We start from the raw sequence: 214,285 nt of genomic DNA on the forward strand, positions 1-214,285 counted from the left end.
GGTAACTGTCAGATTGAAGCCCTAGTTGGTGTTCTAGAGAAAAAGGCTTGCCACACTGGCGTAGATTTCTATAAAATTATGGACGTAGCAGAGGGTCTAGTTGAACCCATTATGCACCGTCCCCAAGTTGTTCGTAATGCACCCTTTATGTTAGGTTATGCTGGTGTTTATGGCAGCTTCCTACTCCATGCCTACAGAGCAGCTGAAAAATTCAATCTAGATCCAAGGGATATTCTGGTGGAACTTGGGAAAAGGAAAATGGTTGGCGGTCAGGAAGATATGATTATTGACGTTGCATACCAGTTAGCTAAGAAAAGAGGTGCATAGGCTGTGAAGGTTGTAAATCTATTGGCTGTGGTAGATAAAGAAAAGTGTCGTGGTTGCAAAACCTGTGAAAGAATTTGTCCAGTTTTGGCCATTAAAATGGAAAACCGTAAGGCAGTGATCGAAGATGATCGTTGCCGTGGCTGTGGCAACTGTGAGCAGCGCTGCCCTGACTATGCCATTACTATGGTTAAAAGAGAACAACCCATTGCCATTAAGGTAGATGTAAGTGCAGTTGATTATGATAAAATTGAGCAATTATGCCGCAAAGCAAAGTTTAATCCTGAACAAATAGTTTGTTACTGTACGGCTACTAGGGCTGAAGAAGTTGCAGCAGCTATCTTGCAAGGAGCAAATTCACCTGAAGAAGTATCTTTCTTAACTGGTGTTCGCACTGGCTGTAAAGTCGAATGTATTCAACCAATTTTGAGGCTTTTAGAAGCGGCAGGAATAAAGCCTGAACCTCCTAAGGGTGGTTGGCAGTGGTATGGTCGGACTGTGACAGTTTGGGATATTCCAGAAGAAGTTAAAAATAAATATGCTAGCAGGGGCTTTTATTTTGACGAAGATATTAAAATTTTAGATCGAGTGGCAGATGCGCCACTGCAAGGAAGGAGTGATTCCTAATGCGTGCCCCCATTATGCCTATACCACCAAGGGTGTCCCAATATGGTATTGACCCTTCGTTAGTAAAGACAAGGGTGGCTGAACTACCGGGTATGACATCGGTAGGGCTAAAAGAACTATTTCCTGACCTACCAGAAGTAATCTTTCCTTGCTCCGAAGGGGTTGCTGCTATTCGCAGGGCTACTGAAGAAAGTCTAAGAAACGTTGATATGAGCAAGATTAAGCCAGAACACTCTGTGAATATCTTAGCTGCCCACCACGGATTTACTCTGTTAGGCGGTGATCCCTACGCAGAGATGTTAAAAACCATTAAGGATGTTATTGAAGCCCGTACAGGCTGTAAAAATATCCGCTTGCGAGCTGGTGTAGGACTACGTTTCCGTGAGACAGAAGAATATATCAAACGTTATGGCTTGGATGTTCACTTTAATGGTAAAGCCATCGGGGTAGCTCCGGTTGACGAAGGAATTGCCATTGAAACTGAAGTAGGCACACTGTATGGTATTCGGAAAATCTACGATGCCGACTGGGTTGTCCATGCTCATAATAGTGACGTAAGGGAAGTTCATTTTCATCGACAAGTGGACCGGGCTGTAAAACCCTTTGGTATGGCCTATGCACGTATTGAGACCCGCTCAACTTATCACCAGAACTTGGGACCCAGGGCTGCTAACTTTACAGCCCGTGCAATTTTTGATTCTCCCTTTGTACAAAGTAAATTTGCCTTTGCTTCTTTTCTAGAGGTTGCACCGAACGGTATCATTAACGTGGATTCGGACAATGACCTATATGCCTTAAATGATCGCATTACCCAAAGTGGTTTACGTTACTATGGAAAGATGATGACTCTCTTTGGTGAAATTGATGAGTGCATTGCAGCCCTGGATTTCCCTTGCCCGGTGGTTTATGTGTTCTCCGCAGGGGTTATCTACGCCAACTTTGCTGGGGCTAATACAGACCTGTATGATCTTGATACCGCTTTGCCAGCCTATACTTGGTATACCGAGGCATTTTATGGCAAACGTGGCATGCCGCTACTGAATGATATCCCACGGATAAACAAGGCCATTAAGATGTGCGTACAAAACTATGCTTGGACTGGCTACCCCAGTGCTTTCTTTAGTGAGCACATTCCAACCATTGTAGTTGGCCAAGAGCAAGCAGAACTCTTTAACCGTGATCCACAAAACCTGACCTATATGCAGCATGCAATGGTTGCCGAAGATACCAAGGCTGCTATGGAGTTTGCTTATAAGGTTACTGGTACTAAAAAGGTTCTTGTTTTTGATGGTGCTATGGGTGGCATTAATGTTAGTGAACCTCTAGCTGAATTTTTAAGAAGAAAGGCCCCAGAGGTAAGCAAGCGGGTTGATGAGGAATTAATGCCTAAATGGTTGCGTCAGCGGGGAGTAAGAATATAACAATATAGGTAGATATGTATCAAAGGCTGTTGCAATTTAAACTTAAGTTCTTAATGCAACAGCCTTTCTATATTAAACAAGAAAACTGTGGATTAGTACCAGCAGTTGACGTCTTATGATATTATTTTTCCGTTTTAATTATAAAAGGGGAATGAAAAATTACCTAGATAAATAGCATAAAGTTATTAAAGAAGTATGGACAAGGTTTTGTTCATTCTTTTTGTTTACTTATAATAAAAGTATCTAGAAATAAATATGAAAGATCCTGAACAATGTGCTATAATACAGAACATAATATGCTGTAAATCTGGGGGTAATACAATTGAAAAAAACTAATATTATCCAGTCAGTTGATAGAGCAATATCTATTCTGGAAGTTCTAGAGAAATCATCAGAACCTTTAGGAGTTACAGAAATAAGTCACAGGTTAGATCTTCACAAAAGTACTACCTTTGGTCTTCTTAGTACATTAGAAAGAAAGAATTTAGTTTATCAGGAACCTGAGAGTGGAAAGTATAAGTTGGGATTAAGATTGCTGGAACTAGGGGAGCAAGTCCAGCAAAGAATGAACTTACGGCATCAAGCCCGCCCATTCTTAAAAAAATTGGTAGAAGAATTTAAAGAAACGGTGCATTTGGTAGTGAAGGTTGAGAATGATTATGTTTATATCGATAAAGTGGACGGACCCCAGGCAATTAGAATGTATTCACAAATAGGTAAAAGAGCATTAATGCATTGCTCAGGGGTAGGCAAAGCAATATTAGCCTTTCTCCCTACAAATGAACAAGAAAAGATAATGACTGGAATTGAGTTAGAATCCTTCACACCGAATACAATCTCCAACTTTGATAAACTTAGTAAACACTTAGAAGAAATTAGGCAAAAGGGTTATAGTATAGATGATGAAGAAATTGAAATGGGACTTAGATGTGTGGCTGCACCAATTCTAAATCATCGAGGTGAGGCAATAGCTGCTATTAGTATTGCTGGACCAACTACCAGGATGACATACGAAAGAATCCAAGATCTTGTCCAACCGATCAAAGAAACTTCTTTACTCATATCAAAGACTATGGGATATATGCCTTACTAATTTATCATAACTTCCCCTTATTCTTTGATTTGAGCATCGGACTAAGGCAAAATAATAATTATTCTAATAAAAGGAGTATTCGATGAGAATAGTTGTTGGAATCACTGGTGCAACTGGTGCTATATATGGTATTCAGATGTTAGAACTGCTCCGTACACTGGGGGTGGAAACGCACTTAATTATTAGTAATTGGGGCAGGCGAACTATTGAATTAGAAACAAAGCAATCGATTGAGAAGATAGCCACGTTGGCAACATGTATATATGAGGAGCATGACCAGGCCGCCGCAGTTTCCAGTGGATCCTTTATTCATCAAGGTATGGTTATTGTACCCTGCAGTATGAAAACCTTATCCTCAGTGGCTAATGGTTATGCGGATAATCTTATTAGCAGAGCCGCAGACGTAACCATTAAAGAGAGTCGAAGATTGATTCTTGTCACTAGGGAAACACCCTTAAGCCCCATTCATTTGGAAAACATGTTGAAGTTGGCACGCCTAGGTGTTACCATTATGCCTCCTTCACCTGCCTTCTATCATAAACCCCAAACCATTGAAGATATTGTTCAACATACCACTGCCCGCATTCTTGATCATCTTGGGATAGAACATAATTTAATTCACCGCTGGGGTGAATAAGAATAGATATGTAGAATTAAGAGAGACCCAAACTCTACCGAGTTTGAGTCTCTCTTAATTTTGTAAAAAATAAAATAATATTAGTTTTAAAAGAAGGAAAAAACAGAAATTTGTAGAAAAAGAATATTATAAAAATTTGAAATCTAATAAGTTATTCTGAAAACGATGTACGGCATTAAAGGACGCAATGGTGTTTGTAAAAGAACGGATTCGGGGTGGTGAAACTGCAAAAGAAGACGAATATAGTTCAATCAGTTGATAGGGCAATTTTGATTTTAGAAGTATTGGAAAAATCACCAGAGCCATTAGGAGTAACAGAAATAGGTAATAGAATGGATCTTCATAAAAGTACAACCTTTGGTTTATTACATACTTTAGAAAATAGGGGTTTGGTAATACAGGATAAGGAGAATGGAAAATATAAGTTGGGCCTGAGGTTGCTTGAATTTGGAGAAAAAGTTCGTGAGAGGATAAACCTAAGGGCCCAGGCAAAACCTTTTTTGAAGCAACTAGTTGATGAATACCAGGAAACTGTCCACTTGGTGGTTAAAACGGATAACGAGTATGTTTATATTGATAAGGTCGAGGGACCCCAAGCAATACGTATGTATTCGCAAATCGGCAAGAGGGCTCTAATGCATTGTACAGGTGTTGGTAAGTCCATTTTAGCTTATTTACCCGACAGTGAGCTAAAGGGAATATTAAATAATATTAAATTAACAAGTTTCACGCCAAATACCATCACTACCTTAGAACAACTAAAGGAACAACTGCAAAGGATTCGGCTTCAGGGGTATAGTTTGGATGATGAGGAAATTGAATCAGGTCTCCGCTGTGTGGCAGCCCCGATCCTCAATTATAACGGTGAGGCAGTAGCAGCCATTAGTGTTTCAGGGCCCACCACTAGGATGACCTATGAAAGAATCAAAGAGTTAGTTGAACCAGTAAAGGAAACGTCTCTAAAAATCTCAAGCACCCTAGGATTTAAAATTAAATAAAATTTCTAAGAAACTCTTTTTTTGAATGATTATTAAAACATCGTTCGGTAATCACGAACGAATTTGAGGGGGTGTCAAATTAAACAAAGATTTTCTACTTTGGGAGAATAGCCTCAAAATTTAGAAGCAATTACAAGGAGGTACTTTATGATGAAAAAGAAATTTTTACTATTAACTGTGTTAATGATTAGCTTAATGCTAGCGGTTGTTGGTTGTGGTGGCGGTGGTACAGAGAAGGATGCCACAACTGGTGATAGCAGTGAACCTGTTACCTTTAAACTGGGTCACGTAACTCAAGTAACTCACCCATATAATGTCGCAGCAGAATCTTTTAAAGAAAAAGTAGAAAAAGAAACCAATGGTAGAATTAAAATTGAAATTTATCCTGCCCGCCAATTGGGCGGTGACAGAGATATGTTGGAACAAATTCAAAACGGTTCACTGGATATGGGTTTTATCTCTTCTGCTGTTTTTAGTGGCTTTACACCTGTCCTTGATGGACTCCAGTTACCATTCCTTATGGGGGACTATGAAACTTTAAATAAAGCTGTGAAGTCAGACGAGTCTAAAGCATTGTTGGATGCACTGAAAAATATCAACGTCAAAGGCTTAGCTTTTTATGATGCAGGTTTTAGACACTTTGTAACCATTAAAAAGCCTGTTGAAACACCAGCAGATCTAAAAGGTCTAAAATTAAGAATTGTTGAAAGTCCCTTAATGTTAGATATCTTTAATACCCTTGGTACCAACCCAACCCCTATGGCCTATGGTGAAATCTACAGTGGTCTGCAGACCGGCGTTATTGATGGTATCGAAATGGACCTAGCTGCTATTTGGGCAGAGAAATCCTACGAAGTAGCGAAAAATGTTTCTCTGGCCAGCATTTTCCCCTTCCCCACTGTTAACATAATAAATATGGATAAGTGGAACAGTCTTTCCCCAGAAGATCAGGAGATTATGCAAAGAGTTGCCTGGGAAGTAATTGATGAAAACCATGAATTCATTAAAAAAGCCGATGAGGAGAGTATAGCAAACCTTAAGGGAGCAGGTGTTAATATTACTGAAATCAAAGACGTTACCCCCTTCGCTGAAGCAACTAAATCTGTCTATGAGAAATATACTTCCAAGGATCCACTGGTTAAGCAGTTTGTAGATAAGGTAGAAGCAATCAAGGCTGAGAGTAAATAATTGATTAATTAAACAAATCAAAATTTGCCCCGGCTGGAAACCGGGGCAAATTTCTCTAGGCTAATGAAAGAGGTGAAGCAATGCAAAAGGTTAGCGAATTCGTTAATAAACTGGCCTCCTATGTGGTGATGACTGCAGTACTTGTGATGACTCTAGTTATTGTTTTACAAGTTATTTGTCGTTATTTTCTTGGATTTTCCTTTTTTTGGGCGGAAGAACTTGCTAGATACCTTTTGATCTGGATAACTTTCTTGGGGGGCAGTGTGGCCTTTAGGAAGGCACAATTAGCTAGTATTGATATATTGGTGGAAAGATTACCAGGTCTTTTGAAAGTAACCGTGGTGATTATTTCACAAGTCATTGTTTTAGGGTTTTTAGTAACTGCCGCCGTATATGGTTTTAAACAATCCTTTTCGCCAGCTGTCATAACACAGGTATCACCAGCATTGAGGTTACCTATGATGTATAACTACTTAGCCGTTCCCATTAGCTTTAGCATCATGTGCCTACATTGTTTAGGTAATGTATTTCAAAATATTTCAACAGCAATGAATGGGGGAGGTAAAGCATAATGGTTATAGCACTGGCTTTCATTGTTTTTTTGGCCCTCGGGATACCCATTGCTTTTGTTCTGGGTTTAACTGGATTAACCCATATTCTTTCCACAGGTAATTTTTCTTTTTTAATCAACATACCTCAAAGGATGTTTGTGGCGGCCGACAACTTTAGCCTTATGGCCATTCCCTTTTTTATGCTGGCTGGAGAGCTTATGAACTACGGTGGTATTACAACAAAATTAATTAATTTAGCCAGAGCCCTAGTGGGTCACTTAAAGGGCGGTTTGGCCTATGTCAATGTCTTTGCCAGTATGATTCTTGCGGCTTTGATGGGTTCTGCCAATGCTGAAGCTTCTGCCATGAGTAAGATCCTTGTACCAGCCATGGAAGAGGACGGTTATGATAAAGAATTCGCTACCTCCCTTACCGCAGCCTCCTCCATCATGGGTCCTATTATTCCCCCTAGTACTACTATGATTGTTTATGGTGTTGCTGCAGGTGCTTCCATTGGTCAATTATTCTTGGCTGGTGTTGTTCCGGGAATCATGTTGGCTTTGGGATTTTCTGCTCTTTCTTTCTACTATGCTCGGAAAAGAAACTACCCCGTAAAAGATAAAATGGTTCCCTTTAATGAGATTGTCAAGGCAACAATATCTGCTGGGCCAGCTCTGTTGGTGCCGGTAATCATGATGGGTGGTATCATTAGCGGGGTATTTACCCCCACCGAAGCTGCTGCCTTTGCTTCTCTGATTGCTTTTCTGGTAGGTGTATTTGTCTACAAGGAGCTTAAATTAAAGCATTTACCGAAGGTATTCCTGGATACCGGGGTGGTAACTGCTTCAATTATGCTAATTGTTGCAACAGCCAATATCTTTGGTTGGACACTGGCCATCGAACAAATTCCTCAAACCATTGCCAAAGGGATCCTGGCGATATCAGACAACCCGCTAGTGATCTTACTTATTATCAATATTTTCCTACTTTTTGTAGGGGCTGTGATGGAAACCTTTGCGGCAATTATTATTCTAGTACCAGTATTATTACCGATTATTACACAACTGGGCATAGACCCAATTCACTTTGGCTTAGTTGTCTGCTTAAACCTAGTAATTGGTCTGATTACCCCACCCCTGGGAGTCGTGTTGTTTGTGGTATCCTCTATTAACAAAATTACCGTTGAGAAGTTATCCAAAGGGGTTATGCCCTTTATTGCCGTAGCTATACTGGTGTTGGCGATTGTCACTTATTTGCCTGACTTAGTCTTGTATGTACCGAGATTATTCTTCTAAAAGCTTTCTAAATGGGAGTTGATTGGATGACTGTTTATAGAATTGATGTAAGTAATAGGAATGTAAACCAAGAGGAACTTCCCAAATCATATCACTTGCTAGGGGCACGGGGACTGGTGGACGCGATAATAGCTGCAGAAGTAGAGCCAACCTGTGACCCTCTGGGTCCCAAAAATAAGCTAGTGTTTGCCACTGGTTTGTTTGCAGGCACTTCGGTTGCCAGTTCTAGCAGAACCTCGGTGGGAACCAAGAGTCCCTTGACCGGAGGCATCAAGGAAAGTAGTGCCGGCGGTCCCGGCGGGCTTTACCTGGGAAAATTAGGTGTTAAAGCCATAATTATAGAAGGAGTTCCCCGAGATAATCAATGGCAATATTTGAAAGTTGATAAGGAAGGCGCTCAGTTACTGCCTGCAGATGAATTAGTGGGTTTGGGTTGTTATGATACATGTCAAAAACTTCATTATATTCATGGTGAAAAGGCTTGTGTTTTTGTCATTGGGCAAGCAGGTGAACAGAAAATGCTGGCTGCCAATATTGCAGCCACTGATAAGGAAGGAGTTCCGACCCGCCAATTTGGTAGAGGTGGCGTAGGGACTGTCATGGGTGCCAAAAAAATCAAGGCCATCGTTATTGATGTAGGCGATGCTGGATATGTCCAACCATTGAACAAGGAATTGGCAAAGAGTGCAAGTAAAAAATTTGCCCAGGGTCTTATTAAGAACCCTGTTTCCGGTAGTGCATTGCCCAAGTATGGAACAGCAGTTCTGGTGAATACCATTAATAGTTTTGGTTCTTTACCTACTAGAAACTTCTCCTCTGGTACCTTTGGGGAGGCCAATGAAATTAGTGGTGAGGCGATGACAGAACTACAAACCAAAAGAGGTGGTAAAGTGGGCCACGCTTGTACACCCGGTTGTGTCATTCGCTGTTCCAATGTGTATGTTGACAAAGATGGTCAGGAAATTACCGGTGGTTTTGAATATGAGTCTATTTGTCTTTTGGGCTCTAACCTGGCCATCGGCAATCTGGATGAAATCGCTTACCTAAACCGCTTGTGTGATGACTATGGTCTAGATTCCATTGAGGTTGGTGCCTCCCTAGGTATAGCCATGGATGCGAAAATTATTCCCTACGGAGATTTTCCTGCGGCAAAGGAAGCAATCCAGAGTATTTCCCAGGGAGGACTTTTAGGGAAAATTATTGGGCAGGGGGCCAAGGTAACGGGCCAGGTGTTTGGTATTAATAGAGTTCCTGCTGTTAAGGGCCAGGCCATGGCTGCTTACGATCCAAGGGGTATTAAGGGGATGGGGGCTATTTATGCAGTTACCCCAATGGGTGCTGACCATACTGCGGGACCCAGTTGTACCACCTTTATTAAGGCCAAGCCAGAGGAACAAGTGCACTTAGCCAAGGAATATCATATTAAGGCCACAGCCTTGGACAATACAGGTTTGTGCAGATTCTGCAGCTACGCAACCTTTAATGATTCTGAAACACTGGCTGCCCTACTGGAAATAATCAAGGCTTATTATGATTTAGATGTTAGTGTGGAAGAGTTTTGGGATTGGGGCAAGAAAATACTACAAGTTGAATTAGACTTTAACCAAAGGGCTGGTTTTACAGCGACAGCCAATCGAATCCCCGAATATATGCAAATCGAAGAACTTGGCCCCAAAGGTGTTGTATTTGATATTCCCGACGAAGAATTGGATAATATTTTACAATTCTAATCAAATAGGAGGCAGGTTTTAATGCTATCTACCAATTTTAACTTTAAATTACCCACAGAAATTGAATTTGGTGTTGGAAGTTTGCAAAAGCTTTCCGAAAGGATTACTGCCTTTCAGGCCAGTAAAGTTATGGTTGTTACCGACCCTGGTATTGCCAAAGCTGGTATTTTAGAAAAGATTACTAAAGTTTTAGAACAAGCTCAATTAAACTATGTTGTATTTGATCAGGTAGAATCTGATCCCAGTACAAAAACAATTGCCGGTATTAGCGATCTAGCCAAACAAGAGGGAGTTGATCTGCTGGTAGCAGTTGGTGGCGGCAGTTCCATCGATGCCGCAAAGGGTACCAGAGTGCTATTGGCCAATGGCAGAAAACTACTGGATTATGCAGGGCTCAACAAAGTTAAGAACAAAGGTATTCCACTTATTGCCATTCCCACCACAGCCGGAACCGGCAGTGAAGTAACAATTTTTGCTGTATTATCAGAGCTAGACCAGGATCTTAAATTTACCATTGGCAGTCCATATTTAGCTCCAGATTTAGCCCTCTTAGACCCAGAGTTAACTTTGCTATTACCCCCTACGATGACGGCTGCCACAGGGCTGGATGCATTGACCCATGCCATTGAGGCATTTACTTCTTTAGCCAACCAGCCCATTTGTGATGTTTTGGCTTTGGAAGCCATTCGTATTATTTATAAGTATCTACCCCAAGCTACTACCAATGGTAGCAATTTAGAAGCTCGTACAGAAATGCTTAAGGCTCAATTACTGGCAGGAGCAGCCTTTAATAATACCAATTTAGGTTTGTCCCATGCCATTGCCAGTCCACTAGGAGGCCATTTCCACATTCCCCATGGTGTAGCAAATGCAATTATGTTATCCTATGTCATGAAATTTAATGTTCCGGCTGCTCCAGAAAAATATGCTAGAGTTGCCGAGGCTATGGGTGTAATACTCTGCGGCAAGGATATTTATGAAGATGCCTATGAAGCACCTAAGGCAGTGGCAAAACTAGTTGAACTGTGCGGTCTGCCAAGTAAACTTCGTGATGCTGGGGCAACAGAAGAAAAGTTGGATGATGTCGCAAGGGATGCATTAAAGAGTGGAATGCTCAAGTTCAATGTACGTAAAGCCAGTGAAAAACAAATTAGAGAAATCCTACAGGATGCATTCTAAACCTAGTTGCAATTTTTATTGTGAGAATCAAAAACGCTGTTTGACTATTTTGAACAACTTTAGACAATTGTTAAAGGGGTGGTAAAACTGGCAGCTTCATTACGTGACTGGTTAGCTTTTTTGGAAAGTGAAGGCAAACTAAAAACCATATCTAAAGAGGTCAATCTTAAATTTGAGATGCCTGCTTTAATCAAAAAGCTTGACGGAAAATCAGCGGTTAAATTTAAGCAGCCAAAGGGCTATGATATTCCAGTAGTTTCCGGACTTGCCTATGACAGGGATTTATTTGCCAAGGCCCTAGATACAAATAAGGGTGGTATTGCCCAAAAAATTAGTGAATATCAAAAACAACCGCTCCCTTGCCGGGTTGTACCCAAGGAAGACGCACCGGTTATGGAAAATATCAATATTAATGATGTTGACCTATTGAAGTTCCCTATTCCTATTCATCACCTGAAGGATGCCGGGCAATATATCACCGCCGGTCTCTTAATTTGCAAAGACCCCGAGACAGGCAAAAGAAATGTTTCCATTCATAGGTTGCAGATATTTTCCAAAAATGAAATGGGAGTTCTAATACTTCCCAGACACCTATGGCACTGTTACATGAAAGCAGAGAAAAAGAATCAACCCCTTGACGTAGCCATTGTCATTGGTGTTGACCCCATTCTATTGTTAGCTTCCCAAACCATTGTACCTCTGGGGGTAGATGAACTGGAAATTGCCAATGCCCTTAAAGGTGGTGAGCAAAGGCTGGTAAAATGCCAAACAGTTGATCTTGAGGTGCCAGCCGAAGCTGAAATTGTGCTAGAAGGCAAACTGCTGCCCAAGGTAAGGAAAGTGGAAGGCCCCTTTGGGGAGTTCCCCAAATACTATGGCCCCGCCAGTGAAAAACCGGTAATTGAAATAACCGCCATCTGCCATCGGGATAATCCAATTTATCATACAATTTTGCCGGCAACCAAAGAACATCTTTTATTGGGTGGCTTAGCAAGGGAAGCTACATTATATGAGATGATCAAACAAACTGTGCCCACTGTAAAAGATGTTCATTTAACCTTTGGTGGTGTCTGTCGTTACCATGCTGTGATATCAATTGATAAGAAACATGAAGGTGAAGCGAAAAACGCAATGTTTGCAGCCTTTGCCAGCATGCAGGAAATCAAACACGTTGTTGTGGTAGACACAGATGTAGACATTTTTGATATGGAAGAGGTGGAGTGGGCTATTGCCACCAGATGTCAGATGGCTCAGGACAGTATGTTGGTTTCCGGTTCCCTCGGCTCTAAACTGGACCCTTCCACCAAGGATGGTATTTCTGATAAAATGGGTATCGATGCCACCTGCCCATTGGATGCACCGCCGGAGCAGTACGAAACTATTAAAATACCTGGCTATGACGAGATAGATCTAGCAAATTATATAGATAAAGAGTAATAATAAGTTTTACAAATGGATAGAAACCCCTTTGGAGAATAGGATGAATACTTCGTTCACCACTGTTTTTCAAGGGGGGTTTCTTTTAATAGTGGTTAAGGGGTGAAGGAGTTTGGAATTTTTAAAGATTTTCCATAAGGCCTTTGACTATGTGCGAAGTAAATCTTACTTATTATTGATATTTTCCACCATGTTCTGGGGAGGCAATTTTGTAATTGGCAGAAACTTAGTACAAACTTTACCACCTTTTCATTTATCCACTATGCGTCTAGTATTAGGGTTTTTATTGTTTCTACCCTTTGCCTGGGCTGAGTGGAAACAACACAAAGAGTTGATGCTGAAGAATTGGAGAATTATTGTTCTTTTTTCTATAACAGGTATAGCAGGCTTTAATTCTTTACTATATGTTGCTTTGCAGTGGACTACATCAATAAATGCCTCATTAATTAACTCAATAGCACCTTTGTTAATTGTAATTTTATCGGTTTTCTTCTTACATGAACGATTATATAAACTACAATATATCGGTATAATTATATCCTTTTTGGGTGTTATCTGGGTGGTCTCCCAGGGGTCATTAAACTATATTATCAATTTACAGTTAAATAAAGGAGACTTGTTGGTAATATTGGCAGTAGTGTGTTGGTCTATTTATTCAATGTTAATGAAGAAGTACGGTGGACAATTACCTCAACAAGCTACCTTCCTCAGCACATTGTTTCTGGGTGTTATTATACTATTACCCTTTTTTCTTTGGGAAAGCATACAGCGTCCTTTTCATTACACACAATTAACACCTGGCATGTGGCTTTCAATATTATATATTGGTTTCTTTCCTTCAGTTCTGGCATTTTTGTGTTGGAATTGTGGAGTTATATCCCTAGGCCCTAGTATAGCTGCCAATTTTCTACATTTAGTTTTAGTTTTCTCCGGCGTATTTGCCCTCTTTATTGGAGAATCTTATACCTTAGTTCAGTTTATTGGTGCTTTATTTATTGTCAGTGGGGTGTTAATTGTATGTAATCATCGCCTACTTAAGGGGAAAAAGTAATAATCCACTTGGCTTGATAAAGTGTGATTTTCATAGATACGGGGAAACTGTAACCGTCTATAATAGTTTATAAGAGTAATTTTAATTTTAAATTATTAGCTAGGTGGGGTCTTATGAAAGTATTAGATCAAAAAGAAGTTCTCCTCAGGGAAATATTAAAAAATTACCAAAGGGTATTGATTGCATTTTCTGGAGGGATAGACAGTACTCTCCTGCTTAAAATAGCCTCGGAAGAAATTCCTTCTGGCGTTCTGGCTGTGACAGCAGTTTCAGATACATTTACTGAAGCTGAATTACAACGAGCAAAGGAGTTAGCCAAGGAGTTTGCTGTAGAACATCTAATCATCCAAAGTACCGAAATGGAAGATGCTCGGTTTGTTGAAAACTCTCCTGAAAGGTGTTATTATTGTAAACATTTGCGTTTTAGTGCCTTAAAGGGAATAGCCCAAACCAGGGGATTTGATATTGTTTTAGATGGGGCCAATGTTGATGATCTTGCAGATTATCGTCCTGGTGCTAAAGCTGTTAAAGAACTTGGGGTGAAAAGCCCTCTGCAGGAGGTTGGTTTTACAAAGATAGAAATCAGGGAGCTAGCCCGTAAAAAGGGAATAGCTACATGGGAAGCCCCGGCAATTGCCTGTTTGGCATCTAGAATCCCCTATGGGGAAACCATAACGAAAGAAAAATTGACAATCATAAAAAAAGGTGAGGCCCATTTGAAGAGTTTAGGTCTTTTCCCCTGTCGGCTGCGCCTTCATAGAGATTTGGCGAGAATTGAAGTGCCAAAGGACAAGCTTTTAGATTTAATGGATCTGTCTGACCAGGTCACAACCTACCTTAAAAAACTAGGCTTGACCTATGTAACCGTAGATATGATGGGTTTGCGCTCGGGAAGCATGAATGAAGCAATAAAGGAGAGTGAATAATGGATCAACATGAAATAAAGCACATCCTTAGCCAGGTAAGAGAGGGTACTCTTTCCATTGATAACGCACTGGCAACACTAAAGAACCTTCCCTATGAAGATTTGGGGTTTGTCAAAGTAGACCACCATAGGAGTCTCCGCAGGGGTTTCCCAGAAGTAGTCTATTGTGCTGGTAAAACCGTAGAGCAGGTACAAAAAATTATGGAGACTTTAGCTGCCCGGTCAGCAAGTAATATCCTGGGTACCAGGGCTTCTCTAGAGATGTACCAGGCTGTCCAAAGGGTGGTTCCTGATGCTAAATATGATAGTATTGCTAGGTTGATCACAGTTACCAGAGGGGAGCAAAAAAGAATAGGTAATGTGTTAGTGGCCTGTGCGGGCACTTCAGACTTGCCTGTGGCGGAGGAAGCAGCTATTACCGCAGATCTAATGGGGGCAAGAGTCGACCGACTGTATGATGCAGGGGTAGCGGGTATACACAGATTGTTGATGAATCGAGATAAATTAGATGCTGCCAAGGTGATTGTGGTGGTGGCTGGCATGGAGGGGGCTTTGGCCAGTGTCATCGGAGGCCTTGTTGATAAGCCAGTTATTGCCGTGCCCACCAGTGTAGGGTATGGTGCCAGCTTTAACGGTCTGGCAGCTCTACTGGCTATGCTTAATAGCTGCTCCTCAGGAGTTACCGTGGTAAATATTGATAATGGTTTTGGCGCTGGTTATGCTGCCGCTATGATAAATCGGATGGGGGAATAAAAGTTGTCAATTATTTACTTTGATTGTTTTTCGGGAATTAGTGGAGATATGATTATTGGTGCTTTGCTGGATGCTGGGTTACCCTTTGCTGAGTTGGAGCAAGAACTTGCCAAACTAAATCTGACTAATTTCCAAATCAAATCTGAGAAAGTGGTTAAAAAAGGGGTTTCCGCAACTAAATTTTCCGTGTCGACAGATGAACATCACCCACATAGGCATCTAGGTGATATTCGCAAAATCGTTCAAGAAAGTGGCCTGGAGGAACCTATTAAAGAAACAGTGTTGCAAATATTCGGCCGGTTGGCCGAAGCTGAAGGCAAAATTCACGGTGTAAACCCCGAAAAGATCCACTTCCATGAAGTAGGGGCGGTGGATGCCATTGTTGATATAGTGGGTGCTGTGGTTGGCTTGCATAAAATGAATATTACCAGGGTATTTGCATCTCCTCTAAATATTGGGGGTGGCTGGACCCAATGTATGCACGGGTATATCCCGGTACCTGCTCCTGCGTCGTTAGAACTATTAAAGGGCATTCCCATCTATAACGGTGGAGTGAATAGAGAATTGGTTACTCCTACAGGAGCGGCTATTATTTCTACGCTATGTCAGGATTTCTCTGATTTACCTGTCATGATTCCTACGCAAGTGGGTTACGGTGCGGGTACCGCAGAACTGCATATACCAAATCTCTTGCGAGTGATCGTGGGAGAAAAAAACCACCAACATGATCACACACACCATGGGCACCGTCATCATGAAGGCTAGTATGGTGGGGATCACCGACATTACCATGAACATCATATAATTTATGGGTAAATTAATGGAATAGAGGTGGTTTTTATTCAAATAATTTATTTTGATTGTATATCCGGCTTTACCGAGGATATGCTTCTTGCGGCATTGCTTCAGATTGATAATAAGATAAGCTTAGAAAAACAACTGAACTGCCTGGGTCTTGGCGCTTGTACCATTCAAAGCCACCTGGAGGGAGAAGCTTTTACAACAAATCGGATTTTTATACAGCATTGTCAACAGCCACAGGAACTGACACTTTTTGAAATTGTGGATATGATAGAAGAGACTAGTTTAATGAATCACCTGAAGGAAAAGGCAATCAATATTTTTACCTCTTTAGCAGAGGCAAAGTCCAAGATTTTTGCTATGCCTTTGATTGAGGTCAGAATAGAGGACGCTTTAGATAAGTTATTAAAAACTATCGGTGCTCTTACTTGTATCCAGAAAATATCGCCAAAGAAAATTCTTATATCCCCTATTTCCTTTAAAACAGGTTTGACAAAAAACTTAGATGCCCTTAGTCCCATCCCTTTACCAGAGTCTTTAGAATTGTTAAAGGGCTTACCGATTAGTACTGGCAAGAATTTTACGGGGATCGTATCACCACTGGGGGCGGCCATTGCCAAGACAATAGTTACTGATATAGCAGCAGAACCTGAATTGGTTTTAAGTTCCATAGGTTATGGTGGTGATGTTCACAGAGAAAATTTATTAAGGGTGATAGTTGGCAGAGGTTCGAATTATTTGCAAGATCATTTAGCTGTTTTGGAGACAAATATTGATGATATGAACCCTGAATTTCATCCCTTTGTGTTGGAGAAACTCTTAGCTGAAGGTGCTCTGGATGTTTTTTACACACCCATTGTTATGAAAAAAGGTCGGGCAGGTGTTAAACTGACTGCAATTTGCCGACCCGAGTCTGTTGATTCCCTTACAGGAATCATTTTGCATGAAACATCATCTTTAGGTGTAAGAGTTAGTTATCAAAATAGGAAAAAATTGTTCAGAGAGATTAAAGAAGTTGATACCTGCTATGGTTCAGTTAAGGTGAAGTTGGCTCGACTTGATGTTGGTCAGCCAGTGTTAAACCTTAAACCTGAATATGAAGATTGTCGTTCCTTAGCCAATAGAATGAATATACCGGTTAAGGAAGTTTATCAGGCAGCTTTACATAGAGGCCGGGAGAAATATATGGGGAGCAGTTAATGTCACTACTCGTTAATTTTTAGCCATTAGCTATTAGTAAACAGCTAATGGCTGATATTTTTACCTGCCTGCTAGTACTCCTGCGAAAAATGTTATAAAATAAGCAAATAAACAACTAACCAGTAAGCGCTCCACAACGTGGGGTGTTTTTGATTTAATTCAGAGGGTTAGGGGAGTAAGTAAGTTGCTGATAGTAGAATGACCAGGAGCTTCGCTCACTTTCCTCTGATAGAAAGTCTATAAAAATGACTGAGGGGGTGTAAAATTGTCTGCTTGTTGCTGCGGAAATTTTTGTGACAGAGAGGATCCAAAACAGAGGGCTCTACAGGCAGCCATTGCACGCTACCGGGGTGTTGCTGGTGCTTTGATCCCCCTGCTGCAAGAGGCTCAGGAGATATATGGTTATCTGCCGGGGGAAGTGATGGAGCAGGTTGCCAATGCATTAAACCTTCCCTTTAGTAAGGTTTTTGGTGTTGCCACTTTTTATGCACAATTTCATTTAAAGCCACGTGGGAGAAATATAATTCGGGTATGCACTGGTACTGCCTGTCATGTCCGAGGAGCAAATTCTGTGCTAGAGAGTATCCGCGAGGCTCTGGGCTTGAAGGGTGAAGGAACCACCGAAGATTTGCGCTATACTTTGGAAACAGTGGCCTGTTTAGGAGCCTGTGGTTTGGCTCCGGCTATGATGGTTAATGAAGATACCCACGGGCGTCTTACCCCAGCCAAAGCTCTGGAAGTTTTAAAACAGTATCCATAGGACGGAGGATTACCATGAAAAAAATTGTTTGTGTTTGTGCTGGTGGTTGTACCTCCTCCGGTTCCCAAAGGGTACTGGAAAAGCTAGTTTCAGAGGTGCAGCAAAGGGGCTTAGAAGAGCAAATCTTGGTCAAGCCAGTGGGCTGCCATGGCTTTTGCGAACAAGGACCTGTGGTTAGCGTTGAACCAGCCAAAATTTTCTATACCCGGGTTACTGAGGGGGATGTGTCAGAAATTGTTGACTCTCTCTCGAGGGGTCAGGTGGTGGAACGACTACTTTATGTCAATCCCCAAGACAACCAGCGACTAACAACCTATGATCAGATACCCTTTTATGCTCGTCAGCAAAAGGTTGTATTGGCAAAATGTGGTCATATCAACCCGGAAAAGATTGAAGATTATTTATCCCAGGCAGGTTATCAGTCACTTATGAAGGTTCTTCAACAGATGGTACCCCGGCAGGTGGTAGATGAAGTAAAGAAATCAGGCCTGCGGGGCCGCGGCGGTGCTGGGTTTCCCACCGGTAGAAAGTGGGATGCAGCCCTGCATGCTAAAATCACAGATAAAAGATACGTTATCTGCAATGCCGATGAAGGGGATCCAGGTGCCTTTATGGATCGTAGTTTGCTGGAGGGAAATCCTCATCAAGTGCTGGAAGGTATGGCTATCTGTGGTTATGCCACTGGTTCTGATGAAGGCTATATATATGTGCGAGCTGAATACCCTATGGCAATACGTCGATTAAAATTGGCCATAGAACAGGCCGAAGAGGCTGGCTATTTAGGAAATAACATTTTTGGATCTAATTTTAATTTCCACATTAAGATAAAAGCCGGCGCGGGTGCCTTTGTCTGTGGCGAAGGTACGGCACTAATGGCTTCCGTTGAAGGAAATCGGGGTATGCCGCGTTTTAAAGCAGACCGCTCCACAGAAAAGGGCCTGTGGCAAAAACCCACTGTAATAAATAATGTCGAAACCTTTGCCAATGTACCTATCATTATTGAAAAGGGAGCCCAATGGTATGCTTCCATTGGTACTGAAAAAAGCAAAGGTACCAAAATATTCTCCTTAACCGGAAAGGTTGTGAACACTGGTTTGGTAGAAGTGCCCATGGGTACTACTCTGCGTCAGATCATTTTTGATATTGGCGGAGGTATCCCAAATCAGCGGGCCTTTAAAGCAGTACAATCAGGTGGTCCTTCGGGTGGATGTATCCCTGCGGAACACTTAGACCTGCCGGTAGATTATGATTCCTTAGGGCAGGTTGGATCCATGATGGGTTCTGGAGGATTGGTGGTGTTGGATGACACCACCTGCATGGTGGATGTGGCCAGATTTTTTCTGAATTTTACTCAAAAAGAATCTTGTGGTAAATGCACACCCTGCCGGGAAGGTACCCTGCGTATGTTGGAAATTCTTACCCGGATCTGTGAAGGGCAAGGCCAGCCAAGGGATTTGGAGGATTTGGAGCGTCTAGCTAAGATCATTTGTAGTACCTCCCTATGCGGTTTAGGACAAAGTGCACCATATCCTGTGCTCAGTACCCTGCGCTATTTTCGCCACGAATACGAAGCCCATATTTACGATAAACGTTGTCCAGCTGGTGCATGCTCCAAGCTGCTGGTATACTCCATTGATGCAAACAAATGTATCGGCTGTGGTAGTTGTGCTCGGGCTTGTCCCACCGGAGCTATTAGCGGTGGCAAAAAGCAAACCCATGTTATTGATGAAAAACGCTGTGTTAAGTGTGGTAATTGTCTGCAAAAATGTAAGTTTGGTGCTGTACTGAAATGTTAATTACGGCAAAAGGAGAGTGAAACAGTTGTCTAAAGTTAATCTAACGATTAATAACCAGCCTGTGGCTGTCCCCGCGGGTACTACCATTTTAGAAGCAGCAGAGCAACTGGGAATTTTTATCCCGACCTTTTGCCACGACCCGGAATTAACTAGGGCAGCTTCTTGTCGTATTTGTGTGGTGGAAATCGCCGGTAAACTGCAGGTAGCCTGCGCCACCGCCGTTAAAGAAGGCATGGTTATCGAAACCGAATCAACTGCTGTGGTGGAGGCTCGGCGAGCCATTTTGGAATTATTATTAGCCAATCATCCCCAGGATTGCCTGACCTGTGGTAAAGCAGGTGAGTGTCGCTTACAAGACTATGCCTTTCGCTATGGTGTTACGGGACCTGGTTTTCACGGGCAGAGCCATGACTATGAAATAGAACAGGATAACCCCTTTATTGTTCGAGATATGAATAAATGCATCCTGTGTGGTAAATGTGTTCGTATGTGCAGTGAAGTGCAGGGGCAAAATGTTTTGGATTTTGCCCACAGGGGTATTCATACAAAGATCTCTACCCCTTTGGATTTGCCCTTGGCCCAATCAGGCTGTGTATTTTGTGGCAACTGTGTGGCTGTCTGCCCGGTAGGAGCCTTACAGGAAAAGGGTTTACGCACAAGGTCCCGAACCTGGGAAGTAAAAAAAGTAAAAACCGTTTGCCCTTACTGCGGCACCGGCTGCAGTTTGGAACTAAATGTCAAGGAAGGCCAAGTGGTTGGTGTAACCTCCTGTGAAGGTGATGTAAACGGCAGGGCTTTGTGTGTAAAAGGTCGCTTTGCTTATGGCTTTATTCACCACCCCCATCGTTTAACCACACCATTAATAAAAAGAAATGGTCAATTTGAAGAAGCCAGCTGGTCAGAAGCCATAGACCTAGTGGCAGAAAAATTAACGGCCATCAAGCAAAACCATAGTCCAGATGCCCTGGCCGTATTGAGTTCTGCCCGGTGTACTAACGAAGAGAATTACCTACTGCAAAAACTAACCAGGGCGGTAATAGGGACTAACAATATAGATCACTGTGCCCGTCTCTGACATGCTCCCACTGTCGCCGGTCTGGCGGCATCCTTGGGCAGCGGTGCAATGACCAACAGTATTAAAGAAATTGCAGGGGCTGACTGTATCTTAGCCATTGGCACTAATACCACCGAGTCCCACCCGATCATTGGTCTGCAGATCAAAAAGGCAGTTCAGCAGGGTGCCACCCTGGTGGTGATAGATCCTCGCCAAACTGAAGTAGCCAAATTAGCCCACCAGCATTTACAGCTAAAACCAGGTACCGATGTGGCCCTGCTGAATGGTTTGGCCCATATAATCATTGCAGAGGATCTTTGGCATAAAGAGTTTGTTGAGCAGCGTACCGAAGACTTCGGAATCCTTAAAGAAATGGTAGAAAAATATTCTCCAGCTTACGTGGCAGAAATCACCGGAGTGCCTGTAGAGGTACTTAAGGCGGCGGCCCGCAGCTATGCCCAGGCCCAAAATGCTACCATTTTATATACTATGGGTTTAACCCAACACACCAGTGGTACCCATAATGTTTTAGCGGTGGCCAATCTAGCTATGCTTTGTGGTCAGCTTGGCAAAGAACACAGTGGAGTTAATCCCCTCCGGGGACAAAATAACGTACAGGGTGCCTGCGACATGGGAGCTCTGCCCAATGTGTTAACTGGTTATCAAAAAGTAGATGATAACGCAGTTAGAGCCAAGTTTGCCCAGGCCTGGGACGTATCGGATTTGTCTGCCAACCCAGGGCTTACCGTGGGTGAAATTTTTAAGGCAGCAGGTTCAGGTAACATTAAGGGCATGTATATAATGGGAGAAAACCCTGTATTGTCCGATGCCAACGCAAATCAAATCATGGCAGACTTGCAAAAATTAGATTTTTTGGTGGTACAGGATATTTTCCTGACAGAAACAGCTCAGTTGGCCGACGTTGTCTTGCCAGCCGCAAGTTTTGCTGAAAAGGATGGTACCTTTACCAATACTGAACGCAGGGTGCAGCGGGTGCGTCAGGCCATTGCACCCATAGGTCAGGCCAAAGCTGATTGGCAAATTATATGTTTGTTGGCCCAGGCTATGGGTTATCCCATGCAATATAATTCTCCAGCGGAGATAATGGCAGAAATGGCTGCCCTGACACCTACCTATGGTGGTATTTCCTACGAGCGTCTGGAACTGCAGAGTCTACAATGGCCCTGCCCTACCGAGGAGCATCCAGGTACCCCAATTTTGCACCAATTAAGTTTTCCCCGGGGTCGTGGTAAGTTCCACCCAGTTGTTTATGTGCCAGCGGCAGAAATACCAGATGAAGAATACCCGTTGGTGTTAAGCACAGGTAGAAGACTCTACCAATATCATACCGGTACCATGACCTTGCGTACCGGAACCCTGGATCGGCATTATCCCAATGAGTATCTCGAAGTAAACCCCGTGGATGCAGAAAAATTGGGCCTTATGGATGGCGATTGGGTCAGAGTGATCTCCCGCCGTGGGTCGGTGGAACTAGTGGTAAGAATAACAGAGGTAACAGCACCTGGCTTAGTGTTTACCTCCTTCCACTACCCCCAAGTACCAATAAATCAGTTAACCAACTCTGCCCATGACCCCATTTCCAAAGTACCAGAGTTAAAGGTCTGTGCTGTTCGAATAGAAAAGTTAACCTAAGGAAAAATGCGACAAGTGGGGACGGTTCTTCACTGTCGCATTTTTCCTTTTTGCGACAAGGGGGACGGTTCCTCGTTGTCGCATTTTTTTATTTTTGCGACAGTGAGAACCGTCCCCGCTGTCGCATTTGTAGGAAATGTATCTCTATGAGTTGGGTAGTCACCAATAGAAGCATATCTTCATACCTTATAAAGGAAACAATATCCAAATAAGGAGTGAAGTGAAGTGTTAGACCAACTTCAGGCCAATCTGGGCAAACATCTGGTTGTTGAACTAGTTAACGGAAGGAAAGTATCTGGTACACTGGTTGAGGCCAACGACCGGTTTATCCGTATGGAATCAGAAGAGGGGATGGGTACCATTCCCTATAGTGCTATTCAGGTAATTTGGGAAAATATGAATCACACTCTTAATGAAGAAAACATGGATTTTATAGCTAACCAAATGCGTAAAGAAGAAGAATCGCGTATTAGTTGCACTGCGGTTTCCGGCTTTATTTGCCAAAACCAGTATTATTGCCTGCCACCGGATTACTGCGCCTATACATTTGCTTGCCCCGGTATTTATTCACCAAGCCAACCCCAGGGAGGCTGCACCTATTTCTTTACACCAGGTTGCACCTATTTCTTTAATCAACCCTGTGGCTTTCAATTCTATCAACCTTGCGGCTTCCGGTTCTATTTTCAACCCTGTGGTTTCCGATTTACCCAGCCCTGCTATGTACCATTCCAGCAGCCCTGTGCCTATCCCTTTGGTTCCCAGTGCACCGCACCAGGTGGCTTTACCTGCCCTGGTCAGGCCTTTATCGGCATAGCTCCACAGGCAGCCAAAAAAGAGAAAAAGGAATAAACATGAGCATGCAAGCAGAGTGGTTAAATAGGATTGCCAACTTTATTAAAGAGTATGCCGGGAACTATCCCGGCTACTCCCATTTGGCATTAGCCCAGGAGCTGCAAAGTAAATTTAATTTACAAGAGGAGGTAGCGGTCCAATTGGCCGCTAGGGCGGAACAGGAGCTAAATACTGCCAAATTGGGCTTAGCAGCAATTGAACTGAATCTAACTTTCAATTGCAATCTTACCTGTGATTACTGCTTTGTACATTGCAAAAGCCCCCATGAAAGAATGAGCCTGCAAACAGCTCAGGCATCAGTTGATCTTTTATTGGACAGAGCAATTTTCCCTAATGTGGTGATTACCCTTATCGGCGGCGAGCCCTTGCTAGAATTTGATCTGATACAGCAGCTAGTTCCCTATGCTTTGGAGCAGGCTGGTCAGCGAAATCTAGAAATTACCTGGGCGGTAACCACCAACGGAACTTTACTAAACAAAAAAATCCTTGAATTTTTTGCACATCACAAAATCAATATTCTTATTAGTATGGATGGTGGACAAAAAACCCACGATCGCTATAGGAGGACTCGCAGTGGAGAGGGTACCTGGCAAAAGATCGCCTCTTTAATTCCCTTAGTTTGTCAGTACCAACCCTGGCTTGGTGCCAGAATGACCGTCAGCCCAGAAGCTATTGATACGATGCAAGAAGATTTTAAGGCCATTGTGGAACTTGGCTTTAAGCAGCTCATAATTGCTCCGGCCCAGGGTGCTAGCCAATGGAGTAGGGATCAGATAGAAAAGTATGGTTTAAATATGGTAAAAATATTAGAGGATTACCATCATTACAAAGGTAAAGGTGTACCACTATATATCGAGGAATTTGAAAAGGATGAGCATGAACCTGTGGGGTGGGGCTGTCGTGCCGGTAGTACTTCACTGGCCGTGGCCCCCAATGGGGATCTCAGCCCCTGTTCGAAACTGTTGGGACTAACGGATGAAACAGGAAAATATGTTGTAGGGAATGTTAGGACCCATGTTAATATGAAAAAATTACAGCCTTTCCAAAACGCTATAAGTAGGATGCCCCGTCACTGCAAAGGCTGCACCAGAACCTGTGCTGGTGGTTGCTATGCGGTAAATTTTGAGCAAACCGGGGATCATTTTACACCTTCTCAAGAGAACTGTATGTTTTGGGTAGTGGGTCAGGAATTAAAAAGAATGTCTAGCAAGATAAAATACTTTCGATAAACATAAAAACCGTCTAGGGTTAAATCCCTAGGCGGTTTTTCTATTACAGAAACAATGCTCGTACAATTACAAAAGATATTGCGGCCAGTACCATTGTAACGGGTAAGGTGATGATCCAAGCTGATACCATTGTTACTGCAGTACCCCATTTTACAGAGGAAAACCTTTTAGCTGAACCAACACCCATAATGGACGAACTAATAACGTGAGTGGTGGAGACAGGAAGTTTAATCAGGGTAGCACCAGTAATAACTAAAGCAGAGGTTAGGTCAGCAGCAAAACCACTGGCTGGCTCTAATTTAATAATCTTTGAACCAACGGTTTTAATGATACGCCAACCGCCCACGGAAGTTCCCAGTGCCATTGCCATTGCGGCAGATATTTTTACCCAGAGAGCTACATCTAGGCTCTCCTGGAAGCCTCCTGCCACCAAGGCAAAGGTGATTATACCCATTGTTTTCTGAGCGTCGTTGGTACCGTGACTGAAAGCTTGAAAAGCTGCTGTAAAAATCTGTAGAAACCGAAACTTGGAATTCATTTTATGGGGTGAAACATTAGCGAATATAATGCGGATAATCGTCATAATGATATAGCCAACGGTAAAAGCAAGTAAGGGAGATAAAATAAGAGCTTCAATGATGGTTAAGAAACCCGATAGATTAACTGCACTAAATCCAGCTGATGCAATAACCGCACCTGCTAATGAACCAATCAAAGCGTGAGAGGAACTGCTGGGAATACCATAATACCAGGTTAGCAAGTTCCAAATAATCGCTGCTATTAAGGCAGCGGCTACCACATAAACCCCATTTTCAAGATTAGCGGGGTTGGCTACACTGCCACCTACAGTTTTTGCAACACCGGTAAAAGTAAGGGCTCCTAGTAAATTCATACAAGCAGCTAAAACTATAGCAACTCTAGGTTTTATTGCTTTGGTGGAAATAGATGTAGCGATGGCGTTTGCAGTGTCGTGGAACCCATTAATAAAGTCAAAGCTTAAAGCTAAAATTACAACCGCAATAATGACAATCTGTTGGTCCATATTCCGCCTTCCTTATTAGGAATTTCGCATGAGAATGCTCTCAAGAATGTTTGCCACGTCTTCACAGGCATCGGTAACTTCTTCTAGCATCTCGTAAATCTGCTTGTACTTAACAAATTCAATGGCATCGGTGCAGGAGGAAACCAGTTCTCGTAAGCTGTTGTTAAAAAGATCGTCTGCCTCATTCTCCAGTTCATTAATTCGTACAGCGTGGGCGCGAATGTCCAAAAACTTTTTGGTAACTAGTTTATCAATAGCTAGTTCAACTTCCTTGCATTGTTCCAAGATAATTTCCGTGTTTCGCTTAATAAAGATGTTAATATCTTTAATGTCATAGATATCCATACGAATATACGTTGCTTCTATGCCATCCAAGATATCATCCATTTTAACTGCCAGATTCATGATGTCTTCACGTTCCAGAGGAGTTATAAAGGTTTTATTCAGTTCCTTATATATGGAATGGGTGTAGCGATCACCTTTTTTTTCCATATCTTGAATATCTGTTAACCCTTTTTTTTCACTTCCTGGTTTGTGTAATTCTGTGCAAAATTCCTCAGCAGCTAAGGTGATATTTTTTGCAATGGCTTGAAAGGTCTCAAAGAAAATATCTTTTTTCTTAAAAAACATACAGTCCCCCCCAAGGAGATAATTTTTAATCCTTGTCCATGAAAGAGTATACCATATACAATATAATAATGTTAAAAATTTGAAAGACTTAAAGAAAAATTAACAATCAAGTGAAAAACAGTGCATATTCCTATTAGAACTTTGCTAAATATGCCCTATGTAAAAGAGTTGAGCATTAATGGTAACAACATATGACTATATTCTCTTCATAAAAACCTCCTCTATTCGACATAATTTATATTCTGTTCCATGAATTCATTAAAAAATCCTTCGCCAGAACTTTCTAACTACTTTTTTTATTTATACAAGCACTTTTTGAGAGTTTCCCTCGTAGCATAAAGTAGATAACTATTTTTGTTACGGAGGGATGCTGATTGACCGCAGGTATCATTACCTTAATAGCCCTTTCGGTTTTGAATGGTATTGCGTTTTTGGTTTCCTATATTTCATCTGGCAGTTTGCCCGATCCTTTATCCCCTGAGGAAGAGAGGGAATGGTTATTGAGGTTAGCTAAAGGAGATAAATTAGCTAAAACTGTGCTTATTGAAAGGAATCTAAGGTTAGTTGCTAAAATAGCCAATAAAATGAAAGACAACGGAGTTGATAAACAGGATCTTTTCCAGATTGGGGTAATAGGTTTAATTAAAGGTGTAGATACCTTTGACGTAAATAAGTCTAGAAAATTTTCAACCTATGCAGGGGTTTGTATTCAAAATGAAATGCTGATGGTATTACGTAAGCAGAAGACAATCAGAAATACTATCTCTATTTCAGAACCCCTGGATTACGATAAAGATGGTGGCCTTTTAGAATTGCAGGATACCCTAATGAACGACGAGATCCCAGTGGATGAGAGGGTGGAAACAAATCTAGAAGTGGAGAGGCTGGAAAAGGCACTAAAAAAGCTATCCCCCAGAGAACAGGCCGTGATCAAATTGAGATATGGCTTAGAGGGTGGCAAGGAATATACCCAACGGGAGGTGGGACAGCAGTTGGCCATTTCTCGATCCTTTATTTCTCGCATCGAAAGCAGCTCCATAAACAAGCTGTATAAAGAAATGTCCCATCCGTAGGTTATAGCCATTAGCCATTAGCTGTTAGTTGTTAGCTGTTAGTTATTAGAGTTAAGTTCCCTCTTTGAGGGGATGTCACGTTAGTGACGGGAGAGTAAGCATACTTCGATGGTGAGCTCCTTCCGGCAGCTACGCTGCCACCTTCCTCAGGGAGGAAGGTTAAAAGCCACGGCCCAAGGCACGTATCCCATAAAACAGACGAAAGGCTAAAGGATAACAACTGGACCCCAAAGGAATACCCATAAAAAAGAGGGCCCCCTCTCGGGAGCCCTCTTTTTTATGGGTTAAAATGTAGCTACAACGGCACCTTTGTAATTATCTTCGATGAATTTCTTAACTTCAGCACTCTTAAGTGCTTCGGTCAGTTTTTTGATCTCTTCACGGTTTTCGTCACCCTTACGGATGGCTAAAATATTACCGAAGGTATCGGCAGCTTCAGATTGAGCATCTTCAGCCACCAGGGCGTCGGTGGGAACAAAGTTGGCTTGTACAGCAAAGTTACCGTTGATCACAGCACCAGCCAGGTCATCGACGGAGCGGGGCAGTTGAGCAGCTTCCAATTCAACAACTTCTACTTTCTTCTCTACGATATCCCGCACTGTGGCAGTGATACCAACTCCTTCTTTAAGCTTCAGCAGACCAGCTTTCTCTAAAACTGCTAGGGCTCTACCACCGTTGGTGGGGTCGTTGGGAATACCAATTTTGTCGCCTTCTTTAAACTCACTGACAGCTTTTAGTTTCTTGGAGAAAAGACCCATTGGCTCAAAGTGAATTTTGGCAGTATAGCTCAGCTCCAGACCCTTTTGCTTATTGAATTCTTCTAAATAGGGTAGGTGCTGGAAGTAGTTGGCATCCAACTGCTTGTCATTGAGGGCTAGGTTGGGTTGTACATAATCGTTAAACTCTACGATTTCTAGTTGAATACCGTCTTTTTCTAAGATGGGTTTAACAATTTTTAAAATTTCTGCATGGGGTACTGGGGTAGCACCAACCTTTAAAACCTTAGCTTCATTGCTGGCGTTACTACCGGCAGTATCCTGTTGTTCCTTTTTTTCGCCACCGCAGCCAACTAACACTAGGCTTAAGGACAGCAAGCAGGTAACCAGTAAAGCTAATTTCTTTTTCATGGAAACTCCTCCTTAGTTTTTGTTAAATTTTTCGGCAAGTATATTGCCAAGGGTTTGCATTATTTGCACCATAACGATTAGAATGACCACGGTGGTTACCATTATCACTGAATCAAAACGCATATAGCCGTAACGTACCGCCAGGTCCCCTAGGCCACCTCCTCCCACGACACCAGCCATTGCGGAGTAACCTACCACGGCGATGGCTGTAATGGTCGTACCTAAAATAATACCGGGTAGGGCCTCGGGCAATAGTACCTTACGAATAATCTGCCAGGTATTGGCACCCATTGCCAGAGAAGCCTCTATCACACCCCAGTTTACTTCCTTTAAAGAAGTTTCCACCATTCTGGCCACAAAGGGAGCTGAGGCAACGGTGAGGGGGACAATGGCCGCAGTGGTTCCAATAGTAGTGCCTACAACAAAACGAGTAAAGGGGACCAGTGCCAGTAGTAAGATAATGAAGGGATAGGAACGAAAGATGTTCACAATTGATCCCAAAACCCGGTTCAGCAACAAATTCTCTTTAATATGGCCCTTATCAGTAATGACTAAAATTATTCCTAAGGGAATACCTAATACCGAAGCCAGTATAACAGATACCATTGTCATATAAAGAGTTTCCCAAGTGGCCTTGATTAACTCTGGGGATAGGTTGGCTAGGTGGGAGAGAATTTCATTGGACATTCTTTAACACCTCGATTCTTAAGCCTTGTCTTCGTAAATATTCCACTGCCTTTTCGCAGTTGACTTTGGGCCCTAGACATTCAATAATTAACATGCCAAAGGGAGTATCTTGGATCTGGTCAATGTTGCCATAAAGAATGTTTACATCCACATCATATTGCTTAGCTAAAGTTGAAATCACAGGTTCATCCGTAGAGTCTCCAATAAAAGAAATCCTGATAATTTGACCCTCATCCTTTTGAAGCAGACGCTGCTTAATTTTTTCCGGGACATCTGTATTAATGATTGTTTGGACAAAGCGACGCGTAGTGGGGTGTTGGGGTTGGGTGAAAACATCAATGACTAAACCTTCTTCAATAATTTTCCCCTTTTCAATTACTGCTACAGAATCGCATATTTCAGAGATTACTTTCATTTCGTGTGTAATCATCAAAATGGTTAGATCCAATTGGCGGTTTATATCTTTTAACAACTCTAATATAGAGCTGGTGGTGGCAGGGTCTAGGGCAGAGGTAGCTTCATCGCACAGTAGTACAATGGGGTCATTGGCCAAGGCCCGGGCGATGCCTACCCTTTGTTTTTGACCACCGGATAACTGGCTAGGGTAAGCGTTAGCTTTATCGGCTAGTCCCACTAGATCTAACAACTTCGTAACCTTAGCCTGGATTTCCTGATTGTTTACACCACTAATCTCCAGAGGGAAAGCGATGTTTTCAAATACAGTACGTGAGGATAATAGATTAAAATGCTGAAAAATCATGCCGATTTTTTGGCGGCTGGATCTTAGCTGTGTTTCACTTAATTCGGTCATTTCCTGACTATTTACTTTAATACTACCTGATGTGGGTTTTTCCAGCATATTTACGCAACGGATCAATGTGCTCTTACCTGCTCCACTAAAACCTATGATACCGTATATTTCGCCTTTACGAACTCTTAAACTTACACTGTCTAGGGCTTTAACATCTCCAGCATTGGAATGATAAACCTTGGTTAGGTCTTTAATTTCTATCAAGTATATCAACCTTCCTTAGATTGCTTGATCTAGTATAGCTCCGTCTAAATTAATGAGGCCTCTTCTGGTCAGACCAGAAGAGGCCATAATATGCTTATGCCCCCTCCTTATCTTTCAGAAGATTGTTCTTCTGCAGGAATTAGCACCTTTCTTAGATAAAATAAGAAGGTTGCCGGGCGTCTCAGGGCCAGTCCCTCAGCCTCTCTGGATAAGAAGAATTGCTATTAAATTGACTAATGTAGATTTTATGCCATATATTTGATTTTGTCAATCAATATTTTATTTTGCTTAAAAGTGTAAATCTGAAAAGTTTTAGCAAGAATGAATACGATCAAAAGGAGAACAATAAAGATGAGTTCAATATAAAAAGGAGGGGTTGCTGTGAGCCGCAGATTAAAGTCCAGGGATAATGGAAAACATAAGCAAGTTCCCAGGTATTCTAAGGATCGCAAGACTGTAAAACCTCCTCCGGACAATAGTGTTGGGGTTACCTATATCTAAAAAAAAATGGCCGGTATAACCGGTCATTTTTTTTTAGATATCAAGTGAAAGGAAGAACTTGTTCGGATCTGTAACTTTTCTTATTAGCTTTGAATATTTTGTCATACACCTAAAATACGAGGAAGTGAGAAAGATGCTCTCCCCCGATATGGATCCAAAGGAGTTAAACAGGTTATTACCTCTATTTACGAAGGAAGATCTGGAAGAACTTTTAAAAGAAATTGAAAACTTAATCCGTTACGAACAGGATATCAGGAGGTTAATGCGTTTGTTCGATAATCAAAAAATTGTAGAAGGTGCCATTGACCGTTATTAACAACTATCCACATTTACCCCAAAAACACCTGTGATAATTGTGGATAACTACGATAAAAGTGGATAACTCTGTGGATAACGTGTTTATTAATACTTAATAACTGTTCAAAAGAGCACCAATAAAGTATTTTATCAAGGAATAAACTATTAAGATAAGGAAAAAATAAAACTCACATAATCTACGCAATGAATTTCTCTGCCTAGGCAGAGACTTTTTTTTATAAAAGAATACTCATAATGTTTTAGATTATTTAATACTGGTTAGGATTATAACGATCCTTGAAGTCTGCAGGGATTAACTTTCAGAGACCTTAACCAGATTGGTTAAGGTTTCTATTTTTTACAAGACTATTAAGGCTTAGGAAGCCTGTTCTGATAAAAAAACAAGGGTTAACCTTACCCTTGTTTTTTACTGTGAAACAACTCCTTTGTGGATGGCCAATTTACGACTAAGCTGCTGATATGTTAGTGTTCCAACCAATAGGATGACTGAAGTCATGACAATGGCACCTCCGGGTGCCAGATTCAAGTAAAAGGAGGCTAAGATACCGATGAGAATGGCGGTTTCTCCGAATAAAATTGACAACATCATGGCACCCCGGAAACTGTTGGCCAGACGCATAGCTGTAGCAACGGGCAATACCATTAAGGAGGACACTAAGAGGATGCCCACCACTCGGATAGATAGGGCAATGGTGACAGCGGTCATGATGGTAAAACAAATACTGATGCTATCCACCGGGATACCACTAACCCTAGCATGCTCCTCATCAAAGGAAATAGCAAATAACTCCTTTTTTAACATATTTATTAAAAGTAGAATGGTGATGCCCAGCAAAGAAATAATTTTTAAGTCATTGGCACTGATAGCTACAATACTGCCAAAAAGGTAACTCATAAAATTGGCGCTATAACCCTTGCCTAAATCTAAAATGATAGCACCGATAGCTACTCCAGCCGAAAGAAGAATGGCAATGGAAATTTCTGAATAGCCACGATAAACCTTACGCAGTCTCTCAAGTAATAGCCCACCCCCAGCGGCGAAGAGGGCAGCACTTAACACCGGGTGAATTCCTAGCGTCATACCTGCCGCCACACCAGAAAGGCAAACATGGGATAACGCATCGGATATCATAGACATTCTTCGCAGGGCTATGAATAAACCAACCGCGGGACAGATGAGGCCTACTAATATACCAGCCAACAGTGCTCGCTGCATGAACTCATATTGTAAGATTTCCATAACACGGCTCCTTTGTATTGGCAGGTTGCCTATTAATACGTCGACTGCAGTGTTCCAGTTGATTCCCTGGATCGTTATACTTATGACATGAACAACTGCAGATGTGTTTATCCAGGCAAACCTGATGAGTGATCAGGGATGCTAAACCCTCTAACTCATGGGATACAATTAGCATGGTCATATCTTGCTGAAGACTTAGTTCCTTTAACAACCGGTACATAGAATCAAGTGCTTGGCTATCTACGCCGGTGTTGGGTTCATCCAGAATTAAGAGATCAGGTTGAGAGACCAATGCCCTAGCCAGTAAAATTCTTTGCTGTTGCCCACCAGAAAGGGTACCCACCGGGTGGTCTGCGAACTCTAGCATACCAACCTGTTCCAGAACCTGATCAACCAGAAGTTGGTCTGGTTTTAGCAAGGGGTGGAACAGACCCCGCCGAGGAACCCTTCCAGATCGTATTACTTCCCGGGCGGTAGCCGGAAATTGACTGTTAAAACTGGTGGCCTTTTGGGCTAAATAACCAATGCGATAGCGTTCCTTTACTTTATGGGCTTCGGTACCAAAGAGTTTGATGGAACCGGAAGTGGGTTTTAGCTGACCTAGCACCAGCTTTAAGAGGGTGGATTTACCGGAACCGTTAGGCCCAGTAATGGCCACCACATCTCCGGCGGCAATACTAAGATTAATGTTATTTAAAATAAGATGGCAACCATAGGTAAAATTTAAGCCTTCAATTTTAATGATATCTTCCTTACTCATTTTATTCAGCTCCCAGAGCAATTTTTAGATTCTTAAGGTTTTGTCTCATAACAGAAAGGTAATTTTCACCGGCTGCCAATTCTTCTTCCGACAACCCCTCCAGGGGATTCAGCACCAGTGTGTCTGCCTTTAACTCGCTGGCCAGGGTTTCTGAGACTTTGGGGTTAACCAGGGTTTCGAAAAAGATGGTATCAATGTTCTTTTTTCGGGCCAGTTCTATAATGGCAGCCATATCAGCGGGGCTAGGTTCGGTTTCCGCTGAAAGCCCACGGGCTGGAATCTCTATCAAACCATAGCGCTGGGCCAAGTAGCCGAAGGCGGCGTGGGAGGTAATAAATTCTTTGGTCTTGGCCTTGCCTAAGTTATCTTGATATTCTAAGTGTAGTTTATCCAACTCCTGTTGAAATTGGATTGCGTTGGTTTGATAATATGATTTATTCTCGGTATCAATCTTAGCTAGACCAGTAAAAATTTCCTCTACCATTATTTTGGCATTTAATGGGTCAAGCCAAACGTGGGGGTCGCCGGCCTGATGATGTTTCTGGGAATCGGTATGGGAAGTACTTCCTTCTATTAATTTAATGCTTTTACCAGCATGGATTACGGTCAACTTTTTACTATCTAGAGTATTAATTATTTTATCGCCCCAGTGTTCTACACCGGTGCCACTAAGGATGATGATGTCTGCTTTGGTCAGTTTAGCAAGGTCCTGGGGACTGGGTTCCCAATCATGGGGTTCTGACCCCGGAGGGACAATGTTTTCCACCGTCACTTTATCACCGCCCACTCGCTTGGCAAAATCATAAAGAGGGTAGATACTGGTGTATACTTTCAGGGTATCACTTGCAGGATTTTGTTGCTTTTTATCATTTGCATCGCAGCCAATGATTACGCCTGCCACCAATACAAATGCCAGCAAGCTCAATAGGATTCTTCTCACGATAAACCTCCTTTACTTTGTACACTTCTCACATAATCCGAAGATTTCAAAGGAATGACTCTGTATTTTAAATTTATTTACTTTGTCCTGTTCTAAGAATTGTAATGGACAATATTGAATCTCCTGGGCATCCCCACAGCGAGTGCAAATTAAGTGGTGATGATGGGAGTGACTGGTTAATTCATAATGTACCCTTCGCTCGCCTAAATTCAATTCTCTTAAAATACCCAAGTCCCGCAGCATGCCAAGATTTCTGTAAACCGTATCAAGGCTAATAGTTGGAAAGCTTTTAACAATTTCCAAATGTATGTCTTCAGCACTCCGATGTTTGTTCGTTGTGCCCAAAAAGCTGCTGAGAATGGCCTGCCTTTGGGGGGTTACCTTGATACCTTTTTCCTTTAGCTGTTGTATCAATGGTTGTAGTTCCTGCAAGACGTCACCTTCTTAAATAGGAATATTTCTTATCTACTATAGATTATTATAACCAAAACAGAAATATGTCAACGGTTTTAGGAAAAAAATCAGGAAAAACGGAAAATTAAATTAATTTATATAAAACTGGCACTAGAAAAATTTCTTAATTATAGAAGAAACAAAGGATGATGTATGCCTATTGTTTTAAAGGGTTAGACGAAGAGAGGTTATGATTGGGTATCCTGAGTTATACGGGGACCAGTTGAAAGGACTTTCTTGGTTAATGTCATTGAAAAATAAGGATAGTTCTTTATCTTAATTAGTAATGCTGGTTTGTTTTAACTAACAATCTTATATGTATATAAAGTTGTTGGATGTGTTAGGGAATTATGTTACAATTAATTATAGCGAAATACAATGTGTAGTGCATTGCAGATGACAATTAACATAATGAAAGGCAGGGAATCATATTTGGGCATTCTTATTGAAAAATTTAAAGAAACTTTATTTGCTGTACTTCCAATCACAATAATAGTATTAATAATGAATTTTACAATTATTCCTCTGGAAACATATCTAATATTTAAATTCCTAATTGGTGCCATATTAATAGTAGTAGGACTCTCAATATTTTTGTTTGGTGTAGATATAGGAGTAACTCCGATAGGTAATTTAATGGGAGGAACCCTTGTTAAAAGCAATAAACTGTGGATTATAGGTATTTCGGGCTTACTGTTAGGCTTTTTTATATCAATTGCTGAACCCGATTTGCATATTCTTGCTGGGCAAGTTAGTAATGTGACATCAGGGGTTATATCTAAGTTTGCTATTGTAGTTATTGTTTCCATAGGAATTGCAGTAATGTTATCCGCTGGTTTATTAAGAATAGTTTATAATAAATCATTACGTAAAATGTTAACTGTAACTTATTTAATTATTTTTTTATTTGCTTTATTTACATCTTCTGAGTTTTTAGCAATATCCTTTGATGCTTCGGGAGCTACTACTGGGGCAATGACTGTTCCCTTTATATTAGCCCTGGCATTAGGGGTATCTTCGTTGAAAAAAAATGGAAAGGCATCTGAAGAAGATAGTTTCGGTTTAGTAGCAATAGCATCTGCGGGAGCCATTTTATCAGTAATCATTATGAGCATTATTTCAAAAACTGATAAAATTTCTGGAGGTCTTGATAATGTCAAGTCAAGCTCAACAGCCATTCTAAAACCTTTTATGGAAAAAGCACCGACTATGATGTTTGAAGTTTTTTTAGCTTTATTCCCGTTGTTATTGATATTTATTATTTTTAATAAGATTTCGTTTAAGCTTTCTAAGAAAGCCTATAGAAAGATCCTTAAAGGTCTTTTATATTCCTTTATTGGATTGGTAACATTTTTAACAGGTGTAAATGCAGGATTTATGGAAGTTGGAAGCGTAGTAGGATATAGTCTTGCTTCCCTTGATAATAACTGGACGATTATCCTTGTCGGGTTTATTCTCGGGTTAGTTGTCATCTTGGCTGAACCGGCTGTATATGTGCTAACTAATCAGATAGAAACGGTGACCAGTGGCCATATTAAAAGGAAAATAGTGGTTTTTTCGCTCTCTATTGGAGTTGCATTTGCAGTGGCCTTGTCTATGTTAAGAATAGTTGTGCCAGAAATACAATTATGGCATTTTCTTTTACCCGGATACCTAATATCTCTTGTATTGTCTTACCTTGTACCGAGATTATTCGTTGGTATAGCCTTTGATTCCGGAGGAGTTGCTTCTGGTCCTATGACTGCAACCTTTATACTAGCTTTTGCCCATGGTGCCGCAGAAGCCATTGAGGGAGCTAACGTATTAATTGATGGATTTGGAATAATTGCCATGGTAGCTTTAACTCCAATAATTGCTTTACAAGTTTTAGGTTTAATTTTTCAAATTAAAGCTAAAAAAGGAGGATTAGAAGCTAATGGAAAATGTATATAATAAAAAAAGATATGAGCTACTTTGTGTAATCGTAAATTATGGGTTGGGAAGTAAAGTAATTAAAACTGCTAAAGAAAACGGAATATCAGGATGTACAGTTTTTTTAGGCAAAGGAACCATTAAGAGTCATATATTGGAGCTTTTAGGTCTTAATGATACCAGGAAAGAAATAGTTTTTATGATTACCGACTCAAATTCTTCCCACGAAGCATTTAAAGCACTAAATAAAAAATTTAAATTTGAAAAACATAATCACGGCATAGTTTTTTCAACTTCTGTTTCGAACCTATTAGGAGTTAGAAATTGTATATATGAAAAAAATACCGAAAGTAGAGGTGTGGAAGATACTATGTATAATGCTATTTTCACAGTTGTAGATAGAGGTAAGGCAGAACAAGTGATTGATGCAGCGGTTTCAGCCGGTTCTAAGGGAGGCACTATAATTAATGCCAGAGGTTCTGGAATTCATGAAACCAACATGCTATTTTCTATGGTAATAGAACCGGAAAAGGAAATCGTCATGATATTATCTGAGAAAAACCTTACAGATGCTATTGTTCTTTCAATTAGAGATGCTCTGAAAATTGATGAACCTGGAATGGGGATAATGTTTATACTAGATATTAATAAAGCTTATGGGTTAGTTTAAAGCAATACAAAAAGCAGGTGCTCGTAAAGCACTTGCTTTTTTATTTAATAATCCTGTGAAACAATATCAAAAATAAGGGAAGGGGGGTATATTATAGGTGATGAGTGCGTCACATTACTCCTAAAAAACCCTCCTCTTAGCTGAGGTTTTTTAGGTTCCAAATGAATTGGCATATTAATTGCTTAATATAAAGGCATAATACTGAAAGACTAGTTTTCCAAGTATAATTGTTGCGAAGTCGAAATAAACCGTTCTATTTTGATACAAAGTGTTTCATTTTTTATATATAGTTTTGTGGGAGTCGCGCCTGCTTATCGCACTCCAATTTTTTTTGCCTTTTTTGTCAAACTATAATGATATTTCATTTGCTCTGCATTGAACCATTGGGTAGAATAGATTCTAAAGATTATCAAGGTATGCTGGGGGCACAAATGGAGATTTTCGAGCATTTCTATACCATGTTGTCCATTATTAATATTTTTTTGGCTGGCACTATTATCTTCTTGGAAAGAAGAAATGTTACAGCTACCTGGGCATGGCTAATTGTCTTGCTTTTTTTACCGATCTTGGGCTTTGTCCTGTATATTATGTTAGGGCAAAACTTAAGTAAGAGGAAAATCTACAGATTTAGAAAAGAAGAGAAAACAATGGTCGAGCAGATGGTCAATCACCAAAAACATCTCCTAAAGGGGGGGGCGGTGCGGTATCACGATCCCGCAATGGTGGACTATCAGGATATGATCTATATGAATCTGACCAGCAATAACTCTCCCTTTACCCAGGATAATGAAGTGGAAATCTTTACCGACGGCAAGAGCAAGTTCACTTCACTGATTAAGTCTATCAAAGAGGCTAAGGATCATATTCACTTGTTGTATTATATTGTGAGAAATGACGAATTAAGTCAACACCTGGTACAGGTTTTGGCCCAAAGAGCCCGGGAAGGGGTGCAGGTGCGTTTTCTGTACGATGCCATTGGTTTTGTTGGTATGTCCAAAAAAATCTGGCGCCCTTTATTAGAGGCCGGCGGAGAGGTGGCCTCCTTTTTCCCCTCTTTCATTCCCTATGTTAATATCAGGTTGAATTACCGAAATCACCGAAAACTGGTTGTGATTGACGGCCATACTGGTTATATTGGCGGCTTTAATATTGGTAATGAATATTTGGGCTTGGACCCCCAACTTGGTTTTTGGCGAGATACCCACCTAAAGGTGAGTGGCAGTGCAGTGCAAATTATGCAAGCCAACTTTTTTTTAGATTGGAACTTGTCTGCAAAGTGTCCCATAAACTATGAAAGACGGTATTTTCCTACGGTAGATGGCCAGGGAAATGTGGGAATGCAGATTGTTTCCAGCGGTCCTGTTAACAACCTGGAACCCATAAGAAATGGTTATTTGAAAATGATTTATGAGGCCAATGAATTTATCTACTTGCAAACTCCCTATTTTGTGCCAGATGATAGTATGTTAACTGCATTACGAATGGCTGCCTTATCTGGCATTGATGTACGAATCATGATTCCCGGAAGACCAGACCACCTCTTACCCTATTGGGCAAGTCGCTCTTATATTGGCGATTTGTTAGAGAGTGGGGTTAAGTGTTATATTTATGGGGATGGTTTTCTTCATGCTAAAACCATTGTGGTAGATGGAAAGATCGCTTCGGTGGGTTCGGCTAATACCGATATCCGAAGTTTCAAGCTGAATTTTGAGGTTAATGCTTTTATTTTTGATACAGTAACGGCCATGAAACTACAGAATGTTTTTTTAGAGGACATCGAAAAGTGCAGTGAAATGACCATAGCAACATATAGGTGTCGTCCCGTCACTTCGAAATTTGTGGAGTCACTGAGTAGATTGCTTTCGCCTATTTTATAAGGGACAAGTTTAATAGTTTATCTGGCTAACCTCTTTAATTATTTATTTATAACATGTATAATATAGGTAACTATTCCATAATGTACAAGATAAGGCGGCTATCTCCTCGGAGAAAGTCGCCGTATATTTTATTTGCATATCGGAAAATTTATAACTTTCCAATCTGCAAAAGCGAAACCAAGGCCTGCGCCATCGTTAGCCAAATTTTTCTAATAATTTATTTATGGGAGGGAACGACTATGGAAAGCGTGAGGAAAATTTATATGACCAATGTAGACAAGGAAAGATTACAAAAACTCATAGCTAAGGAAAAAGAAGTACGTTGGAACATGGGTAAGGAATATCTAAGTGGTCTAGAGCGGGAATTGGAACGTGCCCTCTTAGTATCTTCCCAGGAAGTTCCTCCGAGTGTCATTACCATGAACTCAAAGGTACTATTAGAGGATTTAAGTACCGGCGAAGAGATGACCTATACATTGGTATATCCCGAGGAAGCTGATGTACTGGAAGATAAAATATCTGTGTTAGCACCGGTAGGGACAGCAATTCTTGGTTACCAAGTAGGTGATATACTTGACTGGCCGGTTCCGGATGGTATTGTGCGTCTAAGAGTAAAAGAGATCCTTTATCAACCGGAGGCCGCTGGTAATTTTGAACTATAGAATAATGGAGTCAATGCGGTAGCGAAGGAGACCCTGTGTTGTAGGATAGGTTATTTCGCTACCTACCTCTTTTAATACTAAAGCCATGCCAAAGGGTGAAAGGAAAGAAATATCATGTTCCTCTGTATTATACTGGGGTAGCACAAGCCGGACTATCTTTGAAGAATTATCGTCAAAACAACAAAGGTGTACTTTACTATTTACAATAACAATAGGTAGGAGGTTGTCAGAGCTGCTTGACACCTGAACCCGCCTAATTAGTGCATCCACTTGTATAATATAGTTTTCTATAAAGGAGTAATAATTTTCCCTCTCCGGAGATGCTGTCGGAAAATACTCCAGAAGGCTGGTTTTTTCCTCTTCAATATACACAATGTCATGGATCAGTCTTTCAAAGGCATCCCTCGTTAATAAAATCTTTTCTAGCATGATATGTTTCCTTATACGCTTTATATTTTTTATCCTATATCATCATTTTATCATCAATTTGCAACGTGTTTGTAAAGGGAAAGAAGAGGCTGCTATGGCTATAAATACCTCTGCCGAGGCAATTTATTATTGAACAATCTTAATATCTATTTCAGTTCCATCTGCGTAGGTTTGCAATAGTTCTTTGGCTAAAGCCAGGTATTCCGGGAGTTTGTTTGTTCCACTAAAGGAAATAATATTCATGAGGATTTTTGCGGTATCCATTGTGATCATAGCTCGTTCCGAATCACTGGTAGGGCTACCGAAGGGACCCTTGGAATCAGCGAAAATTGGCAGGTTTGCGATATTGATAAATTCCTTGCCAATGCCTTTGTATGTCTGTCCCTCTTTTCCTATGGTGAAAACAATAGGGGATTGTACCTGGTCTAGATCATAGGTGCCTACGGAATAATGGGATTTTAAAGAAACAAAATTATTAATATCTACAATGTTATTGATTTGATAAAGGCCTTTTCCCTGCAATACACGACGCATTAAAGCTTCAGAAGAAACTCTATAGCGACTGGGGCTTTTACCCAATTTCTTATAGGTTTCTCTTGCATCAATAATATTTGGCATCTGAGCTACTTGTTCTAATGCGGTGTTTTGATTAATTTGGTTACATAGTTTATCAATTTCGGCAGACAACGCTTGGTCATTTTCTTTTAATTTTACAGTTGCTTGTATACATCCAAGAGTCAAATTCGGACATACATCCTTTAATTCCTTTGAAATAGATATCATTAGCAAAAATTCATTACCTCCTAGATAGTTCCAGTGAATATAATTATTACAAAGTATATCAAAAAATCAAGACTGATAAAATTATGATCCTTCTTAAATAGGGCAGATTTTACGAAGTTGCTATTAATTTAAGAAGACATTCTTTCATTTTGGATTTATAATTAAGCTTTTAATTACAAAAAAAGGTACAAAAACTAGAATATTTAAGTTTTTTTTGATAGGATCATAGTAGAGTGGGCTAAAGTACAAAGGCACCTAATATGTTCTAATAGAAGGGTAATAACCATTTTATATTGCTTACAATATGATGAGCTTTGGAGGAATAGAAAATGAGTAGAGTTTTAAATGTTGGCCTCGATATTGGCTCTACTACCGTAAAGATGGTTATTTTGGACAAGAACAATAATATTGTCTATAAAAAATATTTACGGCATTTTTCTGATATAAAAAATACCGTTGCTTCTTTGTTTGAAGATGCCAGGTCCATCTTGCAAAGAAACTTATTAACCGTTATGATTACAGGTTCCGGTGGTTTTAACTTTTCTAAAAAGTTAGAAGTACCCTTTATTCAAGAGGTCATTGCCTGTGCCCATGCCATAAAAAATGTCATACCCAATACTGATTCAGCCATCGAACTGGGTGGTGAGGACGCTAAAGTTACCTATTTTGGCGAATCCATCGAGCAAAGAATGAATGGAACCTGTGCCGGTGGTACCGGGGCGTTTATTGATCAAATGGCAGCTTTACTGCAGACAGATGCTTCAGGATTAAATGAACTGGCAAAAAAACATAAAAGTATTTATCCCATTGCTTCAAGATGCGGTGTATTCGCCAAAACAGATATACAACCTCTATTAAATGAAGGGGCAGCCAAGGAAGACATTGCAGCATCTATCCTACAGGCAGTTGTCAATCAAACCATTGGTGGTTTGGCCCAGGGTAGGCCCATTCGTGGTAATGTTGCCTTTTTGGGTGGTCCATTGCATTTTATGTCAGAGTTAAGAAAAAGATTTGTTGAAACTCTAAAATTAGAAAAAAACAATATTATATTCCCCAATAACTCACACTTTTTTGTGGCACTGGGGGCAGCATTATCCTCCAGAGAAGTAGAACCACTACCCTTCGAATGTATACAAGAGAAGGCCCCCATCATTTGGAAGATGAACCCGGAAGACAGTGAAAAGCTAGAACCATTATTTGCCAATAAGCAAGAGTATCAAGAATTTACGGAAAGACATGCCCAACACCGGGTCAAAAGAGTAGACTTAGAGTGCTATCAAGGAAATGCCTATCTAGGCATTGATGCTGGGTCCACCACTACAAAGGTAGCATTGATTAGTGAAGATGGAAGTCTGCTCTACTCTCACTACGGTAGTAATAATGGCAACCCCTTAGAATCAACTATTGAAGCCTTAAAACATTTATATAGTAAGCTTAATGAAAATACGATCATTATAAATTCTGCAGTTACTGGCTATGGCGAGCATTTAATCAAAGCAGCGCTAAAAGTAGATATTGGGGAAATTGAGACCGTAGCCCACTATAAGGCAGCTGATTTTTTCTTACCTGGGGTCAATTTCGTGCTGGACATTGGCGGACAGGATATGAAAAGTTTAGTCATCCATGATGGTGCCATTGACTCCATTATGTTAAATGAAGCCTGTTCTTCGGGATGTGGATCCTTTATTGAAACCTTTGCAAACTCACTAAATATGGATGTGAAAGAGTTTGCCAAACTGGGCATTAAGTCCACCAACCCAGTGGATTTGGGGACCCGCTGTACAGTATTTATGAACTCTAAAGTTAAACAAGCCCAAAAGGAAGGGGCAGAGATAAGCGATATCTCAGCGGGAATTTCCCTTTCAGTAATTAAGAATGCCTTATTTAAGGTGATCAGATTAAGAAGTGCCGAGGATCTGGGAGATAAAATTGTTGTACAGGGAGGAACCTTCTACAACGATACAGTTCTACGTGCCCTAGAGAAAATTACAAATCGAGAGGTAGTGCGTCCAGATATTGCCGGCATCATGGGGGCCTTTGGTGCGGCCTTAATTGCCAGAGAACGCTATGAAACTGGCTATCAAACCTGCTTGCTCCAGGGCGAAGCCCTGCATGACTTTACAACAGAAACTTCTCTGAGGCGTTGTTCTCTATGCGGTAACCATTGCTTGATAACAATTAAACATTTTTCCAATGGTCAGGAGTTTTATTCTGGCAACCGTTGTGAGAAGGGTGCTGGGAAAGAAAAAAGCAATAATGACATCCCCAACCTCTATGATTATAAATATAAACGGGTATTCCATTTCAAACCCTTATCTGAACAGGAAGCCACCAGAGGGACCATTGGACTGCCTAGGGTACTAAATATGTACGAAGACTATCCCTTCTGGTTTACCTTTTTTAGTCAACTGGGTTATCGAGTGGTTATTTCTGGACGCTCCAACAAAAGAATATATGAATTAGGCATGGAAACCATACCCTCAGAATCAGTCTGTTACCCAGCTAAACTGGTGCATGGACATATTGTAGATTTGGTTAACAAAGGGGTTAAAAAAATTTTTTATCCCTGCATACCTTATAACATTCCAGAGGATCAAGGGGCTGATAATAAATATAATTGTCCCATTGTTACCTCTTACCCGGAAACCATTAATGCCAATATGGGCATTCTAAAAAATAACGATATTATTTTTTACCATCCTTTTTTGCCTATTGATATGCCTAATAGAATGGTTAAAAGATTAGTGGAAGAATTGGCACAGGAGGGTATTAGTAAGCATGAAATAACCAGAGCTGTCAAAATTGCCTATGCAGAATTGGCTAACTATAAAGAAGAGATAAGAAAAAAAGGTGAAGAAACCCTTGTATATATTGAAGAACATGGCATTAAGGGCATTGTCCTAGCGGGCAGACCCTACCATATTGACCCGGAAATTAATCATGGTATACCAGAAATGTTAAAGTCCTATGGTTTTGCTGTGATAACTGAAGATGCCATTCGGCATTTGGCAAAGATTGAAAGACCTTTACGGGTAGTGGATCAATGGGTCTATCATTCCAGGATGTATGCCGCTGCCACCTATGTAGCCAGACAGAAAAACTTAGAATTAATTCAACTAAATTCCTTTGGCTGTGGCTTAGATGCTGTAACCACCGATCAGGTACAAGAAATTTTAGCCGCCTACGGTAAGATTTATACTGTGCTCAAGATTGATGAAATAAACAACCTAGGAGCTGCTAGAATCCGTGTACGATCCCTAATTGCAGCCATCAAAGAAAGGGATAAAAGAAATTTTACACCGAAAAGGTTATTTACATACCCCAGTAGGGCGATCTTTACCGAGGAAATGAAGCAAACCCATACCATTTTAGCACCTCAGATGTCGCCCATTCATTTCCAATTTTTAAAAGTTGGCTTTGAAAAAGAAGGATATCAGATCGAAATTCTTCCCTCCGTGGATAAGTCAGCCATTGATGAAGGCTTACGTTATGTACATAACGATGCCTGTTATCCCACTATTATTGTGGTTGGTCAGTTAATGAAGGCATTAAGATCTGGTAAGTACGACTTAAATCATACCTCGGTCATTATGTCTCAAACTGGCGGCGGTTGCCGGGCCACAAACTATATTGCCATTATTCGCAAGGCATTAAGGGATGCAGGCATGGCACAGGTGCCGGTTATTTCCCTTTCTTCAGGTTTGGAGAAAAACCCCGGCTTTAAAGTTACCTTACCGATCTTTAATAATTTGATGATGGGGTTGGTTTATGGTGATCTTTTGATGAGGGTGCTCTACCGGGTGCGTCCCTATGAAAAGGTACCTGGTTCTGCTAATAGACTATATCTGCAATGGGTAGCTAAGTGTCAACAAGCCCTCAAGGATGGAGGAAGAAAAGAATTTAAGAAAAATATTTACCAGATTGTAAAGGATTTTGATAACCTACCAATCCATGAGGATTGGGTGAAGCCCAGAGTTGGTGTAGTAGGAGAAATATTAGTTAAATTCCACCCCACTGCCAACAACAATATTGTGGAATTGTTAGAGGCAGAGGGTGCCGAGGCAGTGGTACCGGACCTAATTGATTTCTTCTTATACTGTTCCTTCGACAATAAAATCAAATATCAGCTGATGTCCGGTACGCTAAGAAAAATGCTTTCGGGCATGTTTTCGATAAAAGTTATAGAATCCTATCGAACTGATATGAAAAAGGCTCTACAGACTAGCAAAAGATTTGAAGCACCTAAATCAATTCAAGAAATTGCCCGATATGCAGCCAAACACTTGTCATTATGCAATCAAACTGGCGAAGGCTGGTTTTTAACCGGCGAGATGGTGGAATTGATCAAAAGTGGCGTATATAACGTAGTTTGCCTACAGCCCTTCGCCTGCCTACCCAACCATATCACAGGTAAAGGCATGATCAAGGAACTGCGCAGGGCTTATCCTGCTGCCAATATTGCTCCCATCGACTTTGACCCGGGCGCCAGTGAAGTGAATCAACTAAACCGAATCAAACTGATGCTTTCGGTGGCAATGGAAGAAATAAACAAGAAATAAAGAAGCAAGGGGAATCCCTTGCTTCTTCTATGAATGTGATACCCCTTTGCTAAGGGTAGAAAATATTACATAGAAGGTAGTACCAGTAGGACTAGTACTCACGCTAATTTTTGCTTCATTCCGATTGGCAATACCGTAACAAACAGCCAAACCTAAGCCTGTCCCATGTTCTTTGGTGGTTAGAAAGGGTGTTCCTAACTTATCAAGGACAGCAGGATCTATCCCCTTTCCTTGGTCTTGTACCTCCAATACTACCTGTTGATCCTCCGTAAAGGTTCGAATTTTAAGAGTTTTACCAACTTCCATAGTTTCCAGGCCATTACGGACCAGATTTAGCAGCAGTTGATTCATCTCCTTCTTATTTACCAATACATCTGGAGTATCTCCCAACTGTACAGTTACATGCATACCCAGCTCATGGGCATCCGCCATGATTAACGGCTGCAAGTCTTTGATTATGTTATCTAAATTTGAAGTTTGTCTATCTGTACCTGTTTTTCTAGACAAGGAAAGATATTCTGTAATGATGGAATTGGCCCTGTCCAATTCGTTGATCATTATATTAAAGTAGTCATGCAGCCGGAGGCATTCTTCTTTTCTTCCGAGCATCTGTAAAAAACCCCGAACGGTAGTCAATGGGTTTCTAATTTCGTGGGCAATACTGCCCGCCATTTCCCCTACTAGGTTTAACCGATCCAACCGGGCCATTTCTTGCTCCATTTTCTTTTTCTCAGTAATATCCAAAGCAATTTTTATAACTAGAGGGGAACCATCTGTATCGATCAAGAGTCTTTCATATATATCCATAGTTTGGTCATAAATAGTTTGTTCCCAATGATAGGGTTTTGCGGTGCTAAAAACATTGACCGTGGGGCACCATTGGCAGGGTTCATTGTTACCATAAAAAATTTCATAGCAGGGTTTATTTATAGGGTCATTAAAATTTTGTAGAAATATTTTATTAGCATAGGTTATCTTACAATCAGGAGACTGTACCCATACAGTACCGGGCAATTCGTCAAAGAATGCATAAAGTCTCTTTCTTTCCGTTTCTACGGCAGCAGCCATATCATCAAAGACATGGGCTAGGTGACCTATCTCCCCTGCATAGCTTAATCCAGTTCTGGCGGACAGATTGCCTTGAGAAAGCTGAGTAGCAGCTGAAATGATTGGATTTAATTGATTGAAGATAAAATAGTTGCTTCCTTTCAAAATTAAAAAGAAGAATAGGACTATCATAGATAATTTAAACATATTAAAGGCAGTTGCCTTTTTTAATTCAGCAAAGGCTACCTGTTCGGGAATGCCCACAGCGACATACACCTTGCCACCGGCTAGGTTCTTTAAGGGTTGTAAGGCATAGAGCTTTTTGATACCGTCAATGCCAGTACCACTGATAGTACCACTTGCCTGTTTATTCAAAATTACCCACAAAGTTGCGTGGGCTGGTAATTTTTTCCCCAACCAACTTTGACCATCAGGATAGCGTGCAAGGATAGTTCCGTTACGGTCCAGGAGCATTATAATTGAACCAGTGGGTAAGCGGCTTCTTCCTAAATGATCGCCAAGCCATCGTAAATCCAACGGAAGCATCAAGATAGATTTAATTTGACCGTTCCTATCAAAGACTGGGTAAAGAAAATGAATAGTTCCTATTTTTGTAATATAGCCAAACAGATAATCTCCGATGGAAAAGTCCCTTGTTTTTAAAATAAACTCATAAAAAGTTTTTCGGGACACATTGGTATTGTTATCGTGCACAGCACTGGCAATGATGTCACCCTTGGAGTTGGCTAGGGCGATATTCTCGTAAAAGGGATAATCCTTTAATAATTGGCTAAATAGCTCATTGCAGGCAGTAATGTCTTGTTCCCTAACTTCTGGAAAGCGGGCCAATAATTGTAAAAACTGTCTGCTTTCTATAATCAATTTCTCTTGATCCTGAGCAATTGAATCTGCCACCAACCTAGCATCCTGATAGGCCTTGTCATTGGCTAATTGATAGTTCTCGTTGAACTCTATCAAAAAGATGGCTAAAACGGGAATTAAGGCCAGCAACACAATGAGAAATAACCTTTTTCGCGGACTAAAGGATATAAACCATTTAAAAAAAGGTTTCATCATCATCACAATCCTTGTAACAAAGGATATAATTTAGAAATAACTATATCATGAACAGTTGGGAATTGTCTTAAAAAAGTTAGAATACTTAAAAAAATTGTCTTTTTCTTCCTAAGAGGTAGTATGAAAAATTTTATTTTGAGAAACCTAGCAAAAGGGTGTCAGCTTTTAGCCTGCCATTGTGTCTATAGTATGGAACCATAAATGAGGAAACCTGTTGCGCAATGGATAAGGGGGGTGGCACTATCAGTGTTAATTCACCGGCTCTTAACTGGGGAGCTGTAACCATTTGTGGTGATCAGATGGAAAAACTGTTGCAAAAACTATATGAGGATATGTACCCCAAATTAGTCCGTCAGGCAGCTTTTTTGCTGGGGGATATGGGGGCAGCCGAAGATGTGGCCCAAGAGGCCTTTTTAAAGCTGCATCGTCAAAACCTTATGGAAATTGAAAATCCGCCTGGTTGGTTGGCAAAGGTTACCAACAACCTTTGTTATAATCACTTAAGAAGCGAGGGTAATAGGCGAAGACGGGAGGAAAATGTTGGTCAAGGAATGACATATGCTAGTTTTTCCATGACAACACCCTCGGCAGAACAGTTGGTGGTAGATGAGGAAGAACTTCAGTTAGTACGCCAGGCATTAGCCCAGTTACAGCCCCGGGATCGCATGATTTTGCTGATGAAATTCTCTGGTTACAACTATGAAGAAATTGCCTCCACTGTAGATGTCAGTAAGGGCTCAGTGGGTACCCTATTGTCTCGGGCCAGGGAACGATTTAAAAAAACCTACCAGCGGCTTTCTTCAACTAATTAGGGGGTGACTACTGAGTGAAATGTCCTGATCAAGGAGCCTGGCAGTCTTACCTAGATGATGAGCTTTCAATTGAGGAATCAGCTTCATTAAAGAAGCATTTGACCGAGTGCTCCCAATGTACAAAGACCGTAGTAGAATTAAACCAACTGGCTGATTGGTCTGATGCTTGCCTAACTAACTATCAAGATAAGACTAATCAGAGTATTCCAGACACAGTTATTATGAAAGGTTATATTGGGGCTGACAAACACCAAAATGAAAATGTAAGGAGCGGTTTTTGGATGAACCAAGGATGGAAAAGATGGACGGCAGTTGCTGCCTCGGCTCTAATTTTAACTGGTGCACTGACCTTTACACCGGTAAAACAGGCTGTGGCTGATTTTCTTTCGGTATTCCGAGTGCAAAAGATTGAAACGGTTAAAATAACACCAAGTGATTTGGAACAGATGGCAAAGTCCCTTGAGACTCAACTGGGGGAAGTGGATTTACAGCAATTTGGTAAAGTAGAAGTGCTCAAGCAGCCGGTTCAAACTAATGTATCTATGGCTGAAGCCCAAGCACAAGTACCTTTTAATTTAAAGCAACCTTCTTTTTTGCCGGATGGCTATGCCCTAGCTGGACAGGTGGATGTGCAGCAAGAAGGTTTGGCAGAATTTAGGCTGGATGTAGAACAGACCAATTCACTTATAAAGGGCCTGGGTTCTTCTACCCTGTTACCGGAAGGTTTGAAGGGACAGGCCTTTAAGATACAGATGCCGGCAGGTGTTCAACTAAAATACACTCAGAATGAAGGGCGTAGTATTGTTATTACCCAGTTTAATACCCCAGAAATAACAGTTCCGGCTGGCGTGGATGCCAATGATTTAAGGTCGGCCCTGTTGGCTTTACCTATCTTGCCAGAGGACCTGAGAACCCAACTGGCCAGTATTGAAGATTGGCAAAATACATTGGTACTGCCGGAAACTGAGGGAGCTGAGAAAATAAGCATAGCTGGAAAAGAGGCTATTTTTAGCCAGACTAAGCACGGCTATAGTCACTTGATCTGGGTGGATCAAGGTGTCATCTATGGGTTAACTGGTATGCTGGAGCGGGATACCGCCATTGAAATTGCCAGTTCTATGAAGTAAAGCTAGAACGGGGGATCACTTTTGTTAGCCATAGAAACCTTTCAATTAACCAAGACCTATTCGGGCCAAGGGGGCTGCCGAGATATCTCTCTGGCAGTTCCCCAAGGGTCTATTTTTGGTTTATTGGGACCAAATGGTGCTGGTAAAAGCACCTTGGTCAAAATGTTAGTAGGGTTATTAAAGCCCACCTCCGGCGAAGCTAAGTTGTTAGGACGCCCTTTGTCCGAAATAGCGGTACGTCGGCATGTAGGCTTTTTGCCGGAGAATTTTAGTTATCATGATTGGTTAAGCGGTCGGGATTTACTTCGCTTTCACGCTTCACTGTTTGGTCTGAATGCCCACCAGTCTGACCAGCGCATTCCAGTGGTATTGGATATGGTGGGGTTGACCCAGCATGCCCATAAAAGGGTGGGCAGTTATAGCAAGGGTATGCAGCAACGCATTGGCCTAGGTTGTGCCTTATTACCAGATCCTGAGTTGCTTTTTTTGGATGAGCCAACCTCCGCCTTGGATCCCATTGGTAGAAAAGTCGTTCGAGATTTGCTGGTTAACCTGAGGAAGCAGGGAAAAACCATCTTTTTAAACAGCCATCTCTTAAGTGAATTGGAAACAGTGTGCGATCAAATTGCCATTATTAAAGAGGGTAACCTGATTTTTCAAGGAGATTGGCGGGAGATCACAGCCACTTACCGGGTTAAGGTAGTTACCAAGGGAGAAATTGGGCTGGAAAAAAACGCTGCCTACTGTGCTGGTTGGCAACTGATTTCACATCAATCAAGCCAAGCAGTGGCAGGTGGTCAGGAACTGGTCTTTGCTGGTACGTCTCAGCAGGAGATTCCAGAACTAGTAAATGGCTTGGTACAAACCGGGGTGGCTATTTATCAAGTAACGCCTATGACAGATTCCTTGGAAAAACTTTTTCTGGAAGTAGTACAGCAGAACCCTAAGGAAGGAAGGTAACCTAAGTGTTAACCATCGCCCGTTTAACCTTTTGGGAAGGTTCGCGAAAAAAAGTCTTTTTGGTAACTATCTTGCTTTCGTTGGTCTTCTTTTTGCTTTATGGAACGGCCCTTAACTTCACCGCCCAGGAAATGCAGCGCATAAATGCAGTTCGGGGTCCGCAATTAGTAATGCAGCAGATGGTTGGTTTTCAACTATTGGGGGTAGGTTTATACTTTGGCTCCTTGTTGCTGGCTTTGTTAACCCTATTGGCCAGTGTAGGCTCCGTTTCTTCGGAGATCGAAAGCGGCCTGTTGCATGCCATTGTTTCCAAACCCATTGAACGAAAAGAGATTATCCTCGGCAAGTTTTTGGGTTATGGTTCCATGCTAACTGCCTATGCATTGGTACTATATGGGGGGTTGCTGGCTCTAAACCAATACTATAACCCCAGTGCCTTGAGCTTTTTGACTCTTGGTAAGGTCATCTTTGGAGGGCTAATCTTCTCCCTGCAGCCCTTGGTATTGCTGGTTATAGCCTTGTTATTCAGCACCCTTTTAAGAACTCTGACTGCTGGTATTATCTCTATTGTACTTTTTGGTCTGAGTATGGTGGGAGGTTTTTTAGAACAGATCGGCAGTATTATTAACAAAGCTGATTTAGTCAATTTAGGCATTGCCACCAGTCTAGTGATGCCCAGTGACGCCCTTTACCGTAAACTGTTAACAGTGGTCACTGGTACTGATCTGAACCCACTATCTTCCCTTTCTGTGGGTCCCTTCGGTGTAGCAGTACCACCGAGCAACGCCATGCTGGTATATACCTGTTTCTATATAGTGGTCTGCTTGGGCTTTGCTATCTACCATTTTGAGCGAAAGGATCTTTAAGTAAAAAGAAGTTCCTTGCTAAAAGCAACAGCTCTATTAGTAGGTGCATAGGGCAAATAGTTGCAAACTTCAATGAAATGTGTTAAATTTTAAAGATTGACAAAACGAACAGGCTTTGATATAGTTAATTATATATTGAAACCATGAAGGTTTCGCAATGTTTATTATTAACTTAAAATTTAAACTTAATTATAGCAGTGTTAGAATCTGATTGACAATCAGACCCATGAAGGGACTAAGTTTTAAACTACCCTTTATGGGTCATTTTATTTTTTACAAGGAGTTGATATTATGCACATGGCTGATGCCTTGCTTTCACCTATTGTAGGTGGTACTATGCTGGTTGCCTCTGGTGGGGTTGCAGCTTACTCTATTAAGAAAATCCAGCACGACATGGATGAAAAGAAAATACCCTTAATGGGTGTAATGGGAGCATTTGTTTTTGCAGCACAGATGATTAATTTTGCAATACCTGGGACTGGTTCCAGTGGCCACCTTGGAGGAGGATTGTTGCTTGCCATATTATTGGGTCCTTATGCCGGCTTCTTGACAATGGCTTCCATCCTGTTGATTCAGGCGCTTTTCTTTGGCGATGGTGGTTTGCTTGCTTATGGCAGTAACGTATTTAATCTTGGCTTTTATACTTGCTTTATGGCATACCCTTTGTATCAATGGTTTACCCGTAAGGAGGTTACAGCTAAGAAAATTTTTGCCGCCTCAATAATTTCTGCAGTGCTTGGTCTCCAATTGGGAGCCCTTAGTGTTGTACTGGAGACTCTTTTATCAGGTAAGACTGAATTGCCTATTGGAACATTCCTTACACTGATGCAGCCAATACACCTTGCCATAGGGGTAGTAGAGGGACTGGTAACAGCAGCAGTTATTAGCTTTATATGGCAGACTAGACCTGAGATCTTAGAAAAGGCTGCCCTTGGAGAAGCCCTTGGCAATATATCCATAAAACAAGTTCTTACCACCCTCTTAATAGCGGTAGTTGTCGTAGGTGGTGCACTTTCCTGGTTTGCCTCTGGAAATCCTGATGGCTTGGAGTGGTCCATAGAGAAAACTGCAGGTGCAACGGAATTGGAGACCACCGGGGGAATTTATCAAAGGTTATCAGAATTACAAAGCAAAACAGCTTTTTTGCCAGAGTATAGTTTTAAGGTATCGAAAGAAGAATCAGTTGGCCAAACTAATAATGCATGGCCGGCCATTGATGCGGGAACCAGTGTTTCTGGTATAATAGGTGGCATACTGACCCTTGTCTTGGCAGGATTCACAGGTTTGGTTATCAATAGGATTAAAAGTAAAAAGAGAAAAATTACTGCCTAAAAGCTTTATTTTTTTAAAATAGGATTTGATTTTTATGTTGAAAACAATCAATTCATTATATGATCTTAGGCTGCTGGATGAACTGGCACAGAAGGAAACCCCTATCCACAGGATTCATCCATTGATTAAACTATTAACCACAGTTGTTTATTTGACTGTGGTTGTGTCATTTGGCAGATATGAAATTAGCGCTTTGTTACCCTTTGTTTTTTATCCTGTGCTTATTTTTACCCTGGCAGAACTGCCAGTTGTTCCGATACTGAAAAGGATCTTACTTGTTACCCCTTTCATTCTGGGGATTGGTATTTTAAATCCCTTGTTTGATCATCAAACAATAGCACTTGGTGGTATTCATATTTCCAGGGGTTGGGTTACCTTTTTAACTATCTTCATAAAGAGTGGGTTAACAGTGGTAGTTAGCATTTTACTGATTGCTACCACGGGTATGGATCGGCTTGCTGCAGCCTTGCGACAGCTCAAAATACCTAAGATTTTTGTTTTACAGTTACTACTAACCTATCGCTATATCTCTGTCCTGTTAGAAGAGGTTGCCAGGATGCAAAGGGCTTATTCCTTAAGGGCACCGGGACAAAAGGGAGTTCGCCGAAGTGTTTGGGGTTCCTTTGCGGGGCAACTAATTCTTAGGACCTTTGAGAGGGCACAAAGGGTCTATCAGGCCATGAGCTTGAGGGGCTTTACCGGTGAATATAACACAGGATCTATTGAAAAGGTAGGGTTAAGTGATTTTGCCTATTTGTTAGTATGGTGTCTGTTTTTTATTATCGCGAGATTTTATAACCTTCCAATGCTGTTAGGTTCACTATTGACGGGGTGATGAATAGATGAGTCATCATAAACTTGAGGTTAGGGATTTGCATTTTTCCTATCCCGATGGCTACGAAGCAATAAAGAGCATGTCCTTTACCATCCACCACGGTGAAGCTGTGGGGATAATTGGTGCAAATGGAGCTGGGAAATCTACTCTACTCCACTTGCTGCTGGGTATCCTCTTTCCTAATGGTGGTGAGGTTCTGGTGGGTGATGTTCGAGTCACCAGAAGGACTTTACCGATGATTCGTCAGAGATTAGGTTTGGTGTTTCAAGATCCTGATGATCAATTGTTTATGACAACAGTTTATGATGATGTGGCCTTTGGACCAAGAAATTATAAACTGTCCGAAGGGGAAGTTGAAAGTAGGGTAAATAAAGCCTTAGAAATGGTGGGCATCCCCCATTTAAGAGATAGGTCACCAATGAAGCTCTCCGGAGGTGAAAAGAGGTCTGCGGCAATTGCTGCCGTTTTAGCCATGCAGCCAGATGTATTGATTATGGATGAGCCAACGGCGGCTTTGGATCCTAAATCTAGGCGAAGACTAATTGAATTATTAAAGGGCTTTGAACATACAAAGATCATCACTAGTCACGATTTGGACATGGTATTGGAAACCTGTAATAGGATTATTGTCGTCAAGGAAGGCGAAATTGCCGCAGATGGAGCCACAGAAGAAATTTTAGCCAATGCACAGTTACTTGACAGTTGTGGTTTGGAAGAACCCCTATCCCTTCAGAATTGTCCCATTTGTGGTTCAGCAAAATAATCCGAAAGTAAATCCAATCATAGTACAGCTTTTTTTAGTATAATAACTTTGTAAGTATAATGATTGGAGGAATCACATGCGAATTGCAGTAATAGATGGACAGGGTGGAGGAATCGGCAAAGCTGTTGTTAGTAAATTGAGGCAAGCCTTTGAAGATAGCATTGAGATTGTCGCCTTAGGAACCAACTCTTTGGCAACTTCATTAATGCTAAAATCCGGTGCCAATGAAGGAGCAACAGGGGAGAATGCTATTGTTTATAACGTTTCTAGGGTCGACTTTATTGTGGGACCAGTTGCAATAGTATGCGCAAATTCATTATTAGGAGAACTGACACCCCTTATGGCCAAAGCAATAGCAGAGAGTCCAGCGAAAAAGGTGCTGATTCCCTTAAACAGATGTAATTTAACAGTGGCTGGGGTTGAAACCAAACCACTGCCCCATTACATTGATGACGCCATCGAGATCGTAAAAGCTCAAAGAGGTGATTGCTGTGTGTGAAGCTAATGTTTATTTGATAGATAAAGATGGCTGTGAGATACTATTGCTGGAATCGGTAGATAAGATTGTACCAACTGACGAAGGTTTGTTTTTAGAAAATATATTTAGTCAAAGAAAGACTGTAAAGGCTAGAATAAAAGAAATGGCTCTAGTTGAACATCGAATTATACTTGAGGAGTAATTATTTCAATACTTAAATAGATTTTATGTCTGGCACCGTTAAATGGCCGGGCTATTTTGAAACTATTAAGACACAACAGCCAGTGAGTTATTATTCACAGGCTGTTTTGCTTTATTGGTTCGGGACAGCCCTTAATCAACAGGATATGATTTCGAACGACCAAAACGTATAACTGTACAGTTCGTTGGTAATCTTGTATAATAATGGTGAGGTGATAAACTTGGGGAGTTGAAGAAGTTTAAGATTGGTGAACTGGCTGAATTGGCAGGTGTTAGCCGGCGGACCATTGATTATTATACTAACTTAGGACTTTTAAAACCTGAAAGATCAGAGTCTGGTTACCGCTATTATACTGAAGATTCTTTGTTACTGTTAAAGCTCATTGGGAGTATGAAAAACCAGCGCTTAACCTTGGATGAGATAAAAGAGAGAATAGGTAACTTGTCAGGTATCCTGCAAACAAGAGTAGTTATTGGCCAACCACCTAGTTTGGATTTCCGATTTCTCAAAGAACAATTTAAACAACTTGAGAATCAAATGGCAGAGCTGCAACCTTTAGTTACTGATATGGAATCGGGTCAAACGGTGGTTGCCACTCGGCAGGTCTTAATGAGAAGCATGGCTCTCATGCAGACGCTGCTTTTATACCTAAGTGAGGTGGCGCCCTATCTATAAGAAATTCTATAAAGGAGAGTGAATCCGTTTCTAATGTTCAAAAAACTTATGGCCAGTTTCGGAGTGGGGGCAGCAAAGGTCAACCTAGTTCTTGACAATGAAAAGTGTAGGGTTGGTGAATTAGTTAAAGGTAAAATGGTAGTGCTGGGAGGTAATGTGGCTCAGAACATTCATACCCTAGATGTAGATGTTGTGATGAAACTAAATATTCGGGGTAAAGAAATATCTCGGGTAGTGGAAACCATTCGAGTGGCCCATGATTTTCGCATAGAAGCAAGGGATAACAGAGAGATTCCCTTTGAACACCTTATTCCTTTACACTATCCTATTTCTAAGGGTTCTGTGTCCTATTCATTGGTTACTAAAATGGATATTGCCCAGGCGGTGGATACTGGTGATGCTGATCCACTAGTGGTGCTACCCAGTCGTAACATGGCTCTGGTCTTTGATGGACTGCATGCCCTAGGATTTAAAGAGAAAATTGGTTCCGGCAAAATTGAGCAATATGGCCAGGAATTTGATTATTATCCCAGTGGTCAATTTGCAGAGCAGTTAAAAGAACTGGAACTAAAGTTCTTTATCGATCAGAACAGCCTTAAACTTTTTCTTGAATTGGAGATGGCTGGGGGCTATATGCGCAGTGGCCAGAAGCATCATACGGAATTGACCCTTTCAGCGGAATTGTTGGCCAGTGGTTCAGTACAGGAAGTGGCAAATAACATTAAAAATTTTCTAGAGGAAGAACTGAGTCAGGTATCAGTACATGGACCTCGCATTGCTCCTAGTTACCATCAGCAACAACACAGTCAGCATCGCCCCGGTTTAGGTGGAGCCTTCGGAGGTTTTATGGGTGGTATGGTAGCCGGGATGCTTGGTGGTGCTCTGTTAGGAGAATTATTTGGTGCAGATGAACCTGAAGCATCTGGAGCAGAGGAAGCTGATATGGGTGGTGACGAAGAAGGTTTTGATTTTGGCCTGGGTGACCTTGGAGATTTTGGCGGAGATGACTTCTTCTAGATATGCCTTTTGACTGTAATAATATGATTGAAGTGGGGGGAGGAATAAGATGAATACTTTAAAAGCTGGGCTCTTAATGGGAGCATTAACTATTTTAATGGTCATGATGGGAAATGCCTTTGGTGGCAGTAGTGGAGCTATGATGTTCTTTCTCATTGCCATGGCCATGAATTTCTTTGGCTACTTCTATAGTGACAAAATGGCCATCAAAATGACTGGATCATATCCCGTTTCTGAAGCAGAAGCACCAGAACTTTATGCAATGATACGCCGGTTAAGCAAGCGGGCAGGACTGCCGATGCCCAAGATTTACATTCAACCCTCTGATCAGCCTAATGCCTTTGCCACTGGACGTAACCCCGCCAATGCAGCCGTGGCAGTAACTGAAGGGATCTTACGTTTAATGAATCCCCAGGAGTTAGAAGGTGTATTGGCACACGAGTTGGCTCATATTAAAAACCGTGACATATTGATAGGTACCATTGCTGCTGCCCTTGCCGGAGCCATTAGTATGATGGGTAATGCTCTGCAATGGGGTGCTATATTTGGTATGGGTCGCAGCGATGATGAAGAAGAAGGTGGCGGTATGGTAGGAGGTCTCATCATGGCTATTATCTTTCCTATCGCAGCCATGATCATCCAGATGGCCATTTCCCGTTCCCGTGAATATTCGGCCGATGCCACTGGAGCACAAATTGCCGGTTCACCGGATGGATTAGCCAACGCCCTCTTAAAACTAGAATCGGCAGCCCACAGAGTGCCTATGAATGTAAGCCCTGCAACTTCCCATTTATTTATTACTAATCCACTGTCCGGAGCGTCCCTAGCACGTATGTTCAGTACTCACCCACCTATTGAGGATCGGGTACAGAGGCTAAGAAGTATGAGACGTTAAATTAATTAAACATCAAAAGCGTAACCACCATTAACTATGGTTGTTACGCTTTTGTTCTTTTAGGAGTGTGCAATAAGCCAAGGACTTAGGATCCCTGGCTTTTGATATTATGGCACCATACCATCAGACATTCTTTGTTGTTCTTGCTTGCTATATCTGCTAGACTCAAGGCCTACCGACAGCTTTTCTTCCGTATTAGCTTGCTCGGTTGCTGGAGTGGTAGTTGTTTTTTTAGTGGCCACCTTCTCACCTCCCCTCAAAGAGACTATAGACCTTTAGGTTTAAATTAAAAGCCGCCCACTAAAACTCCCATAACCAGGACAAAGATCGTCACACCGGTATAGACATATTTTGCCCAAAACTCCCACCATTGTCCTAATGGTTTTTCAGCACCTTTGTTTACCTGGGCTCGAGCTTTGTCGGCACCATAGACCCAGAAAAAGACAAAGGCAGCTATGGCAGCACCAAGGGGTACTAGGTAAATGGAAACAGTATCGGCAAACATACCGAATAAATTCATGTTTAGATCCAGTGGTAGGCCTATGATGAAACCTCCTATGGCCACGATAAGAGAAGCCTTCTTCCTACTTAGCTTAAAGCGATCTTGAAGGGCTTCCACTGGCACCTCCATCAGGTTTACTGCCGAGGATATGGCTGCAAAGACTACGGCTGCAAAAAACATTAACCCAAAAATATAGCCGCCTGGCATGGCTGCAAAGACGTGGGGCAGCACAATGAACAGTAGGGGTGGACCGGCTTGGGGGTCCAAATTAAAGGCAAAGGCCGAGGGAATTACCACAAAGGCAGCCAACAACGAAGCGATGGTGGTAAATATGGCAGTATAGATGGCAGAGGAGGGTATATCCTCACTCTCCCTTAGATAACTACCATATACTAGCATGGCTGCACCACCCAGGGCCACAGTAAAGAAGGACTGACCCAGTGCCATCACCCAGGTAATGGGGTCTGCCAGCTTTGACCAATCGGGTACGGTTAGGAAAGCAACACCTTTCTCAGCACCGGGTAAGGTAAGGACCCGTATAAGAAGAATAACTAAAATAATGAAGAGTCCGGGCATCATTATTTTGTTAGCTTTTTCAATACCACCGGATATCCCTTTCATAATGATGACCATGGTGAGGGCCAGAGCAATAAAGTGCCAGAGAATACTCGGAGCCTGACCTGCAAAGGAACCGAAGTAAGCGCCGGGATCAATTGTGCCAAAGGCTCCTGTCAAGGCTAGTACGAAATAGCGAATAATCCAGCCGCACACAATTAAATAGAAAATAAAAACCCCGGTTACACCCAATACGGGGAGGATTCCCAGGGTGGCTCCATAACCTTTTCCTTTTTCCTTATAAACATTTTCAAAGGCGCTAATGGCTCCGGATTGCCGACTACGACCAAAGGCAAATTCGCCCATCAGTCCGGTTACCCCTAATGCAAAGGTGAAAATCAAGTAGGGCACTAAAAAGGCAGCGCCCCCAAAGGCACCAATCCGATAGGGAAACATCCAAATGGAGCCCAGACCCATTGCTGCACCGACACTGGCTAAGATAAATCCGGTTTTACTCGACCAGGCTTCACGTTCTTGAGCCATAGGAGAAACCTCCTTTTGTGTAAGAATACAGGTAGTATGGTGATTATATAGGAGAACACCAGCAGGGCATGAACTCCCTGCCGGTGTTAAGGTGCACTACTGTACAGGTTTTAACCTGGCCAGGAAGTGGCGCAGTACAGGTGGTTCGTAAGTAAATTCCAAACCTTTTAAGGATTTTACCTTATCCTTAACTCTGATCAAACCTTCTGCGATCGCATCCATATGGCTATAGGTATAGGTTCGGCGCGGAATGGTTAAGCGCAGTAACTCCATGGGAGATTCCAGGTTTTCCTTGGTATCGGGATCTCTACCCAGTAGGAAGGAGCCAATTTCCACCGAACGGACTCCAGATTCCAGGTACAATTCATTGGCCAGGGCTTGGGCCGGGAATTGATAATAAGGAATATGAGGTACTAGTTTTTTGGCATCTACAAACACAGCATGTCCACCAGTAGGTGATTGGAAAGGAATACCACCTTCCTTTAATTTATCACCCAAATAAGCAACCTGGCCGATGCGATACTCTAAGTAGCTTTCATCCATACCTTCGTATAAGCCACGGGCTAAGGCCTCCATATCGCGACCAGCTAGACCGCCATAGGTGGCGAAACCCTCCATTGGTACACATCTGGCGCGACAGGCATTGAATAAATCTTCATCATCCTTGAAGGCCAGGACACCGCCTATATTTACAATGGCATCTTTCTTAGCACTCATGGTAAAGCCATCTGTATAACTAAACATTTCTTTGGCTATTTCTTTAATGGACTTATCAGCATAGCCTTCTTCCCGTTGCTTGATAAAGTAAGCGTTTTCATAGGCTCTGGCAGCGTCCATAAATACTCGTATGCCATATTTTTTAGCAATTTCACTGGTTTGGCGAATGTTTTCTATGGATACAGGCTGCCCACCGCAACTGTTACAGGTGATGGTGATAATTACTGCTGCGACATTCTCAGGACCCTTTTCCTTAATGAGGCTTTCCAGACGATCAAGATCAAAATTACCTTTAAAGGGGTGATACTTCTCAGTATCAAAGGCATCTTCAATGACACAGTTTATTGCCCGGCCACCAGCCATTTCTACATGGCCTTTGGTGGTATCAAAGTGCATGTTGCTAATGAAGGTATCACCTGGTTTTTTGATGATGATGGGGAACAACACCTGCTCAGCACCCCGACCCTGGTGTGTAGGAATGGTGTACTTATAACCAAAGATATCTTCTACAGCATTTCTTAGGTTATGATAGTTTTTACTACCTGAATATGCTTCGTCACCCAGCATAAGACCTGCCCATTGGTTATCACTCATGGCACCAGTGCCGCTGTCTGTCAACAGGTCAATATAAACTTCATCGCTGTTTAGTAAAAATAGGTTATACCCGGCACGCTCTAGGGCTGCTTGTCTTTCTTCCCGGGAAATCATTCTAATAGGCTCAACCATCTTAATACGGAATGGTTCTGGAACTACTTTAGGGCACATTTAAGTATACCTCCTCATAAATTTGAGGTTATTGTTTGCAAAATTAATGTATAATAACCAAAGTTTTAGCAGAAATATTAATTTTGTTAAAGCTTTGGTAATTAAAAAACGCTCCTTGAAAGGAGCGCAATTTCAGGTGCAACAAAAACAACTTGTTGGACGGACAATTTGAGGATATGGTCACTATTCTGATCAAGATTCCAGAGGAGATATATGTGGGTTTGGATAAATACTACAGAATTTTACCAAAGTCCTCAATATTAATTTCTTTTTGGAAAGTATCTATCGACGGGTTAATTATTTTAATGCCTGCAATCATGGTGTTTATGGTTGGGGCAGACTCCTCTATAAACTTGTTAAGTTTGAACTTTGAAAAGTTATTATCATAAATGAGTTTACTATTTAGTAAGTTATTTAAGTTAAATTCGTTGCTCAAAAAGTAATCATCAAATTTTTCTTCAAACATGGCCGGTGCAAAGCTAGCAGCTTCCCGGCAGATAAATAACCGGCACAGGGGTGTCATGGCATCCCTTGGTAAAACACAACCTGTTTTACTTATGAAGGGACAATGGTTCAACCCTGTCTTCATCTCCACCATAATTCCGTTATATCCTTTTATTAGCTGACCTTTGTTTAATACAAACTCATAAATATCAGAGTAATGAAGATACAAAAATACTAAATCAAATAGACAAAGTTCTGGTTCATAAGAACAGCAGCCGATTGCTTTACTTGCACTTTTTCGATCACGATAACAAACCGAACAAAGATTAGTACAAACACTGGGACGTAAGGGATCATTAATAATTCTAAACTCTGCTAACATAAAAAACTCCTCCGTTTTGACCAAGTATTACCTCACTTTTTCTGCGTATAATGCAATGTGGTAAAAAGTAAATCTATACTACGAAATTTCCTAAAATTTCTGACAAAGTTAGATATATTGCTTACTGCAATGTTCTTGATTATGAAAGAAAACTGAGCATTTTCATGCCCAGTTTTGCACCATTTTATAATCCAATTTCAGCCGCCATTGTACGCATACCAAGTATGCATTTGTTAATAACATCATCAAGTTCCATATTAAGATTTTTACAGCCTTGAAGAATAACATCTCGATTTACGCCGGCTGCAAAATGTTTATCTTTGAATTTCTTTTTTACGCTTTTGACTTCTATATCCATTACTGATTTTGAGGGACGCATTAAAGCAGCAGCCCCAATTAGCCCTGTCAACTCATCTATCGTAAAAAGCACCTTTTCCATGTACAATGTTGGTTCTGCATCTACCACTAAGCCGTGTCCATGACTAATGACTGCATGTATGAATGCATCATCGTAACCTGCTGCTTTCAATAATTCAGGTGCTTTTTTGCAGTGTTGTTCTGGATACATTTCATAATCCACATCATGCAGAAGACCAACAGCACCCCAATACTCTTCATCTTCTCCAGCTTCCACAGCAAAATAGCGCATTACCGCTTCCACTGCGATACCGTGGCGGATAAGAGCTTCACTTTTGTTGTATTGTTTTAAAACAGACATTGCTTTTTCTCTCATAATCTTAGAACCCTCTTATTTTAGTATATTTTGTTCTTATTAATAAATTTTACACTAAAATGGAGCTCAACAAAAGGGAAACCCAACATGATTTTACCAAAGATCACCTGGTCTACAAATCAGTGAGGTGTCTATAACTTATTTTTTCTACAGGTAGATTTGAACCTAGTAAACTATGATATAATATCACCTTAGTTTAATACGAGTCCTCTACCTTCTGTATATAATCTAAGTTATCCTCTCGAATATCAGTATACAGGGTGCCATCTGACTGCAAACTTGCATAAGTCACAGTAGAAATATCCCGTATCCCCCGTTGGCTTAGGTTGTTGTAAAGCCATCCAAAATTTAGGTTGTTTTGTTTTAGATTTTGCTCCAGAACTTCTCCATCTTTTATAATTTCCGTGGCCATACCTTTATAAGAGGTGGGTTTCCCCAAATCTTTCATAGTTACAGGTAGATATTGTGACTTTTTTTGCACACTTAGATAACCATGAGGCTCCAAAACAGCAAATTCAACTTCTGTAATGTCAAAGATATCTTTCTCACGCAATTGCATTTCTAGATCGTCCAGATGGTATCGTAGTTTAAGCATGTTGTGCTCTAATATCTTACCATTTTGAATCACAACCACGGGCTCACCCTCTAAGAGTTTACGAGCTGGTAAACTCTTTACAGTTAGGAATGCTATTGCTACAACTAGAAGTGTAAGATAAACAGGGCTCAATAATACCCATAAACCCTTAATTTCGGTAGTAACAAAGGTACCAGTTATAGTTCCTATTAAAATGCCAATCACAAAATCAAAAAAGGTTAATTGGGATAGAAGCTTTTTTCCAATAATTCTTGATAGGATGATTAACATAAAAAATATTACAATTGTTTTCCAAGTTACCTTAATAAACTCTTCCAAAAGATATATCCTCCTCCGGTAAATCGAGTTAAAATTATTATTAACAAATTTTAACCGATTATATATTCTAAAGAGCTGGAGTATGGCAAGAGTTTGGCCCAGTTCAGAGATAAACTTTGTTGATGCCTCCGGTTGGGTTTTAAAAAAAATAATTAAGTAGAATTTAGAATTTATGAGGGTGTCCAGATATGATTAACTATACAAATAATAATGACACAGCAGTAGTTGTACTACATGAAATATATGGCCTAAATCAACATATAGAGGAAGTCTGCCTGCAATTTTCCAAGCACCATATGGATGTTTTTGCTCCAAATATGTTGATTGGAGAAACTGTTTTTGATTACACCCAGGAGAATGATGCCTATAATAATTTTTTAAATAGTGTTGGTTTTGAAAAAGCATTTAAACAAATCAACACTTTTATTCTTAATTTACGACGTCAATATAATAGAGTCGTTGTTGTAGGATACAGTGTAGGAGCTACTATTGCATGGCTTTGTAGTAATGAGGCAGGCCTATGTAACGCAGTAATTGGTTTTTACGGGTCCCGTATAAGGGACTATCTTGAAATAAATCCAAAGTGTCCTGTATTGCTTTTCTTTCCGAATCAAGAAAAGTCATTTAACGTATCGGATTTAGTTCAGAATATTAATCATAAAGATAATGTTTGTATCAAACAATTATATGGACAACATGGTTTTGCTAACCCGTCATCTCCAAACTATAATAAGGATTCATCTGATCAAGCATATAAAGCTATGCTGCTTTTTATAAAAAATCAGGTTGAAAATAAAATAGTTCACATTGTTGATGAACAGTAGCTAAATGTTGTCTGGCAAATTACACTGATATTGTTTTGTCTATTATATTTTTCTTCCTACTTTTCTTGCCACCGCTAAAAAGGTTTCTGGTATTTCTTTCATTCCTAATGTACCCGGTAATACTAAAGTCTTTATAACTTCTTGACCACTATACTTACAAATTTCACGCATTCTGTTTATAGAAGATCTTGATTGACTAAATATCCAATTAAATGGAAAGGGTGTACTACAAGTGGTTACTAGAATGGCCTTTTTCCCATGAGCTTGTCTTTTTTGCGGAATTCCCCTGGGCCTTTCTTCTATAAAAAAGCCAAATAACCTTTCAAAGGTTCTTAACAGTAAGCCAGAGATATTTGCCCAATGAGTAGGACTGCCCCAGATAATTAAATCTGCTCTCTTAATATCTTCTTCTACAGTTTTAATGTCGTCATTCATAATACAGGCACCCTTTAATTGACAGTTCATACAACCCGTGCAATCCTTAATATCGAGATCTATGAGGTAAATAATTTTACACACGTGATTATTAGTTGTTGCTCCTGCTAGGATTTCATTAATTATTTTGCTAATTCGTCCATTTTTACGTGGGCTGCCATTAATTGCTAATATAAACATTTATCATTCTACTCCCCTATGAAAATTAATCCCTACAAATAACTTGCATTTATTAAATATTATAAAATTTTAAAAATCAATATATTTTTTAATTATCATCAATGAACCAGGTTATAAGCTCAATTTTTTCTAATTCCTAAGAGGTATTTATATCCATATACCTAATATATGAATTTAATATTCATATTTTGTAGCTAAGGAGTTAGTTAAATGCCTAGACAGTTTAGAAGGAAAATCAGAATTAACCCTAGTGATTCTTCGCGTCAATGCCAAGAATTATGCCGCATATTAGTCGATCAAGCTGCTGTAGGGATCTTTGTAACGGATTACGAATACCGTCTGGTAAATATAAATGCTTGGATATGTTCAATGTTTGGCTATACAAAGGGAGAAATTATCACTAAAAAATTCATTGATTTAATTGCACCAGAGAGCCTGAGTAAGGGGAAGGAACTTCTCTCTAACGTTAAGCATAGTAACAAAATTATTGAGGAATTATGGTGCCGGCGAAAAGATAACTCTACGTTTTTGTGTGAACTAACAATTAGTATTCTACCTGGCAATAGTCTGCAAGGCATTGCCAGAGACATTACTAAATATAGGCAGACTGAACTAGATTTAAAGGAAAGTGTTGCCCGTTACCAGGCAGTGGTAGAAGATCAGGTGGAATTTATTAGGCGGTTTCGTCCTGATGGTACGCTAACCTTTGTTAATAGTGCTTTCTGCAAATACTATGGTAAATCCATGGACGAATTGCTGGGCCAAAATTTTATGAACTTATTTCCGGTAGAGGATCGAGAAACTGTCCGCAAGCAGATATTCTCCCTTAACGTAGATGACCCAGTAGCTATAGCTGAGCGCCGCTTTATCAGGCCCACTGGAGAAGTTGTTTGGCAGCAGTGGACAAATAGGGCTATCTTTGACGAGAACGGACAAATCGTTGAGTATCAATCTGTTGGTAGGGACATAACAAACCAAAAACAAGTCGAGGAACGTTTAAAAAGAAGTGAAGCCAGATATAGGGCAATTGTGGAAGATCAAGTGGAACTAATAAGGCGCTTTAAACCTGATGGCACCTTGACTTTTGTTAATGGTTCCTTTGCTAAATTTGTAGGACGTCCCGTTGAAGAAATCATTGGGCAGGATTTTATGTCCTTCATTCGTTCAGATGACCGTGAGGAAATACGTAAAAAAATTTTCTCTTTGACCCCAGAGAACCCTGTTGCCATTACAGAGCCCAGGTTTGTGGGTAATCAACGCAGTATACATTGGGCTCAGTGGGTGAACCGTGCCATCCTAAATGATCAGGGCGAAATTATTGAATACCAGTCTGTAGGAAGAGATATAACTGCTCAAAAAGAGGCAGAATTTAAAATTGCCGAGGCTAGGAAAGCCACTGAGAGGGCTTCCAGGGTAGCCACACTTGCCGTTATTGGTGGAGGAATTGCCCATGAAATAAACCAGCCCTTAAATGCTATTAAGGTTTTGGCTGAGACCATCCTATATTTATTTAAAAATATGAATGAGGTACCTATCGAGGAGATTATAAAAAGTGTAATAAATATATCGCGACAGGTTGACCGTATTGATTCCATTGTCAACCACTTGCGTTCATTCCTTAAATATAGCCAGAGTTTTGACTATAAACCCTGTGATATGAATAATGTAGTAGAGAATTCTCTGTCCCTGGTAAATAACCAGATCTTATCAAGGCGTATTAAAGTAACTAAAAATCTAAAAGCGGATTCGCCTGTCTGTGGTTGCTCTGTACGTTTCGAGGAAGTGGTTTTAAACTTACTAATGAATGCTGTCCAAGCCTTAGAACCCTGTGAATGGGAACAAAAAGAAATAGTAATTAACACTTGGGTAGAAGACCGCAAAGTTCACCTAACTGTTAGTGATAATGGTCCAGGCATTGACCCGGAGATAGCACAGAGAATCTTTGAACCATTTTTTAGTACTAAGGATGCGAGTAATTCAATGGGCCTTGGCATGTCCATCGTTCACTCTATCGTTCTATCAAGTAACGGAACCATTTCAGTTGATAATAACCCAACTGGCGGGGCCATCATTCAAATTACCTTTCCTAGTTGTTAATCATCATGGAGGCGAGAAGTTGTGAAAATATTACTTGTGGATGACGAGCGGGAAAGCAGATCCTTTTTAGCCAACTACTTAGCTCTCCAGGGTCACACCATAGTAGAATGTGATTCCGGTGAAGAGGCTCTAGAAGTGTACAAAGAAAGTCGCTTTCAGATGGTTTTATCTGATATAAAAATGTCCGGTATGTCCGGTATTGAGTTAATTGAGGCTATTAAGTCCTTAGATGTGGAACCAAAGGCAGATCTCGTACTTTATACAGGTTTTGTTGACGTATCTTTAGCTATTTCCGCTTTAAGGGCGGGAGCTTACGATTATTTGACTAAACCAATCAATTTTGAAGAACTAATGTCTATCCTGGAGCGTGTTGAGGAGCACCAAAGTCTTCTTTATGAGAATAAAGTACTTACGGAACACTTTGATGAAAAGTTAAAAGAGGCAACAAAGGACGCTGAATATCAATTAACTCAACTAAAGCAACTGGTTGCCAAACAGGCAGGTATCGAAAAAATTGGGGTTTTTTCTGATGAAATGAAAAATTTGGTGAAGCATGCACAGCAATACCATACGGACCGAACTGTCCCGGTATTAATTCAAGGTGAAACCGGAGTGGGGAAAGAGGTTATTGCTAAGATTATCCATTATGGCAATATGGAAAACCCAGGTCCCTTTGTGGATATAAACTGTGCTGCCATTTCCCCAACTTTATTTGAAAGCGAATTATTTGGTTACGAGGGCGGTTCTTTTACTGGAGGTGTGGCAAAGGGGCAAAAAGGGAAATTTGATATTGCTGCTGGCGGCACCCTATTCTTAGATGAAATTATCGAACTTCCGTTGGAGCTGCAAGCTAAGCTTCTGCGGGTTTTGGAGGAAAAAAGTTTCTATCGTGTCGGTGGATTAAAAAAGATTAAAACAGATGTAAGGATTATTGGTACAGCTAACCTCGATTTTGAGAAACAAATTGATGAAGGTATGTTTCGAAAAGATTTATACTATAGGCTTAAAGTAGGAGGGATTTTTATTCCCCCCCTTCGTGAAAGAAAGGACGACATTCTACCACTGGCCCTAATGTTCATAAAGGATTTTTCAAAACGTAGAGGAAAGAAGTTTAGCAGAATTAGTGAGGCGGCTGCTAGTTCTCTATTGTCCTATCAGTGGCCTGGTAATGTACGAGAACTTCGCAATGCCATGGAATGGGTTTCCTTTATGTTTGATGATGAAGAATTAAAGTTAGAACATCTTAGTAATCTCATTCCTAAGGATGTAGGGGGAAAAAAGGAAACCAAAGCTTTGCCTCTGGAACCCATTAATCTTGATGAGCACATAGATGATCTCATTGAGGAAGCCTTGAAAATGTATAATGGAAACAAAACAAAAGCAGCCCATCATTTGGGGATTTCTGTACGGGCCCTTTACTACCGACTTGAAAGAATGCGGAAAAATGTTGAAAAGTGCCAGCTGCACGGCAAGTCATAGAATTTAAAGTTAAAAAATACACCCCTGTACACATCATTGAGGTTTGAATAATTAATGGTGGGACAGGGAATTTTTTTGGCAAAAACCTGCAAATTTTTCATACCTATCACGATAACGTATACGCTATTTATAGTTCTCAGCGAAGATAACAGATAAATAATACCAAGGTAAGAACTAATATTGTCAACAAATCCGCGGGTTTACCCTATGACAAGTATAATTTAAAATACTTTTAAAGTAGGCATAGAATTTGCAAAATATTCTTAAATAATCAAGCAGCCCATGAAGGCAGCAAATTAATATTAGAAGGAGGTGTTGGTTGGCTAGTGAAATAATTACCAAGCAATTTCCTATTAGTGCTTATCTTAGTGCTTATCCAAAGCACCTTTAGTACAAACCAATCCACTAAGGCGGTGAATTTCGTGATAGACAATATCTATATCTATCTAGCCATGCTAATGCTGTTTGCCGCAGGTATTTTACTACCGTGCTTAACAAACAGCAGTCCAAAGGTTACGAACATTTTATCTCACGGTTTATCATTGTTAGGTTGTTTAGCGATTGTGGTTTGTTCAGTAGAGATATTCATTTACGGTGGGACGACCTTCTCCTATTCCACAGGCCTACCGATTGGATCTTTGATCATTAGGATTGATTATTTATCCGCATTTTTTCTCCTGGCCTTAGGTGTTGTTGGCACAGCAACCAGTATTTATGCTATTGGCTACAGCAAGGAGTATTACAAGCAGCGTTTAGGATTGATGGCAGCACTTTATAACGGGTTTATCTTATCCATGGTTCTGGTGTTAACCGTTAGTCAGGTTGCCTACTTCCTAATTGCCTGGGAGCTAATGACCGTAGTTTCTTTTTTCTTGGTTAACCATGAATATGACAAGACAGCGAATACTCGTGCGGCATATAAGTACATCTTGATGACCACGATAGGAACTGTCTTTATTACAACTGCATTTCTCATATTAGCCGTGGCGGTTCACAGTTTGGACTTCCAGTTGCTAAGAGGTACTGCTTTAACTGATTCGATGCGTAACATAGTTTTTATTTGTGCCTTAATTGGTTTTGGTACCAAGGCAGGTGTGATTCCCCTGCACATTTGGTTACCAGAAGCACACCCAGCCGCACCCAGCCATGTATCGGCACTAATGTCCGGTATTATGATTAAAACTGCAATTTATGGTATGTGCCGATTTTTCCTAGAGTTTTTAGGTGTTGGTCCTGCCTGGTGGGGTGAACTGATACTTTTCTTGGCCATTATTTCCTCTATCCTGGGAGTTTTATATGCCTTGATGCAACACGACCTAAAGCGCCTGCTGGCTTATCACTCGGTAGAAAACATCGGTATTATCCTGCTTGGTATTGGCGCTGGTATGGTCTTCATGAGTAACAACCAACCTGCATTGGCCGGTCTTGCTTTTGTGGCAGGACTTTATCACGTATTTAACCACGCAGTATTTAAATCCTTGCTGTTTCTTGGTTCTGGCTCCGTACTTTATGCCACTTATACCAAAGACATAGAACATCTAGGTGGACTAATTAAAAAAATGCCCTACACAGCAGTTTTCTTCCTAATTGGTGCTGCTGCAATTTCAGCCTTACCTCCACTGAATGGTTTCGTAAGTGAATGGTTAACCTTCCAGTCACTTTTCTATCTACCCCACGCACTAACAGGGATAATTCCTCAGTTGGGTTCTATTATTCTAATTGCCTTGCTGGGATTAACCGGTGCACTGGCAGCGACCTGTTTTGTAAAGGCCTTTGGTGTGACTTTCCTGGCCAAGCCCCGTAGTAAACATGCAGAACAGGCAACAGAAGTAACTGGTTCAATGTTAACAGGTATGGGGTTTTTGTCCCTTATGTGTATGGGGCTGGGTGTTTGGCCCCAATGGATGCTAAGCATTTTACAGGGTGTGCTATCCCAGTATTCCGGACTTGATGTTAGCAACCTATTCATTCCGCAGTGGCATTCTGTGGCTTTTAACATCCAACAGGCTAATGGGGTAATTGCCATGCCGGTTATCGTCGGTATGTTGCTGGTTGGTGTAATCGCCGCTGTAATAGCCTACAACTTCAAAGGCGTACCTAAAAATGTTGAGGGTGAAACCTGGACCTGTGGTATCGTTCCCAATGCACGAATGGAATATACTGCTACCGGTTTTGCCCAACCGATTCGTCGAGCCTTTAAAGGGTTAGTTCGTCCTAAATCAAATGTTACTGCCAATAAATTACTAAATCCATACCATGGGGTTAAGATGGAGTTAAAAATAGAAGTCACTTATTTAATTAACCAGTGGCTTTATCAACCCATCAAAAAATGGATTTTATTAACAGCCAATTTTATCAGACCGATTCATTCTGGTAATTTACAACTTTATATGGGTTATGTACTTGGAGTTACGGTACTAATTCTTATGCTGGGAGTGAGGTGGTAAGCATGTCAGTATTATTTATGATATTACAGGTTATCGTACTGGCACTGCTGGCTCCTTTGGTAGCCGGTGTTATCAAAAACACAAAGGGAAAAATGCAAAGCAGAAGGGGTCCTGGCTACTTTCAGGTTTACTACGACCTGGCAAAGTTCTTCAACAAGGATAACGTTATTTCTCCAACCGTTTCCTGGATTTTTCATATAGCACCTTATATCTACTTTGCCACCGCACTGGGTGCAGCTGCCCTGGTACCGACCCTTATGTTTGATAGGGGTTTCCACTATGACAATATCTTCGTCCTGGTTTACTTGCTGGGACTGGGTAGGTTCTTCCTAGCCCTAGCCTCCCTGGATGCAGGCAGTTCCTTTGGAGGTATGGGTGGTTCCCGAGAAATGTTTATCAATGTTCTTGTTGAGCCGGTGATGATGCTTACATTATTCACGGTAGCCATTCGTGCTAATGGTACTGGATTATCTCAAATGGCCACTGCAACTGCTAATTCCGATATTTCCTTCTCCGCCATCCTGGCAGCCATTGCATTTTTGATTCTTACAGTAGCCGAAACCGGACGTATCCCAGTGGATAACCCGGATACACACCTTGAATTAACAATGGTACATGAAGGTATGGTTTTAGAGTACTCCGGTCGCTCTGTTGGTTTAATCTTTTGGGGTTCTGCCATTAAGCAACTGGTAACAATCCTGCTGCTGGTCAACCTCTTCATTCCTTGGAACCCTGCAGATCTTGTGCCACCTGTTGTTTGGATGATCATTAAGGTGTTGGTAATTGCTGTTGTACTGGCTGCCATTGAAACCAGCACCAACAAGATGCGTCTGTTTAGAATACCTGGTTTCTTGATGGCAACTGGCTGCTTATCACTACTGGCGATCATCGCCATGTAGCAAGGAGGGAATAAAATGACATTATTAACAGTCCTGCTCTTAGCCGGTGCAGTCCTTTTAACTAGGGTATCCTCTTTGCGGACTGCTATCGGTATCTTAGGGTTTCAATCGGTGATTGTGGCTCTGGCTTGTTTGATAATTGGACTTAAGACTGGGGAAATCCATATGTATATAGCTGCCATTCTTACGGCAGTGATTAAAGTGGGTTTAATCGCTTATGCCTTGTGGAAAGTTGCGTCACAACTGAAGCATGAAAGGGAAATTGCTAACTTTAACTTTTCCTTCCTAATGGCGATTCTATCCATTATTGCTTCCTATGGTTTTGTAAGTAAAGAATTACCCAATGTGTCTGGAGACACGCTGGGAGCTGCAATCTCCTTAACTGTTATCGGCCTACTGTTGATAATGGCTCGACGCCAGGCCATTATGCAGGTTGTTGGATTAATTACCATGGAGAACGGCTTATATCTACTGGGTTTATCGATTACCAACGGTTTACCCCTGATCATTGAGTTGGGAATCTTTTTTGATATATTGGTTGCTGTGCTTGTGTTAGTCATTCTCACGCATAGGCTAAAACACTCCTTTGAGACCACAGACACCAGTATATTAAATGAACTGAAGGGGTGATATCGATGTATGAATTAATTTTAGGGGCGTTAGCACTGCCGATCATTACAGGGTTAATTACACTGCTACAAAAGAACCTTACTTTAATTCGTTATACTAATCTGCTAGGTAGCACCTTAACCAGTGGCATCATATTGGCCATTATCTACAGGATTACTGAAATTAAAGTATTTAGTAGTGAGTTTCTGTATGTGGACTACCTAAGTTCAGTACTTCTTTTTGTTGTAGCACTACTTACCTTTACTGCTACATTGTTTTCCTTGTCTTATATGGAAAAGGAAGTTAAAGAGGGGCAGGTTGCCGAGAAGATGATTCCCCGGTACTATGCACTGCTTAATCTATTTACATTCGCTATGGTTAGCGTTCTAATTGTAGGAAACCTTGGCCTGATGTGGGTTGCAGTTGAAGGTACAACCCTGGCTTCTGCGCTGCTGGTGGCCTTCTATTTCAATCGATCTGCACTGGAGGCTGCCTGGAAATATGTAATGATTTGCACAGTGGGTATTTGTTTGGCCTTGTTAGGAACCATGTTTCTTTATTACGCCCAGGTAAATGCAGTTGGCGAGACCCATGCCCTAAACTGGCTCTATTTGAAAAACATCAGTGGCACCCTTAATCCTGACATTGTTAAATTAGCCTTTGTTTTCATCTTGATAGGTTACGGTACGAAGGCTGGTCTGGCTCCCATGCATACCTGGCTGCCAGACGCTCACAGCCAGGCCCCATCCCCTGTCAGTGGTCTATTATCCGGTGCGCTTTTGAGTTGTGCTTTTTACGCACTAATGCGTAACGTAATTATTATCAAAGGAACCATTGGTACTGAATTTATTCAAACTGTAATGATTGGACTAGGTATTCTTTCTATCCTGATTGCGATCCCTTTTGTATTGGTACAACATGATGTTAAGAGATTGCTTGCCTATTCTTCAGTAGAGCACATGGGGATTATTGCCATCGGTTTCGGTATCGGGACCCAACTGGCAGTTTATGCTGCACTCTTACACATCATAAACCATGCCATTGCAAAGTCTTCTTTGTTTTACCTAGCCGGAGTCATCAGCCAGGAATATAAAACTAAACACATTAAGCAAATACAAGGAGTTGCCAGGGTTATGCCTGCCGTCGCAACCATGTTTGTCATTGGCATATTGGCTATTACAGGGACACCTCCCTTGAACATCTTTATTAGTAAGTTCACCCTTGTAATGTCCATATTTGATAGTAAGATGTGGCTCTTAGGTGGTTTAACTCTATTGTTACTGGCCGGAATCTTTGCTGGTTTGATGCACTACTGCTTAAAAATGACTTTCGGTAATGCCCCTGAAGACATCAAAGGGTCCAAGGTTTCGTCTTCTACCATTACCGCAATTGGTTTTTCCATCTGCTTAATTGTAGTTGGTGGTTTATATCTGCCACCGTCCATTAGCGAAATCTTAACCCAGGCAGTATACATTGTAATAGGAGGTTAGGGACATGAACAATTATAGGACCATACCTGCTGCCGCATTAAGAGAAACTGCCTACGAGCTGTATGCCGACGGACAGCATGGCCTCATGTCCATGTTTGCCAATGACGAGCGTGAATTAAATGGTAATTTTGCGATCTACTGCTTGTTCTCAGTAGGTAAAAAGATGCAGATTATAAAAGCTGTCTTGTCTGAAAACGAGGAATTGGAGTTTCCTTCTATAACCCCTAAGATTTCAGCCGCAGCCTGGTATGAACGTGAGATTTATGACATGTTTGGCCTTAAGCCCATTGGTCACCCTGATTTGAGGCCACTGGTGCTGCATGAAAACTGGCAAACGGGAATCTTCCCCCTTCGAAAAGACTTCCATAGTAAGACCCCTATACCCACGGCGAAGAAAGATTTTAATATGGCCACGGTAGAAGGGGAGGGAGTGTTTGAGGTTCCTGTAGGTCCAATCCACGCAGGTATTATTGAACCCGGCCACTTCCGTTTTAGCCAGGCAGGTGAGGATATTATCCGATTGGATGCCAAGTTATTCTTCCTGCACCGTGGTATCGAGAAAGCCATTGAAGGGACACCCATAGAAAGAGCTTTTTATCGGGTAGAACGTATCTCAGGTATCTGCACAGTTGCCCACTCCTTATCCTATTGTCATGCTATTGAAAGCATTGCCGGAGTTATCGTTCCGCCAAGGGCTCAGTATTTAAGAGCATTGGTGGGTGAATTGGAGCGACTGTATAACCACGTTGGGGATATTGGTAACCTGTGTGCCGGTATGGGTTTTGCTGTTGGAATTATGGCGGGTGCACGAATGAAAGAAGATATCATGCGGGTTAACGAAGCACTTACCGGTCACCGGTTCCTGCGTGGCATGGTTGTACCAGGTGGTGTTCGCCTGGACATTAATAATCAATTAACAACTGAAATTATTGGGATGCTGAATAAACTGATACCAGACTTTAATGAGATGATTGAACTTTTTAAAGGGAACGATGCCTTCCTTAACCGTGTGGAGACTACCGGCATAGTTCCCAGGCAGGCAGCCCTAGATTTAGGATTGGTAGGGGTAGGCGCCAGAGCCTCCGGTGTTGATGTAGACATCCGGCGTGATTTCCCCTATGGCTGTTATTCATCACTAAACTTTGATGTTCCAGTCTACCACAACGGTGATGTAGCAGACCGCCTGTGGGTTCGTGTAGATGAAGTAAGGCAGACCGTGGACCTGATCCGTCAGATATTAAGCCAAATGCCACAAGGCCCCTTGAAGGTAGATATCCCCGCGATTAAGCCCTACAGCAGTGGGTTCGGTTGGTGTGAATCCCCCCAAGGTAACAACATTCACTGGCTGATGATGGGGGAGAACAATACTGTATACCGCTTGTATGCTCGGGCTGCGGCTTATCCCAACTGGCCGGCACTAACTGTAGCAGCACCCGGAAACATTATTCCGGATTTCCCGCTCATTAATAAAAGCTATGAATTGTCTTATGCCTGCGTTGACAGATAGGAGGGTATTGCATGATAAAGGTTTGGAAAAAAGTTTTTGCCACTGGTAATGTAACAGAACACTGGGAAAAGGCAGTACCCCCGGAACGTTCCAGAGGTGAAGTTGTCATTCAACAAAATGTACCCTGCAGAGGTTGCCAGGACTGTGTTAAAGTTTGTCCGACCAACGCTATAAAATTATACGAGGGTGTTCCAGTTATTAATCACAAGGCTTGTGTCTTTTGTGGGCTCTGCGTGGAAGCTTGCAAAGATGGCTGCTTAAAACAGACTTGTAATTATAAATTAGCAACATTAGGCGGTTCTCTGGGGGAGAACGGCAGTTCAGAATTGAAGAAGAAAATTCGCTCGGTGCTGGGACGCTCTCTTCATGTGAGGCATCTGGATATCGGTTCCTGCAATGGTTGTGATTTCGAGATGAATCATGTCTGCAACCCCATTTATGATATTCAACAATATGGTATTGACTTTGTGGCTTCTCCCCGCCATGCCGATCTACTGATGGTAACCGGGCCTGTCACCCGTAACTCTACCCAGGCTCTTATGATGACCTATGAGGCAACACCAACACCAAAGTTGGTCATGGCACTGGGGGCATGTGCCTGCAGCGGAGAGCAGATTTTCGGTGAAAGTTATGCCATCAGAGGGGCAGTTGATTCCTTGGTTCCAGTTGATATTTATGTGCCCGGTTGCCCACCTCGACCACAAGCCATTATTCAAGGCTTAATGCTAGCCCTAAACAGGATGAAATAAAAAAATAAGTTGGGAAGCGTTTTAATATATATCATTCATAATCTATTAATTAAAATGAGAAGTTAAGGAGGTAAAGAACATGGAGTTTCGAACAACCAACATCGTCTGGGAAGAAGATTGGGGGGTTGCTACCGTTGGAGAGTTTGTAATTGAACTTAAGAGGAGTAACAATAAACTAATAGAAGCAAAGGTAAAAGAAGTGCTTAGTTATACAAAGTCTCATACCGAAATACCCTATGTAGCCAATATTGAAGATCGTTATATAACTGTTGATATGGGTTTTTGTGGTATCAAAAAATATGAATTAGTCAATGACGCTTTAATAGAACTTTACTAGGCCTTTTATTTTAAAGATTTTGTGGAAATGCAAAGAGGATTTCTATTGCAAAAAAGCTCGAAAAGATATAAAGTGGTTTAAAATCAAAGGCAATAAGAATGTCACATTTAACATATTTAAATTCAACTTACTAATATATCACAATATTCACTTGACACCTAATACTGGAATCGATATACTTTTAACAATACAAAAAAGGCAGAGAAGGGGAACCACTAACCTTGTGACATGGCCTCAGAGAACCGGGGTAGCTGAAAACCGGTGCCAGTGCAGGTGAAAATATCGCCCCTGAGCCGTAAGCTGAAAGGATAATGGAAACAATATCTTATTAGGCTGAGCCGGGTTAGCCTACCCGTTATCAAAGCTGTGTCCTGTTTGGGATACTAAGAGGCTTTTCGCCATAAGGTGAAAGCAATCAGGGTGGTACCGCGTGAGTAACCTCTCGTCCTTGGTAGTTTTAAAAACTGCCGGGCGGGAGGTTTTTATTTTATATAATTGCATCGCCAACATGGCCAGCTAGTGAAATATTCTAATGTAAATTCAAGTAGATCTTCTGAGGTTTAAGTAAAGCTAAATAATTAAGGAGGTAACTAATGCAAGTATCTAAACATGTTCACGCATTGAAAATTCCTTTTTCGATTAAAATTGATAAGGAAAAAACAATTAATCGCTTTGTTTATTGTTTTATTATCTTTGGGTCAAAAATTCACCTAATAGACACAGGTGTAGCTTCTTCTGAAGATTTGATCTTTAAATATATTCACCAGATGGGGAGGGACCCGAAGGATATTTCAACAATAACCCTAACACATTCACATCCTGATCATATTGGTGGAGTTAAAGCAATAAAGGACTTTTCAGAGTGTATAGTAATTTCTCATAACAATGAAAAGGACTGGATAGAGAACATTGAAAAGCAATTTGCGGAACGTCCAGTGCCGGGCTTTTTTTCCTTAGTAGGCGGTTCAGTAGCTATTGATAAGACCGTTGATAACGGAGATGATATTGATTTGGAAGATGGGTTAAGATTAAATGTTATTCATACACCTGGTCACTCAGAAGGATCAATCTCCCTAGTTTTAGAAAATGAGGATGTCTTGTTTTCAGGTGATGTTATACCGTTACCTGGGGATATGCCAATTTATGATGATCCTCTTGTCTTAATCGAATCCATTAAAAAATTACAGCGTCTTAAAAATAGAAGTATCTTACTCTCATCTTGGGATGAGCCAAGGACAGGAAAATCAGTTGATAACGTCATTTCAGAGGCAATTCAACACCTTCAACTACTACATAAGTCAGTAGTAGAAGCTGTATGTAATAAATCAGCTATTGATCCAATTATAATATCTAAAATAGTCCTAGAAAAAATGGGGTTACCTCTGGTAATGGCCAACATTCCTCTAGTAGTAAAATCTTTAAGTTCTAGTATTAGATATATCTAGTAATGTATGCAGGGGACCCTTTTTTAGGATAAACTGGAAGGTGCGAGGGAGGGAATTTGTCGCTCGTGAGACCAGTGACATCGGCGTACTTAATGCTTTTAAAAAAGTCTTTATAACTAACTGGTAAAGGAGTGGATGTTAATCCACTCCTTTTGTGCAAAGTATAATGTTACCTGATCAGCATAAGGGCAAACTAGGATTCGTGTCATATAGGGTGCTCCTGCGCCAGGGCAGCAAGCCAAGTTTTTCTAACTTCTACTAGCGTATATAGATCCAATCATTGAAACCTGATCTGGTTTGGTGGTGGTCGACCAGCGGAATGATAATAATCATCGTCAGGAACGCCAATCCAACAAAATCCTTAATAAGTTCGGACATAAGATTCGCCTCCGTTCCTTTTTTAGAATTTTCATTCTTATTATTATCATACACCCACCGTCTGACAGCTAGATGACATTTGCACCAATGTTTTTGCTTTTTTTGCTTAGAATTGCTCTTGATTTCTCAAGAACAAGTTATCTCCTTCTTAGGTAATATGCCTGTTGCAGTCATATGGGGACCTCTTATGATTGTTCTAGGCACTTAATCTTTCCTTTTATTAGTGAATTTAATTTTTTATTATCTTTTTTTCAAGGAGGTACGAAACAAGAGCCAAGGCCAGCTTCGGCAAAGCTACGTGGTTATTTCTCGCCGCATTGCTGTGGATCTGTTTGAGGAAATCATTAAACTCAGCCCCGATTGGCGTAGCCATTCTCAACCGCTGCTATGCTCCTTCTTTATCCCACGTAATTCTTCAATATCAACATTCATATACTTGGCGATGATCAATGTTTGCAATTTATTATATTTTCCTAGTCTTTAAAATATTATGTATACTGAGTTTTTTGTAATGATTACATAGTCGTAATTTGATACAATAAAAGAAACTTTGATTGTGAAATATGGTTAGGGAACTAAAATATTGAAAATAAGGGAAAATAATATCGCCCAAAAAGATTAATCTGGAGGTTGAAAATTTTGTCTATAAATAAAATAGGAATAAAACCACCGGAAGTACTTCTGCCGGAAAAGACAATTGATTTAAACAAGTGGTCAGTTGTGGCCTGCGATCAATATACATCTCAGCCAGAATACTGGTCAGAGGTGGAAAGGATTGTAGCAGAGGAACCTTCAACTTTGCGCCTAATATTTCCTGAGGTTTATCTAGAAGGAGGTAGGGCAGAGGATAGAATAACTAATATTAACGATACTATGAGGCGGTACATCGCCGATAAACTGTTGCTAGAAAAGGGAAGGGGCTTTATCTATATTGATCGTAAAACAGCCCATACCGAATCAAGAAAGGGTTTGCTAATTACCATTGACCTAGAGCAATATGACTATAATCCTGGTGCCAAGACCTTAATTCGGGCCACTGAAGGCACAGTTTTAGACAGATTGCCTCCTAGAATAAAGGTCAGGAAAAATGCTCCCATTGAAGTTCCCCATGTTATGCTCCTTATAGATGATCCGGAAATGACAGTAATTGAGCCCCTGTCAGTACAAACCGACAGAATGGAACTGCTCTATGATTTTGAATTAATGATGAATGGTGGTCACATTAAGGGTTATAGGGTAAGTGATCCCACCATGGAAGAAAGCATCATGAAGGCCTTTGTCAACTTGGCAATACCGGAATCCTTTAGGGCTAAATATGGGGTAGGCCCAGAAAAAGATGTACTGCTGTTCGCAGCCGGAGATGGTAACCATTCTTTGGCTACTGCAAAAGCTGTTTGGGAAAATATAAAAGGTAGTTTGACATCAAGTGAGTTTGAAAACCATCCTGCACGTTATGCTATGGTAGAGGTTGTAAACGTTCATGATCAGGGACTAACCTTTGAACCCATTCACAGGGTTGTGTTCAACGTCAATGGAAAAAACTTATTAGATAGTATTGTTGGATATTGTAATAGAAATAACTCTAAAGCCTATTATCAAGAATTTAATAACGGGGCAGAGTTGGAGCAAGAGACAAAAAAACTTACTGCTAATGGAGATTGCCACGTTATTCCCTATATCACCGGTACTTCTAGAGGCCTATTAGTAGTTCATAATCCCAAATTTAACCTAGAAGTTGCAACCCTCCAGAAGGCCCTAAATGATATTTCTGAAAACGAAGGAAACTTAAAAATTGATTATATTCATGGGGAAGATGTTTTGAGTTCCCTAGCTTCACAGGATGGAAACATAGGCTTTTACCTTGAACCAATGGACAAACAGGATTTATTTAAGACAGTTATTTTAGATGGGGTGTTACCTAGAAAAACATTTTCAATGGGTGAGGCAGAAGAAAAAAGGTATTATCTGGAATGTAGGAAGATTACCACAACTTAATTAATCATCGCAACAAAAAGCTGGCTCAAGCTTTAAGCGGGCTTTTTTCTGAGCAGATCAGTATAAACTTTCTTGATCTTATCAGGACGAATACCTTTAGCAAAATCGCTAGAGGTATTGATTTTACTGCCATTACCCGCTTTTAGGTGTCTTTGTCAAGTTATGCAGCCAAGTGGTCAGCCAATGGGCGAAGGTTTATTTCTCTATAGCTAGGTTTATCCCTGGGTGTACATGCTGTACTAAGGCAACCCGGGCCAATTGGAGTATGATTTTGTGCACCTCTCCGGATGGAAAGGTTGAAGTGGAAAAAATAAGTAAAAATATACTTACTTACAATAGTTCCACACCGTACATTAGAAGAATATTAGAAGTTTTCCCTATAAAAGAAAAATGGCAAGGGCTTCCATCATCGGAAGTCTTGCCATTCTGTGTTTATTGGCATCCCAGAAGGGATTCGAACCCCTGACCTACGGATTAGAAGTCCAAGATTTTGGTCGATGAGCTGCGAGACCTTGAAATTACTAGATTTATCCCAATTCGGTGTTCGTCAGACGCAACGGATAAACTAATAATATTTCTGCTTAAATTACGCTAATCCGTTGAGCTTGATATTGTTATTATAATTCTAGTAATGATTTTCAGTAATCAATCATTGACGATAAAGATAATGTACAGTAGAATTGATATTGAAAATCATTATCAAATAGGGGGCTGTGTGAATGGGTAACCGCCAAAATGACGTGGAGCATCTAGCAACAGATTTGGACCAACTACATAATGGGGTAGAACATCTAAAGAATAAACACAATTTAGGTTTTGAGGAGAAGCAGCATTTAACCCAGTTAGATAACCAGCTGCATCATACCCTGGACCATGTAAAAAGAAATTAAGAAGAGCGGCAGCTTGTTGCGTTTTAGCCGTTCTTTGCACAAATGGGTTGGCCTTGTTCTGAGTATTGTTTTTTTAAGCTTAGCAATAACCGGGATAATGCTTAATCATAAGAAAGCTCTTGGATATATGCCTGAAGTAACCCATAAAGCCTCCGGAGATATTTCTCAGTCACTGCCTATGAAAGATATTGTTCAAATTGCTTTTAAAGCTGTTAACAGCTCAGAGATCATTGCAGCCCCGGCGATGACAGGGTTTAACAGCCCAAGGGCTGCCACCGGAATTCCCACAGTGTTATAGAATAATGCCCAGAATAGATTTTGCTTGATATTTTTAATGGTTGCACGGGATAGTTTAATGCTTGCAACCAATCCACCTAGGTCTCCCCTCATTAGGGTTTTCGGCGTAACTCTTATCAAGTACCACAGTGTCAGTTAGGGTGGGCTCACCCTTGGTGATGGTACCAGTTTTATCAAGTACAATAGAATTCAGTTTATGGGCTTTTTCCAAATACTCTCCACTTTTAATAAGTATACCGTTTTCAGCACCTTTGCCGGTGCCCACCATAATAGAAGTAGGGGTAGCCAAGCCCAGGGCGCAGGGGCAAGCTTTTAAAGGTTAGTTCCTTATTCATATTTTCCCCTCCTGGCTCTAGTTTCACCCTTTTACTGGGTATTATTAATAGCCAATACAGCAGAAAACTTTAAGCGTAAATAGGCATAGATTTACTAGGTAATCAGCTACTTTAAATATCTGTAATTAGAAGTTAGTTGAATAACGTTGGATAAATTAGTATAAGGCTTTGAAGGGGAAAGGGTAATGGTGACGCAGGCTTACCCCTGCTGATGATTATTGGCTACAGTTCCCTTTGGTGGTTCTTCCACAGGACAAACCAAGCAAAACCCATTTTTATATCTTATATCTTCTTATTGTTTGACTTAGTGTTATTTGCTTGGCTGAGTTTGAATGATCCTCACGACTTTACAACTAGATTTGGCGTGTTATACATACTTGGACTGATTCTCTACCTGTCTACGGCTCACATCTGGCTGTTTCCGTTGCTGGCAGAACTGAAGGGAGCGGTGGAATAAACAACAGGGGGTTACCCTACAGGCACTAATATTTATTTCAGGAATATGTAAAATTAGCAAGTTGTCTTTTGTTTTAGTTGATTGACTTATTCAAGGGCAGCTACAGGTAATAGATATCTAATCAGCCTAAACAGAAAAGCACAAGTATCAGAAAGAACCTGATACTTGTGCTTGCTTATATGCTTGATTATAAGGAGATTTCAGCGGGTGGTTAAAGCTAAAGGAATAGGGCCCATGCCGTTTTCTTTGTGGAATTCCTTCATTTGATCAAAATGTTGCTTGGCACATCATGGCACATTCTACTAACATGCTCATGCATTCTTTTCTTGCAGCAGCATCAGGCTCATTGAAGCAGGCTTTTAAGCATTCATAGCAGGCCTGTGCACACTTCTGACAAATATCGATACAATCTTGATACTTGTTGGTGGCAGTTGTTACAACACCTATCGTAAAACCTCTTTAAGATATTTTAGGATATTTACCAACTTTATTATTAGTTGCGAGCGGTTTTTTATATTTATACTTTTGCTTATAATAGCTATTTTCCTAACCCATTTAACTGTTACAAAAACGTGTCATTTTTGTAACAGTCATGTGAAATTTAACTGATATCATTTCTAAAGTGACCTGGAATGTAGCGGGTTAAATTGTGAATGATTGAAAGGGTGGAAAGATGTGAGGTCGAGGTCAAAATGGGTAGGTTTATTTGGTATTATTTTAGCACTTGTCCTTGTAACATGTCCATTTGTTGGCAGCGCATTGGCGGCCGCTGATGACAGCGATCCCCATGCTGGTCACGACATGAGTACCATGAACAATTCAGAACAACAAAGTAATGATCATGATATGAGTAACATGGACAGCACTAATGAAACTGAGATTTCAACAGACAATTCTAGTGGCCATAGTCAGCATGACAGTACTTCTAACGATGTACACAGTTCTGCTGGTAGTGGTAGTCATGATTCCAGTAGTGGTGGAGGGCATGATTCAAGCGGTAGCAGCCACGATTCCGGTGGAGATAGACATGAAGCTTCCGGCGGACATGGTGAGGGTAGTGGTGATCCCAATACTCCGCCTAACTGGCCTGTGATTTATGGTTTTGGTGCCTTTAACTTACTGGTGATTATTGCTGCTGCTATTATGAAAACAAAGGCGTAAATGGGGTGAATTAATATGAATGAACAAAAGGGCAATCAAATGCTTAAAAATATATTAAAAAGTAAGTGGTATCCTGGTATTTTTCAATGGCCGACATTAATAGTGTTTGCCGTAATTATGTATGAGTTATTAGTTGGTATTGCAGTAGCCCATGATAACTTTGGTACAGCCATGACCTGGGTGTTGTGGTGGCCCATTATTCCCTTGATCTTCTTATTAATAGGACGCTTCTGGTGCGCTATCTGTCCCTTTGCCACCGTAAGTGACCTGGTACAGAAGTTTGTAGGTAATAATCGACCTGTGCCTAAGTTTCTAAAAAAGTATGGTATTTGGATTATTGATGCACTGTTTATTATCATCACCTGGGCCGACCATATTTGGGGTATAGTAGGATCTCCTCGAGGCTCTGGGGTTTTACTCCTTATGCTAACCACTGGTGTTATAGTGGCTGGAGCCTTCTTTGAGAGAAGAACCTGGTGCCGCTACCTATGTTTTATCGGTGGTTTAGCCGGCAACTACTCCCGTGCTGGTGCTTTAGAACTGCGGGGAACACCAGAAATTTGTGTCAAGTGTACAGTGTCCGCCTGTTACAAGGGTAGTGACAAAGCTCCGGGATGTAAAATGTTTGAATTTCCTAAAACAATGGATAACAGTGCCCGTTGTAATTTCTGCGGTGACTGCGTAAAGAACTGCCCCAACGATTCCATCACAGTTTCTACAAGAATTCCTACTAAAGAACTGTGGTTTATCCGTAAACCTAAGCTGGAAGAATCTTTCCTGGCAATTGTCATCATGGGTATCGTGTTTGTACAGAACATTACCATGCTGGAAGTTTGGGGAGATATTCAGCAGGGGATGGCTGGTATATTAGGAACTGCTAATAAAGATGTGATCTTCACCGTTACCTTTATCGTTGCAATGGCTATTCCAGTTTTAATCCTATATCTAGTCAGTTGGTGGGCATCTCTTAAGAACTCTGACAATGCCATAATAAACCTAACCAAATTTGGTTATGCTTTAATTCCGCTGGACTTTGCCGGTCACATGGCTCACAACCTGTTCCATCTGTTAGCTGAAGGAAAGTCTGTGCTGTTCACAGGACTGGCGTTGTTTAGTATTAAGAATGAAGGGGCATCTGCTGCCTTAGTAGGTATGGGAACCATTGTATTCCTGCAGTATGCATTACTTGCTCTGGGAACCTTTGCTTCCATCTACACAGCTTACCGTATTGCTAAAGCTAACTACAAAGGTCAAGAAGTTATGGGTACATTAATTCCCTATACCATTCTGATCTTAGGATTAGTGGCCTTTAACGTCTACCTGTTCCTGTTACCAATGGCTCATAGAATGTAACTATAAGAACAGGTTACCTATCCGGGTAGCCTGTTTTCCCATTTTTTTTAGTGTCTACTCTACAGGGTACAGTTTAAGATAGGGTCTATTTCTTTATTATATCAATGCTTAAATAGTTTCAGTTCCAAGTAAAATGAAATTAATTCATAAGAGCATGGATAAATATAAAAAAATGTTATTGGACGTATAAAATCGATTTATGTTATCGTGTTACTGTCTTTATTTTAGGGGGGTAAATCAAGTGCAAGGCAGAAAAAGTTTAATATTATTTGTTATCTTACTAGGAATTTTCTTGATTGGCTGTGGTAACAAGGCAGAAACAGAATCAAAAAATGACTCTAAGGCTGCTAGTCAAGATTCAGCGACCAGTAAAAAGATTATAAAAGTAGGTCTTATTCCAAACCAAGCTCCAGATCAATTGAAGGCTAAATATGAACCCTTTAAAAAATACCTTCAGGACAAGCTTGGCATGGAGGTAGAGCTCTTTGTAGCCAATAACTACGCTGGTGTTGTTGAAGCAATGGCCAGCGGCAAATTAGATATGGCCTATTTTGGCGGACTAACCTATGTTCAGGCCAAGCAGAGAGCCAAGATTCACCCCATTGTCACCGAGATTGATAGTGAGACCAAAACTACAAAGTATTACAGTCTGATCATTACCCCTGCCGACAGCAAGGTGAAAAATCTAGCAGAACTAAAAGGTAAAACCTTTGCCTTTGGAGATGTTAGTTCCACCTCGGGCTCCCTGTACCCAAGAATAATGTTGGATAAGGCCGGCTTAAAGACTCCCGATGATCTTGCCAATGTTATTTATACAGGTAAGCATGACGCCACCGCACTGGCAGTTCAAAACGGCAAAGTGTATGCCGGTGGTCTTGAAGGTAGGATATTAAACAAACTTATTGATGATGGTAAGGTTGATAAAAGTAAGATACGTATTCTAGCTAAGTCTGATTTAATTGAGGGTTACCCTTGGGTTGTTCTGGACTCAATGGATAAGGAGTTGGAGAACAAAGTCATTGATGCGTTCATAACCATGAAGGATGAAGAATTACTTAAACTGATGAAGGCAGAGGGCTTTGCTAAGGTTACCGCTGAAGATTACAAATATATAGAGGAACAAGCAGTACGTTTGGGCCTGTTAAAATAATTGGAGGTTATATGGAAAGTCACGAGATTGTCCGGGCAGAGAAGTTGGTAAAAGTTTATGCCAACGGAGTCGTCGGGCTAAAGGGTATTGATGCAACCATATATAGAGGTGAGATGGTGGGAGTACTCGGCGCCAGCGGCTCCGGGAAAACCACCTTTTTCCGCCTTATCAATGGATTTATTTCGCCAACCGAGGGAAATCTCTATGTAATGAATCAATCCATGCGGGGATTAAGCCATCAGGCTTTACGAAAACTGCGTTCTAGTATTGCAATGGTCTCCCAAAATCATAATATCATTCCCGGCTTATCAGTTGCCCGCAATGTGATAATGGGTAAGCTTGGTCAGGTACCAATCTATAAGGCACTGCGGATACTGTTTCATTTAACTGAAAAAGAGATAATGGAAGTTTGGCAAGTGCTGGGAAAATTGGAATTGGCCGAAAAGATATATGATCGGGCTACTGACCTTTCCGGTGGGCAGCAACAACGGGTTGCCATCGCCAGGGCACTATTAGGTAATGCAAAGCTAATTCTTGCCGATGAACCCATAGCCTCGGTGGATTCCAGAACTGCAGAAAATATACTAAACATTTTCACCAGACTGAACCGTGAGAAGAACGTTACTATCGTTACAAATTTACACCAGGAGGATTTTGCTCTCCATTACTGCACACGGGTATTGGTGTTGGATAAAGGAAGACTAATTTATAACGGACCTCCAGATGGATGGCTTTCTCAAAGGAGGTTCGCTTATGCCCAGTAACAAAATACCTAAACATAGTAGTAACGGCATAGTTAACTTTGCAATTATCTTTCTTTTCTTGTTTTTCTTTATAACTAGTGCTAAAGCAACCAAATTTGACCTGGTTGCCTTCATAGACCCAAATAACCTTACTAGTATAAAGAACTTTATGTCTGGACTGTGGCCGATGGAGTTAAGCTTAGATTTCTTAATAGATGTCAGTAGAATGATTCTTGAAACCTTGGCCATCTCCATAGTGGGAACTGTTATTGCAATAATCTTGGCCCTGCCATTTACAGTAGGTGCCTTAAGATTAAGAGGTGAAGAATATTCAGCAAGAAACTGTGGTGTAGTATCGTGGCTAGGCAGATGGATTTTGTATTATCTATCACGGTTTATTCTAAACCTTTTCCGTGGAATTCCTGAACTTCTTTGGGCACTAATATTTGTTGTGGCTGTGGGTTTGGGGCCTTTTCCCGGGGTATTGGCTCTGGCAGTTCATAGTACCGGTATTTTAGGCAAGTTATACTCGGAGATTTTGGAATCGGTGGATCAACAACTGGTGGAAACAGGCCGAGCTTCCGGAGCCAGTGAACTGGCTGTTCTTTTATTTGTTCGGATTCCAGCGACCCTTCCTGTACTGGTTTCTTACTCTTTGTTTAGATGGGAATGTAACATGAGGGCAGCAACCGTTTTAGGACTAGTTGGGGCTGGGGGCATAGGCACACAATTAACTATCAGTATGCAACTATTTGCCTATAACGAAGTGGCCACTCTTGTGGCAGCTATTCTAATTCTTGTGATAATTGTGGATTTAGTAGGTCAGTTTCTAAGGACAAGAATTCTTGACAGGTCAGTCAACTGTATGAGTGAAAGACAGCTACAAAATCTTGAAGTAGAATAAAAAATCATTCCTTGACTATCAATTATTATTGAAAGCAAATGCCTGCAGAAGAACACAAATCTGCAGGCATTTTTACTAATTATCAAGTCTACTGTTTTTGCATGGACTGTTGGCTGGCTTGCTGTTGTTTAAAAGGCTACTCAGTCCACAACTGAGGCAGCACGTCACTTTCTCCTGGCATCGGTACAACAAGACTGGCGTTTTATCCTAGCAGGAGTGCAGTTATTTACCGGACCAAATTTTGGACCTTTACTGCTTACTGATTCAACCAAGGTACCGTCATCACTGGAAAAGTTTCTATGGTCAACTGCACCGGACTGGTGGGTTACACCGGCAGAAGGTCCCTTCAATCATACTTATATATTGGGTGATCTTAAAGACATTTCTTATGGCGTACAAGGGCGAGTTGATTTCATCTCAGAGCTACGAAGTTATATCAGTCAGATGGAACAGGGGGTAAGCGGTTCGGATCATAATGATATGGTGATGATTGCTGAAGATGATGCCCCAGAGGCAGCCATCTATAGTTCATCTTGGACTGCCCATGCTGGTTCGCCCACTTTCTTTGTTACCAAAGATGGAGTTCCAGAAGCCACCCGGAGGGCCTTGTCAAGCCGTCCACAGGATGCTTTCATCTACCTTCTGGGGGATGATAAAACCATCCCTCCAGGAATAGCCTTGAATTAGGACGGTATGGTCATGTACAGCGTATTCCAGGCAAAGACCCATTCTCTCTATCAGTGGGCTTTGCGGGATATGCGGACTTTGGGCCAAAATTTGGCTATTGGGTTGCCATGACTACTCGTATGTTTGGCTGGTGGATAGCTGAACCAGGACATAACTTTATATTTGTCAACCCAAAGGACCCAGAAATGGCAATTCCGGCCGGTATTCTGTCTCACCGGGGAAAGCATGGACCGATGCTCTTAGTCCAGGAAGACATTGTACCCGAGCCTGTGGTGAGATACCTTAAAACGGTACAACCGACCTTTCTGGCAAGTCAGGAACAGTTATTTAACTTTGGCTGGATTATTGGTGATGACACCATGATCAAGCAAGCAGTACAACAAGAAGTTGATCACCTCCTAGGTGTAAAGATGCCTTAAGACAAGGGAGTGGTAGCTATAAACAAGGTTGTGACTTTATTTTCTCCAGATGCAGATTTGAAAAGAATAGACAATGAATTAACAAGCCACTCATTGGTAAAATACCGCAGTGTCAAAATAGCAGAGGACTATGAGCAGCAGGTCGGACAGGAGATATTTTTAACTAAGGATGAGAGACGAACCGCCTTAATAGGTGCTTTGTTAGGTGCTCTAGCAGGCCTAGACCTTGTGGCATGGCTTTTGGGGAATAATGAATTAGGACAGCTTATTAGCCCTTTGCTAGCTAATACTATTTATTCAGCACTATTTACTGCTACAGGAGTAGGACTTGCTGCAGGAGGTTTACTAGCAGGTCTCTATGCACTGTCTCGACCATTGCCAAAAGATTTTACAGGTTTTATCATGCTGATTTTATACTGCAAACCCCGAGAGGAAAAAAAGGCGATGAAGATTTTGAAGGAAAACGGGGGGATAATCATATAAATACCTTATGACTTCCTGAACTGCCTATCATCTACATTATGTTTCATTCAATAATGAAAAGCGACAAAGCATATCGGGGTGTTCGGTAATATCAGCAACGGTTTTAAATAATATTATTCTGATTCTTACTTATCAATTTATTTTAACTAATTTTCTTTTCTTATCAATTAGTAAGATAATAACTAGAAATAGAACAATAATATTGACACCAAAAACATAAAAGTTATCATAGATAATCTTCAATTTATATACAGCTAAGAGGAATTCAAAAGGTATAAGAAAGCTAAATATAAATCTAATTAAGGAATTAAGATTCAAGATTTCTTCGGCAGTCCACTTTCGAACATTATACAGACCCCATATTATTAGTAATGTGCCTACTAAAATATTCCCAAGAAATTGTTCTAACCCAAAGTAATTAAAACTAAACATAGCAAAACCTAGTATAATCGGATTTGCCTCTAACGTAGCCTCTGTTTTGGACATTATATCACCTCAAAGTTCACCTGGGTGTCTACACTAGAAGGGTTTTCCAGTAAAATGCATTCATTAAAAATTATTTATTAAAACTATCATAATTGTTGTTTTTAATTGATTCCGCAATTTCTTTCAAAGAATTACTTTGAGACTCCAGAGATTTAGAAATTTTCCATAGTGTTACAATTAAAAATAATCCAAGAATTACAGGAACTAAAAGAAAGATAATATATACTGCTGAAGCAATTGTAAGTCCCAATATCAAATCATCTCCTTAACAATTTTTAAGTAATCTTTCGATAAATATAATCAATAACCTCTAAACACTTACGATAAATTAGAATAATAAGGATTCAACCTTTGGACGGATTGTAATGAACATTACATTGTTGCGAAGTAATATTATTTAATAACCAAACAAATCACTTCAACAGTGCCGTGGCATACTACCTTGGGGTGATACCTTGCTTGCCTTTCCCGTAAAACCAATGCTACTGGAAAAAGCTGTTGCTCCGTTCAATTCCGACGACCATATCTTCGAATGGAAAGTAGATGGAGTACGCTGCCTCATGCACTATTCCCAAGGAAAAGTACGCCTGCAATCAAAAACTGGCCGAGATTGTACCAGTGCTTTTCCGGAACTGCAGCATCCATTAATACATGGCACCGAAGCTATCATTGATGGAGAAATTACAGTACTTACTGAAGGAAAACCGGATTTTGAAGGGGTAATGGGCCGCTACCTGGCAAGACCTGAAAAGAACTCCACACTGCTTACCAAAAGGCCAGCCTTTTACGTGGTGTGGGATATACTCTGGCTTGACGGCCAAAATCTAACCAGTCAGCCACTGCTGGAACGAAAAGCAATCCTCGCCGGGGTATTGGACAACAGTGAACTAATTACCAAAATAGAGTGGATGGATGGTAAGGGTTTACTTCTCTGGGAAGCTGTAACCCAAAATGGCTTAGAGGGCATCGTGGCCAAAAAGAAAAACAGTCGTTATGAACACCGAAGGTCAGCGAATTGGGTAAAGATAAAGGATTATAAAGAGATAGTAATCAACGTCCTTGGCTATAAACCAAAGGATGGTTATATATTGGTGGGTACAAGTGATAAAGTCCAGGGCCATGCTATCGGCATGAATAAAACAGAGAGAGCAGCACTCTGGGAAATTATAAACCGATATGGTAAAGAAGATGGCCTCGCCATCTGGCTGCCAACTGGTATTAGGGGCAGAGTGAAATATACCACCTGGACCCCAGCGGGTAATATGAGAGATTGTTACTGGATCCAATTTGAAGTGTAAGGCCGAAGTTATGGCTAGGATGCTGGGAGCAATTGTTAACATAACATCTCCAAGCGCAGCCGCCCCAAACTGCAGCCGCTGTCAACCATCGGGGCAACTGCCTTTGCTGCCGCTGCCTCTTTAGGGCGCAGCGGCCAAGACACCAGGGAGAGGCAGGGTGCCGGACCTAATAGGAATGCCCCAAATACGGCACGCTGCCGAAGGTGGTCCAGGACCCGTAAGCTGGCCAGTTACCGGGAGCAAGGGTGTGAAGTGGATGAATAAGGATAACCTGTCGAACCCTGCTGCCGGTATCTGGCCGACCTGGACTGTTCTGCTTTGATCAGAGGCACAACTATCAGCAGACCGACCCACAAAGCCAGACCAATAAGTGGGCTGCTGGTAGTTGTGCTATCCATTAATCCAGGGTAGAAGCAGGGTGTATTTTCCGGCGTCTCAGAGCCACCGTTATGAGAGGCGTCTAATACCACTTAATTATAAAGCAAAGCCCTTTGATCCCTTTTGGGACGTTGGATCTTTGCTTTGTGTATTTCTTAAGATTAATTCTACAATGTTGATCTATGACTATTCCGTAGTTCCTTGGTGAGTAAGCTACATAATGCGAAATAACTTAGAGATTTCACTAATTGCTAATCATTATCAATTTTAATAGATAAAGACATAAAAGAAACCCAGGATAACCTGGGTTTCTAATTAATCGGGAAACGCCTATTAAGAAACTAACAACCGATCTTGATTAAACTCCAAATTTTAAATTACCTTTCTCAGTTTACTTACCAAATACCAAGCTTTTACTATCTTTTTCCAACTCCACTAGACTTAAACGTTCAATTTTACAGACTTACAGGGAATCACTACTAGACTTTACTTTACTAATACAGATCCTTAATTTGGTACTACAGGTTTTAAAAATAACCAGCTACCTTAGAAACTTTCCTAACACAGAAATGTTTAGATTACTAAAACTATGGCGTTTCCCTTAAGTAAGATTATATACAAAATTACTTATTTGTAAAGTGATTTTACATAGTAAATAATGTAATATTTTGACTTATCTTTAGGTAAAAATTGTTACATGGCCAAAATGAAACACCCAACAGTTGCTGCTAGGTGTCTTATCCATTTATCTTTTATGAGTGAGCTTCAGCTATAGTCTGAGAAAACTGGAATGTTTCCTGTAATTGTTCTGCTTCTGGTTTATATGGACTATACCAGTTCTTCTTTAGAGCTAATTCTCTTAGAGTCTGTTGTCCACTTAATACCTGGGTAACGCTAAAAGAGATTCTTTAACTCTGGTGTTGATGACTCAATACCCCCTCAATATGTATAATATCATTTTTAATTGTTGCAAACCCCTAACCCTTGCATCCATTACTTGCATACCACTTTCGGCAACTCTCCGTAAATAGTCATCGGTAATTAAAGGAAGAGTAGCCTTGCTTTTGGCCAATGAGTTACTTTCCCATTTGAAGAACTTAGATGAATAATTTCACTTGGTGTTAGTTGTCTCAATTAGAATATTATTCAAGATTATAGTGCTAACATAATAGTTGACCACCTTGGTGGCTGGGTTAGAAGTCCCAATCATATTCTAACAATGGACCGAATTAGAAGTTCACCTTGCTGCCCGTACATATGTTTGCTATAATTTAACCAAACAAATGTATGGTGGTGGTTAGATGATTACCGATGAACAAATTATCAACACCCTTAAGGAACTTAGTGAAAGGGGTTATCCCCCATCTGTGAGGGAACTTGGCAAAGCCGTTGGGCTTCGGTCAAGTAGTTCTATCCAAAAACGATTCTACAAGCTAAAAGATCAGGGTAAAATCCAATGGGAGCCCACCCAACCTCGTACCATCAGGGTGATTAGCCATGTGTAAACTTTACAAACAACCGGTTGAAGTCAACCCAGGTCCCGATGGTCAGCCCTTTAGCTTTCGGTGGAAAAACAAATGGTACTTAATAGAGAGAGGTTATCCCTATCAAATATCACCCCGGGACTGGCAATGGTATCGGAACATGGGCTTGGACCCTTATAGAGATCGTTACAGATGTTACACCGATGGAAACTTAGACTGCGACCTGGTACGAGAAAGAGACCAATGGCTGCTGGAAAGGGTCTGGGACTAAATGGATAGCAAAATCAGAAACTATTATGCCAATAACCACCTCTATTTAAAAAGATGATTATGCCTGCCACCAGTGAAAAGTTCAAAAACTCCTGCCAGGAATGCAAATATTACGTTGATGTGGTTGGGAACCAAGAGACAAGAAAAGTATGCTTGGTAAAGGTTAAAGCCTATCGAGATAAACACAAAAGAGTACCATTCGGCCAAGGCTTTAGACGCAGGCAGAAGCTTAGTTTGCCCTTATGCAGGTCAGAAAGTTTTATACTTTATGATCTGCCAATAAAAAAGGTGTGGAATAACCTCCACCTCCTCAAATCAGTCAACAAATTAACTTACGCAAAAAGCTCCAGTTCAGTAACACTGCGGGTTACAACACGGCACCAGCATAACCAACCAGATCGCCACCGTAACCTTTGAACTGGCCTGGTTAACAAAAACTAACTCCAAAGTACCGTCCATTCAGATTCCCTCCTATTTTAGATTTAGCCATGATTTCAAAACATCTATAGACCATCGTCCACCAGCTCATGATCTTCTTGCTTGTAAACGTTAACTAACGTGATAGAATTAGCCACAGCAAAGATGTCAGCATCAAGGGCATCAGCCTTTGCCTTAAAAGTAAAGATCTTAATTATTGGCGAACCTTGACCATCAACTCCAGTCTGGCAGCGCATCCTTATTGATTTACCAAAAATTTCAGCAGTAACAGCCATTGGTATTCCTCCTTTTATTCATAGTAGGATACCCTCGAGCGCGGGCCCCTGCCGGTACAAGAGCCCGCTATAAAAGAAAAGCCGGCACAAATCCTTGTACCGGCTAGGGTAATTATATGATAATTAGTTATATATTGTCAAACTTTTATTTATAAAAAAGAGATGATATTATACAGAGTAACGAATTTAATAAATCCGATTGCATTTTGACCAGTTAGTTATTTAAATCGACCATGAAAAAAATGTAACAATTTGTCTGGCAGGAAAAGTAAATATGAAATTGAATATAATACTTAATAATGTAAAAGACCTACGGTAATATATCAAGACCCTAAGGTCAATAATTTTCAAGTTAAATCTTTAAAAAAGGCAACAAAAAACTACCCTGTTTCCAAATTGGTCTGGAAACAAGTAACAGAAATGGAAATTGAGCCGGTGTTAAGCAGAATCACTCCTTTGCCCCTGGGGCATGTATAGTTGGTTGCTGCGCAGCAGAGCATCAACCAGACGCACTAATTTACGTGCGGTAAGGACCAATGCACGGCGATGATGATGGGTTTTACTTTCCCGAAATTTCCGGGCGTAGAACTGTCGGTATTCAGGCTCAGACTGCCGGATAAGATTAGCGGCTTGTACTAAGTAATACCGCAAGTAAGAATTGCCTGTCTTAGTAAGTGGTGTGTCATCGGCTTCAAATTCACCTGACTGGTGACCCCGCCAAGTTAAACCGGCATACTTAGCCAAGGCGGAGTCATTGGGAAAGCGACGAATATCACCGATCTCGGCAATTAAGCCAGCACACGTTACCGGACCAAGTCCCGGCACCGATGCTAAGGTATTTTTAAAATAGTTAATTTCTTTAGCTATGGCTTTATCAATTACTTTAAGTTGTTTTTCTAGGCACCTGATAGTTTCAATGCTTGTAGCCAGAATCAGGTTAACCGGTTCAAGGAGGCCTCCCTTTAGTCTATGGGCATTTTGAGCAGCTTTTTTTAGGGCTATGGCAGTGGCTTCAGGGTCAGTAAAATGTTTTCTGCCTTTCTCCATTAGGAAATCAATTAGATCTTCAAGCGGTCGGGCCGCAATCTCATCCGGAGAAAGGAAATCTGTTAATATGGCTTCTGAAGTTGCCCCAAATAAATTGCTAAACACCTCATTTTGCTGAAGAGTGTTGAATTTGAGAAAAAGGTTGGTAAGAAAATAGTTTTTCTCCCTGGTAACACTTTGCATCAAGTGATACCTAAAGCGGGTCAGTCGTTGCAAAGGGAGGTAGCGAAAATCAACCTGGCTGTTTTCCGGTAGTCTACCAAAGCGAAGGCGGTCAGCAATTACCCAGGCATCCGTCCAGTCATCTTTAGGGAGATCAACATAGGCTTTTTTAAAGTTAGCCACTACTTTAGGGTTAAAGGTATAGACCTGGCATTCATATGGTGCTAGACGCTGGTCGGAGGCCAGTCCCATTTGCAGGTGCCAGCTGTAAACAGAGGTGGACTCCAAACCAATAACAATGCGGTCTAAATTATTGGAATGACAAGTTGTTAAGACGAGTTCCACCAGGGAATCCATACCCGGCTGGTCGTTTAAAAATCTCCGGCGCTTGGCAATCAGCACTGGACTTAACGCCCCTATTACTTCCCACTCTGTTGCAAACAGGAAGGGAAACCGTTAAGCTGTGCAACCTACGTGTCAAAAGTTCAGACCATGGGCTGGGGGTCAGTCTTTTTGAGAGGTCGAACCTCAAGGAGTGTGATACCTACCCAGAATGCAATCTCACGATTTCATTGTGCCTTGAGTACCAGCAAAAGGAAAGTCTAATTTTAGAGTTTGGCCTGGTTGTGGGTTTGATGGCTAACCATTTCATGGTTACCCACAAGCCCCACAACCACGACGGAACTGAACAACAACAAAGAAAAGAAAATAAAATTAATATTTTCCAGTTTCAAAGAGTAATGTGTCCAAAAAAAGAACGGTTCATATTACCGTTCATAGTAGGATTTTAAATATATGATACGAGGAGTGTAGACATCGGTGGGGTTTGTTACCGTTTTTCTTTACCTAATAACTATTATTACTGCTAATATAATAAGTTCAACATTTGCGCCTGTAGCAATTGGGCCATTTCTAATTAGTTTAGGAACATTTCTAATAGGTACCACTTTTGTTCTTAGAGATCTAGTCCAGAACCGATATGGTAGAAAGAAGATTTATCTAGTAATTGGAGTCGCCATGATATTATCCGCTGTTAGCTCCCATTTATTAAAAGAGTCCTATGCAATCGTTCTTGCGTCGGCAGCAGCATTTCTCGTAAGCGAAACAACGGATACAGAAATATATTCTAGGCTCAAGGTACCAATGGCTGTTAGAGTATTTTGGAGTGGATTTGCAGGTGGAATACTCGATAGTTCCGTCTTTGTTATACTAGGCCTTTCGCCATTGGGAGCTGGTTTTATTACCTGGACAGCGGTTCCAATGGCTATTATCGGTCAGATCATATTCAAAACACTGCTCCAGGGTGTTGGAGCTGCACTTATTGGTTACTTGGATAAAAAGCGTGACCTCTATGTTGGAGTATAATATAATTAATTGCTTGATAAGGATATCTAAATTTTAGGTATCCTTCTTTAACGTATAGAAGTTTTCTTAAAGGTGGAGGACAATGGACAGACGGGTTTTAGTGGTTACCTCTTGTACTGGGGAGAAGTGTTATAAACCGGAAAACGAATTGATCCTGGATGATTTTAAAGATCAAGTACGCTTAAAGGTAAGAGAAGATGAATTGACGGATTTCCAAACCACAGCTGGTGAATTGTATACCGGCAAGCAACATGTGTCCCTTATGAAGGGGGTGCAGGAGTATCGTAACCAGGGTGGCCAAATTGACGTCAATATTCTTTCTGCGGGCTATGGGCTTTTGAATGAGGAAGACAGTATTGTCCCCTATGAAGTAACTTTTAGCACCATGAATAGCTTAGAACTAAAGGAATGGTCTAAATGCTTAAATGTAACTGCGGATCTTCAAAAGAAAATTAAGGACTATGATGTGGTATTCATGTTGCTAGGGGACAAGTATCTCCAGGCTGTTAACTGGTTGAAGTTAGAAACCAGAAAGGATCAAAAATTGGTCTTTTTTGCCGGTCAATCTGGTAAACAAAAAATTCTTATAAAGCCCAATTATCATCTAATTGCGGTTACTGAGCAGGAAGCTAAGGTGTTTCACTCTGGATTGGTGGAGATCAAGGGAACCCTGATGGCCATGTTGTTACGTTATATCCAGCATGATTTTAGCCTGTGGGATTCGATTTATCAGAAACCGGGACTAATCCGGGAATATATACTAGAGATTCACAAAAATTCCCAGCAATGGGGGCAGGGTAAAGTCAATATTGCTATTTTTGGACAGGAAGTTCAGTTAACCATAGGGGATGAAAGTGCTAAGTTATATGACAGATTGTTGGCCCACTATACCATTGATATAGCAGAGCACGAAATCGCCATCAATTATGGCCAAGACTTTCAATACTATATGCCAGAAAATGATGATCGAGTGGACCCGGATTACGACTTTCTAGAGGATAAGCCAAATCGTAAGGGCGACCCCTTAGACCATGATGTGTATGCTCACGAACTACATGATATACCGAAATATAACGGTCTTCTGATTTCAAAGGTCAATATTGATGGGGCATCCCAGAAAAAGAAAGAGAAAATCCAACAACTAGGAATTCGGAAGTTTCTGCGACTGCCTGAAGACTACCCGATTATGGGAGACTGTGGAGCGTTTAGTTATATAAATGATTATGAACCCCCCTATATCACCGAGCAAGTGCTAGAGTACTATCATTCTATGGGATTTGATTATGGTGTGTCAGTAGATCATCTGATTGTAGGTAAATATATGAAGGATGAGGTTGAGAGAAACCGCCGCTATCAATTAACCCTAGATAATGCACGGGATTTTATAGAAAAGTACCACCAATATAAAGATCAACATGGCTACACATTCACACCCATTGGAATTGCCCAGGGGTGGGATCCAATCTCCTTTCGGGAGGCTGTCAAGGAACTGGTGAAGATGGGATATCGCTACATCGCTTTGGGTGGGTTGGCGATGGAGAAGTCCGTTAATATCTTTCATATCCTCAAGGAGATTGCCCCTGTTATTCCCGATGCCAACTTCCGTATGCACCTCTTTGGAGTTGTGCGGGATAACATGGAGTATATGCGGGTCTTCCATAAACTAGGAGTCACTTCTTTTGATTCGGCATCACCCCTAAGAAGGGCTTGGTTAGGGTCTGAACACAACTATTACGCACCTGATAGACACTATGCAGCCATTCGCATTCCGGAGGCTACGGCCAAGAGTCCACGGGTTAAGAAACAAATCAAAAAATACTTGGAGTCGCTATACACCTTCGAACTTTTTGGACAGTATATCAAGTCATTAAAAACCTTTGCTTTCGAGCAGTTTAGAGAAACCTACTGCTCAGAGCTTACTTGTATTCGCGAATTAGAAGAAAAATGCCTAGAACAATGCGAGAAATGCCCAGAAGAAGGTTGTGAATGTGTTCGTCAAGGTCTGATGATGTGTCGAAGAGATCAACAGTATTTGGAAGATGATGACAATATTGAAGCGGCAGAGCAGGATGCCACCCCTCAACCCATTTATAACTGCGGGTATAAGTGCCAAGGTTTAGAGTATCTCGAAAATTGCGAGTCCTACTTTCAGCAACATTTGCAACGGTTTAATCAGGAAGTAGGTCTTGATTTGACCACGTGGATGCGTGAAACCTTTCAACTAGAGGCATTCGATGGATTTGGAACTGTGCTAAAAGTGCAGCATTTACTACATGATGATTACCCTGCCCGGGTGGAGAAATTGGTGGAGTTCATCCACAAACAACTAAAGGACTATGATGCGAAGAAGGTAGAAATGAAAACAGCTGTGGATCAAGTGGTGCAGTATCTAAAGAAAGTAGATTTGGTTAACACAGGGGAGCGGACCTATGCAGGTGCTTTTGAAATGCTGGATATGTTTAAGGAACTGGAGAAGCGTTCCCTGGCAGTCCTGCGTGACTATGATCTGGGGCGAGTGGATCTGGAAACCACGTTAGCAACTATCTTGGAGTATGATGAAAAGTTAGGCGAAGATCGGGAAAAGCATTCTTTCTATTACCAGGAATTGCTGGAGGATCAACCCTGGAAAAATTGCGATTGCAACATTTGCAAGAAATGTGGCGTAGAAGTGGTTATTTTCCGGGGCAACAACCGCAACCGCAGAAGAGGTTTTCATAATACCCATGTATTCTTTGAACAGATTGGTAAGTTGAAGGAAGAAATACGGGATGAAATTGATAACCAAAAGTTCACCTTGCTTGAGGTCACAAACAAACAAGAGAAACAGAAAGAAAATATAGCGTTTAGCATCTAGCTAAAATCGACCCTGGATATCATTCCAGGGTTGTTTGCTTCCGAAATACTTGTAGAACGTCTTGCTGAAAGTAGAGTGACTATAGAAGGAAGATCAACATCATTCGTTGAATTTTTACAATAATACAAAAATATATCTTAGTTATTTTTAAGTTAAATATTTGCTAATTTGATATAGGACGGGAGGGTGAGAGTTTGGGAATCCTGCAAGGTATGTTTGTAACATCTTCAAAGAACAATTTGGGCATTGGAAAAGTAATTGACATTGTCGATGACCAAGCCATCGTGGAATACTTTTATTCGGTGGCTAGTCGAATTAAAAAGAACCTCCCACTAGGTTCAATTAAGGAAGTTAAATTGCAATATCAGACCCGATGTTACATATGGTCAGATAGGTTAGATAAGTACATGATGGGCAGAATTGTGGGCTCTTCAGGTGACGAATATGAGGTGGCCTTACCGGATAAAGATTATCTATATGTGAATGCAACTGATATATATGTCCGTTGCAATGAAGTGATGGAAGACCCGGTTGAAGTCTTAGCCCTAAAGGGTCAGGAAACCGCCTTTTTCCACAGGCATCGTTCCAATTTTGTAAGAACCTTTATTAAACAACGGTCTACCGCTCGGGGAATGACTGGTATGGTTTCTTCAAAGATTCGACTGTTAGGTCATCAGGTGGAGGTGGTTCGTCGTATCCTGGAGGACCCTATACAACGTTATCTCTTGTCCGATGAGGTGGGATTAGGGAAAACCATTGAGGCCGGCATGATCATCCGCCAATATCTGCAGGACTATCCACTGGGGCGAGTCTTAATTGTGACACCTCCTTTTTTGGAGGATCAATGGCAGAAAGAGTTGCGGGAAAAATTTATAATTGATGAATTCGACGATCGGGTGGATATCGTAGGTACCGACGGACTCTGCAACAAGGGTGATGGTCAAAGTTATGGGTTGCTCGTTTTGGACGAGGCCCATCAAATCGCAGCGTACGCCTTTTCTAGTGATTCAAAAAAGAAGTCCCTCTATAAAAAATTCTGTTCCATGGCACATAGTTCCGATAAAGTGCTATTGCTCTCAGCAACCCCTGTGTTAAATAATGAACAAGACTTTTTAGCCATGTTACATATACTGGATCCTGACCATTACCAGTTAAAGAATTTACGGGAGTTTAGAGAAAAGGTGCAAAAACGTCAGGAAATTGGGCGACTATTGCTATCCCTGAAAGAAGGTGCAAATCCCTTTGTCCTAAAAAGAACGGTTCCTAGATTAAAGGAATTGTTTCCCTACGATAGTCGTATCCTTGGCTACTCCGATCAACTAATTCACTGTTTAAATAGCGAAGAAAAAGACAACTCCCTAATGGATAGACTCATTCGTTCTATGCGTATTCATATAACCGAGACTTATCGCCTCCATCGGAGAATGTTACGAAACCGCAGGGATTCAGTGAAAGAGGTACTTGTGGGACGTTATCAGGAGGCCGGACCCTCTAAACAACTGACCTTAGAGTACGAACTGGATGAGAGGGCAGAAAAAATTCATGACCTCCTAGATGAGTGGCGCAATGGTGCCTTAAACTTCATTCGACGTGTAGAGCATGAATTGCAGGGCAAACTGGAAGAACAGATGGGGTCCCTTTTCCATTTGCTGGTACATTGTGCGGGTTCGGATTTGAATCTATTGGCTGAGGTCATCACATACCGTTTAGAAGGGAAGATAAGAGGCAACCTACGAGATGAGATCGGCAGTCTTTACGAGAAGTTGATACGTGCCGTGCCTCTTTTTGAAGGGGAAACAGAACTGCTGCAAATCCTTTTAGATGTTCTACAAAATTCCTCCGAAGAAGGAGACCGGGTGAAGTTACTAGAGCAGGTGCTTAACTCTATCCAGATGAGGCACCTGAAGGAACCTCTCCCAAAGTGTGTGGTGTTTACGACTTTTACCAAAACCTGTAAGTCCATTATTAAACACCTTTATCAGGCATTGGGTGAGGATCATGTTGCAGGTTATTTTCATGGGGTTCCGCCCGGACTAGCGGAGGAAGAAGTCCAGCATTTCCGGACGGACCCCCAATGCTTTGTGCTCGTTTGCGATCGCTCTGGTGAAGAAGGTAGGAACTTACAGTTTGCCGATATTTTAATTCATTATGACCTTCCCTGGTCGCCCAACCGATTGGAACAAAGGATTGGACGCTTAGATCGAATTGGCAGGGAGAGACCGCTACGGAGTTTTATCTTTACAGGTCCCGATTGTGAGAATTCCATTTACGATGCTTGGTATCGCGTGCTGAATGAGGGACTGGGAATATTCCGTACCTCCATCGCCTCCCTGCAGTTTTATGTGGAGGCTAAGCTACCCCAACTCAACGGGTTGGCCTTTCGGGAAGGGGCAAAGGGCTTACTGCAAAGTATACCTTCCTTTAAAGAGGAAATTCATGCAGAGCAAGTGAAGATAAGTGAACAAAATGCCCTGGATGAAATCGATGCATTAGAAAAAAGTGCTCAGGAATTTTTCAATTCCCTGGTGGAACATGAAGAGAAATATGAGGAAATTCAACAGAGCAGTGAGGCATGGCTCTGTGATGCACTTCGCTTTTCCAAAAAGACCGACCACAAAAATAAATTGGTTTCCTATAAACCCACTCCGCAAACTATGGTACCTTTGGATCGACTGCTAAAATTTGTAACAAACGATCAACCCGGAACCTACTGCCGACAACGGGCGGTAACCCTACCCCAGAGTAGACTTTTCCGGGTGGGGGAGAAATTCATTGAAACTATTGAGGACTATATTCAATGGGATGACCGGGGCAAAGCTTTTGCTATCTGGCGTTTGGAAAAAAATTGGAGTAAAACCCCTGGTAATGAGTGGTTTGGTTTTAGATTCGATTATGTCATTGAGGCTGATACCCTGAGTGCGGAAGAAGTTCTGGCCCAGGGCGACCTGCGGCGACTGGATCCTAAGGCCTTAAAGCGTCGGGCGGATGCCTTTTTCCCACCCCTGTTTATCAGCATCTTTCTGGATGGAGATATGAAACTTGTAGAAGATGAGCAACTCCTACAGATCTTAAAAAGACCCTTTGAAAGGAAAAAGGACTATGGCAGCGACTATAACCTGACCAAACACCGCTTGGGGATGATCGATGAATTAGTTGATCCTGGTCTGTGGCCTGGGTTCTGCAGAGAGGCCCGGGAAACTGCGGGGGACATTCTAAGGTCCTTGCCTTACTTGCAAGAGGAATGTGAGAAACGGGCACGTATTACCGCCCGCGAATATGATAACCGATTAGAGCAACTGGCCCTGAGGCAGGGTTACGATAAAGTGGGAAATAAGACTAAGGAAGATTTAGAACTGGAGCGTCAACTGGCAGACGCCCTGATACAGGGAATTCGTAATCCCAACATACGCTTGGATTCCGTAGGCTTTATCGTGGTTTCAGGCTATGATCCCTTTTAAGAACAGGGGGAACGGACTTGACAGACCATTTTCAACAACTAAGAAATAAATTGGCTAATAATGGCACATTAGAAGGAGTTACCTTTACCGAAGGGATCTACCTTCGATTAATCGATACTCTTCAGAATGGTAAACAAGCAGGACCCAGAGATCTAGCGGTTCTCATACGAAACATTTTGCGGCAAGAGGCTGAAAATCAAGGAGGCGTGCATCAAACCATCCGCGTTCCCAAGGGCAATCCCTGGCCCACTGAGACGATTTGGCATGAGGCGGGATGTCGGGTATTGGCCGGCGATGCAAAGACCTTGACTATTGAAGCTCAGGCTTGGAAACCTCGTTGGTTGCCTTTGACACTGGAGTATCCGCCAGACCAGAGGGTCTTCGCCCAGACCTACTGCAGAAACTTTAAGTCGGTAACTGGGGACCCCTTTCTAAGGGAAATGGAACGGACCCACTATCGGTGCGCTGGCCAGCGGGAGGCGGTGCGAGCAGTTTTAGCCGCCCCTCTGGGAGCGACCCTTTTGGTTAATTTGCCCACTGGTGCAGGGAAAAGCCTTTGCGCCCACCTACCAGGCCTTCTTTTTGGCAAAGAAGGGGGACTCACGGTGATTGTGGTTCCAACTACCGCCCTCTGTATCGATCAAGAGAGGGCCTTGTCTAAACTGATAAATCACCCAACCGCCTATTACGGAGGAACCACTGCGCAGGAGCAAGAACGAAATGCTTGCATTCGGGAAAGAATCCGTAATGGAACCCAACAGATTGTCTTTACCTCGCCAGAGGGCTTGCTGCAATCCCTAAGCAGCCCAGTATATCAAGCCGCTGAGCGAGGAGAACTGCGGATGCTGGTGGTGGACGAAGCCCATATGATTGATCAATGGGGAGATCAGTTCCGCCCAGCTTTCCAGGTGTTGGCTGGGATGAGGAAAAAGATGCTGCAAATGGCAGGGGAACAGTCCTTTCTAACCCTCCTGCTGTCCGCAACAGTTACCGAATCCTGTCTAGACACCCTTCAAACCCTCTTTGGCGATCCGGGACCTTTTGAGATGGTTTCGGCAGTTCAATTGCGACCGGAACCCTCCTATTGGTTTGCACGGTGCCAAGATGAGGTAGAAAGAGAACAGCGGGTACTGGAGGCGCTGCATCATTTGCCCCGACCGTTGATTCTCTATGTGAGTGAGGTCGCCCATGCCAATGCCTGGATCAAGAAACTGAGGGCAGTGGGTTATTCCCGTTGCGAAGTGATGACGGGGTCTACGGTTTCAGCGGAACGTTTACGAATAGTTCATCAGTGGCGAGATGCTAAAATTGATATTATGGTGGCCACCTCTGCCTTTGGTCTAGGGGTAGATCAGGCGGATGTACGAGCGGTTATTCATGCCTGTGTACCGGAAAATTTGGATCGGTACTACCAGGAAGTGGGACGTGGTGGACGGGATGGAAGGGCTTGTCTGTCCCTGGTTCTTTACACGGCAACGGATCTTTATACGGCTCAGGGATTAAACCATAAAAAGATCATTACCATTGAAAAGGGTCTTCCCCGCTGGCAAAGGATGTTTGCCGAAAAGAAAAGCTTAGCAGATGGAACTTATCAAGTGCCCATCGATGTTACACCGGGTATGGGTGCAGAGTTTATTGATATGGAAAATCATTACAACGAGGCTTGGAACGTCCGTGTATTGACCCTGATGAGTCGGGCGGGCCTTATTGAGTTGTCTGGGGAACAACACAGCAATTCCACGGAAGCAGAGGAACCCCGTAAAGCCAGGGTGGTGAAAATTTTACATGAAAGGCATCTAGACCAGGATACCTGGCAACAGCATATCGAGGCTTCCCGTCAGAAAAGTAACCGTTTGACCCGGAAAAGTCTGAAACTGATGGAGGAGTTGCTAGCTGGTCAGCATTGCGTCGGGAAAATTTTGGCCGAGATGTATAGCATCGAATCGCGACCCTCTGGTAAGGGAGTTAGGGTTTCTGCCAGCTGTGGCGGCTGTCCCGCCTGCCGTCAGGCAGGACAAGCACCTTACGCGGGAGCTGTACCCACCACAAGGGTAGATTGGCCTTATGTACCCAGTGTAGGCCCAGAACTGAGCCGTTTGTTGGGAACGAATAGAGTGTTGGCTATCTTTTACCCACCGAACCCGATGCTAGCTCCCCGAGAGAGAAGGCGTTGGAAGAGTATTATGCGGTGGTTCTTTTCCCAGGGACTCAGGAATTGGGTGGCACCTTCGGATTGGCAGGAAAGATTAGGGGATGTTTTACATAAGGATGGTCAATACATATTCGCCTTTGAAAAGTTTGAACCCCTAATTATGCCCAAATTACCCACTCTTGTCCTTTGGCCGGAGGAACCTATTAACAGGCAACTATTTACCAGTCAAATTTTCCAACAGCGTAACATTCCTCGGGTCATCCTTTTACCCAATACAACCCGGGATCCCGATAAAGAACATTGTCTCTATAAAGATACCCTTTCCTGCAAAAAGTATTTGCTAGAGGAATTTTGTACGGAGGTCGGACTATGAGTGTATTAAATCAACCCTATTGTACGCCCAGCCGAGTAAGGGGCGTCTATCGTTACCTGCTCAAAGTGGGACAAAAGGGTGAAGAACGAACCACAGTGGAGAAGACGTTGTCCCCAGATAGCCTCCTGAAAGGGGGCAATCGGGAAATGATCCATCATGTTATCACTGAATGCTGCAAAATGGAGCTCTTGCAGGAAGAAGGAGATATCATCCGAATCAACCCCGCCTTGCCCCCAGTATCAAGAGACCCCAAAACAGGGGATGCTATGTTACCTCAAACCCTGGCGAACTTAATCCTAAACCCAGAGAAGAAGGAAAATGAGGATTTTTGCAAAGTAAGTGCTTGGTACCTGGCTCAAAATGTCTACGAAGCACCCGGAGACTGGAAATCCGTAGAGGAATTGCTCTTCCAGCAGGTGGGTGCCGGGAAGTTGGGTTTGAACGATATTCGATATAACCAATTTGAAGATTGGTCCTGCTTTGTTGGACTCACCTGGCGCCATTCACTAAAGGGTAGTAAAAGGTTGTTTCCAGATCCCACTCAATACCTACGGTATGAACTGGGCAAGATTTTTCAGGAGCGGGGAAAAGGACTTACGGTCTCCCAAACCCTCACTGCCTTAGCAGAACGTTGCCCTGTGTTTGAAGAGGGTCGGGTTCGCAAAGAAGTAGAAGCCCAAATCGGTGAACGTGAAAAAAAACATCTTTCCACGGTCACTTCCTTTACTCTATCTCGGCTGCATGACGATAAGACCCTCCAACTGCTTCAAGAGTCCGATGCTGAAGTCTACCTTTTCCCAGGTGTAAAGACTGTGCAGCGTGTTTCTAAGATTGTTTGGTTGGGCCAGCCATAAGAAAGGATGAGGGTTGATGACATTTCAAAATGTTCGATGTTGGGATCCTGATTTGGTAGGCAAGGTCATGGATACGGAGGCACTCCAAATCTCCGATGCCATCTTTATGGCCACCCATCACCCAGCAAAAATGTATCGACAAGACCTAAGGTTAGCCGATTCCCATATTGCATACGATGAAAAGCAATTTTTGGTGGATTTCCTGGATGACAAAAAAGACTTTGTATTTACCGCTGTATTGGGTGGGTCTGGTACAGGTAAGTCCCATTTAATCCGGTGGTTGTCCCTGAGTATCCCCCGCAATGAAAAACGGCGGGTGCTTCTCATTCCTAAGGTAGGTACCAACCTGCGGGAAGTTATTCGTTTAATCCTGCAGGATATGGAAGGACCCCAGTTTGACCGCTACCGGGAACGCTTGGAGATGACTAACCAGTCTCTCTCCGAGAATGAAGCCCGGGAGGTATTGCTAAACCAACTAGCGGTAGCGGTTGGACCCAATGGACCCCATGCCTCCGATGAACTGAGCGATGCGGAAGGTTACCTTCAAGAGGAACTGCCCAACCTGCTTTACGATCCCTTCTTTCGGGGCCTGCTCTTGAAAAAGGGTGGTTTCATTGATCGTTTGACGACCCATATTTTGGGCCGCAGCGATCAGGTGGAGCGACTGGAAGAACGAAGGGAGTTCTCCCTAGAGGATTTACCCATCGATATTGTGAACCACGAAAAAGCCAGTGAAAAAGCCAGAGGCTTTTACGAATTTCTGATTTCCGATCCAGAATTCCAACCGGAAACCGTAGCTTGGCTCAATAAAAACTTAGATGCTGCCATTGGGCAGGTCTTAAATTTTAAGGGTGACGATCTGTTTAACCTATTGCTGGAAGTGCGGGAGGCCTTAGCGGAGCAGGACATTGAATTAGTGGTGCTGGTGGAGGACTTCGCAAAACTCCAGGGTATCGATCACCAATTGCTGGAGGCACTGCTGGTGAGACCCGACCAACCGGGTCGCAAGCGTCTCTGTGCCCTGCGCACTGCCCTGGCCGTAACAACCGGTTATTTTTACAGACTGGGGGATACGGTGCGCCAGCGCATCAATTTCCGGGTGAATCTGGATATTGCAGCGAATGAAAATGACGGTATGCTGACCCTCAGCGACTTGGTACAATTTGTGTCCCGCTACCTCAATGTTGTGCGACTAAAGAATAATAGTTTGGCTGATTGGTTCAGTGGTCGATCCCGTGGCGAGGGGATAACCCCTCCCAATGCCTGTGCTGAGTGCCCCCATATCGATCGTTGCCAAACGGGCTTTGGTGAAGTGGGGGGCGTGAGCATCTACCCCTTTACGGAAACAGCCATTCAAAAGATGTTTCTGAGGGTGAGTCCCGAGAAATTTAACCCCCGGTTACTACTGAATGATGTGTTACGCCTAACCTTGGAAAATTACGGGGATGCGCTGAGCAGGGGTCAATTCCCGCCACCAGCACTACTGGAACGTCTGGGTGGGTCCTACATGGAACCTTTACTCAAGAGTAAGGTAGAAAGATCGGATACAGTAAACCACGCCAGAAGGAAGGTTTTACTGGAACTTTGGACCAGAGGCAATGAACTGGTGGATGTACACCCGATTATTCACGAAGCCTTTAACCTACCACCCCTTGGAGGTACTATTCCTCCCGTAGGGGATCAAGGAAACGACATTAAACAAGGTAAACCGGAGCAAGAAGAAAAACGAAAGAAACAAGCGGAAAGCGTTCTTGCGAAAAATGAACCGGAGATACCAGGGGATCTAGCTCAGAAAATCGAAGAGCTAAAAAATTGGGCCAATGGTCAGAGTTTATTATCCCAAAAAATAACCCAAGAACTGCGGGAAATTGTGTATCAATCGGTAACTAATCACATTGATTGGGATGGGGAAATTCTATTAGGTGGTTTTTTTAAAGGAGATTCGAAACCGTTCCGGCGCACAAGTGTGAACTTTGTAAACCAATCCACCCAGTCTAAGAAAACTTCGATTGAATTGACTATTCCATTAGAAGAACAGAATCGAACTCAAGTTGCCATCGTTCTACAGGGTTTACTCTGCTTTGAGCATTTTGGTCATTGGAATTTTCCCAATGGGGATACCTATTTAATGGCTTATGCAAAGCATCTGGAACAGTGGAGCAAGTATGTTCTACGACAAGTGCAGCAAACCCTCACGGATAAAGGAGAATGGGATCCTGTTCCGGCGGTGGTAGAGTTATTGGCAGTGGGAACTGCGATGGCAGGACTTGCGCCACCTCATACACCATTGCCAAAGCAACTTAGTGAACTTTTTTTTAGAAGTTCCTGTGTGGATCTGACCAACCGGTCACCATCTTGGAGAAAGCTTTATGAAGAGTTTGAGAAACACCGGCAAGCCTTGCAAGAGATTTTAATCTCCAGGATTGGTTGTACTAAGGGGGGGGGAGTTCCGTAAAAATACTGGATGTTTCTCAGGTATTGCAACCCCTGAAGCAACTGGTAAAATTGCAGCGACCCAGTATCCCGGTGCCGGATGGATTAAAGAAGGAATATGAGGCCATCTATAAAATGAGAAACCAGGTAGATGCCTTACTCTTGAAAGCCATTGAGGATGAGAAAAGTCGAACTGAGACATGGTATCAGACCGTTGCGGCTTATATGGGCGATGCTTCCTATAAAGACATTGTGGAGGAGTTGAAAAGTGCCGTTACCAAGGCCAAAGAGGAAGGTGCCTTTCCTGGTCGGGATGCCAGCGAATTAGAATCGATTCTCCTTCGCTTTAAATGTGCCAGTGCTACCAAATGTATGCAACGGGTAGAAAATCTAGTGAATATGGATTCGGAAGGAAAGATACTCCCGTCGTTGGGTAACCTGGAACAGGGAACCATGCAGGAGATATCCAACCTATTGCTGCGGGCCAATCAATTTTTAGAGGACTGCCTAAAAAGGGTGAATCAAGATATCCAGGATTTACACAATAAGGGCGGAGATGATATTGTGCAAATCCAGCAAGCCATCGATGAGCATTTTACCAAACTTACTACACTGATGCTCCAGGGACAGGGGGGACAGGTATGATTCTCAGTAAAGCCCGCCAACTCAAGGACCGCTTGGAGGAAAAAAAGCAACTTCGGGATAGTATGAATCAGTTGCAGGGCTATAAGACCCGAAAACAACGCCTCGAGGAGTTTATCCAAAAGGTGGAGCCCCTGACCCAAACCAGTCAAGTTTTACGGCAGCAAGGAATAGGCACGCCGAAGGCAGATAATGCTAAAACAGTGGCTAAAATTATTGGGGAGATTCAAGGCAAATATAGGGAACAACACAGCTTTATCCACCAACCTAAATCCCTCGATCCACTGAAAGCGGGAATTGATTCCTTTGCAGCAAAATTGAATGCCCAGAATCAAACCATCTGGAATCAATACATGGAGAAGGTTGTCCCCATCACCAATCAAAATTTGCTGGATGTCCTCAATATGATTCCCACCTTTAAAGGTGCTGTACGAGATGTTCAGACATTATCCAGGGAAATAGGACAGTATAAAAACAATCCCCCTAAAACCCAACAGGATGTTGACAATTTTACCCAAAAGGTTGAAAAATTAAAGCTAATCTGGGGGCAACTGGGCAGTGAAGATATCCCCAATGAGGTATTAGTTTTCTTGCAATCGGCGGTGATCCAGGGAGCGTCCTTAGACCTGTTAACCGACTCGGTGCGGAATTGGCTCAATAAAAATGGCATTCAGTCCTTTTTCCGCATCAAATTATCCAGTTAACCAAGAGGGGGGTGAAGTCCGATGGATGAGATGAATACTTTGACGGCAACCTTTTTGGGGTCGCTGGAAGAAAAGGAATCTAAATTTCTCACTTGGGGTTTTATCAATGGGGGGTTTACAGAGGAAGAAATTTATGAAGAAGCGGAAGAAGTTCTGGAACGTGAGGAGGAAGATGAAGTAACCCCCGATGAACTGGTGGAGGAAATGCTGGATCGACGCCTGCTATTTATTTTAAACCTCAATGGTCGCAAGGTCTGGCGTACCCGGATGGCCGAAGCGGTGCGGTTGTTTGCCCGACTGCGGCAAATCTTTCCTGGCAGAAGGTGGGAGATTGCGCCCACCTTAGTTTCCGATTTCCGCTTTGCCCTGCGGGACCGTCGGTATCCCAAACGCCATATTCCCGCTGCAAAGGTGCTGACCCTTTTGGAGGAACATTTGGACCCCCTAGAAAAGGAAACTCTAAAAGCGTTACTCGATCGCGGCACCTTTCTGCTTTCCGATTTCCAAGTTCGGGCTACCCGCCGGATGCTGCTGGATTTAAAGCAAAATAAAAGTAGTGGGATGATTGTCTGTGCGGGTACTGGTACCGGTAAAACCCTATCATTTTATCTACCTGCCTTAACCCATGTAAGCACATTGGTGGAGAAAAATGTTTTCTGGACTAAAGCCCTTGCTATCTATCCCCGTAACGAACTTTTGAAGGACCAGTTCTCAGAAACATACCAAGAAGCCAAACGTATAGGGAAAAACCTGTTGCAGAGGATAGGCCGAAAGATCACAATTGGTGCATTCTTTGGTGATACCCCTAAGGGCCCTTATGAGTCTTATATCAAGGGTAAGTGGTCCTATGATCGTGCTGCAGGGGGGTATGTATGTCCGTACCTACGATGCCCGGACTGCGAGGGGAACCTAGTGTGGCAGCAGTCTGATATTGCCAAGAAGGTGGAGCGATTGAGTTGTAGTTCCGCCGATTGTGACTGTGTCATTGAAGACGATGAGTTGCTACTGACCCGTGATCGGATGGCCTACACACCGCCGGATTTTCTTTTTACTACCACGGAAATGTTAAATCGCCAGCTCACCAACGAGATTTACCGCCATGTATTTGGGGTCCAAGCCCGAAAAAGTCCCCATCTCATGTTGCTGGACGAAGTGCATACCTATTCCGGGGTAAGCGGTGCCCAAGTAGCAAATTTGCTGCGCCGCTGGAAGCATGCGGTGCAGTCAGAGGTGCATTTTACAGGCCTTTCGGCTACGCTACAGGATGCGGGGGAATTTTTTAGCGAACTGGTAGGACTTCCGGTAAACCAAGTGGAGGAAATTTCCCCCGGTGGAAACTTGATTTCGGAGGGAAAAGAGTATCACCTAATATTACGGGGCGACCCGGTATCTGCCACCAGTCTTTTATCCACCACCATTCAGGCCTCCATGTTGCTTGGACGAATTTTAGATACCCGAAACAATCCAGTATCCAAAGGGCAATATGGACAGCGAACTTTTATCTTTACCGACGATTTGGACGTAACCAACCGGATGTTTCATAACCTGTTGGACGCAGAGGGGCTAAACAGTCAGGGCAGGCCATCCCGAGGGAAACGACCCCTAGCACTGATTCGGGCCACGTCCGAGAGAGATAACGCCCAGCGCTTGCTGGATGGCCAATCTTGGTATCTCTGTGAGGAAATTGGTCACTATCTGGATCAACCTCGACGAATCGGGCGAACCAGTTCCCAGGATACCGGCGTAGATGCGGGTTCAGATCTAGTGGTTGCCACCGCCTCCCTGGAAGTGGGTTTCAATGACCCGAAGGTGGGGGCAGTGCTACAGCACAAGGCGCCCAGAGATATGGCATCCTATCTCCAACGAAAGGGCCGTGCGGGACGCCCCAGGGGTATGCGCCCCTGGATGGTGGTAGTTCTGTCGGACTATGGTCGGGACCGCCTGGCCTACCAAGGGTATGAATCTTTATTTGACCCGGTGCTAGAAAAACGGGTGCTGCCAGTGGATAACCGATATGTGTTGCGCATGCAGACAGTATATGCCTTTATGGAGTGGGTTGCTCTTCAAATGCCCCCAACCTTGCGAGAGGGTAGTGTTTGGGTGGATTTTAGCTGCCCGCCGGAGCAATATTACTCCCACAACGAAAAGCGTCAAAATAATATGAGAGTACGCCAGCATTATGAGGCAGACCTCATTGAAGAAGTGTTACGGGATCCGGAGAAACGGCAAGCCTTAGAAAAGCATCTAAAGGAATCTTTAGATATAAGTGAGGAAGACTTGCAAGCAGTTTTGTGGTCTCCCCCCAGAGCATTAATGACGGCGGTACTACCCACCTTGCTTAGGCGGTTGCAGGCTAACTGGAAAAGTATGATTGGAAACGAGAAGTCCGAATATTTTGATCCAATGACCCCACTGCCAGAATTTGTACCGGCCAACCTTTTCAGTGATTTATATTTGCCAGAGGTTACTATTACCACCCCACCAGTTCGTAACGGTGACGAGCCTGAACATCATAAAATGGGAATTATTCAAGCCATGAGTACATTTGCGCCCGGTCGAGTGACTCGAAGGTTTGGGGTGTCACGGGGTTACCTCTGTCATTGGGTTGCTCCCCCGAATTTAGCGGTGGACGAGCAAACCATTCCTTTAGAGGAGTTTTGCACCGGGTACGAGGAAATTGGTACCTTCCAGTATGAACAGGAAGGTACGGTGAAAAAAATTGGCTGCATGCGTCCCTGGGAATTTAGTCCTGCTCAACCCCCAAAACAGGTGCTGCCCACATCCAACGCCATGTTGCTCTGGCGTAGCCAGATTCTACCCGCTGAAACTGAAAGGGGACTTGAAGTCGATTTACCACATGCTTCCCCCTGGTTAAAGATTATCCAGCAAGTACGGTTTTTTTTGCACAATAAGCAGTCCGCCGTACAGATACGGCGCTTTGCCTTAGGTTCCGAAGCTAATCTACGATTGGAACGGGGGAAGGAGCAAAAAACAAAGGTTTATTTCTGCAGGGAGAATGAGGCGGTGGGGATCGGCTTTACTCAGGCAGTGGACGGTGTAGCTTTCTCCTTTCGGATTCCAGAGGAGTTTAGCATCTCGGAGGAAGACCCCAACAAGAACAAGATTAGAGCCTTTCGTGTGGCCTATTTTCGGCACCGGGTGACGGTGGATCAGCGGTTGGATCATCTGGTCAACGGTTTTCAGCGAGATTGGCTATGCCAAGTTTACCTATCTATTTTGGTGACCCGGGCGATGTTGGACGAGTCCACTCTGGCTGAAGCTTACCAAGCTATTCAAAAGAAAAACTTAGCTCAAGAGATGCAAGAAGTCTTGGATGTGATCTTCCAAACCATCGAGATAGAAGAACCCAACGAAACTGCGGAAGAAGACTCCAGCACCGAAGTTCATCGCCAGAAGGTTCACCAAGTGCTCTTGGAGTTTTCCCAAGACCCCACGGTGACCCAGGTATTGCATGAATTGGCACCATTGCTTTGGCAATCACCAGACGAGGAGTGGCATCATTGGGCCATCTCTCGCTTTAAGACTACGCTTGGCGGAGCATTATTACAGGCTTGCCTAGAGCTGTCTCCCCAAAGTCATGATGGGGATCTCTACTTGGACATTGATCCTGGGCCCAGACCAACAGGTGTTGGTAATCCCGAGGACTTAGAAGAAATTTGGATTACCGAGACCACCTCCGGTGGTGGCGGTGTCATTGAAGAGATTTTCCGTCGCTATTCCGATGACCCACGCCGGTTTTTCCGTTTGGTGGAAAGTGTTTTAGGGCCCTCGGATTTTGAATTGGTGGATTCTGAATTAACTCGTTTACTCAACCTGACCCAAAGAGATTCGGAAATCACAAACCTATTGGCAAGTATCCGCAGTGTACAGGGATACAGGGATCTCCAAGGTCTGTACCGTCAATTTCAGGATCTGCTGATGAAGCGAGGCATACTGGTAACTCACCCGGTAATCAGTGCCATCAATAATCGGGTTTTAAGGCCGGGAAGTTCCGCTGGTAGTGATCGGTTGCTGCAGCGGATTGTCCGTGTTCTTCACACCGAAGAGGAGCGGTTGGGTATCGAAATCGATAACCGGGCCTTTGCCTATGTCTTTAGCCGGAAATATAGCGACCCCACCATGTTTAACCAGGCATTGTCTCACATTGGTGCCGCCCAGTGTGCCGATCCCCATTGGCGCTTTTTAGTGGTCTATGGACTGCTCTGGCCCAGGGGGAATACAGTTCGTGCCCGTACCCTCCAAAGCTATAACCCCTTTGCCCGAATGCCAGACTGTGATCGTGAACTGGTGCTAGACGCCTTGCATGCCGAAGACGTGGTGGTGCCACTGGGGAATCCATCTTGGCGCCAGAGGGTTGCAGAAGTTCTTTCGCAGCATGGTGTGGTGCGTCTCTATGCCGAGAGTCACCAAGTGGAGTTCTTGAAAAAAGTAATGCAGGAGTTGGTGGTGGACCCTGTGGATGTGGGTTTTCTTCACCTGTATCCAAGGGTAGAGGGATTACAACGTGATGCGTCTGGCTATTTTGTAACCCTTGATTTACGGGAGGCCGTGCAATGAGTATAAAAAGAGGAAGGTACATTCACTCGCGAAACAGTTGTCGACAAATTCCTGATCTGCTCCAGATGATTTTTATGTCCGAATTGTTGTGTCCCAGTAGGTGCCTCTGGATTGTATCCCCCTGGATCTCGGATATCCATATCATTGATAATTCGGCCAACCAGTTTATTACATTAGAGCCCAACTGGTCCCGCAAAAAGATCCGCTTTGCGGAGGTTTTGGCAAAACTACTTAGTCAAGGAGCAACCGTTCATGTGGCTACTCGGGAGGATCAGAAGAACCACCACTTTATCAATGCACTGTTGAATTTGGCACCGGAGCATAATCAACCTTATATTCACACGGCAGCCAATCTCCATGAAAAAGGAATTTTGGGGGATTATTACTACCTCAATGGATCGATGAACTTCACTTTCTATGGCATTTCCATTAATCAGGAAGCCATCTACTATGATACCAATACAGAAGTGGTGGCGGAAAATCGCATGATATTGTCCAATCGCTGGGGGGCAGAACGATGCTAACCGATGCAAAACCGGAACAGGTGGATTTTCTCCAGAAATTTTTTGGTTCTGGGAATCAGATTTTGTTGGATGATGTCCTCAATTCCAGTGGTGCAGGGCATATTCGACCTTGGGTTCAGCTACTACTAAAAGGGGTTCCAACAGTGTTGCCCCGCAGAATGGATCGACAAACTATGCTTTGGTACGGTATCTGTTTCACCCAGAGGCAATTAAAAAAATTGGGTGATGATCTAATGGCTTTTGTCGGCCCTACCTATGCCAATTTTAAGGGTAGTAGGGACTGCCTAGATCCTAAGGATCCGCTGGATCAGGCTGTGCAGCAATTTACCCGGGGTGCAGTCTATAAGTTTACTGGGGACACAGGAGAGATTTGGAAAAAACTAGAGATGATGCGAGGGGTATGGGAACAATGCCCCACCTTAGTGACTCGCGAGAAGCGCCCGTTGGGGCGTGTACTGCGGGATTTTTACGTGACGTTGCGGACGGGTTCGCGTGTTCAGGCGGAGGGGTATCTGGAAGAATTAAGGAATTACCATACGCTGGAGATTTTTAACGTAACGTTTCTTAAAGTGCAGATGCTGGCTGAATTTAGGGAATGGCACGAAATATTGAGTCTTCATAATTTACCAGAGTTACTACAGATTCGACGTCCCCTTGCGGTTACGAAATCCCTAATCTACGCTATTTATCACAAGGATTTAGCAGTTTTTGAGCAAAGGGGTCTGCCCCAGGAAGCATTGGAGCATTTCCGTGGGCATGTGCACCCGTCTTACGGCGGCAACCTTTTTAATGTCCATTCAGGGATGAGAGATGCTGAAGTTCTGAAATGTTTCATGATGAAGGCGGTTTCTGAAGAGCGCCCAGAGCAGCGGGACGAAATTTTAACTCTAGCAGAGGTCTTGCCTCCAGCGGATAAACGCTACTTAAAGAGTTTGGCCCAACTTCTGTCCGGTCAGGCTGAGACAGTACTCAGTGATCCATTGCTTAGGGCGGAAACTGCCAGTGAGCAAGGGGATTTTGACTTAGCTTTTTCTTGTGCTCGACAAGCCCAGTCCTCCAAACGCCGTTGCCAAATACTGCTTCGGTGTGCCTACGAGTTACAATCCCTTGATTCTGAAAAGGAAGTCATTAAGGCTTTTTATGTTTTATCTCCGGAAGAGCAGAAACAGTTACTATCAACCCGCTTGGTCCGCACCCTTTGGGAAGACCTCATCTATTCTCGTATGCTCGACTTGCTAGTAAATAACAAACAGTATGAAGAGGAAGATTTTAGTATTTTCCAAGATTTACTGCCTACTTTAGAAACCTTGGGTGTCAATATTAGTAGATTTGAGGAACTCCGACATTACGGATTGGAGCGGTGGAAGGATACATAGACCTCCTCCAATTCCTTTCTCAAATGATAAAAGTTATGTACCGCTCGCATATTGTTATACCTCTTTTCCCCAGCCTTTAGAATTAGGTTGGGGTCTTTTTTGCATATGGGACAATCACAGAGAATGGGTGCCTCTAGGAGAGGAAGACTTTTATTGACCCGGGCACTAATCTTAAAATAGCGGAAGGGTAGGCTGTATATAACACAATTATTAATAGCAATTCTCATAGCCCTCGAGGAATCAATGGATTGAATGCCCATTTCCATCAATTTGCTGCCTACCTCAAGACCTGATATGCCAAAGACATGAATATCTGGTCCGGTTACGCTAGTAACCCAGCGTACCCGATCCAAAATTATTTCCATTTTAAAAAGTGGTGCTAAAGAACCGATACCCAACATGTCAAAACCCATCCTGTTCATTTCACGGGCGCAAAATGTTAGAGTGTCGTAACTATTTCCCTGGATTACCCCCAGGGATTTATAGTTTGAGGGTAACCCGGAAGACTTAAAAAGATGCATGAACTCGTAGGCATTTGCTAGAGTGGTTTCAATTCTTCGGTATACATCCACGGTGTTTGTAACAGAGGGTGGTATTGGGTTATCTAGATGGCATAATAAAGTTGGTACACTGGATCCGCGGGAAATATTAAGCTGAAGGTTAAAAACCTTAGATTGGTTCATTTTCAATGATGGGTTTGATAAAAGAGTAAAAGCACCACTATCTATGATTAACTTACGAGGTGGAGTTGAAAATTTCTTTACGTTCCAGGACTGAGCTACATGGGGAAGACTGACAAGGATATTGCAATCTGGCAAATAGTCTTGATAAACGGGGTCACTGTCAGTCCAACACATAAAAAAGTCTAACAATTCTTTAATCCCTCTTTTCAACTAACTGATATGTGTTATAATAAATTATAACATATGGTTGTAAAAAAATACAACAAGGGGAGGTGTAAAAATTGCTCTTTAAGACCATCTATGGCCCGGAATTACAATCCATTTATGAGTTTATCTACATAAATGGCCCAGTTGAGAAGGATACCTTATACGGTTCTTATTTGCCAATCATTGAGGGGGAAATGGGTCCTCGTGCAAATCTAGATGATGCCATCACATTCCTAGTATCTTCAGGACTAATTAACCGGAATAATTTGGGTAAGTATGAGGCAGTTGGGTCTCCTGTTGGAAACTTTAAGGTACATTTACTTCGCAACTTAAGAAATATTCAGGTGGGTAGTCAAACTACTTCTCACCCAATGGATCCCTGGTATTTAGAACTTGTGGAGAGAATATTTATCTTGCCAAATAGATTGGTGGGATTTAAGCTTCATCAAACAGCCAATTCAATAGATGCTCCAGAGGTTTTTAGTGAAGAAAAGATTAATGCGTGGCGTAGAGTGATAGAATACCTTGGACTAGGGGGGAGAATTGCTTCTGGCTTTATGTGTTGTTATAAGCCCGAACTTATCTCGGAAATTATTGATATGTGGGATGAAGATGAGGGACCCGTGCAGTTACTGCTTGAGGAGCATCTTAGTAAGTATTTACCCTGGCAGAACGAAGGTGGGGATATTTCACAATCTTTAATAATACCATTACTTATTTTAGCGAAGGAAGGCCTGATCAGTCTTGAGCAAAAGCAGGACTTGCCTTACAAGAGTTATTTAGGGGATATGTCTATCAAATGGATACGGAAGGGGGAAGGGTTAAAAAATGCTCCCATGTATCAAAGAAAGTAATTTAGGTATATTTTCTGCAACGGCTGATCAGAGATTTCTTTTAGGTGAAGAACTCTTCCTCAGAACACATTTTCCTGTGGAAATGAAAAGGTTTAGACCAGATGGACAGGTTACAACCTGGTCTGAGGAGGCACTTTTCCGTGAAATTATGTCAGATTCAAGGGTGAGTGTGGGGAATAGGACATATGTATTGTATGGTGCGGCGGGTTCCGGTAAGTCTGAAATGATTCGTTGGTTGGAGTACCATGCGGGAAAGACCAATCGCCGTCCTTATATGATAAGAATATCAAGAACAGAGCTAGATCCCATTCGAATTCTCCACAAGATATTAGCAAAATTTAAGGGAATTGACCTGGATATTACGGTTTATCATCAGTGGGAGGATTTAAGAAAGAAACCTGTGACTTTGGCTAACCATCTTGTTTGGGCTTCTTTGGGTAAAATGTTACCCAGTGACAGTGAGATAATTCCCCTAAGCTATCAATTACGTCCACTCATTGAGCATAACCTTCATCTTAATTTTTCGGGAATAGATAATCCTAGTGAGTTTCAAGAGAGAAGTGCTGAACTAATCTCCCTAGAGGAATTGGAAGATTTAGTACGTCAATGTGCAATTCCTTTGGACATCAACTGTGAGCAACTAAGATATCTGATGGCTCGGGAATTAGAACAGTCTATTTTAGGTGGATATAATTTTGTAGATACTCTTAGATCAATTAGCCAGGAACTGATGGCTAAAACAGGGATCCGCCCCCTCCTATTTATTGATGATTTAGTCCAGTCCATGAACTTATACTCCACCGATCTCCTTGATTTTTTTATTACAATGGAGGAAGGAAACTGGGATACTGTGCTAGGTCTAACCCCTGCTTCTTTTGAAACCAGCAAAAGAGGCCGGGAGATATTAAGTAGAATAACAAACCTTGATACCTTTGACGACCGTTTAATTAAACTTTGGTTAACCGATGAGCAAGGACAATCCTCTTTTTTCATTTCCCCGGAAAACTGTCACATCTTTGCTGAAAAGTACATTTCAGAAATCAAAAGAATGGGTGGGTTTGTTTGTGAAAGATGCTCCCTAGTAAGCAATTGCATTGAGCTTCAGATGGGCATGTCAAACAAAGCTAATCTCTCACCATTTAACCAGGCATTTTTAAAAAGAATTTATAAGTCTCTTCCTAGAGGTAAAGGTAAAGCAAGATATTTTATTTTGACGATGGGTGAAATTTTACAAAAGTTGGCACTAGGCGACATTGCAGGTGCCCTGGAGGGTTATATCCAGCGTGAAATTTCAGTTGACCACTCTAATAGCACAGTTAGGCTAATTGGTGAGGCCTATGCCCCGGATAGTGTAAAGGATGATGGGGTTATCAGTATGAGTGGGAGTGCACTAAGTATATTCTTTGGAGATGAGGATGGTCAGGCAAAATGTTTTACTGCATCTATTTCTAATCTCTCTTCACTAAGGTCTCAAGTTACCCAGATTAATGGTGATCTAGAGGGAGCAGTTACAGAACTTAATACCGGTAAGGCAGCCATTAGGGATTGGCTTGAGGGGCGAGAGGTTAATAAAGAATTATTAAAGGGGATAAGGCTTGGTATTGCCCATATTTGTAGGGAATTAAGTCAACCATGCAACATTATATCGCCCAATACCGCAAGATTGTCGCCGATATTAAAATGGGATGAGTCCATTGAGGGAAGTAAAATCCCTATATCTTTTGAGGGAATAGATAATTTCGATGGTGTAAAGGTTCCTAGAACATTAGGTCACACAGCTTATTCTCTTAATTACATTCACCTTAAGCGGGGACAAAGTAAGGAACTATTACTTGCGGACGTTCTTCAAACATCTGAGCAATTACATTTTATACTAAATGATGCCAAAAAACTTAAGCATAAGCTAAACTCAAAACTTGAGAATGAGATAGGGCTACCTATAAGTGATTTATCCTATTTGTTGTTTATGGTTTTGATGGAGTTGGGTCAAGGTGGGCCTGAAATTCCTGCATCCATCGCTAAGGATTATCAGGGACAGGCTATTAATTACCCAGAGGATTTAACAAGTAAGCAAATTTTGCTGCCCGAAGAAATGTGCTTAGATATAAGAAACTTATTTAAAGACTGGTTTCTTTTAAGAGAGAGTATTTATGACGCCATTAAACTGGCGGAGATGAAGAAGACATATAAGGATATCGACCCCATATTGACAATTTTTAGAATCGATCCATCTAAAATTAGTCACCAGTATAAAATAGGTGAACTGGAGCTTAATTTATTTATTAGTAATGTGCAGTCGATATTAAATGATCTTGTTAGGACTCTCAGGGAAGAGATGCCTCTAAAAGAGAAAGAAAGAGTAAGTCAACTTATCGATTTGCTTAAGGTTCTTAAACACCCCACTGAACATATGGAAATGGTTAGTGTTCTTTCATCAATTGCTGAGGATATTGATAGACCAAGACCAGATCTTCCAGATTGGCAGGAGTGTTCGAAGTTACAGTACAAGGTTAATCGAGGACTTAAACCCTACCTGGGTAAAAAAGAGCTAAGAGTGGAAGGACCTATCGATATGCATAGGTTTCTTAAGATGATCGGACAACTTGAATTAGACCTAAACTTTAAGAGACTTAAAGAAGTGTGTATGTTCTTAGAGGATGCTCATTTGCTGTTTAAGGATGCACAGATGAAGTTGCAGAAGGAGGCAGAACTTCTGGGCCTTACTGGTCACCTAATTAGAAATACAGAATGGAAAAGGCAAGTATCCCTTATTAACCCAAAGGATGGGGACAAGATCAAGAACAATTTGGACTATGCTTTATCGCTTTCTGAAACCGCATCAAGATATGGTATGTGTAAAAGGTATTTACAGGTTTTGGCTCGAGTATCACCTTATATAAATTACCAACTATATGAGGAATGTTCGGATGTATTGAAAAAGTTGGATATTTTGCTGGAAAATTTGCGAGAAATGCCATATCTATTGCAAGATATTTCTGTTACTAGAGGAAGATGTGAAGAGTATTGTAAGGCCTTGGATAGTATTCTTTTTCTAAAAAATTATGACACCCTAAATGGAATATCCGTTTCCAAAATAGAGAAGATGTACAATGAATTAACCTCTGATCTTCTAAAGATGCTTGTGACAATTGCCAGTAAGTGGTCTACCTATATTAAGAAGGTATCTCAAATAGCCTGGTCCCTAAATGCCAAGGTTGATAGGAGTAAGGAACAAGATTTAATTTATCATTTAGCTAGAATAGAACAATACAAGCTTTCTCCGGCGATTGCTAAAGGACTTCTAGAGATAGCTGAACCTCTCTTGATATTCTGTTCGTCCATTATGGGTAATTTGCAAAGCAGTGGAATTGGAGAGCAGAAGGTTCTAAATATTCTTCTACAACCAGTTCCAAAGGAGTTATTAATTATAGATCCTAGACTAAAAGATATTTTGGATTTTATTAAGAAGCACCCGGAACTAAATGATTTAGTTAAGGTTAAGATTTACTTGTCGTAGATGTTAGTAGAGTGCATAATCTATATGTACCTAAATTCCTTAAATCGCATGATGTATTTTTTATGCTAATGTTGTGCTATTATATAGGTTAACAGGAAAAAATATGGTTTGAGGGATGCTATGGAAGACGATCAAATTCTTCAATTGCTTGCCACTAGAATAAGAGAAAAAAGGCTGGAACTTGGTCTCACTCAGGAAGAATTAGCTAATAGACTTGATAAAAGTAAAGCTGATATAAGTAATCTTGAGAATGCCAAGATGGCCAATCCTACGATTAGGAGCATCTCTGCCGTTGCTAGGGCTTTGGGATTGGAATTATGGGAACTGTTGAAACCTGAGAATGATGATATACATGACTACCCTGAAGCTCTAGAGGATCTTTTATCTGCTTTCAGGGAAAAGAATATAAAAATTAGGGAAGAAGAAATAAAAGTTCTAGAAAAAGTTAGAATTAAAGGGAAAATTCCAGAGGTAAAGGAAGTATATCTATTGTTTTGGCTTCTTCAGAGAGGGTTATCAAAGACGGAGATTGAGCGTATATATGATATTTAGTCACGAAGATGAGACTGCCGACAGCAAAATTTTTTGTTGGCAGTCTTTTTTACATAATAAAGTAATAATTCGGGATATAGTTGAATCAGAATAAACTTGATAGGGAGAGGATAAGGTTGTTAAGAACAGAAGGACTAAATCTGGAGAAAATTTATATTCAAGGACATAAAGGAATACCAACCAATGAAGAACAGTTAAGAACAAGTGTAAAGAGCTCAAGGAAATTGAATTTCCTAAAGATCTAGTGGAACAAGTACATGCTCTAATGGACAAATGCGATGAGCACTATAGTGAGAATCTGTATTTTGGTGCCTTTCGTTATTTAAATAGTGCTTCCCAGTTAATTGATAAATTAGAGGACAAAGACTTAAGGGAAAATGCCAGAGGAAAAGGCCGACATGGTGACTGTCTAGCCTAGAGTCGGCAGATGCCGGCAGCCAAAGTAGCCGCCAATGATGTCGCCGGTAGCCTCCGCAGGTCATGTGCATGTCGCCCCGCTACTAGGCCCATCTTCTGTAAGCCTTTGGGGTCGGCCTACTAGCGGGCCTGCCTTCGCGGGTCAGGCCTCCGGCAAAAGCGAGATAAGAAGCGATTCTTTTGGGTCCGCTCCTGCCTCCGGCCTGCCGGGGTCATCCTTTGGGGTCTGGGCCGCGAACTGCCCTTGTAGGCAGATCGCTTGCCGGGCTTCGCGGGTCATTCAACCCCAGCCCCCCAACCCCCCGCCCCAATCTTGGGGTCGGGGGGCTTTGCGCCTTCGTCCGTCATCCCCCCCTCCAGTGTCTTTCCATTGAAAGCCGTGGGTCGGCGGCAACCAAAATCCCGCATGGCATCAAGGGCCGCTAGAAAAATTTTTTGCTCCAGTGGGGTACAGCCTTTGAGGTCGCAAAAAATTTTTCTAGCTTTCGCTTTGCTCACCCTTGACCCCAGCGGGACCGCCCGGTGCTGGTAGAAAAAACGGGAGGTTGTTAGGTATGTTGAGAAGGCTGTTAGGTAAGGTTGATGCAGGTAGGTTTGGCCGCGCCCTGGCTGGGTTGCAGGTTGGTTGGAAGTTTGAGGTTGGTTATCGCATCTTCACTAAATCAGGCGTGCAGATTGGTGGGCAGGTTAGTTACGGCGGCAAGCAGTACGCCGTGCATATCGAAGGCAGAAAGAGCTACTGCAGCTGCAAGGACTACATGAGCCGCAAGGTGCCCTGCAAGCACATCGCCTTTGTGGCCATGGCAGAGCTGGCACACTACGCTGCTGAGCGCAGCGCACACCGCCAGGTGCAGGAGGTTCGCAGCCTTTAAGGGCTGTGGACTTCTGGCCCTTTTTTTGGTCGTCCTGAGGGCTGCTGTCCCTGCGTGGTTAATGGATGCTATTGGTACCAACTGCCCTCTGATGGGTCTGGCTTTGTGGGTCAGGCAGTTGATACCAATAGCCTCTGATTTAAGCAAAACACTGCATGTCGACCAGATACCTTGGCAGCCGTTATTGGTCATTTCTATGGGGTTTGGCTGCCAAGGTAACTGGCTGACTTATGGGTCCTGTGCATGCGATCCTACGAGGGTCCTGGTCACCTTCGGCAGAGTGCCGTATTTGGGGTAGTCCTTTGGGGTTCGGCACCCTGCCTCTCCCCGGGGTCTTGGCCTTAGTGCCAGCCGATGTAGCGTTTTTGGGGGTCGGCACAAAGGCTCTCTGGGGTCAGCAGACACCAGTAGCGGGGTATGGTTGGGGTTAGTTAATGCAAACGTTAACCACCCCCGATCCCGGTGGCTGCCAGCTTACGGGTCTTGTGCATGATGAGCGTTGCAGGTTTTGTGCATGTCGGCACACTACTAGGCCTTACTTTTGGGCATATTTTAGGTCGGGCCTAATAGTGTGCCTTGCTTTGAGGTCTTGGCCTCCGCAATCACACAACGCTCCCGCTGCGTTCCGCTCGTTCCGCTGGGCCAGTGGCCCGCCAAGCAAGTTGATCTATGGGGTCCGGTCCACAAACCCCACTCCACTCCCTGCACTCCGCTCCCGCTTATGCGTGACTGCTCCGGCCTACTTGGGTCTGGCTCTGCGGTTCATCGGCCGCAAAACCATCCCTTTTTTATTGTAACAATACATTAAACACGGCCTTTCTATTATTGAGGTACAGACGGCGTTTCTCCCACTATCCCAGGCTAAAAGAATATTGCCGGGTAATGTAGGGGGGTGGGACATTGAACCAGAGACAAAGAGGTTATTACCGAGTTAATGCCTTGCTTCGAGCATTGGTAGAATACAGGGCATTAGATACAGAGCAAATCAGGACCTTGTTCTTTAATGGTATAGCATATGGTAGACGGAAAGCACAGGAGCGGCTTTTAAAACTCCACCAAAGGAAGCGACTGCAACGGGAAAAGGTTGACTGTGTTTATACCTACTACCCTGATCGTCAGCCGGGGCTAATTAAACACCTGCTTGCACTTAACTGGGTTAGGATATGGCTTACCATGACCTGCAAGTCGTGGGAGAGGGAGGAAAGTTTTATTTATGAGGAGGTTATGGACTTATGCAAATAATTGCTTGGTATGCTTCTCCTAATGGTAAAGTTGTTGGAAAGGCTAGACAGCTAATACGTTTTGCTGGTGGTGCCTTTATCTCTATAGGTATTCAACTAGCGGCATTTAAGGAAGCCATGCCGGTGGCTACGGCTGCAACGTCATTGACGCAGGTTGTTGGTAGTACCTTCTCACCAGGCGGCCCAGGTGCGGCCATAATTCAGCTCATGCTAGTGGCTCTGGTGGGATGGCTTGCAGGTTACATTGCCCAGGCAGTGGGTAAAGGGCAGGTGGCCAGCATGATACACATTACCACAGTGTTAGGTTGCGTTACGGTGGTTGCTTCGGTTGCTTGGAAGGCCATTGAGTGGGTAGCCAAGGCAGCGGGAATGACATTGTAAAAGGAAGTAAAAGGGTGTTGATTAAAGCAGCATCCTTTATTTTTTAGCATATTTAACTTGGCTTACAGTTAGGTGAATTAAGATTTGAAGTGGGTTAGCTTCCTCAAATTTGGGGAAACGAAAATATGCATATAAGATAAATCATACGCCAACCCCGCTTAATCCATACGTTAACCCGTACGCTATCCCATACGCTTGGAAAGCACAGACGCATGAATTGACTTGTCCTTTGCTTAGAATTGAAGGATTTCTGCCGAGAGTAGAAGTTGCAGTGGCTAGAGCGCAGCGAAGTATAGATGTTTTGTACAGTAGAAAACTATCATTAATCATTGAAATAATGTAAATACCAGTGTAGAATTGATTTGAATTATAGCAATAAAGGGTGATTTTAATGATAGAGGTTTATTGTGATGAAAGCCGTCCTGAAACCCTTTTTAGTGATAACACAAGAGATAAATATATGATAATTGGTGGGATTTGGTTACCATATACGATCAGAAGTGATGTGAAAGATGAAATCAAAAGGCTTAAACAAAAACACAAATTAAATGGAGAGATTAAATGGAAAAATGTTTCCTTAAATAAACTTGATTTTTATACAGAATTAATAGATATGTTTTTTGACGAAAAGTCACTTAGATTTAGATGTATTGTAGTCGATAGTGAGTTAGTAGATCTTGATACTTATCATGGATCTGACGGTGAGTTAGGTTTTTACAAGTTTTACTACCAATTATTGAAGCATTGGGTTGATGAAAGGGAAGATTATTGGATCTATCTAGATCATAAAAAAAACAAAAACCCCGATAGACTTAAAATGTTAAGAAGATATCTGGATGGTTATGCAGCAGGTAGAATAAATGATGTACAAGCAATTAACTCCAAAGAATCGCTATTGATTCAGCTTGCAGATGTTCTAACTGGAGCAGTCGGTTATCGTTTTCATGAGCTTAACACTAGTGAAGCGAAATTACATCTTATAGACAGAATCGAAAACAACTTAGGGCATCGGATATATAAAACCGCTAAGTCTGTACGTAAGTTTAACGTTTTTAAAATTGAATTAAGGTGATTGTTATGTATGCTCCTCTTATTGAATTAGCTAACGAGGAAGAATATCGGCAGTATTATAAAGAAAAGTACTGCAGGGAAGGTGTTTTTACTCATGACGGACTATTGGTACGTTTTAGACCAGACCAGTTTGGTCATGCGTTTTTCGTAAGTCAGGATCGCAGAATTTCAGATAAAAGCATCTTTTCTAAAGATAGGGCACTACGGATTGGTTGGATAAAAAAAGCATTGGCAGATCCTAGTCTTATTATGTACGCTGGGTGGGATTCAAAGAAAAAACGATACGACCATACAAGAAGAGTTTGCTTAGTAACACCAGACAGTTATGTAATCGTACTGAGATTGGCATCGGATAAGGTAGCGATTTTCGTAACAGCATACATAATAGATGACCCGGTAGTAGAGGATAAAATAAAAAGTGGTCCTTTGTGGAATAAAGTCGACAAAAATGGTCAAAAATATGCATAAGTACACCTTTCGACAAAATAGGGAAATTGACAGAGATATATAATGTGTTACAATGTAATTGTCCTTTACTTATAGTTTGGGATCTACAAAGGTTTCGGTCCGCTGAACCCACTAATCAGCGGCCATACATGAAACTAAAACCTTCCGTACTAGGAAGGTTTTTTGTTTCTCTTAACCCACCACTCGGTGGGTTCTCTATTTCCCAAAAGGCATAACCCCTAGCCGGGACACTAGAGGTTATACTGCACAGCCCTTTTATATTTTCCCCTTCAGTAGTACCAACAATTTCAAGATTTTTATACTGTATTGACGCTTATAAATATATTATCATTTAAATGTATTTTAAAAGAAGGAAAGCCCACAGTTCAGTATTATTAATAGGTTTTGTGGGTTTTCCTTCTGTTTATTTTATTATTTTTTAACTTTTATTATTTTACTAAAATGCCCGGAGTGGGATGGTTAGTAAATAACTAACCAACATGTCCATCCGGGCATTTTGGAACTACTTAGTTTTATATCTTTTAATTGTCAATGAAAGCGTTATTCCGTTTCTGCTCTTAAAAATCTTAAATTCAATTTTCATCCGGCATCCTCCTCACTTTCAAAAAAGGAAGAAATAACCGGATGGACAAACCACATAACTTATTATTACACAAATTTAGAAACTTCGTTAGACAAAATTTGACAACATCTTTACCTTGCCCACCGTACATCTGTTTGTTAAACTTTAACCAATCAAATGTGCTGGAGTGGTTTTGCATTGTAAAAGATAAAGAGATAATCAACGCAATCATAGTGGGGGATGGAGCAAGGAGAAGGTATGTTCTGCTGATATTTGTCCTCCTTGATTTTTATTTTTGATTTTACAATAACATTAGCAAAACATATTAGCAACCTGCAATAGTGAGGTTAGTTTATGTCCATGAAGTGCCTTTTTGCAGAGTGTGTCCCCAAATTGTCCCCATTACGCTGCTATTACGCAAGCCATAGAAATAAAGTAACCCTGCAAGCCTTATGCTTACAGGGTTTTAATGGCGTCCCAGAAGGGATTCGAACCCCTGACCTACGGATTAGAAGTCCAAGATTTTGGTCGATGAGCTGCGAGCCCTTGAAATTACTGGATTACTCCTTTGTTAACTCTGTCAGTTGTAACGGAACACAATTTTTGCATTACACACATAGGGGTTATCCGATGTGTAGTATTTACATTATATGATTTCGCTAGAATTAGATATTTTCCTTCCTGAGTTAGGATTTTTAATTTTTAGTTTAATCTTACTGCAATAGGTGCCACGACATAACCCATTTATACGGGAGTTCGGCAATTTTGGATAAATCAGGAGGAATAATAAGGAGAAAGGTGGAACAATGTTATAAAGTTTCCAAAGTAATAAACTCAATGGTAAAGTATCTGATATCTATTATATAACTATTAGATTTAAATAAATGACAACGGTAAAAAACACATCGCCTGAGTATTTTTGAAAAACAAGGGGGAGTAATAGCTTGTTTTTAAATACTAGACTAATCAATGATGTTAATGAGATAAGTAATAGTGAGGTTGTTGAAAGAATAATAAAACTTAATGAAGGTTTATGTGACTTTTGGGTGAGTGCACAGGGCTGGGCACCTATAGAAGCGGCTGAGTTATTGAGCCGTTCTCGATTAGATTGGCAAGTATCCTTAACATATTACCTAAGGAACTGGATTATGTGCAAGTACAAGGATAGCGATTACGCTAGTTTAATCCTTGCATGGGTTAATTTGGGAAGTATAGTTGAGGGAACAGTTAGATTGGCTTTATCTGTATTTTATAATGATTATATGACTGATGAAGGTAAAGTAATAATTAAGGGGAAAATTCAAGATCCAGATGAATTAAGATTTGATAGATTAAGGTCTTTCTGTAACGGTAAGCTTTGGGAAAAGAGTAGTAATTGGGATACATGGATTCTTCATATTCAACAAAGAAGGAATGCCATTCATGCATATAAGGACAGAGAGTTAGGAAGTTTTGATGAGTTTTATCAAGATTTACGGATGTATCTGATGTTTCTAAGACATATCAATGGAAGACTACCATATCCAGATACCATATTTGAACCTCGCGAGGTTTGACCTTAAGAGGATACTGCTTTAGATTTGAAGTGCTTGGAGGATTGAAAGTGTTTAATTACCACAATCTTAATGATGTTGAATTTGAAGAATTATGTAAAGATATCATGCAAAAATTACTTGCAACTGATTTAAGGATATTTGCAAAAGGTCGAGATAGAGGAATTGATTTAACAGATAGTACGATATCACATAATATTATCGTACAAGTAAAACATTATATAAACAGTCAGTTTTCAAATCTCAGAACTACATTGACACATGAAATTAAAAAAGTTAATGAATGGAAGCCGAAGCAATATTATATATGTTGTGGCATGACCTTGACTGATGGTAATACCAAAGAAATATATGATATGTTTTCTAGTTATATGGAGTCGGATAAAAATATTCTCTCATTAAAAGAGATTGATGATTTCTTACAAAAACCAGAAAATGATGACATAGTTAGAAAACATTATAAACTGTGGCTTTATTCATCAGATATTTTAAGTCAAGTGTATAATCAAAATATATTCATAGATTGTGAAGCATTACTTAGTGACATTGAAGAGGATTGCAAGTTTTTTGTGCAGACAACATCTTATGATGAGTGTTTGAAATGTTTAGATAAAAACAAGATTATTTTGATGATAGGTGCTCCAGGTGTGGGAAAAACTATAACCTCTAAAATGTTGGTACTTTTTTTTGCTAGCCAAGGATATAGAGTCCGTTACACAGCAAATGGTGACATCACTGATCTTAAACGATCATTATCAAACCTTCCAGAAATTATTTTATTGGATGATTGTCTAGGACAACATTATTTCAACATGAAGGATACACAAGAAACTGAATTACTTTCCCTGATAAAACACATCAAAATTTCTCCTAATAAAATGCTTATTCTAAATTCGAGAGTTACCATTTTCAATGAGGCTAAAGAACGTTCAGAAGAATTCAAGGTGTTTTTGCAAGGGAACAAAGTAAAAGTTCATACCATTAATATGGATTTAATAAGTTCATTGGAAAAAGCAAAGATTTTTTATAATCATTTGGTATTTAAAGCAATCCCAAAAGATTATTATGCTTCTATAAGAACGGATAAACGATATATAAAAATTGTAAATCACCGGAACTATACACCACGTATAATCGAACATATAACAAATCCCCACAATTATAATCAAATACCACCTACTAAATATTTTGACTACATATTTGAGGTATTATCTAAACCAGAGGATATCTGGAAAAATGAATTTAATAGAAGATTACAAAATGTAGACAGAGCATTCATGAGTACTCTTTATTCCCTAACTGATACAAAAATAGACTGTGATGTTTTTAAAAAATGTTTTTGGAACAGATTGAAATTAATGAATGATGTTGACTATACACTTAATCACTTTGAGCTTGTCTTGGCTAGACTCAACCAATCAATAATAAATATTGTGGATAATAAAGGCGTTAAGCAGATTGGAGTTATTAACCCATCTGTTAATGACTATTTAAAAATTGTATTTTCCGAGAACAGTACTGAGCTTGATGAGGTTAGGAAATCAATTGTCAATTATAATCAGTTACAGCGTTGCTATAAGAATGTAGAACTTGAGGAAATTCTACTTAAAATGATTTCTGATGGTAGCATTTTAGATTTAGACTTTAAAAGTCAACAGGAAAAAAATCATTTTATTGTTTCGTCTTTATGTGAGTTTAAAATTTTAAATAAGCTTTATTGTGACAGTATAGTTCAATTCCTAAATGAAACATCCTTATATACTGTGTCAATTGTGGGACTTCTTTCAACTAGTCAAATCATTGAATCATTATCCCAAGCTCCTCTTCGTGAGTTTTATAATTTTACAGAAATTGTATCCAATAAGGGCATTATAGATAATATCTTTTCAAATATGGCTCTGGATCAATTGGTAGATACAATAGATACCTTATTTAAATATTACCAAGATGAATTTATCGACGCAGAAATAATTGATTGGTTTGTTCCATTATGTCATAGTAAAATAATGGAAGCTATGGTGGAGTATTTTGATAGTGCAGATACATCATCCTATTGTGAAAACTATGATTTAGGCGATTTAATAAGGGAAAATACTAATCAAGTGTATTCAATCCACGGCTATGAGGATACAGAATTTGATATGGGTGGTACAATAGGCACAATAGAGCAAATGGTTGAAGAAGACATTAAAGACGAATTGACAGAACTGCTTTCAAATCTGCCGGATATAATTAGAAACAGAATAGATTTAACTGAAGCTTCAATAGACGTTGACCGAGGTGAGATTGAAAGCATAATAAATGCCTATTTCGAACCAGACATTGACTATGATGAATATCGTCATGGTGGTACTAACGAAAGCAACTACATAGATGTTATTGAAGCTATATTTGAAAGAGAATAGAAAATTATGCCGCATTTGTACTTTAGAAATACCCCCCGATGTAGGGGGGTATAATTGTAAATAAAAAGTATTTACATTTTGTACCTTAACTCATGATGTTCAGGGAAATAAACCAAATTGAGGATGTCTCTAGTTTTGTGTAATTGGATATAACTACCAATAAGGAGTTGATTCAATTATGCAAGACACAAAGAATCGGTTAGTAGCGGAAATAGCTAAAGAATGTAAGAGCATGGACGATATTCATAACATGCTGAAGGACCTCTTTAAGGATACAATTCAAAAGGTTCTTGAGGCTGAAATGGATACTCACCTGGGCTACGATAAACATGATCCAACAGGTGACCATTCTGGCAATAGCAGAAACGGGTATAGTAAAAAGACTGTTCAAACTCAAATGGGTAAAGCAGAAATCAAGATCCCCCGTGACCGCAACGGTGAATTTGAGCCACAAATCATCAAGAAATACGAAACAACTGCTAATGAACTTGAAGATCAGATCATTGCCATGTATGCCAAAGGCATGTCCACCCGGGATATAGAAGATCACATGAGAGACATCTATGGCGTGGAAGTTTCTGCAACTATGGTTAGCAAAGTAACTGATAAAATACTGCCAATGATTGCGGAATGGCAAGCAAGGCCACTAGATCGTGTCTATCCTATCGTATTTCTTGATGCCATTCATTTCAAAGTTCGCAAGGATAACCGTATCATAAATAAGGCTGCTTACAGTGTACTTGCCATTAATATAAACGGGCAAAAAGAGATATTAGGTATTTGGATTGGTGAAAATGAGAGTGCTAGTTTTTGGCTAGGTGTTTGTAATGACCTCAAAAATAGGGGTGTTGAGGACGTTCTAATAGCCTGTAAAGACGGACTTTCAGGCTTTAGTGAGGCTATTAACACCGTTTTCCCCAGGACGAGGATACAGTTATGTGTCATCCACCAGATTCGTAATTCTATGAAGTATGTTTCTTACAAAGAGCAAAGAGCTGTACTAGCTGATCTTAAAAAAGTTTACCAAGGCTTAACCCTGGAAGAAGCCGAGTATGCCTTTGAGGAATTCAAAGAGAAATGGGGTAAAAAGCACCCTATAATCATTAAGTCTTGGGAGAACAACTGGCTGGAGCTAACTACATATTTTGATTATCCGTATGAAGTCAGAAAAATGATTTATACCACAAACATTATTGAAGGATACCACCGACAATTAAGGAAGGTAACGAAAACTAAAACCGCTTACCCCACTGACGATGCGCTAAGAAAGATAATTTACCTGGCAACAGATACAATCTCCAGGAAATGGACCATGCCAATTCGAGAATGGAGAAGTTGCATTTCTCAACTTGCTATTTACTTTGGAGATCGGCTCCAATCAGAAATTGCTTAAATGCAAGGGGCTAGGCGATAGGTTTATCGCTTTTATTCTCCCGGAGATAGCCATAAAAAAAGAGATAGCTGGGAATAATATCCTTAGATATCTCCGGCAGAACCATGTAGGGCGCTCGGGTTGCTCCTCAGCATTGCCCTATCCTCCCTGCAGGCAAGAGCCATTATAAGCCTTTCCAAATTTACAAGGAAACAATCCAATTACACAAAAATCTGTACACTCCCGTATCTCACTATCATTCAATTTGTTTACTAGACCTAAATAAGCAAATATTCCAAGTCTAATACATAGTGTCTTTGCATCCTTCTTATACTTATGCACTAAGTGTCTAATGCCACAGAAGAATACTGAACTGCCTTCACTGTCAGTAAAGTTCTCAGTTATAACATGTTCCTTTGCTTCCAAGTTTAAAATACTTAGTTCATGCAAATACTGCCTAACCAAACGATATAAAGATGGATAAAATTCCTGAAACTCATTGCTATAAATGAACCTCTGGTTTTCCTCAAAGATTTGCTTTTGCAACTTCTGCCACTCAGTTTCATAGTAATCAACTTTATAAACCTTTCTAAGAAACCTTAATGCTTCTGGGGTAGTACAATTTAGTATTCTTTCAGTAACCTGAATAATGGTTCCCTTGAAACCACAGCTTTTACTTTGACAGTTATAAATTTGATGTCTAGTATTTTTGTTAACAACAATACCAGCACTAGGATTACTATCATTGTGAAATATACATTGAAAGTTCACGCCACTTAGACCTAAAAACTTTTTAAGGTCTTGTCTTTTCAAGTATTGATATACTTCATCGTGACTGTTAAAAGCTACTGAAACAGGTCGAATAACTTCTTGTAGCTTTAGAATGTCACGGTTCTTAATTGCATCAATGTTATTATCATCAGTTAGGATAGAAGTACCTACAATAGAGAGTAATGTATTATATTTCTTTTTATTGTTGGTACCTTTATCCTCAGTATTGATTTCAGGGAGACTATTAGTTACTTCTTGAATATCATATTTAACTTCATTGCGTTGTATTATTCTTGTAAGAAACTTATTATTAACATCCTTACACCAATAAAAATCTGGAACCCTAAGAAGTCTATTAACATTTGAACATTTCTTGTCAGCATTGAAATATTGAATTAATTGTTGCTGACATTCTATGAATTGTTCTCTTGTAGCACCTTCTTTAACTAACCAATACACGTGTAAACCATTTCTGGTTTCCACAATGTAAGAGGGTACAAGGAAATTTTCTAATTCCTTTATTTTGTCCTGTTTATAAACTTCAATGTCAATGGCCATTTGAAAATCCACACTTTTGGCCATCAAAAACCGTCAACTATGGACATTAAAATGGCTTATAACTATTCCGATGGTTCATCTTTGCTCGGGGGTATTAATCGGTTCCTTATCCGGTAACTGTCTCCTTTAAGATTAAAAACATGGGCATGGTGTAACAGCCTGTCCAAAACAGCGGCGGCTGTACTTGTATTTGAAAACAGGGTTCCCCATTCCGCAAAATTTAGATTACTGGTTAATATTAGGGATCTTTTTTCATAGGCTTGGGCAACAAACTGAAAGATATGATCCGATGCCGTTTCATCCATGGAAACATACCCAAGTTCATCTAAAATAATGAGGTCATTTTTGAGTATGGAATCAATTCTTCTACTGAGTCCTCCATCTACCAAGGCTGAGTATAACTCATCTACAAGTTCGGTAAAAGTATAGAACCGGACAGTGTAACCTGCTGTTACTGCGGCCACCCCTAAAGCTGTGGATAAATGTGATTTACCGACCCCACTTGGCCCAAGAAAAATAATGTTCTCCTTAGCCTCAATGAAGCCTAATTCTGCCAAATCATATAAACTTTGTTGATTAATTGATGTTTGATAAGAAAAATCAAATTGGTCCAGCGTTTTGATTTGTGGAAATCTTGCCTTTTTCATTCTTTTGGATTTTTGAGTTTCTTCCCTCATCTCAATTTCACAATTGATCAGGTACCCTAGAAAATCAACATAACTAGGTTCCTCCTCCATAGCTAGTTCGTTAGCGTCATTTAGAATTTCCCGGATATGTCCAAGCTTTAAGCGTTTTAATTTCTGATCCAGTGTAGATCGGTCTACTACGGCCATTTTGCGTATCATGAAACCACACCCCCGTAATAGTTCATATCACGTTTTTCAACATCCACCTGATAAGATGTGTCAAGCTCCTTTTTCCTTTTCTTATCCGGTGCATCAGGCAAACTTTTAGGATCTAACGCTTGTTTTTTAAGAATTCGTTTTAGTGTTGAGTAGCCAAAGGCATTAAAGGATAAAGATCTTTTCATAGCTTGGTTAATGGCCTCAGAATCATATTGCTTGCTTAGTTGAATAATTTCTTCCATTTGCCTCCTTAGGTGCCCCGGTTGATAACGACTTAATCCTTGTAAATAGGCGGCTGCTTCAAGCGCCAGTGCCTCAAATTCAGTTTGTAAGGCACATTTTCTTGGGGCTTTTTGCTTGTTATGTTCCGGGTAATGGGCATCGTCCATAACAGTCTTTCCTTTACCCTGGTTCAATCTATGTTTTGCAATAACTTTATTCTGGTGAATGATTTCAATATGATCTTCATAACGCTGGTAATTTACCGTTTTCCGGGATAAAAAGGAAGGTACTGAGTATTTGTTATTATCAATCGAAATTAAGCTTGTTTTGGTGGCCTTACGGGATTCATATACTGGGAGTGGTGTATCTATATTAGGAATGGGTTTTAGATAAGCTTGTTCTTCTACCAATTGCTCCATGGGAACACAACCCGTGGTTCCATGAACTTTTTTATTAGCAATGGTATTCAACCAAGTTTGAGCCTGATCATTTAAGTTCCTCAGGCCATTAAATTCCCTAGCATAGAAGAAGCCACGTTTAACATATTTAACATTAGATTCTACCTTGCCCTTAGTCTCAGGGTCACTTACCCAACAGGCCTTTGGTGTAAATCCATATTTTAGAGCCAACTGAAGTAGATTTTCATTGAATTTGACTATTGTTCCAACCCGTTCAGATACTACTGTTTTGGCATTATCAAAAAGTATAGTGCCGGGAACCCCTACTACGTACTGCAGTGCCCGATGAAGGCAACCGTTAAAAACGGCCATATTTAGGGATGTAATAAATTCGACATAACGAACTCTAGACCAGCCAAGGCAAAAAACAAATACATAGAGTTTTTTACGATGGCCATTTTCTATGATTTCACCACAATGACCCCAATCAATTTGGGCCTGCTCGCCAGGCATTGTTTCATATGGCTTAAATTCCCGAACCTTTTTAGGCCGCACTGTTGCCACATAACGACGAACATTACGTTCCGAACCAGGGTAGCCTTTTACTTGAATCTCTTCAAAGATTCTCTGTGCTGATAATTCTGGCCACTTCTGTAACCGGTTTATGATATACTCTTTGTATGGGTCTAACTTTGAGGGCCTGTTGAAGCCTGTTTTGACTTGGCTGGGATCATTAGTATCCCAATACTTAGCTACTGTTTCCCGATGTATTGATAGTTTTTTGGCCGTTGCTGTTTTGTTAAGTCCAGCTTCACGACATTCAACAATTTTCACGATTTCCCACACTCCAGTCATTATTGCTCGTTACCTCTCTTTCATATCTCGGTTGTTTGGCGATAACAGAGATATTCGAGGTAACGGGCATTTTACATTTTTGGAATGTCCATTAGTGTCGGTTTTTCGTGTCCATTTATGAGGATTTTATCATGGCCATTAACACTTCAACAACTGGGAGAGGAAAATAGTTTCCATCATCATCCTTACCATAATCTAGGTCAATAAAAACAGCATTTATCTTGTCAATCTCATCACCCTTATAACCACCACTATTGACAACGAAGTAGATTTCCCTATTTTGCTGATTTAATTGATTCAGTATGTTAATAGTGTTCTCGTTGAAGTAACCAATATTCGTAATGGGTTTACCACCACCATAAGGGATAGCATTAAAATTTATATAGGTATCACCGAATAAATCTTTAAAGAACTCACTATTATGACTCACTAGTTCTCCTCCTACTACGTCTTTTAGTGGAACTAAGCTACATATCTTACCTATTCAGTTTTGAGGGATATACATTCTTTAGCAGTTCCTGAAACTTCTTGCTGACTCCTATTACTTTCTCATCATTAAAAACTTTGAAATCTGAATCCCATACCCCCAAGTTATCGAATGTCCCGTTTGGAAAATTATCAAGACTCTTTACAAGAGGTTTTAATAAATAAAATTTCCCCTTGTCCATCTTGTATAGTTTGAGTACATCAGTTAGAAAGGTTAATATTTCTTCCTCATTAGGACTATGCTCATCTATAGCCTCTCTAACTAGGTCAGCTCTCAATAACTCTCCATTAACTTCTGCCATTAGTTTCTGCTCTAACTCTTTAACCACATTCTTTACTCGGTTGATATTTGCTTTTTCGTTGTTGAGATGTTTCTCATATTGCTCATCCATCCATTCAAAATAGTAGTCTGGTTTGATGTTGTATTCGTGTTCTAGTAAATACTCTACTTGCTCTTTTCTCTGAGGCATTAATTCAACCAAGATATTATAAGCAGTTGGGTAATCAATAGACCTAATTTTTCTAGTAATAATTTGTGATATATAGGAACTTGATTTACCCACTTTCTTACTTAATGCTCTTGTCGACATACCAGACTTATTTATTAAATCCTTAACCTCCTTTACAAATTCAGTGCTAATCATTTGTTTGTGTTCCATTGCATCGACCCCCCATGTCCGTATGATAAAACAACCTACAATGAGTGTATAGTGGTAAAATATAGTGTATTGTATTAACACAACATTTACACTTATTATTATCATAAATACTATACGATATATTACCTACGATTATCGAAGTGTTCGTATGCTTTTCGTATGTAGTCCCATTTATTAGTTAATAATCTTGATACCATAAGACCCATAAAATACTAAAAATATATGTCATTATTAGCTGTTTTCTTAGGGACTATACACCCTAAACCGAAACATTTGTTCGTATGTAGTGCAAAATAAAAGAGCAGGTAATATTCCTGCTCTAAGTGGAACACGGTGTACAGGTTTAAAAAGAGAATTATTATCCCTTTAAGTCCTTATCCTCTTCTGGGATTGACTGTCCTGCTTGATACATCAGATTTAAAATAAAAAACCCAAGTATTGTTAATGCTGCAAGATAATATATTACCATATCGCTTGGCAGGTACTTAAAAACCTTAAAGTAGACCATATAGAGACTATATAAGACTGCCAAAGTTTTAATTACCTTCATAAGTGTATTCACTATTCCAATTTCACCTCTTTTTCCAAAAATTATATATTAGAGGTTGAAGAAAAACATTACATAAGCAACATTTTTTTGTAAGTTCTTAACATTTATAACTTATAATTTCTCAAGTGCTGACAATTGTTCTTTATGTGATGGGTCTATATAAATGCTAGTTGTTGCTATTGATTCATGTCTAGCAAGTCTTCTAATTGTTTCTATGCTGATTCCTGCATTTGCTAGGTTCTTACAAAAAGAGTGACGAAAACGATGAGCGGATATACCATCCATATTTGCCAGTTGACCATATTTATCAAGCATTAACTGGATACCCCTTGCTGAAAATTGACCCGCTCTTTCACTTGCGAAAAGATATGGGGAGTCAACATACTTGCTATCAGTAAGAGATTGACGATACTTTAACCATGCTCTTAGGTTCTTAGAATGTTTGCCTAACATAGTTTGGATTGTATACTTACCATGCTTGCCCTCTCTGATGACAATATCTATATTTCCATTCATTTTAATGTCCTCTAGCTTAAGGTCTACAACCTCACTTACCCTAAGACCGCAATATAACATTAGGTCAATTATTGCCAAGTTACGCAACCGCTTAAAATCATTCTTTTCTAGTTCCACATAAGAGATAAACCTTGATTGCTCTTCTCTGGTCAACCACTTGTCAGTATTCTTTAGCTTGTCAGTAGGTTGTATCTTCTGTATTTTAATCCTAGTCATTGGGTTACTGCTGACAACACCCTGTTCAGAAAGATAGGCAAAGAAGGTTTTTAAGGATGCAGTGCTTTTATTAATGGTAGCTTGAGAGCGGGATAAAGTATGTTTCAAATAACCTAGAAACTCTTTAACATCAATAGGTTTTACTTCTGTGATGTTATCTGTACCAGTAGTTTCTTCATACCAAGTAAGAAATTGACCAATAGATGTTCGGTATGCTTGAATCGTTTTAGGGTCTTTACCTTCGTTATGTAGGAATTCAAGGAACTCATTAAGATATGCCATGCTGACTGCCCCTTCCCAACAGGTATTCTGCGATGAATAAAATCCCTAGCTAGCTGGTGTTCTACGATAAATATAGCATATCTTGGCAGTTTATTCAACACAGAATCATAATTCTACGATAAGTAAGTTGATTTTAAAAAGAGGATAATGTCTAATTCTGTAGAATTAATTTGCAAAAATGGTATTAATGGTAATATGCTTAAGACTAAAAAATCTTTTTAGAGATTAACTCTTAAACTGTACTTAGGGATATCGGTAATTTTAATCATAGGTAGATGAGGTGTAAGTTTATGAGAATTAAATCTATACAAATGGTCAGAAATACAGTTTTTGGAGATATATTTCTGGATTTTACTGATGGCAATAACAATATTATAGATACAATAATATTTGCTGGGGAAAATGGATGTGGCAAAACTACACTGTTCAATTATATTTTTGATTTTTCATTGGGTGATTTTTACCATAAACCTCTTTCTATAGAAAAACGGATATATACTATTAGATTTAGTGATAATGAGATAGAAACATTAAAAAGTCTTCCTCTTACTAATGATGCTCTTAGTAAGGGTGTTAAAGACAATGAGTTTACTTTTACTTTTGATTTTAGTTTAAAGGATTGGCAAAAACTAAAGGTGTCTTTTTTAAATGAGAATAATGAACCAAAGGAGATTCATTCAAATCACGTTTCTAATGATGCGGTATTTAAGGAAGTCTTAAAAGTGATTTATTCTGATGCTGAAATAAGTTTTAACCCTTCGAATATTAACTATGTGACGTCAAAAGAAATTGACCAAAAAATAGTAACCAGTGTTAGGTCATCTAAGAATCTTGCTACCGAGATTACTCAACTACTTATTGATATCCAAGCATCTGATGATGCTGATTTTTCCAGTTGGGCAAAAGAGAATATTGGTCAACCTATTGATGAACAAAAGATAGATGTTAGAATGAAGAGATTCAAAAATGCCTTTGATTTTATGTTTGAACATAAAACATATAAGAAAATCATTAATGAAAATAATGAAAAGAAAGTCTTATTCGAGGAAAATGATAGATTAATGACCATTGATTTATTAAGTTCTGGAGAGAAACAGATTGTTTTCAGAGGTAGTTTCCTCTTAAAGGATAAAAATAGTACTACTGGGGCAGTTGTCTTGTTAGATGAACCCGAAATAAGTTTACACCCAACTTGGCAGATTAAAATATTAGAATTCATAAAAAGGTTATTTCAAGATGAAAATGGAAATCAGACCTCTCAACTGTTTATAGCTACTCATTCACCTTTTATATTGCATAATCAAAACAGAACTAATGATAAAGTGATAATATTTAAAAAAGATAGACTAGGGAATATAACTTTACCCGATACCCCTAAGTTTTTTGGATGGAGTCCAGAGAAAGAAATTGAACATGCTTTCAACCTTTCATTTATGCCTTTAGATTCTTCTATCCCACTTATTATTACTGAAGGGAAGACTGACTGGAAACATTTAAAGACAGCTTACTGTTATTTTAAGAGTATCGGTGAGTTTACAACTCTTGAATTAAACTTCTTAGAGTATGAGGACAATGTCAAAATGGGTGAAGATGAGCTAAAGAAAATGTGTGCCCAATTTTCAAAAGTAAACCATACAAATAAGTTGATAATGATATTTGACAGGGATATCCCAAAAACCGTAGAAGAAGTAAAATCAAAGGATATGGATTATAAATACTGGGGTAATAATGTTTATTCATTTCCAATACCAATACCTAAGCATAGAAAAGAGAACCCTGATGTAAGTATTGAATTTTACTATCTAGATGATGATATCAAAAGATATGATGAAGGCAGGAGATTATTTGTTTCAAATGAATTTAATAATGTTACAGGTCGACATCAATCTCTAGACTTAGTTTGTACAGATGGTAAGTTTAGAAATAACAGAATTACAATTATTGATAATTGTGTATTTGACTCTTACAATGTAAATGTTGCATTATCTAAGAATAATTTTGCTGAGAATATTTCCAAAAGAAGTACGGGTTTCGAGAATGTAGACTTTACTGAGTTCAGGAAAATATTTTTATTAATAGAGGAAATAGTTAATTTATAAGCTACTTGTTAGTAGTCACTACTTCTGTATAGGACTTGGTCAGTAAGCAAGCTCAATTTATAAATGAACCCAAGAAATCAACAAAACCAAGTTTTAATAGCTCATTCTATACTGAGTAAATATGAACATAAATACTCCTAAAAAATATTTCACCCTAAGTCAATATTATATCGTTGGGACTGAACGCTGTAGTTCATAGATTGGGTATGGCTTATTCTTATAAATGTAAAATAAATTGTAACGACCCAAATCAATAACATTCTTCAAGCTAAAAACTATTTGTATTTCATTACTTTCCGTTGGCAATAATTTATACTGTTTATAGGAATAACTGTTTCCATCCCAAATACCAGACTTTTCTTCTAATTGTTTTATGGACATACTGTTGTGTTTTAATAATACAAAGTTCTCCATATATATATCAGCAATAAATTCAGAGTGGTTAATAATTGAAATACGTAATTCTACAAAATCCGAAGAAACTTCTGACTTAATGTCCAGAAAGAAAATGTTGCTTACTAAGGGGTTTAAATAACTATTGGGGTTGTAGGATTCCCTTGGTTTATCAAGAGCATTTATCATATCAAGTATGTGTTCTCTGTATTTTCTCTTTGTTATAAATAAAAACATTATCTTTCTAACGTCTTCGTTAGTTGATAATAAATTCAACAACTTTTGGTTAAACCATTGTAAATACTGTTTAGAAAATCCTTCCTTCTCAGCAAGGTAATAATAAACATAATTACTTAACTTAAATTTGATATTGAAGTATTTTAGTCTATATAAATTAAGTAATGTAAATTTATTATTGTCAAAATAGAATTTATATGCTAGTAAGGTTGAACCTGGATAGATATCATTATACCGATATGTTAACATTGACCAAATTCTATAAAATGTAATTTGCCGAATAATCTCTTTATTATTTCTCCTACTATTCAAACCAGATTTTTTAGATACCATTCTAAACTCATCTAAAAAAACTTCACATAGTTTAATTCTGTGAAATTCATTCATAAACCCACTAAAATCATCTTGATATTCGTAAATTTTTACAGTATGATAATAAGTTAATAACTTTGGAGTGACATATTTCAGGTTATCCCCAATATATTTTATAATATTATTTAGTATATCTTCATCATTAACTTCAAGTTTAATATCATGACCTCTCCTGAAGTGTGTTGCAATATCAAGATATGAGTATACATCTAGCAGAAGGGGAGAATATAGATTTTGGAAAATTTCCCTAAAGTAATTTCTCTTATCTCTTTTCTTTGCAAGTAGATGTGATATATACTGAGCAACAAATGCACCCAAAAATGCACCAAATAGAGTTGCAGTTGATGTAAGTATTGCAGGACGAAAAGATTCTGGAAACATATTAAGGTAATGCAGGATAAGGTAATTTGAGATTTTAGTTGTTAAATCCACTAAGTACACCCCTAATAGAAATTTGTATTGAGTTGACTACTTCTTCTATAATTAAAGACTCAATACCTTCAAGAAAACCTTCTCTTGATAATACTAACTAACTAATCGGGGCATACTTTACTAACTTGCTGACGACCCACTCCTTCTGTGTTAGGGGGTACTTGGTCAGTAGTTAGGGGTAGACCTGTAAAACTGTTCGTAAGAACAGAAAAACCCAAGAGGTTATCTTAGGTTTTTCAGATATATACAAGATTTAATACTGCTAGTTTTTTTAGACCGTGTTTTTCTGTTGTTGTTGAAATATAAATTCATCAAGTTTTTCAGCAACAACCTTGTCATGACTCCTTAGATGATGCCCATAAATGTTAAATGTGGTACTAATGTTACTATGCCCTAACCTACTGCTGACTGTCTTTGCATGAACCCCTAGAGCTATTAAAAGGGTTGCACTTGTATGACGGATGCCATGAAAAGTCAATTTCGGTAGACCGTGTCTTTCTATGAACTTAGGAAACCATCTAGTCATTGTATAGGGATACATTGGTTTTCCATCATTAGTTGTAAATAAACGGTTTGTTCCCTGCCATTTATCACCTAGACAAACAGCTAATCTGCATTGATGTTCAAAATACCTTTTAAGCAATGGTTTTAAGTTCGTAGGGAAGGATACCTCCCTATAACTGCCTGTTGTCTTTAGTTCTTTCTGTATAATACCTTTTCTGTCATCAGGTAGATAGGGACTCTTTGTAGAAACATATGAACTTTCTTTTTTTACATAGAGTCTGCAATTGTCAAAGTCAATATCTTGCCATTCAAGTCCCATTAATTCACCTAGTCTCAAACCAGTAAATAACCCTAATGTAACAATAACATTATACTTTAGCTCTTCATCAATGAATATTATGATGGGAATGAGCCACCGTTCCGATTGTTGAGAGCCACTATTGAACTGAACCCCAATAGTTGGACACCATGATATAATCATTTTGTAGACGAAAGGAGTCCAAAGATGGGGATAAAGGGCCGTAAACTAAAACAGTATTCAGGGGATTTTAAGGTTAGTGCTGTTGAAGAAGTGCTTATCAATCATATGGGTCTACGAGAGACAGCTCGAAAATATGGTGTAACCCATAAGATGATTCAAACTTGGATGCGTTTGTATCTTGAAAAAGGTAAGAAGTCGCTTTACAGAGATATATCTAAACATAATGACCAGCTAGTTAGTGAAATTCCACCTCCACAAGACTCAGATCCTAAAGATATAGCTATATTAAGAAAATCAAAGAATTCCAAGGTTGACGAGTCTTCATTGCCTGATGAAGTCAAAAGAGAACTCAACAGGCTAAGAATGGAGAACGAATATCTAAAAAAGTTAAACGCCTTAGTCCGGAAAAAGGAAAAGTCACAGCCAAAGATAAAGCTCAAATAGTACACGAGCTAAGGCATAAATACAAAGTTACTGAGCTTATTAAAATAGCAGATATTCCAAGAAGCACTTATTATTATTGCACGAAAAACCAATGTAAACCGGATAAGTATGCAACGGTTCGGCCGTTAATAGTGCAGATCTTCAATGAAAATAAGGGTCGTTACGGTCACCGTAGAATAACTGCTGAGTTAAAAAAGAAAGGTATAACTATCAACCATAAAACTGTACTCAAGCTAATGAATGAATTAAATCTGCATTGTTTCGTACGAATAAAAAAATACAACTCGTACCGAGGTAATGTCGGAAAAGTTGCCCCCAACCTATTAAACCGAGAATTTGAAGCAACAAAACCCAATGAAAAGTGGGTTACCGATGTTACAGAGTTTCATCTCTATGGCCAGAAGCTATATCTATCCCCCATATTAGATCTCTATAATGGGGAAATTATCAGCTATGATATTTCTTACCATCCACGATTTCATCAAGTTATGACGATGTTAAACCGGGCTTTTGAAAGAATTCCCGATGGTACTGAACTAATCCTACACTCGGATCAAGGATGGCAATATCGCATGGCAGCTTACCAAGAAGCCTTAAAGAAAAAAGGAATCCGCCAGAGCATGTCACGCAAGGCTACCTGCCTAGATAATGCCGTAATGGAAAACTTCTTTGGCCACCTTAAATCTGAGTTACTTTATAACCAGGAATTTAATTCTGTAGAACACTTTGTCCAGGAACTCCATGCGTACCTAGACTACTATAATTCCAAAAGAATAAAGAAAAAACTTAATTACATGAGTCCGATAGAATACAGATTGCAGAAAACGGCTTAATGATGATGATTTTCCTTGGGAACTTGTTTTGTGTATAGAAGACTTATCCTCCAATTAAGGGGCCTCTTTTGGCATACTTAAATAACTGGAACAGTCAGTAAACCTGTTTGAGTTTAAACATAAATCTGTCTAACTTTTGGGGTACAGTTCACAGGGTGGCTCTCGCAAATCGGAACGGTGGCTCTATCTCGTCATATTATTCATCAACAAGTGCGTTTAGCAACGTGTTGACTTGTTCTTCGTCATAACACTTGATTTCATGCTTGGGTACTCTAGGAGGTTTAACTTTCTTTGCAGGATTAGAAAGTAGTAACTCCCAGTTGACAGCATGTTCAAGAATAGTACTGATTGTACGGTGGATATACTTTATAGTTTTCTCTGATAGACCACCTTTTTTTCCGTCTCTCCTAATACCATCCTTCTGAAGACTTGTGTAAAAGTCCTTTAGATGTAAAGGTTTTATACTGTCTAATTTTAAATGACCAATAGCAGGTAATATGTAGTGGTCTAATAACTCCATATAACGGTGTATTGTTTTAGGAGTAAGATTTTCAAGAGCATGGGCAGAGTACCATTTATCTACGAGGTCTTTAAACTTCCAGTTTTTATCCTCTATGTACTCTCCTTTCAAAACCTCTGCAAGGAATATTGCTAACTGTTCTTCAGCATCTTTAGGACTTTTAGGGTGAATGGTCTTGGACTTTTTAAATTGTTTACCATTAATATCTCTAGCACCAGAAATAACTAATCGAGCAGTATCTTTGCCTCTCCATTCAATAGAACCTTTCATTACTGAACACTCCCATAAATAAAAATAAACAACCTTAAAATGGTTGCTTGTTTTAGTCCAGTATGAAGTTAGTTTCGCAGGGAATTAAGAATATCCCCAAAATATCCCCATGAGAATTAATAACTAGAATTAAATAAAGCAAAAGACCCTACAATTGCTTGTAGAGTCTAGCTTCCTAAATGGCGTCCCAGAAGGGATTCGAACCCCCGACCTACGGATTAGAAGTCCGTTGCTCTATCCAGCTGAGCTACTGGGACATTTATTGAGCCAACACAAATTATCTTATCATATTGTTTGGTGTAAATCAACAATGTTTAATAAAACCTAAATACTTATTCCAAGCAAATATGATTTTATATGATAAAATAAGCAAAGTCAATAATATTTACTTATCAATATGTATTATCCAATTAAATATAATCTAGTCAAAATAAGGAGTTGCATCAGATGAATCAGGAACAACTAATAAAAGATATTGTTTTTGTTGGTACCCATTGGGGATCGAGCAAGGAAAGGGACCGGAGAAAGGTAAATGATGTATTGGCATATTTGAAGGAGAAATTTCCTTGTTGTCAGCACTGCAACGAAGGCGTCTCTGACAATAAGTTTTGGATCATTGAGGAAGTGAGAAAAGGTTTTATTATTAAGAAATATGAAACCAATGTTTTTCTTGTTTGCAGTTTAAAGTGCCTGTTAGATCGTGGTTTAAATAGAGACGCCTATTATTCTGTTGTAGTTCAGTTGGCCAATGGAGAAGTATTATCTACTGGCTTTAGAGGGCTAAATGTGGTGGCTCTCAATGAATTTGCCACTGAAATAAATCGTGATGCAAAGTGACCCCTTAGGGTCTATTTATATACCTAAGGGAGAATTAACGTTGCTCCATAGACTAAAGAGTAATTATGAATAAGATATAAAAAAACCCTGCCGTAGCAGGGTCTAATTTCATGGTTGCGGGAGGAGGACTTGAACCTCCGACCTTCGGGTTATGAGCCCGACGAGCTACCAACTGCTCTATCCCGCGACAACTTATTTAGTATAGCATGGTGTATCTGATTCGTCAATATTTTTCTAATGACCACTGCGACTAGCCCGAATGGCTTCGCACATTTCAATGATTACTGCCAGTTCCTCCTCATTGACAGTGGATAGCTTTATTAAAAAGTTTGTTAAACTTTCTGTCATGTTTTTTTGATTTAAACTTATTCTTTCCTGTTCCGAAAGGGGAGGACGCTTTCCTTCCCTGATTTCATTGACGATGGTCATCATTTTTTTAGCACTTTCCTCGCCCAACTGCATGGGTATAACCATTTTTAATTGTTCTTGGTCTTCCATACTTAGGGTTACCGGAGGAATTTTATTCCCTTTTTGCATTGCGTCACGAGTGTTCATTAACAAGTCTACTAAGCTCTCTTGGGTAAGGTGCATCATGTGTAATATCCTCCTGTCAGTGTTAGCTAATGACATTCTACCAGATTTACCGCTTAAAGAATATAGAGTAGAAAATTAGCTAATTAAGAAATGTATACAGAAAGATTCATTGATTTTTTATGCAAGTCTTTATATAGTTTCATTATAAGTTCAACAAGGTGGGTGACATATGTTAACTGACTATCACATTCATGTAGAAAGAGGACCATATACAGTGGATTTGCTGCGAAAGTTTTATGAGCAAGCCCAGCGGGTTGGTATCAAAGACTGGGGAATTTCCGAGCATGCCTACCGGTTTATCGAGACAAAGCATATTTTTTACAATCATTGGGTTGAACCCCGACAGACAGAGAAAATGGACGATTACCTGAATATGATCTTACAGGCTAGGTCAGAAGGGATTAATGTAAAGTTTGGCATAGAAATGGACTTTTTCCCTGGTAAAGAAAAGGAAATTAAAGAATTTATTGATAGCTATCCCTTTGATTATGTCATTGGTTCTGTCCATTGGATAGATCAATGGGGCTTTGACCTGACGGAAATGATAGAGGAGTGGGACCGTCGCAAAGTTGAGGATGTATGGCGAGATTACTTTGACCGGATTGAAGCCCTGATTGAGAGTCGCCTTTTTGATATTGCTGCCCATTTGGATCTGACGAAAATTTATAAGTATATTCCCACAAACCAAGACTTCCTTCAGGAACAGTATGATAGGATTGCCCAAGTATTGGCCAAAAACGGTACTTGCACGGAAATTAGTACCGCTGGCCTAAGAAAGCCAGTGGGAGAAATGTATCCCCATCCTTTGTTTTTGCAAGCCTGCTTTAACAAGGGAGTGCCTATTGTAATTGACTCTGACGCCCATTGTCCGGAAGATGTTGGCGCAGATTATGATAAAGCCCTTACACTGGCCAGAGGCACGGGTTATGGAGCCATACAAACCTTTACAGCCAGGAAGGCTGAAAGTCATATACTTGGATAAGAGAATAGTAGTTTTACAAAAAGTCCATGGTAATAGTGGACATTTTGTATTGTTTTGGTATTGTTACATGTATTTAGTAAAAAAAGAACAGATTTTAAAATTCACAACTATTGTCAATTCCTCATAGATTATAGGAAAAAGGGGTTGATTATTTATGCATGCTGAATCTTGTGGTCATTCAAGCTTTTTACTACCGGCTTGCATCTGTTTTTTAATATTCCTATTAATCGTTGCTATCGTGCTGTTGGTTATTTTCCTATAGTCTTTAAGTTTAGAAAGGCGCTGCTTTTGAGCAGTGCTTTTTTCTTTTTTATGAATGGCTTCCCATAGAAAATGTAAAGCTATATTTGGCTCAATTTATAGATAAGGTAAGGTAAAGGATATGTACATTAAAGGACCCTATAAAAGAAGAAGACATTCATGGTTTTGGCCGATCTTAGTTGTTATTACAATGCTGCCTATTGGTCTTTTTTTGAAGGGATGTTTTTATAAAACAGATGGAGAAAGTTCTCCCCAGAAACCTGAAAAAAAGCCCTTACCAAAACAAGTGGTTATTATCGATCCTGGACATGGGGGGTCAGATCCTGGTGCCTGTCGAGAAGGGGTGATGGAAAAGGACATCAATCTGGCCATTGCTCAAAAAGTAGCTCAACACATGGGAGATTACCAAGTTCACTTAACTCGAGAAAGGGATCAAGATTTTGTGCCAAATGGTGTATATACCAAGGAGGCAGAAAGGCAGGATTTAGCCAATCGAATAGCTGTGGCTCAAAAGTTTCCTGGAGATGTTTTTGTTAGTATCCATATCAATACCGGTGAGGGCCAGGATAATGGCGTACTTGTATATTATAATCCAAACGATAAGGGAAGTACCGCATTGGCCCGGGCCATTCAAAGGGAAACCAACAGGCTACCCAATGCCCAGAAAAGAAACCCACGGCCCGATGCTTTTTATTTGTTTCAACACCTGGAAATACCCGTTGTTCTTGTGGAAGCTGGTTGGCTTTGTAACCCAGAGGAAAGAAAACGACTATTAGACCCATCCTATCAGGATCAGGTGGCCAAAGCCATTGCTAGAGGTATTGCAACCTTTTTACAGGGAAGTCGATAGAGATGCGAAAGCGACCCATTTTTTGGGCCGCTTTTCCTTTGTTTATTGTGTTTGGACAGATGGATTGTTCATCCATGGACCGCCACCGTTACGTCCCATGCCTGCTCCGGGTCCGAAACCACACTTACCGGGGCCACCACCGGGGCAAGTGTAGCCATTTTGAGACCTTAATTCCGTCATATCATCAAAATGTTGTTTCCAGGCTTGACCCTGCTCAGGAGTGATACTGCCATTCTGTACAGCTTGATCAACCTGAGCTTTCTTAGCTGCCATCCGTTGCTCAAACCATGCCTTAGCCGGATTATCAATATCTGCGGCTGCAAAGGCAGCAGGAACGGTGAAGGCAACAATAGCTAGAATTAGTGCACCAACTAAAAGAGTTCGTTTGTTCATCCAAGATCATCTCCTTTTCCTATTCTATCAAAATTATTTACCTAATAGCCCTATAAATATTACAAGAAGTCAGATGTATGTAAAAATAGTGTATTAAAAAACAAATGATAAGAAGTCATTGATTCCAGTCTTATGTTGGTGCATATGGTATAATATTCTACTGTACCATTCTATCAACAAGGGAGAGAAAACATGAAGAAATTTATCCTTCTACTATTAATTACTATTTTACTAATGGTAACAGGTTGTAGTCAACCCACAGTGGAAACACCCGAAGTAGATAAAGAAACAAACAAACCGGCATTAGCAGAAACCCTGAGGGTTCATTTCATTGATGTGGGGCAGGCAGATGCCATCTTAGTACAACAGGGTGATCAGGCCATACTGGTGGATGCTGGGAATAATGATGATGGAGATCTGGTGGTTGGCTATCTTAATCAAATGGGCATTAAAAAGCTGCAGGTGGTGATGGGTACTCACCCCCACGAAGATCATATTGGTGGGCTGGATGACGTGATTAAAAGTTTTCCAGTAGATCAGGTGTATTTACCAAAAATCAACCACACTACAGAAACATATCAAGATGTCCTGCGGGCTATGAAGAGCAAAAATGTAAAGGCCATTGCAGCAACGGGGGGGCAAACTTTCTCCTTAGGTGATGCTCAGGTCGAGATATTGGCTCCCAACAGCAGCAGTTATAAGGAATTAAATGATTATAGTATTGTTAGTAAGATTTCCTTTGGCGATACAGCCCTTTTGCTGACCGGTGATGCTGGTATTCATTCAGAAGAGGAAATATTAAAAAAGGGTTATGATGTAAAGGCCGATGTACTAAAAGTGGGTCATCATGGTAGTTCTACTGCCACGGGGGAAGAATTTCTCAGGGCAGTAAATCCAGAGATTGCAGTGATCTCGGTGGCTACTAAAAATGATTATGGCCATCCTCATCGGGAGATTCTGCAGCGATTAAAGGCAAGTAGCATCAAGGTTTATCAAACTTCCCAACAGGGCACCCTGGTGATGACATCCGATGGCAAGAAGATTACGCTAGAAAGCCAAAAAGATGCACCGCCAGTGGAAAAATCTGCAGTCAAGGAAGCTGAAGTTTTTGTTGATAATAATGGTAAGGGTTTGATAAAAGGTAACATTAATAAAAACGGTGATAAAATATACCACCTGCCTGGTCAACAAAATTATGAAAGAACTAATCCAGAGGCTTGGTTTAAAACTGAGGAAGAGGCAGTAAAGGCAGGTTTTAGGAGGGCGAGCAAATGAAAGCGGTGATCGATCGATTTGAAGAAAACTGGGCGATTTTAGAGGTTGTGGGTAAAATTATGTGGCAGGTACCTCGTAACTTTTTACCACCTCAGGCCCAAGAAGGTAGCAAACTGGAAGTCCATTTTACGCTCCTTAATGAAGAGCAAGATAATGATTTGTTTGAGGAAATTTTTGAATAAACCTAAAGAAATGTTTGATTACAGAAAAACATGGAAATAATACCACTCGAAATTATATTTTTTCGAGGAGGTTAAAAATAGTGGAAACTTTATCAAGGGTCGCTTTGGTACTGGTGATCATCGGGGCTTTAAACTGGTTGTTAGTTGGCTTATTTAGCTACGATCTGGTTGCAGCCCTTTTAGGTGGGGATGCCATGCGTGAATCTTCCGCACTGAGCAGAGTGATTTACAGCTTAGTAGGTCTTTCTGGCATCCTGTTGATTCCTTCTCTTTTCCGTGAAAAAGCACCCATCGATAAGTAGGACTAAGGCCCTTTGCCATTTTGGTGAAGGGCCTTTCCCTTTTAATGAGTTTGGGTGTAGGTATCCAACCATTCGTCTTTATATAGGATCATGTTAGGATCCTCTGGATTTTCACCTTCACGGTAGTCCACCAGCTTTAATCCCTCCAAGTTCCGTAGGGCTCGCTGGACTTCTAAATCTGAATAGCCGAGGGATCTACCAATATCCTTTAGGGGGTAAATTAGCATTCCATCGGGGGATGTATGCTCTCGCACAAAGATTAAAACATTGCGCTCAATTTCGTTTAAGTTGGCTAGACTGAGAGCCTTCAACAAATTAAGGCACCTCCTTGTTTTTCCTTATTATTTCTTTTTAAACCATATCTATGCATTCTCTATAGAAGTGACATCCTGTTGGAAACTCCGGTATAATTGATAAGGACAAGCATAACTACCTAGTGAAAAAAAGGAAGTGCAAATCATGTCAGCACTAAAATTTATACATTGTTCCGATATCCATTTGGGGCGTCAGCGGCTCGGTGGTAAACTGCCAGATGACGATTTTGCCAAAGCATTAAGCTATATTGTGCAGTTTGCCTTGGAGCACAGGGTCGATGGACTGCTGCTGGCCGGAGATTTATACGATTCCCCCAATATCCAGCCACCCATCCTACAGCAGGCTACTAACTGCTTGCTGCCTTTAAAGGAAGCCAAGATACCGGTCTTTGCCATCGAGGGTAATCACGATCGGGCCACTGTGACAGGAGAGACCCATACCTGGGTGCGCTATTTAAACGATATTGGACTCATTCATCTATTAACTATTCCCTTCCAGGCCGAGGGTCCTGTATTAACACCCTGGGATGAAAAAACTAGAAGGGGTTCTTATATCGATTATAAAGGGGTACGGATTGTGGGTGCCGGCTACCTGGGAGCTGGTACCATTAAAAGAGCGCGACTGATCTGGGAAGCCATGGATCAATGGCCAAAGGATACTGTCGGAGCCACGGTAATGCTACTCCATGCAGGGCCAGATTACATGGTGCAAGAGGGGGGAGGCTTTGCCAAGGAGACATTAGAATTTCTCCATCAGCGGGTTGATTATTTAGCCTTGGGGCATATTCATAAACCCCTTAACCATGGCGGATGGGCCATAAATCCTGGTTCTCCAGAGCATGTGAGACTGGAAGAAAGCCGCTATGATGGGCAACCCCGGGGTATGGCTGTATTGGAAATCGATCCTATGGCAGAGAAGCCCTTGCAAAGGGCAGATATCCTGGGTGTGCCTAAAAGAAGGGTCATTAGCCTACGCTACGATTGTTCCCCCCACGGTAACAAGACCAAGCGAGCAATGGATGGTATCCAAAGGGATATTGCTAATTTATTGCAAGAGGTAGCTGCTGGGCCAGCAGATGCGGTACGTCTGGAGTTGATTGGCTCAGTAAATTTAGGGCGGATTCGCTTAGATACCGATGCCTTGGCGGCCTATTTAGAAGAAAATCTGCCGGTACTGGCAGTTGAAATTAATTCAGGGGGTTTACACTTAGCCAGCGGTGAAAGTATGATGGCCCAGGCGGCGGACACCATGCCAACCAGGGAAGCCATTGAGCGGGCTGCTATTTATGATTTAGTGCTAAATAGTCCCTTGAGTGGTTTGGAAGATCAGGCAGACCTATTGGCAGGACTATTCCACCAATTTAAGGAGGATGTACGCAACCAAGTGGGTTATCAAGAAATTCGCGAGCGGCTGAATAACAGTACACTGGTGGAGCATTTGGTAGAAGAAGCACTGGCCGAAAGACCAGAACGTTCGGTGGCTACAGCAAAGGATGGTGAGGGCTAATGTGGGTGCAAGGGGTTCGACTGAAAAATATTAAAAGTTATGGTGAAGGAGATAATGGGCAGGGCATTTCCATTCAGCTAGAACCCGGAATCAACCAGATTGCCGGCAAAAATGGTACGGGTAAAAGTACTCTGATTGAAGCCATCGGCTATGCCCTTTTTGATGCAGAGCCAGTGCGTGGCAATGCCAGAATTGCTAAAAACACCTATCTATTGAGAAATGGTAGTAAAGCCGGTGAAGTGGATGTTTGGGTCTGGCATGAAGATTGTCTGTACCGGGTCGAGCGGGATGTGGGCAATGGTGGCCGACGTTGGAAGGTGGTACGGCAAGATGATGATTTTATCGAGGCCGAAGGAGAAAAAGAAGTAAAGGACTTTTTAGCCAACCTGGCAGGTGTGGAAAGCTCCGAAAGATTGCCAGAGGTATATCACAGCCTGCTGGGGGTTAAGCAAGGACGGTTTACCATTCCCTTTGACCTAAAGCCAAGTGAGGCTAAGAATCATTTTGACCCCCTGTTGGATGTGGATATTTTCCGTCAGTGTTTTGAGTATCTCAAAGGGCCCTGTGGTGAAATTAGACAGGAGATGGCCAACCAACGAGCAGTTATTAGCGGTTTGGAAGGGCAAATTGCCCAACTGCAGGATGCTTCAGAAAAGTATGAGGATGCTATTAAGCAAAATTCTTCATTGGAGTTGTTGGTGGCAAAATGCCAAGAGCAGCTAAACCAGGCAGCGGGTCAATTGGAGCAGTATGATGCTCTGATGAATACCTATCAGGTCGCACAACTAAAGGTCAGTGAGGCGAGAAATCGGGTAGTCCAGTCTAATACCGATGTTGCTAATTGTGCCGCCAGGGTGGAAGAAGCAAAACAGGCCAGTGCCATACTACTGCAAAATCATGCGGCCTTCCAAGCATACATAGAGCTTGAAAAACAAATTGGGGAATTGGAAAAGGACCGTCTAACCAGGGATCAAATACAGAGGACCTTGGCCGATGGCCAGCGGGAAGAAGTGGGTTTAGCCCGGGATTTGGAGGCTAAAAGACTGGAGGGGCAAAGAAACCGGGAGAAGGCCACCCAAAAGGAGCAGGATTATCAAACCAGACTACAGCAGTTGAAGCTCCAATGGGAGCAGTTCCAAGCCGGAGAAGCGGCTTGCCAATTGGCTTATAAACAGGCAGAAGAAATGCGCAGTAACCTGGCAGCCGTTGTAGAATGGCTGCGGGGGATGAGTGCGGTTAATAAACCGGCCATAGAACAATTGGCCGATTTGGAGCAACTTTTACCCCAACTAAATGGGCAGATTCCTGAGAAGTTGGCCCGGGCCAAAGAGGAACTGGCAAAAGCCGAGATCCAAGAGCAGCAGTGCCGTCTGGATTTGGAAAGAACCCGCCAGGACAAGGTTGTTTTAGAACAACAGCTAGCCAAATTATCCGGGGGTCAATGTCCACTGTTGGGTACCTCCTGCAATCAGTTCGACCCCAGCAAAGCCAAGGTCGATCTAGAAAATTTAACTCAGAAATTTCAGCAGGCAACTAAGCAGCATCAAGAAGTGATAAAACAGCTGGCTGAAGCGCGAAGGGGAGTAGACCATTGGCTGACAATGGAAAAAGGTCAGTTGGAAAAACAGGCCCGGGCCAGTCAGTTAGCCAAAGGTATTTTAGTACTCTATGGGCAGTTGGAGGATGTTCGAGGTCGTACGGCGGCCCAGGCCCTTGCTAAAACATGCCAATGCGGTAGTGAATTGCCCAGACTGCAAGGTATAGCAGCAACCCAGGAATTGGTCGGGGTCAAGTACCGAGCCGCTGTTGAAGAAATGAAGGCATTTCAAGTGGCCCTATATAAGAGGTTTCAGGAGTGGCAGTCGGTTGTGGAGAAAGGGTACCGAGGGGCCCAGGATGCACTGGCCCAGCGGGTAGGGCAAAAGAAGGAACTGGCTGGGGAGGAAACAGCCCTTAAGGTTATAGCTGAAGAAATTAAGGGGCTGCTCCAAACAGCCACAGAGACAGAACAAAGGGCTCTACAAATAGACGCACAGCTAAACAAGGTCTGCCAGGAAATAAAGATTTTACAGCAGCAACTGGAACCCTTTAAGGAATTGGACAGTAAACTGGCGGCTGCTACGGGGGCCAAAACTAACCTTCTGCCCGGCTATACCATATATTTGCAAAATCAACCCGTAGCGGAAAAACAGCAGACGTATCTTAGTAAGCTGCAGGAAAGTCAAGACAAATTAAAGGAACTGCAGATAGAGCTAGCGGAATGGGAGCAAAGATTTCAACAAGCAGAGGCTGCCTATAGTCCAGTACAGCATAAGGAGCTAAAGGATACCTATGCTAGGGCTAACCTAGACCTAGGGGAAGCCACCAGCAAACTGGCCGAAGCTGTCCGACTGGTGGCGGAACAGCAGAAGCGTGTCAAGACATTGCATGGCCTACTGCAGCAGCGGGAGCAGGAGCATAAAGAGTTACTTCGTCTGCAGGCCCAAGAAAGCATCTTGGAAAAGGCTAGGTATATACTAAAAAATGCCCAGGAACCAGTGGCCCGCAGCCTCACAAACCGGGTGGCCTCCCAGGCTCAGATCATTTACAACACCATGAGTAGCGAAGCAGCGCAATTCAACTGGCGTTCTGGGGATTACAACCTTTCTATAACCACCGTATCCGGCGAGAAACGATTTGCCAGCCTGTCCGGAGGACAGCAAATGAAAGCTGCATTGGCCATGCAACTGGCCATGGTGAAGGAATTTTCCCAGGCTGGCTTCTGTGCCTTCGATGAGCCTACCTATGGTCTAGATGTAGAAAGTCGCAATATGCTTGCCGAGGCCATTGGCAAGGCCCAAGAGGAGTGCAAATTTGAGCAGCTTTTATTAGTCTCCCATGATCAAGCCTTTGATGATAAAGTAGAACATGCACTAAAGCTACAATATTCCCCTATGGAGGGGACCTTACTATAATAGTCTTGGATCAAAGCCTCTACCTCTCGGTAGGGGTTATTTTTTTAAGAGTTACACTTTTAATCTTAAGAAAGTCTTAAGTATTATGCTGGTTGGATATTAAGAATTACTCCTTATAATGTGGTTAGTCTAGTAGTGAAACGAGAGGTTGTGAAATATGGAAAGTTATTTTGTATTAGTGGTAGATGACGACAAGGAAATCCGGGATGCCATTGAGATATATCTGAAAAATGAAGGCATTACCGTAATTAAAGCCAAAGATGGTATCGAAGCCATCGAAAAGCTGAATGAGCATACTATTCATCTTATTATTTTGGACATTATGATGCCCCGTCTGGATGGCATTGCCACTACCTTTAAAATTCGGGAGAAACAAAACATCCCAATTATTATCCTCAGTGCTAAAAGCGAGGATATGGATAAGATTCACGGGCTGCAGGTGGGGGCCGATGATTATGTTACCAAGCCCTTTAATCCTCTGGAGCTTATTGCCCGGGTTAAATCCCAACTAAGAAGATATGTTACCCTAGGGACCTATGAAGGAAACAATAAGGTGATTAACCTAAGGGGCCTGACCTTAGACCAGGCTGCTAAAGAAGTAACGGTCAATGGGGAAGTGGTAAAGTTAACCCCCACCGAGTACAAAATCGTTGAATTGTTAATGACCAACGCTGGTCGGGTGTTTTCTATTGACGAAATTTACGAGCGGGCTTGGAAGGAGCCAGGCTACAACCCGGAAAATACCGTGGCTGTACATATCCGTAAAATTCGCGAGAAAATTGAGATCGATCCGAAGAATCCAAGATATTTGAAGGTGGTGTGGGGAATTGGCTATAAAATGGAAAAATAAAGTACTCTTGGTGGCTTGGCTATTACTATTTACCTTTGGCCTCAATGGCATTTTGTCTGCCCTCTCCCAGGGCAGTGACTATTTGAAAAAGGATTATTTCCAAACCGAACAGTTTGAAAGTCAACTCAATGAATTTACCAGTTTATTAAATATGTTTGAACTAAACTATCTCCCCCCAGAGGAGATGAAAAAAGAGATCACCGTTACCCCAGAGGAAATTGATGAACATCGCCATCGTTATGGGGATTTGCCGGTGCAAATTAACGATATCAAGCAACAATATGAACAACAAATTCAAGAGGTACAACAAAGCCAAAACAAAGAACTGCTGGAGCATTACATTGCTGAAAGAGACAAAAAAATTGAGGATATCACCAACAATTTTAAAAGTGACACATACGTAGAAGCGAAGGTAGTAAGGGAAAAAGAACAAAAGATAGACAACTACTATCGTGACTTGGAAAAGTATCGTGTACAATTTGCCAATTTTAAAACAGGCTTCGTTTACTATTTAAAAGACACAACCACTGGGAATATTTATACCAATTTAACAGTGTCGAGTGAGGCTGAGGCGAATAGGTTAATCAATAGCAAAAATATGTTGTTTATCCGTAGTTATCCCACAGCAAGGTATGGCTATCTTTCAATTGAGAGGAATTATTATTACCTGGAAGAATCAGATATTATAGATAGTATCCTGGGCAGTAAAAAGGAGAAGGTGTTTGAAGGTAAGATTGCGGTGCCTAAAGCAGCACCAGCAACTAGCATGGTTTTAGCAAACTACCGAGACTACCAAGAAAAACAAAAACTTTTTATCATTTATACACTTATCGCCCTAGTGGCTTTTGTGTTAAGTCTATATTTATACAAGCAGACAGAATTGGTGAATTTAAGTGCCCTGGATAAATGGCAAACCCCTTATAACCGCATTCCTATCGATATATGCATCACCGCCTTTGGCTTATCGTGTCTTATCACACTATCCTTAATAACCTATAATGAGAACCTGCACTTGCATGAGTACCTATATGTTTTTATAAGGGAAAGCATTACTGATTTGATTTTTGCAGCAATTTTCGTGGCGGTAACCTTTTTACAAGGCAGACTGCTGTTTGCCAGGATCAAGGATTGGCCTAGTCTGCAGGCGGAATTGCCTAAAAGTTTACTGGCTAGGGTTCTAGGTGGGATTAGCCAAGCTTTTGCCATCCGAAGTATCGGTACCCAGGTGCTGCTAATTTTATCTGTGACCTTTGCCTTTGGTTTAGGAGCTGCTGTCGTGGTTGTGGAACCTGAGTTTATACTTATCTATGCCCCGGCATTTTTGGTAATGGGTGTACCAATTCTCATGATGGTTGTCAAGCGTACTGGGTATTTTAATCGGATTGTTAATAATACCACTGAATTGGCTCAGGGAAATCTGGAACCGGATCTACCGGTATTAGGGAAGTCTGCCCTAGCTACCCTGGCAGGTAATATTAATACCCTCAAACATGGCGTTAAAATCTCCCGTAAGGAACAGGCCAAAAGTGAACGATTAAAAACAGAACTCATCACCAATGTGAGTCACGATTTACGAACTCCCTTAACTTCCATCATCACCTATACTGAACTATTGAAGACACCAGATCTATCCGAAGAAGATCGCGATGCCTATGTGCAAATCATTGATCGTAAATCTAAACGATTAAAGATACTTATTGACGATTTATTTGAGGCCTCCAAGATGGCCAGTGGCAGTATTGAACTGGTGAAGGAAAGGGTAGACCTGGTTCAGCTTTTAGAGCAAACACTGGCTGAGCATAATGAAGCCATTACTGAATCTAACCTGCAATTTCGTGTAAGTAACCCGGACAAGCCGATATATGCCTTTGTGGATGGACAAAAGTTATGGCGTGTCTTTGATAACCTCATTGGCAATATCCTAAAGTACTCGCTGGAAAACACCAGGGTTTATATCTCTCTTAAATCTTTACCTGCCCAAGCCATCATAATTTTTAAAAACGTGACAAAATATGAACTGGGTGAAGATATAGAAGAGCTATTCGAGCGTTTTAAACGAGGTGATACATCTCGACATACAGATGGTTCGGGGTTGGGGTTGGCTATTGCTAAATCCATAGTTGATCTCCATGATGGAAATTTGGATATCGAGGTAGATGGTGACTTGTTTAAAATCACCGTAACTCTCCCCACAAAGATGTAATAATAAGCTGGAGTGTTGTAAATTACAGTGTTTTAAATGCAAGTAATATTTATGCTGGAATTGGAAAGGCTTTATTTTAGACTTCTAGATAAAAGACTAAGGAGTGAAGCCAATGGCCGTTGATATTTATATCAATTTTAATGGAAACTGTCGTGAAGCAGTGGAGTTTTATGCCGAGGTTTTTGAAACAGAAAAACAACAAATTATGACCTACGGAGATACCCAGCCTAGCCCAGATTTTAAACTTCCAGAACAAGCAAAAAATTTAGTTATGCACACCTTTCTTGAAATTAATGGAAGCAAGGTTATGTTTTCTGATGTTTTACCTGATATGCCTTTTATTGCTGGAAATAACATCAGCCTTGTCATAATAAGTAGGGACATGGAGAAAATTAAAATTTTGTTTAATAAATTAAAGGAAGGCGGTACAGTGGGTATGGAGCTTCAAGAAACATTCTGGAGCAAATACTATGGCCTTCTAACAGATAAGTTCGGGATTACATGGCAGTTAAACTTTGATGGTGGAAAAATGGGCTAATAGGTAAAAGACCCGTAGCATACGGGTCTTTCCTATCAGTTTATTGGCTGAAAGTTAAACAACCTGATTTAATAGTACCAACGTCACCATACCTACCACCACGGTAAAAAAGATACTTTTAGAAAAATAACCGGCCAGAAAACTGGGGATAGCGGCCAGAAGATAGGTATTAGAAAAGTAAATGCTAAGCTGGCCGTTTTTTATGAGCAGCTCTGGAGCCAGCAGGGCGGATAATACAGCTACCGGTACATAGCTCAGCCAGTTCATCATTCCTTTGGAAATATTCATACGGGATAATACAGCCAGTGGTAACATGCGAGGGATGTAAGTAACTACCATCATGCCGATAATGACTGCGAGGACTTTTCCATCCATTGATCAATTAACACCCCAATCGTGGCAGAAATTATAGTGGCCAGAATAACATTCCAACTCCCTGCCATGTTTAGTTTAATACCAATGGATAAGGAAGCAGAAATAATTATAATAGCGACCATTTTTTTGTGCTTAATTTGTAAAATTAGCAGAGCAATGAACATGGCAGGGAGAGCGAAGTCTAAACCATACTTTTGTGGGTCTGGAATAAAATTTCCCAATACCGCCCCCAGCACAGTGCTGGAAATCCAAGCCACGTGGGCTGTGACTAAAAGTCCAAAGAAATACCCCTTATCCTTCCTCTCCTTAACCACAGTGCTAATGGAAACGGCAAAGGTTTCATCAGTAACCCAAAAACCAAGTAGTGATAACAGCTTGGCGCTTAGATGCTTCATATAAGGTGCCAATGAGGCTGTCATTAATAGGTGGCGAGAATTGACCAGAAAAGTTGTAAAGATAATAGTAGTAAAGGAAGCCTGAGCAGCCAACAATCCTGCAGCGATAAACTGGGCGGAACCAGCGTAGACCAGTAATGACATCATAAATACCTCTAGTGTTGTCATGCCAGATTGGACTGCTAAAACACCAAAGGCCATGCCAATGGGAAAGTAGCCAAAGACAACTGGTAAAGCTGCTTTAAAGCCATCCTTTAATTGGGATTCAGCCAAAATTAAAGACCTCCCTTGAACAACAAATGTACATTCCATATGATAACAGAATTTAAGTACTAATTGTTAGTTAGTTAACGAAAAAACTGTATTAATTCCTGTGGTAGAACATGGATGCTTCTGTTAAAATAATAACAGGTCGCAATTTTCAGATATTTATAAAATAATTTTGGACATAAAGGAGTACATCGTTGGCTTCCTGGATCATCAAGTTATTTGATATAGGAGGTTTCTAATGGATAATGCAATTGAAATAAAAAATTTATCCTACTACTACAAGGATGGCACCCAGGCCTTGGACAAACTATCACTATGCTTTCAGTTAGGTAAGAAAATAGCTCTGTTGGGACCAAATGGGTCAGGTAAAACCACTCTTCTCTTACACTTTAATGGTATAAACACAGTGCAACAGGGAGCTGTTACTGTTTTGGGTAGACTTGTTCATCAAAGTCATGTAGAGTGGTTAAGGGGAAAGGTTGGATTGGTCTATCAGGACCCAGACAATCAGATTTACTCCGATACTGTATGGGATGATGTGGCATTAGGTCCTATAAACCAGGGACTGCGGGGAGAAGAACTAAATAAGCGGGTAGAACAGGCTTTGCATGGGGTCGATTTAAGAAATTGCTGTCATAAAGCACCTACTCACTTGAGCTACGGACAGAAAAAAAGAGTTGCCATAGCCGGAGTTTTGGCAATGGATCCAGAGATTATTGTATTGGATGAACCAGTGGCCTTTCTAGACCCTGCCAGCAAACGGAGTCTATTTACCCTGCTCGACAAGCTAAATAAACAGGGTAAAACCATCATAGCAGCCACCCACGATGTTGATTTGGCGGTACATTGGGCTGATCAGGTGATCATTTTAAAAGAAGGAAGGGTTCTGGCCCAGGGTGATCCCAATGTACTGGCAGACCAGGGGTTAGTGGAGAAGGCTGCATTAGAATTGCCCATGGCCAGTGAAATCTTTTTGCCTTATACCGATCTGTGCCAGCAAAAGTCCCCAGTTACTGTAGAAGACGCTCGGGCAATAATTGATTCTCTGTTAAAGGCTTAAGGGCAAAAGAATACTCAAAAGTATTGACAATTCCTATTAAACTATATATAATTAATAATTGTTCGCAGCAAAAAAATATAGGTTAAGCAGTAGGATTAAAGGATAATAGAAAGTAATTTGTTGAAATATTGCTTGACAACCTTGAAATACTTTGATAATATAATTTCTGCGAGTCACCGAGTCTAAAATTTTATGGTGGGTATAGCTCAGCTGGTTAGAGCGCCAGATTGTGGCTCTGGAGGCCGTGGGTTCGAGTCCCATTATCCACCCCATATAATGTTATATTGGGGCGTCGCCAAGCGGTAAGGCACCGGACTTTGACTCCGGCATTCGTTGGTTCGAATCCAGCCGCCCCAGCCAATATATGATCCATTAGCTCAGTTGGTAGAGCACCTGACTTTTAATCAGGGTGTCCCGCGTTCGAGTCGCGGATGGATCACCATTTTATCAAATATGCGGATGTGGCGGAATTGGCAGACGCGCCAGACTTAGGATCTGGTACCGCGAGGTGTGGGGGTTCAAGTCCCTTCATCCGCACCAATAAAAACACCTGATTTATTAATCAGGTGTTTTTGTTTGTTCTTCTAAACATTTTAAAGCCAGCCCATAAAACTATTGCTGTTACAATGCCTACCAATAGCCAGGTCAAAGTTTGGTAAAGGGACCATCCAGATATCAAATTTATATATCCCTCCAATCTTTTTTCTTATCATTTCCTTATTGAATAGTTCAGATACAAAAGCCAGAAGAAGGATTCTTCCGGCTAGTCTAGGGATTCTACAATTTGGTGGGCGTAGCAATCTGAGCAAATATGGACTTGTTTATAAATGCAGATAACATGTTTATGACAAGACCATTGACCACATACACTGCATTGCTCATGACAGTGTGCACATACTTCTTCGCCACATACCGAACACTCCAATAATCGATCTGTTTCCTTTTGGCAAATAGAACAATGTTTTTTTGACATAACAACACCCTCTTTATAATGTGATATAAAATTCAGGCAATTTTTAATTATCTAACTAATTTATATAATAAAATTATTTTTTTCACAAGTCTTGAAATCTAATTAAAAAGATGCTATATATTCAGGCATGTCAAAAAATAAAACTTTCATTTATAATGAAAACAAAATAGAGGAATAAGAACTCTTAAGCAAATGTTTTGCAAAGAAAAAACATTATGGTATAATTGGCATGATATAGGATTGCCAGGGTTATGCCCTGGTATTTTAATTATCGAGGCAACTGGAAAAAATTACCCTTTTTGGCTGTTAATGATTCGACTTCGGCAGGAGTTGGACAACCTTCGTAGAAATAAATATAGTGTCATGCCTATATTTGGTTACACTAGGAACAACGAGGGCTGCATCGGCCTGAGGGAGGGTGTAATTTCAGTAAACAATAATAATAAACCATAGGATATTTAAGGAGGAACACTTGAATGAAGGCCACTGCAGAAAAGATTGATAAAAACACCGTCCTTTTAGAAGTTGAGGTAGAGCAAGAGAAAGTTGACCAAGCTTTGGATAAAGCCTACCGTAAAGTTGTCAAGCAAATTAACATTCCAGGATTCCGCAAAGGTAAGGCTCCAAGGGCGATGGTAGAGCGTTATGTGGGGACTGAAACCTTGTTTGGTGAAGCTGCTGAAATGATAATTCCCGAAGCTTATATGGAAGCTTTGCAAGAAACTGCCACTGAACCCATTGACCAACCCCAAATTGACATTGTGCAGGGTGAAGTTGGCAAAACCCTTATTTTTAAAGCCACTGTAGAAGTTAAACCAGAAGTAACTCTGGGCGAATACAAGGGTTTGGAAGTAACCCAACCTTCTTCCGAAGTATCCGATCAAGACGTAGAAAAGGAATTGGAACGTCTACAAAACCGCCATGCTAAGTTGGTGACTGTGGAAGAAGGAGAAGTGCAAAATGACGATGTCACACTCATTGATTTTACCGGCTATGTGGACGGTGAAGCCTTTGAAGGCGGACATGCAGAAAACTACTCTCTAACCATTGGTTCCAATACCTTCATTCCTGGTTTTGAAGAGCAACTTGTGGGTGTTAAGCTGGGAGAAGAAAAAGACGTAAACGTTACTTTCCCGGAAGAATATCATGCCGAGAATCTAGCAGGTAAGCCTGCAACCTTTAAAGTAAAAATTAATGAAATTAAACGTAAGGAACTGGCTCCGCTAGATGATGAGTTTGCTAAAGATGTAAGTGAATTCGATACATTAGATGAATTAAAGTCTGATATTCTGAATAAATTAAAGGAAACTGCAGAAAAAGCGGCCAAGTCTAACGTTGAAAATGGTGCTGTGGAAGCTGCTGTTGCCAATGCTGAGGTTGAGATTCCTAGTATCATGGTAGACCAGAAGGTAGAAGAAATGCTGAATAGTATGGGACAACGTTTGGCTCAACAGGGTATCAACTTGGATCAGTATTTCCAATACACTAACACCAGCATCAATGATATGCGCGACCGTATGAGACCTGATGCCGAAAGAAATGTAAAAAACGAATTGGTTCTGGATGCTATTGCTAAGGCCGAAAACATTGCTGTCAGTGAAGAGGAAATTAACGAAGAAATTCAAAAAATTGCTGAATATGTTAAGCAGGATGCAGAAATTGTACGCAAGACACTGGAATTACAGGGCGAATTGATACATATTAATCAAGATATAGCCCGTCGTAAAGTTATTAACTTCTTGGCTGAAAATGCTAAGATAGTAGAAGGCACCAAAGAGGCCTAGGTTGAATATATTGGCAATGTAAGCCCTAATTAATAGCCGTGTAAGACTTAGATATATCAAGGAGGCGATTGACTTGTCAGGTTTAGTACCAGTAGTAGTAGAACAAACTAACCGGGGCGAGCGAGCATACGATATTTATTCAAGGTTGTTGAAAGATCGTATAATCTTTATTGGTGGACCTATTGACGATTATATTGCCAACCTGGTAATTGCACAGTTCTTATTCCTGGAGGCTGAGGATCCTGAGAAGGATATTCATCTCTATATCAATTCTCCAGGTGGGGTTGTTACTGCAGGGCTGGCGATCTATGATACCATGCAGTACATTAAGCCGTCTGTTTCCACCATCTGCTTGGGTCAAGCAGCAAGTATGGGTTCTTTCTTACTGTCGGCTGGAGCAACTGGCAAGCGTTATGCCCTGCCAATGGCGAGAATTATGATTCATCAGCCCTTGGGCGGCGTACAGGGTCAGGCAACAGATATCGACATTCATGCCAAAGAAATTCTACGCATGAAGGACTTGTTAAATGAACGGTTGGCCCACCACACCGGGCAGCCCCTGGATAAGATCACCAGGGATACTGAGCGTGACTTCTTTATGTCAGCTGAGGAGGCTAAACAGTACGGAATCATTGATGAGGTGATGCCGTATCGGAAGTAAAGATAAAAGAGGTGGAAATATGTTTAACGAGAAAGGCCAGCTCAAATGCTCCTTCTGTGGCAAGATGCAGGATCAGGTAAAAAAGCTTGTGGCCGGCCCCGGTGTCTATATCTGCGATGAATGCATAGAGCTATGCAATGAAATCATCGAAGAAGAATTAAGTGATGACTTGGGCTTGGATATGGGTGATTTACCCAAACCTAAAGAAATAAAAGCCATTTTGGATCAGTATGTAATCGGACAGGAAAGTGCAAAAAGACAATTGGCTGTGGCAGTTTACAACCACTACAAGCGGATTAACCTCGGGGGCAAAGTAGAAGACGTGGAGCTCTCCAAGAGCAACATCGTTATGCTGGGGCCCACTGGCTGTGGTAAAACCTTGCTGGCCCAGACACTGGCTCGCCTGTTAAACGTGCCATTTGCCATTGCGGATGCCACCTCTTTAACCGAGGCAGGATATGTAGGTGAGGATGTTGAGAATATCCTACTAAAACTTATCCAAGCAGCGGATTATGATGTAGAAAAGGCTGAAAAAGGTATAGTATATATTGACGAAATTGATAAAATTGCTCGCAAATCAGAAAATCCTTCCATTACCAGGGATGTTTCCGGCGAAGGTGTACAGCAGGCGTTGCTAAAAATTCTTGAGGGTACTGTTGCCAGTGTACCACCTCAGGGTGGGCGCAAGCATCCTCATCAAGAATTTATCCAGCTTGATACCACTAATATTTTGTTTATCTGTGGCGGTGCCTTTGATGGGATCGACAAGATTATTCAAAACCGTACTGGCAAAAAACAGCTGGGCTTTGGCTCAGAAATTCAAAGTCAAAAGGACAAGAAAATTGGCGAGATTCTTGCCAACATCTTACCAGAGGACCTGTTAAAGTTTGGTTTGATTCCTGAATTTGTCGGTCGTCTGCCAGTTGTAGTCACTTTGGATGCTCTAGATGAAGAAGCTTTGGTCCGTATCCTCACCGAACCCAAGAATGCTCTGTCTAAACAATACCAGAAGCTATTCGAACTAGATGGTGTAGAGCTAGAAATGCAACCAGAGTCTTTGAAAGAGGTGGCCAAAGAAGCCCTCAAACGGAAAACTGGTGCCAGGGGCCTACGTGCCATTATGGAAGAGGCCATGCTGGGTATTATGTATGATATTCCTTCCCGTGAAGATATCTCTAAGGTTATCATCACAAAGGATGCCATATTAAAGAGGGGCGAACCGCTACTCATCACAATGGATGCCAAGAAGAAAAAAGAAGAAAGCGCGTAAGCGCGTGGGTCAAAGCACGGGGAAGCTCCCCGTGCTTTTGCAATTTAGCCATTAGCCGTTTGCCATTAGTAAAGGAAAAGCTAAAGGCTAAAAGCTAAAAGCTAAACCCCAAAGAAATCCCCCAAATACATGTGTAAAATCTGGTCCTTTTAGCAATAATACAAAAGAAATAGTTCGCAAAAAGGAGGCATCGTATTCATGGGGGAACTTACCGGCCTTGGGGGTTTTCTCACCTTTATACAGGTATTTTTTGCAGTGGTTATAGGACTTTACTTTTGGAATTTACTGAAGCAACAACAGGGAAATAAAACTGCTGTAGAAAAAGAATCCCGTAAAGAGATGGAAAAATTGCAGCGACTGCGGGCCATTTCCTTGACAGAACCGCTGGCAGAGAAAACCAGACCGAAAAGTTTTAGTGAGATTATTGGACAGGAAGAGGGCTTAAAATCACTACGAGCTGCTCTCTGTGGGCCTAATCCACAGCATGTTATCGTTTATGGGCCTCCAGGGGTAGGGAAAACAGCTGCGGCCAGACTGGTGCTGGAAGAGGCAAAAAAGTCACCCAGCTCTCCCTTTAAGGAAAATGCTAAGTTTTTTGAGCTGGATGCCACCACAGCCCGCTTCGATGAAAGGGGCATTGCCGATCCCTTAATAGGCTCAGTTCATGATCCCATCTACCAGGGTGCTGGAGCCATGGGTATGGCTGGTATTCCCCAGCCCAAGCTAGGGGCTGTCACAAAGGCCCATGGGGGCATGTTGTTTATTGATGAAATTGGAGAACTTCATCCTATTCAAATGAACAAGTTGCTAAAAGTATTAGAGGATCGCAAAGTATTCTTAGAAAGTGCTTACTATAGCTCAGAAGATAGTAATATACCCACCCATATCCATGATATATTTCAGAACGGACTACCAGCAGACTTTCGTATGGTGGGGGCAACTACACGGACACCGGAGGAAATTCCACCAGCCATTCGTTCTCGTTGCCTAGAAATATTCTTTCGTCCCCTACAGCAAGATGAGATCAAAAAAATTGCCGCTAATGCTGCTAACAAGATTGGCTTTCCCTTGGAGGAAGGGGCACTGGATGTTATTAAACGGTACGCCACCAATGGGCGGGAGTCGGTAAATATTATTCAGATTGCCGGTGGTATTGCTTTGACAGAGGGTAGAAAGGAAATATTGGTACAGGATATTGAGTGGGTGCTTCATAGTGGACAATATACCCCAAGGCCTGAACGCAAGATTAATCCCCAGCCCCAGGTGGGTGTAGTCAATGGCTTAGCTGTCTATGGGCCCAATATGGGGATAGTCTCGGAGGTAGAGGCGACGGTGATTCCGGCCTCACCCGGAGCAGGTAAGATTATTGTCACCGGAGTGGTGGAAGAAGAAGAAATAGGCGGTGGTGGTAAAAAGGTAAGACGCAAGAGTATGGCCCGCAGTTCAGTAGAAAACGTGGTAACGGTATTGCGGCGGGTTATGGATGTGAATCCTCAAAACTATGATATTCACGTAAATTTCTTAGGTAGTGGTTTAGTGGATGGTCCCTCAGCAGGAGTTACCATTGCTACTGCCATATATTCAGCCATCAAAGGCATTGCCGTCAGCAATGTAGTAGCCATGACAGGTGAGATCTCTATTCGGGGCTTGGTTAAACCCATCGGTGGTGTGGTGGCCAAGGTGGAGGCTGCTCGGCAAGCTGGTGTAAAAAAAGTTTTAATTCCCAGAGAAAATTATCAAGAAATGTTTAAAAGCATGGAAGGAATTGAAATTGTACCAGTGGATACATTGGAAGATGTTATTCAAGGTGCACTGGTAGAACAGCCTGAGAAAAAAATTCAATGGGCACAGATACCTTCCAGTTTGGATATTCCAGCGGCAGCTTTTTTAGCACAAGAATCTGCCAATTCCTGATAATTATAAAAATATTTACGAATAATAGATAATCCTGTTAGCTAAACATTTTAAATTACCTTATTCAAGCTTTAAAAACCCAGCAGATGCTGGGTTTTTTCCGTTAATGGTAAATTATTGTTGTAGCGGTTTTTTAAACTTTTGTGTTATGATAACTTTATTCTTAGTAACTAATTGATCAACATATGTTTAGAATATACAAGGAGGTGCGGCAGTGAATTTTGAAATTAAATCATTACCCTTGCTTCCACTGCGGGGTATTTTAGTATTTCCTTATATGGTTATCCACCTGGATGTAGGAAGAGAAAAATCTATCCAAGCCATCGAAGAAGCAATGGTTCAGGATAAAATGATTTTTTTAGCAACTCAAAAAGAAGCTCAAACCGATGAACCAACGGTAGATGATATCTATCAGATAGGTACAGTAGCTGAAGTAAAGCAACTGCTAAAACTTCCTGGTGGCACCATTCGAGTGCTGGTGGAAGGTATCGCCCGGGCCAAGATTAACAAATATGAGCATCAGGAACCCTATTTTAAAGTAGAAGTGGAGCAGTATACCGAAGAATCCGAGAAGACTGCTGAAATCGAAGCCCTCATGCGCAATCTGGTTTACCAGTTTGAGCAGTATGTCAAACTTTCCAAAAGAATCCCTCCAGAAACAGTGGTTTCTGTAGTAAATCTAGAAGAGCCGGGTCGTTTAGTGGATATTATTGCTTCTCATTTAGCCCTTAAGATTGAAGACAAGCAAAAAATTCTAGAAGCTATAGGAATTGTTGATCGGCTGGAAAAACTTTGCGGTATTGTGGCCAGGGAATTGGAAATTGTGGAATTAGAACGCAAGATCAACATTCGAGTACGTAAGCAAATGGAAAAAACCCAAAAGGAATATTATCTGAGAGAGCAAATGAAGGCTATCCAAAAGGAACTGGGCGATAAGGATGATCGGGTGGCCGAGTGCGAAGAGCTTAGAGAGAAAATTGCCAAATCGAAACTTCCTAAGGAAGCCGAAGAAAAGGCCATCAAAGAAGTAGAACGTTTGGAAAAAATGCCACCAATGGCAGCTGAGGCAGCTGTTGTACGCAATTATTTAGACTGGATGTTAAGCTTGCCTTGGAGCAAGTCAACTAAAGATCGTGTTGATATTAATGCTGCTGAGGCTGTTCTTGAGGCTGATCATTACGGCTTAAAGGACCCGAAAGAAAGAATTATTGAATATTTGGCTATCCGCAAGTTAGCCAAAAAAATGAAAGGACCTATACTTTGCCTGGTAGGACCTCCAGGTGTTGGTAAAACATCCCTAGGCCGTTCCATTGCTAGAGCACTGGATCGCAAATTTGTAAGAATTTCCTTAGGTGGGGTACGGGACGAGGCTGAGATACGCGGTCACCGTAGAACCTATGTAGGGGCTATGCCTGGTCGGGTTATTCAAGGCATGAAAACTGCTGGCTCCAAAAACCCTGTTTTTCTGCTGGACGAAATCGATAAGATGGCCAGCGATTTCCGAGGAGACCCAGCCTCTGCTTTGCTAGAAGTATTGGATCCTGAACAAAATAATACCTTTAGTGATCATTACATTGAGACACCCTTTGATCTATCTAATGTTATGTTTATAACCACGGCCAATAGTATGTATTCCATTCCACGTCCTCTGTTGGATCGCATGGAAGTTATTCAAATTTCTGGGTATACTGAAGAAGAGAAGCTACAAATTGCCAAGCGCCATTTACTACCAAAACAGGTAAAAGATCATGGCTTAACAGATCAGATGATGCAGATTTCCGATAACACCCTATTAAAAGTGATTCGGGAGTATACCCGTGAATCCGGTGTCAGGAATTTAGAACGCAAGCTTGCTTCCATCTGCCGTAAGACGGCCAAGAAAATTGTATCTGGGCAGGCAGAAAAAGTAAAAGTAACCACTCAGAACCTAGAACAATTCCTAGGTATTCCTCGTTACCGTCACGGGGTAGCCGAACAAAATGACGAAATTGGTACCGTAACTGGCATGGCTTGGACTGAAGTGGGTGGTGAAACACTGGTTATTGAGGTTACCACTTACAAAGGAACAGGTCGTATGACCTTGACTGGTAAACTGGGCGACGTCATGAAGGAATCTGCCCAGGCCGGCTATAGCTTTATTCGCAGCCGAGCTCAGGAACTTGGTATTGATGAGGAATTATTTGAAAAATGGGATATGCATATTCATATTCCCGAAGGAGCCATTCCCAAGGACGGTCCTTCAGCTGGTATCACAATGGCCACAGCAATGGCATCGGTGCTGACCGGTCGTAAAGTTCGCCATGATATTGCCATGACCGGGGAAATCACCCTGCGGGGTCGTGTTTTACCAGTTGGTGGAATAAAAGAGAAAGTGTTGGCAGCCCATCGGGCGGGTATCAAATTAATTATCCTGCCTAAGGATTGCAAAAAAGATTTGGAAGATATCCCAGTAAATATTAAGAAGCAGCTTGAATTTATACTTGTGGACCATATCGATCAGGTATTGGAAATAGCTTTACTGGAAAAAGAGGTGTCGGACACCACCACCATGATGGAACCAGAAGCAGCCCTGATGGATAATTCACACCTATCAGCGGTTGGTCCCCAGGATGTTCAGCAGCAAGGAGGAACCCAGTTACCGTCGTGAAAATAACAGACGCGGCATTTGTAACCAGTGCAGTAAACCCCGGGGGTTATCCCCCGGGTAATTTTCCCGAGGTGGCCTTTGTGGGCCGTTCCAATGTCGGAAAATCATCCCTCATCAACAAGCTGGTAAACCGGAAGGGTCTGGCTAAAACCAGCAGCACCCCCGGGCGAACGCAGCTAATAAACTTTTTTAATATTAACAATGACCAATTCCTTATGGTGGATTTACCTGGCTATGGTTATGCCAAGGTACCAGTCGAAGTACGTGCTAAATGGGGTAAGATGATTGAAGGCTACCTGAAAGAGCGAGAAACCCTAAGGGGGGTTGTGCTTTTACTGGATAGTCGACATACTCCCACAGCCCAGGACAAGCAGATGTACGAATGGCTGCAGTATTACCGGGTGCCCACTGTGGTGGTGGCCACGAAGGTAGACAAACTATCCAATAACCAATGGGCCAAGCAACAGTCAGTGATTAAGAAGACTTTACCTCTGGTACCAGGACATCAATTGGTGGCCTTTTCAGCCGAAACCGGCAGAGGTAAAGATGAGTTGCTGGCTGTTCTCAAGGATTGGGTACATAGTGTTAGGGAGTAAAGGACCGCTGGACAAGTTCCAGCGGTTTTTTTGTGTTAATTAAGAAAAATAGCCTGAGGGTTCTCGCATCAATACTGAGGAGCCTTTCTTATTTTTACAAAGTTACTGGAAAATGTACATAGAATTGCCAAATAGTCTGCACAATATTGTTGAGACCTAAGAATGAGGTATTATAAATGTTAAAGCAATTTGTCAAAAACCTATTAATAAATAAAATTTTGGAAACAGGTAACCAAACCCAGCAACAAAAAATTCCCGTGGCTACCGATCTAAACAGGGTCATGGAAGTATTACAACAGCGTTTTGGGTCTACATCAGATTTGGTATTGCGCAGGATCCTGGCTGGAGAGGGTAATGTACCTGTCTTGGTGGTTTACCTTGAACATATGGCTGATCAAAAAACCCTCAATGAATCCATTATTGCCAAGCTGCAGGAAGCACCGGTTGAGCTATTGGCCAATATTAAAGTCCTGGCCCATTCTGTTCTGGCAGTATCAAAAATTAATATTAGCAGTGATCTAGAGAAAGCCATTCAGGCTATTCTCTACGGCAGTACTGCAATCTTTTTAGCCGGATCCAATCGAGTCGTGGTGGCAGAAACCAGTGGTTGGGAAAAAAGAAGTATTGAGAGCCCCGAAACGGAGGTAAATGTACAAGGACCCAAAGAAGCCTTTGTGGAAGCCATTTCAATCAACATAACCCAGGTAAGAAGAAGAATCAGAGACAGCCAACTTCGTTTCGATAAATTCACCCTGGGAACCAGAACCCGTACAGCCATAGCTGTGGCCTATATCGAGGGGCTGGCTGATCCCGGTATTGTTGCAGAGGTAAAAAAGAGAGTACAGGCCATCAAGATTGATGGCATACAGTCAGCTCAAAGCGTGATGGAGTTTATCAAAGATCAGCGTTTAACACCCTTTCCTACCCTTTTAAAAACCGAAAGACCAGCCAAAGTGGTGGCCTGTCTGCTGGAGGGTAGAGTTGCTATTTTTGTTGACGGTACTCCCTTTGTCATAGTTGCTCCTGTTAATTTTGCCATGCTTCTACAGTCAGGTGATACCTACTATCTTAATTTTTATTTTGGTTCTTTTTTACGTCTGCTAACTATCTTTAGCTTTATTACTACACTAACTTTACCTTCTTTATATACTGCCATTACTACCCATCATTGGGAAATGATGCCCACCCCGTTGGCTTTGAGCATAGCTGGCAGTCGGGAGGGAGTGCCTTTTCCGCTATTGGTGGAAGTATTGGCCATGGAATTTACCTTTGAATTACTGAGGGAGGCAGGAACACGGCTGCCTAAGGCCGTGGGCCAGGCTGTCAGTATTGCTGGAGCACTGGTTATTGGTCAGGCTGCCGTGCAGGCAGGGTTAATTTCGCCGGTGGTGATTATCGTAGTGGCCTTCACCGGCATAGCCTCGTTTGCCATACCCAGTTTTGATGTCACTTTGGCTTTCCGGCTGCTGCGGTTTCCTTTAATCATCATTTCTTCCATGATAGGTCTCCTTGGGCTGGTTGCAGGGGTGATTGTCATCTGGGCCCATATGGTTTCACTTACCTCCTTGGGGGTTCCATACTTAACACCCTTTACGCCAATGCAGGTTAAGGATCTAAAGGATAGCCTTTTCCGGGTTCCGGCTTGGGCAATGGCAAAGCGACCCCAATCGGTGCCTTCTCTGGATCCAGACCGATTGGGTAAGGTCCAGAACCATCAGGAGGAAGATCAAACATGAGCAGGCAATTGTTCTTAACTATTTTGTTGATTCTCTGTCTATTGCTCAGCGGTTGTACTGAACGGCGGGAAACGAATGAAATAAATTTTGTTTTAGGTGCCTTGTTTGACTACAATACAGAAAAAGAAAAATATGAAATGCATGCCCAGGTGGCAGTTAATGAGGCCTTCAGCAAAATGCAGGGGGGGAGCCAGCAGGAGGAAACCTTTCTTATCCACCGGGGTCAAGCAGAGACCATCTATGGTACTGTACGGGACGCTGCTAAAAATACTGCCAGGCGGCTTTTTTGGTCCCATTGCGATGTCTACGTCATGGGGGATGATTTGGCAAGAAAGGGTATCCTACCCTTTTTAGATTTTGCCAAGAGGTATCATGAACTCCGAACAACTGCGTATATCTTTGTCAGCGATATTCCGCAAGAACAACTTCTAACAAAGAATGGCAATGAGAGGGTTCCCTTGATGGCATTGAAAAAATTAGTCCTTTTAGGGCCCCAAAGGCATGGGGCAACGATTCCTAAACGAATTATTGAGGTATGGAAGGATATGACAATGCCATATTCAGCTTACTTAATCCCTTTAGTGAATATCAAACAACCTGAATTCCAGGCCAAGGAAGACCAAACAAACTTTGAAATGTCTGGTGCAGCGGTTTTCCGGGATGATAAAATGGTGGGTAAACTCTCACCTAAGGAAACCAGAGGTTACCTATTTATCACTGGTCAAATTAAGAATGCTGTATTTCCCTTGGAAGTGCAAGGTAAAAAGATTGCTGTGGAATTGATCGGCTCCGAGGCTAAGCTGACACCCTATACTCAGGATGGTAATATAGCTTTTCGTCTGGAAATACTACCCCAATTTAACTATGGTGAAAATGACCAGCCAGTGAATTTGGAAAACCAGGTTTTTAATAAAGCAGTAGAAAGGGCCTTTAATTTGGTAGTAGAGCAGGAGGTCAAGGGAAGTATTAACAAAGCCCAACAATTGAAAACTGATTATTTTAATTTTGCCCGGGAGGTACAATTGGCTGATGCCAACCTATGGCAGCAGATTGAGAACCAATGGAGTGATGAGGTATTTCCTGATATGACCATTGAAGTAAAGGTACAATCCAAACTATTACGAACTGGCTTACTCATTGAGACCAATCTGAAGGGTGGCAGGGTTGAAGGTGAAAAATAAAATCAGTGCCAAGCAGGCAGTGTTCCTTGTGGCTACATGTATTTTAGCAACTATAGATGTCTTTATACCCTCGGAGGTAGCCCAAAGTGCTGGCAGGGATGCCTGGTTATCAGTACTAATTGCTGCAGTTATTGGCTATAGCATGTTTCGTTTAATCCTGCTGCTTTGTTCTTTATTTCCTAATCATACATTGGCGGGGTTTAATCGCTTGCTTCTGGGAAAATACCTGGGTGGCGTGGTTACCGGTATCTATATTGTCGCTTTTCTTATTTTCTGTGCTATTGCCATGGTGGAGGTTGCCATTATCATACCCACAGCCTTTAAACCGGGCAGTTCCATTTACTTATGGGATTTAACTCTGCTTTTACCGGCCCTCTATGTGGCTTCCTTGGGTATTTCCATACCGGCTCGGATGAATGAACTACTTTTACCTCTGGGCTTATTGATTCTTGTGGTAGTGGTGGTTTTCAATATACCATATATAAATCTTAAAGAATATCTGCCAGTACTTGCAAAGGGCTATCTACCTCCCTTGGCCGGGGCCTATAACATTGGTGGTAAACTAGGTTTTTCACTTTTGTATTTTGCCATTTTCCCCCTAATTGAGCATAAGTATAAGCTAAAAAGAATTGGTAACCTGATTACTCCTGTGTTAGTATTTGCTATATTGTCTGGCACCCTGGCCATTTCAATTTTTGGGCCAGCATTAACTGGTATGATGATATTTCCTGCCCTAGAAATGGTTCGAAACATTGATATCGGATTTATTACAAGGTTGGATGCCCTGATGATGATGATTTGGTATACTGGCTTCTTAATTTATGTAGCTGCCTTTAGCTATGGTGCCGCAGCTTTAACCAAAGATTTATTTAATCTAAAAAGTTATCGCCTAGTTCTTTGGTTGTATGGCTTGGTTATTCTATGGATAGCTAATTTTCAAATTGTTAATGTACCGTTAATAAGAACTATGTTTCTTACTCCGTTATCTAATATGGTGTATATCCTGGGTTTCGTTGTACCTTTGATACTTTACTTGGTGGCAAGGCTACGGGGTTTCTCTAAGGAAGTAGAACAAGTAACAAATAATACCTAAGTTACTTGTTCTTTTTATTTGCTGATTTTATAGGTATGGGTGGCAGAATGCTTTTCTGGCGTAGATTTGTGGAAAAGCGGATAAGCTCTAAAATATCTCCGGCTATTCGTAACACAGGAATATTGGTGTGATAGTTTATTTGCCTAATAATAGGAAAGGTTCCGGTGGCTATTAAATGGTTATAGTCGTCGTTATCCATAGTATTCAAGACTTCTCGGATGCGTACTGAGCGTCTCATTTCCTTGTCCAACTCAGCTATAATCTTGCCAAAGGGGAGCCTTTTGGCAATGGCCCGACCCGCCAGTACACCACTACGCAAGGCTGAAATCGTGCCAAAGCCTAGAAAGGACTCCATAAACCCTCCAGCGGCTCCAACTAAAATTATATTACGCACCTGATGGGGGTAAACCGTTCCCGCTATGTGTTCCAGCAAGAAGTTTTCTTCGATTTGGTAATCTAATTTTTCTTTTTTCAGAAAGGTGAGCCAATGACGCTCCATTTCCTGGGGATTAGCATTGGCATGAATAAGCACTAGACTTGCTCTGGTGGGGCTAAAGGCTGTTAAATAGGCATAGGCACCTAGGGCATAGTCTGTGTCCACCCACATAATCAATTCTTCGGGATTAAAATTACCCTTGACAATGGCACCACGCACCTTGGTAAGAAAAATATTTTTCCAGATGCCGAGGGTGGCTGATATCTGTCGATTACCTGTGGCCACCACAACATAATCATATTCCCTGGCCAGTTCTGAGTAGTTAGCCCTATAGTTAAAATTAATGCGGCTTTTAATTTGCTTATATAATTGTGTCTCTAAGGAACGTTCACTTTGACCCCGTTCTAAGAAATAGCCAAATTTTCTGGAATTAACAACTCTTTTAACGTTCGGGGAGTTCATGGTTAATTTCTTCCATGTGGCAATTGGATGAATATTGATATGATAGTCCCTTTTTAACCAGTCCAATGGATTACGTACCGGACGGTTCATCAGTTGCAAAATTCCTGCCACATGATTAAAAAGTTCACCGGGACGGGGACGCTCTTCAAAAATATCTGGGTAAATGCCATTACGCTCCAATTCAAGGGCGCAGCTCATACCGGAAATACCAGCACCGATGATGGCAATTTTCATAAAGGATGACCTCCTTTTCAGCCATCAGCCGTCAGCTTTTAGCTCTTAGCAGTTAGCATAAAATAGCTTGCCCTCAGAGTAGCTATTAGTGATGTGTGTGGGAGGACTTCCCCCGTCAGCTTTGCTGCCACCCACCTCTAAGAGGTAGGTTTTTTAGAATCCTCCTCCGAGAGGGGGATGTCACGATAGTGACAGGGGGAGTTTAAGCCAATCTAATAGTCGTGTAAAACTCTAACGGCTAATGGCAAATAGCTAATAGCTAATATTCTTCCCCATGGTCATCCTATTATGTTGAAAAATTACTTAAAGTCTAGGCTCTTGACTTTCTCCCACCAGTTTTTTTCTTTCTCCAGTTCCGGAGGGATATATTCTACGGTTTTGGCAGCTCTTTTAGCCAACTTATTATTGACACCGTCCCTAAATTTTACTGGGTTAGTCAGTTCACCTGAATGGGTCACATAGGTTTCTAAATTTTTATAGTCTTTTTCCAAAACTATGGGGTTTTTTCTCCACATACCTATTTTTTTGTATTCCCGAATAATTTCTGCCAGTGTTTGTTGATCTAGTTCTGGAAAGTAGGAGGCAACTACTTTAGCGGCTTCTTCTGGTTTGTGATAATCCAACCATAGCATTCCCTTGCAAAGGCCATTTACTAGCTTCTGGCATGCTTTATTGTGTTGTTTTAAATAAGTCTCGGGTGCCAGTAAAACTAGAGAGGGGATAGGATCAACAGCATTCCCTAAAAAGGTGGCCATTTTTCCAGTTTGCTTTTGTAGGGTTCGATAGGCCACAGGCTGAGACATTTGAACAAAATGTCCCACACCCGCTTCAAAGGCACCTTCCTTTAGGTCAGCAGGTAGGTTTTGAATAATGATTACTTGATGTTGTAGGGTTAAATTATTTTGTTTTAAAGCTTCTTCCAAAATTATATTAGATTGGCTATCAGGGGCATCTCCTAGAATGCTCTTTCGTTTTACAGCATCCCAAGAGAAATCTGATATATCCTGCCGGGATAATAAGTAGGTCCCTTCTTTTTGAGCTATCGCCGCAAATGTTACTAGATCTGCGCCGGTGCCTAGGGGGCGGGTAAAGACACTTTGACATAGGTTGCTCAGGAAAACAGTTTCCTTACCCTGTTTGCCAAAGGGATCTTCAATAGAAGTCTCTATCATAGAGGTTGTTACCTCTAATCTTTGTTCCCGGTAAAAGCCCTTGGCCAGGGCGATATAGTGGGGTAGGGACAGCACTGTATGTTCACTTTCCACTATTTTGATCTGATCAGGTTTCTCCGGTTCCTGGTTGTATAACAGAAATTCTCTAACACCAAATGTGCCTAACCCGACTATGATGAGTAGTAATAGGAGTAAACATAACCATTTCCATCGTCTTCTCAATATCAAACACCTCCTAAAGCAAATCCACTACTATTTTATTTAATGGATAAAAAAAAAGACCAAATTATACCTTTATAAGCATATTTTTGGTTGTAAAGCATAAATATTTTATGAATATGAATAAAAGGAGGTTTTTGTAAGCATGGGTAAATTAACCTTTTTACAGTGGCATAAGCATGGAATAAAAGGAGACAAGCCCTTCAAAAGGGGAGCAGTGGGTACAGGCTTAGTAAGGGCCTTTGGTGTAACCTTTGCAGTATTGGTTATGATGGGTTTTGTGGTGGCTATTACCCAGCAGTCGGTCTACAATTTTTCGTTGCTTACTCTGTTTACGGTGTTAGTAGCAGCCGTCATTGGCGGAGGTAGCGCTGGGGCTGCTGCTGGTATTAGGGGTTGGCAACATGGGGGAGCCACTGGTCTTATTTTTGGCATGTTCTTTGTGGTGGTAGGTTTCTTTACAGGCATACCAATTTTTGATCCGGTTCTTATCACCTCAGCAATGACTATCTTGGGAAGCATCGGGGGAATCATTGGAGTAAACCTTCCTTCGGCAAGAAAACGTGTGGTCAAGCGGCGTTACCTGGTGAGGTAGCTTTTAGTTGTTAGTCATTAGTTGTTAGCCATTAGTTACTCTGAAAAAAAACGCCATGAGCTTTGGGCTTGTCGGGGCTGACCTCTGGTTGCCCGTTACCTAGATGCTTCATATGCGAGCAGGCACTGGCAACATTAAAAATAGCTAACTGCCAAAAGCCAAAAGCTAAAGGCAAATAAAAAAGGTGCCTGATGTTCAGTACAAGCCTGAAACTCAGCCACCTTTTCGTGGTAAGCACAATATGAAACTAATCACTGAGCACACCTATCTTTGTGGGTATCTTTCCAAAATAGTATCCATTACTTGCTTTTGTTTGGGAGAATTTTTTAATTCTTTGATTCTCTCCGCCATGTAGTATCGGTTTTCCATCATCTTTGCCATAACATCTTTGGTCATTGGTTCTGTGCTTTGGGTTCTTTGTGTAAACATCATTATTGATTCCCCCTTTTTGATTATATCTGTACTATAAACTATTTTGTGAAATAATGCACTACGTTTTGAGATAGTCGAAATAGGAAATAAATACTGAAATTTTTTAGTTTTTGGAAATATAGGTTCTGTTGACATGGGATGTAAAAATTATTAAACTATAGCATAGGCAAAGTCGAAGAAGGGGAGTTCCAGGGATTATTTTGAGCCTAGAGAGGAAGATTCGTGGCTGCAAGGTCTTCTGCCCAAAAACCTAGGATGTAGCCCCAGAGATGCTAAACTGAACCATAGTAGGTTTGGCCGGGTGGCCCGTTATAGCCCTAGAGTTGTCAGCACAACCTTTGTTTGGTCGTGATGGAAACAAGGTGGTACCGCGGAAGTTAACTTCCGTCCTTGACTGGACGGGAGTTTTTTTATTAACTTTAGGGTATTTCTAATGGGACGGCCTTGGGCCATGAGCCATGTGCCATGGGCTAAAAGATCATAGTGCAAGATCCAGGACCCAACTTGGAAGAATCTAAAGACCATTGAAGCATACTTACACAAAAGGCCCAAGGCTCACGGCACATGGCACATGGCTATTAGGCGTGGGGCCCAAGGCTAAAAAGGAGCGATAAACGTTGACTGAAAACAACATCCCAAAGGTGTATAACCCCAGAGAGGTTGAAACAAAATGGTACCGTCACTGGGAAGCAAGTAAGTATTTCCATGCAGAAGTGGAAAAGGATAAAACCCCCTTTTGTATAGTTATGCCGCCCCCTAACGTTACTGGTCAGCTACATATGGGGCACGCTTTAGACAATACCCTACAGGATATCTTAACCCGCTGGCGCCGCATGCAGGGTTATAATGCTTTGTGGGTTCCTGGAACCGACCACGCAGGTATTGCTACCCAGGCTAAAGTAGAGGAACAATTAGCTAAGGAAGGTCAATCTAAATATGATCTTGGCCGTGAAGCTTTTCTGGAGCGGGTGTGGGATTGGAAAGAGCAGTATGGCAATCGCATCACCTCCCAACTACGTCATTTAGGAGCATCCTGCGACTGGGATCGTGAACGTTTTACAATGGATGATGGCTGCTCAGAAGCGGTATTGGAAGTATTTGTGAGGCTCTTTGAGGAAGGTCTTATCTATCGGGATTACTATATCACAAACTGGTGTCCCCATTGCCAGACTACTATTTCTGACATCGAAGTAGAGCATCAAGATAAACCCGGTCAGTTATATTATATTAAGTACCCCTCCAAGGAAAATCCTTCTGAGTTTATTGTTATTGCTACTACCCGCCCAGAAACTATGCTCGGTGATGTGGCTGTTGCGGTGAACCCGGAGGATGATCGTTACCTACATTTAGTGGGTAAAACACTGGTACTGCCAATTGTTGGGCGTGAATTGCCAGTTATTGCAGATGCCTATTGCGACCCCACCTTCGGTACTGGTGCGGTTAAAATGACGCCTGCCCACGATCCTAACGACTTTGAAATAGGCCGACGTCATGGTCTGCCTGAAATTATTGTCATTGACAAACATGGCAAAATGAATGAACAGGCGGGTAAATATCAAGGACTGGACCGTTTTGAATGTCGTAAACAAATTGTGCGTGATTTGGAAGCTATGGGAGCCATAGTAAAGGTGGAAGATATCAGTCATGCAGTTGGGCATTGTTATCGCTGTAACACAGCCATTGAACCAGCCCTTTCGAAGCAGTGGTTTGTCAAGATGAAACCTTTGGCCGAACCTGCCATTGAGGCAGTAAAGGATGGTCGGATTAAGTTTATACCTGAGCGTTTTACCAAGGTCTACTTAAATTGGATGGAAAATATTCGGGACTGGTGTATCTCCCGTCAGTTGTGGTGGGGTCACCGCATTCCTGTATACTATTGCCAGGACTGTGACGAAATGGTGGCTTCCACTACTCTGGTAACCTCCTGTGGGAAGTGTGGGGGTAGCGTCGAACAGGATAGTGATGTCCTAGATACCTGGTTCTCCTCGGCCCTATGGCCCTTCTCTACCCTGGGATGGCCACAAAAAACTCCTGAGTTGGAACATTTTTATCCCACCTCTGTACTGGTAACTGGCCGCGACATTATTTTCTTCTGGGTGGCCCGAATGATTTTCTCAGGCTTAAGAAACATGGAGCAAGAACCCTTTAAGGAAGTATTCATCCATGGACTGGTGTTAGATTCTTTAGGTCGCAAAATGAGCAAATCCTTAGGTAACGGCGTCGACCCACTGGATGTCATTGATAGCCATGGTGCCGACTCATTAAGGTTTATGTTGATTACCGGCAACACTCCCGGCAACGATTTGCGCTTCCATTTTGAGAGACTGGATGGAGCAAGAAATTTTGCTAATAAACTATGGAATGCTTCTCGCTTTGCAATGATGAATTTGGAAGATTACAATGTAACCGCCCAAGGGAGTGCATACACCCTGGCGGATCGTTGGATTCTCAGTCGTTTACAGGGAACCACCAAAGAAGTAACTGACTTTCTTGAACGGTACGAACTGGGAGAGGCAGCTAGGGTGCTTTATGAGTTTATCTGGAGTGGGTTCTGTGACTGGTACATTGAATTGGTGAAACCCCGTTTGTTTGGGAAAACCACACCCGAAGATCGGGTAACAGCGCAGCATGTGCTGGTTCAGGTGTTAAGGGAAACTCTGGAACTGCTGCATCCCTTTATGCCCTTTATTACCGAAGAAATCTGGCAGAAGCTGCCTCATCAGGGTGAAACAATTATGCTGGCCCAATGGCCCAAGGCTGATGAATCTCTGCAAGATGAAACTGCTGAGGCAGAAATGGCTGTATTGATCGAAGTCATTACAGCTATCCGCCGTATCCGGGGCGAGATGAATGTACCGCCCGGTAAAAAAGCAGAGGCCATATTATTGGCTGCAGAGGAAAGTTTCCGTAGCATTCTGGAAAGAAATACTTCCTACATTCAAGGGTCAGCCAATACTGAGGCCAAGGTAGTGAGCGAATTACCCGTTAAACCAGATCAGTCTGCCAGTGCAGTAACCCGTGGTGTAGAAATTTTTATGCCGCTTAAAGGGCTAATTGATTTAGATAAAGAGATAGCCCGATTAAATAAAGAATTAAGGGGTGTCCAAGGGGATTTAGCAAGAGTTCAAGGCAAACTGAATAATCAAGGTTTCTTGGCCAAAGCCCCGGCCGAGGTTATTGAGAAAGAAAAGGCCAAAGAACAGGAACTAACAATAAAAGCAGAAGCCCTCAAAGACAGGCTGACCAAGCTAAGCTAAGCTAAGTTGAGTTGAGTTGAGTTGAGTTTAAGTTAAGAGCTCTAGTAATGCGACAGCGGGGACGGTTCTCACTGTCGCATTACTCAAAGGACCAAACAACAAAAAAGACTACGACTCGCTTTCCAAAGTAAAAGCAAGGCTAATTATGCGACAGCGAGAACCGTCCCCGCTGTCGCAGAGGAGAGGGGATAGCAATGGCATTGCGATTTGAAGAATTTTTAAGCCCCTTGCCAAAGGGTGGTCTAGAGGGAGAAATAAAGGTGGGAATTCGTGTGCAGGTACACGAAGACCCTGATGATGGTGGTTATTATGCGGTTACCCCAGATGTGCCAGGCTGTGCTTCCCGGGGTGCCACAATGGAAGAAGCTGTGGATAATTTCAAGGAAGCCATACGCTATTTCCTCATTGAAAACGCGCACTGAGGTTTAGGGGTCTAGCCATCAGTTGTCAGCCCTCAGCCCAAAACCTAAACATTAAAGTAACTATTATAAAGCAAGTAGTCATGGTTAAAATCCTTAGGCTTAATAAGTAAACCATGCTAAAAGCTGACGGCTGAAGGCTAATTGTGCGACAGCAAGAACCGTCCCCGCTGTCGCAAATACGAAAAATAAGAGGTTAAACCTGTGACTTACGACGAAGCAATTGACTACTTAAAAAATTTAACAAAATTCGGTATTAATTTAGGCTTGGCTCGTATTGAAGAATTACTGCGGCGTATTGGTAACCCTCATCACCGACTAAATATTATTCATGTCGGTGGAACCAATGGTAAAGGTTCTACCACAGCCATGATTGCCAATATTCTCAAGACTGCAGGATATAAAACAGGTATGTTTAGTTCTCCTCACCTGCATCATTACAATGAACGGTTTATGATTAATAATCAGCCCATACCTAAGGAAAAATTGGTAGCATTAATCGAAAGCATAAAACCATACCTTTCTAATATGGTGCAGGAAGGATATGAACATCCCACTGAATTTGAAGTGAGCACTGCACTGGCACTACTCTATTTTGCCAATGAAGAAACGGATTTTGTGGTGATGGAAGTTGGATTGGGAGGGGCTATTGACTCCACTAATGTAGTCGTACCGAAGGTGTCTGTTATTACCAATGTTGCTATGGACCATATGGATTACCTGGGTGACTCTCTGGCAGAAATAGCCCGTGTTAAGGCTGGAATTATTAAACAAGGCATACCTATTGTTACTGCTGCCACAGATGAGCCCCTAGGGATTATTCGACAGGAGGCATTGGCTTGCAATAGCAAATTAATTCAAGTTGGCAAAGAGGTGACTTGGACACAACCGGAAGGGAAACCTAATCTTGCTTTTCAGGAATTTTTCATAGAAGGGCAGCAAAATAAAATTCATGTAGAACTCCCATTACTAGGAAGACATCAACAAATTAATGCAGCCACTGCAGTGGCTGCTGTGGAAGTGCTTTGTTCTGGAAGTGGCCAAACCATACCTAGGGTGGCCATAACAGAAGGCTTAAGAACTGTTAAATGGCCGGGGCGACTGGAGGTTGTTCGGAGCAAGCCTACGATTTTACTGGATGGTGCTCATAACCATGCTGGTGCTATTGCTTTAAAAGGGGCTTTACAAAACTATTTTCCTGATCAAAAGATTATATTTGTTTTAGGAATGCTGGCGGACAAGGAACGCTCTAAGGTTGTGGCTGAATTGGCACCTTTGGCTAAGGCAGTTGTGGTGACACGGTCCAATAATCCTAGAGCGGGAGATTGGACAAAGCTAGCCGAATATGTTCGTGTCTATCTAGATCAAGTAATGGTCATTGAAGATGTTGAGGAGGCTATCTTAAAAGCGTTAGATCAGGTAAGAGAGAATGAAATATTGTGTATAACAGGTTCATTATATATGGTGGCAGAGGCAAGGAGTTTTATTATGAGTATAAGTTATTCATAAATGATTCAAGTGCAAACTATAACAACAGTAGGAAAATTCATTCGACAGAAAGTTATTACCAAAAAAAGAAATATAGTTAATTTTGTCGAATTATATCTAAAAAATGAGTATAATAGGCTATAGAGACGATAATTTAAGAATTTTTTCTATTAATGTTTTGACACAGTATTCACAAATACTCTTTGCAACTGGGCCTTTTTACGACTATAATATTGTTATAGGAATTAATACGTTGCAATAAGCGAAATTAATAAATGAAATATTTTTTATATAAAGGGAGGGGCCCTGGTGAAAGCACTAAAAATCCCGGAAGCAACAATTACTAGATTGTCTATATATTCTAGGTTTTTAAAAAGATTAGATAAAAAGGGAATTACAACAGTATCCTCTGGGGATATTGCCGAAGGTGTGGGAGTAAGTCCTGCTCAGGTTCGGAAGGATTTGGCATACTTTGGGGAATTTGGCACCAGAGGAGTCGGCTATAATGTTAAAGATTTAATCCGTTATACAGTAAAAATATTGGGTTTATCAGATCCTTGGAACTTAGTTATGGTCGGGGCTGGTAATTTGGGTTCCGCTCTGGTTACATATAAGGAGTTTAAGGATAGGGGCTTTTCTATTGTTGGTGTTTTCGATAATGACCTTACTAAAATTGGCAAACGGATCGCTGATATGGAAGTGCTTCCACTGGAGGAATTGTCCCGAGTAGTAAAGGAACATAATGTAAGAATCGGTATTATTGCCGTACCTTCCAAGGCAGCCCAAGATATTGCTGAGATTATGGTGAAGGCTGGACTGGAAGCACTCTTAAACTTTGCCCCCATTTCTTTAAATGTACCAGATGATGTAGAAGTCCGAAACGTAGACCTTTCTGTTAAATTAGAAATTTTAACCTTTAACTTAGCCCTAAAAGAAAAATAACCAGAAAAGGTGGGGATTAACCCACCTTTTATCTTTTATTTTGAGCTTTTATAAACATACTTATAGTTTTATAGGGGACAATTAATTTAACGTTAATTGCTTGTGATATAATAGGGTCAATGATAAACTTAGTTAGTAGTAATTCCAACCATTGTAATAGGTGAGATAATGGGTAAAATAAGAACTGGCAAGGGAACGTTGACGCTGATTGTACTTTTATTGGCAGGGGGTATTGCCGGTAGTGCTCTGGGACATGTTTTAGCTTCATATATGCCAATGTTGGACAACTTTACTTCCATTGGCATTGATCATACAACCTTAGATCTATATTTTCTTCAGTTATCCTTTGGTTTGACCATGACTTTAGGGCCTGTTACGGCTCTAGGTTTATTTCTTGGCTTTTTAACCTACCGAAAATTATAATAAACCATAGGAGTGTCCTTTGTGCAGCAAATAATTCTAGCATCTGCATCACCTAGAAGACAGGAACTGCTTAATAATCTAGGGTTAGCTTTTGAAGTACAAGTTAGTGATGTGGAAGAAACATTTGATGATAGTATTTTAGTGACACAAATGGTTGAGCAACTGGCTGAACGTAAAGCAGTGGCTGTTGCTGCAACTCGTGATAAAGGTCTGGTTATTGGTGCAGACACAATTGTTGTCTTGGATAATAAACCCCTAGGTAAGCCAGCAAATCCCGAGGAAGCGATACAAATGTTGAGCAGCCTACAGGGAAGAAGTCATGAAGTCTTGACTGGTTTAGCTGTTATCGATGCTGCCACGGGTCAAAGTGTCGTGACGCATCAAGTAACAACCGTATGTTTTAAGAGCCTTTCAAAGGAACAAATTAAGCGTTATGTAGAAACTGGAGAACCGATGGATAAAGCGGGCGCCTATGCTGCCCAAGGCTTGGCATCTGTTTTTATTGACAGCATTCGTGGATGCTACTTTAGTGTTGTTGGTTTGCCGGTGTCAAAACTGGCAGAGTCATTACGAATGTTTGGAGTCGAAATTGTATGACATATCCAATTATGCGGGAATTACCCCCGGAACTGCGCCCTAGGGAACGTATGTTAAAAGAGGGCGCCGGAAGTCTCTCGGATATTGATTTGTTGGCTATTATGCTGCGCACAGGGACGGCTAAGGTTTCTGTGGTGGAGCTGGCAGCTGAATTGTTTAGTCACTTTAAAGATTTACGTGCACTTTCTCAGGCCACCATCGAAGAACTTAGCCAGATAAAAGGTGTAGGGCCTGTTAAGGCTGTCCAGGTAAAGGCTGCTTTAGAACTAGGAAGAAGATTGGCAGCGATGCCTGGAGAAGAACGAACCATTATTAGGTGCCCAGAAGATGTTAGTGCTTTATTAATGGAAGAGCTCAGAAACTTAGATCGAGAATATTTTTTAGCCTTATTATTAAATACCAAAAATCAGGTTTTAGGTAGAGAAACCATTTCTATTGGAACCTTAAATTCTTCAATGGTGCACCCACGGGAGCTTTTTAAAGTTGCTATTCGTCGGAGTGCTGCCTGCGTTATTTTAGTTCATAATCATCCCAGTGGTGATCCTACACCCAGTAGGGAGGATATTACGTTAACCAAAAGATTGATCCAGGCAGGAGAAATTATCGGAATTGATGTCCTAGACCACATTGTTATTGGAGATAATAAATTTACTAGTTTGAAGTCCAAGGGACTAATTTAATTAAACCTATTTACCCTAAGGAGGAAAAATTATGAAACTTGGTATGTTTTCCAAGGATATGGGCATAGATTTGGGAACCGCAAATTCCCTAGTTTATTTAAAAGGAAAGGGGATTGTTTTGCGGGAACCATCTGTTGTTGCCATTCAAAGAGAAACTGGACAGGTTCTGGCTGTGGGGGAAGAAGCAAAAAGAATGATTGGCCGGACCCCTGGCAATATTATCGCCATTCGTCCCATGAAAGATGGTGTTATTGCAGACTTTGATGTAACTCAAAGTATGATCAAGTATTTTATTAACAAAGCTCTAAGGAGTCGTTCCTTTATTGTTAAACCTAGAGTGGTTGTAAGTGTTCCCTCAGGAGTAACCGCTGTTGAAGAACGGGCAGTTCGGGAGGCCGCTTTACAAGCCGGTGCCAGGGAAGCCTATCTGATTGAAGAACCAATGGCTGCTGCCATTGGTGCGGGTTTGCCTGTGCACGAGCCAATGGGAAATATGGTTGTTGATATTGGTGGCGGTACTACAGAAGTTGCGGTGATATCCCTGGGAGGTATTGTGACCAGTCGCTCTATTCGGGTGGCCGGGGATGAGATGGATGATGCGATTATTCAGCATGTAAAAAGAACCTATAATCTAATGATAGGTGAGCGCACAGCTGAACAAATTAAATTAAACATTGGTACTGCTTACCCCCTAGAGCAGGAAGAAACTGAAGAAATTAGGGGACGTGACCTAGTAACTGGTCTACCTAAAACTTTGCAAATCACTTCCAGCGAAATATATAAAGCCCTATCTGAGCCAGTAGCTTCAATATTGGAGGCGGTCAAAGTAACCCTGGAAAAAACTCCTCCAGAATTGGCTGCAGACATTATGGATCGTGGCATTGTCATGGCCGGTGGGGGATCCTTACTACGGGGACTGGATCGACTGATTAGTGACCAGACAGGTATGCCTGTTCATATGGCCGAGGAACCTCTATTGGCAGTGGCCTATGGGTCAGGTCGGGTATTGGAGAACATTGATATATTAAGACGGGTTTTAATTCAACCTAAGAAGTTAGCTTAGAGGGTGTGAGTGGTTTTGCCCCGTAATATTTCCTATAAAAATTTAATACTACTGGCTGTATTAGTGGGTATTACCCTTTTTGTAATGAGGTACACCAACTTAAGTCGGGTACAGTTATCACCGATGGAAGCGGCTATTAAGGATAGCCTATCTCCTGTACAAGGATTGTTTATGGGAGTATCAAAGAACATGCGTAATGGAATAGATTTCTTTGTCTCTCTGGGTAGATTATCTGAGGAAAACAAGGATTTAAAAAATAAGGTGGGTGAGTTGCAAGGACAGTTATATCTGCAGGAAGAACTGAAGCAAGAGAATATTCGGCTTAAAGGTTTATTGGAGTATCAAGATCAGTACAAAAGTAACTTTAAATTTAAGGTTGCTGCGGTGATAGGCCGTGATCCAGGTAACTGGTTTGGTGTTGTGACCCTAAACCAAGGTAGTCAGGATGGAATTGCTAAAAATATGCCTGTGGTAACACCCTTAGGTTTGGTGGGTAGGGTAATTGCAGTATCCTCCAATACATCCCAGTTAATGTTAATAACTGACCCCCGTAGTGGAGTGGGTGCAATGGTCCAAGATTCTAGAATCCCAGGAGTTTTGGAAGGAACTACCTCTGGCAGTGGGGATACTAGGCTGATACACGTACCAAAGGATACTAAACTAACCAAAGGGCAGGCCATTGTTACCTCAGGTATTGGAGGGACTTTTCCTAAAGGATTGCCTGTGGGAAGAATAGTGGATATCTCCAATGAGCCCACAGGGTTGTTTAGGGCAGCAACAGTGGTGCCCTTTGCTGATTTACACCGCTTAGAGGAAGTATTAATTATTACCACCATATATAATCCGGATATTCTTCCACCTACGGAAGGTGATTAGTTGCGAGCATTAGTATTATTTTTATTATTGACCATGGCCTTAATATTACAGTCAACAGTTTTTGCATTTCTTCAGGTTGCAGGGGTAAAACCCGACCTGGTTTTGATGTTGGTTGTCTTTAATGGCTTCCTTCGGGGTTCCCGGGAGGGGGCTTTTTTGGGTTTTTTAGCAGGCCTAGCCCAGGATATATTTACTGGCAGTTACATCGGGTTAAATGCCCTGACCAAGATGGTTGCTGGTTATTTGGTTGGTCTTGCGGAGGCTCGTTTTTTCAAAGAGAGTGTTATTCTTGTGTCGATGTTTACTATGTTAGTGGGAGTGGTAAACCAAGTTATTTTTTATTTACTTTTGTATTACCTCCAAATCGAGGTTTCTCCCATCTACGCATTAGGTCAAGTAATCATTCCTTCGGCCATTTACACAGGCTTACTGGTTCCTTTAACTTATTGGAAATTCTATAGTTCCAATGAAGAAGGCTGGTTAAAACAAAAAGATTTTTAATTCTAAAGCCACATTTTAGATATTCATGGCACATAGCCCAAGGCCCTTAAGCTAACAGCTAATAGCTAAAGGCTAATGACTAAGAAAGGAGGAGTGTCTATGGAAAAAAAGATTGTTGAGAAAAAGACCCGCATACTCCTCTATTTTGTCATAGTGGTTTTCTTAATCCTTATCAGTCGTTTAGCATATATGCAATTAATAGAAACCGAACGGTTTGAGACCTATTCCAAACAAAACCATATGCGTCTCAATCCCATCGCTGCCCCCAGAGGGGAGATCTATGATCGCAAAGGTGTTAAGATTGTAGGTAATAAACCGGTTTATACGGTCTCTTTGGTCTATCTTGGTCTAAAGGATACAGATCAAGTAGTTAACCGTGTTGCTGGTATATTGGGGATGGATCCCAAGGAAATAATGAAAAAACTTGAAGACCAACAACTTACATTGTACCAGCCTGTTCGTTTGGCAACAGATATTCCATTGGAAACCGTTTCTGTGCTGGAAGAACAACGTTTAGATTTGCCCGGTGTGGTCATAGATGTGGAACCTGTGCGAAATTACCCTTTTAAATCAATGCTTTCTCACGTTTTGGGTTATGTACAGGAAATTAAGCAGGAGCAACTGAAAAAGAATTCCGAAAACGGCTATCGTTTAGGTGATATGTATGGACAGGATGGTCTAGAAAATGCCTTTGAGACCTATCTAAAGGGAATAAATGGTGCTAGACAGGTGGAAGTGGATGCCCAGGCTCGACCTGTACGAGATTTAGGAGTGAAAGATCCAGTACCAGGACATAACCTAACTCTAACCATTGACTTCGAAGTGCAGAAGGCAGCTGAAGAAGCCTTGGAAAGACAGGTTATGGCCATGCGTAAATTGGGCCATGAGGCCAAAGGGGGAGCTACGGTTGCCATCGATGTGAGATCTGGCGCAGTTCTAGCCATGGCTAGTTATCCTACCTATGAACCCTCAATTTGGATCAATGGCTTAAGCCAAGCGCAATGGCAGGATCTACAAAAAAGTGGTGCTTTGCCCAACCGTACCTTACAAGTTTATGCACCAGGATCCACATTCAAAATGGTTGTAGCTGCTGCGGCACTGGATACAGGTAAGGTTTCACCTAGCTATACTATTTCCGATCCCGGTTATTATTCCTTTTCTAGGACCATAATAAAGGACTCTGTTCCGGGTGGGCATGGACGGGTAGAGATGTTGGAGGCGATTCAACAATCCTGTAACACCTATTTTATTACCTTGGGGCACCGTTTTTTAGGAGTAGATTTAATAAGCAAATATGCCCGCATGTTTGGATTTGGAGAGTTAACCGGAATCGATATTCCCGGTGAATTAAAGGGTACAGTACCTACACCAGAGTACAAATATAAAAGAAACAAAGAATATCTAGATACAATATATGACCCCCAAATAATAGAGGAAAAGTACAAACCATTAATTAAAAACGCAAAGACTGTAGAAGAAAGAGAAAGCTTAGGAGAAGCTAAGGAAAAGGAACTGAAGAGATTACAAAATGAGTACAATAGTAGAACCTGGGATCTTAATTGGCAAGTTTATGATACTTTAAACATGTCCATTGGTCAGGGTTACAACTCTTACACACCTTTACAATTGGCAAATTATACAGCAATGTTGGCAAACGGTGGTGTTAGGTGGAAACCTTATCTGGTAGAAAAAATTGTTTCCCACGATGGGAAAGTAGTGAAGGAATTTAAGCCTACAAAAGTGGATGAGCTAGAAATTAAACCAGAAGTCTTTAAAGTGATCCAAGAAGGAATGAGATTAGTTGCCACAAACGGAACGGCTGCTGGCACATTTAGAAACTTTCCAATTCCGGTGGCAGGTAAAACTGGGACAGCACAGGTTACTGGTCGAGATGATCACGGGCTTTTTGTTGGTTATGCTCCCTACGATAATCCTGAGATCGCTGTGGCTACAGTGATAGATTATGGCGGCCATGGCGGTACGGCTTCGGCGCCCGTAGCCAGAGATATTTTTGCCGCCTACTTTGGAATCGAAACTTCGACTGCACCACAGGTAGTCTATAGCACGGATTAATTGCCAATTTGTCTAATTATCACAGAATATCGGGGCTCTTTGCCCCTTTTTTTTATCCACTTTTAGAAGGAATTGGATTTTAGGCGTAGAATTTCATGTATAGGGTAAGCGGGAGGGAGTAAACTTGACGAAAGAAGAATTATCCAATACTGATGCAAATTCTATATCTCGCAGATTTCCTATGGAGTTAGAAGATTTGGTCGATGAGAATACCATTCTAGTCCAAAGAACTTTGCGGTCTGGGCAAAGCATATGTCATGACGGGAATGTGGTGGTATTGGGAGATGTAAACCCTGGGGCTGAAGTGGTTGCTTCTGGCAATATCATTGTTATGGGCTCCCTCCGTGGAGTTGTTCATGCTGGTGCCAAGGGAGATATCAATGCCATCATTATAGGTTTCAGACTAAGGCCAACTCAATTGAGAATTGGAAACCATATTACTAGGCCCCCTGAAGATGAGTTATCAGACCCGAATTACCCAGAATTGGCTCGAATCAAGAATGGTGTCGTTACCATAGAAACCTTTAATTCCAATTTTAAATAGTCATCTCATTTGAATTAAAGGTTATGATTTAAAAGCTTGGCATGATAAGGAGGACTTAAAATATGGGTGAAGTTATCGTAGTCACTTCCGGTAAAGGGGGAGTTGGTAAAACCACCACCACTGCCAACTTAGGTACGGGGCTTGCTTCGCATGGCAAAAAGGTGTGTCTGGTGGATGCCGATATCGGACTGCGTAACCTTGATGTAGTACTGGGTCTAGAAAACAGAATTGTTTTTGATATTGTCGATGTTACCACAGGGGTATGCCGTATGAGGCAGGCCTTGATTAAAGATAAGCGTTATGAATCATTATATTTACTACCAGCTGCTCAAACCAAAGATAAAACCGCTGTTAATCCAGAACAGATGGTTGAACTTACAGCAGAATTAAAGAAGGAATTTGAATTTATCATTATTGACTGTCCAGCAGGTATTGAGCAAGGTTTTAAAAATGCTATTGCTGGGGCAGATAAGGCTATCGTTGTGACAACGCCGGAAGTGTCAGCGGTAAGGGATGCCGATCGCATAATTGGTTTGTTGGAAGCTGCTGACTTGAGAGAACCTAAACTAATTATTAACCGATATCGGACCAAAATGGTTAACCGTGGTGACATGATGAGTATTGATGATATGAACGAAATACTGGCCATTGATCTTTTAGGTGTTGTCCCTGAAGATGAGCAGGTTGTTGTCACCACAAACAAAGGCGAAACTGTGGTAAGGGATGATCATTCCCAAAGTGGTCAGGCTTACCGTAATATTACCCGTCGCATTCTAGGGGAAAATGTTCCTTTAATGAGTCTGGAAGAACAAAGTGGTTTCTTCAGTACCTTAAAGAAAATGATTGGACTAAAGTAAGAAAGGGGGTACCGGAGTGTTAGAGTTTTTAAGCAGGGTTTTTGGGCGTGAAGCATCAAACAGTAAAAATGTTGCAAAAGAGAGATTAAGATTGGTTTTGGTACACGACCGGGCCAATGTTTCACCCGAATTGCTAACGTCCTTAAAAAATGATTTAATTAAGGTTATCTCCAATTACATGGAAATTGATGATAAAGCCCTTGAAGTAAGTCTAGATGGCGACGATACTCAGGTAGCCCTGGTGGCTAATATACCCGTAAAACGCATGAAAAGGGTAAATTCAGTCTAAGTTTTAAGAAGTTAGGAGATGTGTAAAGTGGACCCTATGTCAAGGACAGTTTAAAAAAGAGAATTAGGCTGCTAAAAGCTGGTTCCTGTATTGTACAGGGGCCAGCTTTTTTAATCCCCATTGATATCTATGGTTGTTATAGTAATTGATATAGTGGTCAATTAGTTTTTCTACTTCTTGAAACGTATTACAGGTTCGATAATCAATTTCATCCTTCATGTGACCAAAGAAGGATTCTTGTGGAGCGTTGTCCCAACAGTTGCCACGCCTAGACATAGATTGGCCTAAACCATATTTCTTGAGAAGCCTCTGGAACGTTGGACTGGTATAATGGCATCCTTGATCGGAATGAACAAATGCTTCAGAATGCAGTAGTTCACTGTTATGATTTATCAAGTTTTCAATGGTTTTTGTGGCAATATCTAAGGTGATGCGCTCAGATACATGATAAGAAAGAATTTCATTTGTAGAAGCATCTTTAATTGTTGATAAATAGGCCATTTTAGATACACCAAATGGAAGATATGTAATATCAGTTAGAAGTACCTTTCCAGGAATACGCTGTTTGAATTGTCTATTTAAAAGATTGGGAACTACCCTATGTTCTTTTGTGGCTTTTGCCATCCGTCGGTAAGGATTAGCCTTCCTGATTGGACATTTAATATCATATTTACGCATGATTCTTTGTATCCGTTTTCTATTAAACACCAATTCGAATTCCTGTTCTAATACCATTTTTATTGAACGTGAGCCTTTCTTGTATCCATGCTTGTAATAGGCGTTAAGAATCATATCCCTTGCATGGAGGTCTTTTTCTTCCTGTAACTGTCGAGTTTCTTCAGACGACAAGTAATTGTAATACCCAGACCGTGAAACCCCCAACATATCACAGAAATACGATACCATACCCTTCATTTTATATTTTGAAATGGTGTCGTTAATTAACTGAAATATATCACTTGTTGCGAGACTTTTTCCTGTGTTTACCATCCTCCTTTCGATTTTGTCTAACTTTTTTAGCAGTTCTATTTGCTCCTCGAGTAACTTTATCTTTGCCTCCTGGCGGGTAATAATTTCTTCTTGTGAAAGTTCATTAATCCGTGGACGACCGGAATTTTCTGTACGAGTATCTCTTAGTCCTAAGATTCCATCTTCATTATAGGACCTAATCCATCTGTAAGCAGCCTGCTCATATCGTTTTACTCCAATAATATCAATATCGAATCCAGCATCCGTAAATATAGCTCGAGGCAACTTACCCTTCAAGTATTGGTCAATGAACAAACGCTTAAAATCATTGGTGTATGTGATGGAACGTTCAGAAACCTTAGCAACATAGGGGTTTGTCTCCAGTTTTTTGATGTCATCGGATGAAAATATAATTTTGCTCACTTTATCCTTCCTCCTGTTGCTATGATTGTACAAAAAAAGAACCCTATGGGTAAAACACTTTTTTTCAAGTGTTCATTCCATAGGGTCCATTTTAGTGCATACATCTCTTATTTTTTTGACATATCACAAATTGCGATATGCATAAGAGGGGAAACTTGGCTTCTGTCAGGGAAAAAGATAGCTGACAAGTTTTCCTAATAAAATCATACCCCCTTTTGTTTTAGAAGTGTCTAGTATATAATTTATAGGTTGAGGGGGAGGTACTTTGAATGGTGGACAAACGGCTTTTCAGAAACCTGGACTATACACTGTTAATCGCTGTAATACTCATAGTCTGCTTTAGTTTAGTCATAATTAGCAGTGCTACTGTGGTTAGCAGTCCAATGGACTTTCGGGAGCATCAGGAATTGTGGAATAAGGAAACCCAGGGCGTTAGTAACTTAACAGAATCTGAACCGACAAGCCTTTCATTATTACAATATGCTAAAATTTTTTTTAGCGGTTTTGTAAAAAAACAAATTGTATGGTTTATAGCTGGTTTAATTGTTATGACTTTTATATTGTCAGTACCATATGAGGATTTCAGACGCCACCGAAAAACCATCTATATTATTAACCTACTACTACTATTAGCCGTCTTGTCTCCACTGGGTCATAGTGCCAAGGGGGCAACCCGCTGGATTGATTTAGGGGCTTTTAAGCTGCAGCCCTCTGAATTTGCAAAGATCTTTATCATCATAACCTTTGCGGATTTCCTTAGTCGGCGGGAGGGCAAATTAAAGACCTTTAAAGATCTAATACCCTGCTTTATTCACATTGGTGTTCCGATGTTGCTCATATTAAAACAACCTGATTTAGGTACTTCTCTGGTGTTTATTGCTATTATGTTTGGCATGCTGTTTGTAGCAAGTTCCAATGGGAAATTGGTTGGTGGTTTGTTCTTTGGGGGCTGGACAATGGCCATTGGGTGGGTCTGGTTGCATTTTAAAATCGGATTTTGGATTCCCTTAAAGGACTATCAATTGGACCGCTTGCTGGTTTTTATTGACCCATGGAAACAGTGGCATGGTAATGGATACCATGTGGTACAATCCCAAATTGCCATTGGATCAGGGGGATTAGAAGGCAAGGGTATATTTAATGGTAGTCAAAACCAGTTAAACTTTTTACCGGAACAGCATACAGACTTTATTTTCTCGGTTGTGGGTGAGGAAATGGGGTTTATTGGAGTAAGTGCACTCCTAATTCTATTTTTTATTGTCTTATATCGGGGAATTCGTATTGCATCTGAGGCCAAGGACTTAAACGGTTCGCTATTAGCCACTGGGGTAGTGGCTATGCTGACCTTTCATATTTTAACCAACGTGGGTATGGTTTCTGGTATTATGCCAGTTACCGGTGTTCCATTACCCCTTTTTAGCTATGGTGGCAGTAGTATGCTGACCAACATGATTGCCATTGGTATCTTGCTAAATGTGTATAACCGAAGGCAGAAGATAATTTTCTAAGCCATGGGTGATGCTTTGGGGTCGGCCATGAGACGTGGGCCATGGGCCATGAGTTAAAGAGTATTACTAAAGTCCGACCATAAATGGTCGGGCTTTTTTGGTACGCCGTTAGCAAATGACGTGAGCAACTCTTCCAGTCGTATCGTTACAGCCCTGGACCAACATCTAATATTTAAGGCCCAAGGCACATGGCCCACGGCCCATGGTTTTTCCCAAAGAAATCCCCCAAGCCAAAACAGCTTGTCATATTTGTCCCCCAACGGAATATATTGTACTAGTTATACGGCAATAGATTCCTGGGAGGGATTAGTGTGAAGATCGGAAGATTCAGTTTTGATCGATTTAAGAAGAAAAGAAATGAACCTTTTAACAATTACTACAGTCATTACAATAATAGTGAAGATTGGACTAGGTATTACACTGGAACAAAATTTAAGAAAAAACAAAGTAGTCGAGGTATAAAAACTTTTTATCGAATCGTTGTTGCCCTGGGTATCTTTGCAGTGCTGTTAGTACTCAAAGAATCACCTCACCCTTGGAGTCAGCAAACTAGAGAAAGTCTCAAGGTAGCCTTAACCACCGAGTGGGATATAACACCTGCACTAGATAAGGCCGTTGCCTTTGGATTACAAACGGTTAACATGGACTGGCCCTTCGTACATGAATTATCTAACCCTGTGGTGCCTACTATGACAGATCCAGAACCTAGTGCAGCCTGGGCAATACCAGTATCAGGCAGTGTGGTACAGGAATTTGGTTGGGTTAAAAGTTCAGATGATGATTTGGAACGATTTAATCCGGGCATTGATATTAGTGCCACAGTAGGTTCACCGGTGCAGGCAGTACAGCCTGGGCTGGTTAGTCGCATCGGTCATGACAGAACCTATGGTGAATTTGTCTTAATTGAACACAGTAAAGGAGAATATACCCTCTATGCAGGCTTAAGCGATATAAGTGTACTAGAAGGTCACCAGGTGCAGGAAGGTCAAGAATTAGGGAAAGTAGCCGAACAGGATCAAGGAGACCCGATACTTCACTTTGAAGTAAGAGAAAAGGATAAATTAGTTGATCCTCTGAAAAAGATTAATTTGAAAATGAATGATGGTGATAACAAGGCAAGCATAGAGCAGGAGAATAATAAGTAATGAGAGTAGGATGCCTACAGGGTATTGAGGTTAGGCTTAACCCATTGTTCCTTGTTCTGCTTGGCTTGTTTTTTGTAGCAGGCATTTTAGAAAAGGGACTAATTATTTTTGGATTAGTCTTGTTCCATGAGCTGGCCCATACACTGGTAGCTAAAATGCTGGGGGTATCGGTTATCAATATTGAGATACTACCCTTTGGGGGAGTAGCCAGGATGGGCGGCGAAATGAGTGTTCAACCAGGCAAAGAAATTGCTGTGGCCTTGGCTGGACCAGTTTCTAATATCATTTTGATAGGTCTGACCATGGGGTTAAAGAATTATGGCATCTGGTCAGAGGAATTTGGCCCTTACTTCCTGCAAATTAATGTGATGCTAGCCTTTTTTAATCTTCTACCAGCTCTACCTCTGGACGGCGGTAGAGTATTACGTTCCCTGCTGGCTACTCACGTAGGAGTGTCTCAGGCCACTCTTACTGCAGCTAGAATCGGCCAAGTAACTTCGGTGGGTATTATTCTCTTAGGAGTTATTGGCTTTTTGCAGCGACTGGTGGGTCTAGATGTTATGATTATTGCCTTATTTGTTCTTTATGCTGCCACTAAGGAAAAGAATCTGGCACCATACCTCTTTGTTCGTCATTTGGCACATAAAAAAGAAGAGCTAATCCAGTCCGGGATGTTACCAGTAGAACAATTGGCAACCATGGAGGATGTTCCTATTAGGGAGATTGTTAGCCAGTTTCTACCCCAAAAGTTTCATGTTATTCTTTTGTTTAATCGGCAGATGGAGTTTCAGGGTCAAATTAGTGAAGCCCAAGTGGTGGATGCACTGTTTAATCAGGGTATGGATATTCCCATTGGTTCGCTATTGAAGCCCCAAGCTTAGGGGAGAGCTTTTCGGGTCGGCCATGGGCCATGAGCCTTGGACCTTTTATCCTGTTTACTATTAGTCACTAGCCGTTAGCCATTAGCTTTTAGCCGTCAGCCATCAGCTTTCAGCTTTTTTGAACATACAAAAAAGCTCAGAGCAATGGCCCATGGCTCATGGCCGTTGAGCTGACGGCTAGTTTGCTTTTATACTAGTCAAGTTTTTTCTAAACATATCCCCTGGATAAATCTTTCCCCCATGCACAAGGATTTACAAAGTAATATGTAGAAAGATAAAAAAGGAATATTTTTCAAAGCCAAATTGGGCAATAATAGATAAGAGTATTTCTACTGTACGCGCTATTAATGGAGGAACAAGAATGAATAAACTAGATAAGGTACTTGCCCGGGTCCAAAAACCTTCCCGTTATGCTGGCGGTGAATGGAACGCAGTGAAAAAAGACTGGGGTCAGGTGGATGTAAAAATGGCCTTTGCTTTTCCTGATGTCTATGAAGTAGGCATGTCCCACCTTGGCTTGCAAATACTTTACCATGTGGTAAACAAGCGAAGGGATGCTCTCTTGGAAAGGGTTTTTGCCCCCTGGACTGATATGGAAGAACAACTGCGTAAAGAAAAGGTACTATTGTTTAGTCTGGAGTCCCAGCGACCGCTGGCTGACTTTGATATACTCGGATTTACCTTGCAGTATGAAATGAGCTTTAGCAACATTTTGAATATGCTGGATTTGGCGGGATTGCCAGTAAGATCTGTGCATCGGGATGCCAGCATGCCTTTGGTAATAGCGGGTGGTCCCTGTGCCTTTAACCCAGAACCCCTTGCAGATTTCATTGACTTGTTCGTAATCGGTGAAGGCGAAGAAATCATGCATGAGATGATTGATTCCTTTAAGGAACTTAAGGAAAAAGGTTCAAGCCGTCAGGAAATGTTGTTGCATTTTGCAAAACATATTCCAGGTATCTATGTGCCCTCTTTCTATGAAGTTCAATACAACGAGGATCAAACCGTCAAGGCAGTTCTACCTATAAAAGAAGGAATTCCCGAAAAAATTGGTAAAAGAGTAGTGCGGGATTTTGATAATGTAGAATTTCCTACTAATCCCATTGTACCTTCAATGGGTGTTGTTCATGACCGGGTGATGGTGGAAGTACTGCGGGGTTGCACTCGGGGTTGCCGTTTTTGTCAGGCAGGGGTGTTATATCGGCCTGTACGAGAGAAAAAACCAGAAACCTTGGTACGGCAAGTTGAAGAAATGATAGCCAACACAGGCCATGATGAGATATCTCTTACTTCATTAAGTACAGCAGATTATACAGGGGTGGCACCTCTGGTAAAAAATCTGTTGGATATTTTTGGGGAAAAAGGGGTCAACGTATCACTACCATCATTACGCTTAGATGCCTTTTCCATTGAACTGGCCAAAGAAGTACAAAAGGTTCGAAAGAGCGGCCTAACCTTTGCACCGGAAGCTGGAACCCAGCGCTTACGGGATGTGATTAACAAAAACGTTACAGAGCAGAACTTAGTGGATGCTGTGACATCGGCCTTTAAAAATGGCTGGTCCTCTGTTAAACTCTATTTCATGATTGGGTTACCCACTGAAACCTATGAAGATCTTGATGGTATTGCACATATGGCTAAAAAAGTTGTGCAAATTGGTTATGAGTGTGGCGTACCTAGGGGACGTCTAAAAGTAACCGTAAGTACCTCGTCCTTTGTTCCTAAGTCCCATACAGCCTTTCAATGGGAACCCCAGAATACCTTACAGGAACTTCGTGATAAACAAAAATACCTAAAAGAAAAACTTAGGGATAAACGAATCTCCTATAATTGGCATGATCCGGAAACCAGTTTTTTGGAAGCTGTCTTTGCTAAGGGAGACCGCCGTTTAGGTGCTGTCCTGGAAACTGCTTGGTCTGAAGGGGCTCGCTTTGACGGTTGGTCAGAACATTTTAACTATAACCTTTGGCTTAGGGCCTTTGAACAGGCAGAAATTGATCCTAAATGGTATGCCTATAGAAACATCGATAAAGAAGAAATGTTGCCTTGGGATCATATAGAAGCTGGTGTAAGTAAACGGTTTTTACTACGTGAACATAAAAAGGCTATGGGCAGTGAACCTACTGTGGATTGCCGTGCGGGAAAATGTACCGGCTGTGGTCTTTGTCCAACCCTTGAAATTACACCAACAATCCTGGGAGGTGTGGATATTGCCCCGATTCAGGGTGAAATATAGTAAAGAAGGTCCAGCCCGTTATAGCTCCCACCTGGATATGGTAAGATTCTTTGACCGTTCTACTCGGAGGGCTGGGTTGCCTGTTGCCTTTTCCGAGGGCTTTAACCCTCACCCCAAATTTAGTTTTGCCGCGCCCTTACCAGTGGGTATTGCTGGTTTAGATGAATATATGGATATGGATCTCAAAGAATACATGGCACCAAGTGAAATTGCTCAAAAACTGGAACCGAATTTACCCGAAGGGTATACAATACTTGATATAAAACAAATTGATGATAGAGCAGCTTCTCTGATGTCGATGGTGTCCCGTGCAGGCTATCGAGCAATAACAACTAATCCGACGGGTTATTCTGAGGTTGAATTGAGAAGTGCCATTGAAGAATTATTAAATCAGGAAGAAAAAATAATAAAACGGGTAGCCAAAGGAAAAGTCAAAGAAGTCGATATACGACCGGGAATTTTTAGGCTATCTGGTGGCGTGAAGGGGCAAACATTAGAAATAAATATGGAACTGCTTATTGGTAGTACGGGAAATGTTCGCCCCGAAGAAATTTTGCAAACTCTGCACAAAAACGGGGTTCCAGTTGATCCGGAAGATTTCCGGGTTTGTCGCACGGCCCTGTACGCCGAAGGCGTTACTGGCCCGATTTCTCTCTGGGAGGTCTAATGGCCAGCAGTAGGAGAGGAAGTTCAATATGTTAAAAGAAATAGTAATTAATGTTCAAGAAGAAGAGACACGGGTTGCGGTTTTGGAAGACCGGGTTCTTATGGAGGTCTACATTGAACGATCTCATAACCAGCGACTGGTTGGTAATATATTTAAGGGTAAGGTAGAAAACGTTCTACCAGGGATGCAGGCGGCCTTTGTGGATATTGGCCTAGAAAAGAATGCCTTTCTTTATGTAGAAGACGCTCAACCAACCAGAAACCCGGAAGTAAACACCCAACCTGGTTATAATGTAAATATAGGTGATGTATTAAAACAGGGACAAGAAATAATTGTGCAAATTGTCAAGGAACCCATTGGTACCAAGGGCCCTAGGGTAACTACCCATATTACGTTACCAGGTCGCTATCTTGTACTCATGCCCACTGTTGACTATATTGGGATATCTAGGCGCATAGAATCTGAAAAGGAGCGCGAAAGATTAAAGGAGTTGGCCAGCAGGGTAAAACCGGAGGGAATGGGGGTCATCGTACGGACTGTAGCCGAAGGAGTAGAAGAAGAGGAATTCCGGCAAGATATTGTTCTTCTATCTAAGCTTTGGCGAAAAATTCAGAGTCGAGCAGCTAACTGCGCTGCTCCTAATTCGTTACATCGGGATGTTGAACTAGTTCAACGAATGCTGCGCGATGTCTTTAGTGAGGATGTAGATCGACTAACGGTGGATTCCCGCAGTGAATATGAAAAGACCTTAGAAATTTTAGATATGATTGACCCTAAATTAAAATTTAAGGTTTTCCTGGATGAACGTGAAAATATATTCGAAGATTACGGCATATCTGTTGAAATAGAAAAGGCTCTTAAAAAGAAAGTCTGGTTAAAATGTGGTGCCTATTTGGTTATCGATCAGGCCGAAGCCTTGACGGCCATAGACGTAAACACTGGGAAATTTGTGGGTAGTACCACCCTTGAAGATACAGTACTTAAAACAAATTTAGATGCAGCAGTAGAAATTGCCCGTCAACTGCGTTTAAGAAACATTGGAGGTATAGTAATTGTCGATTTTATCGACATGGTTGAAGAGGACCATCGTAATCAAGTCTTAAATACTCTGGAAGAGCAAATAAAAAAGGACAAAACTAAGACCAACATTTTAGGTATTACTCAGCTGGGTTTAGTTGAAATGACTCGGAAAAAGGTTCGCCCATCCCTGGCAGAGGTGGTTCAAAAACCTTGTCCTTACTGTGAAGGCAGGGGAAAGGTACTATCTGAAGAGACAGTCAGTATTAAATTGAAGACCCAAATTTATCAATTGGCACGCCAAACCTTAGCTGATACTATTTTGGTAGAAGCAAATCCCGTAGTGGCTGCCAGACTTATTGGAGCTGGTGGAGCAACACTGCGAGAACTGGAACAGAAAACAGGTAAAAATTTATATATTCGTGGTTCCGCAACCCATCATTTGGAGCAAGTTACCATAAAGGCCTTATCAGAACAAGATGAAATTTACTCCCGAACTGTACCGGTGAAAAATGGAGAAATAATTGAGGTCAAGGTGGAAGAGCCTCACATATCCAACCCCAGTGACGGGATCGCTCGTTTAGATGGTTTTATTATCGATGTAGACGGAGGCGGAGCCTTGGTGGGTGAGGTTGTTTCTGTGGAAGTGGTTAAAGTCTATCGGACTTATGCTAAAGCTAGATTGGTGTAGAAAATACTGAGGGCCATTGGCCATGAGCCAAGAGCCAAAGACCCCAAAGCAAAACATACAAAAGTTCACGGCCCACGGCGCAAGGCTTAAGGCTATTAGAGTGGGCTAACTATCATTGACAATTACCTCAAATGTGTTAAAATATCTAAATGTAGGCTACTTCTGCCTACACAAATACCGCACAGCAAAGGTCTACAAACCGAAGCATCGGTACCTTTATGGCGAGTCCTAACAGATGGGGAGGTGTAGGTTATGTACGCAGTAGTAGTTACTGGTGGCAAACAGTACAAGGTTCAAGAAGGTGACACCCTGTACATTGAGAAGCTGAACGCTGAAGCTGGCGAAAAAGTTGAATTAACTGATGTTCTACTGGTGGAGAAGGATGGTCAATTGACTGTTGGTGCACCTAAAGTAGACGGTGCAAAGGTTGTTCTTAACGTAGTTCGCCATGGCAAAGGCCAAAAGGTTATTGTATTCAAATATAAAGCTAAGAAAAATTACCGCCGTAAGAAAGGTCATCGTCAACCTTTCACTCAGGTGGTTGTTGAAAAAATTGAAGCTTAAATTATTTAATATTTGGACCCCGATAGGAGGTGGGACTTCATGGCTCATAAGAAAGGTGTGGGTAGTTCACGGAACGGTCGTGACTCCGAATCCAAACGGCTTGGGGTAAAGGAAGGCGACGGTAAATTCGTCCCTGCTGGTAGCATCCTGGTAAGACAGCGTGGTACCAAGATTTATCCTGGTGATAACGTAGGACGTGGTGGTGACGATACCCTTTTCGCTAAAGTTGACGGTATTGTCAAGTTTGAACGTAAAGGTCGGGACAAGAAACAAGTAAGCATTGTTGTTCCTGAAGAAGTAGCTCAATAGTCTAGGTCGCTTATGCATATCTGTCTGAGATATGTCAAAACCAGCCTGATCACAGGCTGGTTTTTTTAATATTATATTTGGCAGGAAAATAAATCCATTTGGTCGAAGTACTATTCGGATATAAGTCCGAAAGGAAGTATGAAAGTGGAGATAAAAAACCTGTTGGAAATTATTCAAGTACAAAGGCATGATTTTTTAAATCATTTACAGGTTATATCAGGACTGCTTCAATTGAATAAGGGTGAAAGGGTCCGGGATTATATCAATCAGGTTTGCAAACAGTATGAAAATTGTAGCAGAATTACGCGCATTAAATCTCCTGAAATACTGGCTGTATTACTGGTAGGAAGCAATGAAGCTAACAAATGCCAAATTGATATTCAGTTTGATATACAAACGAATCTAGCATCTTTAAATGTTCCAGGTGAAGTGGTAGCTTCTGCCCTTAAACGTTGTATTAATCAGGCTTTAAAGTTTCTAGCTCCACCAGAAGTCAGTGATCGTAGAATGCGGTTAACCATTAGCGAGGGAGAAAAAAAAATTACAATTAAATTGGATTTTCCAGGTGTCCCAGCTGAGGTTGTAAAAGATGCCCAAGAACAAATGGCCCTATCTGAAGCGCTAGCAGCCTACAACAGTAGCTCAAAATTAGCTATAACAGAGAAAGAAGCAGAAATATATATGATATTTCCAAAGAAATTGGCTTAGGAAAGCTACAGCGGTAAATAATAGTATTGGGTGATGAACAACAATGTTTTATGACAGGGCGAAAATTTACGTCAAAGGTGGAGACGGTGGTAATGGTTGCATTGCCATGCGTCGAGAGAAATATGTACCCTTCGGTGGCCCTTGGGGCGGAGACGGCGGCCGCGGTGGAGATGTGATCTTTATAGCCGATGAAGGAATTAATACGTTACAGGATTTCCGCTACAAGAGGCATTTTAAAGCCGATCGTGGTTCTCATGGTATGGGCAAAAATATGAATGGTGCCAGTGGGGAAGATTTATCGGTCAGGGTACCTACCGGTACAGTTGTTCGTGATGCAGACACAGGTAGGTTAATTGCAGACATGGTGGAAAACGGTCAGCAAGTTGTGATTGCCAAAGGTGGGCGTGGAGGTCGAGGTAATGTCCATTTTGCCTCTGGTACCAACAAGGCACCTCGTATTGCTGAAAAGGGTGAACCAGGAGTAGAGCTATGGCTAGAGCTAGAGCTCAAAGTTATCGCCGACGTGGGACTGATTGGTTTTCCCAATGCTGGTAAATCCACCTTTATATCAATGGTATCAGCTGCTAAACCTAAGATTGCTGACTATCCCTTTACAACTCTAGTACCTAATCTGGGGGTTGTTTCTGCTGGGGAAGAAGGAAGTTTTGTCGTGGCAGACATACCAGGTCTAATTGAAGGAGCTTCCCAGGGAGTCGGATTGGGTCATGAATTTTTACGTCATACAGAGCGAACTCGCCTATTGATTCATGTTGTGGATACTGCTGGTACTGAAGGTAGAGATCCGGTTGAGGACATTAAAATTATTAACCGTGAATTAGAAATCTATGATCCACGTTTAGCCACTAGACCACAGATTATTGCAGCTAATAAAATGGACATAGTGCCTGAGGCTGAGGAAAACCTTTCTCGTTTGCAAGAAGCCTTTGGTCAGAAATATGAAATCTATCCTATTTCTGCAGCCACCAAGCAAGGGCTAGATAAGGTTGTCCAACGAGTGGCTAAGTTATTAGAGGAAATACCAAAGATTGAGCCTGAGCAACCAGATGAAGATCCTGCTATGTTTGAATCAGAGGATCGTTTTCATATTAAACGGGACTATGACGGTAACTGGCGTGTTACAGGCAAGGAAATCGAACGTCACGTGGCGATGACCTATTTGGAAGAAGATGAGTCTATAGAGCGTCTGCAGCGAATTATGAAAATGATGGGCCTAGAGCAGGGCCTTATGGATGCTGGAGTTAAAGAAGGCGATATTGTTCGCATTGGAGATTGGGAATTTGAATGGTCTGAGTAATCATTCTCTGGATATTGACTTACCTGGCTTGGAGAAGTCTGTCTTCCTTGAAAGAAAGAATCGTTTTGTTGGGTTGATACAAGTGGCGGGGCAAATTATCCCCGCCCATGTGCCTAGTTCTGGTAGAATGAGAGAACTCCTTTTTCCGGGCAATTCTGTTTATGTATCCCCTATGCCAGAAGGAAGAAAAACACAGTACCGTATACATTTGGCGAAATACAATAATACTTTGGTTTCTGTGGATTCTTTGCTACCTAATAGACTCATTTATAAAGCCCTATCCAAGGGTGCTTTACCTGAATTTATTCAGTATAATGAAATTAAAAGAGAAGTTGGTTACGGAGAAAGTCGCTTTGATCTTTATCTTAAAAGAGATGCTAGCCGTTGTTTCATAGAGATTAAGTCTGTAACACTGGTGGATAATGGAGTAGCTAAATTCCCGGATGCTCCATCTGAAAGAGGTTCAAAACACCTTCAAGAATTAATAAAAGCAGTGTCGGAAGGCTACCGGGCTGCTGTTATTTTTGTCATACAAAGAAGCGATGCTAATATATTTAAGCCTAACGAAGTCACAGACCCGGTCTTTAGCAAATCCCTTTTTCAGGCAGTGGCCAGAGGGGTTGAGGTATATGCCTTAGGCTGTGATGTTACAATTAAGTTTGTTAGGTTAAAGGGATACATACCCGTACAGTTATGAGTAAAAGCAAAAGGGGGGTCCTTAATGAAAGAAGATGTAAAGTACAACGACTATCTAAAGGAACTATTGGAGCAGCTTCCAAAGGGTGCATTTTTGACAGTGAAAGACGACCAAGACAGGATTAATACCATGACCATTGGTTGGGGAACCGTGGGATTTATGTGGCAGAAACCTGTTTTTATGGTAATGATTCGCCCTTCAAGGTATACCTATCAATTGATTGAAAATGCTAAATATTTTACTGTAAGTATTCCTATTAAAAAAGATCTTAAAAAGGCCTTAGCAATTTGTGGTTCCAAATCGGGTCGGGATATAAATAAATTTTCCGAGTGCAACTTAACACTAGAACCTGGAAAGGTTGTGCATACACCAATCATCGGAGAGTGCGACTTGCATTATGAGTGTAAACTTCTTTATCAGCAAGTAATGGAACCAGCCTTAGTGGATCCCAGCATTAAGAAACTTGCTTATTCTAAAAATGATTACCATATCATGTATTACGGTGAAATAGTTGCCAGCTATGTAAAGGAATAAGCCTATAAAAAACGCCTGCTCACCCTTTTTGAAGGGTGAGCAGGCGTTTTTTTATTAAATACGTAAAACTTAAGTACTTTAAAAATGTTTGGGATTAAAGATTTCTTGATTATAGCGAGATTCTTTTAAGAATTCCAGGACCTCCTGCACATCGGACAAAAGCTGAGCCTTATCCCGGCTGAGCACACCCTTCAGAGGGAGAAAGTTTGAAACATGGTTACAGCGAAAAATGCAAGGCTGTTGCACATCGATATTTTCCAGCATTTCTTTGAGTTCCAGCATGCCTTCCCTGGTCGAAAGAGGTAAAAATTTACCCTGATCAACCGCTTCCTTGAGCGGGGTTCCATCAAAAATGGCTAAAGTCAGTACTCCTAGCATGGTTGGGTTGATGGCATTGATTACTCGAGCAGTATTTATGGCATGATTGTGGGTATATTGTTGACCACCTAACCCGAGTATTACCATGGTAGAAAGTTTGATGCCAGCTGCCAACACTTTTTGTCCAGCTGTTATCATTTCATTGGCTGTAACTCCTTTATTGATCTCAGAGAGTACTCTGTCATCACCGCTTTCTACCCCCAGATAGATTATTTTTAGCCCTGCTTCTTGAAGTGCCACCAGATCTTCTGGCTTTTTTTGTAATATATCCTTTGGTGCACCATAACAAGTAATGCGTGAAAGCATCGGGAAATTAGCATGAAGTTTTTCCATAATGGCTAGTAATTTATCTGTGCTTAAGACTAGAGCGTTTCCGTCTGCTAGAAATACTCTCCTTAACCCCGGGTAGTAGTGAGCCATTTGCTTAATTTCCTTTTCTATCTCTTCCATTGATCGAACCTGAAAACGAATATTACGATACATAGCACAAAAGGTGCATTTATTATGGGAACACCCCTTTGTAATGCGCAAGATAAAGCTTTTAGCCTCACTGGGAGGACGGTAGACCACTTCTCTATCTTCTATAGTCAATATATCACCCCTAAACATATGAAATTAAAATGTAATATTATTTTAATAGTACCATAGTTTTACTTCCAATAGGACTGCGGTATACTTTTTGTATAAATTATTTGTATTTGAAGGGGTGTGGTTACTATAAAATTAGGTCAAAAGATTTTAGTAGCTGTTCTTGGTGTGGTCTTAATAGGTGTCATTTCTCAAATAATTGTCTATCAAAAAATGATAGAGGTGAATAATAGTGTAGAGCAGGAACAGTGGTGGACTGCTAGGGCTATTCAAGGGCTAGAGTTAAAAGGTTTTGCCGAACATCAAAATTCAGCCTTAGAAGAATGTCTAATTTTTGGTCAATTGGAGCAAGCCAATCATTTTCACGAAATAAATAGTGAGACTACTAAACGATTAGAGGAGTTTATTGAAAATACAAAAAGACAAGAGGTCAAGGATTTCTTATTATCAGTGCTAAATAACCAAAAAGCCTTAACTGATATTGCTAAAAACGAGATTTTACCCGCTGTAGAGGAAGGAAATCTAGATTTAGCAAAACAGGTATTTGTAGAAAAAATAGCGCCGCTGAGTGAAATAATTGAAAAAGATTTAAATAGTTTTGTGGCAGATAGAGAAAAAGAGGTAAGTGAACAACAACAAGTTGTGCTTTTGGCTGGTAAAAAAGTGATCCAGTACGGGGTTATTTTTTCCATTCTAGCTGCTCTTCTTGGTATTTCAATTAGTTGGTTGACTACTCGCAGCATAACAACATCCCTAAAGGAATTGATTAAAAGGGCCAATAGCTTAGCAGAAGGGGATTTAACCCAAGAGATAAATGATTTGAACCGCCCTGATGAGATTGGTGATTTAGCCAGGGCCTTTGCTAAAATGGAACAAGAGCTTAAACAGGTTATTGGCCTAATTGTCACTGATAGCATGACCTTAGCAGCTCATAGTCAGGAGATGTCAGCAGCCAGCCAAGAGGTTAGTGCTAATGTTCACGGCATTGCTGGCCTTACCACGGAATTGGCAGCCACTGCTGAGAATCAAGCAGCCAATGCCAACGGAGCATCGGCTGTTTCTAAAGAGGCAGAGCTGGTGGCCCGGGAGGGAGGGCAGTCGGTACAAGCAGTTATTACTAAGATGCAAAGTATTAGTTCTACTGTTAATGAAAGCACCCTAGTAATGAGTAAGCTATCTGAACAATCAAAACGTATTGGGCAGATTATTGAAGCAATTACAGGAATTGCGGACCAAACTAATTTGTTAGCCCTAAATGCAGCCATTGAAGCTGCAAGAGCAGGTGAACACGGTAGGGGCTTTGCTGTAGTAGCCGAAGAAGTACGCAAGCTAGCTGAAAAATCCGCAGTGGCGGCTAAAGAAATTTCTGATATTGTTGGAGAAATTCGTGTAGATATTGAACAGGCTGTAAGTTCGATGGATGTCGGAGCTCGAGAAGTAAATGAGGGAGTTTTAGTTGTAGAAAAGGCCGGAAATTCTCTCCAGGAAATTGTAGAAAGGGTTGTTAACAGTAGTCAGTACATTTCCGAAATATCCGTTGCCACTGAGCAAACCAGTGATGCCACCCAAGAATTAGCACAATCAACAGATCAGGTCAACTCTGCAGTAGAACAAATTGCCCAATCCTCCATTAGTTTGTCTAAAATGGCCCAAGAATTTAACGAACTCGTTACGCACTTTAAGATTCACAAGGAGGAACAAGAAAATTACTGGGAGGAAAAAGAACACTGCTCCGATGTTATGCATTGCCGAGAAGAGGGAAGGAGTCCAGAGAAATGTAACGTTAGTAAAAACCCTGAGTATCCTTGTTGGAATATAAAAGGAACCTATTGCAAAGGCGAAAAAGGCAACGATGTAAGGAAATGTAAAGAATGTGAAGTATATAAGCGATATGGCAATAATGAACCCATAGTTGTATATAATGATACCATTTTGCAAAGAAGTAGAAAGTAATAGATATTAAAAAAGAAAGGGGATGTCACAAATCTACTTTTAGTAGCTTGTTGGTAGGCAAGCTAAACTTCTCTTTTTTACAATAAAACTTACAGATATAAAGTAAGCGCTCCTAGGCATCCAAGAATGTAAGGGAACGACCCCCGTGTCGTTTCCTTACATTATAAATAATTTTGTCAAACATTTATAAAAAACAACAAAAAGTACTTGCATTCAGTATACGCATATGATAACATAACAAATGTCGCTAAGAGATGTTCGAAAAAAATACTACTTGCTAAGTATAAATAAAAGTGGTATGATTAAGAACGTCGGCAAGGACGACGAACAAAATGGTCTTTGAAAACTAAACAGAAGATGATGGATGAAAAACAGGTCAAGTCAAAAGTCGAGATACCCCGTAACGGGGATAAGACACTCGAAACTAAGACGACCACAAAAAACATCCTCGTCAAGCGTTATTAAATGACGCTAGCGAGTAAATCTAGGATAAGTAAAGAGCCAAAACTCTTTAAGATATTTTTAAAATATTTTACGGAGAGTTTGATCCTGGCTCAGGACGAACGCTGGCGGCGTGCCTAACACATGCAAGTCGAACGGAGATTAGAATGAAGCTTGCGATTTCTAATTTTAGTGGCGAACGGGTGAGTAACGCGTGGATAACCTGCCTGATAGACCGGGATAACAGCTGGAAACGGCTGCTAATACCGGATACGCTTGCGGAGTCGCATGACTCTGCAAGGAAAGCGCATACGCTATCAGATGGATCCGCGTCCCATTAGCTAGTTGGTGGTGTAGAGGACCACCAAGGCGACGATGGGTAGCCGGCCTGAGAGGGCGATCGGCCACACTGGGACTGAGACACGGCCCAGACTCCTACGGGAGGCAGCAGTGGGGAATCTTCCGCAATGGGCGAAAGCCTGACGGAGCAACGCCGCGTGAGGGAAGAAGGCCTTCGGGTTGTAAACCTCTGTTTTCAGGGAAGAAGTCAGTGACGGTACCTGAAGAGTAAGCTCCGGCTAACTACGTGCCAGCAGCCGCGGTAATACGTAGGGAGCGAGCGTTGTCCGGATTTACTGGGCGTAAAGGGCGCGTAGGTGGTTCATTAAGTTAGAGGTGAAAGTTCGGGGCTCAACCCCGTGATTGCCTCTGATACTGGTGGACTTGAGTGCAGGAGAGGGGAGCAGAATTCCCAGTGTAGCGGTGAAATGCGTAGATATTGGGAGGAATACCAGTGGCGAAGGCGGCTCTCTGGACTGTAACTGACACTGAGGCGCGAAAGCGTGGGGAGCGAACAGGATTAGATACCCTGGTAGTCCACGCCGTAAACGATGAGTGCTAGGTGTTGCGGGTATCGACCCCTGCAGTGCCGCAGTTAACACAATAAGCACTCCGCCTGGGGAGTACGGTCGCAAGACTGAAACTCAAAGGAATTGACGGGGGCCCGCACAAGCGGTGGAGTATGTGGTTTAATTCGACGCAACGCGAAGAACCTTACCAGGGCTTGACATCCTCTGAAAGGCGTAGAGATACGTTTTCTTGACTTCGGTTAAGCAGAGAGACAGGTGGTGCATGGTTGTCGTCAGCTCGTGTCGTGAGATGTTGGGTTAAGTCCCGCAACGAGCGCAACCCCTAACATTAGTTGCCAGCATGTAAAGATGGGAACTCTAATGTGACTGCCGTTGACAAAACGGAGGAAGGTGGGGATGACGTCAAATCATCATGCCCCTTATGTCCTGGGCTACACACGTACTACAATGGCCGGTACAGACGGAAGCGAAGCTGTGAAGTGGAGCAAACCTGAGAAAGCCGGTCCCAGTTCGGATTGTAGTCTGCAACTCGACTACATGAAGTCGGAATCGCTAGTAATCGCAGGTCAGCATACTGCGGTGAATACGTTCCCGGGCCTTGTACACACCGCCCGTCACACCACGAAAGTTGACAACACCCGAAGCCGGTGAGCTAACCGTAAGGAGGCAGCCGTCGAAGGTGGGGCCGATGATTGGGGTGAAGTCGTAACAAGGTAGCCGTATCGGAAGGTGCGGCTGGATCACCTCCTTTCTAAGGAGAAATCAGCAACAGCTGATTATCTAAGGTCGGACATTCATCATCTAATCTGTTTAGTTTTGAGAGACCAAAACAACCAGAAACTTCCGGTTGTTTTTCAGACTCTCATGCATTAAAATCATAAATCCAGCCTAAAGGCTGGTGAGAAGTGTTCTTTGAAAACTGAACAGCGAAACAAGTAAAGCGTCGACATAAAAACAATTTCAGTAGGTTACCAAAAGTAACCGAGCCGAAACAAGCAAGTAAGATTTGGTCAAGAAAGAAAGGGCATACGGTGGATGCCTTGGCGCTAAGGGCCGAAGAAGGGCGCGGTAAGCTGCGAAAAGCCACGAGGAGCCGCAAGCAGGCATTGAATCGTGGATACCCGAATGGGGCAACCCGGCGGAGTAAACCTCCGTCACCCTATGCTGAATATATAGGCATAGAGGAGGGCACCCGGGGAACTGAAACATCTAAGTACCCGGAGGAAAAGAAAGAAATATCGAACCCCCAAGTAGCGGCGAGCGAACAGGGGCGAGCCTAAACCAGATTTCTTCGGAAATCTGGGGTTGCGGGACCCTCATCACGTGAAGAATAGTCCTAGTCGAAGACACCTGGAAAGGTGCTGCACAGAAGGTAAAACACCTGTAGACGAAAGGATGAAACTTGCAGAGGGAATCCCAAGTACCGCGGGACACGAGAAACCCCGTGGGAATCAGGGGGGACCACCCCCCAAGGCTAAATACCCATAGCGACCGATAGTGAACCAGTACCGTGAGGGAAAGGTGAAAAGCACCCCGGGAGGGGAGTGAAATAGAACCTGAAACCGTATGCTTACAAGCTGTCAGAGCACATTAAAAGTGTAATGGCGTACTTTTTGTAGAACGGACCGGCGAGTTACATCTAACGTGCAGGTTAAGGCAGAAAAGCCGGAGCCGAAGCGAAAGCAAGTCTTAATAGGGCGATATGTACGTTGGAGTAGACCCGAAACCTGGTGATCTACCCATGTCCAGAGTGAAGCTTTAGTAAAATAAAGTGGAGGCTCGAACCGACCTTCGTTGAAAAGGAGGCGGATGAGGTGTGGGTAGGGGTGAAATGCCAATCGAACCAGGAGATAGCTGGTTCTCCCCGAAATAGCTTTAGGGCTAGCCTCGGTGTGAGAATAGCGGAGGTAGAGCACTGAATGGGCTAGGGGCCTTCACGGGTTACCGAACCCAATCAAACTCCGAATGCCGCTATATTGTAACCGGGAGTCAGACTGCGGGTGCTAAGATTCGTAGTCAAAAGGGAAACAGCCCAGACCAACAGCTAAGGTCCCAAAGATATACTAAGTGGAAAAGGATGTGGGGTTGCTAAGACAACCAGGATGTTGGCTTAGAAGCAGCCACCATTTAAAGAGTGCGTAATAGCTCACTGGTCAAGTGACCCTGCGCCGAAAATGTAACGGGGCTAAGTATATCACCGAAGCTTTGGAATGTAGTAATACATTGGTAGGGGAGCGTTCTTACAGCGTTGAAGCAGTACCGTAAGGAGCTGTGGAGTAGTAAGAAGTGAGAATGCCGGTATAAGTAAGCGAAAAGGCAGGTGAGAATCCTGCCCGCCGAAAACCTAAGGTTTTCTGGGGAAGGTTCGTCCGCCCAGAGTAAGTCGGGACCTAAGCCGAGGCCGCAAGGCGTAGGCGATGGACAATCGGTTGAGAATCCGATACCACCAGATACCGTTTGAGGATGGAGTGACGCAGGAGGGTAAGTTAAGCCAGCGGCTGGAAAAGCTGGTCCAAGCCCGTAGGGAGTAAGGTAGGCAAATCCGCCTTACACATATCCTGAGAGGTGATGGGGAGCGAAAACAAGTAGCGAAGTAACTGATCCCAAACTGCCAAGAAAAACTTCTAACGAGGTAAGCTGGTGCCCGTACCGCAAACCGACACAGGTAGGTGGGGTGAGAATCCTAAGGCGCGCGAGAGAACCCTCGTTAAGGAACTCGGCAAAATGACCCCGTAACTTCGGGAGAAGGGGTGCCTCGATATCGTGAAAAACACACGTTTGGAGCGAGAAGAGGCCGCAGAGAAAAGGCCCAAGCGACTGTTTACCAAAAACACAGGTCCCTGCTAAAGCGAAAGCTGACGTATAGGGGCTGACGCCTGCCCGGTGCTGGAAGGTTAAGGGGAAATGTTAGAGCAATCGAAGCATAGAACCGAAGCCCCAGTAAACGGCGGCCGTAACTATAACGGTCCTAAGGTAGCGAAATTCCTTGTCAGGTAAGTTCTGACCCGCACGAAAGGCGTAACGATTTGGGCACTGTCTCAACGAGGGGCTCGGTGAAATTGTAATGACGGTGAAGATGCCGTCTACCTGCGACAGGACAGAAAGACCCCGTGGAGCTTTACTGTAGCTTGACATTGGGTTTTGGTATTTGATGTACAGGATAGGTGGGAGACTGAGAAACTTGCACGCCAGTGTAGGTGGAGTCAACGTTGGGATACCACCCTTTAGATATTGAAATTCTAACTATAGACCATGAAGCTGGTTTTAGGACAGTGTCAGGTGGGCAGTTTGACTGGGGCGGTCGCCTCCCAAAAGGTAACGGAGGCGCCCAAAGGTTCCCTCAGTGCGGAAGGAAATCGCACGTTAGAGTGTAAAGGCAAAAGGGAGCTTGACAGCGAGACCAACAAGTCGAGCTGGTACGAAAGTAGGGCTTAGTGATCCGGCGGTTCTGAGTGGAAGGGCCGTCGCTCAACGGATAAAAGCTACCCCGGGGATAACAGGCTTATCTCCCCCAAGAGTCCACATCGACGGGGAGGTTTGGCACCTCGATGTCGGCTCATCGCATCCTGGGGCTGAAGTAGGTCCCAAGGGTTGGGCTGTTCGCCCATTAAAGCGGTACGTGAGCTGGGTTCAGAACGTCGTGAGACAGTTCGGTCCCTATCCGTCGCAGGCGCAGGAAACTTGAGAAGAGCTGTCCCTAGTACGAGAGGACCGGGATGGACGGACCGCTGGTGTACCAGCTATCGTGCCAACGGTAGTGCTGGGTATCTAAGTCCGGAAGGGATAAGTGCTGAAAGCATCTAAGCACGAAGCCCCCTTCAAGATGAGGTTTCCCACTACGCAAGTAGATAAGATCCCATGAAGACTACATGGTAGATAGGCCGGAAGTGTAAGAGCAGTAATGTTTTCAGCTGACCGGTACTAATAGATCGAGCTCTTGACCAAGAATTAGCCTTGTGCCATGTG

Annotated in this window: 185 protein-coding genes, 6 tRNA genes, 2 rRNA genes, 2 pseudogenes, 1 riboswitch and 1 other annotated feature (1 of these 197 cut by a window edge); of the genes and pseudogenes, 147 read left to right on the forward strand and 48 right to left on the reverse strand. The window is 41.6% G+C overall.

Translation table 11 applies throughout. The features are described from left to right. The 22 genes from dmpG to ACYQ03_RS06170 form a co-directional block, all read left to right on the forward strand. Nucleotides 1-327 carry the 3' portion of a 4-hydroxy-2-oxovalerate aldolase gene (gene dmpG, locus ACYQ03_RS06065; protein ID WP_459908394.1) on the forward strand. The gene continues 690 nt to the left of window position 1, outside the view, so only the last 327 of its 1,017 coding nucleotides appear in the window; the start codon falls outside the window, past its left edge; the stop codon is at nt 325-327. A gap of 3 nt (nt 328-330) precedes the next feature. Further along, nucleotides 331-951 (forward strand): 4Fe-4S binding protein, encoded by a 621-nt coding sequence (locus tag ACYQ03_RS06070; protein ID WP_459908396.1) that lies wholly within the window; start codon nt 331-333, stop codon nt 949-951. After that, entirely contained in the window at nt 951-2,372 is a 1,422-nt protein-coding gene (locus tag ACYQ03_RS06075; protein ID WP_459908398.1) for a hypothetical protein, read from the forward strand. The genes ACYQ03_RS06070 and ACYQ03_RS06075 overlap by 1 nt, the downstream gene beginning before the upstream one ends. 322 nt (nt 2,373-2,694) lie before the next feature. Further along, a complete protein-coding gene (locus tag ACYQ03_RS06080) occupies nt 2,695-3,465 on the forward strand; it encodes an IclR family transcriptional regulator (RefSeq protein WP_459908400.1) in 771 nt (256 codons plus the stop codon). Between the two features lie 82 nt (nt 3,466-3,547). After that, entirely contained in the window at nt 3,548-4,102 is a 555-nt protein-coding gene (locus tag ACYQ03_RS06085; RefSeq protein WP_459908401.1) for a UbiX family flavin prenyltransferase, read from the forward strand. Between the two features lie 218 nt (nt 4,103-4,320). Next, on the forward strand, nt 4,321-5,100 hold the full coding sequence (locus ACYQ03_RS06090; protein ID WP_459908403.1) for an IclR family transcriptional regulator: 780 nt from the start codon (nt 4,321-4,323) through the stop codon (nt 5,098-5,100). A 147-nt stretch (nt 5,101-5,247) separates the two neighbouring features. Beyond that, nucleotides 5,248-6,288 (forward strand): TRAP transporter substrate-binding protein, encoded by a 1,041-nt coding sequence (locus ACYQ03_RS06095; RefSeq protein ID WP_459908404.1) that lies wholly within the window; start codon nt 5,248-5,250, stop codon nt 6,286-6,288. 80 nt (nt 6,289-6,368) lie between these two features. Further along, a complete protein-coding gene (locus ACYQ03_RS06100; RefSeq protein ID WP_459908406.1) occupies nt 6,369-6,860 on the forward strand; it encodes a TRAP transporter small permease in 492 nt (163 codons plus the stop codon). Beyond that, nucleotides 6,860-8,134, forward strand: coding sequence for a TRAP transporter large permease (locus ACYQ03_RS06105; protein ID WP_459908408.1), 1,275 nt, complete (start codon nt 6,860-6,862; stop codon nt 8,132-8,134). Before ACYQ03_RS06100 ends, ACYQ03_RS06105 begins: the two co-directional genes overlap by 1 nt. Nucleotides 8,135-8,160: 26 nt before the next feature. Then, nucleotides 8,161-9,864 (forward strand): aldehyde ferredoxin oxidoreductase C-terminal domain-containing protein, encoded by a 1,704-nt coding sequence (locus tag ACYQ03_RS06110; RefSeq protein WP_459908410.1) that lies wholly within the window; start codon nt 8,161-8,163, stop codon nt 9,862-9,864. Nucleotides 9,865-9,885: 21 nt separating this feature from the next. Further along, nucleotides 9,886-11,043, forward strand: a complete 1,158-nt coding sequence (locus tag ACYQ03_RS06115; protein WP_459908412.1) for an iron-containing alcohol dehydrogenase — start codon at nt 9,886-9,888, stop codon at nt 11,041-11,043. Nucleotides 11,044-11,121: 78 nt separating this feature from the next. Next, nucleotides 11,122-12,480, forward strand: coding sequence for a UbiD family decarboxylase (locus ACYQ03_RS06120; RefSeq protein ID WP_459908414.1), 1,359 nt, complete (start codon nt 11,122-11,124; stop codon nt 12,478-12,480). A 112-nt stretch (nt 12,481-12,592) separates the two neighbouring features. After that, nucleotides 12,593-13,531, forward strand: a complete 939-nt coding sequence (locus ACYQ03_RS06125) for a DMT family transporter (RefSeq protein WP_459908416.1) — start codon at nt 12,593-12,595, stop codon at nt 13,529-13,531. 113 nt (nt 13,532-13,644) lie between these two features. Continuing rightward, entirely contained in the window at nt 13,645-14,457 is an 813-nt protein-coding gene (gene larE / locus ACYQ03_RS06130) for an ATP-dependent sacrificial sulfur transferase LarE (protein WP_459908418.1), read from the forward strand. Continuing rightward, nucleotides 14,457-15,209 (forward strand): nickel pincer cofactor biosynthesis protein LarB, encoded by a 753-nt coding sequence (gene larB / locus ACYQ03_RS06135; RefSeq protein WP_459908420.1) that lies wholly within the window; start codon nt 14,457-14,459, stop codon nt 15,207-15,209. The genes larE and larB overlap by 1 nt, the downstream gene beginning before the upstream one ends. Nucleotides 15,210-15,212: 3 nt before the next feature. After that, nucleotides 15,213-15,974 (forward strand): nickel pincer cofactor biosynthesis protein LarC, encoded by a 762-nt coding sequence (gene larC / locus ACYQ03_RS06140; RefSeq protein ID WP_459908422.1) that lies wholly within the window; start codon nt 15,213-15,215, stop codon nt 15,972-15,974. A 66-nt stretch (nt 15,975-16,040) separates the two neighbouring features. Beyond that, nucleotides 16,041-17,210: a nickel pincer cofactor biosynthesis protein LarC2 gene (gene larC2, locus ACYQ03_RS06145; RefSeq protein ID WP_459908424.1), complete on the forward strand. Its 1,170-nt coding sequence runs from the start codon at nt 16,041-16,043 to the stop codon at nt 17,208-17,210. 265 nt (nt 17,211-17,475) lie between these two features. After that, the gene (nuoE, locus tag ACYQ03_RS06150) at nt 17,476-17,970 is read left to right on the forward strand and encodes an NADH-quinone oxidoreductase subunit NuoE (protein ID WP_459908426.1); all 495 of its coding nucleotides are present in this window, start codon (nt 17,476-17,478) and stop codon (nt 17,968-17,970) included. A gap of 14 nt (nt 17,971-17,984) precedes the next feature. Next, on the forward strand, nt 17,985-19,766 hold the full coding sequence (locus tag ACYQ03_RS06155; protein ID WP_459908428.1) for an NADH-ubiquinone oxidoreductase-F iron-sulfur binding region domain-containing protein: 1,782 nt from the start codon (nt 17,985-17,987) through the stop codon (nt 19,764-19,766). Nucleotides 19,767-19,791: 25 nt separating this feature from the next. Beyond that, complete coding sequence (gene fdhF / locus ACYQ03_RS06160; RefSeq protein ID WP_459908430.1) at nt 19,792-22,473, forward strand: formate dehydrogenase subunit alpha; 2,682 nt, start codon at nt 19,792-19,794, stop codon at nt 22,471-22,473. Nucleotides 22,474-22,698: 225 nt separating this feature from the next. Further along, nucleotides 22,699-23,322, forward strand: a complete 624-nt coding sequence (locus ACYQ03_RS06165) for an LSm family protein (protein ID WP_459908432.1) — start codon at nt 22,699-22,701, stop codon at nt 23,320-23,322. 2 nt (nt 23,323-23,324) lie between these two features. Beyond that, on the forward strand, nt 23,325-24,554 hold the full coding sequence (locus tag ACYQ03_RS06170) for a radical SAM protein (protein ID WP_459908434.1): 1,230 nt from the start codon (nt 23,325-23,327) through the stop codon (nt 24,552-24,554). Between the two features lie 43 nt (nt 24,555-24,597). On the opposite strand, the gene ACYQ03_RS06175 is transcribed toward ACYQ03_RS06170, so the two are convergent. Both ACYQ03_RS06175 and ACYQ03_RS06180 read right to left on the reverse strand, forming a co-directional pair. After that, complete coding sequence (locus ACYQ03_RS06175) at nt 24,598-25,596, reverse strand: inorganic phosphate transporter (RefSeq protein WP_459908436.1); 999 nt, start codon at nt 25,594-25,596, stop codon at nt 24,598-24,600. Between the two features lie 15 nt (nt 25,597-25,611). Next, on the reverse strand, nt 25,612-26,226 hold the full coding sequence (locus tag ACYQ03_RS06180) for a DUF47 domain-containing protein (protein WP_459908438.1): 615 nt from the start codon (nt 26,224-26,226) through the stop codon (nt 25,612-25,614). Between the two features lie 374 nt (nt 26,227-26,600). Between ACYQ03_RS06180 and ACYQ03_RS06185 the strand changes: the two genes are divergently transcribed. Beyond that, nucleotides 26,601-27,299, forward strand: coding sequence for an RNA polymerase sporulation sigma factor SigK (locus ACYQ03_RS06185; protein ID WP_459908440.1), 699 nt, complete (start codon nt 26,601-26,603; stop codon nt 27,297-27,299). 284 nt (nt 27,300-27,583) lie between these two features. On the opposite strand, the gene ACYQ03_RS06190 is transcribed toward ACYQ03_RS06185, so the two are convergent. From ACYQ03_RS06190 to ACYQ03_RS06200, 3 genes are read right to left on the reverse strand one after another with little or no spacing between them, the layout of a single operon-like run. Further along, nucleotides 27,584-28,426: a MetQ/NlpA family ABC transporter substrate-binding protein gene (locus ACYQ03_RS06190; RefSeq protein ID WP_459908442.1), complete on the reverse strand. Its 843-nt coding sequence runs from the start codon at nt 28,424-28,426 to the stop codon at nt 27,584-27,586. Between the two features lie 12 nt (nt 28,427-28,438). Beyond that, entirely contained in the window at nt 28,439-29,113 is a 675-nt protein-coding gene (locus tag ACYQ03_RS06195) for a methionine ABC transporter permease (protein WP_459908444.1), read from the reverse strand. Next, complete coding sequence (locus tag ACYQ03_RS06200; RefSeq protein ID WP_459908446.1) at nt 29,103-30,128, reverse strand: methionine ABC transporter ATP-binding protein; 1,026 nt, start codon at nt 30,126-30,128, stop codon at nt 29,103-29,105. Before ACYQ03_RS06200 ends, ACYQ03_RS06195 begins: the two co-directional genes overlap by 11 nt. Nucleotides 30,129-30,232: 104 nt before the next feature. Next, nucleotides 30,233-30,343, reverse strand: a riboswitch (SAM riboswitch). A 419-nt stretch (nt 30,344-30,762) separates the two neighbouring features. Between ACYQ03_RS06200 and ACYQ03_RS06205 the strand changes: the two genes are divergently transcribed. Beyond that, nucleotides 30,763-30,945 carry a hypothetical protein gene (locus ACYQ03_RS06205; protein ID WP_459908448.1) on the forward strand — a complete coding sequence of 61 codons (183 nt, stop codon included), beginning with the start codon at nt 30,763-30,765 and terminating at the stop codon, nt 30,943-30,945. A 408-nt stretch (nt 30,946-31,353) separates the two neighbouring features. Here the strand turns inward: ACYQ03_RS06205 and ACYQ03_RS06210 are convergent, their stop codons facing one another. Genes ACYQ03_RS06210 through ACYQ03_RS06225 form a run of 4 tightly spaced genes read right to left on the reverse strand, consistent with a single transcriptional unit; the run spans nt 31,354 to nt 34,319 of the window. Beyond that, entirely contained in the window at nt 31,354-32,187 is an 834-nt protein-coding gene (locus ACYQ03_RS06210; RefSeq protein WP_459908450.1) for a metal ABC transporter permease, read from the reverse strand. Next, on the reverse strand, nt 32,168-32,947 hold the full coding sequence (locus ACYQ03_RS06215; RefSeq protein ID WP_459908452.1) for a metal ABC transporter ATP-binding protein: 780 nt from the start codon (nt 32,945-32,947) through the stop codon (nt 32,168-32,170). Before ACYQ03_RS06215 ends, ACYQ03_RS06210 begins: the two co-directional genes overlap by 20 nt. A 1-nt stretch (nt 32,948) precedes the next feature. Beyond that, nucleotides 32,949-33,887, reverse strand: a complete 939-nt coding sequence (locus ACYQ03_RS06220) for a metal ABC transporter substrate-binding protein (protein WP_459908454.1) — start codon at nt 33,885-33,887, stop codon at nt 32,949-32,951. Between the two features lie 12 nt (nt 33,888-33,899). Further along, the gene (locus tag ACYQ03_RS06225; protein WP_459908456.1) at nt 33,900-34,319 is read right to left on the reverse strand and encodes a Fur family transcriptional regulator; all 420 of its coding nucleotides are present in this window, start codon (nt 34,317-34,319) and stop codon (nt 33,900-33,902) included. A gap of 453 nt (nt 34,320-34,772) precedes the next feature. On the opposite strand from ACYQ03_RS06225, the gene ACYQ03_RS06230 reads away from it, so the two are divergent. The 4 genes from ACYQ03_RS06230 (at nt 34,773) to rnk (ending at nt 39,460) form a co-directional block, all read left to right on the forward strand. Further along, nucleotides 34,773-36,272: a DUF1538 domain-containing protein gene (locus ACYQ03_RS06230; RefSeq protein ID WP_459908458.1), complete on the forward strand. Its 1,500-nt coding sequence runs from the start codon at nt 34,773-34,775 to the stop codon at nt 36,270-36,272. Further along, entirely contained in the window at nt 36,256-36,921 is a 666-nt protein-coding gene (locus tag ACYQ03_RS06235) for a P-II family nitrogen regulator (RefSeq protein ID WP_459908460.1), read from the forward strand. The genes ACYQ03_RS06230 and ACYQ03_RS06235 overlap by 17 nt, the downstream gene beginning before the upstream one ends. Before the next feature lie 431 nt (nt 36,922-37,352). Then, the gene (gene cls / locus ACYQ03_RS06240) at nt 37,353-38,798 is read left to right on the forward strand and encodes a cardiolipin synthase (RefSeq protein WP_459908462.1); all 1,446 of its coding nucleotides are present in this window, start codon (nt 37,353-37,355) and stop codon (nt 38,796-38,798) included. A 239-nt stretch (nt 38,799-39,037) separates the two neighbouring features. Continuing rightward, nucleotides 39,038-39,460, forward strand: coding sequence for a nucleoside diphosphate kinase regulator (gene rnk, locus ACYQ03_RS06245; protein WP_459908464.1), 423 nt, complete (start codon nt 39,038-39,040; stop codon nt 39,458-39,460). On the opposite strand, the gene ACYQ03_RS06250 is transcribed toward rnk, so the two are convergent. Continuing rightward, entirely contained in the window at nt 39,455-39,889 is a 435-nt protein-coding gene (locus tag ACYQ03_RS06250) for a GreA/GreB family elongation factor (RefSeq protein WP_459908466.1), read from the reverse strand. The two genes, rnk and ACYQ03_RS06250, sit on opposite strands and share 6 nt — an antisense overlap. Before the next feature lie 126 nt (nt 39,890-40,015). Beyond that, nucleotides 40,016-40,672, reverse strand: coding sequence for a B3/B4 domain-containing protein (locus ACYQ03_RS06255; RefSeq protein WP_459908770.1), 657 nt, complete (start codon nt 40,670-40,672; stop codon nt 40,016-40,018). Nucleotides 40,673-41,001: 329 nt separating this feature from the next. On the opposite strand from ACYQ03_RS06255, the gene ACYQ03_RS06260 reads away from it, so the two are divergent. Further along, the gene (locus ACYQ03_RS06260; protein ID WP_459908468.1) at nt 41,002-45,231 is read left to right on the forward strand and encodes an acyl-CoA dehydratase activase-related protein; all 4,230 of its coding nucleotides are present in this window, start codon (nt 41,002-41,004) and stop codon (nt 45,229-45,231) included. Nucleotides 45,232-45,258: 27 nt separating this feature from the next. Here ACYQ03_RS06260 and ACYQ03_RS06265 read toward each other — a convergent pair whose 3' ends face one another. Beyond that, on the reverse strand, nt 45,259-47,355 hold the full coding sequence (locus ACYQ03_RS06265; protein ID WP_459908470.1) for an ATP-binding protein: 2,097 nt from the start codon (nt 47,353-47,355) through the stop codon (nt 45,259-45,261). Between the two features lie 221 nt (nt 47,356-47,576). Here ACYQ03_RS06265 and ACYQ03_RS06270 point away from each other — a divergent pair, with 221 nt between their 5' ends. From ACYQ03_RS06270 to ACYQ03_RS06325, 12 genes are all read left to right on the forward strand, one after another. Continuing rightward, nucleotides 47,577-48,167 carry an RNA polymerase sigma factor SigX gene (locus tag ACYQ03_RS06270; protein ID WP_459908472.1) on the forward strand — a complete coding sequence of 197 codons (591 nt, stop codon included), beginning with the start codon at nt 47,577-47,579 and terminating at the stop codon, nt 48,165-48,167. 14 nt (nt 48,168-48,181) lie between these two features. After that, nucleotides 48,182-49,294, forward strand: a complete 1,113-nt coding sequence (locus tag ACYQ03_RS06275; RefSeq protein WP_459908473.1) for a DUF4367 domain-containing protein — start codon at nt 48,182-48,184, stop codon at nt 49,292-49,294. 21 nt (nt 49,295-49,315) lie between these two features. Further along, nucleotides 49,316-50,254, forward strand: a complete 939-nt coding sequence (locus ACYQ03_RS06280; protein WP_459908475.1) for an ABC transporter ATP-binding protein — start codon at nt 49,316-49,318, stop codon at nt 50,252-50,254. A 5-nt stretch (nt 50,255-50,259) separates the two neighbouring features. After that, nucleotides 50,260-51,120, forward strand: coding sequence for an ABC transporter permease (locus tag ACYQ03_RS06285; protein ID WP_459908477.1), 861 nt, complete (start codon nt 50,260-50,262; stop codon nt 51,118-51,120). A 291-nt stretch (nt 51,121-51,411) separates the two neighbouring features. Beyond that, entirely contained in the window at nt 51,412-52,452 is a 1,041-nt protein-coding gene (locus tag ACYQ03_RS06290; RefSeq protein ID WP_459908478.1) for an energy-coupling factor ABC transporter permease, read from the forward strand. A gap of 34 nt (nt 52,453-52,486) precedes the next feature. After that, complete coding sequence (cbiQ, locus tag ACYQ03_RS06295; protein WP_459908479.1) at nt 52,487-53,287, forward strand: cobalt ECF transporter T component CbiQ; 801 nt, start codon at nt 52,487-52,489, stop codon at nt 53,285-53,287. 7 nt (nt 53,288-53,294) lie between these two features. Next, entirely contained in the window at nt 53,295-54,050 is a 756-nt protein-coding gene (locus tag ACYQ03_RS06300) for an energy-coupling factor ABC transporter ATP-binding protein (RefSeq protein ID WP_459908481.1), read from the forward strand. Between the two features lie 76 nt (nt 54,051-54,126). Further along, the gene (locus tag ACYQ03_RS06305; RefSeq protein WP_459908483.1) at nt 54,127-54,549 is read left to right on the forward strand and encodes a DUF3842 family protein; all 423 of its coding nucleotides are present in this window, start codon (nt 54,127-54,129) and stop codon (nt 54,547-54,549) included. Next, complete coding sequence (locus ACYQ03_RS06310; protein ID WP_459908485.1) at nt 54,542-54,730, forward strand: CooT family nickel-binding protein; 189 nt, start codon at nt 54,542-54,544, stop codon at nt 54,728-54,730. Before ACYQ03_RS06305 ends, ACYQ03_RS06310 begins: the two co-directional genes overlap by 8 nt. Nucleotides 54,731-54,958: 228 nt before the next feature. Next, nucleotides 54,959-55,405, forward strand: a complete 447-nt coding sequence (locus ACYQ03_RS06315) for a MerR family transcriptional regulator (RefSeq protein ID WP_459908486.1) — start codon at nt 54,959-54,961, stop codon at nt 55,403-55,405. Between the two features lie 33 nt (nt 55,406-55,438). Further along, on the forward strand, nt 55,439-56,422 hold the full coding sequence (locus tag ACYQ03_RS06320) for a sporulation protein (protein WP_459908487.1): 984 nt from the start codon (nt 55,439-55,441) through the stop codon (nt 56,420-56,422). Nucleotides 56,423-56,471: 49 nt separating this feature from the next. Further along, nucleotides 56,472-57,317: a zinc metalloprotease HtpX gene (locus tag ACYQ03_RS06325; protein ID WP_459908488.1), complete on the forward strand. Its 846-nt coding sequence runs from the start codon at nt 56,472-56,474 to the stop codon at nt 57,315-57,317. 107 nt (nt 57,318-57,424) lie between these two features. Here the strand turns inward: ACYQ03_RS06325 and ACYQ03_RS06330 are convergent, their stop codons facing one another. From ACYQ03_RS06330 to ACYQ03_RS06355, 6 genes are all read right to left on the reverse strand, one after another. Beyond that, entirely contained in the window at nt 57,425-57,559 is a 135-nt protein-coding gene (locus tag ACYQ03_RS06330; protein ID WP_459908490.1) for a hypothetical protein, read from the reverse strand. 44 nt (nt 57,560-57,603) lie between these two features. After that, nucleotides 57,604-58,917, reverse strand: coding sequence for a sodium-dependent transporter (locus tag ACYQ03_RS06335; protein ID WP_459908491.1), 1,314 nt, complete (start codon nt 58,915-58,917; stop codon nt 57,604-57,606). Nucleotides 58,918-59,013: 96 nt separating this feature from the next. Continuing rightward, complete coding sequence (locus ACYQ03_RS06340) at nt 59,014-60,399, reverse strand: tryptophanase (protein WP_459908493.1); 1,386 nt, start codon at nt 60,397-60,399, stop codon at nt 59,014-59,016. Between the two features lie 232 nt (nt 60,400-60,631). Further along, on the reverse strand, nt 60,632-61,225 hold the full coding sequence (locus tag ACYQ03_RS06345; RefSeq protein WP_459908495.1) for a hypothetical protein: 594 nt from the start codon (nt 61,223-61,225) through the stop codon (nt 60,632-60,634). A 184-nt stretch (nt 61,226-61,409) separates the two neighbouring features. Continuing rightward, a complete protein-coding gene (locus tag ACYQ03_RS06350) occupies nt 61,410-61,958 on the reverse strand; it encodes an HDIG domain-containing metalloprotein (RefSeq protein WP_459908496.1) in 549 nt (182 codons plus the stop codon). A gap of 196 nt (nt 61,959-62,154) precedes the next feature. After that, on the reverse strand, nt 62,155-62,871 hold the full coding sequence (locus tag ACYQ03_RS06355; RefSeq protein ID WP_459908498.1) for a YetF domain-containing protein: 717 nt from the start codon (nt 62,869-62,871) through the stop codon (nt 62,155-62,157). Between the two features lie 188 nt (nt 62,872-63,059). On the opposite strand from ACYQ03_RS06355, the gene ACYQ03_RS06360 reads away from it, so the two are divergent. Further along, complete coding sequence (locus tag ACYQ03_RS06360; protein WP_459908499.1) at nt 63,060-63,695, forward strand: dienelactone hydrolase family protein; 636 nt, start codon at nt 63,060-63,062, stop codon at nt 63,693-63,695. 42 nt (nt 63,696-63,737) lie between these two features. Here the strand turns inward: ACYQ03_RS06360 and ACYQ03_RS06365 are convergent, their stop codons facing one another. Continuing rightward, complete coding sequence (locus tag ACYQ03_RS06365; RefSeq protein WP_459908501.1) at nt 63,738-64,310, reverse strand: flavodoxin family protein; 573 nt, start codon at nt 64,308-64,310, stop codon at nt 63,738-63,740. Between the two features lie 210 nt (nt 64,311-64,520). Between ACYQ03_RS06365 and ACYQ03_RS06370 the strand changes: the two genes are divergently transcribed. The 13 genes from ACYQ03_RS06370 (at nt 64,521) to ACYQ03_RS06430 (ending at nt 80,930) form a co-directional block, all read left to right on the forward strand. After that, nucleotides 64,521-66,407, forward strand: a complete 1,887-nt coding sequence (locus tag ACYQ03_RS06370; protein WP_459908503.1) for a PAS domain-containing sensor histidine kinase — start codon at nt 64,521-64,523, stop codon at nt 66,405-66,407. A gap of 21 nt (nt 66,408-66,428) precedes the next feature. Further along, nucleotides 66,429-67,886 carry a sigma-54-dependent transcriptional regulator gene (locus ACYQ03_RS06375; RefSeq protein WP_459908505.1) on the forward strand — a complete coding sequence of 486 codons (1,458 nt, stop codon included), beginning with the start codon at nt 66,429-66,431 and terminating at the stop codon, nt 67,884-67,886. A 422-nt stretch (nt 67,887-68,308) separates the two neighbouring features. Next, complete coding sequence (locus ACYQ03_RS06380; RefSeq protein ID WP_459908507.1) at nt 68,309-70,333, forward strand: proton-conducting transporter transmembrane domain-containing protein; 2,025 nt, start codon at nt 68,309-68,311, stop codon at nt 70,331-70,333. Nucleotides 70,334-70,335: 2 nt separating this feature from the next. After that, nucleotides 70,336-71,232, forward strand: a complete 897-nt coding sequence (locus tag ACYQ03_RS06385; RefSeq protein WP_459908509.1) for a respiratory chain complex I subunit 1 family protein — start codon at nt 70,336-70,338, stop codon at nt 71,230-71,232. 15 nt (nt 71,233-71,247) lie between these two features. Then, on the forward strand, nt 71,248-71,862 hold the full coding sequence (locus ACYQ03_RS06390) for a hydrogenase (protein WP_459908511.1): 615 nt from the start codon (nt 71,248-71,250) through the stop codon (nt 71,860-71,862). Between the two features lie 5 nt (nt 71,863-71,867). After that, nucleotides 71,868-73,331 (forward strand): hydrogenase 4 subunit F, encoded by a 1,464-nt coding sequence (locus ACYQ03_RS06395; RefSeq protein ID WP_459908512.1) that lies wholly within the window; start codon nt 71,868-71,870, stop codon nt 73,329-73,331. A gap of 4 nt (nt 73,332-73,335) precedes the next feature. After that, the gene (locus tag ACYQ03_RS06400) at nt 73,336-74,838 is read left to right on the forward strand and encodes a hydrogenase large subunit (RefSeq protein WP_459908514.1); all 1,503 of its coding nucleotides are present in this window, start codon (nt 73,336-73,338) and stop codon (nt 74,836-74,838) included. An 11-nt stretch (nt 74,839-74,849) separates the two neighbouring features. Then, entirely contained in the window at nt 74,850-75,587 is a 738-nt protein-coding gene (nuoB, locus tag ACYQ03_RS06405; RefSeq protein WP_459908516.1) for an NADH-quinone oxidoreductase subunit NuoB, read from the forward strand. 79 nt (nt 75,588-75,666) lie between these two features. Then, complete coding sequence (locus ACYQ03_RS06410; protein ID WP_459908518.1) at nt 75,667-75,924, forward strand: hypothetical protein; 258 nt, start codon at nt 75,667-75,669, stop codon at nt 75,922-75,924. A gap of 192 nt (nt 75,925-76,116) precedes the next feature. Next, nucleotides 76,117-76,377: a binding site (T-box leader), on the forward strand. Between the two features lie 140 nt (nt 76,378-76,517). After that, nucleotides 76,518-77,369, forward strand: coding sequence for an MBL fold metallo-hydrolase (locus tag ACYQ03_RS06415; protein WP_459908519.1), 852 nt, complete (start codon nt 76,518-76,520; stop codon nt 77,367-77,369). A 1,017-nt stretch (nt 77,370-78,386) separates the two neighbouring features. Continuing rightward, nucleotides 78,387-79,742: a DUF1015 domain-containing protein gene (locus ACYQ03_RS06420; RefSeq protein WP_459908521.1), complete on the forward strand. Its 1,356-nt coding sequence runs from the start codon at nt 78,387-78,389 to the stop codon at nt 79,740-79,742. A gap of 719 nt (nt 79,743-80,461) precedes the next feature. Beyond that, nucleotides 80,462-80,632, forward strand: coding sequence for a hypothetical protein (locus ACYQ03_RS06425; protein WP_459908522.1), 171 nt, complete (start codon nt 80,462-80,464; stop codon nt 80,630-80,632). Nucleotides 80,633-80,729: 97 nt separating this feature from the next. After that, complete coding sequence (locus tag ACYQ03_RS06430; protein ID WP_459908524.1) at nt 80,730-80,930, forward strand: hypothetical protein; 201 nt, start codon at nt 80,730-80,732, stop codon at nt 80,928-80,930. 105 nt (nt 80,931-81,035) lie between these two features. On the opposite strand, the pseudogene ACYQ03_RS06435 reads toward ACYQ03_RS06430, so the two are convergent. Together ACYQ03_RS06435 and ACYQ03_RS18400 are read right to left on the reverse strand one after the other, a co-directional pair. Further along, nucleotides 81,036-81,239, reverse strand: a pseudogene (locus tag ACYQ03_RS06435) (hypothetical protein); the annotation flags it as partial. A 749-nt stretch (nt 81,240-81,988) separates the two neighbouring features. Then, the gene (locus ACYQ03_RS18400) at nt 81,989-82,168 is read right to left on the reverse strand and encodes a four-helix bundle copper-binding protein (protein ID WP_488193070.1); all 180 of its coding nucleotides are present in this window, start codon (nt 82,166-82,168) and stop codon (nt 81,989-81,991) included. 228 nt (nt 82,169-82,396) lie between these two features. Here ACYQ03_RS18400 and ACYQ03_RS06440 point away from each other — a divergent pair, with 228 nt between their 5' ends. The 8 genes from ACYQ03_RS06440 to ACYQ03_RS06475 all read left to right on the forward strand — a co-directional run bounded on the left by ACYQ03_RS06440 (nt 82,397) and on the right by ACYQ03_RS06475 (nt 88,621). Further along, nucleotides 82,397-82,882, forward strand: a complete 486-nt coding sequence (locus ACYQ03_RS06440) for a hypothetical protein (protein ID WP_459908526.1) — start codon at nt 82,397-82,399, stop codon at nt 82,880-82,882. Between the two features lie 15 nt (nt 82,883-82,897). Then, nucleotides 82,898-84,235 (forward strand): 4Fe-4S binding protein, encoded by a 1,338-nt coding sequence (locus ACYQ03_RS06445; protein WP_459908528.1) that lies wholly within the window; start codon nt 82,898-82,900, stop codon nt 84,233-84,235. A 241-nt stretch (nt 84,236-84,476) separates the two neighbouring features. After that, nucleotides 84,477-85,385, forward strand: a complete 909-nt coding sequence (phnD, locus tag ACYQ03_RS06450; protein WP_459908530.1) for a phosphate/phosphite/phosphonate ABC transporter substrate-binding protein — start codon at nt 84,477-84,479, stop codon at nt 85,383-85,385. A gap of 11 nt (nt 85,386-85,396) precedes the next feature. Then, complete coding sequence (locus ACYQ03_RS06455; protein WP_459908532.1) at nt 85,397-86,149, forward strand: phosphonate ABC transporter ATP-binding protein; 753 nt, start codon at nt 85,397-85,399, stop codon at nt 86,147-86,149. Further along, nucleotides 86,139-87,032, forward strand: a complete 894-nt coding sequence (gene phnE / locus ACYQ03_RS06460) for a phosphonate ABC transporter, permease protein PhnE (protein ID WP_459908534.1) — start codon at nt 86,139-86,141, stop codon at nt 87,030-87,032. Before ACYQ03_RS06455 ends, phnE begins: the two co-directional genes overlap by 11 nt. 216 nt (nt 87,033-87,248) lie before the next feature. Continuing rightward, the gene (locus ACYQ03_RS06465; RefSeq protein ID WP_459908536.1) at nt 87,249-87,719 is read left to right on the forward strand and encodes a hypothetical protein; all 471 of its coding nucleotides are present in this window, start codon (nt 87,249-87,251) and stop codon (nt 87,717-87,719) included. Between the two features lie 107 nt (nt 87,720-87,826). Continuing rightward, a complete protein-coding gene (locus tag ACYQ03_RS06470; RefSeq protein WP_459908538.1) occupies nt 87,827-88,138 on the forward strand; it encodes a hypothetical protein in 312 nt (103 codons plus the stop codon). Between the two features lie 9 nt (nt 88,139-88,147). Then, nucleotides 88,148-88,621: a hypothetical protein gene (locus tag ACYQ03_RS06475; protein ID WP_459908539.1), complete on the forward strand. Its 474-nt coding sequence runs from the start codon at nt 88,148-88,150 to the stop codon at nt 88,619-88,621. 556 nt (nt 88,622-89,177) lie between these two features. Here ACYQ03_RS06475 and ACYQ03_RS06480 read toward each other — a convergent pair. Continuing rightward, entirely contained in the window at nt 89,178-89,357 is a 180-nt protein-coding gene (locus ACYQ03_RS06480; protein ID WP_459908541.1) for a hypothetical protein, read from the reverse strand. Nucleotides 89,358-89,562: 205 nt separating this feature from the next. Between ACYQ03_RS06480 and ACYQ03_RS06485 the strand changes: the two genes are divergently transcribed. The 4 genes from ACYQ03_RS06485 (at nt 89,563) to ACYQ03_RS06500 (ending at nt 92,538) form a co-directional block, all read left to right on the forward strand. Then, complete coding sequence (locus ACYQ03_RS06485) at nt 89,563-90,405, forward strand: ATP-dependent DNA ligase (protein ID WP_459908542.1); 843 nt, start codon at nt 89,563-89,565, stop codon at nt 90,403-90,405. A gap of 157 nt (nt 90,406-90,562) precedes the next feature. After that, the gene (locus tag ACYQ03_RS06490) at nt 90,563-90,727 is read left to right on the forward strand and encodes a hypothetical protein (protein ID WP_459908543.1); all 165 of its coding nucleotides are present in this window, start codon (nt 90,563-90,565) and stop codon (nt 90,725-90,727) included. 1,357 nt (nt 90,728-92,084) lie between these two features. Further along, entirely contained in the window at nt 92,085-92,288 is a 204-nt protein-coding gene (locus ACYQ03_RS06495) for a LexA family protein (RefSeq protein WP_459908545.1), read from the forward strand. After that, nucleotides 92,281-92,538 (forward strand): hypothetical protein, encoded by a 258-nt coding sequence (locus ACYQ03_RS06500; protein ID WP_459908546.1) that lies wholly within the window; start codon nt 92,281-92,283, stop codon nt 92,536-92,538. Before ACYQ03_RS06495 ends, ACYQ03_RS06500 begins: the two co-directional genes overlap by 8 nt. 502 nt (nt 92,539-93,040) lie before the next feature. Here ACYQ03_RS06500 and ACYQ03_RS06505 read toward each other — a convergent pair. Together ACYQ03_RS06505 and ACYQ03_RS06510 are read right to left on the reverse strand one after the other, a co-directional pair. After that, complete coding sequence (locus tag ACYQ03_RS06505) at nt 93,041-93,250, reverse strand: DUF1659 domain-containing protein (RefSeq protein WP_459908548.1); 210 nt, start codon at nt 93,248-93,250, stop codon at nt 93,041-93,043. Between the two features lie 438 nt (nt 93,251-93,688). After that, nucleotides 93,689-94,849 (reverse strand): annotated as a pseudogene (locus tag ACYQ03_RS06510) (IS110 family RNA-guided transposase); the annotation flags it as partial. Nucleotides 94,850-95,278: 429 nt separating this feature from the next. Between ACYQ03_RS06510 and ACYQ03_RS06515 the strand changes: the two are divergent. From ACYQ03_RS06515 to ACYQ03_RS06565, 11 genes are all read left to right on the forward strand, one after another. Then, nucleotides 95,279-95,824, forward strand: coding sequence for a VUT family protein (locus tag ACYQ03_RS06515; RefSeq protein ID WP_459908550.1), 546 nt, complete (start codon nt 95,279-95,281; stop codon nt 95,822-95,824). Between the two features lie 82 nt (nt 95,825-95,906). Further along, complete coding sequence (dpdA, locus tag ACYQ03_RS06520) at nt 95,907-98,678, forward strand: tRNA-guanine transglycosylase DpdA (protein WP_459908551.1); 2,772 nt, start codon at nt 95,907-95,909, stop codon at nt 98,676-98,678. 194 nt (nt 98,679-98,872) lie between these two features. After that, nucleotides 98,873-102,136 carry a protein DpdE gene (gene dpdE, locus ACYQ03_RS06525; protein ID WP_459908553.1) on the forward strand — a complete coding sequence of 1,088 codons (3,264 nt, stop codon included), beginning with the start codon at nt 98,873-98,875 and terminating at the stop codon, nt 102,134-102,136. 17 nt (nt 102,137-102,153) lie between these two features. Next, nucleotides 102,154-104,661, forward strand: a complete 2,508-nt coding sequence (dpdF, locus tag ACYQ03_RS06530; protein WP_459908555.1) for a protein DpdF — start codon at nt 102,154-102,156, stop codon at nt 104,659-104,661. Next, entirely contained in the window at nt 104,658-105,515 is an 858-nt protein-coding gene (dpdG, locus tag ACYQ03_RS06535; RefSeq protein ID WP_459908557.1) for a protein DpdG, read from the forward strand. The genes dpdF and dpdG overlap by 4 nt, the downstream gene beginning before the upstream one ends. 16 nt (nt 105,516-105,531) lie before the next feature. Further along, nucleotides 105,532-107,970 carry a protein DpdH gene (gene dpdH, locus ACYQ03_RS06540; RefSeq protein ID WP_459908558.1) on the forward strand — a complete coding sequence of 813 codons (2,439 nt, stop codon included), beginning with the start codon at nt 105,532-105,534 and terminating at the stop codon, nt 107,968-107,970. A 23-nt stretch (nt 107,971-107,993) separates the two neighbouring features. Continuing rightward, a complete protein-coding gene (locus ACYQ03_RS06545) occupies nt 107,994-108,593 on the forward strand; it encodes a hypothetical protein (protein ID WP_459908560.1) in 600 nt (199 codons plus the stop codon). After that, nucleotides 108,590-109,294 carry a hypothetical protein gene (locus ACYQ03_RS06550; protein ID WP_459908562.1) on the forward strand — a complete coding sequence of 235 codons (705 nt, stop codon included), beginning with the start codon at nt 108,590-108,592 and terminating at the stop codon, nt 109,292-109,294. Before ACYQ03_RS06545 ends, ACYQ03_RS06550 begins: the two co-directional genes overlap by 4 nt. A gap of 21 nt (nt 109,295-109,315) precedes the next feature. Beyond that, nucleotides 109,316-113,872 carry a protein DpdJ gene (gene dpdJ / locus ACYQ03_RS06555; RefSeq protein WP_459908564.1) on the forward strand — a complete coding sequence of 1,519 codons (4,557 nt, stop codon included), beginning with the start codon at nt 109,316-109,318 and terminating at the stop codon, nt 113,870-113,872. Beyond that, nucleotides 113,869-114,396 (forward strand): phospholipase D-like domain-containing protein DpdK, encoded by a 528-nt coding sequence (gene dpdK, locus ACYQ03_RS06560; RefSeq protein WP_459908565.1) that lies wholly within the window; start codon nt 113,869-113,871, stop codon nt 114,394-114,396. Before dpdJ ends, dpdK begins: the two co-directional genes overlap by 4 nt. Next, on the forward strand, nt 114,390-115,772 hold the full coding sequence (locus tag ACYQ03_RS06565; RefSeq protein ID WP_459908566.1) for a hypothetical protein: 1,383 nt from the start codon (nt 114,390-114,392) through the stop codon (nt 115,770-115,772). The genes dpdK and ACYQ03_RS06565 overlap by 7 nt, the downstream gene beginning before the upstream one ends. Here ACYQ03_RS06565 and ACYQ03_RS06570 read toward each other — a convergent pair. Continuing rightward, nucleotides 115,742-116,644, reverse strand: a complete 903-nt coding sequence (locus ACYQ03_RS06570; protein ID WP_459908567.1) for a tRNA guanosine transglycosylase family protein — start codon at nt 116,642-116,644, stop codon at nt 115,742-115,744. The genes ACYQ03_RS06565 and ACYQ03_RS06570 overlap by 31 nt on opposite strands. 92 nt (nt 116,645-116,736) lie before the next feature. On the opposite strand from ACYQ03_RS06570, the gene ACYQ03_RS06575 reads away from it, so the two are divergent. The 4 genes from ACYQ03_RS06575 (at nt 116,737) to ACYQ03_RS06590 (ending at nt 122,003) form a co-directional block, all read left to right on the forward strand. Then, nucleotides 116,737-117,516 carry a hypothetical protein gene (locus ACYQ03_RS06575; protein ID WP_459908569.1) on the forward strand — a complete coding sequence of 260 codons (780 nt, stop codon included), beginning with the start codon at nt 116,737-116,739 and terminating at the stop codon, nt 117,514-117,516. Continuing rightward, the gene (locus ACYQ03_RS06580) at nt 117,491-121,033 is read left to right on the forward strand and encodes a hypothetical protein (RefSeq protein ID WP_459908570.1); all 3,543 of its coding nucleotides are present in this window, start codon (nt 117,491-117,493) and stop codon (nt 121,031-121,033) included. Before ACYQ03_RS06575 ends, ACYQ03_RS06580 begins: the two co-directional genes overlap by 26 nt. 120 nt (nt 121,034-121,153) lie before the next feature. Continuing rightward, nucleotides 121,154-121,585 carry a helix-turn-helix domain-containing protein gene (locus ACYQ03_RS06585; RefSeq protein WP_459908572.1) on the forward strand — a complete coding sequence of 144 codons (432 nt, stop codon included), beginning with the start codon at nt 121,154-121,156 and terminating at the stop codon, nt 121,583-121,585. 244 nt (nt 121,586-121,829) lie between these two features. Next, nucleotides 121,830-122,003 (forward strand): hypothetical protein, encoded by a 174-nt coding sequence (locus ACYQ03_RS06590; protein ID WP_459908574.1) that lies wholly within the window; start codon nt 121,830-121,832, stop codon nt 122,001-122,003. Nucleotides 122,004-122,278: 275 nt separating this feature from the next. Here the strand turns inward: ACYQ03_RS06590 and ACYQ03_RS06595 are convergent, their stop codons facing one another. Further along, nucleotides 122,279-122,500 carry a hypothetical protein gene (locus tag ACYQ03_RS06595; RefSeq protein WP_459908576.1) on the reverse strand — a complete coding sequence of 74 codons (222 nt, stop codon included), beginning with the start codon at nt 122,498-122,500 and terminating at the stop codon, nt 122,279-122,281. 56 nt (nt 122,501-122,556) lie between these two features. Here ACYQ03_RS06595 and ACYQ03_RS06600 point away from each other — a divergent pair, with 56 nt between their 5' ends. The 8 genes from ACYQ03_RS06600 to ACYQ03_RS06635 all read left to right on the forward strand — a co-directional run bounded on the left by ACYQ03_RS06600 (nt 122,557) and on the right by ACYQ03_RS06635 (nt 131,948). Then, the gene (locus ACYQ03_RS06600; protein WP_459908578.1) at nt 122,557-122,874 is read left to right on the forward strand and encodes an SWIM zinc finger family protein; all 318 of its coding nucleotides are present in this window, start codon (nt 122,557-122,559) and stop codon (nt 122,872-122,874) included. 900 nt (nt 122,875-123,774) lie between these two features. Further along, nucleotides 123,775-124,116, forward strand: coding sequence for a hypothetical protein (locus ACYQ03_RS06605; protein ID WP_459908580.1), 342 nt, complete (start codon nt 123,775-123,777; stop codon nt 124,114-124,116). Continuing rightward, complete coding sequence (locus ACYQ03_RS06610; protein WP_459908581.1) at nt 124,107-124,496, forward strand: hypothetical protein; 390 nt, start codon at nt 124,107-124,109, stop codon at nt 124,494-124,496. The genes ACYQ03_RS06605 and ACYQ03_RS06610 overlap by 10 nt, the downstream gene beginning before the upstream one ends. 391 nt (nt 124,497-124,887) lie before the next feature. After that, complete coding sequence (locus ACYQ03_RS06615) at nt 124,888-125,568, forward strand: DUF3800 domain-containing protein (RefSeq protein ID WP_459908583.1); 681 nt, start codon at nt 124,888-124,890, stop codon at nt 125,566-125,568. A gap of 5 nt (nt 125,569-125,573) precedes the next feature. Then, nucleotides 125,574-126,035 (forward strand): hypothetical protein, encoded by a 462-nt coding sequence (locus tag ACYQ03_RS06620; protein ID WP_459908585.1) that lies wholly within the window; start codon nt 125,574-125,576, stop codon nt 126,033-126,035. Between the two features lie 1,506 nt (nt 126,036-127,541). After that, on the forward strand, nt 127,542-128,153 hold the full coding sequence (locus ACYQ03_RS06625) for a hypothetical protein (protein ID WP_459908586.1): 612 nt from the start codon (nt 127,542-127,544) through the stop codon (nt 128,151-128,153). 47 nt (nt 128,154-128,200) lie between these two features. Next, nucleotides 128,201-130,555 carry an nSTAND3 domain-containing NTPase gene (locus tag ACYQ03_RS06630; protein WP_459908588.1) on the forward strand — a complete coding sequence of 785 codons (2,355 nt, stop codon included), beginning with the start codon at nt 128,201-128,203 and terminating at the stop codon, nt 130,553-130,555. A 178-nt stretch (nt 130,556-130,733) separates the two neighbouring features. Continuing rightward, a complete protein-coding gene (locus ACYQ03_RS06635) occupies nt 130,734-131,948 on the forward strand; it encodes an IS256 family transposase (protein ID WP_459908590.1) in 1,215 nt (404 codons plus the stop codon). A 138-nt stretch (nt 131,949-132,086) separates the two neighbouring features. Here ACYQ03_RS06635 and ACYQ03_RS06640 read toward each other — a convergent pair whose 3' ends face one another. The 6 genes from ACYQ03_RS06640 to ACYQ03_RS06665 form a co-directional block, all read right to left on the reverse strand. Next, a complete protein-coding gene (locus ACYQ03_RS06640; RefSeq protein WP_459908591.1) occupies nt 132,087-133,268 on the reverse strand; it encodes a DNA-primase RepB domain-containing protein in 1,182 nt (393 codons plus the stop codon). A 50-nt stretch (nt 133,269-133,318) separates the two neighbouring features. Then, complete coding sequence (istB, locus tag ACYQ03_RS06645; RefSeq protein WP_459908593.1) at nt 133,319-134,101, reverse strand: IS21-like element helper ATPase IstB; 783 nt, start codon at nt 134,099-134,101, stop codon at nt 133,319-133,321. After that, entirely contained in the window at nt 134,098-135,555 is a 1,458-nt protein-coding gene (gene istA / locus ACYQ03_RS06650; RefSeq protein ID WP_459908595.1) for an IS21 family transposase, read from the reverse strand. The genes istB and istA overlap by 4 nt, the downstream gene beginning before the upstream one ends. Nucleotides 135,556-135,691: 136 nt before the next feature. Next, nucleotides 135,692-136,006 (reverse strand): hypothetical protein, encoded by a 315-nt coding sequence (locus tag ACYQ03_RS06655; RefSeq protein WP_459908597.1) that lies wholly within the window; start codon nt 136,004-136,006, stop codon nt 135,692-135,694. Between the two features lie 46 nt (nt 136,007-136,052). After that, on the reverse strand, nt 136,053-136,721 hold the full coding sequence (locus tag ACYQ03_RS06660; protein ID WP_459908599.1) for a hypothetical protein: 669 nt from the start codon (nt 136,719-136,721) through the stop codon (nt 136,053-136,055). 661 nt (nt 136,722-137,382) lie between these two features. Then, nucleotides 137,383-138,285 carry a tyrosine-type recombinase/integrase gene (locus ACYQ03_RS06665; protein WP_459908601.1) on the reverse strand — a complete coding sequence of 301 codons (903 nt, stop codon included), beginning with the start codon at nt 138,283-138,285 and terminating at the stop codon, nt 137,383-137,385. 290 nt (nt 138,286-138,575) lie between these two features. On the opposite strand from ACYQ03_RS06665, the gene ACYQ03_RS06670 reads away from it, so the two are divergent. After that, a complete protein-coding gene (locus ACYQ03_RS06670) occupies nt 138,576-140,384 on the forward strand; it encodes an AAA family ATPase (RefSeq protein WP_459908603.1) in 1,809 nt (602 codons plus the stop codon). 165 nt (nt 140,385-140,549) lie between these two features. Here the strand turns inward: ACYQ03_RS06670 and ACYQ03_RS06675 are convergent, their stop codons facing one another. Then, a complete protein-coding gene (locus ACYQ03_RS06675) occupies nt 140,550-141,818 on the reverse strand; it encodes a hypothetical protein (RefSeq protein WP_459908604.1) in 1,269 nt (422 codons plus the stop codon). Between the two features lie 271 nt (nt 141,819-142,089). After that, on the reverse strand, nt 142,090-142,803 hold the full coding sequence (locus ACYQ03_RS06680) for a site-specific integrase (protein WP_459908606.1): 714 nt from the start codon (nt 142,801-142,803) through the stop codon (nt 142,090-142,092). Nucleotides 142,804-142,827: 24 nt separating this feature from the next. On the opposite strand from ACYQ03_RS06680, the gene ACYQ03_RS06685 reads away from it, so the two are divergent. Continuing rightward, nucleotides 142,828-144,080 (forward strand): IS3 family transposase gene (locus ACYQ03_RS06685; protein WP_459908225.1). Its coding sequence is split into 2 segments (ribosomal slippage): nt 142,828-143,194 and nt 143,194-144,080, totalling 1,254 coding nucleotides; the frame shifts between segments, so codons are not numbered across the junction. Between the two features lie 196 nt (nt 144,081-144,276). On the opposite strand, the gene ACYQ03_RS06690 is transcribed toward ACYQ03_RS06685, so the two are convergent. Then, the gene (locus ACYQ03_RS06690; protein ID WP_459908608.1) at nt 144,277-144,870 is read right to left on the reverse strand and encodes a site-specific integrase; all 594 of its coding nucleotides are present in this window, start codon (nt 144,868-144,870) and stop codon (nt 144,277-144,279) included. A 180-nt stretch (nt 144,871-145,050) separates the two neighbouring features. Then, a tRNA-Arg gene (locus tag ACYQ03_RS06695) sits at nt 145,051-145,127 on the reverse strand. A 190-nt stretch (nt 145,128-145,317) separates the two neighbouring features. On the opposite strand from ACYQ03_RS06695, the gene ACYQ03_RS06700 reads away from it, so the two are divergent. Next, nucleotides 145,318-145,707, forward strand: coding sequence for a hypothetical protein (locus ACYQ03_RS06700; protein ID WP_459908610.1), 390 nt, complete (start codon nt 145,318-145,320; stop codon nt 145,705-145,707). 111 nt (nt 145,708-145,818) lie between these two features. Here the strand turns inward: ACYQ03_RS06700 and ACYQ03_RS06705 are convergent. Beyond that, nucleotides 145,819-145,894 (reverse strand) — tRNA-Met (locus ACYQ03_RS06705). Nucleotides 145,895-145,941: 47 nt separating this feature from the next. Next, a complete protein-coding gene (locus ACYQ03_RS06710) occupies nt 145,942-146,301 on the reverse strand; it encodes a hypothetical protein (RefSeq protein ID WP_459908611.1) in 360 nt (119 codons plus the stop codon). Nucleotides 146,302-146,470: 169 nt separating this feature from the next. Here ACYQ03_RS06710 and ACYQ03_RS06715 point away from each other — a divergent pair, with 169 nt between their 5' ends. Then, nucleotides 146,471-147,283 carry a histidinol-phosphatase gene (locus tag ACYQ03_RS06715; protein WP_459908612.1) on the forward strand — a complete coding sequence of 271 codons (813 nt, stop codon included), beginning with the start codon at nt 146,471-146,473 and terminating at the stop codon, nt 147,281-147,283. Nucleotides 147,284-147,665: 382 nt separating this feature from the next. Further along, on the forward strand, nt 147,666-148,394 hold the full coding sequence (locus ACYQ03_RS06720) for an N-acetylmuramoyl-L-alanine amidase (protein ID WP_459908613.1): 729 nt from the start codon (nt 147,666-147,668) through the stop codon (nt 148,392-148,394). 42 nt (nt 148,395-148,436) lie between these two features. Here the strand turns inward: ACYQ03_RS06720 and ACYQ03_RS06725 are convergent, their stop codons facing one another. Continuing rightward, a complete protein-coding gene (locus ACYQ03_RS06725; protein ID WP_459908614.1) occupies nt 148,437-148,787 on the reverse strand; it encodes a DUF2680 domain-containing protein in 351 nt (116 codons plus the stop codon). 192 nt (nt 148,788-148,979) lie between these two features. Between ACYQ03_RS06725 and ACYQ03_RS06730 the strand changes: the two genes are divergently transcribed. The 3 genes from ACYQ03_RS06730 to ACYQ03_RS06740 all read left to right on the forward strand — a co-directional run bounded on the left by ACYQ03_RS06730 (nt 148,980) and on the right by ACYQ03_RS06740 (nt 150,546). Then, nucleotides 148,980-150,062 carry a ComEC/Rec2 family competence protein gene (locus ACYQ03_RS06730; RefSeq protein ID WP_459908616.1) on the forward strand — a complete coding sequence of 361 codons (1,083 nt, stop codon included), beginning with the start codon at nt 148,980-148,982 and terminating at the stop codon, nt 150,060-150,062. After that, nucleotides 150,059-150,244: a DUF3006 domain-containing protein gene (locus ACYQ03_RS06735; RefSeq protein ID WP_459908617.1), complete on the forward strand. Its 186-nt coding sequence runs from the start codon at nt 150,059-150,061 to the stop codon at nt 150,242-150,244. The genes ACYQ03_RS06730 and ACYQ03_RS06735 overlap by 4 nt, the downstream gene beginning before the upstream one ends. A gap of 80 nt (nt 150,245-150,324) precedes the next feature. After that, a complete protein-coding gene (locus ACYQ03_RS06740) occupies nt 150,325-150,546 on the forward strand; it encodes a DUF378 domain-containing protein (RefSeq protein WP_459908619.1) in 222 nt (73 codons plus the stop codon). A 41-nt stretch (nt 150,547-150,587) separates the two neighbouring features. On the opposite strand, the gene ACYQ03_RS06745 is transcribed toward ACYQ03_RS06740, so the two are convergent. Continuing rightward, nucleotides 150,588-150,860, reverse strand: coding sequence for a MarR family transcriptional regulator (locus ACYQ03_RS06745; RefSeq protein ID WP_459908620.1), 273 nt, complete (start codon nt 150,858-150,860; stop codon nt 150,588-150,590). Between the two features lie 145 nt (nt 150,861-151,005). On the opposite strand from ACYQ03_RS06745, the gene ACYQ03_RS06750 reads away from it, so the two are divergent. The 5 genes from ACYQ03_RS06750 (at nt 151,006) to ACYQ03_RS06770 (ending at nt 158,912) form a co-directional block, all read left to right on the forward strand. Next, nucleotides 151,006-152,367, forward strand: coding sequence for a metallophosphoesterase family protein (locus tag ACYQ03_RS06750; protein ID WP_459908622.1), 1,362 nt, complete (start codon nt 151,006-151,008; stop codon nt 152,365-152,367). Further along, nucleotides 152,367-155,321, forward strand: coding sequence for an AAA family ATPase (locus tag ACYQ03_RS06755; RefSeq protein ID WP_459908624.1), 2,955 nt, complete (start codon nt 152,367-152,369; stop codon nt 155,319-155,321). The genes ACYQ03_RS06750 and ACYQ03_RS06755 overlap by 1 nt, the downstream gene beginning before the upstream one ends. Nucleotides 155,322-155,478: 157 nt before the next feature. Then, nucleotides 155,479-156,171 carry a response regulator transcription factor gene (locus ACYQ03_RS06760; protein ID WP_459908626.1) on the forward strand — a complete coding sequence of 231 codons (693 nt, stop codon included), beginning with the start codon at nt 155,479-155,481 and terminating at the stop codon, nt 156,169-156,171. Then, on the forward strand, nt 156,149-158,374 hold the full coding sequence (locus tag ACYQ03_RS06765; protein ID WP_459908628.1) for a sensor histidine kinase: 2,226 nt from the start codon (nt 156,149-156,151) through the stop codon (nt 158,372-158,374). Before ACYQ03_RS06760 ends, ACYQ03_RS06765 begins: the two co-directional genes overlap by 23 nt. 112 nt (nt 158,375-158,486) lie before the next feature. Further along, nucleotides 158,487-158,912, forward strand: coding sequence for a VOC family protein (locus ACYQ03_RS06770; RefSeq protein WP_459908630.1), 426 nt, complete (start codon nt 158,487-158,489; stop codon nt 158,910-158,912). Nucleotides 158,913-158,966: 54 nt separating this feature from the next. Here the strand turns inward: ACYQ03_RS06770 and ACYQ03_RS06775 are convergent, their stop codons facing one another. Together ACYQ03_RS06775 and ACYQ03_RS06780 are read right to left on the reverse strand one after the other, a co-directional pair. Further along, the gene (locus tag ACYQ03_RS06775) at nt 158,967-159,287 is read right to left on the reverse strand and encodes an AzlD domain-containing protein (RefSeq protein WP_459908632.1); all 321 of its coding nucleotides are present in this window, start codon (nt 159,285-159,287) and stop codon (nt 158,967-158,969) included. Next, the gene (locus ACYQ03_RS06780) at nt 159,251-159,955 is read right to left on the reverse strand and encodes an AzlC family ABC transporter permease (protein WP_459908634.1); all 705 of its coding nucleotides are present in this window, start codon (nt 159,953-159,955) and stop codon (nt 159,251-159,253) included. Before ACYQ03_RS06780 ends, ACYQ03_RS06775 begins: the two co-directional genes overlap by 37 nt. Before the next feature lie 235 nt (nt 159,956-160,190). On the opposite strand from ACYQ03_RS06780, the gene ACYQ03_RS06785 reads away from it, so the two are divergent. The 5 genes from ACYQ03_RS06785 to ACYQ03_RS06805 all read left to right on the forward strand — a co-directional run bounded on the left by ACYQ03_RS06785 (nt 160,191) and on the right by ACYQ03_RS06805 (nt 161,552). After that, the gene (locus ACYQ03_RS06785; protein WP_459908635.1) at nt 160,191-161,012 is read left to right on the forward strand and encodes an ATP-binding cassette domain-containing protein; all 822 of its coding nucleotides are present in this window, start codon (nt 160,191-160,193) and stop codon (nt 161,010-161,012) included. Nucleotides 161,013-161,207: 195 nt separating this feature from the next. Then, nucleotides 161,208-161,284: transfer RNA gene (locus tag ACYQ03_RS06790), tRNA-His, on the forward strand. A gap of 13 nt (nt 161,285-161,297) precedes the next feature. Further along, a tRNA-Gln gene (locus ACYQ03_RS06795) sits at nt 161,298-161,372 on the forward strand. 6 nt (nt 161,373-161,378) lie between these two features. Then, nucleotides 161,379-161,454, forward strand: a tRNA-Lys gene (locus ACYQ03_RS06800). Nucleotides 161,455-161,467: 13 nt separating this feature from the next. After that, a tRNA-Leu gene (locus ACYQ03_RS06805) sits at nt 161,468-161,552 on the forward strand. Between the two features lie 223 nt (nt 161,553-161,775). Here ACYQ03_RS06805 and ACYQ03_RS06810 read toward each other — a convergent pair. Then, on the reverse strand, nt 161,776-161,985 hold the full coding sequence (locus tag ACYQ03_RS06810; protein WP_459908637.1) for a hypothetical protein: 210 nt from the start codon (nt 161,983-161,985) through the stop codon (nt 161,776-161,778). Between the two features lie 476 nt (nt 161,986-162,461). Between ACYQ03_RS06810 and tig the strand changes: the two genes are divergently transcribed. From tig to ACYQ03_RS06855, 9 genes are all read left to right on the forward strand, one after another. After that, on the forward strand, nt 162,462-163,769 hold the full coding sequence (gene tig / locus ACYQ03_RS06815) for a trigger factor (RefSeq protein ID WP_459908639.1): 1,308 nt from the start codon (nt 162,462-162,464) through the stop codon (nt 163,767-163,769). A gap of 73 nt (nt 163,770-163,842) precedes the next feature. After that, complete coding sequence (gene clpP, locus ACYQ03_RS06820; RefSeq protein WP_459908641.1) at nt 163,843-164,430, forward strand: ATP-dependent Clp endopeptidase proteolytic subunit ClpP; 588 nt, start codon at nt 163,843-163,845, stop codon at nt 164,428-164,430. Between the two features lie 19 nt (nt 164,431-164,449). Beyond that, nucleotides 164,450-165,700, forward strand: coding sequence for an ATP-dependent Clp protease ATP-binding subunit ClpX (gene clpX, locus ACYQ03_RS06825; RefSeq protein ID WP_459908643.1), 1,251 nt, complete (start codon nt 164,450-164,452; stop codon nt 165,698-165,700). Nucleotides 165,701-165,898: 198 nt separating this feature from the next. After that, on the forward strand, nt 165,899-167,614 hold the full coding sequence (gene lonB, locus ACYQ03_RS06830; RefSeq protein ID WP_459908645.1) for an ATP-dependent protease LonB: 1,716 nt from the start codon (nt 165,899-165,901) through the stop codon (nt 167,612-167,614). A gap of 214 nt (nt 167,615-167,828) precedes the next feature. Further along, nucleotides 167,829-170,261: an endopeptidase La gene (lon, locus tag ACYQ03_RS06835; RefSeq protein ID WP_459908647.1), complete on the forward strand. Its 2,433-nt coding sequence runs from the start codon at nt 167,829-167,831 to the stop codon at nt 170,259-170,261. Then, a complete protein-coding gene (gene yihA, locus ACYQ03_RS06840) occupies nt 170,258-170,857 on the forward strand; it encodes a ribosome biogenesis GTP-binding protein YihA/YsxC (protein ID WP_459908648.1) in 600 nt (199 codons plus the stop codon). Before lon ends, yihA begins: the two co-directional genes overlap by 4 nt. Nucleotides 170,858-171,033: 176 nt before the next feature. Further along, nucleotides 171,034-172,593 (forward strand): spore germination protein, encoded by a 1,560-nt coding sequence (locus tag ACYQ03_RS06845; RefSeq protein WP_459908650.1) that lies wholly within the window; start codon nt 171,034-171,036, stop codon nt 172,591-172,593. Beyond that, nucleotides 172,590-173,774, forward strand: a complete 1,185-nt coding sequence (locus tag ACYQ03_RS06850; RefSeq protein WP_459908651.1) for a Ger(x)C family spore germination protein — start codon at nt 172,590-172,592, stop codon at nt 173,772-173,774. Before ACYQ03_RS06845 ends, ACYQ03_RS06850 begins: the two co-directional genes overlap by 4 nt. Beyond that, nucleotides 173,764-174,867: a GerAB/ArcD/ProY family transporter gene (locus tag ACYQ03_RS06855; protein ID WP_459908653.1), complete on the forward strand. Its 1,104-nt coding sequence runs from the start codon at nt 173,764-173,766 to the stop codon at nt 174,865-174,867. The genes ACYQ03_RS06850 and ACYQ03_RS06855 overlap by 11 nt, the downstream gene beginning before the upstream one ends. A 1-nt stretch (nt 174,868) precedes the next feature. Here ACYQ03_RS06855 and ACYQ03_RS06860 read toward each other — a convergent pair whose 3' ends face one another. Both ACYQ03_RS06860 and ACYQ03_RS06865 read right to left on the reverse strand, forming a co-directional pair. Next, a complete protein-coding gene (locus ACYQ03_RS06860) occupies nt 174,869-175,999 on the reverse strand; it encodes an NAD(P)/FAD-dependent oxidoreductase (protein WP_459908654.1) in 1,131 nt (376 codons plus the stop codon). Nucleotides 176,000-176,298: 299 nt separating this feature from the next. Next, entirely contained in the window at nt 176,299-177,393 is a 1,095-nt protein-coding gene (locus ACYQ03_RS06865) for an ABC transporter substrate-binding protein (RefSeq protein ID WP_459908656.1), read from the reverse strand. Between the two features lie 142 nt (nt 177,394-177,535). On the opposite strand from ACYQ03_RS06865, the gene ACYQ03_RS06870 reads away from it, so the two are divergent. Then, complete coding sequence (locus tag ACYQ03_RS06870) at nt 177,536-177,985, forward strand: TIGR04086 family membrane protein (protein WP_459908658.1); 450 nt, start codon at nt 177,536-177,538, stop codon at nt 177,983-177,985. A 264-nt stretch (nt 177,986-178,249) separates the two neighbouring features. On the opposite strand, the gene ACYQ03_RS06875 is transcribed toward ACYQ03_RS06870, so the two are convergent. After that, the gene (locus ACYQ03_RS06875) at nt 178,250-178,417 is read right to left on the reverse strand and encodes a hypothetical protein (protein ID WP_459908660.1); all 168 of its coding nucleotides are present in this window, start codon (nt 178,415-178,417) and stop codon (nt 178,250-178,252) included. A gap of 617 nt (nt 178,418-179,034) precedes the next feature. Between ACYQ03_RS06875 and ACYQ03_RS06880 the strand changes: the two genes are divergently transcribed. From ACYQ03_RS06880 to minE, 14 genes are all read left to right on the forward strand, one after another. After that, a complete protein-coding gene (locus ACYQ03_RS06880; protein ID WP_459908662.1) occupies nt 179,035-181,674 on the forward strand; it encodes a valine--tRNA ligase in 2,640 nt (879 codons plus the stop codon). Nucleotides 181,675-181,868: 194 nt separating this feature from the next. Further along, the gene (locus tag ACYQ03_RS06885; RefSeq protein ID WP_459908664.1) at nt 181,869-182,096 is read left to right on the forward strand and encodes a type II toxin-antitoxin system HicB family antitoxin; all 228 of its coding nucleotides are present in this window, start codon (nt 181,869-181,871) and stop codon (nt 182,094-182,096) included. 201 nt (nt 182,097-182,297) lie between these two features. Next, nucleotides 182,298-183,602, forward strand: coding sequence for a bifunctional folylpolyglutamate synthase/dihydrofolate synthase (locus ACYQ03_RS06890; RefSeq protein WP_459908666.1), 1,305 nt, complete (start codon nt 182,298-182,300; stop codon nt 183,600-183,602). Nucleotides 183,603-183,890: 288 nt separating this feature from the next. Next, nucleotides 183,891-184,523 (forward strand): redox-sensing transcriptional repressor Rex, encoded by a 633-nt coding sequence (locus tag ACYQ03_RS06895; RefSeq protein WP_459908668.1) that lies wholly within the window; start codon nt 183,891-183,893, stop codon nt 184,521-184,523. Nucleotides 184,524-184,691: 168 nt separating this feature from the next. Then, nucleotides 184,692-184,946 carry a DUF4321 domain-containing protein gene (locus ACYQ03_RS06900; protein WP_459908670.1) on the forward strand — a complete coding sequence of 85 codons (255 nt, stop codon included), beginning with the start codon at nt 184,692-184,694 and terminating at the stop codon, nt 184,944-184,946. Between the two features lie 21 nt (nt 184,947-184,967). After that, nucleotides 184,968-185,543 (forward strand): Maf family protein, encoded by a 576-nt coding sequence (locus ACYQ03_RS06905; protein WP_459908672.1) that lies wholly within the window; start codon nt 184,968-184,970, stop codon nt 185,541-185,543. Beyond that, nucleotides 185,540-186,223 carry a RadC family protein gene (radC, locus tag ACYQ03_RS06910; protein WP_459908674.1) on the forward strand — a complete coding sequence of 228 codons (684 nt, stop codon included), beginning with the start codon at nt 185,540-185,542 and terminating at the stop codon, nt 186,221-186,223. The genes ACYQ03_RS06905 and radC overlap by 4 nt, the downstream gene beginning before the upstream one ends. A gap of 31 nt (nt 186,224-186,254) precedes the next feature. Then, nucleotides 186,255-187,286: a rod shape-determining protein gene (locus ACYQ03_RS06915; protein ID WP_459908676.1), complete on the forward strand. Its 1,032-nt coding sequence runs from the start codon at nt 186,255-186,257 to the stop codon at nt 187,284-187,286. Between the two features lie 9 nt (nt 187,287-187,295). Next, the gene (gene mreC / locus ACYQ03_RS06920) at nt 187,296-188,162 is read left to right on the forward strand and encodes a rod shape-determining protein MreC (protein ID WP_459908678.1); all 867 of its coding nucleotides are present in this window, start codon (nt 187,296-187,298) and stop codon (nt 188,160-188,162) included. Next, nucleotides 188,163-188,663, forward strand: coding sequence for a rod shape-determining protein MreD (gene mreD, locus ACYQ03_RS06925; protein WP_459908680.1), 501 nt, complete (start codon nt 188,163-188,165; stop codon nt 188,661-188,663). It abuts the gene before it with no gap. A gap of 99 nt (nt 188,664-188,762) precedes the next feature. Further along, on the forward strand, nt 188,763-190,736 hold the full coding sequence (mrdA, locus tag ACYQ03_RS06930) for a penicillin-binding protein 2 (RefSeq protein ID WP_459908682.1): 1,974 nt from the start codon (nt 188,763-188,765) through the stop codon (nt 190,734-190,736). 181 nt (nt 190,737-190,917) lie between these two features. Continuing rightward, nucleotides 190,918-191,280: a septum site-determining protein MinC gene (minC, locus tag ACYQ03_RS06935; RefSeq protein WP_459908772.1), complete on the forward strand. Its 363-nt coding sequence runs from the start codon at nt 190,918-190,920 to the stop codon at nt 191,278-191,280. A 62-nt stretch (nt 191,281-191,342) separates the two neighbouring features. Then, nucleotides 191,343-192,137 carry a septum site-determining protein MinD gene (gene minD / locus ACYQ03_RS06940; protein WP_459908684.1) on the forward strand — a complete coding sequence of 265 codons (795 nt, stop codon included), beginning with the start codon at nt 191,343-191,345 and terminating at the stop codon, nt 192,135-192,137. 16 nt (nt 192,138-192,153) lie between these two features. Beyond that, a complete protein-coding gene (gene minE / locus ACYQ03_RS06945) occupies nt 192,154-192,426 on the forward strand; it encodes a cell division topological specificity factor MinE (RefSeq protein ID WP_459908686.1) in 273 nt (90 codons plus the stop codon). 63 nt (nt 192,427-192,489) lie between these two features. On the opposite strand, the gene ACYQ03_RS06950 is transcribed toward minE, so the two are convergent. Continuing rightward, a complete protein-coding gene (locus ACYQ03_RS06950; RefSeq protein ID WP_459907373.1) occupies nt 192,490-193,818 on the reverse strand; it encodes an IS3 family transposase in 1,329 nt (442 codons plus the stop codon). A gap of 269 nt (nt 193,819-194,087) precedes the next feature. Here ACYQ03_RS06950 and rodA point away from each other — a divergent pair, with 269 nt between their 5' ends. From rodA to ACYQ03_RS07010, 12 genes are all read left to right on the forward strand, one after another. Continuing rightward, nucleotides 194,088-195,326 carry a rod shape-determining protein RodA gene (gene rodA, locus ACYQ03_RS06955; RefSeq protein ID WP_459908688.1) on the forward strand — a complete coding sequence of 413 codons (1,239 nt, stop codon included), beginning with the start codon at nt 194,088-194,090 and terminating at the stop codon, nt 195,324-195,326. Between the two features lie 311 nt (nt 195,327-195,637). After that, nucleotides 195,638-196,471 (forward strand): murein hydrolase activator EnvC family protein, encoded by an 834-nt coding sequence (locus ACYQ03_RS06960; protein WP_459908690.1) that lies wholly within the window; start codon nt 195,638-195,640, stop codon nt 196,469-196,471. Continuing rightward, entirely contained in the window at nt 196,471-197,352 is an 882-nt protein-coding gene (locus ACYQ03_RS06965) for a M50 family metallopeptidase (RefSeq protein ID WP_459908692.1), read from the forward strand. Before ACYQ03_RS06960 ends, ACYQ03_RS06965 begins: the two co-directional genes overlap by 1 nt. A gap of 361 nt (nt 197,353-197,713) precedes the next feature. After that, nucleotides 197,714-199,588: a TIGR03960 family B12-binding radical SAM protein gene (locus tag ACYQ03_RS06970; protein WP_459908694.1), complete on the forward strand. Its 1,875-nt coding sequence runs from the start codon at nt 197,714-197,716 to the stop codon at nt 199,586-199,588. Continuing rightward, nucleotides 199,554-200,255, forward strand: a complete 702-nt coding sequence (locus ACYQ03_RS06975) for a TIGR03936 family radical SAM-associated protein (protein ID WP_459908696.1) — start codon at nt 199,554-199,556, stop codon at nt 200,253-200,255. The genes ACYQ03_RS06970 and ACYQ03_RS06975 overlap by 35 nt, the downstream gene beginning before the upstream one ends. A 28-nt stretch (nt 200,256-200,283) precedes the next feature. Then, the gene (locus ACYQ03_RS06980; protein ID WP_459908698.1) at nt 200,284-201,963 is read left to right on the forward strand and encodes an Rne/Rng family ribonuclease; all 1,680 of its coding nucleotides are present in this window, start codon (nt 200,284-200,286) and stop codon (nt 201,961-201,963) included. A gap of 252 nt (nt 201,964-202,215) precedes the next feature. Continuing rightward, on the forward strand, nt 202,216-202,527 hold the full coding sequence (gene rplU, locus ACYQ03_RS06985; RefSeq protein ID WP_459908700.1) for a 50S ribosomal protein L21: 312 nt from the start codon (nt 202,216-202,218) through the stop codon (nt 202,525-202,527). A gap of 39 nt (nt 202,528-202,566) precedes the next feature. After that, nucleotides 202,567-202,836, forward strand: a complete 270-nt coding sequence (gene rpmA / locus ACYQ03_RS06990; RefSeq protein ID WP_459908702.1) for a 50S ribosomal protein L27 — start codon at nt 202,567-202,569, stop codon at nt 202,834-202,836. Nucleotides 202,837-202,974: 138 nt separating this feature from the next. Further along, nucleotides 202,975-203,544 carry a Spo0B domain-containing protein gene (locus ACYQ03_RS06995; protein ID WP_459908704.1) on the forward strand — a complete coding sequence of 190 codons (570 nt, stop codon included), beginning with the start codon at nt 202,975-202,977 and terminating at the stop codon, nt 203,542-203,544. Between the two features lie 43 nt (nt 203,545-203,587). After that, the gene (gene obgE / locus ACYQ03_RS07000; protein ID WP_459908706.1) at nt 203,588-204,859 is read left to right on the forward strand and encodes a GTPase ObgE; all 1,272 of its coding nucleotides are present in this window, start codon (nt 203,588-203,590) and stop codon (nt 204,857-204,859) included. Beyond that, a complete protein-coding gene (sfsA, locus tag ACYQ03_RS07005) occupies nt 204,843-205,556 on the forward strand; it encodes a DNA/RNA nuclease SfsA (protein ID WP_459908708.1) in 714 nt (237 codons plus the stop codon). The genes obgE and sfsA overlap by 17 nt, the downstream gene beginning before the upstream one ends. 24 nt (nt 205,557-205,580) lie before the next feature. After that, nucleotides 205,581-206,090: a flavin reductase family protein gene (locus tag ACYQ03_RS07010; protein ID WP_459908710.1), complete on the forward strand. Its 510-nt coding sequence runs from the start codon at nt 205,581-205,583 to the stop codon at nt 206,088-206,090. Nucleotides 206,091-206,168: 78 nt separating this feature from the next. Here the strand turns inward: ACYQ03_RS07010 and ACYQ03_RS07015 are convergent, their stop codons facing one another. Beyond that, on the reverse strand, nt 206,169-207,059 hold the full coding sequence (locus tag ACYQ03_RS07015; protein ID WP_459908712.1) for a radical SAM protein: 891 nt from the start codon (nt 207,057-207,059) through the stop codon (nt 206,169-206,171). A gap of 117 nt (nt 207,060-207,176) precedes the next feature. Between ACYQ03_RS07015 and ACYQ03_RS07020 the strand changes: the two genes are divergently transcribed. The 3 genes from ACYQ03_RS07020 (at nt 207,177) to ACYQ03_RS07030 (ending at nt 214,264) form a co-directional block, all read left to right on the forward strand. Then, nucleotides 207,177-209,009 carry a methyl-accepting chemotaxis protein gene (locus tag ACYQ03_RS07020; protein ID WP_459908714.1) on the forward strand — a complete coding sequence of 611 codons (1,833 nt, stop codon included), beginning with the start codon at nt 207,177-207,179 and terminating at the stop codon, nt 209,007-209,009. 531 nt (nt 209,010-209,540) lie between these two features. Beyond that, nucleotides 209,541-211,070, forward strand: a 16S ribosomal RNA gene (locus tag ACYQ03_RS07025). Between the two features lie 257 nt (nt 211,071-211,327). Beyond that, nucleotides 211,328-214,264 (forward strand): 23S ribosomal RNA (locus ACYQ03_RS07030). The 16S and 23S rRNA genes sit together here, the layout of an rRNA operon. The last annotated feature ends 21 nt before the right edge of the window (nt 214,265-214,285 follow it).

Source organism: Desulfotomaculum defluvii (assembly GCF_054657375.1).

Bases quoted from the DNA above. Each gene is read 5' to 3' on its own strand.
- ACYQ03_RS06455 (WP_459908532.1), top strand. From the start codon at position 85,397: ATGGAAAGTCACGAGATTGTCCGGGCAGAGAAGTTGGTAAAAGTTTAT.
- dpdK (WP_459908565.1), top strand. From the start codon at position 113,869: ATGAGTATAAAAAGAGGAAGGTACATTCACTCGCGAAACAGTTGTCGA.
- ACYQ03_RS06370 (WP_459908503.1), top strand. From the start codon at position 64,521: ATGCCTAGACAGTTTAGAAGGAAAATCAGAATTAACCCTAGTGATTCT.
- ACYQ03_RS06915 (WP_459908676.1), top strand. From the start codon at position 186,255: ATGAAACTTGGTATGTTTTCCAAGGATATGGGCATAGATTTGGGAACC.
- ACYQ03_RS06700 (WP_459908610.1), top strand. From the start codon at position 145,318: ATGAATCAGGAACAACTAATAAAAGATATTGTTTTTGTTGGTACCCAT.
- ACYQ03_RS06195 (WP_459908444.1), bottom strand. From the start codon at position 29,113: ATGTCCAATGAAATTCTCTCCCACCTAGCCAACCTATCCCCAGAGTTA.
- ACYQ03_RS06260 (WP_459908468.1), top strand. From the start codon at position 41,002: ATGAGTAGAGTTTTAAATGTTGGCCTCGATATTGGCTCTACTACCGTA.
- ACYQ03_RS06265 (WP_459908470.1), bottom strand. From the start codon at position 47,355: ATGATGAAACCTTTTTTTAAATGGTTTATATCCTTTAGTCCGCGAAAA.
- ACYQ03_RS06850 (WP_459908651.1), top strand. From the start codon at position 172,590: ATGAGCAGGCAATTGTTCTTAACTATTTTGTTGATTCTCTGTCTATTG.
- ACYQ03_RS06205 (WP_459908448.1), top strand. From the start codon at position 30,763: ATGCTCTCCCCCGATATGGATCCAAAGGAGTTAAACAGGTTATTACCT.
- ACYQ03_RS06770 (WP_459908630.1), top strand. From the start codon at position 158,487: ATGGCCGTTGATATTTATATCAATTTTAATGGAAACTGTCGTGAAGCA.
- tig (WP_459908639.1), top strand. From the start codon at position 162,462: ATGAAGGCCACTGCAGAAAAGATTGATAAAAACACCGTCCTTTTAGAA.
- rplU (WP_459908700.1), top strand. From the start codon at position 202,216: ATGTACGCAGTAGTAGTTACTGGTGGCAAACAGTACAAGGTTCAAGAA.
- ACYQ03_RS06750 (WP_459908622.1), top strand. From the start codon at position 151,006: ATGTCAGCACTAAAATTTATACATTGTTCCGATATCCATTTGGGGCGT.
- nuoB (WP_459908516.1), top strand. From the start codon at position 74,850: ATGATAAAGGTTTGGAAAAAAGTTTTTGCCACTGGTAATGTAACAGAA.
- dpdA (WP_459908551.1), top strand. From the start codon at position 95,907: ATGGACAGACGGGTTTTAGTGGTTACCTCTTGTACTGGGGAGAAGTGT.
- ACYQ03_RS06300 (WP_459908481.1), top strand. From the start codon at position 53,295: ATGAGTCATCATAAACTTGAGGTTAGGGATTTGCATTTTTCCTATCCC.
- ACYQ03_RS06180 (WP_459908438.1), bottom strand. From the start codon at position 26,226: ATGTTTTTTAAGAAAAAAGATATTTTCTTTGAGACCTTTCAAGCCATT.
- rodA (WP_459908688.1), top strand. From the start codon at position 194,088: ATGGTGGACAAACGGCTTTTCAGAAACCTGGACTATACACTGTTAATC.
- ACYQ03_RS06385 (WP_459908509.1), top strand. From the start codon at position 70,336: ATGTCAGTATTATTTATGATATTACAGGTTATCGTACTGGCACTGCTG.
- ACYQ03_RS06235 (WP_459908460.1), top strand. From the start codon at position 36,256: ATGGAAAATGTATATAATAAAAAAAGATATGAGCTACTTTGTGTAATC.
- ACYQ03_RS06350 (WP_459908496.1), bottom strand. From the start codon at position 61,958: ATGAGAGAAAAAGCAATGTCTGTTTTAAAACAATACAACAAAAGTGAA.
- obgE (WP_459908706.1), top strand. From the start codon at position 203,588: ATGTTTTATGACAGGGCGAAAATTTACGTCAAAGGTGGAGACGGTGGT.
- ACYQ03_RS06600 (WP_459908578.1), top strand. From the start codon at position 122,557: ATGTTGAGAAGGCTGTTAGGTAAGGTTGATGCAGGTAGGTTTGGCCGC.
- cls (WP_459908462.1), top strand. From the start codon at position 37,353: ATGGAGATTTTCGAGCATTTCTATACCATGTTGTCCATTATTAATATT.
- ACYQ03_RS06190 (WP_459908442.1), bottom strand. From the start codon at position 28,426: ATGAAAAAGAAATTAGCTTTACTGGTTACCTGCTTGCTGTCCTTAAGC.
- ACYQ03_RS06885 (WP_459908664.1), top strand. From the start codon at position 181,869: ATGGCATTGCGATTTGAAGAATTTTTAAGCCCCTTGCCAAAGGGTGGT.
- rpmA (WP_459908702.1), top strand. From the start codon at position 202,567: ATGGCTCATAAGAAAGGTGTGGGTAGTTCACGGAACGGTCGTGACTCC.
- ACYQ03_RS06215 (WP_459908452.1), bottom strand. From the start codon at position 32,947: ATGAGTAAGGAAGATATCATTAAAATTGAAGGCTTAAATTTTACCTAT.
- minD (WP_459908684.1), top strand. From the start codon at position 191,343: ATGGGTGAAGTTATCGTAGTCACTTCCGGTAAAGGGGGAGTTGGTAAA.
- ACYQ03_RS06980 (WP_459908698.1), top strand. From the start codon at position 200,284: ATGTTAAAAGAAATAGTAATTAATGTTCAAGAAGAAGAGACACGGGTT.
- ACYQ03_RS06255 (WP_459908770.1), bottom strand. From the start codon at position 40,672: ATGATATCTATTTCAAAGGAATTAAAGGATGTATGTCCGAATTTGACT.
- ACYQ03_RS06345 (WP_459908495.1), bottom strand. From the start codon at position 61,225: ATGTTAGCAGAGTTTAGAATTATTAATGATCCCTTACGTCCCAGTGTT.
- ACYQ03_RS06305 (WP_459908483.1), top strand. From the start codon at position 54,127: ATGCGAATTGCAGTAATAGATGGACAGGGTGGAGGAATCGGCAAAGCT.
- ACYQ03_RS06660 (WP_459908599.1), bottom strand. From the start codon at position 136,721: ATGGAACACAAACAAATGATTAGCACTGAATTTGTAAAGGAGGTTAAG.
- ACYQ03_RS06175 (WP_459908436.1), bottom strand. From the start codon at position 25,596: ATGGACCAACAGATTGTCATTATTGCGGTTGTAATTTTAGCTTTAAGC.
- ACYQ03_RS06360 (WP_459908499.1), top strand. From the start codon at position 63,060: ATGATTAACTATACAAATAATAATGACACAGCAGTAGTTGTACTACAT.
- dpdJ (WP_459908564.1), top strand. From the start codon at position 109,316: ATGGATGAGATGAATACTTTGACGGCAACCTTTTTGGGGTCGCTGGAA.
- ACYQ03_RS06620 (WP_459908585.1), top strand. From the start codon at position 125,574: ATGTATGCTCCTCTTATTGAATTAGCTAACGAGGAAGAATATCGGCAG.
- radC (WP_459908674.1), top strand. From the start codon at position 185,540: ATGACATATCCAATTATGCGGGAATTACCCCCGGAACTGCGCCCTAGG.
- ACYQ03_RS06810 (WP_459908637.1), bottom strand. From the start codon at position 161,985: ATGTCAAAAAAACATTGTTCTATTTGCCAAAAGGAAACAGATCGATTA.
- ACYQ03_RS06500 (WP_459908546.1), top strand. From the start codon at position 92,281: ATGTGTAAACTTTACAAACAACCGGTTGAAGTCAACCCAGGTCCCGAT.
- ACYQ03_RS06715 (WP_459908612.1), top strand. From the start codon at position 146,471: ATGTTAACTGACTATCACATTCATGTAGAAAGAGGACCATATACAGTG.
- ACYQ03_RS06730 (WP_459908616.1), top strand. From the start codon at position 148,980: ATGAAGAAATTTATCCTTCTACTATTAATTACTATTTTACTAATGGTA.
- ACYQ03_RS06325 (WP_459908488.1), top strand. From the start codon at position 56,472: ATGAATACTTTAAAAGCTGGGCTCTTAATGGGAGCATTAACTATTTTA.
- ACYQ03_RS06665 (WP_459908601.1), bottom strand. From the start codon at position 138,285: ATGGCATATCTTAATGAGTTCCTTGAATTCCTACATAACGAAGGTAAA.
- ACYQ03_RS06690 (WP_459908608.1), bottom strand. From the start codon at position 144,870: ATGAAAGGTTCTATTGAATGGAGAGGCAAAGATACTGCTCGATTAGTT.
- ACYQ03_RS06725 (WP_459908614.1), bottom strand. From the start codon at position 148,787: ATGAACAAACGAACTCTTTTAGTTGGTGCACTAATTCTAGCTATTGTT.
- ACYQ03_RS06845 (WP_459908650.1), top strand. From the start codon at position 171,034: ATGTTAAAGCAATTTGTCAAAAACCTATTAATAAATAAAATTTTGGAA.
- ACYQ03_RS06870 (WP_459908658.1), top strand. From the start codon at position 177,536: ATGGGTAAATTAACCTTTTTACAGTGGCATAAGCATGGAATAAAAGGA.
- ACYQ03_RS06970 (WP_459908694.1), top strand. From the start codon at position 197,714: ATGAATAAACTAGATAAGGTACTTGCCCGGGTCCAAAAACCTTCCCGT.
- ACYQ03_RS06425 (WP_459908522.1), top strand. From the start codon at position 80,462: ATGGGTAACCGCCAAAATGACGTGGAGCATCTAGCAACAGATTTGGAC.
- ACYQ03_RS06900 (WP_459908670.1), top strand. From the start codon at position 184,692: ATGGGTAAAATAAGAACTGGCAAGGGAACGTTGACGCTGATTGTACTT.
- ACYQ03_RS06720 (WP_459908613.1), top strand. From the start codon at position 147,666: ATGTACATTAAAGGACCCTATAAAAGAAGAAGACATTCATGGTTTTGG.
- larE (WP_459908418.1), top strand. From the start codon at position 13,645: ATGAAAGTATTAGATCAAAAAGAAGTTCTCCTCAGGGAAATATTAAAA.
- ACYQ03_RS06075 (WP_459908398.1), top strand. From the start codon at position 951: ATGCGTGCCCCCATTATGCCTATACCACCAAGGGTGTCCCAATATGGT.
- ACYQ03_RS06755 (WP_459908624.1), top strand. From the start codon at position 152,367: ATGTGGGTGCAAGGGGTTCGACTGAAAAATATTAAAAGTTATGGTGAA.
- ACYQ03_RS06085 (WP_459908401.1), top strand. From the start codon at position 3,548: ATGAGAATAGTTGTTGGAATCACTGGTGCAACTGGTGCTATATATGGT.
- ACYQ03_RS06170 (WP_459908434.1), top strand. From the start codon at position 23,325: ATGAGCATGCAAGCAGAGTGGTTAAATAGGATTGCCAACTTTATTAAA.
- ACYQ03_RS06105 (WP_459908408.1), top strand. From the start codon at position 6,860: ATGGTTATAGCACTGGCTTTCATTGTTTTTTTGGCCCTCGGGATACCC.
- minC (WP_459908772.1), top strand. From the start codon at position 190,918: ATGGAGTTAGAAGATTTGGTCGATGAGAATACCATTCTAGTCCAAAGA.
- ACYQ03_RS06470 (WP_459908538.1), top strand. From the start codon at position 87,827: ATGACTACTCGTATGTTTGGCTGGTGGATAGCTGAACCAGGACATAAC.
- ACYQ03_RS06680 (WP_459908606.1), bottom strand. From the start codon at position 142,803: ATGATTATATCATGGTGTCCAACTATTGGGGTTCAGTTCAATAGTGGC.
- ACYQ03_RS06785 (WP_459908635.1), top strand. From the start codon at position 160,191: ATGGATAATGCAATTGAAATAAAAAATTTATCCTACTACTACAAGGAT.
- ACYQ03_RS06670 (WP_459908603.1), top strand. From the start codon at position 138,576: ATGAGAATTAAATCTATACAAATGGTCAGAAATACAGTTTTTGGAGAT.
- ACYQ03_RS06095 (WP_459908404.1), top strand. From the start codon at position 5,248: ATGATGAAAAAGAAATTTTTACTATTAACTGTGTTAATGATTAGCTTA.
- clpX (WP_459908643.1), top strand. From the start codon at position 164,450: ATGTTTAACGAGAAAGGCCAGCTCAAATGCTCCTTCTGTGGCAAGATG.
- istB (WP_459908593.1), bottom strand. From the start codon at position 134,101: ATGATACGCAAAATGGCCGTAGTAGACCGATCTACACTGGATCAGAAA.
- lonB (WP_459908645.1), top strand. From the start codon at position 165,899: ATGGGGGAACTTACCGGCCTTGGGGGTTTTCTCACCTTTATACAGGTA.
- ACYQ03_RS06965 (WP_459908692.1), top strand. From the start codon at position 196,471: ATGAGAGTAGGATGCCTACAGGGTATTGAGGTTAGGCTTAACCCATTG.
- ACYQ03_RS06875 (WP_459908660.1), bottom strand. From the start codon at position 178,417: ATGATGTTTACACAAAGAACCCAAAGCACAGAACCAATGACCAAAGAT.
- ACYQ03_RS06115 (WP_459908412.1), top strand. From the start codon at position 9,886: ATGCTATCTACCAATTTTAACTTTAAATTACCCACAGAAATTGAATTT.
- ACYQ03_RS06100 (WP_459908406.1), top strand. From the start codon at position 6,369: ATGCAAAAGGTTAGCGAATTCGTTAATAAACTGGCCTCCTATGTGGTG.
- ACYQ03_RS06210 (WP_459908450.1), bottom strand. From the start codon at position 32,187: ATGGAAATCTTACAATATGAGTTCATGCAGCGAGCACTGTTGGCTGGT.
- ACYQ03_RS06615 (WP_459908583.1), top strand. From the start codon at position 124,888: ATGATAGAGGTTTATTGTGATGAAAGCCGTCCTGAAACCCTTTTTAGT.
- ACYQ03_RS06110 (WP_459908410.1), top strand. From the start codon at position 8,161: ATGACTGTTTATAGAATTGATGTAAGTAATAGGAATGTAAACCAAGAG.
- ACYQ03_RS06430 (WP_459908524.1), top strand. From the start codon at position 80,730: ATGCTTAATCATAAGAAAGCTCTTGGATATATGCCTGAAGTAACCCAT.
- ACYQ03_RS06155 (WP_459908428.1), top strand. From the start codon at position 17,985: ATGAAAAAAATTGTTTGTGTTTGTGCTGGTGGTTGTACCTCCTCCGGT.
- ACYQ03_RS06365 (WP_459908501.1), bottom strand. From the start codon at position 64,310: ATGTTTATATTAGCAATTAATGGCAGCCCACGTAAAAATGGACGAATT.
- ACYQ03_RS06995 (WP_459908704.1), top strand. From the start codon at position 202,975: ATGAAAGTGGAGATAAAAAACCTGTTGGAAATTATTCAAGTACAAAGG.
- ACYQ03_RS06320 (WP_459908487.1), top strand. From the start codon at position 55,439: ATGTTCAAAAAACTTATGGCCAGTTTCGGAGTGGGGGCAGCAAAGGTC.
- ACYQ03_RS06760 (WP_459908626.1), top strand. From the start codon at position 155,479: ATGGAAAGTTATTTTGTATTAGTGGTAGATGACGACAAGGAAATCCGG.
- ACYQ03_RS06610 (WP_459908581.1), top strand. From the start codon at position 124,107: ATGCAAATAATTGCTTGGTATGCTTCTCCTAATGGTAAAGTTGTTGGA.
- phnE (WP_459908534.1), top strand. From the start codon at position 86,139: ATGCCCAGTAACAAAATACCTAAACATAGTAGTAACGGCATAGTTAAC.
- ACYQ03_RS06860 (WP_459908654.1), bottom strand. From the start codon at position 175,999: ATGAAAATTGCCATCATCGGTGCTGGTATTTCCGGTATGAGCTGCGCC.
- ACYQ03_RS06250 (WP_459908466.1), bottom strand. From the start codon at position 39,889: ATGCTAGAAAAGATTTTATTAACGAGGGATGCCTTTGAAAGACTGATC.
- ACYQ03_RS06270 (WP_459908472.1), top strand. From the start codon at position 47,577: ATGGATAAGGGGGGTGGCACTATCAGTGTTAATTCACCGGCTCTTAAC.
- ACYQ03_RS06415 (WP_459908519.1), top strand. From the start codon at position 76,518: ATGCAAGTATCTAAACATGTTCACGCATTGAAAATTCCTTTTTCGATT.
- ACYQ03_RS06335 (WP_459908491.1), bottom strand. From the start codon at position 58,917: ATGGCTCAAGAACGTGAAGCCTGGTCGAGTAAAACCGGATTTATCTTA.
- ACYQ03_RS06495 (WP_459908545.1), top strand. From the start codon at position 92,085: ATGATTACCGATGAACAAATTATCAACACCCTTAAGGAACTTAGTGAA.
- ACYQ03_RS06585 (WP_459908572.1), top strand. From the start codon at position 121,154: ATGGAAGACGATCAAATTCTTCAATTGCTTGCCACTAGAATAAGAGAA.
- ACYQ03_RS06775 (WP_459908632.1), bottom strand. From the start codon at position 159,287: ATGGATGGAAAAGTCCTCGCAGTCATTATCGGCATGATGGTAGTTACT.
- ACYQ03_RS06635 (WP_459908590.1), top strand. From the start codon at position 130,734: ATGCAAGACACAAAGAATCGGTTAGTAGCGGAAATAGCTAAAGAATGT.
- dpdG (WP_459908557.1), top strand. From the start codon at position 104,658: ATGAGTGTATTAAATCAACCCTATTGTACGCCCAGCCGAGTAAGGGGC.
- dpdH (WP_459908558.1), top strand. From the start codon at position 105,532: ATGACATTTCAAAATGTTCGATGTTGGGATCCTGATTTGGTAGGCAAG.
- ACYQ03_RS06290 (WP_459908478.1), top strand. From the start codon at position 51,412: ATGCACATGGCTGATGCCTTGCTTTCACCTATTGTAGGTGGTACTATG.
- ACYQ03_RS06565 (WP_459908566.1), top strand. From the start codon at position 114,390: ATGCTAACCGATGCAAAACCGGAACAGGTGGATTTTCTCCAGAAATTT.
- ACYQ03_RS06505 (WP_459908548.1), bottom strand. From the start codon at position 93,250: ATGGCTGTTACTGCTGAAATTTTTGGTAAATCAATAAGGATGCGCTGC.
- ACYQ03_RS06390 (WP_459908511.1), top strand. From the start codon at position 71,248: ATGACATTATTAACAGTCCTGCTCTTAGCCGGTGCAGTCCTTTTAACT.
- ACYQ03_RS06710 (WP_459908611.1), bottom strand. From the start codon at position 146,301: ATGATGCACCTTACCCAAGAGAGCTTAGTAGACTTGTTAATGAACACT.
- ACYQ03_RS06410 (WP_459908518.1), top strand. From the start codon at position 75,667: ATGGAGTTTCGAACAACCAACATCGTCTGGGAAGAAGATTGGGGGGTT.
- ACYQ03_RS06580 (WP_459908570.1), top strand. From the start codon at position 117,491: ATGCTCCCATGTATCAAAGAAAGTAATTTAGGTATATTTTCTGCAACG.
- ACYQ03_RS06445 (WP_459908528.1), top strand. From the start codon at position 82,898: ATGAATGAACAAAAGGGCAATCAAATGCTTAAAAATATATTAAAAAGT.
- ACYQ03_RS06550 (WP_459908562.1), top strand. From the start codon at position 108,590: ATGATTCTCAGTAAAGCCCGCCAACTCAAGGACCGCTTGGAGGAAAAA.
- cbiQ (WP_459908479.1), top strand. From the start codon at position 52,487: ATGTTGAAAACAATCAATTCATTATATGATCTTAGGCTGCTGGATGAA.
- mrdA (WP_459908682.1), top strand. From the start codon at position 188,763: ATGGAAAAAAAGATTGTTGAGAAAAAGACCCGCATACTCCTCTATTTT.
- ACYQ03_RS06340 (WP_459908493.1), bottom strand. From the start codon at position 60,399: ATGTGCCCTAAAGTAGTTCCAGAACCATTCCGTATTAAGATGGTTGAG.
- ACYQ03_RS06395 (WP_459908512.1), top strand. From the start codon at position 71,868: ATGTATGAATTAATTTTAGGGGCGTTAGCACTGCCGATCATTACAGGG.
- ACYQ03_RS07010 (WP_459908710.1), top strand. From the start codon at position 205,581: ATGAAAGAAGATGTAAAGTACAACGACTATCTAAAGGAACTATTGGAG.
- rnk (WP_459908464.1), top strand. From the start codon at position 39,038: ATGGAAAGCGTGAGGAAAATTTATATGACCAATGTAGACAAGGAAAGA.
- ACYQ03_RS06735 (WP_459908617.1), top strand. From the start codon at position 150,059: ATGAAAGCGGTGATCGATCGATTTGAAGAAAACTGGGCGATTTTAGAG.
- larB (WP_459908420.1), top strand. From the start codon at position 14,457: ATGGATCAACATGAAATAAAGCACATCCTTAGCCAGGTAAGAGAGGGT.
- ACYQ03_RS06400 (WP_459908514.1), top strand. From the start codon at position 73,336: ATGAACAATTATAGGACCATACCTGCTGCCGCATTAAGAGAAACTGCC.